Raw genomic sequence first — 184,510 nt, forward strand, 5'->3', positions numbered from 1 at the left:
AAGCGCGGGCGGCCATCGGCCTGGTAGCCGTCGGGCAGGCAGTAGCTGCAACGGAAGTTGCAGGCTTCGGTCAACGAAAGGCGCAGGTACGGAAAGCTGCGTCCGAAACCGTCGGTGAGTTGGCGGGGATGATCTGCCAGTGCGCCCTCACCTACCGGCTCTGGCGCCCGAATGAGCTCGGCTGACATTCTTAGTCCTCCCTACGACATGCCGGCGCAATCACTGTGAAATGACCACCCTGACCGGGATCGACTTCGCCGCGGGGGTACCACTGATGCGATCGAAGTAATCCAGAGGTAGCAGTGGATTGAGTTCAGGGTAGTAGCCCGCAATCGCGCCACGCGGCATCGGATAGTCAAGCACAGTCAACCCATCGACCCGCCGGCAGACGCCATCACTGGAGATCGTCTCGAGGCTCACCTGTTCCTCCTTCCCAATCCCTCGTGCTACTCGATCTTCCAGGTTCATGAAGAGGATCATTCGATCGTTATACACACCGCGATAGCGATCGTTGTAGCTGTAGATTGTCGTGTTGTACTGGTCATGGGAGCGAACCGTGGCCAGCCGAAGCATAGTGGGATCCTCGACCAGGTCGTTCACTTCAAGACCCGGCAACACCAGAATATTGGCCTTCCCGTTAGGTGTCGGCCACTCACGGCGGCGCGGCGGAATGTCCAAGTGGAAGCCACGCGGCGCCTGGATCCGTTCATTGAAGTCTGCGTAGATGCTGGGATAGACCGCCGCGATCAGCTCACGAACATGGTTGTAATCGTGCATGCAAGCTGCCCAGTCGACCTTGCTGTCCGGCAGTGTTGCCATTGCCATGCGGCACACGATCTCAACTTCCGGAAGAACATGTTCACTCACAGGCTCCAGTACTCCACGGGATGCGGTGACATTCGACATGGCATCCTCAATGGTGACAAACTGCTCACCCAGCGGGGTATGGATCCACTCCGAGCGCGCCACCACCGGTAGGATCAGCGCCTCCTTGCCATGCACTAGGTGGCCACGGTTGAGTTTGGTGGCGATGCCAACCGTAAGCTCAAGACCACGCATTGCCCTGTAGGCAATTTCGGTATCAGGAACAGCATGGATGAAGTTCCCGCCCATGCCGATGAAGACCTTGGCGGTTCCAGCCAGCATCGCCTCAATAGACTCAACCACATGGTGCCCATGTTCGCGCGGCGGTTCGAACCCGAACACGTCGCGAACTTGGTCCAGGTAGCGTTGCGTCGGCTTCTCATCAATGCCGACGGTACGGTCGCCTTGCACGTTGGAATGGCCGCGAATAGGAGCAATGCCCGCCCCGGGCTTTCCGAAGTTGCCGCGCAGCATCAGCAGATTGGCAACCTGCTGCAAAAGGCGAGATCCTTGCTGGTGCTGGGTCAGGCCCATGCCATAGCAGATAATGGTCGCACGGGAACGGATGTAGATCTCTGCACAACGCAGAATCTGCTCCTTCTTGATCCCGGACACTTGGACGATCTGGCTCCACTCCAGGGACATCACTTCTTCACGCAATGCCTCCAGCCCGACGGTGTGCTCGGTCAGGAATTCGTGATCGAGAACAGACTCGCCGGCCGCTTCCCGCTCGAACATAGCCTTCATGATGCCCTTGATCAGGGCCAGGTCACCGCCGATGCGAATGTGTACAAATTCACTGGAAATCTCGGTGGAGCCAAACGTGGCCATCTGCACGACGTCCTGGGGCTCGGCAAAGCGAATCAGCGCACGTTCCGGCATAGGATTGACCGCGACAATTGGAGCATTACGCTTCCGCGCCTCCACCAAGTTGGACATCATTCGTGGTGAGTTGGTGCCTGTGTTCTGGCCGATGACGAAGATGGCCTCAGCATGCTCAAAGTCATCGAGCACGATAGTGCCCTTGCCGACACCAATTGCCGGCGGCAACCCCCGGCTGGTCGGCTCGTGGCACATGTTCGAGCAGTCCGGGAAGTTGTTGGTTCCGAACTCGCGCACGAAGATCGAGTACAGGAACGCGGCTTCGTTCGGCGTCCTCCCCGAGGTGTAGAACTCAGCCTCATGCGGGCTGGACAGGGCCTGCAGGTGTCGCCCGATCAGCGCGAAGGCCTCATCCCAGCTACAAGGAACGTAATGGTCGGATACCGGGTCATATCGCATCGGCTCGGTCAATCGACCCTGCATCTCCAGCCAATAGTCGGACTGCGCCATCAGCTCCTGGACAGTGTGCTCCGCGAAGAACTCACGCGTGGCGCGATGCTTGGTTGCCTCCCATGCCAAGGCCTTCGCACCGTTTTCGCAGAACTCCAGCTTCTTGGTGTGATCTGCATCCGGGAAAGCGCAACTGGGGCACTTGAATCCCCCAGGCTGATTCATCGACAAAAGCGCTTTAGATCCCTTGGCAATGACGCTCTGCTGCATCAGAACCTTGGCGGTTGCACCGGCGGCACCCCAACCACCGGCAGGATGGTCGTAGGCTTTGTAACGGGGGATCTTCTGCTCTGACATGACAGGCACTCGCAGCATGCAATTGGGAGTGGGAAAAGTTAAGCACGCGACGGCCTCCCCTTCCACGGACAGTATGTCCACCCTGCCCAGACAAGACGTCCGGCGTACACGCCGGGGATCGAATCGAGGCACTGGTGTCCGATACGAGTGCCTCAACGGACCCGAAGCGCTCATCCTGGCCCTCACCACGAACAGGTCTTCACGCCACCCGCCATCGATTGTAACTATCTAATTTATCGGGCGTTTTCTAGCTACAGGCACATGTAGCGGACAGGCGGGCCACAGCCCCTCGAACAGAATGTCGGATCAACTCAGCCAAACTGTCCATCTGCGAACATTTGTAAATTTTGACCGCAGCGGGGTGTACGCCTTGGGATACTCTCCGCACTGTCAAACCACTAAGAAGTCCCCGACCCGAGGGACCCTGCACGCCCAGATCATCGTTACCGGCTTCCCTCCCCGCCAGGCCTCATCTCCATGCAAGCGCCCAGCCCAGTACCTGCCAACGAGCCCTGCGGCATCGCATATCGAAGAACCCTTCGGTGGCGTGGTGGCGAGCGCGGCTCAATCATGGACAGCGTTGCCGAAGAAGTGCCTGTCGCGATGCTCTACAACGACAGTCCTTTCTCGGTGATGATGGCCAGCCCAACGGATCTGGAAGACTTTGCGCTGGGCTTTTCCATGACGGAGGGAACAATTTCTGATCCCTCCCAACTTCTCCGGATTGAAGTGAGGCCATCGCTGGAAGGCATTGAGCTGGCGATGGAAGTCACAGATAGTGCGCCCATCGTGTCAATGCCCAACGACGCCACCCGCAACCTACCCGGGCGTAGCGGTTGCGGGCTATGTGGAGCTAGTCGACTGGAGCAAGTGCTCAGAATGCCTTTGCCAATCGACCGACCCACCACCTACTCCGCCTTGGCGCTACGCGTAGCACTGTCCTCGCTAAAAGGGCTACAGCCAATGAACGAGGCTGCCGGCTCAACCCACGCAGCAGCATGGGTTCTCCCGGACGGAGCTATCGAAGTGGTACGCGAAGACGTGGGCAGGCACAACGCACTAGATAAGCTCATTGGTGCAATGAGGCGCTCATCGACTTCAACCAACGAAGGTCTCGTGCTTCTATCTAGCCGTGCTAGCTACGAAATGGTGAGTAAGGCCGCCTATGCAGGCATGGCGATCGTTGCAGCGGTATCGGCACCCACAGCCTTAGCCATAGATCTCGCAAAGGCCGCAGGGATCTGTCTTGTCGGTTTCGCGCGCTCGGATGGCTTCAACATCTATTCACACCCCCAGCGCCTACTCGATTTGGAAGCTGCACACCTAGCAGCCGTATGACGCCAGATGACGCCTGCCGTGCAATGAGCAAGGATCTCCGCCGATGAAATTGCTAGGCACCATCGGAACTTGAGCCGCTAGCCACCACCCACCCCCTATTGGGATCGTTATGGACGCCCTCCTCCTTTCCCGAATTCAGTTCGGCTTTCTCATCAGCTTCCATGTGCTCTTCCCTGCCTTCACCATTGGCTTGGCCAGTTGGCTTGGTTTCGTGGAATGGCGCTGGCTTCGAACCCGCAACCCGGTGTGGCGGGATCTGTTCTTCTTCTGGCAGAAGATCTTTGCCGTGTCCTTCGGCATGGGCGTGGTAAGCGGTATCGTCATGGCGTTCCAGTTCGGCACAAACTGGCCTCGTTTGAGCCAGATCGCCGGAACCGTAATCGGCCCCCTACTGACTTACGAGGTCCTGACAGCCTTCTTCCTGGAGGCAAGTTTCCTCGGAGTGATGATGTTCGGCTGGGGGCGAGTATCACCACGCCTGCACTTCTTTTCCACATGCATGGTCGCACTTGGAACGCTCTTTTCAACGTTCTGGATTCTTGCCTCCAACAGCTGGTTGCATACGCCTGCGGGCTACGAAATGATCAACGGAGTGGTCCATCCGGTTGACTGGTTCGAGGTTGTGTTCAATCCATCGTTCCCCTATCGACTGGCCCATATGGCAATAGGGTCATTCATAACAACCTGCTTCGTGGTGGGTGGTGTTGGCGCCTGGTACCTGCGGCGTAAGGAGCACGTCGAAGCCGGCCGCAAGATGCTTGGGGCGGCTGTGATATTTGCGGCCATTACCGTTCCTGTTCAGATTTTCGTGGGTGACATGCATGGTCTGAACACCCTCAAGCACCAGCCGATGAAGATCGCAGCGGTAGAGGCTCACTGGCATCAGGGCCAAGAAGGTGAAGGAGTTCCGCTGGTCGTCTTCGCTGTACCAAATGAGAAGGAAGAGCGGAACGATCTTGAGATCGCGATTCCGCGTGTTGGCAGCCTCATCCTGACTCACTCCATGGATGGAACCTTCGCACCGCTGACATCCGTACCGGCGAGCGAACGACCTCCGGTCACGCCTGTGTTCTTCGCATTCCGGATCATGGTTGGGATAGGCACCCTCATGCTACTGCTCGCCTGGCTTTCTGCTTTCACCCTGGCCCGCCGTAAGCTGTTCGATTCCGGGGCCCTGCTGCGCGCTTGGAACTGGATGCTTCCAAGTGGGTTCGTTGCTTTGGTGGCCGGCTGGTTTGTCACCGAGATGGGGCGCCAGCCTTGGATTGTCTATGGCGTTTTGCGAACGGCTGATGCCGTGGGACCGCAAACGGCCTGGATGACAGCGATCTCACTCGCGGTCTATGTCGCTGGATATGCGTTCGTATTTGGTTGGGGCATCTGGTATCTGGTCAAGATCCTCCGACATGGCCCACATGCCCAAGACGGAAGTCCGTCGCTAGAGGGTGGTGATCGCACACCTGCACGGCCTATCTCGGCCGCTGATCAATCTCTCTGAGGAACGCTGACATGGACTCGATGACCTGGTTGCCCATCGCCTGGTTCGCCGTCATCAGCTTCGGCGTCCTGATGTACGTCGTCCTCGACGGCTTCGTACTCGGTATTGGCATTCTCGCGCCCTTTGCCGAGGATGAAGAGCAGCTCGATGTGATGATGAACACCGCTGCCCCAATATGGGATGGCAACGAAACCTGGCTGGTGCTCGGCGGAGCCGGATTGCTAGCAGCGTTTCCAACAGCCTATGCAGCGCTTCTTTCGGCCCTGTATCTTCCAGTACTTCTGCTGCTTGTATCATTGGTTTTCCGGGGGGTCGCCTTTGAGTTCAGGTTCAAAGCCCATCGCTCCAAGAGGCTTTGGAGCGTGGCTTTCGGCCTTGGCTCGCTTCTGGCCGCGTTCTCTCAAGGAGTGATTCTTGGCACGGTGGTGCAAGGCGTGCCAATGACTGGTGACACCTACGCTGGCGGGCCATTCCTATGGTTCAGCCCCTTTGCCATGCTTACCGGAGCAGCCTTGGTTGCCGGCTACGCCTTGCTTGGAGGCACCTGGCTAATCTTGAAGACCGAGGGGCGAACCCACGCACTTGCCAGGCGCCTGACCCGCCCCCTGGTGGTCGCCGTGATCGTGGCCATGGGGCTCGTGAGCAGCTGGCTGCCGTTCCTTGATCTGCGACTAATGACTCGCTGGTTCAGTGACGGGAATTTCTGGTGGCTGTCCCCCGTCCCCCTTCTTACGCTCGCCGTGGCAGTGGCGCTGTGGCGCGCGGAGAAACGCCCCACTCATGATCTTGCCCCTTTCCTACTGAGCCTGTCGTTGTTTGTCCTGGGTTACCTAGGCCTCGTACTCGGCATGTGGCCGTACCTGCTCCCCCCGGCATTGACGATCTGGGATGCAGCAGCGCCAGTGTCGTCGCTTGGCTTCAGCCTGGTCGGCTTGGCGGTCATGCTTCCTGTCATCCTGGGCTACACCGCCTGGTCATACCGCGTTTTCCGCGGCAAGGTGAGTGCGAGCACGAGCTATCATTGAGCGTGATATGCCGCCCATTCGCCTGAAGTGGAGAATGGGCTCAACTAAAGCCCGGAAAGGGCGAGTGGGTTCGGTGGCGGCCGACTCATGAACTGAATGTCACTGGACTATCTTCAGCTAAGCCGAAGGTCAAATGCCACCGCCTCTGGCCCTCGACTTGACTCAATCAGTTAGCCAATACGCCCGGCCTCCCAGAATCGTGTATCGCCCTAAGACACACAGGATGTGATGAGTGGGGCCTTCAGCCGACCCTGAATCGTATGCCTTCGGATCGAACTGACTTGAAGGAAAGTCGATGATTCACGGTGAGGTGGTAGAAGAACGCCTCACACCAACGAAGTCGCCTAGAAAGAAGGACTACATCATGTATGGGGCCGCTACGAGATAGCCACCTGACAAGAGTGAGTGGGTCCCTTCCCGACAGCATGGGGCTAAGTAGCTCAACAGTAGAGCCTCTGGCCAACGTGCAAACCCACGGCCGTACGGATCTTAACCATAGGTGGAAGCCCTCCCGCTCAAGCCTACGCCTTTCAGCAAGCTCCGCTCTGAGCTGACGCCGGCGAACTTGGCGGGCTATCTCCAAGTGTGGCGAGTACTCCCCCTTGCCATGATAGGCAACCTTCAGGACGTAGCCCCGGGCCCTGGTAGGAATCGGTGAGTACGAAGCTCGAACACGCGCAAAGAAGTACCCCGCGAAAACGGCAGTTGCGACGAGAACAACATGAAGTTCGCTCGGGGCGATACGGTATCCACTCGCGGTGAAGAACTGGACGCAAACAAGTCCATCACAACCCGTAGGAATCAACGTTCGATACAACGTCGTCCCGGGAACATACAAGAGAAAAATGAAGCCATAGGCGCACCATTTCCAGCAATGAACTCGCTGATCCAGCACCGGCTCCCAACTGAGCTCTCTTTTGGGGCGGCGCAGAACGTAAGCGCCAATGAAGAGCAGCGAAGGAACGCCCAATAGCAGCAGCAGGTCGATGATCTTCTGAATTGAGTACATGGCAGGGTACTTAGAACGTCGCTCCGGAGCTCCTGGGCAAACGGGATGCCATCGACTGGATTCGTGGCCGGGACGACCCGCCAGGAGTCTGGACAGGGCTGTATCGGCCGCGCGACATGGAACTTGAACCACTGATTCGTCCATGCTCAATGGCCTACTCGCGCTCCTCGGCATAGCACGGCTCCCCAAAGAACCTAGAACACCGCTGGAGGAAGCGACGGGACTTTCACTCACAACTCCAGCGCAGCCACGGACAGCAGTGTGGCGATATCTGAAGATCAGATAGACGCGGACTCGCCTCGCTGCTATGCTGGTGAGCTAGGCGAGCGATCTGAGAGACAAGTGGCCTATGTTGTCACCCAACCGACCCTCATTTCGCATTGGCCAGAGTTGGACGATTTCGTTCGTTCAATCGGCCCGTTCTTAGCCTGCGCCTGGTGCGCACTGGAGCGCTCAAGGACCGTAAGCGGGCCTGTTGCCGCCGAGGGCTTGGCCTCAGCCGCACTCGATACGCTTGCCTCACTTCGCGTACTGCAGCGCATTCCCATCGCAGCCCCCAATTCCGGGGCGAGGTCCTTGTATGAGCCTCTGGCATGGACCTATCAGGCCGCTTGGTCACGTCAGGACGTGAGTCTGGAGGCCAGGTTGACCAGTACGCTTACCCGATGGGCTGCCGAATGCCCGTCCACTGCCAAACGGACCTTGGGAACCTCGCTCGCAGAGAGCGAAGCCCGTGCATACCTGGCCAACCTGCTACGCAAGTATCGGCTATCTCCCACGCTGGGCAATGGCCTGAGATCGACCCAGCTCCCGGAGTGGAATGCACTGAGCTTGGGACGCAAGAGGTATGTACTGTGGGCCGGCATGCGCAACGTTGCGTCGGAGTTCCTGAAAGCTGATCTGGACGAGGAGGCCGCCCGTCGGGTACTTGATCGAGAGATCAGCAGGAGATGCACTTGGCTCGTTAGCCGAGTTCAATCGGGAGCACTTGGCCCGACTGACTTTTGCTTCGTGCCAGGCCATGGCTGGCGTCAGCCGTTGATCTTGGACGTGGCAATGGAGACGTTTATCCCTCTGGGCAGACAGTACTGGCTGCAGCCAAGTAGCGACTGGAGGCTTTAGCGGATACTCTCCGCGCCGCGTCCACTAGTGGGCGCGCGACCCAGCGAATCCGGTGTCAGCGGTCGACTAGATCGCGTAGGTATCGGTGGCGCCAATAGCCAGGGCTGGCCTTGAACGACTGATGAGCTCGCCACGCGTTTGATCTGGAAGGGCAACTACGAGCGCAGTCCCTGTGCCCATTGCTGCAGGAAATCCTCCTGGACAGCGGTCTCGATGGCACCCGGCCTGACACGTCGCACCGAGCCAATGGCAGCCTGCGCTGTTCGCTCAGCCCCTGACTGCAGTAGAAGCATCGCTGCGACAGTGCCGGCTCGCCCCAGCCCACCCTTGCAGTGGACCACAATGCGCAGGCCCGAATGCAAACTCCGAACGAGCATTGACCCCAGTACTGGCCATCGTTCGAGCAACCTCTGGTCAGGTGCTGCGCCATCCGTGATTGGAAGGCCATGCCATGAGATGCCCTGCCCTTCAACCACTTGAGGCAAGCACTCGATCCGCAACTCACTGAACTCCCACGGCTCGAGTAGCGTGATCAGGTGGCTGGCTCCCCAACACTGAATCACAGAGACATCCACATCGATGTCTCTCGCCCATGCCCCCGTCATCGCAACTTCTTGGTACTTACCTGGCGCGAAGGTCACACCAATTGCCCCTCCCCTTTCGCCAACCGGGAGTTCCGCGATAGCTAAAGGGTGGGTCAAACTTGTTCGAATCATGTCGGATCTCCTGAACGACAGCCCATTCCTATGCAGCAACCGGCGCTGCTGGCTGGAAGAGCTGCACCCGCCAACCCACTCACTAAGCACACCAACTACAACGGAACAACCAATCGTTCCTTCAGCATCTCAAGGGCCACTTCCAGGCCGGCGTCATCCGCGTCATATGGAGCGCCGAACAAAGAGACCTCAATCCAATAGCGCTCCTGCCCCGGATGGATGTAGTCCGCGTGATCGTCCAGCAACAGCGCTGCACCCAGGATCGGAGACACATACCGGAGGTCCTTCGTTGCCCCTCCCCAGAATGTATATGGCAACTCAGCGAACCAGCCTGGCGCGCTCCCTTCCTCGACCAGCAGCCGCGAAATCCTGCGGAAAGCTGCCTCAGGGACCGTGGTGTAGATGACCAGATGCTCGAAGAGTTCATGAGCGACCTCAAGGAACTGATAAAGCCCTGGGCGTGGAATCTGGCTGACAGCATTTGAGATCAGCGTCCCCTCGAGATCGAGAGCAAGGATGGTCGGTCGCATTGAGCGCTAGGATCCTCATCAGCAGTTGGACACTTGGATCTGGAGCGTTCCGCGCTGCGCTTGGTCATCGGACGCAGTTGCGGAACGCCAATGAGTCAGATATCTGAGAACTTCTCGGCTTGCTTAAGCTGATTCTCCAGAGACTGGATCTTTTCCCTATAGTTGGCAGCTATGTAGGGCTTGTCATTGAAGTCCAAAGCCGTCTGAGGAATTAGTTCGAGCTCGACTCGCGTTGAAGACGCTTGTCGAATTGCCAGTGTCGACCACGCATCATCACCTTTTACGAAGCCAACATTGAAGCGCGCCGTGACGCCGCGGTTCGGCTTGAGGCCATCAATCGATCGGAAGTCGCTGTGCACCCGCGACTTTGCCGTGGGCTGAGCTTCGCCATTGATGTAGAGCGTCGCCGCCCAGCTGGCCTGGCTGAGCGCCAAAGTTGAGCTATTCGCAATTCGCGCCTCAATGACCGGCTTCGGGCCAAAGAAGCTGTCCTCGATCCGTAACGTTGCGCCACTCGCACGCACTCTTTCTAGTTCGGTGATCGTCGGCCGCTGCGCGTTGGCCTGCTCCTGCAGAGCAAGAATTTCTTTTGGATGGGCATCCCTAATCTGCTTGATGTGCCCCCTAACCACCTGTCTTATAGATGCATTCGGGTAGGCCTTGTTCAGCTCAGCCAGATCAAGGCCGGCAACGGCCCAGTTGAAGGCATCCCGCTCATGGGCACTCAGCTCGGCGTCAATTGCGTCAATCGACGCTCTGTATTGCTCCTGCGTGCCGTCAGTGACCAACTTCCTGTCTACTGGACCGCTGCAGGCGGCAACTAGGACCGTCAGAGCAAGCAGCAAGCCCTGCCTGCCCCAGCCAGCTGCGTCGCGTCGACGTTGTTCTTTGATCATGCCCTTCCCCTGTCAATGAGAAGCACAGGATATCTGGTTTTTAGATATCGGAGAACTGGATATAGCTTCTGAAGCCGCTCAACCAGGGTGCGGCCGTGGCCAAGACAATCCATCGCAAGGAATACGCCGCCCTGATTGAGACCGTCAGAGACGCGCGCTTGGCTGCTGGCCTTACCCAAGTACAAGTGTCCAGCAAGCTGGGGCGCAGCCAGTCGTTCATTAGCGATGTTGAGACAGGGAAGCGCAGGGTTGACGTCGTGGAGCTTAGGGACATAGCGCGCCTGACAGGCCTATCCCTGGGCAAGCTCATTGCCGACTTTGAGAAGCGACTCAAAGACTGACTTTACTGAGCTAAGGCTCAGTCTTCTTCAGATGCGTACCACTAGGCTCACGCCTAGTGCCCACCCCACTATCCCGCTCAACGAGCATGCGACCACTTTGAGCAAATGGCTTCTTGCCAGTTCTGGCTACACAGGACTGGCTGGTCAAGTGGTGGCCTCCAGCGCACCATCCGAGCTAGAAGGGAAAGCATTCATAAGCCCTGTCGGCGCGCTTGACTGACGATTCCTTCGCAATAAGAGGTTCAGCGCTTCAAGGAAATCCCTTTGGGGCGACCTCTTCGTACTGACCATAGCTTAAAAGGCTCGGCATGCATTGCAGAACCAGCATGCGCATCTCCCCGCAAGAACAGTGACCTCCACCGCGCGGCTAGCGTTGATACCTCTCCCTTGTTGACGCCACTTCAAGGTAACGAAAGATCCTGGAGGCGCATCTCACGGCTCATCAACCATGGGATGCGGATGCTCAACGTCAACCAGCATGTCGACAGAACGCATGAACTTCAGAAGCACTGCGCCCAGAGGCTTGATGCGGGTGTAAGGCGAGCTTCCGATGCTAGAAGTGGGCAGGACTTCCGCCACGCATGCCGCTACCGGACTGATTGGCGCAAACTGCTTGAGAGTTGCAACCTCGCCGTGACAAACATCCTCCGGCACGTCCAGCAGCCCAAGAAACAGGTCGTCAATTGCATCTTGAGTCGGCAAAGATCCGCCGAGCTCAGTCCCAGCCAGCTGCGCGAATGCTCCTTGCCTTGTCAGATCATTCACGAAAGCAAGATAGTGCGAGTGAAACCGGGCGAAGAATGTATCCACCCCACCTGTGCGAGGAGTCACCGGAAGCATGCACGGATAGTCATCTGCGAAGAATACCCCCTTCGCCGAATTGCTACTAAACGCGCTGGAATCCGTATTGCCAAGTGGAAACCCAACATCCTTTGGCAACAGCGATCCCCTACGAAGCCTGACCACCCGCTGCTCCATCAACAGCTGGATTGCCGTGCATGCGTCGGGGCGCAATCCCCAAACAGCACAAAAACGAATAATTGCCCAGCGTAGTGCATCCCGGACATCTACTGCAGTCTCGAGCCTACCGCTGTCTATAGCTAACAGATAGTTACACGCACACAGGCCTATCGCGTCCAAGGAGCCACCTTCGGCCACGTTGAACATGGACTCCAAGGCATCTACCCGACTTGGCGCATAGCTGCTGAGGCCAGGGAGATTGTGATGAGAAGCCACCAGGCGTTCGGTGATGGACGGCATCAGTAGCCCAAGACGCTCCATTAGTGATCGACGTACGCCCCGCAATTGCTCCGCAGTGGGAGCCTCTGTGCTGCAGATCATCCAGATCGGATGCTCGAAGGCCTCCTTTGCAGCCGCGAACGCTGGATCCCCATGCACCGAGTCAATCAAGTATCCACCAGGACCGCGTAGCTTCCCTGGATGATGCCCCTTGCTGAAGAACCGGTAGAAGGATCGGGGACGACCGTTGGCCGCTTGCGCGTGTATATCGAGCCCAACTCTAGGCAAGAGCAACTGATCAAGATCATCCCAGGTCAGTCGATCGCCATGCAGCCTTCGCACAACGCAGGCCCACACGCTATTGCGGACGACCAGCGCCACGTCTGTTGGAATCTTGCCACGAGGCATACTTATGGATCTTCTGAAGCGGGACTAAAGAATCCCCTAGAACTGGCTGCAATTGTGCATGATGGGGTCCAACGGTAGCTAGGAGTTGCGTCATGCCTATCCAGAATCCAGAAGCAGCAGTCTCCACCGAACTCAGTCGCGAGCTGCTAGAGCGGCATGGGGAGCTCATGGGCGGCAGCGACCTCCAGCGGAACCTTGGCTTTCCAAACGGCCGCACCTTCGGCCGAGCCGTCCAGCGTGAACTTTTGCCGGTTCGCACCTTTCCGCTGCCAGGTCGGCGGGGGTTGTTCGCCAAAACGCGAGATGTCGCTGAGTGGCTGAACTCGCTGTAATTCCTGAGCACGCGAGCTGAGGCCGAAGCCAAAAGGCCCGCACCACTTCTGATCTGCTGAAACTCACCTAGGCGCACAGTGCGCCCCTGAACGGCTTGACGCCAAAACTCCAGCTTCAAAGGAGGCATTTAGCCCCCCAGTTCATCAAATCTCCGACCCCGGAAATGAAATCGCCCCCGCAGCAACGGGGGCGATAGCCTCTCGCCGGAGCGAGAGGGGGTGAAGCTCTACGATAACGTATGTAGGCTCCCGCAATTCCGACTTCGTGTCAAGCGGCAAAGCTGCTTGAGCGGGCATCTGCGCGCTCCGACTGCCATCGTATGGCAATCGGCACGGCACCCCATGCCCGAAATCCCCAATGACCCTGCTGGCCATTGCCGCCAGTACCGAGCCTCATTCTCCGAGGCCAACCGGGAAGTCGATCGATGAAGATCCAACACTCAGCTGACCATGCATTGAGTCATCCCTCAATCGCGATTGCGCAGCGCCACTCCTCGACCATGCGAACTGCAGTCATCCACAAGGAGGCAGCATGAGCAACCACGCGACCAATCCCGTGAGCCCGTTCCAAGGCGTAGCGTCTGCACGCGCCTCCGACCCGCTCCACAATGGGAAGGATCGACCGCTGGCCCCCCGTGAACTAACCGCTGGCCAGATCAAGAGGGGGGACATCTTCACCTTCTTTAGCCCGAAAGAGAACCGGACGGTTACCGTACACGGCCCCCTGCAACTCGCGCTTCGACTGCAATTGGAGTTTGATCCATCAGTGGCGGCCGTGACCGAGAGGCCTCGGTCCATCCCGGTAGGACTTGACAGCATGGAACTCCATTTCTGGTTTCAGAGGCGCGGAGGCCAGGAGATCTATGCAAACGTCATTCCGAATTCGCAGACAGTACCCGGCGTGGATGGCAAGCGTCGTCCTCGCGAGCTGGACCGGCTTCGTTCAGCAGCCAAGGATGCAGGCATCTCTTTGTGGCTAATCACGGAGGACGAACTCAAGGCGCCCGGCGGCAGGAATGAGCTCTGCTACCAACTGCTCGGGTTCTGCCAGTCAGCCAAGGATCTGGGGAGCAGCCTGGCGTTGCGACAGGAAATCGCCGCGACCATCGAGCGAAGCGGCAGCATCAGTGCAGATGAACTCATCCATGAGCTCAGGCACCACCCTCGAACTCACATTCAGGGGGTCGTGGCTGAGTTGCTTCACGTCGGATTTCTGGCGACCGATGCATTTCCTCGAATGACGGGGCGATCAAGGATCTGGAGGGCCGACCCATGAGTTCCAAGTTCAATGCCGTCGACCTCGAGTCGATCCGGGCAACTCCAAGGCCAAATGGGATCGTACTTCCAGCTGATCAACAGTCGGAATTTCAAGCCCGCCTGTCAGCACTCACCAGCGTCCTTGATGGGGCAACCTTGGTCGACGCAGCCCTTCGATGGGGCGTGCCGCGAAATACCCTCTCTCGAATGATCCGGACCGCACTGCTCTTCGACGAGAGCGGTCATCGAGTCGGATACCGAGCCTGCATTCCCTATGCGCGATTCAGCGTGTCAGATCGCAACAACTCGGTCGTCCCCGATAGTTCACATCCGTTCGCCATAGATGCTGTCCTGCAAGCGATCCCCGAACTCGGCGATGCAGTCGCAAGATTCAAGGGCGCCTTGCCAACACAGTCCAAAAGGAGCCCCGCGTTCGACAGGCTGCATTCCCAGTTCGTGAAGGTGCTGACTGGGAAGGGCTTTCAGGCCATGTATCCGCTCAACATCCGTGACAAGGGAAGACGAGCACTGACCTCCCTCATAAAGCGCATCCGAGGCACAAAGAGCGAAAATGAGATGCTCTTGGCTGCGGATGAGCCTACTTCCACCCGAATCGAGAACCTACTCAGCATTCGGCCATTTGATCGAGTTGAGTACGACGAGCATTCCGTCGACATCGACGCATGGCTGGCCATGCCGATGGCGGACGGCTCATTCCGGCTAGAGAAGATTAGTCGGATCTGGCTACTGGCAGTTGTTGATGTCGGGAGTGGCGCCATCCTTGGTTGGGAAATGGTGCTTGGCCGGAAGTACGAGCAACACGATGTAGTCAGCCTGTTCGCGAAGATCATGAGCCCCTGGCAACCAAGGGATCTGAGCACGTCGAACTTGAGCTACTCGACTAGTGCATGGATGCCGTCGATCTACCTAGTGGATGAGGTAGTGATGAGAAGCGCAATGATCGCAATGGACAACGACTCATCCCATCACGCCAAGATGACAGTCCGAAATCTCATTGATCATCACAAGGGAATCCTGCACTTTGGACGATCCGGGATGGGCGAAGGTCGCCCCTACATCGAGGCTCTATTCAAGAAGATTGAGAATGGCCTGCTGCGCCACATCGCCGGCGGCTTTGCTCCCGCAACGCAAGTGAATGAGCGTCAAGTCACTACAAAGCTTGACGGGAAAGACCACCCCATTCTCCTGGAGGTCTTGAAAGACCTCATTGACACCTATGTTACCTCGCACAATGTGACGAGCCGGTCCACTCGCGAACCCAGGTCGCCCAAGCGAATCATTGATGAGCATCTGGCATCTGGGGAGTGGGTGTGGCATGCACCTGGCACCGAAGATGACGTGAGAAACATGACCGTTAGGCGGATGAAGGTGACCATCAGAGGCTCCAGAAGGAGTGGTGTACCTCCCCTCGTCTATCTCGACCACGCTAGGTACAGGTCACCAACACTGTCTGGACAGTGGCACCTGATTGGGCAGTCATTTGACGCAACCTACGAAGACTGGCGAGACATTCGCAAGCTGACCCTCTGGAGAGGCGGTAAGCGTGTACTCACACTTCACGCTCTCGCCCCATATGCGAGCGTGGCCCACACGCTGTCGATCAGGAAGCGCGCGGCACGCTGGGCGAAGAGCGACGCGTCACGGGAGCCCGGTAACTACTGTTTAGCCGACAACATTGAGGCCTATCACGCAGCCGTCCGATCGGCGGCCGCTGGCGTCAGGGACAGCGCCTCGCTCATGGCAGCTGGCGATGTGCCCAAGCCACCTTCCACGACCAACAGTCAGGGGCAAGGCTCTCCACTGATGGGAATCCGCAGGGCCACGTTCAACACGAGGCTCCGCTGATGAAGGCCCCGGCGAGCCTTGAGAACCACCCAATGCACGCGCGACATCGCCCCAATATCCAGACTCTCCCCTTACTGCGAATGGCATCTGGATTCGCCACGTGCCTGGAGTATGGGCGGCCGAGCCTGAGGATCATTGGCGATGGCCGGTGTGGGAAGTCAACTGCCACGCGAATACTTGAAACCACCACTTCTTGGCGACCATTTCCTATTGGATTCCTCCGGATGGTCGTCGGAAAACCGACTACCCCTAGCGAAGGCAACTTCTTCCGCGAGGTCATCCTTGGACTGGGCATGAGGGCAACAACCGTAGCCAGCCCACAGGATCTCCTCCTCAGGATCATCCGGGCAATTGAGCAGGAAGCCGCTAGAGCATCGGCCGACGTGGTCGTGATTGCGATCGATACGGCTGAGCAGCTCACGCTCAAGGACTACGCCCACCTTGCAAAGCTTCAGAACCACTTCCTCGGATCATCAGTGCAACCGTTCTTTCTCTTCATCCACCAGAGCAACAGCGTGATTGGAGGCGCAGACGATCTTAGTCAGCTGGCGCCGCCACATCTGTATGGCCGATTCTTTGTCGACAGCCATCCTTTTACCGGGCTTCTCTGGGACATCCCGACGGAGGACGCTGACGTGCAGGACGCATGTGATGTCGCCTTGGCATTTCGCCAGCTTGACCAAGTTATGAGGTGGCCGGACGAGGGAGGAAAGACCTACACCGAAGCATTCGCACCCTATGCTTACAGCGTTGGCTGGCGCCTTGAGAAGGAGACCGAAGCGATACGCGAACGAATTGAGAACCTTGCCAATCAAGGCAACTATCCCGTTCCCAAGGATTGGCTCATGGCCTCCTTCAACCAGTTTGTCTACCACCTACTCACCAAGATCGCTGCTGGGCGCAACGATTTCGAAGGGCTTACTACCCAGCACATTGATGAAGCTCTCCTGCGCAGCGCATACGCCGGCTTCGAAAGCTCAAGAAATAGGGCCGTAGGCAAATGAGGAGCGGCGCTCAGCTGGTCGGCGGCAACCTCCGACTTGTTCCATACCAATCGGCTTTTGGCTGCGTCGCGAGGCTATCGCGACTGAACCAGGCCAGGCGGGTCACGGAGTACTCACAACTCCTCGGAATCAAGCCAAACAGAAACATCAACCTGCTCTTGAGCCTGACGACCTCGCAAGTACAACAAGAGGCACTCTCTACAACCCTTGGGATCGAGACTCCGCCCGAGTGGGACTTGGCGGCGTGGTATCCGTTCATGACGGACGACCCGAGACTGCCCTCCCATCTCAGGTTGAGGTACTGCCTTCCTTGCATCAGACTCGGGTATCACACCACACTGCATCAGCTGCCCTGGATTTCCACGTGTCCCTGGCATGGCGTTCGCCTGCGCCAGAGTTGCCCACGATGCAATGGATTTCCGGTGACAGTCGCTGGCACGCCCACGAAGTTGCTCACCTGTGCGTGCGGCTTTGACCTTATGAATGAGTCGGCTTCCGCCTTGCAGAGACACCCCCACCCCAATGCCACGGCGTATCTACAGGCCTACCTCAACTGGTGTGCGGAGCAAAGGCGTACAAGTCGGCTGATCGTAACTCCAGGGGTACACGTTGATCCCAGCAGGATTTCCAGCCTTGTGGACCTTCCTCCTGGCCTGGCGCTACGCCAGGCCAGGAGGGTCTGCAACGCTAAAAGGTACAGGCTCACGACACACCCAGATCAACAATCACCACCAGCAGGCGCAGATACAGCACTACGTGCAAACCATACGGGCTCTGAGGACGACTCAGGCCCAATCCTCCGTTACATTGACCAGAATGCAGCCAGAGGTTCCCGACGAGGTCGATCAGATCAGGCCTTTAGCCCTCAAGGCGAGCGAGTCGCCGGAGCTCGGGATCAACCGGCTCCGGATGGATGGAGCAGCTACGCCGCGACCAGGCCAGGCGGGCGCTATCGAGTGATTCACCCCAACTATTTGAACTTCGTAGATGAGCTCCTGGGCAAATTCAGCCATTCCAGCCCGCAGCGGGTGAGCAACTCGGGATTGGGACTACGAGTGAGACTAGCGGTGCTCGCCCAGGGCTACGCGGACGGCATCCTCCTCTCGGAGCATGAGGGCAACTTGAGCGCGCTTCCGGAGCGTTATAGATCGCCCAGTCCCATTGCGCTTTTGGATACGAGCCATCCACACGAATTGCGCGTGGCGTTCGGATAACGCAACCCTAAGCAAAGGCATCGATCGCCCCACCCTAAACTTCTGACGCACAACTCAGCTGCCGAGATAGAGAAGCCGCCTGTTTGCACCTGGAAATGGGCGGCACCCATTTATTCGTAGCATTTGCCAACAACAGCAATCGAATCCACGCCAGGGCCAGGCGCCTTCAATCCGTGATGCTGATGCACCAGTCAATGCCAGATGGCGCCATCGGGCAGAGACTCTGGCTGGTCTACCATCAGTAGATAGTCAGGAGCAAGATGACGCTGAGGGTTCGGCGCCGCGCGATAGGCCTGAATGACGTACTGGACCAGCGGGACTTCCACCCCAAACCGAAGACCTTAGGTGCCCCGCATGTACTCCTCGCGCACCATCTGCCGTTGTGCGCCAGTCAGTTGCGGATACTGCCCACCGCTAGGATCACCGATGACGCGCTGTCCTGCCGCGTGCGGGCACCCGGGTTGACTTGGCGATAGGCGCCCCACACCACCGCCGTGGTCATCCAGCACCGCGCCGCACTCGCCGGCCTGGAGGGGACTTCGGCGGACACAACCTGCGCTCGGGCTTCATCACCGAAGGGGCGCACCAAGGCTTGGCGCTGCCCGCCCTGATGGCGAATACCGATCACCGCTCGGTGGCCAGCGCGGCTGGCTACTTCCAGCAGGGCGGCGCCCAGCACAACCCGGCCGCACGGCTGCTCGACGCGGATTGAGCCCGTCCCAGGCGCGCCGCGTCCCGGCACCCACCCACGCCCTTGAAACTGTGAAAGCCATCCCAATGTTGATCGGGAGCTATCAGCTTTCCGGCCCGTGATCGGGGAAGAGTCGCAGTTCCTGCGACAACGAGCCGGCAAGTTGGCAGCGGGGAAGTCGCAGTACCACCTCACCTATCCGCCGGTCGGCACGCGCCCGGCTTGGAGATCGATGCATGGGAACGCAGCACGTAGGCCATAGGGAGCTTGTCAATTTTGCCGACGATCGGGTCAATCTGCCACGCGATAAAGCCAATGAGCTACGCGCGCAGGCGCGTGGACTGAGAGAGCGTCTGGAGACCTACCTAGGGCAGCACCCGGATTTCACCCTTCGAAAGATGATCCTTTCGGGAAGTCTGGCAAAAGGCACCGCATTGCGGTCGCTCAACGACATTGACGTGGCCTGTTACATCAGTGGGGCAGACGCCCCCAAGGACATTGGGAGGCTGCTGGAGTACTTGGCAGAGCGGCTTCGAAAGGCTTATCCAAATTTCAAGCCCGAACAAGTCAAGCCCCAGACTTACTCCGTAACAGTCTCGTTCCAAGGTTCTGGGCTGGATGTGGACGTGGTGCCGATCCTCTATGACGGCGATCCTGACTGGTATGGCAACCTAGTCAGTCAGGATGATGGCTCGTTCTTGAGAACCAGCATTCCCCGGCACCTAGAGTTTGCCAAGCGGCGTAAACAATTGCAGCCTTCGGATTTTGTGCAGGTGGTGCGCTTGGTCAAGTTCTGGGCAAGGCGCATGAAGACGGAAGTTCCCGGCTTTCGTTTCAAGTCCTTCATGATCGAGATGATCCTGGCAAAGCTGTGCGATGAGGGGCGTGATTTCTCCAACTACCCCGAAGCGCTCCAGCACTTCTTCACCTACGTGGCGCAGAGCGGCCTTCGCGAACAAATCGCATTCCAGGATTACTACCCTACCGCCATTATCGCCGCCTTCTCCGAGCCTATGCAGATCATTGATCCGGTGAACGAGAAGAACAACGTGGCCAAATTGTACGGTCACGCGCAGGTCGATGCCATTGTCGAGGCGGCATTGGATGCCGGCGACGCGATTGATGCGGCACTGGCTGCACCGACCAAGCAGGAGACCGTGCGCTACTGGCAAAAGGTCTTCGGCTCTTCCTTCCAAGCGTGAGGGCCCTATGACTGGCAGCTACACACAATCAAGCACCAGCACCTTTACGATCACTCATGCCCGCCACATGGCAGCGAAATTGGCCGCCGACCTCAAGCGTATGCAGCGCTTCTATGGGGCGCCCAGCGATGACAGAATCGCCGCTTATGAGACCGAAGTGGTTGAATTGTTGAAGGCCGGCTATCTGGACACAGTCACCTACGGTTTCAAGCGGGGTGATAACTGGATCGAGCCCACACTGCGCTACACCGCAAAAGATCTTGCAGGCATGTCCGGAATCGATGACGATCCCGGCAAGCTCCGCCCAGGCGCAGATGTATCCGGGGCGAGCTTCTACAACTACCTGACGTATTCCTCTGCCTGGTTCACGCTGTCGGCTCCTCAGCGGGAGTCATTTGAAAAGTCGCTTCCATTTCAGCGTACCGGGGCAGCCGAGCCTGGTATCAGCGGAAGCCTGGTGTCTGACCGCAGCTACTCTGCGGGTGGCAAGGCACTCGACCGCCTCAGTGTCAGGAGCTACTAATGCACTCAAAGCCAACCCTTGACGAGTTGTTTGATCAACGTCGCATCTATCCGGACATCGACGCCCGCACCCGATTGGATCGGCTGATTGGCGTGGACGATCAGAAGGCTCGCTTGTCGAAGATTCTCGGCCTGCTAGTCCACCCAGCTGGCCTGGAATTGTGGGCCAAGCGCCATCACCCAGGTGCCGCAACGCTGCTTGATTCCGTACTGCGCCGACCTCCTTTGGTCATTCTTTCCGGTGACGTCGGCTCTGGCAAAACCGAATTGGCAGAGACTATCGGTGATGCCGTGGCGCGACAGGAGAAGATTGATATCACCTTGTTCCCGCTCAGCCTGGCCACCCGAGGCAAGGGACAGGTTGGCGAGATGACCCAGCTACTCACCACAGCGTTCGACTACGCGCTGGCAGAAGCGACCAAATTGCAAGGTCGCGGAAAAAGCACCGGAGGGGTCATCTTGCTGGTGGATGAGGCCGATGCGCTGACCCAGTCTCGGGAATCGGCGCAGATGCACCATGAGGATCGAGCAGGGGTCAATGCCTTCATCAGGGGTATCGATCGTCTGGCGCAGACGAAGGTGCCCGCCGCCGTGATCATGTGCACCAATCGCCTCAACGCGCTGGATCCGGCCGTACGCCGTCGCGCCGCTGACATTTTGACCTTCAACCGTCCTGATTCAGCTCAGCGACGCTACGTCCTGGAACACCAGTTGCGACCGCTGGGTCTATCCTCCGTGCAGATCGAAGGGCTGGTAGAGGCCACTGGAGCGAAGGATGGACAAGAGGTCGGCTTCACCTACTCTGACATCACACAGCGGTTGATCCCCTCGATCGTACTAGATGCTTATCCAGACCGATCGATTGAGAGCAAACGCGCGCTTGAGATTGCTCGCCCAATGCAGCCAACGCCGGCGTTTCAGGATCATGGCTGAGATGCCTTCCCAGCACGCGCCGGGGCGCCGCTGACACTGTTTCGTGTGGCACAGCTGGCTGCCCCACCCCAGTCGCTGCTATTTCACATTGTTGACCAGGCAAGCGCCTGCTGCTGAGTGTATGGAGGTCCCAAGATGTCCCAATGGTCACTTTCACAGCTGCTTTCTTCATTGCATGAGGATGTTCAGCTGCGCCTTGCCACTGTCCGGAAGACGTTCAATCACCCAGGGTCCAAGGGGGATGCCAGTGAGAACGTGTGGATCAGCTTGCTGGATACCTACCTACCAAAGCGCTATCAAGCTGCGAAGGCACACGTGGTGGATAGTCAAGGAAATTTCAGCCAGCAGATTGATGTGGTGATTTTCGATCGGCAGTATTCACCGTTTATTTTCACCTACGAGGGTGAAATCATTGTTCCTGCCGAGAGCGTCTATGCGGTGTTCGAAGCCAAGCAGACAGCGAATGCAGAGCTGGTGGCGTACGCCCAGCAGAAGGTGGCAAGCGTTCGACAGTTGCAGCGCACTAGCCTGCCAATCCCGCACGCGGGTGGGGTCTATCCGCCAAAGGCCTTGATGCCAATTCTTGGCGGGCTGCTGACCTTTGAAAGTGACTGGAGTCCAGCGCTTGGGCCCTCCCTGGAAAGGGCACTGACCGCCAATCCCGGCGACGGGCGCTTGGACCTTGGCTGCGTTGCTGCGCATGGTCACTTCTTCTTTGACCATTCCAAGGATCGCTATCTCTTTGTGAATGAGAACAAGCCCGCGACGGCGTTCCTCTTCAAACTCATCGCCCAACTTCAGTTCAGTGGGACCGTACCGATGATTGATGTTGAGGCTTACGGCCAGTGGCTGACGAAGTGATGGCTTGGTCATGGCAGCTGTTGGGCGCGACATGAGGCATGCCTGCCCGGGTACTCCGCGCTGTTTAGCGAGGAAGCTTGCCTGAGGGAGACGCCTCTAGGCTTCACGCGCTTCGTGCCCAGCTCGAGGTGCACCGAGTGAGGTCGCTGCCTTCCGGCCCGGAGCACGGATGTTTCAACTTGGGGCGTCGCGCGATTAGCTTGTGCACAATCAGCGTCAGCGGGCCAGCGCGAGGCTGGCTGAATCTCTAGCGATGCCGCGACTATCCCTTCCTCCGAGTCCGAGTCCGAGCCCCACCTCGACCACGTGGCGGGGCCGACCTAAAGGAAGAGGTTCGCAACCTCCAATGGCCACCTCGACTGCTGCGAGAGCGGCTCGGCCACAATCATCGATAGCCTGCCGGACAAGAGCATTCCAGTCCCCACAGCATTGATTACGCTCGTTTGAACTACGCCGCCGGGCACAGCCGCTCCATTGGCTTTGCCTCAAATTAGAAGCCGTGCATTGGCGCCGCACCAAATTCATGCACTAGCGTTGTGCAATGTCCAACTACACAGCATTGGCGCGCGCGCGATTGTGGTGCAACACCGCATCGATCCATTGATTAATCAATGAGATACAGAATCATAGTTTTGCGCGTGCAACATCCCACTCACTCCCCGCAGCGCCGATAGTCAAACGGAATCCGTAGGATCTTCCCATCAACTCCCCGACCGGAGATGCTCGCCTTCAGCGCAGTGCCATCCCGCCGGTACTCGATCCGCTTCGGGAAGTCATGCTGCGGGTTCTCGAACACCACCCAGTTTTCGCCGTGGTCAGCAATGACGAACGAGGTTGGCGCCACGCCATTGGGCTGCACATGCAGGCCAGCCGCTTTGCCTGCAGGCAGCAGGCGCATGTACTCGAATGACTCCATATCGCCGTGGCTCAGCGTGCGCGACATCCCAAGCAAAGCGCCGCCGGCCTCGGGCAGCCAGACCTCATCAAGCCTGCGCTCCTCGGTGTCGCCACACCAATGCCCGGCCAGCCAATCGAACTCGGCCGGTGCAGCCATGGCCGCGCCGCTTCCCAACGCCAGGCCTGCGCCCAGCAACACCACCTTCAACTTCAACATGTACAGACCTCCTTGATGGATTGGCTGCAGGCTAGCGGCAGGCGTGCAGGTCATCTATCCCGATGGCCGCTGCGAGTTGCTGGCGGAACTGGGCGTGCCACTGATCTTCATGGGGCAGATGGCCGGATCCGCTCCAATCTGCCGTTCTGCTTCGCTGCACAGCAATGCGGTCCGATTCGTCTGCAGGCTGTCGGCCCGGTTTCCTGCATCGGCGTGCGCCTGCAGCCGGCCGCGAGCGCCTTGATTGCCGGCGTCCGCCTGCCCGGGCTTCGCGACCAGGCGCAGGACCTGTACACGCTGGATGCCATCTTTGCCGAGACCATCAGCGCCGCCGCGCGGGCAAGCGCCGCCAGCGGAACGCCCGAGCCCCTCTGGCAGGTGCTGCGGGATCGTTGTGCCGGCTTCGCGCTGGACGAGCGCATCGAACTGGCCGTTGCGGAACTGGATGCAGCGGAAGGCACTCTGCGCATCGCGGAACTGGCACGGCGGCTTGGCATGTCCCTGCGTGGCTTGCAGTCGCGTTTTCTGGCGGCCGTGGGCATGACCCCGAAAGAATATGCCCGGGTTTGCAGGCTGCAGGCTCTGTTGCACACGCTGGATGGAGAAGCCACCAGCATCGCCTCCGCTGCGGCGCGCCACGGTTACAGCGACCAGGCCCATGCCACGCATGATCTGGTGCGCTGGACCGGCGTCACACCCGGTCGACTGGCCCACACACTGCGCGGTGATCGTGGCAGTAACGATGCACTGCGGCTGGCAGCGGCCTTCGTGCGTGGAAGCAGTGTCGCCCGCTCACCGTGAGCCCCTGCCCTGCGTCGTCCTACAGGAACCGGTGCATCACATACACGTCAACCAACCCCAGCGTTCGATGCCGGAACGCCGCCGGTAGCGTCCCGACCACGGCAAAGCCCAGCTTCCGGTACAGCTCAACCGCTGGCGCATTGGTGCTGACCACGTAATTGAACTGCATGGCCAGGAACCCCTCCGATCTGGCCCGGACCAGACTGTCTTCCACCAGCGACCGCCCGATGCCATGCCCCTGCGTCAGCGGATCGACCACGTAGGTGGCGCTGGCCACATGCGCCCCCAGGTCCGGGTAGTTGGCGCCCATCTTGTACATTCCGACCACGCGCCCTTCCAGAACAGCCACAAAGGCCGCCTGCACTCCGAACCAATGGCTCCGGAAGGTGCCGGCCTCGAAGGTGCCGGCGAACGGGAGCGAATCCTCCATCGCAATGGCCGCCTTGAAGATCGCCCAAATGGCGTCGAAGTCACCGGCGGTGGCAGCTCGGATTTCCATGCGATTCCTCGCGGATCGGCGTAGCGGGCAAGGCGGACACTAGCAGAATCCAGCAAGTGCCCCGCACCCGCTTCACGCGCCACCGCCATGGGTTCGGCAATAGTTGAGTGAATTCCGGCCCTTAGAGCAGTACATGCCCCCTACTTCCGCGCGCATCCCACACCGGCTCCGCCGATGGCGCGTCGCTGGCTACATCCTGCTGGGCATGTACGTTCTCTACCTGCTGGCCGGCAACATCTTCCTCAACACCCCGCTGTTCGACCAGGTCACCAACCGCAAGCCGCACAAGTTCGTGATGACGACCGGCCCAGCCATCACGCTGCTGCCTGGCCACGTCATTGCCTGGAACGTGCATATGCGCGGCCACGTCAACCATACCGTCTACGTACTGCACGCCGAGCGTGCCAGCGCCCGCCTGGCGGTCCTGCCCCTGTTTAGCCGCGAAGTGCGGGTTCCCCGATTGCAGGCCACAGGCGTGTCGGCCGAAATCAGTCGCGTCGAGGACGCCATTCCGTCGCCCCCGCGCGGCGACCAGGGTTGGACCCTGCGTTTCGACGCCATCCACAGCGACAGCATCCGCAGCGCCCGGCTCGGAAAGCTGTTGATCATCGGCAAGGGCCAGGGCACGGTCGGGTTCCTCAAGCAGCTGCGCGGCGGCCCATCGGAACTGTTCGATTCCGAGGTCTCGTTCAGCAAGGCAGACACCAGCTATGACGGCGTGCAGCTGCTGGGCGACATGGATCTGACCGCGCGCTTCAGCTATCCGCGGCACTATCGCGACCAGGCGCCCGGCCTGGCCAAGTTGAAGCTGCTGCATGCGCAACTTGAGGTGGATGCGCGCAGCCAGGGCGTGCGCATGGATACGGACGCCACAACGCCAAAGATCTCCAGCGCGCCCGTGCCTGGACGCCTGCAACTGGCGGTCCACCTGATCGACGGCCAACTGCAACCCGGTGACCGCGCGCTCTGGCAGGTGCCGCTCTTCCTCGGCGATGGCGCACCCAATCGCGGTGTGCTGGCCCTGCAGCTCAATGTGGCCAACGACCTGCGCCTGCAGGCCCGTCTGCCGCCACGCCCGGATTCGGCCGCCGGCATCGATGCCGACCTGCACATCGCCGGGCGCGAGATTCCCTTCCAGCACCCTGCCCAGCTGCTGGAACGCAGCTCCGGCACCGTGCGCGGCGAATGGACGTTCACCTCGCTCAACTGGATCCCTGCCCTGTTCGTGCGCAAGCCGTGGCTGCAGCTGGATGGCGGCGGCACCCTGAAAGCAGATCTGCGCCTGCGCAATGGCGAACTGATCGAAGGCAGTACCGTGGACATCCCTTCGGCTGCAGCCGTGGCCGAGGTCGCTGGCGTGCGGCTGGCCGGCACGGCCAGTGCGCATGGCGAGCTGAAGGCCGGCATCCCCAACCAGGCACAGCTGGCGATCCGGCTGCCCCACTTCACCGCGCGCCCCAGCGATGCGAAGGATGTGCGGCTGTTCGACGGGCGTGACCTGGCCGTGGACCTTACCGGCGATGGCCGCCTGCAGGAACTGCGCAAGGGCGTTCGCGCACGGTTGCGTTTCAGCGAGGCGACCATCCCTGACCTGGCCGCCTACAACCGCTACCTTGGCTCTCAACAGGTACGCCTGCTGCGTGGCACCGGCAGCCTCAGCGGCGACGCCACGCTCGACACCGATGGCCGCGTCGGCCACGGCACCGCGCGCCTGCTGGGGCGCAACGCCAGTGCGAAGGTTGCAGGCCTGGACATGGGCGGCGATGTCGACGTGAGCGCGACGCTTCGCCGTGGGGACTTCAACCAGCGCCACTTCGATCTGTCCGGCACCACCGTGGAGCTGCGCAATGTGCAGGTGGCGGGCACCGATTCCAGCAGCGCTTGGAAAGGCCGTGCTGTGTTCAAGCGGGGCCGCATCGACGCGCAGTCCCCGTTCCAGGTGGACGCTACCACCGATCTGACCCTGAGCGATGCACGCCCCCTGCTGGCCGTGTTCGCCAAGCGCACCGACTACCCGCGCTGGACGCTGTCCCTGCTCGACTCCGGCCAGGTCGATGCGCAGGCCACGCTGCGCTGGCGCCCAGGTCATCTGCTGATCGATGGCCTGCGGGCCGAGAATGATCGCCTGACGGTACGTGCGCGGCTGGATCTTCTGGAGCAGCGCAAGCGTGGCGATCTCTACCTGCGCTGGGGGCTGCTGGGCGCGGGCATCGAGCTTGATGGCGAACATCGCCAGTGGCATCTGACCAAGGCGCGGGAATGGTTCGACCAACGCCCTTCGCTGTTGCCGGCTGGCGGAAGTGGAAGCGCTGCGGGTTCTTCAGATTGATCGCCCCGGGCTGCATCCATTGGCCGCTTCCGTTCGTATGAGCGGGTAAACACAGGATGGAGCAGCACGGAATGAAGCGGCGTTCACAGGTTATGGGTCTTCTGGGATGGGTTGTGGTCACTTTTGCGGCGGCGGCAGTCGGCGCGTGGGCATCGACATCCGCCGCCAGCTTCTACGCCACCCTCGCCCTGCCCGCGTGGGCACCGCCTGCCAGCGTGTTTGGCCCGGTGTGGAGCCTGCTCTACGCGATGATGGCCATTGCGGCGTGGCTGGTCTGGCGCGAACGCGGCTGGCGCAACGCACAGCCGGCCCTGGTGCTCTATCTGGTGCAGCTGGCCGTCAATGCCCTCTGGAGCTGGCTGTTCTTCGGCTGGAAACTGGGCGCGCTGGCCTTCGTTGACATCCTGGCACTGATCACGCTGGTCTGCGCAACGATCGTTGCCTTCGCCCGCCTCCATCGCGGCGCAGCGGTGATGCTGCTGCCTTACCTGGCCTGGATATCGTTCGCCTCGGCGCTGAACTTCGCGGTGTGGCGGGCCAATCCCGGATTGCTGTGAGCCGGGATCAGGACTCTCAGGCCTGTGCGACGCGCTGCGGCTGCCATGCACGCAGCAACGCTGGCTTGAACGCCTGCTGGCCACAACCCGTGGGGCATCGCACCACGCGCGCGGCAGTGTGGCTGACCAGCCCTTGCCCTTCCTCGGCCTTGAACACCGTTTCGCAGCTCATGCACCGCGCAACCAGCGAGTACAGGTGGAGCAGGCGCCCACTGGCCGGATCCTGCAGGGCATCCACATCCAGCAGTTCAAACTGGCAGCTGTCGGCAAGCACGCGGTATGGCGTCGAAGGCAAGGTCTGCAGGTTCACGGGGCGTGGTCACTCAGGAATGTGCGTTCACCGTACGCAAGTCGGTGTCGAGTGCGCGTGCAGCGCACATGTACCTTTCGCGAAACATGCAAGTGCTGTTGGAATGTTCGTATGAAGAATTCAGGTTTGAATGAAACGTTCTTCACACGCACGTACCGGTATGCGAATGCACGATTTTGCGTCACCATCCGTGCATGCCGGATGCAACGCTGGGCCAGTCCAGCCATCCACGAATCATGAGTCCCGCCTTTGATGCCTTCTGCCGAGTCCACGCACGACACTGCCTTGTCCAGTTGCGCGCGCGAACCGATCCACACCCCCGGCGCGATCCAGCCCTACGGTGTGCTTCTGGTACTGGAACCGCAGTCACTGCGGGTGCGCGAGCGCGCCATCAGCCAGCCCAGGCTGCTGCAGCAGTTCGGCGAGCCACTGATGCAGCACGTCAGCGAGGTGTTGGGCGGCGTGCTGGCGCCGTTCGAGGCGTTGTTCCAGCAGGCCGCGGTTGGCAGCAGCGCCCACGTCGGCGCCGTGCACCTGGACGGCCACGGCCGGCATCAACTGCTGGTGCACCGCTCCGCCACCGACCTGCTGGTCGAGCTGGAGTCACCCGTTCCCGGCCAGCCGGGCTCGCTGGAGGAACTCTACCCGGCCATCCGCGAGCTGATGACCGCCATCGAGTCGGCCACGACGGTGGAAGACCTGTGCCAGCTGGCCGCCGAACACATGCGCCGGCTCACCGGCTTCGATCGCACCCTGGTCTATCAGTTCGACCCCGGCTGGAACGGCATCGTGGTGGCCGAGGATGGCAACGGCCTGTTACCGTCCTACCTGGACCTGCGTTTTCCCGAGTCGGACATTCCGGCCCAGGCCCGCGAACTGTATCGTCGCAACCGGGTACGGCTGATCGCAGACAACAACTACACCCCTGCCCCGCTGATGCGCGCCGAGGACCATCGCGACGCACCGCCCACCGACCTCAGCCTGGCGGTGTTGCGCAGCGTTTCGCCGGTGCACATGCAGTACATGCGCAACATGGGCACCGGTGCATCGATGTCGGTGTCGCTGGTGCACGAAGGCCAGCTGTGGGGCCTGGTGTCGTGCCACACGGTGCATCCGCGCCGGCTGCCCTACCACGTGCGCACGGCGTGCGAGTTCATGGGCCAGATCCTGTCGCTGCAGATTGCCCTGAAGGAACGTGCGCGGGCCATTGAAGAACGCGTGGCGCGCCGCTCGGTGCTGGTCAAGCTGCTGGCCCGCATGGCCGGCGACGAGGACTTCATGGCTGCGCTGCGCCACGATGAAGCCAGCCTGCTGTCGCTGACCGGCGCCGCTGGCGCTGCCATCGTGCACAAGGGCGACTGCATGCGCGTGGGCGTGTGCCCGCCCGCGACCGACGTGCTGGCCCTGGCCGATTGGCTGGCCGCACAGCAGGCCGGGCAGGAAACGTACTGCACCGACCATCTGGCCGGCGACTGGTCGCCTGGCGTGCGCCTGGCCGACGTGGCCAGTGGCGTGCTGGCGGTGTCCATCTCGCAGCTGCATGACAGCTACCTGATGTGGTTCCGCCCCGAGGTGGTGCGCACCGTGCGCTGGGGCGGCGACCCACGCAAGACCGCCGCGCCGGACGTGGCGCTGTCCCCGCGCAGCTCTTTCGAGGCCTGGAAGGAAACCGTCCAGCAGCGCAGCCTGCCGTGGAATGACGCCGACCGCGAGGCCGCGCACGAGATGCGCACCGCCATCGTCGACATCGTGCTGCGCAAGGCCGAGGAAATGGCCGAGCTGAACGAGCAGCTGATGCGCAGCAACAAGGAGCTGGAAGCCTTCTCGTACTCGGTCAGCCATGACCTGCGCGCGCCCTTCCGCCACATCGTCGGCTATTCGGAGCTGCTGGGCAGCTCGGCGGGTGAACGCCTCAACGATACCGAACGCCGCTTCCTCGACACCATCGTGGAATCGGCCAAGTCGGCCGGTACGCTGGTGGACGATCTGCTGAGCTTCTCGCAGATGGGCCGTTCCACGCTCGGCCGGGTACGGCTGGATATGACGGCGCTGGCCGAAGATGTGCACCGGAGCCTGGCTTTGGACTACGCCGGACGCGACGTGCAATGGACGCTGGCGCCGCTGCCGGAGGTGGAGGCCGATCCGACGATGTTGCGTCTGGTCTGGCAGAACCTGCTGGCCAACGCGATCAAGTTCACCCGCGAGCGCGAGCAGGCCGTTATCGAGGTCGGTCACGAGCGCAACGTCGACGAAGACCACTTTTTCGTGCGTGACAACGGCTGCGGCTTCGACATGCGCTACGTGGACAAGCTGTTCGGTGTGTTCCAGCGCCTGCATCACGTCGAAGAATTCGAAGGCACCGGCATCGGCCTGGCCAATGTACGCCGCATCATCGGCCGCCATGGCGGCCGTACCTGGGCCGAGGGCGAGCCCGGCAAGGGCGCCACGATTCATTTCACCCTACCCCGTTCCACAGGAGATCTCCCATGAGGGACCTGCGGCCGATCCTCCTGGTGGAGGACAGCCCCAAGGATGCCGAGCTGACGCTGGCCGCGTTGTCGCGCTGCCAGTTGCTGAACGATGTCATCCATGTACGCGATGGTGCCGAGGCGCTGGATTACCTGCGCTGTGAAGGCAAGTTCGCCGGCGCCATGCACGGCGGCCCGGTGGTGGTGCTGCTGGACCTGAAGCTGCCCAAGGTGAACGGCCTGGAAGTGCTGGAACAGGTGCGCGCTGACCCACAGCTGAGCAGCACACCGGTGGTGATGCTGACCTCTTCGCGCGAAGAACAGGATCTCGTGCGCAGTTACGAACTGGGCGTGAACGCATTCGTGGTCAAGCCAGTGGACTTCAAGGAGTTCTTCGACGCCATCCAGGGGCTGGGCATGTTCTGGGGCATCACCAACCAGCCCCCGCCGCATCGGCCCAACGGCTCGGGGCAGCACAATGCGTGATGGATCGCGCCGCAGCGAGCGCCTGCGCATCCTCATGCTGGAGGACAGCGCGCTTGATGCGGAGCTGATCAGCGCACAGCTGCAGCGTGCCGGCCTCGATTTCGAGGCCGAGCGCCTGTGGACCCGCAATGCCTTCATCGAGGCAATTGAGAATCGCGCCTTCGATGTGATCCTGGCCGATCATGTGCTGCCCGGATTCGACGGCGACGCTGCACTGGTGCTGGCGCGCGAGCGGATTCCGCAAACGCCCTTCATCTTCGTCTCCGGCACGCTTACCGAGGAGTTGGCCGTGCAGGCCCTGACCCGCGGCGCGCGCGACTACGTGGTCAAGCAGCGCCTGCAGCGCCTGCCGGATGCGATCCGTCGTGCGCGGCAGGAGGCCCATGAACGCACCCAGCTTGTGCAGGCGCAGGCCGCACTGAACGACAGCCAGGCGCAGTTGCAGCAGGTAACCGATGCCGTCCCTGCGCTGATCGCCCAGCTCGACACGGCGCATCGCTACCGCTTCGCGAACAAGGCGTTCCTGGACTGGCACGGCGTCAGCCTGGCCGAACTGCTGGGTCGCGCGGCACGGGATGTCAGCGGCATTTCCGCCTTCGAGCACGCCCTGCCCAGCCTGGAGCGGGTACTGCAGGGCGAGCGCACCAGCTTCCAGGTCGAACTGGTCCACCGCAGCGGCGAATCACGATTCGTGCAGATGGACTGCGTACCGGAACATGCGGCCGATGGCAGCGTGGTCGGCTACATCTGCATGGGCAGCGATGTTTCACTGTTGAAGCAGGCCGAACTGGCGCTGCGCGAGGACAACCAGGTTCTCGAGCGACAGGTGCAGGCACGCACCGCCGAGTTGCGGGCCAGCAAGCGGCGCCTGCAGGCGATCTTCGAATCCAGCTTCCAGCATCAGGTGCTGTTGGATCTGTCCGGACGCGTGGTTGATGCCAATGACGCGTCACTGGCCGCGGTGCTTGCGGACAAGAAGGACACCGTTGGCGCGCGCTTCGGCGAATCGCTCTGGTTTGTCACAACCGATGGCATCAGTGCGCTGATCGACCAGGCCGTCGCCGCAGCCGTACAGGGCCGCAGTTCGCTGCATGCACTGGAACTGGAACTCCCGACCGGGCGGCGCAGCTTCGACTTCTCGTTCCGCCCGCTGCTGGATACCGAAGGCGTGGTCACCGCCGTGGTTTCCGAGGCAGTGGAAACCACCGCGCGGCTGCAGGCTGAACATGCGCTGCGCCAGTCACAGAAGATCGAGGCGGTCGGCCAGCTCACCGGCGGCATCGCGCATGATTTCAACAACATTCTTACGGTCATTTCCGGCAACGTTGAGCACGCCATGCTGCTCAACGAGCGCGCAGGCGAACCCGGTGCGATGGTCAGCCGTGCGCTGGACAATGCGCTGAAGGGCGTGGGCCGTGCCGCCAGCCTGACCCAGCGCCTGCTGGCCTTTGCCCGCCGCCAGCCGCTGCACAGCCAGGCCGCCAACCTCAACGAGCGCCTGCTGGACATGCACGACATGCTGCAGCGTGCGCTGGGCGAGCTGGTGCAGCTGGAGATCCGCAGCGCCCAGGACATCTGGTGCGTGGAGATCGACGTGAGCCAGCTGGAGGCCTCCGTACTGAACCTGGCGGTCAATGCCCGCGATGCGATGCCACATGGCGGCCGGCTGGTGATCGAGGTCGACAACAGCCACCTCGACCACGATTACGCCGCCCTGTTCCCGGATGCAACGCCGGGCGAGTACGTGATGCTGCGGGTGCGCGACAACGGCCACGGCATGGACGCGGCTACCCTGGCGCGCGTGTTCGAACCGTTCTTCACTACCAAGCAGGTCGGCCGCGGCACCGGGCTTGGTCTGTCGATGGTGCATGGCTTCGTCAAGCAGTCCGGCGGCCACGTGCTGATCGATTCGGTGGAAGGCGGCGGCACCAGTATCACCATGATGTTCCCGCGCTCACCACTGGCCCTGCCCTGCGAAGCACGTGCGCCGCAGGCTGGCCTGGCCGGTTACGCGCCGCGCGAGGAAACCGTCCTGGTGGCCGAGGACAACGACGATGTGCGCGCGCACACGGTGGATGCGCTGCGCCTGCTGGGCTATCGCGTACTGGAAGCGCATGACGGACCATCCGCGCTGCGGTTGCTGGAGCGGCCGGACACCAGGGTCGACCTGCTGTTCTCCGACGTGGTGATGCCCGGCATGTCGGGCTGGGAGCTGGTCCGCGAGGTCCGCGAGCGCTGGCCAGAAATTGTCGTGCTTTTCACATCGGGCTATCCACGCGACCACGAAGCGGTGGGCAGTCAGGGGCGGTTCCCAGCGCTGCTGCCGAAGCCGTTTACCCGCAGTGACCTTGCGCAGGCGGTACGCACCGCGCTGGACGCTGCCGCGCACTGAGCTCACGCGGCCGGATCACGCATGCCTGCCGCGATCCGGTTGATGTCCGCGCACTCCACCGTCGCAGGCGGATGCTCTCTTCTGGCCAGTGTGATCATCGCCTGGCCCACCGCCAGATTGCTGCTGACCAGTGAAGGGACGAGTGCGCCAGCCAGTTTCATCAGCGGCGCGCCACCCCAGTACAAGGGCTTGAGCACCGCGTGGCGCGTGCCGGTTCCCGATACCGGCCGCACGCCGCCCGGGCGCAGCATCACGGTACGCACCGGCAGGGCCTGCAATGCAACCTCGGTCTCGCCCTTGATCCTCAACGGCATCAGCCGGCTCCGAGGGTCCGCACCGGCACCGGATACATACAGAAAAAACCCTTCGGGATTCGCAGCCGCCCAGGCACTGGCCACCGCCAATGTCGTGTCCAAGGTCACGCGCCGGTATTCGGCCTCAGTGGTGCCGACCGGTGGTGCGCCGGCGCAATAGAAGCAGGCATCGAACCCGGCCAGTTCTTCCAACCGCCCCTGGATACGCAGGAAGTCCGGAACGATCAGTTCGCTGCCGGCGCCGCTCAGACTTCCCGGGTGGCGGACCAGCGCTGTCAGGCGGGACACATGTGGTGAGCGTTGGCAAGCCAACGCCACACCCTGCCCGACCAGGCCTGCGGCACCGGTCAACAGAATCCGTAATGCGCCCGTCCCGGCCATCGTCGCCCCCGCTAGAGTTTCACGAAACGCTGGATCTTCCTTGCCAGCCAACCACTGAACACCAGCGGTGCATCCAGCGCCGACACGCAGATGCACGGCACGCCTGGTGCAGTTACCGGCTGATGCTCCACGTCCTCATCCAGATCCGCCACGTCGCCGGGCGCGAACAACCCCAGCGCATCATTGTACGAGCCCCGCAGGATCTGGGTCAGCTCGCTGCGGCCGTGGCTGTGCATCGGCAGGCACTTGCCCGGGGCGATCTTCAGCATGATCAACGAAGGCATCTGCACTGCGCGGATGCAATGCACGCCCGGCGCCATCCAGCGCCAGCGCAGGCCACTGAGCGACGCACCAAAATACGGGTGAAGCGAAGCAGGAAGGTGGTCCGGATCGGCTTCGGGCCGCTCTCTCGAAGCGGGCCGCGAGGCCAAAGCCAAGGCAGGCGCATCCCCCGCCAGCCGCATCAACATCGCATCACGCAACTGTTCGCGACGCAGGTCGGCCACAGCTGGCTGGGTCTGTTCCAGCAAGACAGATCCGATCGCTTCGGCCTCACGCAGGCGCTGGCGACAGTGCGGGCACTGCTCCAGATGGGCGCCTGCCACGATGCTCAACGGCGCAGGAAGCGCGCCCGCGGCGTAGCTCATCAGCGTGGATTCGTGCAGATGGTGGTGCGGATTCACAGCGCACCTCCCACTTTCGACTGCAGTTGCAGGAACGCACGCCGCAGGTGCGATTTCACCGTGCCCAGCGGCATGCCCAGCGCTTCGGCGATCTCGCTGTGGCTCTTGGCCTCGAAGTAGGACATGCGCACCAGCCGCGCCTGCACAGCGGGCAGCTCATTGATGCGCTGGCGCAACCGGGCCTGGTCGGCGAACTGTTCGGCGCTGCTGCGCTCGACCACGTCCATCATTGATGCGTCCTCCACCGCCACCTGTACCTGCATCCAGCTGCGCTCGCGGCGCACGCGGTCGATATGCAGGTTGCGGGCGATGCGGTACAGCCAAGTGCTCAACGCGCCCTGCGCGGCATCATAGTCGGCCGCGCGCAGCCACAGGCGCAGCAGGCATTCCTGCGCCAGCTCTTCGGCCACCGCCTCGGGCGCGCCCAGCCCGCGCAGATAGATGCACAGGCGCGGCATGAAATGGTCGTAGATCCGCATGAAACAGTCGCGGTCGCGCAGCCGCGCGACACCGTCCATGTCACCGGCCCAGTTTTTCGGCTCGCTGCTGGGCTGCTGGGAGCTGGACACGATGCGTGCGCTGTTGAAGTTGGCGAGGGTGCTGGCGGCGTCAGGGTACATCTGCGTTCGCGGCGGGCGGGTGAAGGTCTGTTCCCTGTACGGGCGTGGACGGCCATTGGATGCAGTCCGGATTGCGCATCCAACCCGCCCCGTCTGCCGTACGACCTGGACCCGCCCTTACGGATGAATGCCATGCGCATCGCCTGGCTGTTGTTGTGCCTGCCCCATGCCGCGCTGGCGGCCCCCTGGCTGCGCAGCGAGGGCGTGGCTTCGTCCTCGCAGGGCCGGATCCTCTACCGCGAAGTTCACTGGCGCCGCGACGCAAGCGAGGGTGCCGAGCGCTGGGTGCTGTACCAGTGCCCGGGTGGCCAGTCGTTCGCCCGCAAGCACCTGCCGACCAGCACCCTTGCGCAGGCCCGCGGCTATTCGCTGCAGGACCGGCGCAGCGGCCAGACGGCCGAGATCGAGACCGCCAACGGCGCCGTGTCGGTCGCCTGGAAGGAGGATGCTGCCAGCCCGCCCAGGCAGCGCAGGCTCGATCTGCCGCCGGACGCGGTGATCGATGCGGGATTCGACGCGGCGGTCCGCCTGCACTGGACAGCGCTGATGCAGGGCGAACGCATTTCGCTGCCGTTCCTGGTGCCGGGGCGGCAGCGCTACTTCCCGGTGCAGGTGCGGCATACCGGCACCCTGCGCTGGCAAGGCATCGACGCCCAGTCGATCGAGGTCAGCCTGGACACCTGGTATGGCGGCATCGCGCCCCGCCTGTCGCTGGTCTATGCCAACGCCGACCGGCGCCTGCTGGAATTCAACGGCACCAGCAACCTGCGCGATGCGCGCGGCACCTATCCGCAGGTGACGGTGCGCTTCAGCTTGCCTCCGGCACAACGTCCAGCAACGGAATGGCAGCAGGCATGGGCGCAGCCACTGGTCGACCGCTGCCCCGTCACGAACACGTGAAGCCGACATTCACTGCAACGCGTCGCATCCATTGCGCATTCTGCTGCGTAAAGGAAGACACGACACCCGCCGAGATCCGCCATGGCCTCTGTATCGCCCCTCCCCCGTCGACGCTGGCGCCTGCTGCGCACCCTGCAGCGTTGGGTTGATACCGGCGACGCCGCGGAAGCCGGCACGGAACAGCCGGGCCGCATCGATTGGCTGCGTGCGGTACCGTTCGCACTGATGCACGTGGCGTGCATCGCGGCAATCTGGGTGGGCACCTCATGGACGGCCGTCATCGTGGCTGCGACGCTCTACGCGGTGCGCATGTTCGCCATCACCGCGTTCTATCACCGTTACTTCTCGCACCGCACCTTCCAGGCACCACGCGCCGTGCAGTTCGTGTTCGCGGTGATCGGCGCGTCCAGCGTCCAGCGCGGGCCGCTGTGGTGGGCCGCGCATCATCGCCATCATCACCGCCATGCCGACCAGCCGCTGGATCCGCACTCGCCGCGCGAAGGCGGTTTCTGGCGCAGCCACATGGGCTGGTTCCTCACCCGCGAAGCCTTCACCACCGACCTGTCGCGGGTGCCGGACCTGGCGCGCTTCCCGGAACTGCGCTGGCTGGACCGCTTCGACACCGCCATCCCCGTGCTGCTGGCCGTCGGCCTGTATGCATTGGGTGCAGCACTGGAGCACTGGGCACCGGGCCTGCGCACCTCCGGCCCGCAGTTGCTGGTGTGGGGATTCTTCATTTCCACCATCGTGCTGTTCCATGCAACGGTCACCATCAACTCGCTGGCCCATCGCTTCGGTCGCCGCCGCTTCGAAACCCGCGACGACAGCCGCAACAATGTCTGGCTGGCCCTGTTGACCTTTGGCGAAGGCTGGCACAACAACCACCACTTCTTCCCCGGCACCGTGCGCCAGGGCTTCCGCTGGTGGGAGATCGACCTGACCTGGTACGGGCTGCGCGTGATGGCAGCGTTCGGGCTGGTGAAGGGACTCAAGCCCATCCCCGAGTGGGTGCTGGCAAAGGCGAGGTACTGACATGCGCATCGCCATCATCGGTTCTGGCATCTCGGGGCTGGCCAGCGCGTGGTGGCTGCAGGAACGGCACGACGTGACGCTGTTCGAGGCCAACGATTACCTGGGCGGCCATACCCATACCCACGACGTGCAGATCGACGGCACGTGCATGGCCGTGGACACCGGCTTCATCGTCTTCAACCCCCGGCACTACCCGCTGCTGACGGCGCTGTTCGATGAACTGGGCGTGGCGTCACAGCCGACCACGATGAGCTTCTCGATGCACAGCGAGCGCAGCGGTGTGGAGTACAACGCCACCTCGCTGGATGGCCTGTTCTGCCAGCGACGCAACCTTGTATCGCCGCGCTTCTGGGGCATGCTGGCCGACCTGCGCCGCTTCTATCGGGATGCCCCGCTATTGCTGGCCGAGGAGGAAGGCCCAACGCTGGGCCAGTACCTGCGCGATCAGCGCTACGGCGAGGCCTTCATTGAAGAGCACCTGCTGCCGATGGCCTCGGCGCTGTGGTCGTCGCCCACCACTACGGTGCGGGACTTCCCCGCACGCTATCTGGCCCAGTTCATGGCCAACCACCAGATGCTGCAGATGACCGGGCGTTCGTCCTGGCGGGTCGTTACCGGAGGGTCGGCCCGTTACGTGGATGCACTGCGCCGCCGTTGGCGGGTGCATGAGCGCCTGCAGTGCCCGGTACAGCGGGTGGAGCGCATGCTCGCGGGCGCACGCGTGTACAGCGCCGCCGGCGTCGAGGCCTTCGACGAAGTCATCCTGGCCTGCCATAGCAACCAGGCGCTGGCTCTGCTGGGTGATGCCGACCCCGTCGAGCGCGAAGTGCTGGGTGCCATCCGCTACCAATCCAATGAAGCGGTATTGCATACCGACGCGTCGCTGCTGCCGCGCAATCGCAAGGCATGGGCGGCCTGGAACGCGCATGTCCCGCGGGATCCGACCGCGCCCTGCACGGTCAGCTACTGCATGAACCTGCTGCAGGGCCTGCCCGGCAGCACGCCATTGGTGGTCACCCTCAACCGCAGCGAGGCCATCGACCCTGCCAGGGTGCTGCGCACGCTGCACTATGCACACCCGGTGCACGATCATGCTGCGGTTCGCGCGCAGCAGAGATGGGCAGACCTGCAGGGCCATCGCCACACCTGGTTTGCAGGAGCCTACTGGGGCTGGGGTTTCCATGAAGATGGCATCCGCAGCGCCCGCCACGTAGTGGATGCGCTGGAGGCCTGCGCACCGCATCGCTGGGTATCGGCGCCATGCGAGGTGGCGGCATGAACGCCAGTGCGCTCTATTTCGGCCAGGTGATGCATCGCCGGCATCATCCGCACCCGCATGCGTTCCGTTACCCCGTCGCGCAGCTGCTGCTCGACCTGGATGAGCTGGATACGGTGTTCGCCCGGCGCTGGCTATGGTCGGTCAATCGCCCCAACCTTGCCGAGTTCCGGCGCAGCGACTATTTCGGCGATCCGGCACAGCCTCTGGCCGACGCCGTGCGCGACCATGCCGCGCAGACGCTTGGTCATCGTCCTTCCGGCCCGGTACGCCTGCTCACCCACCTTCGCTTCGCCGGGCATGTGTTCAACCCGGTCAGCTTCTACTACTGCTACCAGGCCGACGGCAGCACGCTGGACTGCATCGTGGCCGAGATCACCAATACGCCCTGGAAGGAACGACACGCCTACGTACTGCCGGTCGCCACGGCCCTCCACGAAGGTGCGTCGCTGCGTTGGCAGCTCGACAAGCGCTTCCACGTCTCGCCGTTCATGCCGATGGACTGCCGTTACGACTGGCGCTTCAACAGCCCCAATGAGGACCTGCGTGTGCACATGCAGGTCTGGCGAGACGGCATCCGCCAGTTCGATGCCACCCAGACGCTGCAACGCCGCCCGCTGGATGGCCGCGGACTGGCGCGGGTACTTGCCTGCTACCCACTGATGACCACCCAGGTGGTGGCCGCCATCCACTGGCACGCACTGCGGCTGTGGCTGAAGCGCAACCCCGTACACGACCACCCCACCCTTGCCGGGAAACCGCGATGAACTCGATGACACCTTCGGTCACCCTGCCGCGCCCCGGCGCGCTGGATGCCTTCCTGCGCCGCCGCCTGCTGGCACAGCTTGCCCCCCTGAGTGATGGCCACCTGTGCGTGCGCGATGCCCTTGGCGAGGTCCGGGTGGGCGACGCCCACGGCGGGCTGCGGGTGACGGTGACCATCGAAGACCCGGCGTTCTACCGGAAGGTCGCTGCGCAGGGCAGCGTCGGCGCCGGCGAGAGCTACATCCAGGGCGAATGGCACTGCGATGACCTGGTGGGCTTGATACGCCTGCTCGTGCGCAACCGCGACCTGCTGGACGGCATGGAGCGTGGCCCGGCCCGTGTGGCTGGCTGGCTGCTGCGCGGCTGGAACCGGCTGCACCGCAACAGCCGTGAGGGCAGCCGGCGCAACATCGCCGCCCACTACGACCTGGGCAACGATTTCTTCGCGCTGTTCCTGTCGCCGGACCTGATGTACTCGTCGGCGTTGTTCGCCAGCGAATCCGAATCGCTGGAATCCGCCTCGTTCCGCAAGCTGGACCGCATCTGCCAGCAGCTGCAACTCAAGCCCGGCGATCGCGTGGTGGAGATCGGTACCGGCTGGGGCGGCTTCGCGGTGCACGCGGCGCAGCACTATGGCTGCCAGGTCACCACAACCACCATTTCCGCCGAACAGCATGCGCTGGCCGCCGAGCGCGTGCGGGCCGCCGGCCTGCAGGATCGGGTCACGTTGCTGATGCAGGACTACCGTGATCTGCAGGGCCAGTTCGACAAACTGGTATCAATCGAGATGGTCGAAGCGATCGGTGCCGAGTACCTGGACACCTACATGGCCACGCTGCAGCGGCTGCTGAAGCCCGATGGCGTTGCCCTGCTGCAGGCCATCACCATTGAGGACCATCGCTACGAGCAGGCCCGGCGCAGCGTCGACTACATCAAGCGCTACGTGTTCCCCGGCAGCTTCATTCCCTCCATCAACGCGATCATGGCGGCCAAGACGCGGTCCAGCGACCTGCAGCTGATCGCCCAGCAGGATTTCGGCCATTCCTACGCGCTGACCCTGCGCGCCTGGCGCGAACGCTTCCTTGCGCAGCTGCCTGCAGTGCAGGCACAGGGGTTCGATGCACGCTTCTGCCGCCTGTGGGATTTCTACCTGGCCTACTGCGAAGGCGGCTTCCTGGAGCGTTCGATTGGTGTCTCGCATCTTCTGCTGGCACGCCCGGGCCATCGGCCCGCGGTCCCGGCTGGCGAAGGCAACTGAAATGCGCCGGTTCTGGGCCAACCTGCTTGGCAACCAGCTGGTCTGGCTTTGCGCCGTGGCCGGCGCCGGGCGCGGCTGGCAATGGCCCGCGCTGCTGGCCGCCTCGCTCTACATCGGCAGCCAGCTGCTGACCTCGGCCCATCCGCGGCTGGACCTGCGGCTGCTGGTGCTTGCGTTGGCCTGTGCCTGGCTGGTCGACGCCAGTGCAGCCGCCAGCGGCACCGTGCGCTATGCCGCCGCACCGCTGGGATGGGGGCCGCCGCCCTGGATCATGGCCTTGTGGGCGGCATTCGCCATGACCCTGACCACCTCGATGCGCTTCCTGCAGCGACATCCTGCCCTGCCGCCCCTGTTCGGCCTGCTGCTGGCGCCACTGGCCTACCTGTCGGCCGCGCGTGGATTCGATGCGGTGCAGTTCAATAGCCCGATGTGGCATGGCGTCCTGGTGCTTGGCACGGGCTGGGCGATTGCGCTTTCCCTGCTGTGCCACAGCGCGCGACGCGCTGCCCCACAACCACCCCTTGCGGGAGCGCCGTCATGATCAATCTCCTCTGGGTGCTGCTGTATGCGGCCCTGGTGATGAGCTGGGGCTGGGCATGGCAGCGCCGCCACCACAACATCGGCGTTGTGGATGTGCTCTGGGCCAAAGGCGTGGGCGCGGCCGCGCTGCTGCTGGCGTTGCTGGGCGATGGTGCGGTGACGCCACGGGTGGCGCTGGCTGTGCTCGGCGGCCTGTGGGGCGGTCGCCTGGCCCTTCATCTCTGGCATCGGGTCCGGCACGAAGCAGAGGACGGGCGCTATCGCTACCTCCGTGAGCACTGGCAGGGACACCAGGGGAAGATCTTCGGATTCTTCATGGCCCAGGCACTGCTGGTGGTGTTGTTTGCCCTGCCCTTCGTCGCGGTCGCCACCAATCAAACCGCTGGCACGACGCGCTGGGTGCTGGCGGCCGCGCTCATCTGGCTGCTGAGCGTGGGCGGAGAAGCGCTGGCCGACCGGCAGCTGGCCCGGTTCCGCGCCAACCCGGCGAACAAGGGCCGAACCTGCCGTGATGGGCTCTGGCGGTATTCCCGCCATCCCAACTACTTCTTCGAGTGGCTGCACTGGTTCACCTACGTGCTGTTGGCGATCGGCTCCCCGCTGTGGTGGCTGGCCTGGCTCGGCCCCGTGCTGATGTATGTATTCCTGCGCTATCTGAGCGGCATCCCGTTCACCGAAAAGCAGGCCCTGCGCAGCCGCGGCGACGACTACCGCGCCTACCAGCGCAGCACACCGATGTTCTTCCCCTGGTTCCCCCGCCCCTCCAAGGAGCATTCCGCATGAGCGCGATACCGTCACTGACTCCGGCAGAGGAAGCAGAAACCGGGCTGACCGCCTGGGCCGAACGCGGCCTGCTGCCGGACGCTGCGCTGCGTGCCGGCATCCGGCGGCTGTGCGCGCAACGCCTGCAGGAAGAATCGACCGGTGGTATCGAAGCGCAATCCGCCCGTTTCAGCCGCCGCATCGCCGAACTGGCCGACAGCCCGCTGGCCCTGCATACCGATGCCGCCAACCGGCAGCACTATGAAGTACCCGCCGCGTTCTTCCAGGCCTGCCTGGGCAGGCGGCTGAAGTACAGCAGCTGCTACTACCCCACCGGACACGAAACGCTGGACCAGGCTGAAGAGGCAATGCTGGAGCTGTACGGCCAGCGCGCTGGCCTGGCCGATGGACAGCACATTCTCGAGCTGGGCTGTGGCTGGGGCTCGCTGACGCTGTGGATGGCCGAGCGCTACCCGCGCGCAACGATCACGGCCGTGTCCAACTCACACAGCCAGCGCGAACACATCATGGCCCAGTGCCAGGCGCGCGGACTGCCCAATGTGGAGGTGCTCACTCGTGACGTGAATCAGCTGGAACTGCCCACCGCGCAGTTTGATCGCTGCGTTTCGGTCGAGATGTTCGAGCACGTGCGCAACTACGAGCGCCTGCTGGCGCGCATTTCGCAGTGGCTGAAGCCAGACGGTGCGTTGTTCGTGCACATCTTCGCCCATCGCACCTTGATGTATCCGTTCGAAACCGAGGGCGGCGACAACTGGATGGGCCGCCATTTCTTCACCGGCGGCCTGATGCCCGCCGCCGATACCCTGCTGCATTTCCAACGCGACCTGCGGCTGGATCAGCGCTGGTTGCTGGACGGCACCCACTATCAGCGCACCGCCGAGCACTGGCTGGCCAATCAGGACGCTGCGCGCCACCGGGTGATGCCGGTACTGGCGGCGACCTATGGGCCTGCGGCCGCGCGCATCTGGTGGCAACGCTGGCGGATGTTCTGGATGGCGTGTGCCGGGCTGTTCGGCTACGACGACGGCCAGCAATGGCTGGTGGCCCATTACCTGTTCCGTCCCCGCTGAGGTGTGACATGCGCATGTTCTCGCTGCTACCGCTGATCGCGGTCGGCCTGTTCGGCTCGGGCTGCTCGTCCAGCGACACCCGGCCACTGCCGCGTGCGCCCTCGGTGGATGTGCCGCGCTTCATGGGCGACTGGTATGTGATCGCCCATATCCCGTCCTGGCCCGAACGCGATGCCTACGATGCGGTGGAAAGCTATGCCCTGAAGCCGGACGGGCGCATCCAGACCACCTTTACCTATCGCAAGGGCAGCTTCGATGCCCCGCAGAAGTCGATGCACCCCATCGGCCATGTCGAAAAGGAAGGTGATGGCGCGATCTGGGGCATGCAGTTCATCTGGCCGATCCAGGCCGAGTACATCATCGCCTGGCTGGATGACGACTATCGCCAGACCATCGTCGCACGCAGCAAGCGCGACTACGTCTGGTACATGGCGCGCACGCCACAGGTATCCGACAGCGATTACCAGCAGGCCGTGCAGCGCATCGCCGAGATGGGCTACGACACAGGCCGCCTGCGGCGCGTGCCGCAATCCAACCGCTAGTGCGCGGCAGACATCACGCGATTGCGTCCCGCAACGTCTCGATCAGTGAAGTCCGGCCTGGTGAGAACTGAAGACGCCGCGTGCCTGCGCCCTCCACGCGGCAGCCGGATCATTCTTGCAACCCGGGGACTGCTTCCTGCCAATCGATACACTTCACCAATGCATTGTCCCGAATCGATTGGAACGGAGCATCGGTTTTTAGGAATAGTCGCAAAAATAGAGCAATTTCGATGTTCGACGCGACAGTGGCGCCAGAATGGTCATCACGCCTCATGGGCGCCGATCACCTCCCAGCGCATGAATGGATCTCCTGCACCGCGTCGGCTGCGGCTGGCGCTTCTGGACGACCATGACGTCGTCCGTCGTGGTACCGCCCTGCACCTTTCCAGTGACGACCGCTTCTGCATCGTGGCCAGCCATGCCCACAGTGATGCGCTGCTCGGCAGCCTGCAGAGGATGCCCGTGGACGTTGCCATCATCGACCTCACCCTGGGCCAGGGCGACCGCAGCGCCACGGAACTGGTGAGCCTGCTGCACAACTGCTTTCCCTGCGTTCCGCTGCTCGCCTTTGCCACCCTCACACCCACGACACACATCAACCAGCTGATTGACGGTGGCATCTGCGGCATTGTCAGCAAGGCCGAGCCGCTGGCCATGCTGTCGGACGCGATCGTACGCATATCACAGGGCCTGACGCGCCTGCCGCCGGATTTCGCGCTGCCGGGCGGCTACCTCGAACTCAGCCGCAATGAACGCGAAGTGCTGGATCTGCTGTTGGCCGGACTGACCGTTTCCGAGATCGCGCTGCGCCGCCACCGCAGCATCAAGACGGTGAGCACCCAGAAGACCGCCGCCCTGCGCAAGCTTGGATTGCGAAACGCCGTCGAGATCTACGCCATGCGGCGCCAGATGGAGTCGTCATGAGAACACCCGCTCGCCTGCGGTGGCGCACGCCGGCCCTGCTGCTGGCCCTCATTCTGCTGCCGGTCGCATCCGTCGGGGATACCCGGCCACAACAATGGGCACCCGGACGCGACGTCCGGGTGGCCACCGCGCCCGGCTTGCGACAGATGCCTGCGGCCCTGGCCGAATCGGCGCCGATGCCGACCCTGGCCCATGGATATGCCAGCCTTGTGGAGCGGCACGCGCAACTGCGCTTCCTGGAGCAGGCCTATCCCGATGTTGATGCGTCGATGGCGGCGATATGCGAGCGCGAGGCGGATCTGGCGCTGGTGATGGGCGCGCCTGGCCAGAAGCCGTTTCCCTGCCCCGAACTGCGGGCGTCGCACGCATTTCCCGGCGGCAGGACCATGCTGGCTGGGCGCGCCGGGCAACGGTTGCCGCGCCATGTTGCTGAGTTGAACGAACACCTGCTGGCCGTAGTCGACGGCGGCCCGTACGCAGATTGGCTCACGGTCCACCACCCCGGCATCCCTCTTCTGCGCCTGGCTGACCGGCATGCCACTCTGGCAGCCGTCACGACGGGGGCCGCCGACGTCGCGATCGGACTGGAAAGCACCCTTCGGCCGTTGATCCGGCGACACTTCGGCGGCCAGCTGCAAGTTCACCCGTTCCACAGCGATTTTTCCACCGACCTGCACCTGCTCAGCCGCCATGAAGACCAGCCACTGCTTCGACACATCGAACAGGCCCTGCGCGACATCACGCTGGAAGAACACGCCAGCCTGATGCATCTGTGGGCCCTGCAGGTGTTGCCCACCTCGCTGGAGCGCACCCTGGACCGGGTACGCACACCCTCCCCGCCCTGGCTGCTGGCACTGCTCGGCACCCTCGCCGGCCTGCCGTGGATCTGGCATGCAGTGCGCGGCCGCCGGGCCCGCCAGGGCCGGAACCAGGCGCGGGCGGCGGGCATGATCAGCCACGAGATGCGCAATGCCGCGCAGGCCCTGCTGGCCTCGATCGAGCTGTTGGGCCAGTCCTCTTCACCCAAAGGCCAGCGCGAACTGCTTGCAGCCGCGCAAGCGGCCAGCCACGCGCTGCGCGGGCTGCTCAACCGTTCGTTGGAATTCTCGCGTCTGGCCAGCGGCACCTACACGCCCAGCATGCGCCCCTGTGACATCACCCTGCTCTGCAACCACGCGCTGGCTGCTCTGCGGCCGCAGGCGCGGCAGAAGGGACTGGCACTACGCTTCGATGCCCCGTCCGGGCCGGCCCCCATCGTCATGCTGGACCCGGAGGGTGTGCGTCAGATTGTCGACAACCTGCTGGGCAACGCGTTGAAGTTCACCGATATCGGTGGTGTCGAACTGCGCCTGCAGCTGTCACCCGCTCCCCTTCCGCACGAGCTGCTGCTGGAGGTTGTCGACAGCGGCATTGGCATTCCCGGGAAGCAACTCCCCCTGTTGTTCCGGCCGTTCGAGCAGAGCGAGGACGGACAGAAACGTGGTGGCAGTGGCCTTGGCCTGGTCATCGCGCATGAACTCAGCAGGGCGATGGGGGGCACGCTGACCGTGCACAGCGTGCATGGGCGAGGCAGTCGCTTCACGCTGCGCCTGCCGGTGCGGCCGGCCGCGACCGCTGCACCGCCTGCAAACGCTGTCGATACCGCCATGCCATTGAGCGGCGTCGAGCTGCTGCTGGTCGAGGATCATGCGCTCAACCGCAGGATGATCAGCGAGAAACTGCGATGCCTGGGCGCCGATGTGCATGCACTGGGCGACGCCGCCGGCACGCTGGCCGAGCAGGCCGTGCGGCCGCGCAGCGTCATCCTGCTCGACATCGGGCTTCAGGATATGGACGGCTATGCATTGGCGAAACAGCTCCGCGGGCAGGCGCGGCAACCGCTGCGTCTGATTGCCCTGTCGGCGCACCGTGGGAGACGCCATGCGGCACGCTGCCGCAGGGCCGGGTTCGATGCCACCCTGACCAAGCCACTGCAGATTGCGGAACTGCTGCGGGCACTGGAGCGCCCAATGAACGTACCCGCCAGCACCTGCGACATCGCTGCGCACTGGGATCCCGGCTACATCGCCGACATTGGTCGCGAGCTGACGCGGATGGAACAGGCAGTGGAAGACATCGACGCGGCAGCGCTTAGTCATCATGCCCATCGCCTGCAGGGCACCCTGCAGATGTGCGGCGCACAGGCGCAGGCCGAAACGGCGGGCGACCTGTGGGAGCTGGGTCAGGATGCCGCGCCCGACTGGGTCGAGGCGCGGCGACTGCTGCGGGGATTGCAGAAGTGGCACGGCTCCCGCAAGGCGGAAGCCTCACCATCGGCCTGATCAGGCCGCCAGGCGCTCGACCTGGCGACGGGTCAGGTCATTGAAGCGACCCAGCGACATCAGGTGCTGGTGGATCAGCGCCAGCCAGCCGCTGCGGTGCCACTCGACCACGGTCGCTTCCGGCAGCGCTACGAACTTCTCGACGTCCACCACCAGGAAGCCGTTGAGATTGAACTCGCGGCCATCCGGAGTGCGGACGGTGGCGTTGCGCTCGACCAGCAGGCCGCTGTCGATCAGCGCCTTGGAGAAGGCCTGGGTCTGTTCGTGCTCGCGGGTGTACTGGCCGCAGAACTCCAACGCCTGCTGCACCATGTCGGTGGCCTTGCCATCAACGAACAGCGGCTGGCCTTCGTCACCGCCCTTGACCACGCGCGAACTCTCTTCGTCGATGCCCAGCAGGAAGTCGTTGTCCGCACCGGTGTCGATGAAGATGAAGGGGTGGCGACGCAGGTAAGCCGGAATGTAGGCCTCGTCTTCCCACAGGCCGTCCTTGATGAACAGGTTCTGGTCGGAAACACCGACGGCGGCCATCGGCACGGCGGTCGGGCCGGCGAACAGGATCGGGAAGTGGTGCAGGGCCAGCGAGAACTCGCCCAGCACCAGCGGAATGGCGTTGTTGCCGGCGGCAAACTCGAGCCTGCCCGGCAGGATGCGCAGATCGGCATGCACATCGGCCTGCAGCGGCACCGGACGGGTGTAGAACAGGGGGGCGCTGCTCGGCGCCGCTTCGGTGGTGGTGTCGCTGGTGGTCGTCATCTTGGGAACCGTTCGATCATGCGCGCCTGCCATCCCGGGCGCGCCAGCGGGAACAACCTGAATCCCGCATTATCAACAAGCTCGATGACAACGGCCACCCCACCGACGGCCTATTTCAACTGCAGGGGGTAGCGCTGCCAGAGGACGTGGACCAGGAACCCGGCCAGCTCGGTGTCGCGCGCGCTCACCGCAGCGCGGATCTTGTCCAGCAGCACCATGTCCGAGCAGGAGCGCACATCGGCGTGGTTGGCCTGCCCGGCCCGGCGCGCGCGGTAGCGCGCTGCGCGCTGCGCGTCACTCATTGCGTACCCGAACTTGGGCGGACGACCGCGCTTTCGCGGCAGGGTCAGCTCCAGGGTTCCGGGGTCTTTGTCATCACGCATGAGAGGGGTGCGGGCGGCGGCGAGCAACGGGGGGTGCGCAATTTATCGTGAGGCATCACTTTAATCCAGCTTTTTCTGCAGTTTTGTTGCGATGCAATGCAAAAAAGCCGTCGCAAAAAAGGGAGCCCGCGAACGGGCTCCCCTCACTTTCCTCATGCAGTGCGCACTGGCTCGTACCCATGCAGGTGCGCTTCGCTGCTGGCGCGGCCCTGGCTGAGCGACCGCAGCGAGGTGGTGTAACCCACCAGCTGCGCCAGCGGCGCAAAGCCGCTGACTTCAGCGCGACCCTCCTGGTCGTCGATGCGGGTGATGCGGCCGTGGCGGCGATTGAGGTCGCCCACCACATCACCCACCGACGCCGACGGCGAATGCACCGTCACCGCCATCACCGGCTCCAGCAGCTGCGTACCGCCCTCCACCAGCGCCGCCTTGATCGCCTCGGCACCGGCACGGTGGAACGCCATCTCCGACGAGTCCTTGGCATGGGTCTGGCCATCGACAAGACTGACCTCGATGCCGACCACCGGATGGCCCTGCGGACCTTCCGACAGCGCGGCACGCACGCCCTTCTCCACCGCCGCGATGAAGCTGCGCGGCACCACGCCACCGACGATGCGGTCGTTGAACACGACCCGGTCGTCCTCGCGCGGCGACACATCCAGCACCACGTGCGCGAACTGGCCCTGGCCACCGGTCTGCTTGACCAGCCGCCCCACCACGCCGGTCATCGCACGCAGCGGTGTCTCCTGATAGGCCACGCGCGGCGAACCTACGCCCACCTCGACCTTCCACTCGCTGCGCAGGCGCTCGACCATCACCTCCAGGTGCAGCTCGCCCATGCCCCAGACTAGGGTTTCCGCCGTGTCGCGATCGGTTTCGACGCGGAACGAGGGATCTTCCTGGGCCAGGCTGGCCAAGCCCTGCGCCATCCGGATCAGGTCGGCCGCACGCGCCGGCTCCAGCCGCCACGCCAGCACCGGCGCCTGTGCCTGGATGTTCTCCAGGCGCAGCGGCTGCGCACGCCCGCTCAGCGTTTCACCGCTGACCGCATCCTTCCAGCCCAGTACCGCGACGATGTCACCGGCCACGGCCTGCTCGATGTCATGGGTCTGGTCGGCCTGCACCCGCACCAGGCGGCTGACACGCCGCCCCTGCGGATACTGCGAACTGGCCACGGCATCACCGACCTTCAAGGTGCCCGAGTACAGCCGCACGAAGCTCAATGCGCCGTGCTGCTGGTGGGTGATCTTGAACAGCAGGCCCGCCAGCGGACCGTCTGGATCCGGCGACAGCACCACCTCGCCGCTCTCGCTTTCGGCGGTCACGGCAGGCCGATCCAGCGGCGACGGCAGGTAATCGACCACCGCATCCAGCAGCGTCTCGATGCCCTTGTCCTTGAAGGCCGCACCGGCCAGTACCGGCACGCCCGCACCGGCCAGCGTCGCCCGTCGGATCGCCGCGCGCAGCTGTTCGGCATCGATCGCGCGACCTTCCAGCCAGGCATCAGCCAGCAGTTCGTCGTGGTCGGCCACGGCCTCGACCAGTGCGTCGCGTTGCGGCTGCCACAGGGTGCGCGCCGCGTCGTCCCACGGGGTCACCGTGGTTACGGCACCATCCTGCCAGTGCAGCACGCGCTCATCGACCAGGTCGACCCAGCCGTTGAAGTCGCTTTCGCTGCCCAGTGGCACACCGAGCGCCCACGGCCGCGCCTGCAGCTTGTCCTGCAGTTGCTCCAGCACGCGCTCGAACGAGCCGCCGACGCGATCCATCTTGTTGACGAAGGCGATCAGCGGCACGCGATGGCGACGCGCCTGGCGCCACACGGTTTCCGACTGCGGCTGCACGCCATCCACGGCCGAAAACACGGCCACGGCGCCGTCGAGCACACGCAGCGAACGCTCGACTTCAATGGCGAAGTCGATGTGGCCGGGAGTGTCGATCAGGGTCAGCCGATGCGGCGGCAGGTCGCGCGGCGCCCACTGCGCCTGTACGGCAGCAGCGCCGATGGTGATGCCACGTTCGCGTTCGATCGCCGAGAAATCGGTGGTCGCGTTGCCATCGTGCACTTCGCCGACGCGATGGATCTCACCGCTTTTCCACAGCAGGCGTTCGGTCAGCGTGGTCTTGCCGGCGTCGATGTGGGCAATGATGCCGAGGTTGCGACGGCGAGAAAGGACTTGGGTGTTCATGAGAAAGGTTCCTGCAAAGCCAACTTCGGGGGCCGCGCACCCCGGTTGGCGACAGGGTGCGCGGCTAGCGTTCGGTCTCGGCGATCTGGTGCATGGCACGTTCTCCTTGGGTACTGGGTAGAGTCGACTGTTAGTCGACTTCCGGGAAAGCAGAAACGAAAAGAGCGCCCCGGAGGGCGCTCTGTCGAAGGTCCAGCGATGGCCGTCTCAACGGCTTCGTGGGGCTCCAGGCAGACACGCCCGTTCCGCGCTTGCGCGGGTCAGGGTGAAAAACGTCAGGAGCGGCATCCGGTTCATGGGGCGCATTCTAGACCTGCCAATCTGGCGCGCAAGTGAATATTGCGCACATAAATGGAACGATGAAGCCGACAGCGATCGGGGTCCGGTCCCTTGGCCACGGGCAAAGGGCTCTGACCCCAGCTGACCTCACTTGCACTTGTGCAGCTTGCGCGCCTCACCCACCGTCGCAGCCTGGTCGTCCCCCATCGAGATCCAGCCCTTCAACGACATCGCCGGATCCACATGTGGCAGCCGCGGCCCCTCATGGACAACCACCTCGGTCCAGCTGCCCACCGGCGCCAACTCGGACAGACGCGCCGCCTGGTCGTCTTCGGTGCTGAACATATCGTTCGGGCGCGCCGGGGGCGTCGTGTTCACGATCTCGGTCTTGCGGGAATGCACGCGCACCGCGCCATCCGGCATGCGCTGGGTGGTCACCTCAAAGCGCTCCACCCCATAGGCCCATGGACTCTCTCCCGCGCTGCGGGTCTCGTTGCCGTCAGCCGCCACCTCCAGGGATTCACCCGATGCGGCACCGACGGCAGCGATTGCTCCAAGACTGGACATCATGGCCTGGTAAGCGAACATCTGACGCTGCTCTGCGGTCAACACCACCGGCTTGCCCTCGGGAAACCTCAGATACACCGCACCCTCGCACAACGTCAGGACCTGCTGACCGTCCCAGCTGAAATGCATTTCGTCACTGGCGTAGTACCTGGTGCTCATTGACGACACCGCAGCGCCCTCGCCGGAGGAATGGCGGCTCTCGATCAGCGAAGCCTGCTCGGTCGCATCCATCAGGGAAATGGAGGTTGCCGGAGCAGCACTCACCACGCCGGCGATCGCAGTCATTGCAGCAAAGAGTGCGCCGCGCGGGAAGAGACAGATCATCACATCAGTCCATTGAAGAAAACGAACTGCACATGATACGTCGCCGCGCAGAACGACTGGACGCTCAGGTCACCACTACCAGCGGCACGCCGCGCCGTGGGTGCTCCAGCACCACCACATCCTGCTGGTAGACCCGCTGCAGGTTGTCTTCGGTGAGCACCTGCAACGGCGTGCCATCGGCTGCCACCCTGCCCTGCTCCAGCAGTACGATGCGGTCGGCATAGCCGGCGGCCAGATTCAGATCGTGCAGCACCACGATCACGCACGCACCGGCCTCGGCACAGGCGCGCACACTGCGCAGCGTGCGTTCCTGATGACGCAGATCCAGCGCTGCGGTCGGCTCATCCAGCAGCAGTAGCGGCGTGTCCTGCGTCAGCACGCGCGCGAACGTCGTCCGGGCGGACTCGCCACCGGACAGCTGCTGCACCTCGCGCAGGCGCAGCGCCTGCAGCTCGGCGGCATCGATGGCCGCTTCCACCTGGGCGTCGTCCACGGCTGGATCCGGCGGATGTGGCAGCCGCCCCATCGCCACCACTTCTTCCACACTGAACGCGAAGCGCACGCCATGCTCCTGCGGCATCACCGCACGCTCGCGCGCCAGCGGCCCGGCCTTGTAGCTGGCCAGCGGCCGGCCCAGCAGACTGACTTCGCCCGCGTCAACGCGCAGGTCACCGGCGGCGACCGCCAACAACGTGGACTTGCCCGCGCCATTCGGGCCAACCAGTGCGGTGACCGTACCCGGTTCGAACGCCAGCGAGATGCCGTGCAGGATCTCGCGCTGCTGGCGGCGTACCACCACCTCATGCAGCTTCAACAGCACGCTCATGGCGCGGCCTTGCGGCGCTGCTGCAGCACCAGCCAGAGGAAGAACGGTGCGCCCAGTGCGGCCGAAAACAGGCCCAGCGGAATCTCCGCCGGCGGATCCAATGTGCGCGCGGCGGTGTCGGCCACCACAATCAGCAGGGCACCGAGCAGCCCGGACAACGGCAGCAGCCAGCGATGGCCCGGACCGACCAGCAGGCGCGCCACGTGCGGCACCACCAGGCCGACGAAACTGATCGAACCGGCAAACGCCACCGCTGCGCCCACCAGCAGCGCACTGAACGCCACCAGACGACGCCGCGTACGGGTAACGTCCAGCCCAAGGTGCTGTGCCTGGCGTTCGCCCAGCGCCAGCATGTCCAGCGGCGTGGCCAACCGCTGCAGCGCGAACACACCGATGGCAAACAACGGCACCACGGCCGCCACATCGGCCCAGTTGGCGCGCGCCAGCGAGCCCATCTGCCAGAACACCAGCGACTGCAGCTCGCTCTCGCTGGCGATATATGTAAGGAAACCGATCAACGCCGAGCAGAACGCGGCCATCGCGATACCGACCAGCAGCAGCGTGGCGTTGCCCGTGCCCTTGCCGGGCCGGGCCAATGCGTAGGTCAGGCCGATTGCCAGTGCGCCGCCAGCGAACGCGGCCACCGGCACCAGCCAACCGGCCGCGCCCGCAGCACCCAGCACGATGGCGGCAACTGCACCCAGTGCGGCGCCTTGGCTGACACCGACAATGCCAGGATCGGCCAGCGGATTGCCGAACAGGCCCTGCAGGCTGGCACCGGCCATCGCCAGCGACGCGCCCACCATCGCACCCAGCAGGGCGCGCGGAATGCGCAGTTGCCAGACCACCGCCAGATCGCGACTGCTGACCGCCTGCGGATCAAGCAGGCCCAGTTTCACCGCCAGCGCCTGCATTACCTCCATCGGCGGCAAGCGCAGCGGACCCACGGCAAACGACGCCAGCACTGCCCCCAGCAGTGCCAGCAAAGCGACCATCAACATCGTCCGCCCGCGACGGCGGCGCCGATCCGCCGGACTCATGCCTTCGGCAACGCCGCGAAGGCCTTGGCCAGGGCCAGCGCACCGGCACCGGAGCCGACGCTGGTGTACTTCAGCTGCACATCCGGCATCACCCAGACGCGATTGGCCTGCCCGGCCGGGGTCTGCTTCAGCGTCGGGTAGGACTTCCACAGCCCGTCGGCGCCGCCGAACAGCTGCAGGTCATGTTCGGTCACCAGGATGACCTCCGGTGCCGCAGCGACCACGCCTTCGTTGCTCAGCTGCGAGTAGTTCTTCACCCCTGCCTCGGTGCCGATGTTGACGCCACCGGCCAGTGCGATCAGCTGCGCCGACGCGCTGTCCGCGCCTGCAACGGTCGGTGCGCCACCGGCGCCGGTCGCCGACACGTGGATCACTCGTGGCACATGGCCCAGGCCCTTGCCCAGCGCTGCAGCCTCATCCAGCTGGCGCTGCACCTGTGTGGCCAGCGCCTGCCCTGCCTCGGCCAGCCCGAGTGCGGCGGCCACCTTGCGCACCTTGTCCGGTGCCGGCTGCAGGTCGTCGATGACCACGGCCGGTTCGCCCACTTCACGCAGCTTCTTCGACAGTTCAGTGTGGCGACGCAGGCTGTTGCCGACGAACAGCGAGCCCTTCAGGCTCAGCACGCCTTCCACGCCCGTGGTGCGGTTGAACAGGAACTGGTGCGGCGCGGCCAGGCCCGCCTGGGTGGTGGTGTTGGTGGGCGCGGCAAAGACCTGCGTGCCCAGGCCCAGCGCCTCGATCACCGCGATGACATCGTCGCCACCGGCGATGATGCGGCTGGTATCGGCCACCTCGACGTCGGCGCCGTCATCGGAGTGCACCGTGGTCGGCAGCACCGCCTTCTGGTCACGTACCGCCGGCACTTCGGCGCCGGCCACGCGCTGCCAGCCTGCCGGCAGCGCCGCTTCCGCCGCCGTTGCGGCCGGCGATTCAGCAGGCTTGTTGGCATCGGAGGGTGCAGACGAGCCGCCACAGGCAGCCAGCGCCAGCGAGACAGCCAACGGAAGCGCACACAGGCGCAGACGGGACGCGATGTTCATGGACGTTCTCCTTGCTGGCGGGGCGACGCTTGCGCCGCCCCACCGTATGACTTACTGCTTCGGGGTGATGCGGGTGATGCGGTCGCCCTTCGGGTCTTCGGCGCCGCGCGACTTGTTCACCGCGAACACATTGCCCTTGCCATCGGCACGGACATGGTTCGGCAGCGTGCCGCCATCGAGGTTGGCGACCACCTTGCCGTCACCATTCACCACGGTGACGGTGCCGGCGCCACGGTTGCTCACGTAGGCCAGGCCGGAGGCATCATCGAAGGCGACGTTCAGCGCACCGGCGCCGACCGGGACGTCGTGCAGCACCTTGCCTGCGGCGACATCGACGATCAGCAGGTTGTCGGTGCCCTGCGAGGCAACGTACAGGCGGTTGCGCGCCGCATCGAACGCCACGCCGGAGGCGCTGATCGAATTGCCCAGGTCGATGACCTTCTCGACCTTGCCGCTGGCCACATCGATCACCGCTGCTTCCGGCGTACCGATGCTGACGGTGAACAGCTTGCCGCTTTTCTCGTCCAGCACCAGGCTCATCGGGGTGAACTTGCCGTCATCCACACCGGACTCCAGCGTCACCTGCGGCAGTTCCTTCAGCGTCTTCGCGTCGAACACCGACAGATGGTCCTCACCCGTGGCCGAGGCGAACACCTTGCCGTGGGTGCCATCGACCACCACGTCGCGCGCGTGCGGCACGGCATCGACCGGGAACTGATGGACCAGCGACAGATCCTTCTGGCGGTAAACCGCGATCGAGTTCTGGCGGGTGTTGGTCACCCATACATTGCCGTTGGTGTCGTCCACGCCAACGCCGTAGACCGCATACACCGCGCCGTTGGTGCTGCCCGGCACCTGTGCCGGGGTGATCGCCTTGGTCACCTTCAGCGTCTTCGGGTCCAGCTTCAGCAGCTGCGACTGGGTCACCGGCGGACGGCCCACGGCCGAGGTGACGAACACGGCATTGCTGGCCGCGCTGTAGGCGGACTGGTAAAGGCCCGGCACCAGCTTGTTGGACTGGGTGGCGAACTGCGCCTGGCCGGACAGCGGCAGCTGCGGCGAGACGCGCAGCTTCAGCACCGTGGCGGCGGCCGGCTGGCTGGCGCGCACCACCACCGGGTGGGTGCCCGGTACGGCATCGGCCGGAATGCTCAACTGGGTCTTGAAGTTGCCATCGGCATCGACCACCACCGGCTGTGCATTGAGCACGCTGTCGCCACGCAGCAGGCTGACCTTCTGGCCCGGCACGAAACCACGGCCGACCACGTCGGCGGTGCTGCCGGGAACAACGTTCTCACCGCGCGAGACGACCTGGCCCTTGAAGGTGGCATTGGCCGGTTGATCGAACACCGGCTGCGCGGTGGCGGTGACCGCCAGCAACAGGCCGGCAGCGAGAGTGGTGAGACGGAAAGACGGACGGAACGACATGGAAGGCTCCTTGCACACGTAGGCCACGCCGCGCGGCGCGGGATTCATCGGTTGCCTGGGCCGCTGCGCGCCGGCAGCATCGCCTGGGTAGTGGGGTCGCACGGCATTGCGTGCGAAGGGATTCATTCGGCGGTGTTGTCGCTGCCAGCGGGTGCGCCGTCGCCAGCGCTGCGGTCGGCAACACCGTAAAGCTCGTGCAGGGCAGCGTGGAACGAGGCAGGCAGCATCGGGCCATGCCCCAGGCCCGGGAACTCGCGGTAGCGCACGCTCAGCCCCGGCACCTTGCCCAGGCGCTCGGACAGCTGCATCGCCGCATCCGGCGTGGCGCCACCAATGCGACGCAGATGTGCGACCACGCGTGGGTTGTTCATGTCGCGTTTCCCGCGATCGCCGACGCGCTCGGCACCGCCGAGCATCAGCCACAACTTCGCCGGCTGGCCATGCACGTTCTGCACAAACTGCTGCTCCGGGTCGCCCAGTGCTGCTCCCTGGCTCCACCACAACGACGGGCTGGCGGCCAGATAGGACTGGAACGCGGCGGGCCGGGTGTACAGCGCATTGAGCACGAAAAGGCCGCCCAGCGAGTGACCCCACAGCGCTTGCTGCTGCGTATCGATGCGTGCGCGGCGCTCGACTTCCGGTTTGATGCGGCGCTCGATCACATCAAGAAACGCGGCAGCGCCACCGCCAACCGCCTGGGTGCTGCCGCTCTCATCGTCGGCACGGTCGATCCACGCGGTGTAATCACGGGTGCGCGCCTTGGAATCGATGCGCAGGTCGTTGTCGTAGCCGATCAGCACCAGTACCGGCGGCGCCGTGCGCGCGGCCAGTTCAGCCAGCAACGGCTGGTCCAGCACCATGGCCACGGCATTGCCGTCCAGCGCATACAACACCGGCGCCGCCTTGCCCCCCTTGGCAGGAATCGCCACGTTCACCCGCCAGCGCCGCTGCTGGTCCGGGCTGTCCACCACGAACTGCTCGAAGCGGTAGCTGGCCGCCGGCTCGTCGAGCACGGTATGGCCGATCTTCTGCAGCGGGTTGCGCTGCTGCGCATGGGCATAGGGAGTGGCCAGGAGCAGACCCATCATCAAGGCGGCCAGGCTGCGGGCCAGCGGCCCACGGCGCGAAGGCAGGACAAAATGCTTCATCAGCGACGGCAGAAGCGGCCCAGGGCCGCCGGTTCACAAGGGACCGCAGTCTACCTTAAACGCGAATGATTATCACATCGATCGAACGTCACACTGTGTATCACGCGCGCATGAGGGGCATCGGAAGAAAACGAGGCAAAGGGCAGGCTGGATTCGCGCCACGCCCATACGGCAAGCTAGGCGGCATCAAGACAAACAGGGACTGTCACAGCGTGTACGCCATTTGCCGCAGCCTTGCCCGAAGAGGGCTCGACACGATCCGCCCGCACGTCTTCCCCGTCAGCATCCCGACCAGCGAGAGGCCCGCCTGCAACATCTGCGGCTTCCGCCTGCGAGCATCCCGCGAAACCATCGCCGAGAGGGAAACCCGCAGCTGTATCGGCTGCGGATCCACCCTGCGCTTCCGTGCCCTCATGGCAGCCCTGCAGTCGGAAACCGACGAAGCGCGGGAGATCCGCGTGCTGGAGCGGATTCCCAGGCGCGGACAGATCAAGGGAATCGGCATGACCGACGCCCATATCTACGCCAATGCCCTTCGGCGCAAGTTCGACTACATCAACACCTACTTCCACAAGCGCCCCATGCTGGACATCCGGCACCCAGCTGGACACTACCTGGGGAAATATGACTTTGTTGTCAGCTCCGATGTACTGGAACACGTGGATGGCCCCTGCGAGCGCACGCTCGGAAACCTGCGGGCACTGCTGAAGCCGGGCGGGCTTCTCGTACTCTCCGTTCCGTATGGCTTTCACGACGTCACGATCGAGCACTTCCCGGAGCTCAACGACTACCGGATCGAGGGCAAGGGTGCGGATCGGACCCTTGTGAACATCACCCGGGACGGCAGGGAACAGCGATTCTCCAACTTGTGCTTCCATGGTGGTGACGGTTCGACCCTGGAACTGAGGATCTTCTCGTATCCCCATCTGGTGCGACTGCTGGAGGAGGCAGGCTTTGTCGACGTCAAGCTGCACGACAGCCAGTACCCGCAATGGGGCATCATCCACGAGAGCCCGTTGGGCCTGCCCATAACGGCGCGCGCGGCGTAGCGCCGGCAGCGGCCCGGAATCAACGAAGCCGGCGCTATGCCGGCTTCATTCACCTGTCCCGCAGCGCCGGGCAGTGTGCGACTCATGCAGTGTCAGGGCCCGGACGGCACCGGACCATACACATTCTCCTGCGGCGTACCCGGCAGCAGCGCAAAGATGAGGATCACGATTCCACCGCCCGGCACCAGCGCCAGCAGGTACAACCAGCCTGACTGGTTGCAGTCATGCAGGCGACGCACGGTCACTGCGATCAGCGGCACGATCGTGGCCAGCCACATCAGGCCCAGCAGCACCATCATGCCGATCAGGATGCCAGCCAGCGCATCGGCATTGTTGCGAAGGAGGATCGCCAGCACGCCGGCCAGCAGCATTACCGCCGTTGCGACCAGGAACAGGAACAACTGGTACATCCAGTACTCGCGGCGGTTGGCGCGGCCCTCGAACTGGGCGTAGCGCTTCAACGGCAGAATCATTTCCTGCACGGCATCGATCCTTGAAAAAGTCGCCGCGCAGTGTGCCAAATGCAGGCGCGCAGGACAATGTGGTGACGAACCGCGCTCGACTGCCATTACCCCTGTAGAGCCGAGCCATGCTCGGCTGCTGTTCCAAGAGGTACCTGTAAGCCCATGCAAGAGCGGAGTCGAGCATGGCTCGACTCTACATAAGTCGACTCAGCGGCCCTTCGCGGCCCGCGCAGCCTCGCGTTCGGCGCGCAGGCGATCCAGCTTTTCCTTCAGCTTGATTTCCAGGCCACGCGGCACCGGGTTGTAGTACACCCGCTCACCCATCGCATCGGGGAAGCCAGTCTGGTCCAGCGCGATGCCACCTTCGGCATCATGGTCGTACTGGTACTCGGCGCCGTAGCCCAGCTCCTTCATCAGCTTGGTGGGCGCATTGCGCAGGTGCAGCGGCACTTCTTCGGTGCCGCTTTCGCGCACGTCGGCCTTGGCCTGGTTGAACGCGGCGTAGCCGGCATTCGACTTGGCGGTGCTGGCCAGGTACAGCACCAGCTGGGCGAAGGCGAGCTCGCCTTCCGGGCTCCCCAGCCGCTCGTAGATATCCCAGGCCTCCAGCGCCATGCTCTGCGCGCGCGGATCAGCCAGGCCGATATCTTCGATGGCCATGCGGGTCAGCCGGCGCGCCAGATACGACGGATCGCAACCGCCATCGAGCATACGCGTCAGCCAGTACAGCGCCGCATCAGGATTGGAACTGCGTACCGATTTATGCAGGGCCGAGATCTGGTCGTAGAACTGTTCGCCGCCCTTGTCGAAGCGACGGGTACGGTCGGCCAGCACCTGGGTAAGCGTCTGCGGGGTGATGCGACCGCCCTCCCCGCCCGCCAGCTCGGCGGCGATTTCCAGCAGGGTCAGCGCACGCCGCACGTCACCATCAGCGGCGGTAGCGATCTCCAGCAGCAGCTCGGGCGCGACCTCGATGCCCTCCTCACCCAGTCCGCGTTCGCGGTCGCCCAACGCGCGCTCCAGCGCCTCGACGATATCGGTTGGCGACACCGCTTCCAGCACATGCACGCGGCAGCGCGACAGCAGCGCCGAGTTCAGTTCGAACGACGGATTCTCGGTGGTGGCGCCGACGAACAGGATGGTGCCGCGTTCAATGTGCGGCAGGAACGCATCCTGCTGCGCCTTGTTGAAGCGATGCACCTCGTCCACGAACAGCACGGTGCGACGGCCTTCGGCGAAGCGCTGCGCGGCCTCGGCCAGCACCTGGCGCACTTCCGGCAACCCGGACAGCACCGCGGAGATGGCACGGAATTCAGCGTCGGAGTACTCGGCCAGCAGCAGCGCCAGCGTGGTCTTGCCGCAGCCCGGCGGCCCCCACAGGATCATCGAATGCACGCGGCCGGATTCGACGGCACGACGCAGCGCGCTGTCCGGCGCCAGCAGGCGCTTCTGCCCGACCATTTCGTCGAGGGTGCGGGGGCGCATGCGCTCGGCCAGCGGGCGCAGGTGATCCCGATCAACGCTCAGCAGATCGGGGCCAGGGAAGGAAGTTGAACGATGTCTTGCCACCTGCCCATTGTACCGCGAGAGCGTGTCAACCAAGGTTGGCACCCACCAAAGCCGAGCCGGTTGACACCCACCAAGAGCAGGTAACGCCGGGCCAGGCCCGGCGTCAGGCATCAGTTGCCGATGACGTCGGTGCCCTTCGGCGGGGTAAAGCTGAAGGTGCCAGCCGCGAAGCCCGGGTTGCGCTTCCAGCCACTGAAGGTGATCACGGTCCGCTGGCCGACGGCGTCGGTGATTTCCATCTTGGCCAGGCCTTGGGCATTGAAGCCCAGCGCGGCGTACTGGAAACTGGCTTCGGTATCGCGCTTGGGCGACAGCGACAGCCACTGCAGGCCATCACGCTGCGCGGCCTCTTCGCTCAGGTCGTACTGCTGCTCCAGCAGCGCCGGGTTGATCAGCGCGGTCAGCGGGCTGTTCTGCTCTTCCTTGCCCTGCTCGCGTACGGTGGCCTGCTCCAGGTCCGGCTCGTACATCCAGACCTTCCTGCCGTCGGCCACGATCAGCTGCTCGTGCGGGCGCACGTACTCCCAACGGAACAGGCGCGGTGCCGACAATGCAACGCGGCCACTGGTCGATTCCTTCACCTTGCCGCGGCTATCGAACACCTGCTGGCTGAATTGCCCATCCAGGCCCTTCAGGCCACTGGTAAAGGTCTTGAGGTCATCACGGGCGCCAGCCCAGGCACTGCCGGCAGCGGCACAGGCCACGGCCAGGGTGGTGGTGGCGAGGAAACGGCGGAAGCGGACGTTCATGCAGGAATCCTGTGGGCGCGGAGGCCAGGAAGGTTGGATACGAGTGTGCCCGGCGCAAGCTGAATGGGCGATCAGGGCGCCATTATGACGCCCTTGTCCTCCGAACGGCGATGCACGCATCGGGCTCCCGCCATCCAAGCATGGCGTGGTTCTACTTCAGCTTGCCGTACAGCACCTGGCCGCGGAAGCCGCGACGCACTTCGCGGTACAGCGCGCGGAACGCAGGGTAGTCCTGCGGCTGGCACAGCGCCTCCGGGCCACGCACCGCATTCTGCTGCAGGCGATGACGCACGGTGACTTCCTGGCCCTCGCGACTCCAGTCCACCCGGTACTCGCCCGCAGCATTGGTGAAGCGCTGGCTGGCAGGTATCGCAATGATCGGGGCATTGGCCGGGAACTGCAGGCGATAGGTTTCCTCGCGCAGGCTGGCATTGCAGTAGAACGGCGTCTCGTTGGCCGGCGCCGAAGCGGTGGCATACAGCCCACGCACCGATTCGCCGCCCGGCGGATCCGGCACGGCCATGCCGCCGGCCACGCTGAAGTCTGCATAGTCCTCGGCCTGGAAGGCCATGTGGTAACCGAACGGCCGGGTCAGGTCGACCGGCACGCCCTGGATCTGCAGCTGCCCTCGCCCATCGAAACCGGACGAGGCCATGATCTGCTCTTCAGCGCGCGCACGATTCTGCGCATTGAGCTGGGAGAACTGCGCGCGCATGCCGATCTCGGCGTTTTCGCCCAGTTTCGGGATCGTCTCGCCGCGCAGGTTGCCGTTGGCGTCGAAGGTGAAACGCACCTCCATCGAGGTGGCGTTGCGCTGCGGCGTGTTGGCCGGGGTGCGCGCCAGCGTGGCATCACGGGTGCGCATCACCGGCGCACCCAGGTCGCCTTCCGGCAGCTGACCAAAGCGCGCCCACGCGGTGGTCGAATCCAGGTACAGGTCGAATTCGGGAATGTAGGTGATGGCGTGGTTGAAGCGGCCCAGCACCGGAATCTTCGGAAGCGTCGGACCGCCACCGGCACCGATCAGCACCGGCGAACTGGAGATGCCCTTGGCCGCCAGCAGCGCCTCCAGGATCGTCACATGGTCCTTGCAGTCGCCATAGTGGTTGTCGAGGATGCTCTGCGCGCTGTTCGGCTCCAGTCCGCCGTTGCCCAGGTACACCGCAACATAGCGGATGTTCTGCGCGACCCAGCGGTACAGCGCATCGGCCTGCTCGCGACGGTCACTGATGCCGGTGGTGACCTGGTCGGCCAGCGCCTGCAGTTCCGGCGTGACCTGCGCCGCCGGGCCCGCCTTGAGCTGGTAGGCGCGGCCCATCTGCGACCAGTCACGATAGGTGCTGGCCATGATGTTCGGCCCGAACTCCCAGCCCGCCGCCGACCAGTTCTGCGCCGGCATCGCCTCGCGGCGCTGATAGCGCCAGCGCCACTGTGCCTGGCCGTTCTTCACCACCGGGCGATCACTGCCCTGCACGCCGCGACTGTCGATGAACATCGGCAGATTGGCCGGCGCACTCAGGGTGACTTCGGCGTCCTCGTATTCGGTGAACACATTGAAGGTCTCCCACAGGCCGAAGTAGCCCGGGAAGTACGGCGTGGCCTGGGTACGGCGCACCTGGTAATACAGGCGCGTGCCCGGGGCCAGGTTCGGGAACACGATCACCCGCACCTTGCGGTCGGCATACATCGCCGCCGAGGCGCTGGAGTAGCTCTCCTGGGTGTAGATGCGGTCAGCCGGCACGTCGCGTCGCTGGCCGTCAGCGGTGATGGTATAGGCGCCAAGTACTTCCAGCGTCTCCATCTTCTCGCTGTAGCTCAGCCGCACCTGGCTGAACTGCTCGACCGAGGCCTTGGTCTTGAGCAGGACTTCGTAGGTTTCGGTCTGCACATTGCCCGCATCCGGCCGCACCTGGTAGTCGGCGCGGTAACGGACAATGCTGAAATTATTGCTGGCTTCGGTATCGCCGCTGGTGGAAGGCGGCGCCGTGGCGGGCGCGGAGGTGGCGGTGTCTGCCAGTGCCGGGCCGGCAGCCAGGAAGGCTGCCAGCGCCAGTGCCAGCGCGCTTGGTACGGGGTGAAGCATGCGTCGGTTCCTTGGACGTCGTGGGGGATACGTCGGGTCTTACTTCGGCGGCGGCGGTGCCAGCACCGTGCGGTCGCCGTTATGCTCGGGCGCACTGACCACGCCGGCCGCTTCCATGGCCTCGATCAGTCGCGCTGCACGGTTGTAGCCAATCTTCAGCCGGCGCTGCACGCCGGAAATCGAGGCGCGGCGGGTCTCGGTGACCACCCGCAGTGCTTCGTCATACAGCGGGTCGGACTCGTCGCCGGCAGAACTGTTCTCAGGCAGGCCGGTGGCGCCGACGACCACGCCGTCGCCCATCGTCTGCACTTCGTCCAGCACGCCGTCGACATAGTCGGCCGGCCCCATTGCCTTGAGGTGCTCAACCACGCGGTGCACTTCGTCATCGGACACAAAGGCGCCATGCACACGCTCGGGCAGCGCGGTGCCGGGCGGCAGGTACAGCATGTCGCCGTGGCCCAGCAGGGTTTCCGCGCCGGACTGGTCGAGGATGGTGCGCGAGTCGATCTTGGAGCTGACCTGGAAGGCGATGCGGGTCGGGATGTTGGCCTTGATCAGGCCGGTGATCACGTCCACCGACGGGCGCTGCGTGGCCAGGATCAGGTGGATGCCGGCCGCACGTGCCTTCTGTGCTAGGCGCGCGATCAGCTCTTCCACCTTCTTGCCGACGATCATCATCATGTCGGCGAATTCGTCGATGAAGATGACGATGAACGGCAGCGTCTCCAGCGGGCGCGGCGCCTCGCCCAGCTCGGGGTTCGGCTTGAACAGCGGGTCCATCAACGGCTGGCCGGCGTCCTGGGCTTCCTTCACCTTCTTGTTGAAGCCGGCCAGGTTGCGCACGCCCACCGCGCTCATCAGCTTGTAACGGCGCTCCATCTCGGCCACGCACCAGCGCAGGCCGTTGGCGGCCTCCTTCATGTCGGTGACCACCGGCGCCAGCAAGTGCGGGATGCCCTGGTAGACACTCAGTTCGAGCATCTTCGGGTCGATCATCAGCATCCGCAGGTCTTTGGGCGACGCCTTGAACAGCAGGCTCAGCACCATCGCGTTGACCGCCACCGACTTGCCCGAACCGGTGGTGCCGGCCACCAGCAGGTGCGGCATGCGCGCCAGGTCGGCCACGGTCGGTCGGCCGGCAATGTCCTTGCCCAGTGCCAGGGTCAGCACGCTGGCCGATTTGTCGTATTCCTTCGAGCGCAGCAGCTCGGACAGGAAGATCATCTCGCGGGTGACGTTGGGAATTTCCAGGCCGATCACCGACTTGCCCGGAATGACGTCCACCACACGCACCGACTTCACCGACAGGCCGCGCGCGATGTCCTTGTCCAGCGAGCTGATCTGGCTGACCTTGATGCCTGGCGCGGGTTCGATCTCGAAGCGGGTGATGACCGGGCCGGGATTGGCGCCAACCACCTGGGCGTCGATGCGGAAGTCCTTCAGCTTGAACTCGATCTGCCGCGACAGGGTTTCCAGCGTCTCTTCGTCGTAGCCCTTCGGCTGCGGCTTGGGATCATCCAGCAGGGCCAGCGGCGGCAGGTCCGAGCCATCGCCGTTGACGCCACGGAACATCGGAATCTGATTGTCGCGCTTGGCGCGGTCGCTCTTCTCGATCACCGGCTCCGGGCGCGGCTCGATCTTCACCGGCTCGCGCTTGGCGCGCACTTCGGCATCGGCCTTGCGCACTTCCTGGCGCTCCTCGCGCATCACCCGGGTCTGCTGCCACTCGGTGACTTCTTCCTTCTTGCGCGCCAGCAACGGCGCCAGCGACATCACGCCGCGGCCGATCTTCTCCATCACCGTGAACCAGGACAGCCCGGTGGCCAGCGTGATCGATGCCAGCAGCAGCACCAGCACGAACAGGTTCGCGCCCAGCGCGCCGAAGCCCACCGTAAGCGAGTTGCCCACCAGCTTGCCGAGGATGCCGCCCGCACTGGAAACATCGCCACTGAACAGGCGCACGTGCAGGAAGCCGGTACCGGCGATCAGGAAGCCGACCAGGCCGACCAGGCGCAGCGCTGGGTCCAGGTCGTTCTCGCCCTTGCTCTCGCGCTTGAGCCCGAACATGGCGATCCACGCCAGCGCGCCCAGCACCACCGGCAGCAGGAAGGCGATGTAGCCGAACAACTGCAGCAGCACGTCGGCGATCCAGGCCCCGGCGCGGCCGCCGAGGTTGTGCACCGGCGCCACCACGCTGCCGGTATGCGACCAGCCCGGGTCGGTCGCTGAATACGTGAACAGACTGGCCGCCAGGTACAGCAATGCCGGCGCGATGGCGATCAGGCCAAGGTCGCGCCAGAGGCGTTGGCGGCGTGGATTGTCGGTCGCCGCCGCCGCGGCCGTGCGACGTGACGCCTTGCTGTCGTCGGACTTGGAGCGTTCGGGGACCTGCTTCGCCACCTTAGACCATACCTTTGGAATGCGCTGTTAGTGATTGATAATAAATGAGACGGCGTCAGTTTTCAGTTATGCGACGTCCGGCAGGCCAATCAGAGGGCCGAAACCACTGCTGGATGACGACGTTCCGTTCATCGGCTTGAATCGCCCTGCCCCAGCCGCCACTCTATGACCAGCCACGGATGCTGCGCAAACATCGCCAGCGCCTTGTCCCATCTACCTTTTCGCGAGTCTACATGAGCACCAGCCTGCCCTCCCGCCACCAGCGTCTCGTCATCCTCGGTTCCGGCCCGGCCGGCTGGACCGCCGCCGTCTACGCCGCCCGCGCCAACCTGAAGCCGGTCGTCATCACCGGCCTGCAGCAGGGTGGCCAGCTGATGACCACCACCGAGGTGGACAACTGGCCGGGTGACGCCCACGGCCTGATGGGCCCGGACCTGATGGCACGCATGCAGGCCCACGCCGAGCGCTTCGAGACCGAGGTCATCTTCGACCACATCCACACCGCTGACGTGTCCCAGCGCCCGTTCAAGCTGATCGGTGACAGCCACGAATACACCTGCGATGCGCTGATCATCGCCACCGGCGCCACCGCCAAGTACCTGGGCATCCCGACCGAAGAAGCCTTCAAGGGCCGCGGCGTGTCCGCCTGCGCCACCTGCGACGGCTTCTTCTACCGCGACCAGGACGTGGTCGTGGTGGGCGGCGGCAACACCGCCGTGGAAGAGGCCCTGTACCTGTCCAACATCGCCCGCAAGGTCTACCTGGTCCACCGCCGCGACACCCTGAAGGCGGAAAAGATCATGCAGGACAAGCTGTTCAAGAAGGTGGCCGAAGGCAGGATCGAGACCGTCTGGCACCACCAGGTGGAGGAAGTGCTGGGCAACGACGCCGGCGTGACCGGCGTGCGCGTGAAGTCCACCCTGGACGGCAGCACCCGCGACATCGACGCCCACGGCTTCTTCGTGGCCATCGGCCACCACCCGAACACCACCCTGTTCGACGGCCAGCTGGCGATGAACAACGGCTACCTGGAGATCCGCTCGGGCCTGGGCGGCAACGCCACCCAGACTTCGGTGGAAGGCGTGTTCGCCGCCGGCGACGTGGCCGACCAGCACTACCGCCAGGCGATCACCTCGGCCGGTTTCGGCTGCATGGCCGCTCTGGACGCCGAGCGTTTCCTGGATGCCGAGGGCAAGGCCAGCTGAAACGCTGACCCGCTTCGGCAGCGTCGAGCCATGCTCGACTCGAACCAAAGGCCGACGCCAACGCGTCGGCCTTTTCGTTTTACCTGACCTATCCTTCCCCCATGCCTTCGCCCCGCTTCCTCGATTCCCTGCAGTCCATTGGCGCCGCCGACTGGGACGCCCTGCATGATGGCCGCAATCCGTTCGTCAGCCACGCCTTCCTGGCCGGGCTGGAGGCGCACGGCTGCCTGCGCGAGGACTGGGGCTGGCAGCCCCGGCATTTCACGCTATGGGAGGGCGACACCCTGGTCGGCGCCATTCCGGGGTATCTGAAGACCAATTCGCACGGCGAGTTCGTGTTCGACCATGCCTGGGCCAACGCCTATGCCCGCCATGGCCGCGACTACTACCCGAAATGGCTGGGTGCGGTGCCGTATTCGCCGGTCACCGGCCCACGACTGCTGGCCCGTAACGATCCAGAGCGCGCCGCGCTGCTGTCGGCATTGGGCGATGCGCTTCCCGCGCTGGACGTATCCTCGGCCCACATCAACTTCCACACCGCTGGCGATGAGGCCCTGTTCGGTGACGACTGGCTGCTGCGCGAGGACGTGCAGTTCCAGTGGCAGAACCCGGGCGACTGGATCACGTTCGAGCAGTTCCTCGGCGCGATGAACCACAAACACCGCAAGAACATCCGCCAGGAGCGGGCCAAGGTCAGCCGGCAGGGCATCACCTTCCGCGTGCTACACGGTCATGATGCGAGCCGCGCCGACCTGCAGGCGATGTACCGTTTCTACCTGCAGACCTTCCTCGAATACGGCAACGCCCCGGCCCTGACCGAGGCCTTCCTGCGCCACCTGGCGATCTCGCTGGGGCGCGGGCTGGTGCTGTTCCTGGCCGAACAGGACGGTGAGCCGATCGCCGGCGCCCTGTGCCTGCGCGGCGGCGAAACGCTATACGGCCGCTACTGGGGTGGCGCCACGCTGCCCGGCCTGCACTTCGAAGCCTGCTACTACCAGGGCATCGAATACTGCCTGCGCGAAGGGCTGACCCGTTTCGAGCCGGGCGCGCAGGGCGAGCACAAGCTGGCGCGTGGCTTCCTGCCGACGCTGGTGCGGAGCCGGCACCGGGTGGCCGATGCGGACTTTGCAGAAGCACTACGGGACTGGTGCCGGCAGGAGCGACGCGATGTGCGTCGCTACCAGCAGGAGCTGCAGGGACATGGCCCGTTCCGCGCAGGAACGTAGCGGAAAAGCGTGCCAACCAAGGTTGGCACCTACCAGAGCATTAGGCCCAAGATTGGCACCCGCCAGAGCGATGACGGGAACACTGCACTCAGGTGCACTGCCAGAAGTGCCCGCTCACCCGGCACCTGGCGCACCAGAATGTGTAGAGCATGCCGCCACTACCCCATAGCAGCGCACCTCCACCGGCGGTCGGCAGCGTCGAGTCCAGCTGCATCACGAAGGGCATCTCCTCGCCGCAATCGATGCACGCCGGGTACAAAGCGCTCTGTACCCAGCTCGGCGCGCCACCCACGCGCGACAGGTTCTGCCGATGATTGGACTGTCCCCAGTCCTGCTGCTGCCAGCGCGCGGTGTCCATGGCGGCCAGGCCCACCTCGGCCGGCATCAGGTCGCCGCTGTCGGTCGGCGTGACCGGCACCTCCAGATGCTGGCTGGGGTGGCAGCTGGGCAGGCCGGTGGCATCGTGGCGATAGAAACGTACGGGAGGATCCTCCCAGCCGCAGCAGTCCAGGCACAGGCCCAGCGTGACCTCACCCGCCGCACCCGGCTGGAACACAGCAGCATCGGTCCGCAGCAGGCGCTGCAGCGGTGCATGGCAGCTGCCACACAGCGCGTCCAGCGGTCCTCCCATCTGCCCAGCGTGATGCACCTGCCCGCCATTCCAGGTTGGGTGCAGGCGCCAGATGCGCTTGCGCCAGCCTGCTTCGTCCGCCTGCTGCGCGCGGTGCTGATCACGGCCGAAGCGGATGTGCAGCGGCCGCTCCCCATGCAGGCGTCGCGGCCGAGGTCCATCGGCCACGCCCGCCCAGTGCGCCCAGACCTCGGCGTCCAACCGCCCCCAGTCGGCAAGATAGCCGCGCGCGGCGGCGTAGCTCCCGGGCTGCGCCGCCAGCAACAGTACCCTCGCCCGCGCCATCTCACGATCGTCAGCGGCTTCTGCGAGGATCTGCGCCCACTGCGCAGCGATGGCAGAGGGCAAAGTCCGCCACACCTGTGAAGCCAGTTGCAGCTCATCCTCAGCCGCCACCTCCAGCAACACCTCCCAGTCTTCCTGCAACACCCGGGGCGCCTGGAAGCTGGCGAACTCCACCACGCTGCCCAGCAGTTCGCCGCGCTCGCCGTCACGATACCGGCGCCAGGCATCGGTACAGACCGCCACCACGGCATCATCCGGCAGCAGATCCAGCGCGGTATCGAGGAAGGTCGAGCCGGGTGAGTGGCGGGCAATGGCCAGCCGCAGCAGTTCGCCGAGCCGATGCGGAGCTTCGCTGGCCAGCGACAGCAGCATGCTCTGGCTGTCATTGCGCGTGCGCGCGGCGTCGTGCACGTCGAGAATGGCGGTGATCGGGTCGCTCATGCGGGGCTCCTTGCCGTTGGAGGGTGATGTTGCCAGACATCACCGATCACCTCGACGAATACAATGCCGGCATGACCCGCCAGCTGCCCTGGCGTCTGGACGATGCGCCGGACGCCGCCTTCCCCCCGGCCGAGACCGCACTGCGTCAACCCAATGGCCTGCTCGCGGTGGGTGGCGACCTGCATCCGGTGCGTCTGCTCAACGCCTACGCAGGCGGCATCTTTCCGTGGTTCAGCGAAGGCGAGCCGATCCTGTGGTGGTCGCCGGACCCGCGCATGGTGTTCCGCACCGAGGGCGTGCATCTATCCAGCCGTTTCCGTCGCCAGATGCGCGGCTGCGACTGGGAGATCACCGCCGACACCGCGTTCAGTCGGGTGATGCGCGCCTGTGCCGAGGCCCCCCGCCCCGGCCAGGACGGTACCTGGATCAGTCCAGCGATGGTCGGGGCTTACAGCCAGCTGCACGATCTGGGCTTCGCCCATTCCTTCGAGGTCTGGGACCGGCAGACTCTGGTCGGTGGCATCTACGGCGTCGCGATCGGCACCATGTTTTTCGGCGAGAGCATGTTCAGTGGCGCCAGTGGCGGCTCCAAGGTCGCCCTGGCCGGCCTCGCATCCACCCTGCGTGACTGGGGCTGGGAACTGATCGATGCCCAGGTGGAGAATCCGCACCTGCTGCGGATGGGCGCAGAGCACCTGCCGCGCGCGGACTTCCTGGAGCACGTCCGCCAGGCCGTACACCGTGACGGCCATGCAGGCCCCTGGACCCAGGCGGTTGGACGCTTGCCGGCACGGCGTTTGGCCGGGGGTTAACACAAACTTTGCAAGCCGGGCCCATCACGCGTAAAATACCGCGCCTTAGGCCCAGCGTGGCCGTTTTCTGAACCGCACAGGACTACATGTCGAAAGACGATTCCATCGAGTTCGAGGGCACCGTCAGCGAGACGCTGCCGAACACCACTTTCCGCGTTCGTCTGGAAAATGGGCACGAAATCATCGCCCACATCTCCGGCCGCATGCGCAAGAACTACATCCGCATCCTCACCGGTGACCGGGTCAAGGTTGAAATGACCCCGTACGACCTGACCAAGGGTCGTATCACCTACCGCATGAAGTAAGCGGTCGGCGCATTGCGCCACTCCGACAGGGCCGGCCTCGCTGCTGGCCCTTTGTCGTGCGCGGAACAATGTCGTGGCCAAGCGTCGCCGATGACGATCCAGGGCGCCAAAGGTCATCGTGACCGATCTCACCGTGACGTCGGTCAGCCCTGCTTGCGGCAGATTCGCATTCGCAGCGGCAGCGGCATCGTGGGATCCGATCCAGTCCGGATCGCCATCCCCTGCCCTCCATGAACATCCGCCCCCTGCTGATCCCCCTTGCCCTGTCGGCCGCCAGCCTGCTGGCACCCGCTGCGCGAGCAGCCGACGCTCCTCCAGTCCAATGCGTGCAGCTGTCCGGCGAGCAACAGATCGTTCGCGCCGGTGCGGACAAGAACATCCTGTTCCGCTCGGGCACCGACCACTATGTTGTGCACTTCCGCAACAGCTGCCCTTCGGCCGTACTGGCCACCCGCCTGGGTTTCAACACCGACGGCAAGGAAGCGGGCGAGCTGTGCGGTGACGGCCGAAGCCAGCTGGATACGGGCCGCGGCAGCTGCGAAGTAGCGCGCATCGAGCCGATCGATGCCGAGCGGTTCAAGCGTGAAGCGCGCCGCCGCAGCCGCTGACCCCATGGATGACAAGGGCGGCCGAAGCCGCCCTTGCTCACCAGCACAACGCTTTTACAACTCGTTGCATGGTGGTGCGGGCAGTCGCCGTCAAGAATGCAGGCCCCGCCGCACCGCGGCAATGAACTCCGCACACCCGATGCTCGACCCGCTTGCTCGAACCTTTCTGGCCGCGACCCTCTGCCTGGCAGCAGCCGGAGCTGGCGGCACTCCACCAGCAGACAGCAGCTTCAGGGAGCTACAGGAGATGTTCGCAGCAGTGCCACTTGCATTGCCGAGCGCCCGCTATGATGAGATCCATTACGCATCGTCCTCCGGCAACATGGAGACCGTCGACCTGCTGCGCAGGTGGACCGAGGACCCGTCATCCCCCTTCAAGGGCCCCATCACCCGGATGATGCTCCTGGAGGGCCGCAACGACTGCGATGATCTACTGGTGCTTCCCATCAGCGGCGAAGACCCCGGTACCATCGAGGCACGCCGGGCAAGGGCCGGAGCGACCGCCCGGATGAATGAAGGCGGCAGCCGGCAGTGGCGACTGTCATTGCCGGCGCTGAGCTTCAGGCGCGACGGGCAAGATTGGCTGGCCCATGTCGACGATCGATTCGCCTTCCTGAGGGCGATCCCCACTGCCTGCGCGCACACCGAACCCCCCGCCACCTCAAAGGCTCCAGCGCAATCGGCCCGCACCAGCGACATCGTGGCTGCCGTACTAGGGCGCTCTGCGTGCACTCACCATCGCCTTCGGTGATCACCGCAACGTGCGCGACCCCGCCGAAATTCCGGTGACGGGCAGCTCCCGGGCTGTGTACCGCGACAGCAGGGGGCGCCAACAGCTCGTCGCCACATGGCTATGGCCGGAGTGTACATCCGCCAGCACATCGGCCAAGGCCATCCTGTCGGGGATGCCAGGAGGCTGGCGCGTGAAGACCAACGCTCGACCTGCAGGATCGCTGTGCCAACTGTCGGTCGCCCAAGACTGGCAGGACATGAAGTAGTTCGCACTTGGCCAGCCATTGAAGAACGACACGGGGCGCAACAACAAGGGCGACCGAAGCCGCCCTTGTCATTTCCAGTCTTTCACGCCAAGCCGCTGGCGTCAGCTCATTCCACCGTGACCGGCAGCAGCCGCTCCGGCTCGGCCTGGGCCTCGACCACCAGCTCGTCGTCGCGGACGTCGATGCTGACCTTGCCACCCTCGACCAGCTTGCCGAACAACAGCTCGTCGGCCAGCGGGCGCTTGATCCTGTCCTGGATCAAGCGCGCCATCGGACGGGCGCCCATCAGCGGATCGAAACCGTGGTGGGCCAACCAGTCGCGCGCCGTCGGCGTGGCCGACAGGCTGACGTGCTTTTCCTGCAGCAGCATCTCCAGCTCGATCAGGAACTTGTCGACCACGCGCAGGATGTGCTCGAAGCCCAGCGCCTGGAACTGCACCACCGCGTCAAGACGGTTGCGGAACTCCGGGGTGAAGCTGCGGCGGATGGTCTCCATCGCGTCGGTGGCGTGGTCCTGCTTGGTAAAGCCGATCGAGCGGCGCGAAGCCTGCGCCGCGCCGGCATTGGTGGTCATCACCAGCACCACGTTCTTGAAGTTGGCCTCTCGACCATTGGTATCGGTCAGCACGCCGCGGTCCATCACCTGCAACAGGATGTTGAAGATGTCGGGGTGCGCTTTCTCGATCTCGTCCAGCAACAGCACGCAGTGCGGCGTCTTGACGATCTTCTCGGTGAGCAGACCGCCCTGGTCGAAGCCGACGTAGCCTGGGGGAGCACCGATCAGGCGACTGATCGAATGCGGCTCCATGTACTCGGACATGTCGAACCGGACCAGCTCGATGCCCAGCTGCAGCGCCAGCTGCTTGGTCACCTCGGTCTTGCCCACGCCGGTGGGGCCGGCGAAGAGGAAGTTGCCGATCGGCTTTTCCGGGTTGCCCAGGCCCGAACGGGCCAGCTTGATGGCCGAGGACAGCGTCTCGATGGCCGGGTCCTGGCCGAAGATCACCATCTTCAGGTTGCGCTCCAGGTGCTGCAGCACATCCTTGTCGGTGGCACTGACCTGTTTGGTGGGGATACGCGCCATCTTGGCCACGATCGACTCCACTTCCTCGACGTCGATCAGTTCCTTGCGCTGACCTTCCGGCAGCAGGCGCTGGCGGGCACCGGCCTCGTCGATCACGTCGATGGCCTTGTCCGGCAGCAGGCGGTCGCCGATGTGCTTCACCGATAGATCAACGGCAGCCCGCAGCGCCTCGTCGGAGTAGGTGACGCCATGATGCAGTTCGTACTTGGACTTCAGGCCCTGCAGGATCTCGTAGGTCTCGCCGACGGTCGGCTCGACGATGTCGATCTTCTGGAAGCGACGGGCCAGCGCACGGTCCTTCTCGAAGATGCCGCGATACTCCTGGAAGGTGGTCGAGCCGATGCAGCGCAGCTCGCCGGAGGCCAGTGCCGGCTTGATCAGGTTGGAAGCATCCATGGTGCCGCCCGACGCCGAGCCGGCACCGATGATGGTGTGGATCTCGTCGATGAACAGCACCGCGTTGGGCACCTTCTTCAGTGCCGTCAGCACGCTCTTCAGGCGCTTCTCGAAGTCGCCGCGGTACTTGGTGCCGGCCACCAGCGCGCCCAAGTCGAGCGAGTAGATCACCGCGTCGGCCAGCACGTCGGGCACCGACCCCTCGACGATGCGGCGGGCCAGGCCCTCGGCGATGGCGGTCTTGCCCACGCCGGCCTCGCCAACATAGAGCGGATTGTTCTTGCGGCGGCGGCACAGGACCTGGATGGTGCGCTCGATCTCGTCGGCACGGCCGACCAGCGGGTCGATGCGACCGGCCCGCGCCTGTTCGTTGAGGTTGCTGGCGAACTCGGTCAGTGCGTCACCCTTGGGTTCACCCTCCCCGCCTTCGATGCGGCCCTCGCCCTCGGAGGAGGAAGAGGGCTGCTCGCCGTCCTCGCCCAGCTTGGCGATGCCGTGGGACAGGTAATTGACCACATCCAGCCGGGTCACGTCCTGCTGGTTGAGGTAGTAGACGGCGTGCGAGTCCTTCTCGCCGAAGATGGCCACCAGCACATTGGCGCCGGTAACCTCCTTCTTGCCCGAGGACTGCACGTGGTACACGGCCCGCTGCAGCACACGCTGGAAGCCCAGCGTCGGCTGGGTATCGCGGCCGTCATCTTCGGCCAGGCGGGACACGGAGGCCTCGATGGCCTGCTCCAGCTCCTGGCGCAGGCGTTCGGCGTCGGCACCACAGGCCTTCAGTACGGCCTGGGCGGACGGGTTGTCGAGCAGTGCCAACAGCAGGTGTTCGACCGTCATGAACTCATGCCGGGCCTCACGGGCGCGCTTGTAGCACTGGCCGATGGTGTGTTCGAGGTCTTTGCTGAACATGGATTACTCCGGCGGCAGATGGGGACAATATGCGGCCTGACTACGCGATTTCCATCACCCTAGCGGATTGCTGCGTTCAGATGGCGTTAGCAGTACAGATTGCTTGATCTTCATTCACTCCAGGACAGCCCACCCAGCATGAGCGAACCCTACCTGAGCCGCTGGCGATTGCGGCGTGATGGCGAGGCCATCGAAACGCCGCGCGCCCGCCTCTGGCCGGTGCTGACCGCTGCCGGCGAACCGGCGATGCTGAAGGTCAGCGACGAACCCGAGGAACAGAACGCCCATCAATTGTTGCGCTGGTGGGCTGGCGACGGCGCCGCCCATCTGCTGGCCCACGAGGGGCCGGCGATCCTGATCGAGCGTGCCGGCGGCGACTCGCTGCGGCAACGTTCGATCCAGGGCGACGACGACACCTGCACCACGATCCTGTGCCAGGTCCTGCAGCGGCTGCACCGGCCACGGAGCGCGCCTCCAGCGGACCTGGTCTGCCTGCGTACATGGTTCGCCGACCTGCTGCAGCCAAGGGCCGTGCTGCCGCCACTGCTGGAACAGTGCAGATCACTGGCGGAAGGGCTGCTGCAGGACGAACAGGAGATCCAGCCGCTGCACGGCGACCTGCACCACGACAACGTGCTGGATTTCGGTGCACGCGGGTGGCTGGCGATCGACCCGAAGCGGCTGCTGGGCGATCGCGCGTTTGATTACACCACGCTGTTCAGCAATCCGGACCTGTGCGGCCCGGGTATCCACGTGGCCACCCGGCCCGAGCGGTTTGCGGCACGGCTCGATCAGGTCAGCGCGCTGGCGGGCCTTGAGCGCGTCCGCCTGCTGCGCTGGATCGCGGCCAGCATGGCGCTGTCGGCGGTGTGGTTCCGCGATGACGGCGATCCGGCCGACATCGACGAGGCGGTAGCGCAAATGGCGCTGGAGGCACTGGCGGAGGCCTGATCCAGCTGTAGAGCCGAGCCTGTGCTCGGCTGCTGCTGGCAGAGATCTGGATGACTGGGTGAACAGCAGCCGAGCGTGGGCTCGGCTCTACAGGCTTCTGCTCTGGCAGGTGCCCACCTTGGTGGGCACACCGGGTCCGGAATCGACGTGCCCGGACGAGAATCGGCAGCCGGTCAGGCCTTTTCCATCGTGCAAAGCAGTGGATGCTGGTTCATCCGCGAATACTCGTTGACCTGGGCGACCTTGGTCTCGGCCACTTCGCGGGTGAACACCCCGCAGACGCCACGGCCGCGGGTATGGACGTGCAGCATCACCTGCGTGGCCTTGTCCAGGTCCATGCTGAAGAACTGCTGCAGGACATCCACCACGAAATCCATCGGGGTGTAGTCGTCGTTGAGCAGCATCACCTGGTAGAACGGCGGCGGCGCCACTTCCGGACGCGCGGGCTCTACGGCAACGCCGTGCTCGTGCTGGGAATCGGGGGAAGACTCATGGGGCATCTGCCCATTATAGAGGCTCGGGCAAGCCTGCGTCGGCCTGCCGCAGATTGGACGGCACGCACGCCCACCGTCACAATTGCACCTTCTCTCCACACTGTTTCACAGGATCTTCATGAAAAGGACCCTTCTTCCCGCCTTGTTGATTGCCCTGGCCGCCGCTGGATCCGCCACCGCCGCGCCCGAGGCCGACAAGGCCGTGGCGCGCCACCTGGACAAGCTGGGCTACACCTACGAAGTCGACGAAGACAGCGACTATCGCATGGTGTTCGATGTCGAGGGTGACCGCACCCAGATGGTCTATGTGCGTTCGTCGGTAGAGGATTTCGGCACCCACAACATCCGCGAGATCTGGTCGCCCGCTTACAGCGCCAAGACCAAGCAGTTCCCGGTGGCCGTGGCCAACCGCCTGCTGGAAGATTCGCAGGATGCCAAGATGGGCGGCTGGGTAAAGCAGGACACCACCGCCATGTTCGTGGTGAAGATCGACGCCGATGCCACCGCCGACCAGCTCAGCGACGCCATCGATGCGGCCATCCGCACCGCCGACGCGATGGAGCTGGAACTGACCAAGCAGGACGAATTCTGAGTTGAACGCCACGCTGGACCCGCGCTGGGCACCACACGCCACCGTCGCCACGGTCGTGGTCGACGGCGGCCGCGTGCTGCTGGTTGAAGAGACCATCGATGGCAGGCGGGTGCTGAACCAGCCGGCCGGCCACCTCGAGCGGGGTGAAAGCCTGGCCGAGGCTGCCCTGCGCGAGACCCGCGAGGAAACCGGCTGGACGGTGCAGCTGACCCACTTCATTGGCTGCTACCAGTGGACCGCCGGCGACGGCACCGTCTTCCTGCGCTTCTGCTACGCGGCGCGCCCGGTCTCGCACGACCCGGCGCAGCCACTGGACACCGGCATCGACCGCGCCCTGTGGCTGACCCCGACCGAGCTGCAGGCCGCCGGCGAGCGCCAGCGCAGTCCGCTGGTGTGGCAGGTGGTGGCCGATTACCTGGGTGGCCAGCGCCACCCGCTTTCGCTGGTCCGGGAGGTCGCATGAGCACTCCGCGCGTGATGGTGGGCGTCTCTGGCGGCGTCGACTCCTCGGTCGCCGCCTGGCGCCTGGTGCAGCAGGGCGAGGCCGTGGCCGGACTGTTCATGCAGAACTGGGCCGATGATGGCAGCGGCGACTGCCGCGCCGAAGACGACCGCCGAGATGCGGTAGCCGTCTGCGGCCTGCTCGGCATTCCGTTCCACTTCCGCGATTTCTCCAGCGAGTACTGGCAGGGCGTGTTCGAGCACTTCCTGGCCGAGTATGCGGCGGGCCGCACGCCGAACCCGGATGTGCTGTGCAACCGCGAAGTGAAGTTCAAGCACTTCCTGGATGCTGCCCGCGAGCTGGGCGCCGAGCGCATCGCCACCGGCCACTACGCACGGGTGGCCCAGCGCGGCCACCAGTGGCTGCTGCTGCGTGGTGCTGACCGCTCCAAGGACCAGAGCTACTTCCTGCACCAGCTGGGCCAGGAACAGCTGTCGGCGACCCTGTTCCCGATCGGCGACCTGGAAAAGACCGATCTGCGGCGGATCGCGCGTGACGTCAGCCTGCCGACCCACGCCAAGAAGGACTCCACCGGCATCTGTTTCATCGGCGAGCGCGACTTCCGCGAGTTCCTCGGCCGCTACCTGCCGGCCAAGCCCGGCCAGATCCTCGACCCGGCTGACGGCAGCGTGATCGCCGAACATCCGGGCGTGTTCTATTTCACCCTGGGCCAGCGTGAAGGCCTGAACATCGGCGGCGTGCGTGGACGCCCGGCCGCGCCGTGGTACGTGGTCGGCAAGGATGTGGCCAGCAACGTGCTGTACGTGGATCAGGACCGCGACAGTCCGTGGATGCTGTCCGAGCGCCTGCGTTCGGAAACCGCGCACTGGATTGCCGGTGCGCCGCCGGCTCGGCGCTTTGAGTGCACCGCCCAGACCCGCTACCGCCAGCCCGACGAGCCGTGTACGGTCGAGGTGCTGGAGGATGGCAGCGTGCTGGTCACCTTCGCGCGCCCGCAGCGCGCCGTTACCCCCGGTCAATCACTGGTGCTGTATGACGGTGACGTGTGCCTGGGTGGCGCGGTGATCGCCGCCACCGATGCACCGCTGGAACAGCGCCTGCGCACCACCCCTTCTCCTTTTGAGGTAATCGCTGCATGAGTTTCACTGTCGACGACCGCGTCCTGGCCCTGGCCGGCATTGCCCAGGCCCTGCAGCAGGTACGCCGCATCGCCGATACCGGCCATTCCGACGCCGCCGCCGTGCGCACCGCCGTGGACAGCGTGTTCCGCGTCGACGCGTCCTCGCCGCAGGAGGTGTTCGGTGACCGCCATGCTCTGAAGGCCGGCCTGCGCCTGCTGCACAACTACTTCCGCAGCCAGGGCCAGGACCCGGTCCTGCCCAAGCTGGCCCTGTCGGTGCTGCAGCTTGAGCGCCGCTTCGTGCAGGACGGCACCACCGTGAACAAGGTTGCCTCGGGCATCGAGCGCGCCCAGCGCCAGGCCACCGAGCTGGGGGACAGCGGCCATCCTGACGTGCTGGCCAACCTGGGGGGTCTGTACGCGGACACCATCAGCCACCTCAAGCCGCGGGTGATGGTGCAGGGCAACCCGCACTACCTGGGCCAGGCCGGCGTGGTGGCCGAGATCCGCGCCCTGCTGCTGGCCGCGGTGCGCTCGGCGGTGCTGTGGCGCCAGCTGGGCGGCAGCTACTGGGACTTCCTGTTCAGCCGCAAGGCGATGATCGAGGCCGTGGATCGCCAGCTGGCGTGAGGCCATGGGGTCGGATCCCTTTCCGGCACGGAAAGGGCTCTGAACCTGAAGCCGCCAGGGCGCCGGAAAACCGGCGCATTCAGAATGCACTTCAAGGCACATCGACGTTAAAGAGAAAGGGGGTACGGCCGATACATCCTCCGTGCACCTCCCGAGAACGTCCATGTACTCACGCATTTTCATCCGTCTGGCCGCCCCCCTGGCTCTGACCCTGCTGCTCCCCTTCGCCATCGGTTTCGAATGGCCGGCCGCCCTGCGCTGGGCGATCCTGACCACGATGACGCTGAGCTGGCTGGGCTTTGCGTGGTGGACCACCCGCGCCCAGGCGCACCGTTCCCCGGAACACGCCCGTGTCCTGCGTGAACAGGACCAGCTGCTGACCGAACTGCGCAACTTCGTCGGCAACGAGATCGACGGTTCGCGCGGTGAAGTGGAACGCGCCCGCGACCTGATCCGCCAGGCCGTCTCCAGCCTCGGCGGCAGCTTCGATGCCATGAACCGCAAGTCGCGCCAGCAGAGCCAGGCCCTGTCGCGCATCGTTGACCGCGCTGGCGATGAAGGCAGCGCCGGCCTCGACGTTGCCCGTTTCGCCCAGCACGCCAGCAACCGCATGGAACAGCTGGTGGAAGCGCTGGAACAGGTGAGCGGCCAGAGCAGCACCACCGTGCAGCACATCGATCAGATGGCGCAGCACCTGGATGGCATCTTCGCGCTGCTGGAAGACGTCAAGTCGATTGCCGACCAGACCAACCTGCTGGCCCTGAACGCTGCCATTGAAGCCGCGCGTGCCGGTGAAGCCGGTCGTGGCTTCGCGGTGGTGGCCGACGAGGTCCGCAACCTGTCCGAGCGCTCGACCACCTTCAACGAGCAGATCCGCAAGCTGGCGCACAGCTCCAAGGACGCCATCGCCAAGGTGCGCGAGACCGTCTCGCACATGGCCTCGCGTGACATGGACCGCTCCCGTGAAGCCCGCCAGGAAGCAGCGGCGATGCTCGACAACGTGGCCCAGATCAATGCTTCGCTGGGCGACGGCATGCGCGAAGTGTCCGACTGCGCCCGCTCGATTGACGGCAGCGTGGCCGAAGCCGTTCGCGCCCTGCAGTTCGAAGACATCGCCACCCAGGCACTGGGCGGCGTGCACACCCACCTGGACCGCCTGACCGCGATCAACCGCGAAGCGGTGGCCCTGCAGGAACTGCTGCACCGCAATGGCGGCGTGTTCGATGAAGAGATCGCCACCGCCCTGCAGCGCACCGGCAGCCGCCTGCGCGAACTGCGCAGCGAGTGGGAACGCCCGCCGCACAAGCCGGTCGCCCAGCAGAGCATGGGCGCCGGCACCGTCGAGCTGTTCTGAACCTGATGTCCGCTGCCTTCGCCGGCAGCCCGCAAGGCCCCGGTCATTCCGGGGCCTTTGCCTGTACTCTGCCGTTGGATGCATCCTGTACGCGCACCATGACCCTGATCCGCGCCCTGCCCTCCCTCACCGACACCGAGCGCCCGCGCAACGCGAGCGTGCGTGAGCAGCTGCAACAGCTGGAAGAGGTCGCCCGCGAAGAGATCCGCGAACTGCAGCAGCTGGCCGATGCGCGGCCTGGCCCGTCTCGCGCGGATGAGGCGCTGCTGGGACTGGCGTGGGACCTGGGGCTGGACGGGGAAGCGCTGAAACGATAACGGCGCGATGACACAACCTTCGAACAGGCAAACATGATCGATCCCGTGGCCCCGGACGTCCTGCGTGCCTCCCTGCGACGAGCACTTCTGGGCCAGACCCCGGCACAGCTGCTCCAGGCGTCGATCGAGGCAGACGCCGGCATGCAACTTGTCCGGGTGCGCTTCGAGTTCGAAGGCCAGCCGTCGGAAGAAGCATGGGAATCCTGCTCATGCGCAGCGACGGAAGTGATTTCCGACTTTCCGGCGCCCTGGACGATCGACGAGGCCTATCTGGCCCGCTCCCTTGCTACTGGACTGTTCCCGCTTGCCTGGGTGGCCTACCTGCGCCCAGGCAACTGAGGTTTCGGCTATCCAGGTTCCGACAACTGTCGATCCAGCCCACGCCTGGATGAGGCGCCCGGCATGGCATGATGCCCCGGTCCCGTTCATGGAAGACCGATGGCCATCGCCCTGATCGCAGTGCTGTTGATCGAGACCGTCCTGTTGATGACCTGGGTGGCCGGCTATTTCAGTTGGGGCATCACCCTGTTCAACGAACGCATCGCGGCGTCACCGGCCATGCAGGCCCGGCTCTCACTGGGCAGCTTGGAAAGCGATCTGCCGCAGGACAAATGGCTGCGACTGGCCTTCCATGCGCTGCCCGACGGCAGCATGGCATTCCGCGAGAGCTTTGCGCCTAGCTTCGGCCTGCGCTACTTCCCGGTGATGCGCGGTCGCATCGTACTCAACGTGCGACGGCACGAGGTGCGGGTCATCGGCCTGTGCAGCTGGTTCGTGGCGATCCTCTCACTGCTGCTGTTGCCACTGGTGGCGATGCGCCCGATAGCGGCACCGATGCTGCTGGTGCTGCCGCTGTTCCTGGCCAGCTATCTGGTGCAGAAGCGCCGCTGTGCGGCCATCGTCGAACTGCTGCGGATGCAGTTGAAAGCGGAGTTTCCGGGGCAGATCCACGCCATGCGTGGATGATCGCGAGCACCGGCATTCGTGTCGACCAAGGTCGACACCTACCAGAGCGGTACGTCGGCGTGTGGCGATCCCGTCGGGCAAGGCCCGGCGCTACCCTCAGCGTGCCAGCACGACCTCGCTGGCAGCATCCGTGCGCCCGGGTGCCGGGTGCTGCTGCCGCAGCCACTGCGCCAGGTCGCGCGGACTGAGCGGGCGCGAGTACAGGTAGCCCTGGATCTCGTCGCAGCCCTGGCGGCGCAGCATGTCTTCTTCCTGGTGCGTTTCCACGCCCTCGGCCACCACCTTCATGCCCAGCGCGTGACCCAGGTGCACGATGGCCTGGGTCACTTCCGCCGTGCCCGAATCGTGCAGCATGCCCTGCACGAAGCTGCGGTCGATCTTCAGGCGCCCCACCGGGAAGCGGTTGAGGTAGTTGAGGTTGGAGAAGCCAGTCCCGAAATCGTCCACCGCCAGCGGTACGCCGTGCCGTTCCAGCACGTCGAAGCAATGCCGCAGGATGTCGGTGTCACGGATCAACGCCGACTCGGTCAGTTCCAGCTCCAGCCGCTGCGGTGGCCAGCCATGGGCATGGCAGATCTCGATCACGCGCTCGGCAAAGCCGCGGTCACGCAGCTGCACCGCAGAGACATTCACCGCGATGCGGTCGAAGCGCAGGCCGGCCCGGTCCCAGGCGGTGGCCTGGCGGCAGGCTTCATTCAGTACCCAGTCGCCGATCCGTACGATCTCGCCGCACTTCTCGGCGATGGGGATGAACTCGGCCGGGCTGCAGTAGCCGATCCCGGGCCGGTGCCAGCGCAGCAGCGCCTCGATCGCCGGCGGCTCGCCATGATGGGCATGCAGCAGCGGCTGGTAGGCCAGGCTGAACTCTTCGCGCTCGATGGCGCCGTGCAGGGCATGCTCCAGCTCAAGCTTGCGCTGGATGCGGGCCAGCGCGTCCTGGCTGTAGTACTGGTAGGTATTGCGGCCGGCTTCCTTGGCCGCGTACATCGCCGCATCGGCGGCACGCAGCAGGGAATCGAAGTCGGTCTGTGCGTCACCCAGCATCGCGATGCCGACACTGGCGCCCACCTTTAATGTGGTTTCGCCCCGGCGCAGCGGTTCGGCCAACGAAGCGATCAGTTTACGTGCCACGTGGCCCGCATCTTCCGGTTCGGCCAGGTCGCGCAGTACCACGATGAACTCGTCGCCACTGAAGCGGCCGAACAGATCGTTGTTGCGCAGGTTCTGGTGCAGCCGCGTAGCTGCGGCCTTCAGCAGGGCGTCGCCGGTGGCGTGCCCGAAGCTGTCGTTGATGGTCTTGAAGCCATCCAGGTCGATGAACAGCATCGCCAATGAGGTGCCGCGGTCGCGCGCCTCCTCGATGGCTTCGGCGGTCTGCTCGCCCAGCAGCACGCGGTTGGGCAGGCCAGTAAGCAGATCGTAATGCGCCAACAGCTCGATGCGCTCGTTGGCCTCGCGCTCGCGGGTGATGTCACGGAACAGCACCACGAAACGCGGCGGCAGGCCATCACGACGATCCAGCTCGATCAGTACCTGCACCCAGACGCGCAGACCGGACTGGCGGTAGAAGCACAGGTCCAGCTGCTCGGGCAGCCCACCGCCGGCAATGCGGCCCAGCGCTGCCTCGAAGGCGTTCCGCGAATCTTCGGTGTACAGGGCCAGCGCCTGGTCAAGGGTGATCGGCTCCTTGCGCAGGCCGTGGATGCGATAGCACTCCTCGGTCCACTGCATGTGCCGGGTCTGCACCTCGATCTCGCAGCCGCCGATGCGGCCCAGCGCGGAAACGCGGTTGAGCAGTTCGGTCCGCCAGCGGATCAGTGCATCGGTCTGGTGCTGCTCGGTGATGTTCTGAACCTGTCCGAGCAGGCGCTTGGGTTGCCCGTCCATGTCCAGCAATGGCTGCATCCACAGCCGCAGGTGCTGCGAGGGTTCATGACCACGGGTCAGCTCCAGCTCCAGGTTCGCGGCGCGGCCATCGCGCCACAGCCGCCGCCACGCTGCGCGCAATGCGCCCCGCGAGCGTGGATGCAGCTGCTTCAGCCAGCGCCGCTGGCCGGGCACGGCACCCTGCTCCAGCGCCAGCATCGAGCGCAGCTCCGGCGACCACCAGAAATGACCACTGTTGGGATCGAACGACCAGCTGCCCATGCTGGCGATGCGCTGGGCCTCGCTCAGGTGCAGCTGCTGTTCCTGAAGCAGCCCTTCCAGCTGCTTCTGCTGTTCGATATCGGTATGGGTGCCGACCATGCGCAACGGCTGGCCGTCGGCGGTGCGCGCGACCACGCGGCCCCGGTCCAGCACCCAGCGCCACTGGCCATCGGTCTGGCGGAAACGGAACTGCGCGCTGTACTGCTCGCTCAGTCCACGCAGATGCTCGTCCAGTGCGACCCGTACCTGGGCGATGTCCTCACTGTGCACTCGCGCCAGTATCTCGGTGGCCGTTTCATCGCCCAGTGCGGGAGTCCGCACCACACGGTCGCTGGGGATGTCCCAGTCCCACAGGCTGTGCCCCGCACTTTCCAGCGCAAGCTCCCAGCGCCCACCGCCGCCCAGCGGCACCGGCTCGGGAATGCTCAGTGTGAAGGCCAGCAGATTGCCTGCACCGTCATGCACCGCCCGCAGGTGACCGTCGTAATGCCCATGCGGACCACCGGGAAGCGTGCAGGCCACGATGCCGCCATCGGCGGCCATCAGGCGCAGATCTTCCAGCATCGGCGCATACGCGGCCACGGTCGCCGGCAGGCCATGCTCGCGCGCGGCCGGATTGGCCGCCAGCGGCCGCCCCATGCGGTCGACGATGACCAGCGCCGACGCAAGCGGGTGCTGCAGCAGGCTGGCGATGATCCCTTGGTCCACGCGATCTTGCTCCGGATGACACGCCCGTCAGCGGGGCACGCAGTGGTTAACGGCGCCTGCGGCGGATAATTGAGTGGCCAGGGCACACCTGCGCGGTAAGATGGCCGGCGCCCCTTTCATCCACCCTGTCCATGCCCGTAGAACCGACCGGCAACGCCCCAGCTCCCGACCCGCGGATGGCGCAGGCGCTGAGCCGTGACCGGCGCCGGGTGGTGCTGAGCTACCTGGTGATGGCGCTGGCCTGGATGATTTCCACCGACAGCGCGGTGCAGGCCCTGGTTCCCGATCCGCAGCAGGCCGCCCTGTGGCAGGGCCTGAAGGGCTCGTTCTTCGCACTGGCCAGTGCCGGCCTGTTGTACCTGCTGCTGCGGCCGCTGGCCGAGCACGTGCTGCATACCCACGCCCGCCAGCAGGCTTCAGAACTGCGGCTGCGGCAGATGTTCGAAGGCAATCCCGGCCCGATCCTGGTCTACGACCTGGATACGCTGGCCATCCTCGATGCCAACCCTGCCGCGTGCAGCGCGTTCGGCTGGGAGCGCGATGAACTGCTGGAGCAGACCATTGACGCACTGTGGCCACCGGGCCAGGACCAGGCGCTGCAGACCAAGCTGGAGGCGATCCGCGAAGCGCCGGAGGCGCTGTGCATCCTGCGCGCCCAGCTGCAGCTGCGCGACGGCTCGCTGCGGCAGATGGAACTGCGTTCCAACGCCATCAGCTACGACGGCCACAACGCCCGCCTGCTGATCGCCATCGACCGCACCGCCGAAGACCTGGCACAGCTGCGGCGTGACCAGGCGCTGGCCCGGGTTGAGGAAGCACACGAACTGGCCCGCATCGGCGCCTGGGAGCTGGACCCATCCACCGGACTGGGCCGCTACTCCAACCAGGTCTATCGCCTGCTGGGCCGGCGCCCGCCCGAGGCCCGCCGCTGGCACCGCTTCGACGAACTGCTGGTGCCGGCCGACCCGGCCACTGCCACCCAGACCGAGCAGCTACTGGTCGAACTGTGCTCCGGCGAGCCGGTACAGGTAGACGTGCTGCTGCCCCTGCTGTCGATGGATGGCCGCGCATTGATGGTGCATCTGCGCGCTGCCAGCGGCATTGACGAGGCCGGCCGTGACCGCGTGCTGGGCACTCTGCAGGACGTGACCGAGCGGGAGCAGTCCCGGCGCCTGCTGCGCGAGCGCGAAGAACAGTTCCGCGAACTGGTGCGGGTGCTGCCCGACGGCGTGGTGATCCTCTCCGACGAACACGTGCTGTACGCAAACGCCTGGGCCGCCAGCCTGTTCGGCTATGGCAGCCATACCCTGCTGGGCGAGCCGCTGTCGGCGCTGGTTGCCAGCACCGACCTGGCCCGTGTGCGCGGCCAGTTGCGCGCCGGCCAGCCACATCTGGGGCCTGGCCACAGCAGCGTGGTGGTGATGCAGCGCGCCGACGGCCGCAGCTTCCATGCAGGACTGGCCGTGGGCGAAGTGCGCTACGGCGGCCGCGACTGCAAGCTGCTGATCGTGCGTGACCTGAGTGATTCCGAACGAACGCGCAGTGCACTGGAAACCAGCAACCGCGAACTGCAGGCGATGGCAGGCCGGCTGTTTTCGCTGCAGGAAGACGAACGTCGCGCCATCTCGCGCGACCTGCACGACGACATCGGCCAGGCGATCACCGCGATCAAGCTGTCAGCCTGCGCCGCGCAGGATGAGGAAGATCCGCACCGCCGCAGCGGGGACCTGGCGCAGATCGTCAGCCTGGCCGACACCACCGTTGCCAAGCTGCGCGACATCTCCACCCTGCTGCGCCCGCCGCAGCTGGACGCGCTCGGGCTGGAAGCCGCCTTGAGCTGGCAGGCACGTGTACTGTTCCGCTCCTCGCCGGTGGAACTGCTGGCCGAGATCGAAGCACTGCCCCACCGTCCCGACAACAGCATCGAACAGGCCTGCTTCCGTATCGCCCAGGAAAGCCTGACCAACGCACTGCGCCATGCCCGTGCCAGCCAGGTGCAGCTGCAGCTGCGCGATGTCGACCAGCGCGGCCTGCATCTGCAGATCCGCGACGACGGCGAGGGCTTCGACCCCGACGGACCGCGCGGGCTGGGCCTGATCGTGATGCGCGAACGCGCGCAGAGCGTCGGTGGCCATGTGCGGATCGAATCCGCGCACGGCGAAGGCACCCTGATCGACGTCCACCTCCCCTACCAGGCGGCCAGCATGGCTGCCGTCGAGTCACCGGAATACTGAGCCTATGTGGAATCCCAACCAGCCCCCGGTCAGCATCGACGATGCCCCCGACCGTCTTGGCGCCGGCAATCCCGAGCTGCAGGCGATGGTCGCCGAAGCAGCCTCGGGCGGCACCGCGCTGATGTTGATGCACGTGGACATCGACCACTTCGCCTCGGTCAACGAGAACATGAGCGCCGAAGTAGGTGACCAGGCCCTGGTGCTGGTGGCGCAGCGGCTGCAGTCCTACCTGCGTGGCCGCGGCAAGCTGTGGCGCCACGGGAGCGACGAGTTTCTGATCGCGGTGCCGCGCGCCGCCGATGTGCCGCTGCCGGAGGACTTCGCCGAAGAGATCCGGCAGCAGATGGAGCTGCCCCTCTCGGTGCTGCCCTACACGCTGTTCATGACCGGCAAGCTGGGCGTGAGCCTGTGCCCGGACCACGCCAGCAGCGCCTCGCGCCTGCTCGACCACGCCGAGGACGCGCTGTACCAGGCCGCCCGCGAAGGCGGCAACGCGGTGCGCATCCACGCGGTGGATACCCCGCCGAGCGCACACAGCGAGAGCATCATTGCCCGCCAGATCGTCGATGCCATCCCCAACGGTGAACTGAAGCTTCGCTACCAGCCGCTGGTCAGTGCCCGTGACGGCCACGTGGTGGGCATGGAGGCGCTGCTGCGCTGGCAGTCGCCCACGCTGGGCATGCTGGTGCCGGAGCGCTTCATGCGCACCGCCGAGCGTCTGGGCATCATCGTGCAGATCGGCACCTGGGTGCTGGAAGGTGCGCTGAAGCAGGCCCGGCTGTGGCGCGACCAGGGTTTCGATGACTTCACCATCGCGGTGAATGTGTCCACCCTGCAGCTGCTGCGGCCGAACTTCTTCGCCGAAGTGATGGGCCTGATCCAGACCGCAGGCGTGCCCGCGCAGATGCTGACGCTGGAGATCAACGAAAGCGCGCTGACCAACAATGTCAATTTCGTGCACGAGACGCTGGCCAACCTGCGCAACGAAGGCATCAGCCTGAGCCTGGACAATTTCGGTACCGGCGACTCCAGCCTGAGCGCGCTGGTGCGCTACCCGGTGGACAAGCTGAAGATCGACCGCAGCTTCATCAAGAGCGCACCGGCCGGCAACCGCGAGGCCGCCATCGCCCGCGCGATCATCGCCATGGGTCACCAGCTGGGCATGACGGTGATCGCCAACGGGGTGGAATCGCAGGCGCAGCTCGGCTTCCTGCGCCGCAACGACTGCGATGTGTTCCAGGGTTACCTCTTCGGCGAGCCGATGTCGGCCGATGCCGCCGGCATGACCCTGCGCCGCCGCTACCTGCGCCCGGAAGCGTTTGCAGAGACCCGCCCGGACCGCACGCTGCTGCTGCTGGACGACGAGGAGAACGTGCTGCGCTCGCTGGTGCGCCTGTTCCGCCGCGATGGCTACCGCATCCTGGCCGCCGGCAACGTGCGCGATGCGTTCGACCTGCTGGCGATCAACGACGTGCAGGTGATCCTGTCCGACCAGCGCATGAGCGACATGAGCGGCACCGAGTTCCTGGGCCGGGTGAAGATGCTGTACCCGGATACGATCCGCCTGGTGCTGTCCGGATACACGGATCTGAACACCGTGACCGACGCGATCAACCGCGGTGCGATCTACCGTTTCCTGACCAAGCCCTGGAACGACGATGAGCTGCGCAAGCACATCCACCAGGCGTTCCGCACCTATGAAGAGCAGCGGCGCAGCAATGCCGGACCGGCAGCAGCCGAGGTGGTCGATGGTGGCGAGGACCGCCCGCTAAGGTGACCCATTTGTAGAGTCGAGCCATGCTCGACTGCTCTTCGTCAGACCCCACGTGGAGTCGAGCATGGCTCGACTCTACAGAAACGGGGTCAGCGCGGTTGCTTCACCGGCAGCACCACGCGGAAGCGCGAGCCCACGCCCGGGGTGCTGTCCAGGTCGATGCGGCCATGGTGCTTGTTGATGATGCTGTAGGAGATCGACAGCCCCAGGCCGGTGCCGCTGCCGACCGGCTTGGTGGTGAAGAACGGATCGAAGATGCGCTGGCGCAGCTCGGGCGAAATACCACCACCGGTGTCTTCGAATTCAACCCACACCTGGTCACCCTCAACGCCGGTGCGCACGGTGATCGTGCCGCGCTCGGCAATGGCGTGGCCGGCATTGAGCAGCAGGTTCATGTAGACCTGGTTCAACTCCGACGGCAGGCACTCAACCAGCGGCAGCTGGCCGAACTCGCGCACCAGGGTGACCTTGTACTTGAGTTCGTTCCAGATGATGTTGATGGTCGATTCCAGGCCTGCATGCAGGTCGACCAGCTTCCACGATTCATCGCGGCCGGAATACGAGAAGTCCTTCAGGTCGCGCACGATGCGGGTCACCCGTTCGATGCCCTCACGCGATTCAGCCATCAGCTGCGGCAGGTCGCGGCTGATGAAATCAATGTCCAGGCGGTCACGGATATCGTCGATTTCCGGAATCAATGCCTTCGGGTCCGGCGCGCGCAGGGCGCGTTCGTAGGCTTCAATCACGGTGAACAGGCTGCGCAGGTATTCCTGCAGGCTGCCCAGGTTGGAATGCACGTAGCCGATCGGGTTGTTGATCTCGTGCGCCACACCTGCGGCGAGCTGGCCGATCGAGGCCATCTTCTCCGACTGCAGCAGCTTCTCCTGGGTGCCGTTGAGGCGCAGGTACGCCTGGCGCAGCTCGGCGTGACGCTGCTGCAGCTCGCGCTCGTAGTCTTCCTGCCCTTCGATGTGGCGGAACAGTGCCAGGAAATGCCCTTGGCCGACCGGGCCATGGTGATACAGGTGCGCGATGACCACGCCCTCCCCCAACGGCAGGCTGCCGTTCCAGTGGCCATGCTGGCGCGCCTGTTCCAGCGCATCGGGTGGCAGCAGCTCGCGCAGGCGCTGCGGAGGCGGCAAGGCGCCGTCATCACCGCTTGCCAACAGGTTCTGCGCGGCCGGATTGGCCAGGGCCACCTGCCCGTCCTCAGTGAACAGCAGCAACCCCTCGCGCAGGCGCTCAAGCAGGGCCTGCAGCACCGGCTGCGGCGGAAGGGGGGCGGTAACCAGGGCGTTGGCAGCGGACACGGCGACTCGGGGCGTTGGAACAGGCGCCCAATATACGCGGTCATGCGGCGGGCTTCAGCCCGCAGGGAAGGGTTGTGCGACCGCCGTCGCCTCAGGCGACGGCGAGCGGGCGACGCGCAGTGACCGTGTGCGCCTGCCCCTTGGCATCGTAAGCAGAGGCATCCTCGGTCCGGCCGAGCTGGCGCAGTGCCCAGTTGACCTCGCGGCGCCGGCGCGACAGCAGCACGCCGTTGGCGCGGTTGCGTTCGGCCAGTTCCTGCAGCTGCTCCCCCTCCCCGACCGGTGGCGCGCCTTCCAGCGCACGCAGCGCTTCCAGCTTGGCCCCGGTGGCCCGGATCAGGGCATGCACGTCGTGCTCGACCAGGGCCTGGCGTTCAACATCCAGGGCCTGGGCAAGGCGCTGCAGCGGCTCGCTCATCGCCGCGGTCATCCGTGCAGCTGCTGGTCCAGCTCGAGCATGCGCGATGCAATCGCGTCCGGATTGATCTTGTAGGTGCCGTTCTGCAGCGATTCGCGCACGGCAGCCACGCGCTGGGCGTCGATCGCCGGGGCGGTGGTCAGCTCACGCTCGATGGCCTGCAGGTTGGTGGCCTCGCCGGTCAGGCGCAGGCTGTCAGCCGCCTCGACCGGACGCGCCGCCGCATCGGTACTGACACCGGGCTTGGCGGCCGGCGTCGTCACGCTGCGCAGTGCCTGGGGAATCTGCAGGTTGCCGTCGATTTTCTGGCTCATGGGGTGTCCTGGAGTTGCCGTTCACAAGGGATAACGGCCGCAGGGCCGTGATCTTTAGGGATTTCTTGCACTGAATCAACGCGCCACGATTACGTCACCGGCCGCATCCACCACGCCCTGAACGATCCGGCGCGAGGACAGGTTTTCCACCGAGACCCGTTCGTTCTCACCGGCATCGCCCATCGCCCGGCCGGCAATGCGGACCTCGACCGATCCGCGCCGCGACACCAGTGCCACATTGTCTCCTCGCTTGATGAGACGCTGTACCACCAGATCGTTGTTCGACAGCAGCGCCCCGGCCTGCAATGGACGGCGGGCGATGCGGCCGATCGCCGCGTTGGGATCGGCCAGCACCGCGCCGGCAATCCGGGCTGCATCGCGCTGGGCAGTCGTGATATCGGCGGCGGTGAGGGTTTCTCCAGTGCCGATTCCACGGTTGAGAACCAGCACGGCCTGGTTGCGCCTTACCTTTACCGGAACGAACAGACGCCAGCCGCCCGCATCGGGGCAGCTCACCTCCACCGTGGTGTTGGCGGTGGGCTGCACCTGCAGTGCGCCACCACACCTGGGCAGGCGCAGGGCATCGGCCACCTGGGCCTCGCCCTCGCTGCCCGCCGGCAGGGTCGTCAGCGCCGCGGCGCGGATGCTTGCCACGGGCTGCCAGTCCGCAGCGGCCGCCCAGGGCGAGGCCAGGGCCAACGCGATGGACATCAGCGATGTGATCCGGCGCATGGCGCCTCCTTCTCGGTAAGACCTGGCCCGGATGCGTGCAAGGGGCGTGCCAGAGGCAGGGTCTCGGAACAGGAATGTGTAGAGTCGACTGTTAGTCGACTTTCGTGTTAGTCGACTTTCGTGTTGGTCGACTTTCGCGCGAAGCGCGGGATTTCCTGCGATCGGACAAGAGCAGTCGACCACGAAGAGCAGTCGACTGACAGTCGACTCTACATAAAGAGCAGAAGTGGTGCAGAGCACGCGTGTGGCAGACAACCCTCAAGTTCTGCCGTCGCGGCGCCGATACAGCAGCCATGTCCCATGACCTGCTCAACCGGATCGACCAGCGGACCCGCCTGGCCGGCCACAACCGCCTGGCGCTGCTGCTGTTCCGTCTCGGCGGACGTCAGCTTTTTGGCGTCAATGTATTCAAGGTGCAGGAAGTCCTGCGTCGCCCGGAACTGTTCCAGGTGCCCGGGCTGCCCGGCCAGTTCGCCGGCGTGGCAGACGTGCGGGGCCGGTCGGTGCCGGTGCTGGACCTGGGCTTGGCCATCGGCCACCCCGAACGCGAGCCCGATGCGGACACCTCCCCCGGCTATCTGGTCGTCACCGAATTCAACCGCTCGATCCAGGGCTTCCTGGTCAGCGGCGTGGAACGCATCGTCAACATCGCGGTGGAAGATATCCATCCACCACCGGAACTGGGCGCGGAATCGAGCTACCTGACCGCAGTGACCCGCTTCCAGGGCGAGCTGATCCAGGTGATCGACGTGGAAAGCGTGCTGGCCGACATCGCCCAGGTGCGCGGCGAAGCAGTGCTTGACCCGGCCATGGCGATGCCAGCCGATGGCCCGCAGCTGCAGGTGCTGGTGGTGGACGACTCGCGCGTGGCCCGCCAGCAGATCCGCAGCGTGCTGGACCAGCTGGGCGTGGGCGCCACCCTGCTCTCCGACGGCAAGCAGGCGCTGGACCACCTGCTGCAGATCCACGCCTCGGGCGAGAACCCGGCCGATCGCTACGCCATGGTCATCTCGGACATCGAGATGCCGGCCATGGACGGCTATACGCTGACGACGGAAATCCGGCGCCACCCGGGCCTGGCCGGCCTGTACGTGCTGCTGCACACCTCGCTGTCGGGCGTATTCAACAATGCGATGGTCGAGCGCGTGGGCGCCAATGCCTTCGTCGCCAAATACTCGCCCCACGAGCTGGCCGACTTCGTGCTGGACCGCCTGCGCAAGGTGGCGATGGCGGCGTAAGGCCCTGTCCTGTAGAGCCGAGCCCATGCTCGGCTTGTGCGGCGCCTGAACGAAATGCAGCCGAGCATGGCTCGGCTCTACCAAGACGCACTGTGCTTTGGCACACCCCTTGCAGCTTCCCGGGCAACGTTCCCGTGGGAGTGCATCGTGCGCAACCTGATTACCGACTACCTGGGCGTCCATGCCCAAGCCATGCCGTTGCGCGAACAGCGGATGAAGCTGATCGCCAGCAACCTCGGCAATGCCGACACTCCCGGCTACAAGGCCCAGGACCTGGACTTCGATGCCGCCCTGCGCCATGCCCAGGGGCAGGATGCCAATGGCCTGATGGCCACCACCCATGAGCAGCACTACGAAATCAGTAGTGGCCTGAACCCGTTCCAGATCGCGCGCGAAGGCGTGCAGCCCAGCCTGGACGGCAACACCGTCGACCCCGACGCCGAGCGTGCAGCCTATGGCCGTGCCGCGCTCGAGTACCGCGCTTCGCTGAGTTTCGTCGAGAGCAAGGTGCGTTCCATGCTGACCGCGATCACGGGGCAGTAAGCCATGAGCAACCTGCCGATCTTCGATATCGCCGGCTCCGCCCTGCAAGCGCAGTCGGTGCGCATGAGCACCATTGCCTCCAATCTCTCCAACGCCGACACCGTCGCCGGTTCCGCCGACGCCGTGTACAAGCCGCTGGAACCGATCTTCCAGGCTGTGACCAGCAAGAACGATCCGAACATCACCTCGGTGAAGGTGAAGGAGATCACCCAGAGCGATGCGGCGCCGATCAAGCGCTACGAGCCGGGCCACCCGCTGGCCGATGCCGACGGCTACATCTACCAGCCCGACGTCGATCCGGTGGCGCAGATGGTCAACCTGATCTCGACCTCGCGCAATTACCAGGCCGGCGTGGAGATGTTGACCACCGCCAAGGAACTGGCCCTGGCCACCCTGACCATGGGCCGCTGAGGCCCGCAGTACCGGATACCGCCATGACCACCGCCGTCAACAACCAGACCAGCCAGGACGTCTACACCGCACTCGGTCTGAACGCCCCGAACAGCAACGCCACCAAGAAGAAGAACACGCTGGACCAGGCCGACTTCCTGCGCCTGATGACCGAGCAGCTGCAGCACCAGGATCCGCTGAAACCGATGGACAACACGCAGATGGTCGCGCAGATGGCGCAGATGTCCACCGTGCAGGGCATCACCGATCTGAACAAAACGGTGAAGGGCTTCCAGGAGTCGATGGCCAGCGACCAGGTGCTGCGTGGTGCAGCGCTGGTCGGCCACCAGGTGCTGGTGCCTTCGGAGAAGCTGGTACTTGAGAAGGAAGGCAGCGTTGAAGGCACGGTCGCCGCGCCGTCGGCCGGCATCATCACCGTGGACATCACCGATGCCAACGGCGCCAAGGTCACGTCGCTGAGCGTTGAAGCCAAGGCCGCTGGCGAAACCGCCTTCAAGTGGGATGGCAAGGACGCCAACGGCAAGCGCATGGACCCGGGCAAGTACTCGGTCGTTGCCAACCACGTCGACACCACCGGCAAGAGCACCAAGCTGTCCACCTACGTGCAGGCGCCGGTGGAAAGCGTGACCGTCGGTTCCGACGGCCTGTACCTGAACCTCAAGGGCCTGGGCACGGCCCCGATCGACTACGTGCTCCGCGTCAGCTGAGCCGCACATCCCGCATCAACCAGGAGCATCCCATGGGCTTCAATGTCTCGCTGTCCGGCATCAATGCCGCCAACACCGACCTGAGCGTCACCGCCAACAACGTCGCCAACGTCAACACCACCGGCTTCAAGCAGTCGCGCGCCGAATTCGCCGACCTGTTCGCTTCGACCAGCTACGGCCTGTCGAAGAACCAGACGGGTTCGGGTGTGCGCGTCTCCAACGTCGCCCAGCAGTTCATCCAGGGCCACAACGAACAGACCGGCCGCAGCCTGGACATGGCCATTTCCGGTGAAGGCTTCTTCACCATGAACATGAATGGTTCGCGGGTGTACTCACGTGCCGGCAACTTCCAGACCGATCCGTCCGGCTACGTGATCAATCCGCAGGGTGCACGCCTGCAGGTGTTCGCGCCGAACGCCGACGGCACCAACTTCGACGCCGGCCGCCTGGTCGACCTGCAGCTGCTGACCACCGACAGCCCGCCGAAACAGACCAGCGAAGTGAAGGTCGGCTTCACCCTGCCGGCCAACGCCAAGCAGCCCACGGTCACCACCTTCGACCCGACCGACTCCAACAGCTACAACCACTCCAGCGGTGGCATCACCGTGTACGACTCGCTGGGCGTGAGCCACATCCAGGTCTCATACTTCGTGAAGGGTGCCAACCCGAACGAGTGGACCGTACGCAACTACGTGGACGGCCAGCCGGCCGGCACCCCCACTGCGGTCACCTTCGACAACAGCGGCAAGCTGACCAGCCCGGCCAACGGCAAGGTCAGCCTGGGTACCTTCACCCCGACCACCGGTGCCGGCCAGCTGAACATGACGCTGGATATCAGCGGCTCCACCCAGTACGGCGAGAAGTTCGCCCTGCGCAACACCCAGCAGGATGGCTACGCCGCCGGCAAGCTCAACGAGATCACCGTATCGGAAACCGGCGTGGTCTACGCCCGCTATTCCAACGGCGACGACAAGCCGCTGGGCCAGGTTGCATTGACCACCTTCAACAACACCCAGGGCCTGGAATCGAAGGGCAACAACCTGTGGGTGGAGACCTTCGAATCGGGCACGCCTCGTACCGGCATGCCGGACACCTCCAACCTCGGCAAGATCCAGGCCGGCTCGCTGGAAGCGTCCACCGTCGACCTCACCGAGCAGCTGGTCAACATGATCACCGCGCAGCGCAACTTCCAGGCCAACGCGCAGATGATCACCACCCAGGACCAGATCACCCAGACCGTCATCAACATCCGTTGATGAACTGCTGACCCCGTCTCGGAACTTCCCGCATGGATAAAGCCCTTTACGTGGCGATGACCGGCGCCCGCGCCTCCCTGCAGGCGCAGGGTACGCTCAGCCACAACCTCGCCAACTCCGACACCCCCGGCTTCAAGGAAGCGCTGGCCAACACCAAAGCCTTCCCGATCCGGGGCCCGGGCTTTGCCTCGCGGGTGGATGCGCTGCACGTCGACGCCGGCTTCAATCGGCGGCCCGGCGCGCAGCACATCACCGGCAAGCCGCTGGATCTGGCCCTGCAGACCGGCACCTGGCTGGCCGTGCAGTCCACCGATGGCAGCGAGGCGTACACGCGCGGCGCAGCGTTGTCGGTCACGCCGAATGGCCAGCTGGTGACTTCCAGCGGCCGACCGGTGCTGGATGACAACAACAATCCGATCGCCATTCCGCCATACCAGGCGATGGAGATCGGCGCCGACGGCACGATCTCGATCATCCCGCAGGGTGAAGGTCCACAGACGATGGCCCAGGTGGGCAGGATCAAGGTGGTTCAGGCACCGGATGAGCGCCTCGAACGCGGCCTGGATGGCCTGTTCCGCAATACCGACCCGCTGCAGCCATTCGCGCCCGCGCAGGGCACGGCCGTGCACAGCGGCCAGCTGGAGGGCAGCAACGTCGATGCCGCCGGTGCGCTGGTGCAGATGATCCAACTGCAGCGCCAGTACGAAATGCAGGTGCAGGTGATCAAGCACGGCGACGACAACGCGCGCAGCGCCAACAGCCTGCTGCGCCTGGGCAGCTGACGGAATTCCGGCGCCGTTTGAATGCGGCGCTGGCACACCGCTTGCACACCCGAAGACAAGGGCCGCACCGCGCGGCCGGCTCCACCAGACAGGACACCGAAGATGAATCAGGCATTGTGGATCGCGAAAACCGGACTGGATGCGCAGCAGATGCGCATGTCGGTGGTTTCCAACAACCTCGCCAACACCAACACCACCGGCTTCAAGCAGGACCGTGCCAGCTTCGAGGACCTGCTGTACCAGCAGGTGCGCCAGCCCGGCGGTTCCTCGTCGGCACAGACGCAGCTGCCCACCGGCCTGCAGCTGGGTACCGGCGTGCGCGTGGTCGCCACCGCCAAGAATTTCGAACAGGGCGGCCAGCAGCAGACCGGGCGCGCGCTGGACGTGATGGTCAACGGCCGCGGCTTCTTCGAAGTTCAGATGCCCGACGGCAGCTCGGCCTACACCCGTGACGGCTCGTTCAAGATCAACCAGGACAGCGAGCTGGTCACCAACAGCGGCTATCCGGTGCAGCCCGGCATCCAGATTCCCGAGGGCGCACAGTCGGTGACCATCGGCAGCGACGGCACCATCAGCGTGAAGATGGCCGACAACGCGGCGTCGGTGGAAGTGGGTGCGTTGACCCTGACCGACTTCGTCAATCCGGCCGGCCTGCAGGCCCGCGGCGAGAACCTGTTCCTGGAGACCACCGCGTCCGGTCCGGCACAGAACGGCAATCCCGGCCTGAATGGCCTTGGCACCGTGGTGCAGGGCGCGCTGGAAGGCAGCAACGTCAACGTAGTGGAAGAGCTGGTGTCGATGATCGAAACCCAGCGCGCCTACGAAATGAACGCCAAGGCGATCTCCACCACCGACTCGATGCTCGGCTACCTCAACAACAAGATCTGACCGGCCCAACCGGGATACCGCCATGTCGTCCATTTCCAACTTCGCCCGCACTGCCCTCGCCTGTGCCGTGGCCGCCCTGCTCGGTGGCTGCGTGATCGCCGGCGACGTGCGCCCCTACCCGACCATGGCGCCGATCCAGCCGATCATGCCGCCGCAGGCCCAGCCGACCGCGGGTGCGATCTACGCCGCCGGCCCCACCCTGCAGTTGTACTCGGATCGCCGCGCACGCGATGTTGGCGACCTGCTGACCATCACCCTGCTGGAAAACACCACGGCGCAGACCAGTGCCAACACCGCGACCAACAAGGAGTCGAACCTGAGCCTTGGCACGCCGTCGATCTTCGGTGCGCCGGTCACCCTGGGTGGCAAGGACATCCTCAGCGCCAGCGCCAAGGGCGCGCGTGACTTCACCGGCAAGGGCAACAGCGCGCAGAGCAACCGCCTGCAGGGCAGCGTGACCGTGACCGTGGTGCAGCGCCTGCCCAACGGCAACCTGGTCGTGCAGGGCCAGAAGAACCTGCGGCTGAACCAGGGCGATGAACTGGTGCAGGTGCAGGGCATCGTGCGCCCCGGCGACATCAGCCAGGACAACACCATTCCCTCCAGCCGCGTGGCCGAGGCCCGCATCGTCTACGGCGGCCGCGGCCCGGTCGCGCAGTCCAACGCGATGGGCTGGCTGAGTCGCTTCTTCAACTCCGGCCTGACGCCGTTCTGAGTATGGCCATGAAACTCTTCTTCTCTTCTTCCTGGCAGGGACGCGCGACGTCGTTCGTCGCATTGATGCTGCTGATCGTGGCAGCCCCGGCCAGCGCCGAGCGCATCAAGGACCTGGCCCAGGTGGGCGGCGTGCGCGGCAATGCGCTGGTCGGCTACGGCCTGGTGGTCGGGCTGGATGGCAGCGGTGACCGCACCAGCCAGGCGCCCTTCACCGTGCAGAGCCTGAAGAACCTGCTGGGCGAGCTGGGTGTCAATGTGCCGCCGAACGTCAACCCGCAGTTGAAGAACGTGGCCGCCGTGGCGATCCATGCCGAGCTGCCGCCGTTTGCGAAGCCGGGCCAGCCGATCGACATCACCGTGTCGTCGATCGGCAACGCGGTCTCGCTGCGTGGCGGTTCATTGCTGATGGCGCCGCTGCGGGGTGCCGACGGCCAGATCTACGCCATCGCCCAGGGCAACCTCATCGTCGGCGGCTTCGGCGCGCAGGGCAAGGATGGCTCGCGGGTCTCGGTAAACGTGCCGAGCGTGGGCCGCATTCCCAACGGTGCAACGGTTGAACGCGCCCTGCCCGATCCGCTGGCCAATGGCGGCGAGATCACCCTGAACCTGCACAACAACGACTTCACCACGGTCTCGCGCATGGTTTCCGCGCTCAACAATGCGTTCGGCGAAGGTGCCGCACGCGCGGTCGACGGTGTGACCGTGGCGGTGACCGCCCCGACCGATCCGGGCGCACGCATCGGCCTGCTGGCGCGCATCGAGAATCTGGAATTGACCCCGGGCAGCGCACCGGCCAAGGTCGTGGTCAATTCGCGTACCGGCACCGTGGTCATCGGCCAGCAGGTGCGGGTCGGCCCTGCCGCGATCTCGCACGGTTCGCTGACGGTGACGATCCAGGAAAACACCAACGTCAGCCAGCCCAACGCGCTGTCTGGCGGCCGTACTGTGGCCAGCCCGCAGTCGACCATCACCGCCACCAATGACGGCAGCCGCATGTTCAAGTTCAGCGGCGGCACCACCCTGGACGAGATCGTGCACGCGGTGAACGCGGTAGGCGCGGCGCCGGGCGATCTCATTGCCATTCTGGAAGCCCTGAAGCAGGCCGGCGCTCTGAGTGCCGAGCTCGAGGTGATCTGACATGCGCATCACTCCCGCATTCGATCTGCACCCGGCGCAACAGAACGATCCGGCCAGGATCGACAAGGTCGCGCGACAACTGGAAGGCCAGTTCGCACAGATGCTGGTCAAGAGCATGCGCGACGCCAGCTTCGGCGACTCGCTGTTCCCCGGCGAGAACAAGATGTTCCGCGACATGTACGACCAGAAGATCGCCGAGGCGATGACCCGCGGCAAGGGCCTGGGCCTGTCCGGCATGATCAGCCGCCAGCTGTCCGGCCATGCCGCCGATGGCCCGGCGTTGGATACCCGCGTGGACCCGGCCAAGGCCAGCCGTGCTTACCAGCTCAACGCGCCGGCCAGGCCGGCACCATCACTGCCGTTGGAAGACGGCAGCCAGGCCGTGCGCCTGCTGCAGCAGATGGCGGCCGGCGCCCCGTCGGGCGCACAGGCCGCGGTCGCGCCGATGGAGCAGGCCCTGGACCTGATCGCCGGCCGCGAGAGCAGCAGCATGCATCGCTCGCTGGGTACCGAGGATCCGTACATCGGCAATCTACAGGGCGAGGACTGGGCCGCCGGCAGCGATCAGTGGTCGGCAACCGCCAGCAATCGCGGCACTGCGATCAGCCCGGCCGACGCAATGGCTACCCGTACCGCTGTCGCCCGGCTCGGCGAGCACACCCCGGAAGGTTTCGTTGCCAGCATCTGGCAGCACGCGCAGAGCGCGGCCAAGGAGCTGGGCGTGGACGCCCGTGCCCTGGTCGCCCAGGCCGCGCTGGAGACCGGCTGGGGCAAGCGTCACATCAAGCATGCCGATGGCAGCACCTCGCACAACCTGTTCGGCATCAAGGCCAATGGCTGGAACGGCCAGCGCGCCACGGTCGGCACCCATGAGTATGTCGATGGCGTGCGCCGCAACGAGACCGCCAGCTTCCGTGCCTACAGTTCACCGGCCGAAAGCTTCGCCGACTACGTGCGCCTGCTGAAGACCAGCCCGCGCTACCAGCAGGCCCTGCAGGCCGGCACCGATGTCCAGGGCTTCGCCCGCGGCCTGCAGCGCGCCGGGTATGCCACTGACCCGCGCTACGCAGCCAAGATCGCCGCGATCGCCGGCGGACCGACCATCGAGCGCGCCGTCAACGCCGTCGCCGACGCCGGCTCGCGCATTGGCCAGACCTTCGCCAGCACCGCAACCGCGGCGCTGGGTATCACCCGTCGTTGAGGAACCCCATGTCCAGCGTACTTTCCACCGGTACCGGTGCCCTGCTCGCCTTCCAGCGTGCGTTGGCGACCACCAGCCACAACGTGGCCAACCTCAATACCCCGGGCTACAGCCGGCAGAAGGTCAACTTCGCCACGGCTGATCCCCAGAACTACGGCTACGGCACGGTCGGCAACGGTACGCGCATCACCGATATCCGCCGCACCGCCGACCAGCTGGCGATCTCGCGCCTGCTCGACAGCAGCGGTGAACTGGCGCGGCTCAAGCAGCTTTCGGGCATGGCCGACCGGGTCAACGCGCTGTTCTCCGATGCCGCCACCAACGTAGCCGGTGTGTGGTCGAACTTCTTCGACTCAGTCAGCGGCTTGTCCTCCAACGCCTCCGGCACCGCCGATCGCCAGAACATGCTCGATGGCGGCAAGGCCCTGGCCAACCGTTTCGTGCAGCTCAACACGCACCTGAACAATCTCAACAGCGAGGTCAACAACGGCCTGCTGGCCGGCGCCACCGAGGTCAATCGACTGGCGCAGGAGATCGCGCAGATCAACGGCGCGATCGGCACCAACATCGCCACCGCCGCGCCCGACCTGCTCGATCGCCGTGACCAGCTGATCACCCAGCTGATCGGCTACACCGGTGGCACGGCGGTGATCCAGGACGGCGGCATCATGAATGTCTACACCGCCGGCGGCAACGCGCTGGTGGTGGGTACCACGGCGACCAAGGTCACCACCGTGGCCGACCCGTACCAGCCCGAGCGCCTGCAGCTGGCGCTGGAGACCCAGGGCAACACGATCCGGCTTGACGCAAAGGCGGTCGGTGGCCAGATCGGTGGCCTGCTGGAGTTCCGCGACACCGTGCTGACCCCGGCCCAGGCCGAACTGGGCAAGCTCGCCGTGGGCCTGGCCGAAACGTTCAACCAGGCCCATCACCAGGGCGTGGACATGTATGGCCAGCTGGGTGGCGACTTCTTCAACATCGGCAACCCGCGCGTCACCGCCAACAACGCCAATACCGGCAGCGCCAGCCTGAGCGCCACCTATGGCGACCTCGGCAAGCTGGACGCGCAGAACGTGGTGCTGCAGTTCGATGGCACCAACTGGAAGGCCAGCCGTGCCGACACCGGCGCCAGTGTCCCGCTGACCGGCACCGGCACCGCTGCCGACCCCCTGGTGATCAACGGCGTCAAAATGGTGGTCGGCGGCACCCCGGCCGCCAATGATCGGTTCCTGCTGCAGCCCACCGCAGGCGTGGCCGGCAGCATGGAAGTAGCGATCACCGATCCTTCGCGCATCGCCGCAGCCGCTGCGGTGAAGGGCGCGGCCGCGACCTCCAATACCGGTACCGGCAAGCTGAGCGGGGTCACCGTCAGCGATTCAACCAACGCCAACCTGCGTAATCCGGCCGCGATCGTGTTCACCTCGGCCACCACATACACCATCGACGGTGGCCCGCCGCAGACCTACACCCCCGGCCAGACCATCAGCGCCAATGGCTGGAGCTTCGTGCTGGACGGTGCGCCGAAGGTCGGCGACACCTTCAACATCACCCCGACACCCGCCGGTTCCTCGGACAACAGCAATGCCGCCAAGCTGGCCAAGGTCGAGAGCGCTAAAGCGTTCAACGCCGGTACCGTGACCCTGAACGGCGCGCTGGGTGGCCTCACCACCCAGGTGGGCGCTGCGGCCCGTTCGGCCGAGTACTCGCTGGATGCGCAGTTGGTGATCAATGACAAGGCGCAGGAAGCGCGCGACGAAGTGTCCGGCGTCAACCTGGACGAGGAGGCCGCCGACATGCTGCGTCTGCAACAGGCCTACCAGGTGGCTTCGCAGCTGATCTCCACCGCCGACAGCATGTTCCAGACCATCCTGGGAGCCGTCCGCCGATGAGCAGCCGCATCTCCACCAGCATGATGTACAACCAGTCGGTGTCGCTGATGATGGCCAAGCAGGCCAAGCTGAGCCACCTGGAGCAGCAGATCGCCACCGGCAGCAAGATCGTCAGCGCCAAGGACGATCCCGTCGGTGCCGGCGCCGCGGTCGGCCTTGACCGCAGCCTGGCGGCGCTTGAACGCATGAAGCTCAACGCAGGCAACGTGCAGAACCGGCTGGGCGTGCAGGAAAACACCCTGGCCCAGGTCAATGACCTCATGGGCCGGGTCAACGACCTGACCATCCAAGCCAGCAACCCCGCGTTGAGTGCGGCCGACAAGAAGACGCTGATCACTGAGCTGAACCAGATCCGCGACGGACTGCTGTCGCTGGCCAATGCCGAGGACGGCACTGGCCGCTATGTGTTCGGCGGTACGAACGATGGAGATCCGCCGTTCGCCAAGATCAACGGCAAGGTGGTCTACCGGGGTGACCAGACCCAGCGCCAGATCGAGGTTGGTCCCGACACCTATGTCCGCGATGCCCTGCCCGGCAGCGAGATCTTCATGCGCATCCCCACCGGCGATGGCTTCGTCGATGGCGGCGCCGCCGCCGGCAACACCGGCAACGGCGTGCTGACCAACATCACCCGCGATGGCAGCGACAGCTGGAACGGTCAGAGCTTCAGTGTCCGCTTTACCGCCGCCAACCAGTATGAAGTGCTGGACGGTGCCGGCAATGTGACCGGCACCGGCACCTACAAGGCCGGTGACGATCTGGAAGTGAACGGCGTACGCCTGCAGATCACTGGTGCGCCCGCCGCAGGCGACAGCTTCAACGTGAAGCCGGCGAGCAGCCGCGACATCTTCGACACCATGGACAAGCTGATCACTGCGCTTGACGCCGACACTGGCACCACCGCGAAGATGAGCGCACAGCAGAACGAACTGCAGAGCGCGTTGCGCGATGTGGCACGGGCGTCGGAGCGGATGATCGACTCACGTGCGGCAGGCGGTGCGCAGCTGAAAGCCCTGGACAATGCCGCCGACATGCGAGAGGCCAACAGCGTGACCCTGAAGACCACGCTGTCGCAGATGCGCGACCTGGACTATGCCGATGCGCTGAGCCAGTACCAGCTGCAGAGCACCGCACTGCAGGCGGCGCAGACGATCTTCTCGCAGATGCAGTCGATGTCGTTGTTCAACAAGATCGGCTGACAGCTCTCCCACCTCAGTCCTGAAAGGCCGCGATGCACTGCATCGCGGCCTTTTTCGTTTCTGCGGTCCATTGCCAAGGCGCGCGCCAGGCGGGCTCCCAGGGATTTCCCGTGATTGCCCATCAAGCCCGGCTGGCCCCCGCCGATACCTTCATCAGCGCCGGTTGGGCATGCCCGACCGCCCCCCTCCGGAGTCGCCTTCACGCCCTTCCCGGGCTGAAAACCCCGGAAAAACAGCTTCCGGCAACGAATTGCAGCTTCAACGGAATTCACGGCTAAAGGTTGTTGACAAAGCGCCGTTATTCATTTGGCAACAGCGAAGCACACAGCCACACAAAAAAACAGGCGGCGCTTCGTTTCATTCACCAACGGGTTCCATATAAGAGGAGACGACCCCATGGCACAGGTAATCAACACCAATACGATGTCGCTCAACGCTCAGCGCAACCTGAGCACCAGCGGCAACTCGCTGGCCACCACCATCCAGCGCCTCTCGTCCGGTCTGCGCATCAACAGCGCGAAGGACGACGCCGCCGGCCTGGCGATCTCGGAGCGCTTCAGCACCCAGATCCGCGGCCTGGACGTGGCCATCCGCAATGCCAACGACGGCATCTCGCTGGCCCAGGTCGCCGAAGGCTCGCTGAGCGAAGTCGGCAACAACCTGCAGCGCATCCGCGAACTGGCCGTGCAGGCCTCCAATGCCACCAATTCCAGCAGCGACCGCAAGGCCCTGCAGGCCGAAGTGACCCAGCTGATCTCCGAAGTGGACCGCGTCGCCAAGCAGAGCGACTTCAACGGCACCAAGCTGCTGGACGGTTCCTTCACCAGCCAGCTGTTCCAGGTGGGCGCCAATGCCGGCCAGGCCATTGCCATCAACAGCGTGGTCGATGCCAAGGCAGACACACTGGGCGCGGCAACCTTTGCCAACGTCTACAACACCCAGGCCATCGGGGCCGACAAGGCCACGGCCGATACGACCTTCTCCGGCCTGCAGATCGACATCACCCCGCCCGGCGCGGCTGCCGCCACCACGATCAAGGTTCCCGACTTCACCGTGAAGGCAGGCGAATCCATCACCGCCGCCACGGCTGCTGCAGTCAACAGCCGCCTGGGTGAAACCGGCGTAATGGCGAAGCTGGACGCCGGCAAGCTCTCGCTGCACTCGGCGGCGGCTGGCCAGACCTTTGCCCTGTCGGTCAGCGCCACCCCGACCACCGGCGCAACTACAGTGGACGCGAACTTTGCCAACATCGGCCTTCAGCAGGTTGCAGCCGGCACAGGTGGCACGCTGACCGGCGCAACCGCACGCCACGTCGAAGACCTCAATGTGAGCACCGTTGAGGGTGCCCAGCAGGCGCTGTCGATCGTCGATAAGGCTCTTGAGTCGGTCAATAGCGTCCGCGCCGACCTCGGCGCGATCCAGAACCGCTTCACCTCGGTAGTGGCCAACCTGCAGACCTCCTCGGAGAACCTGTCCGCCTCGCGCAGCCGCATCCGCGATACCGACTTCGCCAAGGAAACCGCCGAACTGACCCGCACCCAGATCCTGCAGCAGGCCGGTACGGCCATGCTGGCCCAGGCCAACCAGGTACCGCAGAACGTGCTCAGCCTGTTGCAGCGCTGACATGAGCCGCCCCCGGGGCACGTCGGGGGCGTCTAACCCAACTCACGTGCAACCGCTCAAGGACCTCTCCTCATGGCACAAGTCATCAACACCAACACGATGTCGTTGAATGCTCAGCGTAACCTGAGCACCAGCGGCAGCTCGCTGGCCACCACCATCCAGCGCCTGTCCTCCGGTTCGCGCATCAACAGCGCCAAGGACGACGCCGCCGGCCTGGCGATCTCCGAGCGCTTCGGCACCCAGATCCGCGGTACCGACGTCGCCATCCGCAATGCCAACGACGGCATTTCGCTGGCCCAGGTCGCCGAAGGTTCGCTGACCGAGATCGGCAACAACCTGCAGCGTATCCGTGAGCTGTCGGTGCAGTCGTCCAATGCCACCAACTCCGCCAGTGACCGCAAGGCCCTGCAGGCCGAAGTGACCCAGCTGGTCAGCGAAATCGACCGCGTTGCCAAGCAGTCCGAATTCAACGGCACCAAGCTGCTGGACGGCTCGTTCTCCAGCCAGCTGTTCCAGGTGGGCGCCAACGCGGGCCAGGCCATCGCCATCGACAAGGTGGTGAATGCAAAGGCAGATTCCATTGGCGGCTCATCGTTTGCATCCAACGGCACTCTGACCATCAGCAACACCCCTGCTGATCTGACGAGTGGCAAGATCAGCGGTGTTAAGGTTGGAGCCGTCAGCTTGGGTGATATTTCTTTCGAACAAGGTTCCGGCGCTACGGCAGCAGAAGCTGAAGCAGCCACCCGTCAGAACGCACTGACCGCTACGGTTGCTGCGCTCAACGCCAAGATTGGCGAAACCGGTGTTCACGCAGCTCAGACGGTGGCAGCTGACGGCACTCTGACCGCCGGCTCGATTACTCTTACCTCTGTCAAGGCCGACCTTGACACCGCAGGGGTCGCCGCAGTAGCCGTTACAGGCGCAACTGGAGTAGCTATTGGCGCGCAGATTGGCGCCGGCACTGCAACATCCTCGCACCTGCAGGACCTCGATATCACGACTGTCGCCGGTGCACAGCGCGCCTTGGAAATTGTTGATAACGGCCTGAACTCAATCAACAGCACCCGCGCTGACCTCGGTGCCATCCAGAACCGCTTCACCTCGGTCGTCGCCAACCTGCAGACCTCGACGGAAAACCTGTCGGCCTCGCGTAGCCGCATCAAGGATACCGATTTCGCCAAGGAAACCGCCGAGCTGACCCGCACCCAGATCCTGCAGCAGGCCGGTACGGCCATGCTGGCCCAGGCCAACCAGGTACCGCAGGGCGTGCTCAGCCTGCTGCGCTGATCCGTCCATTGATCGACCACCGGGCGGCGGTTGAACTGCCGCCCGGTTCCTGAAACACGCTCCACCTTCGCCAAAGGAAAAGCACCATGGCACAAGTCATCAACACCAACACCATGTCCCTGAATGCTCAGCGCAACCTGAGCACCAGCGGCAGCTCGCTGGCCACTACCATCCAGCGCCTGTCCTCCGGTTCGCGCATCAACAGCGCCAAGGACGACGCCGCTGGCCTGGCGATCTCCGAGCGCTTCGGCACCCAGATCCGCGGTACCGACGTTGCCATCCGCAACGCCAACGACGGCATTTCGCTGGCCCAGGTCGCCGAAGGTTCGCTGACCGAGATCGGCAACAACCTGCAGCGTATCCGTGAGCTGTCGGTGCAGTCGTCCAATGCCACCAACTCCGCCAGTGACCGCAAGGCCCTGCAGGCCGAAGTGACCCAGCTGGTCAGCGAAATCGACCGCGTTGCCAAGCAGTCCGAATTCAACGGCACCAAGCTGCTGGACGGCTCGTTCTCCAGCCAGCTGTTCCAGGTGGGCGCCAACGCTGGTCAGGCCATCGCCATCGACAAGGTTGTTGATGCCACCACCGCAAAACTCGGCGCGTCCACGTTCGCAACAGGTACGCTGGCTTCCGGTGGTGCCGCCGCGATTGCGGCCGACACCACTGTCAGCGGAACCATCAAGGTTGGCACTGCGACCATCAAGCTGGATTCCGTCGAGGTCAAGGCTGGCGCAACCGAAGCTGAGCGCAACAAGGCCGCAGTTACCGCCATCAACTCCAAGCTGGGCGAGACCGGTATCCTCGCGGAGATCGACAAGGCTGGCGCGATCAACATCACGCAAGTGAAGGAGGGTGTTGCACTCGCGGATGGTGATGTGGCCCTGAAACTTGGCACGGTCGATACCTTTGATCAGACTGCAACTGCACCTGCTCCTGCCGCAGAACACCTGCAGGACCTCGATGTATCCACTGTAACCGGCGCGCAGAAGGCCATGGCAATGGTCGACAAGGCACTGGATTCGATCAACAACACCCGTGCTGACCTCGGTGCGATCCAGAACCGCTTCACCTCGGTCGTCGCCAACCTGCAGACCTCGACGGAAAACCTGTCGGCCTCGCGTAGCCGCATCAAGGATACCGATTTCGCCAAGGAAACCGCCGAGCTGACCCGCACCCAGATCCTGCAGCAGGCCGGTACGGCCATGCTGGCCCAGGCCAACCAGGTGCCGCAGGGCGTGCTCAGCCTGCTGCGCTGATCCACGGCAAGAAGGCGCCGCTACCGTCGGTTAGCCCCGACGGTAGCGGCAACCGGGAAGCCACGATGCACGAAGGCGCGGGCCATGCCCGGCCCGGGATCACTCCCGAACCGGCTTGGCATCGCCCGCTCCTGCGGACCTCTCTTTCAGCGCTGTACCTTTGACTGTACGTACCGGGCGGCTTCGTCTCCCCCCGATTGTCAGTAGCCTGATCCCTCCCCTGCATTGGGGGAGGGCTTTTTGCAGACTCCCGGCAGCCCGCGGTGAATCTCCCCGCACCCTGCCCCAACCCTCCTGCAACCTGCGTGCCAGAACCTGCGCCAGAGCATTGGCACGGCGCATGCATCAACGAAGTCCTCAAGACCCAGCGGCGCAGGCCGCTATTTTCGTTGACGACGGGCCAGCGCCTAGCGGCCAGGCCCGATACCAGGAGAATCACATGGCAAGCTTTGGATACGGTGGCATCGGCTCGGGCCTGAACATTTCAGACATCGTCAGCCAGCTGGTGGCGGCCGACCGCAAGCCCGCCGACAACGCGCTGAACCTGCAGCAGTCCAAGGCCAAGATGCAGCTGTCGTCGATCGGCACCGTCACCTCGGCCTTCGACAAGCTGAAGACCGCCTTGACCGCGCTGAAGGCCACGACAGCCTTCGACACCCGCACAGTGACCGCCACCGGCAAGGCCGGCCCCAACAATGCCGACGACGTGCTGTCGGCGTCGGTGGCACTGTACGACCAGGGTTTGACCAAGGCCGCAGCGGCCAACGGCACGCACCAGGTGGAGGTGAAATCCCTCGCCACGGCACACAAGCTGATTGCCAACGCCTCGGTGCCCAAGACCGACACCTTCGGCGCCGGAACCTTGACGCTGACCGTTGGCGTGGGCGACAAGGCAAAGACGATGAAGGTCGAGGTGGAGGCCGGCGATACGCTGACCACCGTACGCAACAAGATCGACGCCGCAGGCCGCAAGGAAGGCGTGCAGGCGACCCTGATCGCTTCGGGCGACAACCAGTACCTGTCGATCGCCCAGGAGAAGACCGGCGCCGCCAATGCGATCAAGCTCGAATACGGTGGCAGCGACCCGAAGTTGAGCGCACTGGTTGGCAGCCTTCAGGAGAACACCGCGGCAGCCGATGCCGAGCTGACCATCGATGGCGTCACGGTGATCAGCGACAGCAACACCGTGACCGATGCCGTACCAGGCCTGACTCTGAACCTCAAGGTCAGGGGCAAGAGCACGGTCGTGATCAGTACCGACACCACTGCAGCCACCAAGGTGATGCAGGACTTCGTCAAGGCGTACAACGATGCGATCGCCGCCATCAATACGGAGACCAAGTACGACGCCAAGACCAAGGAAGCGGCGACGCTGACGGGCGATGCGCAGATGCGCGGCGCATCCAGTCAGCTGCGTTCGATGATGGGCGCTGTACTGAAGGACCTGTCCGCGGATGGATTGGATCCGAAGAAGCTCGGCCTGCAGACCCGTGGCTATCCCAATGCCGACGGCAGCCTGGTGCTGGATGCGACCAAGTTCGCAGCGGCGCTTGCCAGCCAGCCGGAGAAGATCCGCTCGGCGATCACCGGTGATACCGGCGGCGCCGGCAAGCTCTACACGATGGTAGACGGTTACGTCAGTACGACCACGGGCAAGGAAGGCGCCTTCGTCGCCCGTACCAAGGGCCTGAACACCACGCTGGACAACATCGACAAGCGTCGCAAGGACCTGGACGTCCGCATGAAGAACGTCGAGGAACGCTACAAGAAGCAGTTCCTGGCGCTGGACAGCCTGATGGGCAAGCTGCAGCAGAGCAACACCGCATTGCAGCAGCAGCTGGCGCAGCTGAACCGCTAAAGGACTGCGTGCAACGCTCAAGTTTGGCGTGTAACGCACCGATAACGGACGCAACAGCAATCATCGCCGCGCCGTCGGCACCGGTCCCCACGATCGCCCGGCGGCACCCCGCGCAAGGAGAATCACGAATGTACGGTTCCAGCCGTCAATATGCCGAGCAGTACCGCCAGGTGGGAGTGACCAGTGCGGTCGCCGATGCCGATCCGCACAAGCTGGTGGCGATGCTGCTGGCCGGCGCGCTGGAGCGCGTACGCCGCGCCCAGGCCAGCCTCGAGCGCGGCGACCAGGCCGGCAAGGGCAAGGCGATCGGCGAAGTCTGCGCGATCGTTGGCCACCTCAACGGCTCGCTGGACCACGAGGCCGGCGGCGAGATCGCCGGAAATCTGTCGGCGCTGTACGACTACGTGCTGCAGCGCCTGACCGAAGCCAACCTGCACAACGACCGCGCCGCGCTGGACGAGTCGCTGCAGCTGCTGGGCGAGATCGACAGCGCCTGGAATGCGATCCCGCAGGAACAGCGCCGCCCGGCCGCGGTGGCACCATGAGCCTGCACGAATTGCACGCCCAGCTGGACGCGTTCGAGAAAGCCCTTGGCGAGGAATCCCTTGACCAGGCCGACAGCCTGCTCGACGGCCACGACAGCACGCTGCATGCGCTGCTCAGCCAGCCGCTGACCGTCGCCGACCACGCACCGCTGACCGCGCTGTTCGAGCGCCAGCAGAATCTGCTGGGCCTGCTGCGCCAACGCCGCGATGCTGTAGCCGCACTGATGAATGACGGCCAGCGCTCGCTTCGCGCCGCGCATGCGTACCTGCAGGCAGAATCGCTGGCATGACCCAACTGCCGACCACGTCGCTGCATCATCCCGCCGAAAGCGAGCTGTTCGACGAAACGCTCAGCTGCGAGCTGGCCCTGCCGGCGGAGTTCCAGGCAGGCAGCGCCGCCGGTCGCACCAGCAGCGCCGAAGGCCTGCTGCGCAGCCTGGCCCTGGTCGAGGACAGCCGCGTCGACGAGCACGACGACCGCAATGAAGCCAGCCTGCAACTGCAGCGGCTGGAAGCCAAGCTCGACCTGGCGATGGTGCTGCTGGGCCGGCTGGTGCGCCAGCAGGGCCAGGAGCTGACCCTGCGCCCGGTGCGCTGGTCCCGCCGCGGCATCCGCCTGCAGCTGGGCCCGCGCAGCGGCGCAAGCGCAGGCCAGGCCGGCGTTGTACGCCTGCAGCCCAGTGACTGGCTGCCCGACCATATCGACCTGCCGGTGGAAGTGATCGCCGAGGCGGCAGATGGTGGCGGTGGCCACTACCTGTGGCTGCGCTTCCAGCGTCTTGGCGATGGGCTGGAGATGGCGATGGAGCGGCATCTTTTCCGCCTGCACCGCCGCCAGGTGGCCGAGGCGCGCCGGGCCCGCTGAAACCTGCCACCATGACGCTGGATGGGCAAGCCTTGGCGCGCCCGTTCAGCTAAGTTAAGGTGGACTCCCCTCACGGACCTCCAACGTGCCTGTGCGAGTTCTCATCGTCGACGATCACACCCTGGTCCGCGCCGGCCTGGCGCGGCTGCTGCAGGGGTTTGCCGACGTGCAGCTCGTCGCCGAGGCCAGCAATGCCGAACAGGCACTGCAGCTGGCCCTGCAGCACGCCCCGGACGTGGTCCTGATGGACCTGTCACTCCCCGGCCGCACCGGCCTGGAAGCGCTCAGTGACATTCGCCTGCGTGCCCCCGGCACGCGGGTGGTGATGATGACCATGCACGACGACGCCGCGCACGTGCGCGATGCGCTGGATCGTGGCGCGGTCGGGTTCGTGGTGAAGGATGCCGCACCGCAGGAGCTGGAACTGGCGCTGCGCGCCGCGCATGCCGGACAGGTGTTCCTGAGCCCGCAGATCTCCGCCAAGATGCTGGCACCGATGCTCGGCCGCGAGAAACCTACCGGCATCGCCGCGCTGTCACCGCGCCAGCGCGAGATCCTGCGCCGCATCGGCAAGGGCGAAAGCAACAAGGAAATTGCCGCCGACCTCGGCATCAGCGTCAAGACGGTAGAGACCCACCGCGCACGCATGATGGAATCGCTGGGCTGTCGCCGCGCCAACGATCTGCTATTGCTGGCGGCGCGCCACCAGCACGAGCTGGAGTGATCGGCTGTCGGTAGAGTCGACTGTTAGTCGACTTGCGCGCGGAGCGCGGGAGTTTTCCAGAGCCTGATCGGAGAGCAGTCGACTAACAGCCGACTCTACCGACAGTCGACTCTACCAACCCACAACTTCCCGCATCGGCGACGATTTCTCGTCACCCCGACACGCCCCGACAGGAATCCGTACACGACGCTGTGCGTTCAGTGCGGCGCCCGTACCCAAAATCAACAACTTGGATGCGCCCCTCGTCAACATTCCGCGCCAATGTAGGGAATATCCCTACAGCTTGTCGGGACATCCACGAAGCCCCTCAGGAACCCCCTGATTCCGCCCCCGCCGGATCAAAAGCAAGATGCGTTCCACAAGGCGCCGGGGAGCGGTGCCGGGGAACCACGATGAAGGCTGCACTCTCGACCCAGCTGGGCCAACAACTTCACCTTACCCCGCAGTTGCTGCAGTCGATCAGGCTGCTGCAGCTCGATGGCCTGCACCTGGAACAGGAAATCCAGCGCCTGCTGGATTCCAACCCGCTGCTCGAGATCGAAGAAGCCGAAGCGCCGGCCGCCGACGCCACCGATGCGGCCAGCACCACGCTGGAAACCGCAGCGTTCGACGAACTGCCGGAGTCCTCGATGTGGGACGTGGCCGGCGCCAGCTGGCAGGACGGCGATGACGACCGCATGGCACGCATCGCCGCCGGTGAGTCGACCGACCCGCAGCTGCGCGTGCTGCAGCGCCTGTCGCTGGACATGGACGACCGCCAGCTGGCCGTCGCGGCCTTCTGGCTCGATCACTGCGATGAGGCCGGTTATCTGCTGGCGCCGCTGGACCAGCTGCAGCTGCTGGCCAGCGCCCAGTTCGACATCGCCACCAACGGCGTCGAAGCCATCCGTCAGCAGCTGCTGCACGGCGAACCGGCCGGCATGGCCGCGCAGGACCTGCGCGAAGGTCTGCAGGCGCAGCTGCGCAGCCTGCACGGGGTTGTGCCTGCCCGCCACCTGGCCGCACGCATCCTGGACGGCGCGCTTGAAGCGCTGGCCGCACACGACTACCCCGCCCTCGCCCGCCAGCACGACGCCGAAATCGACGACGTACGCGAAGCCGTGCGCCTGATCCTGTCGCTGCAGCCGCGCCCGGGTGACAGCCTGCTGCCCGAACGCAATGCAGTGGTGGTGCCGGACGTGGTCGCGTGGCACGCTGACAACCAGTGGAAGGTGGCCCTGAACCCGGCCACCAGCCGCCGTGTGTCGATCAACAGCCAGTACGAACAGGCCCTGGCCGAGACCAGCGAAGCCGCGCCGGCGCTGCGCGAGATGCTGCAGGAGGCGCGCTGGTTCAGCCGCAGCCTGTCGATGCGCTATGACACCCTGCTGCGCACCGCGCGAGTGATCGTCGAGCGCCAGGCCGCGTTCCTGGTGCGTGGCGAGGAGGCCATGGCACCGCTGACCCTGAAGGAAGTGGCCGAGGAAATCGGCATGCACGAGTCCACCGTCTCGCGCATCACCACCGGCAAGTTCCTGCAGACCCCGCGCGGCACCTTCGAGCTGAAGCACTTCTTCGCCGTGCGCCTGGAAGGCGCCAGCGTCTCCGGCCAGGCGGTGAAAGCCATGGTCCGCCGCCTGATCGACGCCGAACCCGCGGGTCGCCCGCTGGCCGACGAGGCCATTGCCGGCCTGCTGTCGCGCCAGGGGGTGAACATTGCCCGCCGAACCGTCGCAAAATACCGAGAACAACTGGACATCGCCCCGGCCCGTGAACGGCGCCGGCTGGGCGCCAGGCAACCGCAGCTGGCCCGGGTGGGCTGAAAAGGATGTTGGACATGAACAAGCTCACGGTCCTGTTGGTCGATGACCACGAGGGCTTCATCAATGCGGCGATGCGCCATTTCCGCAAGATCGACTGGCTGCAGATCGTCGGCAGCGCCGGCAACGGCCTGGAAGCGATCGAGCGCTCGGAAACGCTGCGCCCGCAGGTGGTGCTGATGGACCTGGCCATGCCGGAAATGGGTGGCCTGCAGGCCACCCGCCTGATCAAGTCGCAGGACGATGCACCGTACATCGTGATCGCCAGCCACTTCGACGACGCCGAGCACCGCGAACATGCGCTGCGCGCCGGCGCCGACAATTTTGTCAGCAAGCTGTCCTACATCCAGGAAGTCATGCCGATCCTGGAAGGCCTCAGGGAGGATCGATCGTGAGCGAATCGCGCATCCTGGTGCTGGACAACGACGCCGTGCGCGCAGAGCGCACCGTTGCCCTGCTGGAATTCATGGACTTCAACCCGCGCTGGGTTTCCGACGCAGCCGACTTCGACCTGGGCCGCCAGCGCCAGAACGACTGGATGGCGGTGATCGTCGGCAGCCTGGATGACAACGCCGCCAGCGCCGCACTGTACAACTGGCTGGGTGGCAGCAGTCTGCCGCCGCCGGTATTGCTGGCCGATGGTGATGCCGCTGCGTTTGCACAGCAGCACGGCCTGCACGAAGCCAATATCTGGCCACTGGAAACCCCGCTGCGCCATGCGCAGATGGAAGCCCTGCTGCGTCGTGCCAGCCTCAAGCGCCTGGATGCCGAACACCAGGCCGGTGCCGCGCAGGACCAGGGCCCGACCGGCAACGGCCCAGCGGTGACCGAACTGCGCACCATGATCGAACAGGTGGCCGCGTTCGATACCACCGTGCTGGTGCTGGGCGAATCCGGTACCGGCAAGGAAGTGGTCTCGCGCGCCATCCATCAGCGCTCACCGCGCCGTGATGGCCCGTTCGTGGCGATCAACTGCGGCGCCATTCCCGCTGACCTGCTGGAAAGCGAACTGTTCGGCCACGAAAAGGGCGCCTTCACCGGCGCACTGACGGCGCGCAAGGGGCGTTTCGAAATGGCCGAGGGCGGCACCCTGCTGCTCGACGAAATCGGCGACATGAGCCTGCCGATGCAGGTGAAGCTGCTGCGCGTGCTGCAGGAGCGAAGCTTCGAGCGCGTGGGTGGCAACCAGACCATCCGCTGCAATGTGCGCGTGGTGGCCGCGACCCATCGCGATCTGGAAACGCGCATCGCCGAAGGCAAGTTCCGCGAGGATCTGTTCTACCGCCTGAACGTGTTCCCGATTGAAGTGCCCGCGCTGCGCGAGCGCCGGGAGGACCTGCCGGCACTGGTGGAAACCATCGCCGCCCAGCTGGCCCGAACCGGCCGTGGCGAAGTGCGCTTCACCCCGGAGGCCCTGCAGGCCCTGGCCGGCTACGAATGGCCGGGCAACGTGCGCGAATTGACCAATCTGGTCGAACGCCTGGCCGTGCTGCACCCGGGAGGTTCGGTGCGCGTGCAGGACCTGCCGGCCCGCTATCGTGGCGACGCAGCACGGGTAGCATCCGCTGCACCGGCGCCGGCCCCGTCGGCCGCCAGCGAAGAGCGCCTTGATCTGCGCAGCTTCTCGTTCCATACCCCGGGCAGCTGCAATCAACCGGCGCTGGAGCACGGCATCGCCGTCAATCGCCCGGCGGCACCGGCCGCGCTGCCCGACGAAGGCATGGACCTGCGCAACCACATGGCCAACATCGAACTGGGCCTGATCAACGAAGCACTGGAACGCACCCAGGGCGTGGTCGCCCACGCCGCCCAGCTGCTTGGCCTGCGCCGCACCACCCTGGTGGAGAAGCTGCGCAAGTACGGCATCGAACGCGAGCAGGCCGAACTGGCCGGCTGAACCGCGTCACCTGCATGAAGGGGGCACGAACGCCTGGGCTTGCCCAGGCGTTCGTGTTTCCAGAACCCGGGGGCGGATCCCTGCGCATCTACAGCGCCAGAACGCCGGCCGCTGGACACCGCAGCCCCAGGCCAGAAATCCGACGCCGGTTAAATGGCGCGTCACAGCCCAGAAACGCGCCATCCATCCGTGCCGTGGATCAAGCGTGTCGACCAAGGTCGACACCCACCAAGGGCAGTCCATGCCCGTCTGTCAGATCGCAGGAAATTGTCGAACGCGGGGTCGGTCCGGTTGCGGGGGTGTCAGCCGCATGGATGCGGCTGCCAAGCCCCCAGGGACGGGTTTACGGCGTCCCCCGCAACCGGACCCACCCTGCCATCCCACGGATAGCCAGCGTCTGCCGTTGCTCCGGCCTTTGCCGTTGCTTCGGCGGGTGCAGGGCGCAGCCCCGCCAGCACACCCAACCTCCTCACTTCACTGAATCGAAAACCGGTTTCGGCACGGCACTTGCACTGGCTTCAGCAGACACCCCCATTCCCTGTTTCTGGAACCGTTGCAGATGTCCCACTCCGTCACTTCGATCCTTTCGCAGATCCGCTCCTATCAGACCCAGATGGGACAGCCGGCGCTCAACCCGCTGGGCGAAACGCCGCGCGGCAACGCCCTGCCGGGCACGGTGCTGGATGCACCGCAGGCCCAGCCGGCCAGCTTCACCGAAACCCTGCGTGGTGCGATTGCCGGCGTCAACGATGCGCAGCAGAAGTCCGGCGCCCTCGCCAAGGCCTTCGAAATGGGCGACCCCAGCGCCGACCTGGCCAAGGTGATGGTCGCCTCGCAGCAATCCCAGATCGCCTTCCGCGCCACTGTGGAAGTCCGCAACCGTCTCGTCCAGGCTTACCAGGACGTGATGAACATGCCGCTGTAAGGAACATTGACGCATGGCACTGACGCTCTCCAAGGACAGCCTGAACGCCGAGAAGGCCGGGCAATGGTTCGACCGCCTGCAGAGTCTGCAGATCACCCGTCGGCTGGGCCTGATGGCGATGATCGCGGTGGCGGTGGCGGCAGGCCTGTCCGTGTTCTTCTGGTCGCAGAAGCCGGGCATGGTCCCGCTGTACACCGGCCTGGACCAGAAGGCGACCGCTGAAGCGACCGACCTGCTGCGCGCCGCGCAGATTCCGTTCGCGCTCGATCCCGCCACCGGCGGCATCACCGTGCCGGAAAAGAACCTGCACGACGCGCGCCTGAAGCTGGCCGGCTCGGGCCTGACCGACAGCGGCAAGCTTGGTTTCGAGCTGATGGAACGCGACCCCGGCTTCGGCGTCAGCCAGTTCGTCGAAAGCGCGCGCTACCAGCACGCCCTCGAAACCGAGCTGTCGCGCACCATCAACACGCTGCGCCCGGTGCGCGATTCGCGCGTGCACCTGGCCATTCCCAAGCCCAGCGCCTTCACCCGCCAGCGTGACGTGGCCAGTGCCTCGGTCACCCTGGAGCTGCGTGGCGGCCAGCAGCTGGAGCGCAGCCAGGTCGATGCCATCGTGCACATGGTCGCGGCCAGCATCCCGGATCTCGCGCCAGAGCGCGTGACCGTGGTCGACCAGAGCGGGCGCATGCTCAGCATCACCGACCCGAACAGCGAAGCGGCGGTCAACGCGGCCCAGTTCGAGCAGGTGCGCCGTCAGGAAACCTCGTTCAACCAGCGCATCCGCGAGCTGCTGGAACCGATGACCGGCCCTGGCCGCGTCAATCCGGAAGTGAGCGTGGACATGGATTTCTCGGTGACCGAGGAAGCCCGCGAGCTCTACAACGGTGAACCGCAGAAGCTGCGCAGCGAGCAGATGAGCGAGAACACCACCAGCACGCCGGGCCCGCAGGGCGTGCCGGGTGCGACCAGCAACAGCCCGCCGGGCCAGCAGGCCGCACCGGCCACCGCACAGACCCCGACCGAAAGCAGCAAGAACGCGACCCGCAACTACGAGTTGGACCGCACCCTGCAGCACACCCGCCAGCCGGCCGGCCGCATCAAGCGCGTGTCGGTGGCGGTGCTGGTGGACAACGTGCCGCGCGCCGGCGCCAACGGCAAGGTTGCCCCGCAGCCGCTGTCGGCCGCCGAACTGACGCGCGTCGAGGCACTGGTCAAGCAGGCCGTCGGTTTCAATGCCGAGCGTGGCGACACCGTGTCGGTGATGAACGCACCGTTCGTGCGTGATACCACGCCGGTCGAAGGCCCAGCCTGGTGGGAGCTGCCGTGGGTACACGACGCCGGCCGCATGCTGCTGGGTGCCGTGGTGGTGCTGGCACTGCTGTTCGGCGTGCTGCGCCCGGCACTGCGCGCGATCACCGGCCAGAACAGGAAGAACGACGAGCAGGCACTGGAACCGCACACCGCGGACGTGCAGCTGGTCGATGACGATGGCATGCCGCTGCCGGCGCTGGGCGCCGACCGGGCCAGCCTGGGCGGGCCAGATGCACTGGCCCTGCCGGTGGATTCATATGAGGAAAGACTGCGGATGGCGCGTGAAGCCGTGAAGACCGACTCCAAGCGCGTGGCCCAAGTGGTCAAGGGCTGGGTGGCCAATGACTGAGCCGCAATTGACCGGTGTGCAGCGCGCGGCCGTGCTGCTGCTTTCGCTGGGTGAACTGGACGCAGCCGAAGTGCTGCGCCACATGGAGCCCAAGGAGGTGCAGAAGATCGGCATCGCCATGGCCACCATGACCGATATCACCCGCGAGCAGGTGGAACGGGTGATGGACCAGTTCGGCCAGGAGCTGGGCTCGAAGACCTCGCTGGGCGTAGGCTCGGACGACTACATCCGCAACATGCTGGTGCAGGCGCTGGGCAGCGAGAAGGCCGGCAACCTGATCGACCGCATCCTGCTCGGCCGCAACACCACCGGCCTGGACGCGCTGAAGTGGATGGACCCGCGCGCAGTGGCCGACCTGGTGCGCAACGAACACCCGCAGATCATCGCCATCGTGATGGCGCACCTGGAAACCGACCAGGCCGCCGACGCGCTGAAGCTGCTGCCGGACCGTACCCGCGTGGATGTGCTGCTGCGCATTGCGACCCTCGATGGCATCCCGCCGAACGCGCTCAATGAACTCAACGAGATCATGGAGCGCCAGTTCGCCGGCAACCAGAACCTGAAGTCGTCCAACATCGGCGGCGTGCAGTGCGCGGCCAACATCCTGAACTTCATGGACAGCGGCCAGGACCAGGCCATCCTGGGCGAGATCGCCCGCATCGATGCACCGTTGAGCAACCGCATCCAGGACCTGATGTTCGTGTTCGACGACCTGGTGGATCTGGACGACCGCGAAATGCAGCTGGTGCTGCGCGAAGTGAGCGGCGAGCGCCTGGGCCTGGCCCTGCGCGGTGCCGACATCAAGGTGCGCGACAAGATCACCCGCAACATGTCGCAGCGCGCGGCCGAGATCCTGCTGGAAGACATGGAAGCCCGTGGCCCGGTGCGCCTGTCCGACGTGGAAGGCGCGCAGCGCGAGATCCTGGCCATCGTCAAGCGCATGGCCGATGAAGGCACCGTCACCATCGGCGGCAGCGCGGAGGCCATGCTGTGAGCAACGTCGTGCGCTGGCTTGCCCCGGACCTGCTGGCCCAGCCCGAACCGGTGCTGGATCAGGAGGATGCATTCGAACTCACCGAGCCGGACCCGGAGCAGGAGCCGGAGCCGCCGCTGCAGCTGCCGACCCTGGAGGAAATCCAGGCCATCCAGGACAGCGCCGAGAAGGAAGGCTTCCAGCACGGCCATAGCGAAGGTTACGGCCAGGGACAGGCGGAGGTGCGTCGCCTCGCCGCGCAGATCGAAGGCATCCTCGACAACTTCAGCCGACCGCTGGTGCGGCTGGAGAACGAAGTGGTCGGCGCACTGGGCGAGTTGGCGGTTCGCATCGCTGGCGCGCTGGTCGGCCGCGCCTACGAGGCTGACCCGGCACTGCTGGCACAGCTGGTTGGGGAAGCCATCGACGCGGTGGGTGGAAGTACGCGGGAAGTGGAAGTGCGACTGCACCCCGATGACATCGCCGCCCTCGCCCCCCTGTTGAACCTGCCACCGCAGCAGCGTCTGGTACCCGATACCAGCCTGAGCCGCGGCGACCTGCGCGTGCACGCCGAAGCCGTGCGCATCGACGGCACGCTGGAAGCCCGCCTGCGTGGCGCACTGGATGCGGTGATCCGCCAGACCGGAGCAGGCGCATGACGCCCGGATCGCAGTCCACGCCACCGCCGGCCGACTGGGCCATGGCCCGCAACCTGCGCCTGGCCCGCCGCCTCGACGGTCTGCGTGTGGATACCGCACATGGTCGTGGCCTGATCCGTGAGGGCGTGCTGCGCCGTGCGGTCGGGCTGACGCTCGAAGCGGTCGGTTGCGAGGCGCCGCTGGGCGCCAGCTGCAAGGTGGAAGTGGTCGACGGCGGCTGGGTCGATGCCGAGGTCGTCGGCTTCGCCGGCGAGCGCACCTACCTGATGCCCAGCGCCGAACTGCACGGCCTGTTGCCGAACGCCCGCGTGGTGCCGTCGGCGCGCCGTGGTGGCGTAGAAGTGGGCGAAGGCCTGCTCGGCCGTGTCATCGACAGCGATGGCGTGCCCCTGGATGGCAAGGGCCCGATCCGCGCCGAAGGCCACGTCGGCATGGCCGGCGTCTCGATCAATCCGCTGGCGCGCGAACCGATCACCCAGCCGCTGGACGTGGGCGTGCGCGCGATCAACGCGCTGCTGCCGATCGGCCGCGGCCAGCGTGTCGGCCTGTTCGCCGGCTCCGGCGTCGGCAAGTCCACGCTGCTCGGCATGATGACGCGCTACACCGCTGCCGACGTGATCGTGGTCGGCCTGATCGGTGAACGTGGCCGCGAAGTGCGCGATTTCGTCGAGACCACGCTGGGCGAAGAAGGCCTGCGCCGCGCGGTGGTGGTGGCCAGCCCGGCCGACCGGCCGCCGCTTGCGCGCCTGCACGGTGCCTACCGTGCCACCGCGATTGCCGAATGGTTCCGCGACCAGGGCCTGAACGTCCTGCTGCTGATGGACTCATTGACCCGATTCGCACAGGCGCAGCGCGAGATCGGACTTTCGGTCGGCGAACCGCCGACCACCCGCGGCTATCCGCCGTCGGTGTTCGCCAAGCTGCCGGCGCTGGTCGAACGCGCGGGCAATGGTGCCAAGGGCCGCGGTTCGATCACCGCGTTCTACACCGTACTGACCGAAGGCGATGATCCGCAGGATCCGATCGCCGATGCAGCGCGCGCGATCCTCGACGGTCACATCCTGCTCTCGCGCCGGGTGGCGGACAGCGGCCTGTACCCGGCCATCGACGTCGAATCGTCGGTCAGCCGCGTGGTCACGGAAATCGCCGACGAGCCGTGGCGCCTGCGCATCCGCAAATTGAAGCGACTGGTTTCGGCCTACTCGGCCAACCGTGATCTGATCGCCATCGGTGCTTATCAGCGCGGCAACGACGCGGCCACCGACGAAGCCCTGGAACGCTGGCCGGAAATCATGGAGTTCCTCGGCCAGGACGTTGCCAAGGCCGCAGATCTCCCGCACAGCCAGGCGGCACTGCAGCGCCTGGTGGAACAAGAGAGTTAAGCCATGAACCAGTCCAAGCGCATCGATCCCCTGCTCAAGCGGGCCCAGGAACACGAGGACGCGGTCGCCCGCGATCTGGCCGAACGCCAGCGCGTGCTCGATACCCATCTATCGCGACTGGACGAACTGCGCCGCTACGCCGAGGAGTATGCGAATGCCCAGATGGCCGCGACCAGCCCGGCGCAGCTGTTGAACCGGCGCGCGTTTCTGGACCGCCTGGACAGTGCCGTCGAGCAGCAGCAGGCCACGGTCAACGGCAACCGCGAAAAGGTGGAGGCCGAGCGCGCCCGCCTGATCCTGGCCAGCCGCGACAAGGCCGTGCTGGAACAGCTGGCCGCCAGCTACCGTGCGCAGGAAAAAGTGGTCACCGACCGCCGCGACCAGCGCGAAATGGACGACATTGGTGCCCGCCGTGCGCGCCTGGTGCAGGCCGAAGACCAGGATGGCACCGAGCAGGGAGGCCGCCCGTGATGCCCGCCCCGCTCGCCAGCAGCGCCAACGCACAGTCGCAGAATGCCGGCAGCAGCCCAGCGCGCGCATCACGCAGTGACGGCAGCAAGGATTTCAGCCAGCTGCTGCAGGGTGGTGCGCCGGGCGCCGATGGATCCTCCAGGCCCTCGAACATGCCCACGTCGCCTGCACAGGCGCCGGCATCCGACGGCAATGGCCAGTCCAGCGGCGAGCGCAGGCCGGACAGCGCTGCCGTACCCGAAGAGATCGCAGCCACGGTGCCCGCAGCGCAACCCAGGCCTGCTGCCGAGAAGGACGCTCCGGCGACGACCGAGGAAGCCCCTTGGCCGCCGCTCGGGCTGGCAGGACTGGTGCTGGCGGTACCGGCGCCCACCGATCCTGCCGCCGCTCTGCCAGCGCTGGCAGCAACGGCGACCAGCGCTGACGGCGAAGCGCTGCCCGCCCCCGCTGCCCAGGCTGCTGGAGTGGCCCTGCCATCCGCAGCTGCAGCTCCCGCTGCGGCCACCGCTGAGGGCAACGCGCCCGGCGAGGCCGATCCGGCGACCCTGTTGCCATTGCCTGAGGCGGTGCTGCCCGGCAAGCGCAGCGAGCGTGGTGAGGGCAGCGACACACTCCTCATTGGCGATCGTGCCACGGCGCCCCTGCTGCACGCGCCGAGCAATGCCGCCGTGCAGGATCTGAAGGCCGCACTCGCCGCCGGCAACGCCATTTTCAACGGCGAACCGACACCGAAACCAGTGCTCGGTGACGACGGCTTCGACCAGGCCATCGGCGCACGCCTGGGCTGGCTGGCCGACCAGAAGATCGGCCATGCCCACATCCGGCTGAGTCCGGACGACATGGGCCCAGTGGACGTGCGCCTGCAGTTGAACGGCGACAAGGTGCATGCCAGCTTCAGCAGCCCGCATGTGGATGTGCGCCAGGCACTGGAAAGCAGCCTGCCTCGTCTGCGTGAACTCCTGGGCGAACAGGGCTTCCAGCTCGCTCATGCCGACGTCGGCCACCAGGCCCCCGGCGGTGACGGCAATGCGTCGGCGCAGCCCGGTGGCGGCGGCAAGGCAGGTGACGGAGATCCGTCGCCAGGCGACGCCAGCGTTTCGTCCGCGCAGTTGATCCGCCAGCGCGGTTTGCTGGACGCCTACGCCTGACGGGTGTGCCAACCAAGCGTGCCAACCAAGGTTGGCACCCACCAGAGTGGAGCGGCTGGCACCTACTACCAGAGCGATGTGGTTGGCACCCACCAGAGCGGTGTGGTCGGCACCTGCCAGTGTCGCGTTGGTGGGTGCGGAGCTTGCTCCGCACGGCCCCACCGGCACCCCGACGGAATTCCGTCGCATCCCACTGCCCCGCCTTCGGCACGCCCCTTGCATATCCCGGTGAAGCAACCCTCAGGAGCTTCACCCCGTGGCCGCAGCCGCTGACAAAACCAAGAAGACCGCCGAGAAGGACAAGGCCGCCAAGCCGCGCAGTCCGATCCTGATCACCGCCCTGGTGGCCGTGCTGGCCGCCGCAGCCGCCGGTGGCGGCGTCTGGTTCTTCACCCAGTCCAAGCCGGAAGAGAAGACCGCGCACGCCCCGAAGAAGTCCGCCACCCCGGCACCGGCGCAGTACTTCGCCCTGGACCCGGCCTTTGTGGTCAACCTCAACGGCCCCATTGACGGCCCGCGCTACCTGCAGCTGGAAGTGCAGCTGATGACGCGTGACCCGGCCGCGCTGGAAGCGATCAAGACCCATGCACCGGCCATCCGCGCACGCCTGCTGATGCTGTTCTCGCAGGTCAGCCCCGACCAGATCGCTGATGTCGCCGGCAAGCAGAAGCTGCAGGCCACCTCGCTGGCCGAAGTGCAGAAGGTGCTCAAGGCCGAGACCGGCAGCAACGGCGCCGACGATCTGCTGTTCACCAGCTTCGTGACCCAGTAAGGGCCCCCCGATGAATGACCTGCTGTCCCAGGACGAGATCGATGCCCTGCTCCACGGCGTGGACAGTGGCGCGGTCGAAACCGATCCGGAACCGCCGTCCGGCGAAGCGCGTTCGTACGACTTCGCCAGCCAGGACCGCATCATCCGCGGTCGCATGCCAACCCTGGAAATGGTCCACGAGCGCTTCGCGCGCCTGTGGCGGATCGGCCTGTTCAACCTGATCCGGCGCTCGGCCGAGCTGTCGGTGCGCGGCATCGAGCTGATCAAGTTCAACGACTACATGCACTCGCTGTATGTGCCGACCAACCTGAACCTGATCCGCTTCAAGCCGCTGCGTGGCACCGGCCTGATCGTGTTCGAACCGACCCTGGTGTTCGCCATCGTCGACAACTTCTTCGGTGGCGACGGGCGCTATCCCACACGCATCGAAGGCCGCGAGTTCACCGCCACCGAAATGCGGGTGATCCACCTGCTGCTGAAGCAGACCTTCGCCGACCTGCGCGAGGCGTGGGCACCGGTGATGGATGTCGACTTCGAGTACATCAACTCGGAAATCAACCCGCACTTCGCCAACATCGTGACGCCGCGCGAATACGTGGTGGTATGCCGGCTGCACGTGGAACTGGACGGTGGCGGCGGCGACATCCACGTCACCCTGCCGTACTCGATGCTTGAGCCGATCCGCGAGCTGCTCGACGCCGGCATCCAGAGCGACCGCAACGACCGCGACGAGAGCTGGGGCCAGACCCTGCGCGAACAGCTCAACATCGCCGAGGTGACCCTGTCCAGCGTACTGGCCAGCAAGCGCATGACCCTGCGCGACCTGACCCAGCTGAAGGTTGGCGACATCCTGCCGATCGAGCTGACCCCGCAGGTACCGCTGTGCGTGGAGAACATCCCGGTATTCACTGGCGAGTTCGGCATCGCCAACGGCATGAACGCCGTGAAGATCACCGCTACCCATCCGCCGGGCACCCGCCCGCGCGCACCCGTCATCCAGGAAGACCCGCAATGAACGATATCGACGCCCTCGAACCGACCCCGGCCCAGTTCGGCACCCTGCAGGCCGAAGAAGGGGCCGGCGCCGACCTCAACCTGGACGTGATCCTCGACGTGCCGGTGACCCTGTCGCTGGAAGTCGGTCGTGCCCGCCTGCCGATCCGCAACCTGCTGCAGCTCAACCAGGGCTCGGTGGTGGAACTGGAACGTGGTGCAGGCGAATCGCTGGATGTGTTCGTCAACGGCACCCTGATTGCCCACGGCGAAGTGGTGGTGATCAACGATCGCTTCGGCGTGCGTCTGACCGACGTGGTCAGCCCGAGCGAGCGGATCCGGAGACTGCGTTGAGCCTGCTGGCCTCCACCCTGCTGGCGGTCGGCAAGGCCGCCGCCCCGGTCGGCCCGCAGGTCGGCCAGCACGCGGCTGCCGCACCGAGCCTGTTCGGTGCGGTGCTGGCGCTGCTGGCGGTGCTGGCCCTGGTCATCGGCCTTGGCTGGCTGCTCAAGCGTTTGCCCGGCAGTGGCTTCCGCCCCGCCGAAGGCATGCGGCTGGTGGCCAGCCTCAGTGTCGGCGCCAAGGAGCGCGTGGTGGTGGTCGAGGTCAACGGCCAGCAACTGCTGCTGGGCGTCACCGCCGGTGGCATCAATACCCTGCACACCCTGCCCGAACCGCTGCCGCCGCCGGCACCGGTGCGCGTGCCGGACTTCAAGAACCTGCCGAATTTCGCCCAGCTGCTGCAGCAGCGGCTGCGCAAGGACCCCTGACATGCGTGTCACCCGTACCCGTCTTGCCACCCTGATGCCGTGGCTGCTGTTGCTTGCCCTGTGCCTGTTGCCCGCACTGGCGTTCGCAGCACCCGGCGCTCCCGCCACGCCGCTGCCGGACATCAACGTCGGCAAGATCGGCGGTGCGCCGGTCAGCCTGCCGCTGCAGACGCTGCTGCTGATGACGGCGATCACCCTGATCCCGTCGATGCTGCTGGTGCTGACCTCGTTCACCCGCATCATCATCGTGCTCGGCCTGCTGCGGCAGGCACTGGGCACCGGGCAGACGCCGTCCAACCAGGTGCTGCTGGGCCTGGCCCTGTTCCTCACCGCAATGATCATGCTGCCCACCTGGGACAAGGCCTGGAGCACGGGCATGGCGCCATACCTCAACGGTGACATCGACTTCCAGACCGCCTGGACGATGACCACCCAGCCACTGCGTGCGTTCATGCTGGCGCAGATCCGCGAGACCGACCTGATGACCTTCGCCGGCATCGCCGGGCACGGCACCTACGCCAGCCCCGACGCGATTCCATTCCCGGTGCTGGTCGCCTCGTTCGTCACCAGCGAACTGAAGACCGCCTTCGAGATCGGCTTCCTGATCTTCATCCCGTTCGTGATCATCGACCTGGTGGTGGCCAGCGTGCTGATGTCGATGGGCATGATGATGCTGTCGCCGATGCTGGTCTCTGCGCCGTTCAAGATCCTGCTGTTCGTGCTGGTGGATGGCTGGGTGCTGACGGTAGGAACGCTGGCGGCCAGCTTCAATCCGGCCTGATATCCCCGCAAAGAGCAGTCGAGCATGGCTCGACTCTACACAAGCAGATGGAATCCGAATGTCTCCCGAACTTGCCCTGACCGAACTGCGTGGTGGCCTGATCGCCGTCCTGTGGGTGGCCGGCCCGCTGCTGCTCACCGTGCTGGTGGTGGGCGTTGTGGTGGGCGTTGTACAGGCTGCAACCCAGCTCAATGAACCGACCATCGCCTTCGTCGCCAAGGCGGCGGCGCTGACTGCAGTGCTGTTCGCGCTGGGCAGCCTGCTGATCGGCCACCTGGTTGAGTTCACCACGCTGCTGTTCCAGCGCATCCCGCACCTGATCGGCTAGGACGCACGCTTCGATGGACGCCGCCACCCAGATGGCTGCCGATGGCCTGCAGGCCTTCGGCATGATCGGCACCGTGCTGTGGACCATGCTGCGCATCGGCGCGGTGGCCATGGCCATGCCCATGGTGGGAACCCGTGCGGTGCCTGCGCGGGTGCGTGTGGTGCTGGCCGGGACCTTGGCCATCGCCCTGGCCCCCCTGCTGCCGCCGGTACCGGACTGGACCGGCTTCGATGCCGCCACCGTGCTGACCATCGCCCGCGAGCTGGCCATCGGCGTGTCCATCGGCTTCCTGCTCCGGTTGGTGTTCGAGGCCGGTGCGCTGGCCGGCGAACTGATCGCCCAGGGCACCGGCCTGGCCTTCGCGCAGATGAGCGACCCGCTCCGTGGTGGTACCTCGGGCGTGATCGGGCAATGGTTCTACCTGCTGTTCGGCCTGCTGTTCTTCACCGCCAACGGCCATCTGGCATTGATCTCGCTGGTGGTGGACAGCTACCGGGCGCTGCCGATCGGCGCCCCCCTGCCGGACCCCCATGCGTTCTTCAGTATCGCCCCGACCTTCCTGCTGGCGGTGCTGCGGGGTGCGTTGACCCTGGCCATTCCACTGATCGCGGCGATGCTGGCGGTGAACCTCGCCTTCGGCGTACTGGCCCGGGCTGCGCCCGCCCTGAACCCCATCCAGCTGGGCCTGCCGGTCTCGCTGCTGCTGGGCCTGTTCCTGCTGGCTCTGTTGGCCGGGGAAATGGGGCCGCCGGTACAGCGCCTGTTCGATGCCGCCTTCCAGGCTGCGGACGCGGTCACGCACTGACCCGATCATCACGTTTTACTGCTTGCCCTTCCTTTGTTTCTGTAGAGCCGAGCCCATGCTCGGCTGTCTTCGGCAGGAGCGGCAGCCGAGCATGGGCTCGGCTCTACAGGGGCGCAATTTCACGTTTTACTGCTTGCCCTTCCCCCCGGTCCGCGCGTTAGAGTGAATGCGCGGCAACCGGGGGGATGCCGCACGTGGTCGACGCCCCGCGTCGGCCTGCCTCATGCATGCCCCACCGTGGTTTCCGTCGACAGGCAGGTCCGGGAGACTGACGAATGCTGGTAGGCACGTACAACCCGTGGCTGGTGGCGATCTCGCTGCTGGTTGCCGTGATGGCTTCCTACACCGCGCTCGCGATGGCCGGGCGCACGGTCACCGCGCCCGGCAAGGGCGCCGCCTGGTGGTGGCGCATCGGTGGTGGCTTCGCCATGGGCCTGGGCATCTGGTCCATGCATTTCATCGGCATGCTGGCGTTCAACCTGCCGATCCCGCTGGGCTATGACCTGCCGATCACCCTGCTTTCGTTGGCGCTGGCGATTGCCTCGTCGGTGTTCGCGCTTTGGCTGGTGTCCCTGCGCACGCTTCCGCACCCACGGCTGGCCGGCGGCGCGTTGTTGATGGGCACCGGCATTGCTGGCATGCACTACGTCGGCATGGCCGCCATGCGCATGCAACCCGGCATCGACTACGACCCGGGCTGGCTGCTGTTCTCGCTGATGGTGGCGGTCGCTGCTTCGTGGACGGCGCTGTATGTGGCGTTCCGCCTGCGTGCGCAGCGCACCCGGGTCGGTGACCGGCTGGCAGCGGCAGGCCTGCTCGGCCTGGCCATCGTAGGCATGCATTACACCGGCATGGCCGCCGCGCGCTTCCCGGAAGGCAGCATCTGCGGCGCGGCCGTCGGCGATGGACTGCAGAGCGAATGGCTGGCCATGCTGGTGGTGGTGCTGACCGTGGCGATCCTGGCCGTGGTGCTGGTGGTCTCGTGGCTGGACCAGCGGGTGGAGGCGCAGCTGCTGCGCCTGCGCAACTCCCTGTTGAGCACCTCGCTGACCGATGCGCAGCAGGAACTGACCCAGGCTGCACTGCACGACCCACTCACCCGCCTGCCCAACCGGTTGCTGCTGCAGCGGCGGATCGTGCAGGCGCTGGCCGAAGCCGAACAGGGCGGCAGCCGCTTCGCGGTGATGTTCATGGACCTGGATGGCTTCAAGCAGGTCAACGATGCCTACGGCCACCAGGCCGGCGATGCGTTGCTGGTGGCGGTGGCCGAGCGCACCCGCCAGCTGCTGCGCCCCAACGATATGCTGGCGCGGCTTGGCGGCGACGAATTCGTGATGGTGGTGCGCATCGAGCACGACGAAGACCTGCCCACCCTCGCCCGGCGCATCCTGCAGGCGGTCGGCAGCGGCCCCCTGCTGCCAGACAACGAACTGCAGGTGACCGCCAGCATCGGCGTGGCGATCTGCCCCGACCACGCGGCCAGTGAGCGGCAGCTCATGGCCTTTGCCGATGCGGCGATGTATCAGGCGAAGGAGTCCGGGCGCAACGCCTTCGTGCTGTTCGCCGACTGGATGAACGACAGTGCCGAGCAACAGTTCCGGCTGCTGGCCGACCTGCGCCGGGCCATTGGCAGCGAGCAGCTGTTCCTCAACTACCAGCCGAAGATCCAGGTAGCCACGCAGAAGGTGGCCGGTGCCGAGGCGCTGATCCGCTGGCGCCATCCGGAGCATGGCCTGATCCCGCCGGACCGCTTCATCCGGCTCGCCGAACGCAGCGGTGCGATCAACGACATCGGGCGCTGGGCGCTGGACCAGGCCTGCCAGCAGCTGCGGCGGTGGCACGATGCCGGCCATGAAACCTGGTCGATGTCGGTGAACCTCTCGCCCGTGCAGTTCAGCTCTCCGCACCTGCTGGAGGACGTGCGCACGGTGATCGAGCGCCACAACATCGCGCCACGGCACCTGGTGCTGGAAATCACCGAAAGCACGGTGATGCGCGATACCGATACCAGCCTGCGCCTGCTGCAGGCACTGTCGGCACTGGGCGTGGGCATTTCCATCGATGATTTCGGCACCGGCTACTCCAGCCTGCTGTACCTCAAGCGACTGCCGGCCACCGAGATCAAGATCGACCACGCGTTCGTACGCGACCTGGAACACAGCGCCGAGGACGTTGTGATCGTCTCGGCGATCGTGGCGCTGGGTCACGCGCTGGACATGGACATCGTCGCCGAAGGCGTGGAAACCGCGGCCCAGCGCGCCTACCTGGAACGCCTGGGCTGCGACTACCTGCAGGGCTACCTGCTGGGTCGCCCGGTCGATGCCGCCCGCTTCATGCAGCTGCACGATCTGCCACGGCCGCGGGTGGAACTGGCGCAGAGTCCGCCACCCAACGGCAACGCGCCCCTGTAGAGCCGAGCCTGCGCTCGGCTCCCGCCGGGCACGGCCCGGCGCTACCATTGGTTGGCCTTCGGTAGATCCACGCCATGCGTGGATGCGCCGTTCCACTGTCATCCAAGGAAGCGTCCGTGGCCCTACGCACTACCGTTGCCGGCCTGTTGCTGGCCCTCGCTGTTGGCCACGCCGCTGCCGCTGGTCTGCCGTGGTCGCTGCCTGCGGATGCGTCACCCGCGCATACCGATGCCGCCGTGCGGACACTGGGCACACAGCTTCTGGCTTCCGCATCCCTGACCGATGCGCAGCGCGGCCACGCATTGCTGGCAACCGGTCGTTACGCTGAAGCGCGCCACGTCATCGAGCAGGTACGCCGTGCTCTGGAGGAGACTGGAGACAGCGCAGCGGCACAACGTTGGGTACCGATGCTGCTGCTTGCAACCGCCGGCGAAACGGACGCGCCGGCCTACGCGCGTGCGTTCCATTCGGCGTTCGCACACCTGGACGACGTTGCCGCCGTACAGGCCGATGCCGCGCTCGCGGTGGAGCCAGCCGCCCTCCGCGCGCAGCTGGCGCAGGCCCTGGCTGCCCAGCAGGATGCTGCGACCCTGCCCGAAACCACCGCGCTGGACCTGGTCCGACTGCAGGCGGAACTGCGTGCGCAGACCTTGGCGGCCGCACTGGCCCCTCCGCTGGTCGCTGCGGAGGAACAGCGCCGCTTCGTCATCGATGATGCATTGCGCATCCCCGTCGGCGACGGCGTCATCCTTTCGGCGCAGCTGGCACGGCCACGCGCCGCCCCGGTGCAGCTGCCGGCCGCCATGCTCTTCACCATCTACACCGACCCATCGAAGAACCGGCTGAAGATGCTGCTGGCCGCGGCCCATGGCTACGCCGGCATCATCGTTGATGCGCGTGGCAAGGGCCGGGGCACCGGCACCATCGCCCCGTACGAGCATGACGGTGCGGATGCCAATGCGGCGATCGACTGGATCAGCCACCAGCACTGGAACGACGGCCGCGTGGCCATGTACGGCGGCAGCTACGAAGGCTTCACCGCCTGGGCCGCAGCGCGCCATCATCATCCTGCACTGAAGACCATCGTGCCCTACGTTGCCGCCATCCCCGGCCAGGGCCTGCCGATGGAGAACAACGTGTTCCTGAGTGCCAACTACGGCTGGGCGTTCTACGTGGCCAATGGCCCGATGCTGGACAAGCACACCTACGCGCAGAGCCGCCGCTGGTCCCAGCTGGGGCCACGCTGGTATGCCTCCGGCCGCCCGTACCGGCAGATCGACCAGGTCGACGGCACCCCGAATCCCTGGTTGCAGCGCTGGCTGGCGCATCCGTCCTACGACGCCTACTGGCAGGCGATGGTGCCGTATGGCGACCAGTTCAGCGACATCCGCATCCCGGTGCTGACCATCACCGGTTACTACGACGATGGCCAGATATCGGCGCTGCAGTACTTCAAGGAGCACCTCCGGCATCGGCCGGACGCCAACCACGTCCTGCTGATCGGCCCCTATGATCACGGCGGCGCGCAGGCTGCGCTGAAGCCCATGCAACTGCGCGGTTACGCCTTGGACCCGGCTGCGCAGTTCGACACACCGGCACTGACGTTCCAGTGGCTGGACCATGTGCTGCGTGGCGCCCCGCGCCCGGCGCTGCTGCCCGACCGTGTGAACTACCAGTTGATGGGCGCCGACGCGTGGGGCCATGCGGCAACACTGCAGGCCGCTGCGGGCGGCCAGCGCCGCTACCACCTTTCTCCCGCGCCAGCATCGGCCCTGGGCTATCACCGACTGCAGGAACAGCCGCCGACGTCTGGCCACCTGCAGCAGACCGTGGACCTGGCCGACCGCAATGAAAGGCGGCATGGCTACTACCCGTCCCCGATCATCGCCCCGCAGGACGAGCCGGACACTGCGTTGTCCTTCGTGTCCGAACCCTTCACTCGCCCCATGGACCTGGTGGGCAGCTTCTCCGGCGACATGAAGGTCCGGATCAACAAGCGGGATGTTGATTTCACCGTCACCCTGTATGAGCTGATGGCCGATGGACGGCGCATGCAGTTGTCCTACTTCATGGGCCGGGCCAGCCACGTACGCGATCCGACCACGCGCCAGCTGCTGCACCCTGGGCAGTGGACCCATCTGCCGTTCGACCGCACACGCATGGTGGCGCGACGGTTGGCGGCCGGCAGCCGCCTTCTGGTGAAGGTGGATGTACTGAAGGACGCGATGCACCAGGTGAACCACGGCACCGGGCGCGATGTCAGCGACGAGACCGTGGCCGACGCCGGTGAACCGCTGCGCGTGGAATGGCACAGCGACAGCATGTTGTCGATTCCGCTGCAGCCGGTGAAGCCGGACGGATGATTGCGCCGGGCACGGTCCGGCGTTACCCGAGCCGCCGCCCGCTATCACGGAACGGTTCCTGCAACACCCTCCTGTAGAGCCGAGCCCACGCTCGGCTGCGCTTCGCGCTTGAGCCAACCGCAGCCGAGCGTGGGCTCGGCTCTACAAGACGGCCGTCGGTAGATTCACGCCATGCGTGGAACGGTTCTTGCACGCACCCCGGCATCCCCTGCCGTAGTGCCCCGTGATGTCTGAGAACGAATCCGCCGGCGAAAAGACCGAACAACCGACCGAAAAACGCCTGCGCGACGCCCGTGAACAGGGCAACCTGCCGCGCTCGCGCGAACTCGGCACGGCCGCCGTATTCGGCGCCGGCGTGCTGGCGGTGATGGCCATGAGCGGCTCGATCGGCCGTGGCGCCACGGCCTGGATGAAGCAGGCGCTCAGCCCGGAACAGAGCCTGCGGCAGAACCCGAAGGAGTTGTTCGGCCACTTCGGCGACCTGCTGCTGCAGTTCATGCTGGTGATCGCGCCGCTGGTGCTGGTCTGCCTGCTGGCCAGCTTCGTCGCACCGCTGGTGATGGGGGGCCTGCGCTGGTCGCAGAAGGCGTTGCTGCCCGACATCAACCGCATGAACCCGATGAGCGGGCTCAAGCGCCTGTATGGCCCGGAGGCCATCGCCGAGTTCACCAAGTCATTGCTGCGCGTGGCCTTCGTCGGCGTTGCCGCCGGCCTGGTGGTCTGGACCGGTTTCGACACCCTGCGCGGGCTGATCCACCACCCGCTGGAGACCGCCATCACCGATGGCCTCGGCTTCACCCTGCGCCTGCTGCTGGCCACCGCCGGCGCGATGCTGGTGCTGGCCGCCATCGATGCGCCGTACCAGCGCTGGAACTGGATGCGCAAGCTGAAGATGACCCGCGAGGAACTGCGCCGGGAAATGAAGGAAAGCGAGGGCAGCCCCGAGGTGAAGGGCCGCATCCGCCAGCTGCAGCAGCAGATGGCCAACCGCCGGATGATGGAAGCGGTGCCCACCGCCGACGTGGTCGTGGTCAACCCCACCCACTACGCGGTGGCGCTGAAATACGAAGGCGGCGCCATGAACGCCCCCACCGTGGTGGCGCTGGGCGTGGACGAGACCGCCCTGCGCATCCGTGAAGTGGCCGACGGCAACAAGGTTGCGATCGTCTCCGCCCCGCCTTTGGCACGCGCCTTGTATCGGGAAGGCCAACTCGGAAAGGAAATCCCCGTGAGACTGTATTCGGCCGTCGCCCAGGTCCTGTCCTACGTCTACCAGCTGCGCGCCTGGCGCACTGGCCCGATGCCGGACGCCCCGCACATCCAGGTGGATGAATTCGGCAAGGGAGGCCGCCCGTGAGCGCCCAGCCCTCCACCGGATTCAACACCCGCCGCGCCCTGGAAATGATCCGCCAGGGCCTTGGCGCGCCGCTGATCGTGCTGGCCCTGCTGGCCATGGTCGTGGTGCCGCTGGCCGCCCCCGTGCTCGACGCGCTGTTCACCTTCAACATCGCCATTTCCTTGATGGTGCTGCTGGCGGTGGTCTACGTGAAACGCCCGCTGGACTTCACGATCTTCCCGATCGTGCTGCTGATCACCACCATGCTGCGGCTGGCACTGAACGTGGCCTCCACCCGCGTGATCCTGCTCAATGGCCAGAACGGCCACGACGCCGCAGGCAAGGTCATCGCCGCCTTCGGCGAATTCGTGATCGGCGGCAACTACGCGGTCGGCATCGTGGTGTTCGCGATCCTGACCATCATCAACTTCGTGGTCATCACCAAGGGCGCCGGCCGCGTCTCGGAAGTGACCGCGCGCTTCATCCTGGACGCCATGCCGGGCAAGCAGATGGCGATCGACGCCGACCTCAACGCCGGTTTGCTGACGCGTGAAGAAGCCAAGCTGCGTCGTGAAGAAGTCCGCGAGGAAGCCGACTTCTATGGTGCGATGGACGGTGCCAGCAAGTTCATCCGCGGCGACGCCATCGCCGGCATCCTGATCCTGTTCATCAACATGCTTGGCGGCCTGGCCGTGGGCGTGCTGCAGCATGGCATGCCGTTTGGCGATGCCGCCGCCACCTACACCCTGCTCTCCATCGGTGACGGCCTGGTGGCGCAGCTGCCGGCACTGCTGGTCTCCAGTGCGGTGGCGATGCTGGTCACCCGTGCCTCGCGCTCGCAGGACATGGCCCAGGCCATGACCGGCCAGGTGTTCGGCCAGTACCGTGCGCTGGCGATCACCGCCGGCATCATCGGCGTGGTCGGCCTGGTGCCGGGCATGCCCAACGTCGCTTTCCTGACGCTGTCCGCGATCCTCGGCTTCATCGCCTGGAAGGTCTACCGCAAGGGCAAGGCCCCGCCCACCGACGCAGGCACGGGCGGCACCGATGCCGCCGCGCTCAACGCACTGGGCCGCCCGGCCGCACCAGCACCCACTGCGGAATTGAGCTGGGACGAGCTGCGCCCGGTCGATCCACTGGGCCTGGAGGTCGGCTACCGGCTGATCCCGCTGGTGGACAGCAACCAGGGCGGTGAACTGATGGCACGCATCAAGGGCGTGCGCCGCAAGCTGACCCAGGACGTGGGCTTCCTGATTCCCTCGGTGCACATCCGCGACAACCTGGAGCTGCCGGCCAATGGTTACCGCGTGCTGGTGCACGGCGTGCCGGTGGCCACCGCCGAAATCCATCCGGATCGCGAACTGGCGCTGGACCCCGGCAGTGCACTCGGCGCACTGGAAGGTATCGCCGGCAAAGACCCCGCGTTCGGCCTGGATGCGACCTGGATCCAGCCGCACCAGCGCGCCCAGGCCGAAACGCTGGGCTACACCGTGGTCGACCCGGCCACGGTGGTTGCCACCCACCTCTCGCACCTGATCCGCGAGCACGCGCCGGAACTGCTGGGCCACGAGGAAGTGCAGCACCTGCTGGCCAACCTGGCCAAGAGCGCGCCCAAGCTCGTCGAAGATCTGACGCCAAAGGCGCTGCCGCTGTCGGCGGTGGTGCGCGTGCTGCAGAACCTGCTGGTCGAGCGCATTCCGATCCGCCAGCTGCGCAAGATCGCCGAGGCACTGGTCGAGCACGCGCCCAGCAGCCAGGACCCGGCGGTTCTGTCCGCCGCCGTGCGCACCGCGCTGGGCCGCTTCATCGTGCAGGAGATCGCCGGCATGTCGGCGGAGCTGCCGGTGTTCACCCTCAACCCGCAATTGGAACGTGTCTTGCAGGAGTCCACGCAGGGCAACGGCGCCGCGCTGGAACCCGGACTCGCAGAGCGACTGCACCAGAGCCTGGCCGAATGTGTCAGCAAGCAGGAAGCGCGAAACGAGCCGGCGGTCGTGCTGGTACCGGGCCCGGTGCGCGCCGCGCTGGCGCGCCTGGTCCGCCACAGCGTTCCGTCGCTGTCGGTCCTGGCCTACAGCGAGGTGCCGGAGGACAAGCGCCTGAAGCTGGTCGGAACGATCAGCTGACGCCGCCCACCGATGCGCCAGAAAACAGACACCACCTTCGAACCAACGCAACAGACAGATACCAAGGGGAACCCGCACCGTGCAGACCACCGACCACCCGAGTTCTCCGACCGCCACCCCGCCGTCTTCGTCCCGTGACCACAGCATGAAAATCAAACGATTCGTCGCCGCCGACATGCGCTCGGCCATGAACCTGGTGCGCAAGGAACATGGTCCTGACGCCGTGATCCTGTCCAACCGCCGGATCGAGGAAGGCATCGAGATCGTCGCCGCGGCCAACTACGACGAGAGCGCCGTGCAGCGTGCACTGGAAGCCTCGCGTCGTGACGTCGCCCCGCCGCCGGCACCGAAGCCGCGCACCGCCGCCGACGCGGTGATCGCCGCGGTGACCCGCCGCCGCAGCACTACCCCGGCGCCGGAGCCGGTGGCCGCCACCACCTCGGCCGTGGCCGCCCTCGCCCGTGCGGCCGTGGGTGCCACCGGCCGCACCCTGGACAGCGCCGACGAAATCGTGCCGACCCGCGGCAGCACCGGCTTCGCAGCCACCCTGGCGCGCGCCGCCGTCAACGAACCGGCGCTGCCGGAACAGATCTTCGCCCCGTTCGCCGAGGCCATCGTTGCACCGGCAGCGACCGTCACCGCGCCGGCCAACCGCGCCCGCTTCCAGATCGATCCGCCACACGAGATGCATCACGAAAGCGCGGTCCCCGCCGTGCAGCCGCCGCCACTGCCGGGCACTGCCATGGCCGACGTCCAGCCGGACATCACCGCCGACGAACCGGCAGTAGCCAACACACCCATCGAAACCAGCCCGGCACCCGTGCTGGCCCCGGCGCCGACGCTGACCGTGGTTGCCCAGGACGACGCCGAGATCCGCCAGCTGCGTCAGGAAGTGGCCGGCATGCGCCAGGTGATCGAGCGCGAAATGAACCGCTTCACCGACGAGCGCCTGCGTGGCTGCCCGGTGCGCGCCACCGCACTGGACCTGATGGACGAATACGGTTTCGACGCCGGCCTGGCCCGCGACGTGGCCATGCAGATCCCGCTGGAGACCGAGGCCCATCGTGGCCGCGGCCTGATGCTGGGGCTGATTTCGCGCAAGCTGCCGATCGCCCCGGTCGACCCACTGGAAGAAGGCGGCGTGATCGCGCTGGTCGGCCCGACCGGCGCCGGCAAGACCACCACCATCGCCAAGCTGGCGTCGCGCTTCGCCGAGAAGCACGCGCCGCGTGACGTCGCCCTGGTGACCACCGATACCACCCGCATCGGCGCCCGAGAGCAGTTGTACGGTTACGGCCGCCAGCTCGGCATCGCCGTGCACGAGGCCAACAGCGGCACCGACCTGGACCAGCTGCTGGAACGCCTGAAGGACTACAAACTGGTGCTGATCGACACCGCCGGGCTGGGTCCGCGCGACCGGGCACTGGCCGCCCAGCTGCAGTGGCTGCGCGCCGCCCGCCAGGTGCGCACCCTCCTGGTGCTGCCAGCCAACACCAGCTTCGGCGACATGGACGAGGTGGTCCGCCGCTTCGGCGCCGCCAACCTGCAGGGCCTGGTGCTGAGCAAGCTGGACGAGACCGGCCGCTTCGGCAACGCCCTGTCGGTGGCCGTGGACCACCAGCTGCCGATCACCTGGGTAACCGATGGCCAGGACGTTCCGGACGACCTGCACCGGGCCAGTGCAGCCAATCTTGTACTTCGCCTTGAAGATTTGCGCCGAGCGGCCGATATGCCCTGCAACCCGGAGTTGAACCATGCCGTCGCGTGAGTACGCCAAGCTGACCAAGACTTTCCCGCTGTCGGCCACCCGCAGCGAGCCGCTCGGCCCTGTGCGCACCATCGCCGTGACCGGCGGCAAGGGCGGCGTGGGCAAGACGAATGTGTCCGCCAACCTGGCCGTGGCACTGGCCGGCATGGGCAAGCGCACGCTGCTGCTGGACGCTGACCTGGGCCTGGCCAACATCGACGTGATCCTGGGACTGAACCCCACCTTCACGCTGGCCGACCTGGTCGCAGGCCGCTGCTCGCTGGACGACGTCATCGTCGAAGGCCCGAACGGCGTTCTGGTGGTGCCGGCCGCATCCGGCCGCCGGCACATGGCCGAGCTGGCCCCGGCCGAGCACGTCGGCCTGGTCAACGTGTTCTCCGAGCTGGAACGTGAACTGGACATCATGGTGGTGGATACCGCCGCCGGCATCACCGACGGCGTACTGACCTTCTGCCAGGCCGCGCAGGACACCGTGGTGGTGGTCTGTGACGAGCCGGCCTCGATCACCGACGCCTACGCCCTGATCAAGGTCCTGTCGCGCGAACGGGGCGTGGACCGCATCCAGGTAGTGGCCAACATGGTGCGCGACCCCAATGAAGGCCGCGTGCTGTACGAGAAGCTGACTCGCGTCTGCGAGAAGTTCCTTGCCGACGTCTCGCTGAACTACCTGGGCTGCGTGCCGCAGGACGACTGGCTGCGCCTGTCGGTGCAGCGCCAGCAGCCGGTGGTCAAGGCCTACCCGTCCAGCCCGTCCGCCCTGGCGATCACCGAAATCGCCCGCCGCACCGCGCGCTGGCAGGCGCCGACCGAGCCGCGCGGCGGTGTCGAGTTCTTCCTCGAACGCATCCTCAAGCAGCGTGGGGTGGCCGCATGAAAGGTGCAGCCCAGTACCGCGAAGTCCAGCGATCGGCGGCCAACGAAGTCATCGCCCAGCACTCGGACCTGGTGCGGCGCATCGCCCACCACTTGGCCGCGCGCCTGCCGGCCAGCGTTGAAGTGGACGACCTGATCCAGGCCGGCATGATGGGCCTGATCGAAGCCTCGCGCAGCTACGACGCCGACCAGGGCGCCTCGTTCGAGACCTATGCCTCGATCCGCATCCGCGGCTCGATGATCGACGAGATCCGCCGTGGCGACTGGGTACCGCGCTCGGTGCACCGCCGTGCCCGTGATGCCGCCGCCACCATCCGCCGCCTGGAACAGAGCAGTGGCCGCGCCGCCAGCGCCACCGAAGTGGCCGCCGCGATGGAGATGCCGCTGCCCGAATACCTGCGGCTGATGGAAGACGCCGCACGTGGCCAGGTGCTGAGCCTGGAGTCGCGCATCGAGGACCAGGGCGAGCTGGACACCGTCGCCCAGGGCGGCCCGACCCCGCAGCAGGTGCTGGAGCGCGGCGAGTTCGGGCGCGAGCTGGGCAAGGCCATCGGCCACCTGCCCGAGCGCGAACAGCTGGTGCTCTCGCTCTATTACGAGCAGGAACTGAACCTGAAGGAGATCGGCGCGGTGCTCGGCGTGAGCGAATCGCGGGTCTGCCAGATCCACGGCCAGGCGGTGCTGCGTCTGCGCGGCCGGCTCAAGATTTTCGAGGCGGCGGACGCCGGCCTGGAAGAATGAACATGACCGAGGCGGCTGCCCCCGGCCGCCCGGAATGAACAACAAAGGAACTCTGCTTTGAACAAGAACATGCGCATCCTGATCGTCGACGACTTCTCGACCATGCGTCGAATCGTCAAGAACCTGCTGGGCGATCTGGGCTTCACCAACACCGCCGAAGCCGAGGACGGGCATGCCGCGCTGTCGCTGCTGCAGAGCCAGCCGTTCGATTTCGTGGTCACCGACTGGAACATGCCGGTGATGACCGGCATCGAGCTGCTGAAGGCGATCCGCGCCGATGCCAAGCTGAAGACCCTGCCGGTGCTGATGGTCACCGCTGAAGCCAAGCGCGAGCAGATCATCGAAGCGGCGCAGAACGGCGTGAATGGCTACATCATCAAGCCGTTCACCGCGCAGACCCTGGAAGAGAAGCTCGGCAAGATCTTCGAACGCCTGGCGGCCAGCGCCTGATGGATACCACGGTCGACAGGAACGCCCTCGCCCTGCGCCTGCAGGAAGCCCTGGACGCGCTCGAGTCCGGTGACGAAGCCGCCTGGCGGCAGCGCATCGACGGACTGGTCGCGCTGCGCACGCAGCCGATGATGAGCGGCCTTTCGCGGCTGGCCCGCGAGCTGGGGCAGGCACTGGGTGAACTGCCGACCGTGCCCAGCGAGGCCGGTGAGCTGGACGATGCCTGCGCGCGCCTGGACCACGTGGTGGCGATGACCGAACAGGCCACCCACCGTACGCTGGACCTGGCCGAAGAATGCCGCAGCCTGACCGAACAGCTGCGTGCCGAAGGGCTGCAGCCGGGCCAGGACGCGCAGCTCGAGCGCATCCGCCACAACCTGACCGAGATCGCCCTGACCCAGAGTTACCAGGACCTGACCGGGCAGATCATCCGTCGCGTGGTCGGCATCGTCCGCCGCGTGCATGAAGGTTTTGGCGCACTCGGCCTGCCGCCGGAACAGCATCGCACCGATCCGGAACTGGCCGGGCCGGCACTGAAAGGACTGGACCGCCACGCGGTCTCGCAGAACGACGCCGACGACCTGTTGTCGGATCTGGGGCTGTAAGCATGAGCGCGGTATCCGACGACATCACTGCCGATTTCATCATCGAGGCACAGGAAATCCTGGACCGCCTGGGCGAACAGCTGGTGTCGCTGGAACAGGCACCGCAGGACAGCGAGCAGCTCAATGCGGTGTTCCGCGGCTACCACACGCTCAAGGGCGGCGCCGGTTTCCTCGGCGTCACCGCCATGGTCGAGCTGTGCCATGCCGCCGAAGAAGCGCTGGGCATCGCGCGCGCCGGCCAGGCCGTGCTGCAGGCCCATCACTTCGATGCCGCCCAGCAATCGCTGGACTACCTGCAGTCGATGCTCGACGCAGTGTCGTCGGGCACCGAACCGGGTTACGCGCCGCCGGAGCTGATCGCGCAGTTCGACATGCACGGCGGTGGCACGGCTGCGCCTGTTGCAGCCGCGCCTGCAACAGGCGGCAGCGACCTGATCACCGATGACGAATTCGAAGCCCTGCTCGACCAGCTGCATGGCGGCAACGCGCCAACTGCGGTCGCAACGGCGAAGAAGGCCGACGACGGGCTGATCAGCGAAGACGAATTCGAAGCCCTGCTCGATCAGCTGCATGGCGGCGCCGCGCCCGGTGCCAAGCCCGTCGCTGCTGCACCCGCCGCACCGGCACCGCGCCCGGCTGCACCGGCCCCCGCCGCCAAGCCGCCAGCAAAGCCGCTGGCCGAGGCCGAACACACCGTGCGCGTGGACACCAAGCGCCTGGACGCGATCGTCAACCTGATCGGCGAACTGGTGCTGTCACGCAATCGACTGAAGACCCTGCGTGCGCGCCTGCGCGACGAGGAGCTGGACCGCGCCGTATCGACGCTCGACATCGCCACTGCCCGCCTGCAGTCGGCGGTGATGCGCACCCGCATGCAGCCGGTGGGCAAGGTGTTCTCGCGCTTCCCCAAGGTCGCCCGCGACGTCGCCCGCTCGCTGAAGAAGGAAGTGGACCTGGAGCTGATCGGCGCCGAGACCGAGCTCGACCGCAACCTGGTCGAAGCGCTGGCTGACCCGCTGGTGCACCTGGTGCGCAACGCCATCGACCACGGCGTGGAAATGCCCGAGCTGCGCGAAGCGCAGGGAAAGCCGCGGATGGGCCACGTGCGCCTCTCCGCACAACAGGAAGGTGACTACGTCAGCATCGAGGTGCAGGACGATGGCGCCGGCATCGACCCGGAAAAGCTGCGCGCCAAGGCACGCGAGAAGGGCTTGATCGACCCGGAAGCTGCCGCACGCCTGAGCAGCGAGGAATGCCTGCACCTGGTGTTCCTGCCCGGCTTCTCGACCAAGCAGCAGGTCACGGATATTTCCGGACGTGGCGTCGGCATGGACGTGGTGCAGTCGCGCATCCGTGAACTGAGCGGGCAGATCCAGATCCAGTCCGAACTGGGTCGCGGCAGTCGCTTCCTGATCCGCGTGCCGCTCACCCTGGCCATCCTGCCGACCCTGCTGGTGCAGGCCGGCGAGGATGTCTACGCCCTGCCGCTGGCCCGCGTGATGGAAGTGCTGCATGCGCCACGCACCTCGCTGGGCTGGTTCGATGGCCGTGCCGTACTCGACCGCCGCTCGCACACCCTGCCGCTGGTCGATCTGCGCCAATGGCTGGATGTGACGCCGGCCGCCTCGACCCTGCTGACCATCGTGGTGCTCCAGGCCGGTGAAGCGCGCTTCGGCCTGGTCGTGGACCAGGTGCGCGGGCGTGAGGAAGTGGTCATCAAGCCCCTGCCGAAAGCCCTGCGCGGCCTGCGTGGTTACGCCGGTGCAACCTTGATTGGCGATGGTCGCATGGCCCTGATCCTGGACGTGGACGGGTTGAGATGACCCCTGCCGGGCATGGCCCGGCACCCCGAAAACTGTGACTACCGTCTGTACGCGATCTCCCGGTGTCTCAAGTCCCATTCATACAAGCCGATACCGGAACCATGGATAGACTCAGCCTCATTGGACTCTTTCTCGCCCTGGCCTCACTGGTCGGTGGCAGCATCCTCAAGGGCGCCGGCCTGGCGTCGTTGTGGTCGCCTGCGGCGTTCGTGATCGTCATCGTTGGCACCGTGGCCGCGATCCTGCTGCACACCTCGCCGGCGGTGTTCAAGCATGCGTTCAAGATCGTGCGCTGGGTCGTGCGTCCGCCGCACAGCGACCGCCGGGAGCTGATCCAGCAGATCGTCGAGTGGAGCAACATCGCCCGCCGCCAGGGCCTGCTGGGCCTGGAATCACAGGTGGAAGCACAGCAGGACCCGTTCCTGCGCAAAGGCCTGCAGCTGCTGGTGGACGGCGTTGAACCCGAATCGATGCGGCACATGCTGGAGATCGAACTTGGCAGCCAGGAACACCAGGACCAGGCTGGCGCCAAGGTCTTCGAGGCCATGGGCATCTATGCCCCGACCCTGGGCATCATCGGCGCCGTACTCGGCCTGATCGCGGTGATGAAGAACCTGGCCGACCCGAGCAAGCTCGGCCACGGCATCGCCGCCGCGTTCACCGCCACCATCTACGGCATTGCCTCGGCCAACCTGCTGTTCCTGCCGATCGCCGCCAAGCTCAAGAGTGTGATCTCGCACAACACCCGCGACCGCGAAATGGTCATCGAAGGCCTGATCTCGATCGCACAGGGCGAGAACCCGCGCAACATCGAAACCAATCTCTCCGGCTTCCTGCACTGACATGGCACGCCGCAAGCACCACGAAGAGCACGCCAACCATGAAGCATGGGCGATCCCCTATGCCGATCTGATGACGTTGCTGCTCGCCTTCTTCGTGGTCATGTACGCAATCTCATCGGTCAACGAGGGCAAGTACCGGATCATGGCCGACGCGCTCACCGACGCCTTCGGTGGTGCGCCGCGCACCATCAATCCGGTGCAGGTCGGCAACAAGCAGGTACAGGGCGGGGGCTGGGACAGCCCGTCAGTGATCAAGTCCGGCACCAAGATCGGCCCCTCCGCACCGGCGCCGTCGCACGACCCGACCCTGCTGCCGTCGATGGCATCGCAGATGCGCATGCCGGTCTCGGTGCACAACCAGGAGCAGATCGCGCGCGCCGAGCGCCAGCTCAACAGCATTGCCGATCGCCTCACTGCGGCGTTGGCGCCACTGATCGACCGCGGCATGATCAGCGTGCGCCGCACCGAGCTGTGGATCGAAGTCGAGATCAACAGCGACATCCTGTTCCCGACCGGCTCGGCGGCACTGGACGTGCACGCCCGGCAGACCCTGGCCAGCCTGGCCGATGTGCTGCGCGACGTACCCAACAGTGTGCGCGTGGAAGGTCATACGGACAACGTGCCGATCGCCACCGCCACCTTCCCCTCCAACTGGGAGCTGTCGGCCGGACGCGCAGCCAGCGTGGTGCACCTGTTCGCCGACCAAGGCGTGCAGCCGTCGCGGCTGGCGATGGTCGGCTATGGCCAGTTCCGCCCGCGTGAGGAAAACGACAGTGCGCAGGGCCGCAACCGCAACCGACGGGTGATGGTCATCATCCTGGCCGACACCTCGCATTCGGTGGACCCGCTCGGCCAGCGCCTGAACGCAGCCACCGGCGCCGCCGACAGCAGCACCACCGCACACGCCGCCGCAACGCCGGCCCCCCCCCACACTTCCCCCATCGCACCGGTGACGTTGCCACCGGTGCCGGCTGGCAGCCGCGTCGGCGCCGCCGTTCCCCCGGCAATGAAGGAGTAAACCGATGCGCATCTGGGCAGTCGCCAACCAGAAGGGCGGAGTCGGCAAGACCACCACCACCCTCGCTCTCGGCCGCGGCCTGGCCGCGCTTGGCCATCGCGTGCTGCTGATCGACCTCGATCCGCACGCCTCGCTCAGCCGCGCCTTCGGCGTGCCGGTGGATCCGCCGCCGGCGGGCGTGCTGGAACTGTTCGGCGCACCACCGGCCGATCTCTCCAGCCTGTGCCATGCCAGCAGCATCCATGGCCTGGACTTCGTCTGTGCGCAGTCGGCGCTGGCCACGCTGGAGCGCCGCAGCGCCAACCAGCCCGGCCTCGGCCTGGCCCTGCAGAACGCGCTGGCACGCCACAACGGCCAGCACGACTACATCCTGCTGGACTGCGCCCCGACCCTCGGCCTGCTGATGATCAACGCCCTGGCCGCCGCCGACCGCCTGATCATCCCGACCCAGGCCGAGCCACTGGCCCTGCATGGCCTGGACGGCATGGTCCGCACCGGCGAGATGGTCGAGCGCTCGCGCCGCCGCCCTCTGCCGATCTCGATCCTGCCGACCCTGTTCGACCGCCGCACCCGCGCCGGCAACGAGTCGCTGCGCACGATGCAGGATCGTCACGGCACCCGGGTGTGGGAAGACGCCATTCCGATCGACACCCGCATCAGCAACGCCGCCGGCCTGACCCTGCCAAGCGTTGGTGAGGACTACCCGGGCCGCGGCCTGGCTGCGTACCGCCGCGCGCTGAACTGGATCCTCGGCGAGGATGCCCGCGCCCTGGAGCAGGCCGCATGAACAGCACCGGCGTACTGGACGATTATCTGGACGAACTGCTGGGCGAAGCGATTGCCGTGGCGCCACCGTCTGCACCGCCGCCGGCCAGCGACGAAGCGTGCCCGGCGATTGCAGCGGACGCCGAACGCGAGCCGACCTGGGACGATCTTCCGGCCGAAGTGATCTACGAGACCGACACCGCGGCCACCACACCGATTGAGGACGACGCTGCGCTGGAAGCTGCATTCGAGGCCGCTGCTGGCGCGCCCGAGCGCGAGCCGACCTGGGACGACCTGCCGGCCGAAGTGATCTACGAAACGGAGATTGTTGCTGCTGCCCCGGCAGAGGACAACGCAGCGCTGGAAGCCGCTTTCGAGGTCGCCGCAACGCCTGTCGCCGCTCCCGAGCGCGAACCGACCTGGGATGACCTGCCTGACGAGGTGATCCACGAGACGCCCCCTGCTCCGGCCGCCGCCAAGGCAGGCCCGGAACCCACCTGGGACGATCTGCCCGACGAAGTGATCTACGAGACCGATACGGCCGACAGCCATCGCCTCGCCCACACCGACAGCCCCGGCCTGCAGGCCGCGTTCGATGCCGCTGCCGGCGGCGAGGACGTTCCTGCGCCACCACCGGCCGTAGTCGCAGCACCCGCTCCAGCGGCACGCACCGATGCCGCGCCGCCACCGCGCGCGGCCGTGGACGCGCCAGCAGGCAACCGTCCGAACAGCTGGCAGGAACTGCAGGCACAGGCACATCGGCCCGCCAGCAGTCCGCATCCGCAGAACCGACGCGCCGGTGAGCGCACCTCGCGCTGGCTGCGCCTGCGCTGTGGCGCCCAGGCCTATGCGCTGGAACTGCTGAAGGTGCAGGAGGTGGTACTGCCGGTTCCACTGTTGCCATTGCGCGGCACCGCAGCCGCCATGCTCGGCATCATGAACCTGCGTGGCCAGGTGGTGCCGGTGATGGACCTCGGCCTGCATCTGGGCGCCGCCGCCGCCGAGGATGACGCACAGACCCGCATCGTGGTGCTGGAAGAAGACGGCGAGACCATCGGCCTGCGCGTGTCGGCGGTGGAAGATGTCGCCAACCTCACCGATTCACAGATCGAACCGCCGGATACCGCGCGCATCTGCCAGATCTCCAACGACCTGTTCCGTGGCGTCGCCCGGGTCAGCCAGCGCCCAATGATCCTGCTGGATGCCACGCGGCTGTTGAGCTGAGCGGAAAAAAGGGACGGAGGGGATTAAGTCGCATCCGCCTCCATCAGCAACGGCGACTACGCAGTGGGGACGGCAGGTGCCGATGCGCAGCATTGGCATCTCCCGTCCCCGAACAACACCGCATCGACGCACCGCGTCGATTCCCCTAAAGAACCCTGCCGGGGTGCCGTTATGGATCACGGAACCGTTTGTCCGGAGCAACGATGAGCACTGTCGAACTGGGTGGGGATCTCGGCATCGAGAGCACCACCGAGCTCAAGAACCGCCTGGCCCCACTGGTGGCGCAGGCAGGCGAGCTGACCCTGGATGCAAGCCAGGTCGCCCGCATCCACACGGCCGCCGTGCAGGTGCTGTGTGCGTTCGTGCAGGCCCGCCGCGAGGCAGGCCTGGGCACCGGCTTCCACGGTTGCACTGCAACCTTCCGTGACGCTGCGCGCCTGCTGGGCGTCACCCAGGCCTTGGGCCTGGACGTAACCCATGACAACCTGAAATCTGTGGAGAACGCTGCATGAGCGCACGTATCTTGGTGGTGGACGATTCGGCGTCGATGCGCCAGATGGTTTCCTTCGCCCTCACCTCGGCCGGCTTTGCCGTCGAAGAAGCCGAAGACGGCGCGGTCGCGCTCGGTCGCGCCAAGGGCCAGCGCTTCAATGCGGTGGTCACCGACGTCAACATGCCGAACATGGACGGCATCGCGCTGATCCGCGAACTGCGCCAGCTGCCGGACTACAAGTTCACCCCGCTGTTGATGCTGACTACCGAATCGGCCGCCGACAAGAAGTCCGAAGGCAAGGCCGCCGGTGCGACCGGCTGGCTGGTCAAGCCGTTCAATCCCGAACAGCTGGTCGCCACCGTGCAGAAAGTGCTGGGCTGATCGCCCACCACCGCTCCCCCTCTTCGCTTCCGGACCACCACTGCCATGAGCATGGACCTGCAACGCTTCCACGCCACCTTCTTCGAGGAGAGCCGCGAAGGCCTCGACGCGATGGAGGCTGGCCTGCTGGCCCTGGAATCGGGGCAGCAGGACGCGGAGATCATCAATTCGGTGTTCCGCGCCGCCCACTCCATCAAGGGCGGCGCCGGCACCTTCGGCTTCGACGCCATCGCCGGCCTGACCCACGTGCTGGAAACGCTGCTCGATGAACTGCGCGCCGGCAAGCGCGCATTGGAAGGCCACGCCGTCGACGCCATGCTGTCCTCGGTGGACGTGCTGCGCGCCCTGCTGCGCGAAGCCGAGCATGGCCAGGCAGCCGACCCCGCCGCTGTCGCCGCTGTCAAAGCGCGCCTGGAAGCGGTGCTCTCCGGCCAGGCCGCAGCGAGTGCCCCGGCCGCTGCCGCAACCAAGGTGGACGACACGCCGGAAGCTTGGCAGATCGGGTTCACGCCCGCACCGTCGCTGTTCATGAGCGGCAATGACCCGCTGCGCATCATCCGCGAACTGGAACACCTCGGTTCGCTGCAGGTCGCCGCGCGCATGGAACGCCTGCCGGGCTTCGCCCAGCTCGACCCGCTCGAGGCCCACCTCGCATGGGACCTGGGCCTGGTGGGCAAGGTGCCGCGAAGCAAGATCGAAGACACCTTCGCCTGGGTACTGGACGACTGCGAACTGGATATCCGTCCAGCCGCACCGCCGAGCCTGGCCACCGAGGCACCTGCTGTACCCGCCCCTTCCACACCGGCTGCTGCTGTACCGGCGGCACCCACCGCCACTGCCAGCAGCGGCGGCGGCCAGGAAGCCGAAACCTCGATCCGCGTCAGCGTCGACAAAGTCGATGCGCTGATCAACCTGGTCGGCGAACTGGTCATCACCCAGGCCATGCTCAAGCAGGTCTCGCACGCACTGGACCCGGTGCACGCCGAGAGCCTGTTCGCTGGCCTGGACCAGCTGGAACGCAACACCCGCGACCTGCAGGAAGCGGTGATCGGCGTGCGCATGCTGCCGGTCGATGCGGTGTTCCGCCGCTTCCCGCGCCTGGTCCGCGATCTGTCCAGCCGCCTCGGCAAGCAGGTGCGCCTGCGCACCGTCGGCGAAGGCACCGAGCTGGACAAGGGCCTGATCGAGAAGATCGCCGATCCGCTGGTGCATCTGGTGCGCAATTCGATCGACCACGGCCTGGAAATGCCCGACGTGCGTCGCGGCGCGGGCAAGGACGAAACCGGTACGATCACCCTGGCCGCATCGCACCAGGGCGGGCACATCGTCATCGAAGTGAGCGACGACGGCCGCGGCCTGGATCGCAGCAAGATCCTGGCCAAGGCGCATGAACGCGGCCTGGCGGTACCGGACAACCCGACCGATTCGCAGGTCTGGGACCTGATCTTCCAGCCGGGCTTCTCCACCGCCGATGCGGTCACCGACCTGTCCGGCCGTGGCGTCGGCATGGACGTGGTCCGCCGCAACATCCAGGCGCTGGGTGGCGAGGTGCAGATCGAAAGCAGCCTCGGCGTCGGCACCCGTACGCTGATCCGCCTTCCGCTGACCCTGGCCATCCTCGATGGCATGACCGTAGCGGTCGCGGGTGAGACGCTGATCCTGCCGCTGGCCTACGTTCTGGAAGCCCTGCAGCCGCAGGCCGAGGACATCCGCAGCATGGCCGGCGAAGGCCGTGTGCTGCGCGTGCGCGGTGAGTACCTGCCGATCCTGTCGCTGAGCGAGTACTACGGCTACGGCAACCGTGCTCCGGGCAGCGAGTCGCTGGTGGTGGTGGTCGAAGGCGATGGCCAGAAGATCGCGCTGGAAGTGGACGAGCTGGTTGGCCAGCAGCAGGTGGTGGTGAAGAACATCGAGAACAACTACCGCCGCATCGGCGGGGTGTCCGGCGCCACCATCCTCGGCGATGGCCGCGTGGCCCTGATCGTCGACATCGGCGGCCTGGTGCGCTCGCTGCGGATGCCGCAGGCCGCCTGATCCACGCTGCATGCGTGTACTGCACCGCCGCCCTTCGGGGCGGCGGTTTTCGTTTGCACGCGCCCTGCCAGAGGGGCAGATCCCTCTCCTGAGCAAAGGGATCTGACCGCAACCCACAGCGCCCTGCATTCCGTGAACTCCGTCAACGCAGCGGTTTCGCGGGCAACCACGTCACGCAAGCGAAAGCCCCGCCACGGCGGGACTTTCGCGCCGTCATCCCTACGCAAGCGAATGTGATCTGCGTCCATAAAGTCCATCCGCACTGCGCCGCTATTTCGCTTTGACGGCCGTCACCGAACCCCCACCGGGCACCACCGTTCGCTCTGCAACCACCCCCAGCCGGCGCAACGACGCCGGCGCCCTGCCCACCTGGAGCACCCTGCATGAAGTGGTTCCACGATCTGCCCATCGCCCGCAAGCTGGCCGTGGGGTTCACCCTCACCACCCTGATGACCGTCGTACTGGGGGCCTTCGCCCTGGTCCGCCTGTCCGAGGCCAACGCGCAGCTGAGCGCCATGGCCTCCAACGATATTCCGTCCGTGCAGTACCTCGGCGAAGTGCGCTCGCAGCTGGGTGAGTTCCGTACCTATGAGCTGGCCCAGCTGAGCATGCTGGACCAGCCCGAGAAGGTAGCCGACTACAACAAGCGCATGGACGACACCGCCGCCGTCGTGCGCGAACAGCTGGCCGCGTACGCCAGGCTGCCGGCCGGCGCCAAGGAGCGCGAGCTCTACCGCGCCGTGCAGACCGACATCGATGGCTACTTCGCAGCCAATGCCAAGCTGCGCGAAGCGGCCACGGCCGGCGATGGCGTGGTCGCACGGCAGATCTCCGACGACCAGTCGCGTCCGCTGCGCCGCAAGGCCTTTGAAGACCTCAAGGCGCTGGGTGCGTACAGCAGCTCGCTGATGCAGGGCAAGATCGACAACGCCAATGCCACCCATCGCAACAGCATGCTGGCCATCATTGCCGCTGTCGTACTGCTGGTTGTGGTCGCTGCAACCCTGGCGGTCGTCATCTCGCGCGCCGTGGTCGGCCCGCTCGGCAAAGCGGTGAACGCCATCCAGGCCGTCGCACGCGGCGACCTCAGCGTCACCACCCAGAGCACCGGCAAGGACGAGGCGGGCCGCATGCTCGCAGCCACCGCTGAAATGACCGCGATGCTGCGCCGCTTCTCCGAGCAGACCCAGCTGATGGCGCAGATGCACGCCGGTCCGGACATCAGCCATCGCATTCCGGAAGACTTCCCGGGCGTCTACGGGCAGCTGGCCAGCGGTATCAATACGGTCATCTTCGAACATCTCGACGCGATCCGCGATGCCATCGACGTGCTCAACCAGTACGCCACCGGCAACCTCACCCCGGACGCACGCCGCCTGCCGGGCAGCCGCGCGATCCTCCACGAATCGATGGATGCGGCCAAGGCCAGCCTGCTGGCCATCAACACGCAGATCCAGCAGCTGGCCTCGGCCGCCGCCGCCGGCGACTTCAGCCAGCGCGGTGACGCGCAGCGTTTCAATCACGATTTCCGCCTGATGATCGAGCAGCTCAACAGCATGATGCAGGTGGCCGACGGCAACCTCGGCCAGCTCTCGCAGCTGCTGCAGTCCATCGCTGCCGGCGACCTGACCGCACGCATGGACGGCCAGTTCAATGGCGTGTTCGCGCGCATGCGTGATGACGCCAACACCACCGTTGCGCAGCTGACCCAGATCGTCGGACAGATCCAGGCCAGCGCCAGCAGTATCACCCTGGCTGCGGGCGAGATCGCCTCGGGCAACAGCGACCTGTCGCGCCGCACCGAACAGCAGGCCGCCAACCTGGAAGAAACCGCTGCCTCGATGGAGGAACTGACCTCCACCGTGCGCCAGAACGCCGAACACGCCCGCCAGGCCAACCAGCTCGCGATCGGTGCACATGGCGTCGCCTCGCAGGGCGGTGAAGTGGTCGGCCAGGTGGTCACCACCATGTCGGCCATCGAAGCCTCGTCGAAGAAGATCGCCGAGATCATCTCGGTCATCGACGGCATCGCCTTCCAGACCAACATCCTGGCGTTGAATGCTGCAGTGGAAGCTGCCCGCGCAGGTGAACAGGGCCGTGGCTTCGCCGTGGTCGCCAGCGAAGTGCGCACCCTCGCCCAGCGCTCGGCCGCTGCCGCCAAGGAGATCAAGGGCCTGATTGATGATTCGGTCGGCAAGGTCGCCGAAGGCTCCAGCCTGGTGCACCAGGCCGGCAGCACCATGGGCGAGATCGTTGCCTCGGTGCAGCGCGTGACCGACATCATGGCCGAGATCTCCGCAGCGTCGCAGGAACAGAGTGCCGGCATCGAGCAGGTCAACCAGACCGTGGTGCAGATGGACGAGACCACCCAGCAGAATGCTGCGCTGGTGGAAGAAGCCACCGCTGCCGCACGTGCAATGGAAGACCAGGCCGTGCAGCTCGGTGAAGCCGTGGCCCGCTTCCGGCTGGCATCACAGGGCACGACGGCCATCCCGGCACGCCCACTGGCGGCACCGGTACCGCGCCAGGTCGCAGCCGCCGCACCGGCCGCAAAGCCGGTCCCGGCGCGTACGCTGCACACCGCGACGGCCCAGCCGGCGCTGGCCGCAGACGGCGACTGGCAGGAGTTCTGATGTACCCGGGGTCGGATCCCTTTCCTTCGGGAAAGGGATCCGACCCCTGACGCATGGAAAGTGATGCAATTCTCACTTCATAATCCGGCGCAGTGGCCGATATCCCCATCGAGCCTCGCGCCAACGCGTGCTGGCGCCCGCCCCTGACCGTAGATTCCATGTCCGACGGCAACGACACTGCAGTGCATGATGTCCACGCGGCTGATGCCGCTGACGAACGTTTCCTGGTCCGTAATCCGCGCCAGCTGCGGCAGCTGCTGCGATCGTTGATCGACCAGCGATCACTGATCAATGCGCATATCGACGGCCGCGACCGCTCGTTCCCGACCGCGCTGCTTGAACTCGACGAGGACGACGACACCCTGCTGCTCGATGGCAGCCCGCAGGAGGCGTCCAACCGCGCCGCCGAACAGGCCGACCATCTGCTGTGCTTTGCCCAGCTCGAACGCGTGCTGGTACGGTTCCGCCTGCAGGCACTGCAGCGTGTGGACAACGACGGCCACGTCGCCTTCCGTGCCCCTCTGCCGATTGAACTGGTCCATCTGCAACGACGTGAGATGTACCGGCTGGAGACGCCAGTCACCGATTCGCCCCAGCTGCTGATCCCCGCCGGCGAGAGCCGTGCCGAAGCGCTGTCGATGCGGGTGGTGGACATCAGCGGCGGCGGCCTGGCGGTGGCCGTACCTACCGACTGCGCGGTGTTCAGCCTGCAGAAGCGCTACCCGGCGATGCTGTCGCTGCCCGACGGCCCCGACCTGGAGATCGAGCTGGTCGTCTGCAACCTGCTGCCGCAGCGCCAACCCAATGGCATCGAGATCAAGCGCGTGGGCATGCGCTTCGAAAGCCTGCCGCGTGGTGGCGACAGCGCCATCCAGCGCTACATTTTCCGCATCGACCGCCAGCGCAAGGCACGCCGCAACGGCGAGCTGTAGGGCACGTTCAATGGGGTAGTGCCTGCCGCTGGCCGGCACTACCGATCGCCGGCGGATCCACGCCATGCGTGGATGCTTCCCCGGCACCTAAAGTCCCCCGACGAGGGGCCGATACCGAGCCTGACACCGGGACTTCCGGCAGAACCAGGACCCCTCGATGAACGACAAGACCAGCTCCGCCGCCAGCGCCGGTGGCGAATTCCTCAGCTTCACCCTCGGCGCCGAGCACTACGGCGTGGACATCCTCAAGGTGCAGGAAATCCGTGGCTACGATGCGGTCACCCGCGTGCCGGATGCCCCGGACTACATCAAGGGCGTGATCAACCTGCGCGGCACCATCGTGCCGGTCATCGACCTGCGCCTGAAGCTGCGCCTGGACAATGCCCGCTACGATGCCTTCACCGTGATGATCGTGCTGAACGTGGAAGACCGCGTGGTCGGCATCGTGGTCGACAGCGTCTCGGACGTGATCCCGCTGTCGGCCGAGCAGATCCGCCCGACCCCGGAATTCGGCGCCGCCGTCGATACCCGCTTCATCTCCGGCATCGGCACCCAGGACGACCGCATGCTGATCCTGCTCGACATCGAGACCCTGCTGGACAGCGCCGACATGGGCCAGGCCAACGTCGTTGAAGACGCCGCCGCCTGATCGAACGGACCTGCTTCACGTTCTGGTCACAAAACCCTTCAGTTCCCTCCGGCAATGCCGATAGGGGGACAGAAGCCGGTCGCGCAGGAGCGCGCAGAACCGGAACGACCATCACCATCCCCGGAGATACACCTCGATGAAGTCCCTGCTTGCGTTCGTTTCGGCCGCTGTCCTGGCCACCACCGCTTCCGCCGCGTTCGCCCAGTCGGCCGACATGATCCCGCCGGAACTGGCCCCGCGCTCGGTCGGCAAGGACGGCATGGTCTGCGGCAAGGTTGAAAAGGCCCGCTACGCAGAAGGTTCCGAAGGCCAGCCGACCTTCCTGTACATGGGCGGCGCCTTCCCGCGCCACACCTTCTCGGCGCGCATCGCCGGCGAGAACCGCGGCAAGTTCTCCTTCCCGCTGGAAACCCTGGAAGGCAAGACCGTGTGCGTGATCGGCAAGATCCAGCGCGACGCTTCGCGCGCCGAAATCGAAGTCAGCTCGCCGGCCGGCCTGAAGCTGGCCAACATCAAGTAATCCGCTGTCCGTCGGACCACGCCGGACGTTGTGCCGGCGTGGTTTCTGCTGCAACCGGGCCCGATGCCCGGACGCGTCTGCCTTAGGAGATCGCAACGCCCATGCCGTGGATCAACAACCTGAAACTGATGCCGAAGCTGCTGTTGACCTTCGGCGTCCTCCTGCTGGTGATGCTGCTGCAGGGCATCGTCGCCTATCGCGGCCTCCACTCGCTGAACAATGTCACCACCGAGCTGGCCGGTTCACGCATGGAGAGCATCCGCATGGCCGGCGAGATGCGCGGCATGCTGGGCGAATACCGCAACGCCGCCTACCAGCAGCTGATCCGCGCCAGCGACGAGGTCAAGTCCGACGCACGCAAGCAGGCCGGCGACCTGCGCACCAGCATGGACGCGTCCATCAAGGACTATCCGAAGCTGGTCGACAATGCACAGCAGAAGAAGCTGTTCGACACCTTCGCCAAGGAATGGAAGGACGCCCTGGCCTCCTATGACAGCGTCACCGAGATGCTGGAACTGGACCTGCCGGACGACGCCATCGATACCTTCGTGGGTGAAACCCGCACCAAGCACCGCAAGGCGGCCGCGGCGCTGGAAGCCCTCATTGCCGAAGACAATCGCCTCGCCCGTGCTTCGCGCGAAGAAGCGGAATCCACCTATTCCGCCTCGGCCGTGCTGACCGTGATCGCTCTGCTGGGCGGCGCCGCACTTGGGCTGGTGCTGGTCTGGCTTTTCGCCCGCGCCCTGGTCGGCAGCGTGCGCGGTGCCGTGTCGGTTGCCAACGACGTGGCCGGCGGCAAGCTCGATGGCCACATCGATGTCAGCCGCCAGGATGAAGTGGGCGAGCTGATGCAGGCCATGCAGCGCATGCAGCGCGACCTGCGCGAGCGCATCGAAACCGACCAGGCCGTCGCCCGCGAGAACCTGCGCATCCGTACCGCGCTGGATTACAGCTCCACCGGCGTGTACCTGACCGATACCAGCAACACCATCGTCTACAGCAACCGCGCCCTGCAGCAGACCCTGACCCAGTACCAGGACGAGGTGCGCCGCGACCTGCCAGACTTCGACGCCCAGGCGTCGCTGATCGGCAAGCCGGTCACCGTACTGGAGCATCGCGGCGAGATGGACCAGACCCTGCTGAGCAACCTGAAGGCGCATGGCGTGGCCCGTCGCCCGATGCAGTACGGCGATGCCCAGTTCGCCCAGGTGGTTTCGACCATCCGCAATGAAGGCGGTGACACCGTCGGCTACGTGGTGGAATGGCGCGACCGCACCCAGGAAGCGCAGGTGGAAGCCGAAGTGGCCCGGGTGATAGCCCAGGCCGCCGCTGGCGACCTCTCCGGCCGCATCGACGCCAGCGACAAGGAAGGCTTCTTCCTGCAGCTGGCCCAGCAGATCAACGGCCTGCTGGACGCCAACGCCGGCAGCATCGAACAGATCTCCGGCCTGCTCGCCGCGCTGTCGCAGGGCGACCTGACCGTGCGCATGCATGGCGACTACCAGGGCGTGTTCGCCCGCATGCGTGACGACGCCAACGCCACCGCCGCGCAGCTGAGCGAAATTGTCACCCGCATCAAGCAGTCCAGCCGTGCGATCAGCTCGGCCGCCGGCGAGATCGCCTCGGGCAACAGCGACCTGTCGCGCCGTACCGAACAGCAGGCTGCCAACCTGGAAGAAACCGCTGCCTCGATGGAGGAACTGACTTCCACCGTGCGCCAGAACGCCGAGCACGCCCGCCAGGCCAACCAACTCGCCATCGGCGCGCATGGCGTCGCCTCGCAGGGCGGTGAAGTGGTCGGCCAGGTGGTCACCACCATGTCGGCCATCGAAGCCTCGTCGAAGAAGATCGCCGAGATCATCTCGGTCATCGACGGCATCGCCTTCCAGACCAACATCCTGGCGCTGAACGCTGCAGTGGAAGCCGCACGTGCCGGTGAACAGGGCCGTGGCTTCGCCGTGGTCGCCAGCGAGGTGCGCACCCTCGCCCAGCGCTCGGCCGCCGCGGCCAAGGAGATCAAGGGACTGATCGACGATTCGGTCGGCAAGGTCAACGACGGCTCGGCACTGGTGCACAAGGCTGGCGCCACCATGGGCGAGATCGTCGCCTCGGTGCAGCGCGTGACCGACATCATGGCCGAAATCTCCGCCGCCTCACAGGAACAGTCGGCCGGCATCGAGCAGGTCAACCAGACCGTGGTGCAGATGGACGAAACCACCCAGCAGAATGCCGCGCTGGTGGAGGAAGCCACCGCCGCCGCGCGTGCGATGGAAGAACAGGCCGGCCACCTCAGCGAGGCCGTGTCGATCTTCGTGGTGGACGAAGCCGAGGTCGTGGCCGCCCCGCGCGTCACCGCTGCCCCGGCCCCGCGAGCCACGGCGCCGGTCGCCCCAGCACCGGTCGCACCGCCGGCCCGGCGCACGACGGGTGGTCGCCCGATGGCCACCGAACTGGCCGACGGGGATTGGCAGGAATTCTGATGCCTGGCTGACCTGACAGACGAGAACGCCCTGGCCCTGCGCTGGGGCGTTTTCGTTTACGGGTATCTGGATATCCAGCCAACGGCGAAGCCCCTCGGGGTGGTCGCGGTAGGCGCGTGGCTACTGAGGGTTGGCCGGGAGGGTGGGCTGCGCAGGGGCCGCTGCAAGTACGTCCATGTAAGCTCGGTCGCCGCATCCATGCGGCTCACGCCCCTGCGCAGCCCACCCTCCCGGCCACGGACAGTTTCCGTGCGCGTCCACCCCGGATTGAAGAAAGAAGAGCAAGAGCAACAGTACCGCTTCCGGGTTCAGATTCGCTTTCCGCAGGAAAACGGATCTGCCCCCTCTTCCCACTTGGAAACCCAACGCTCTTGCCGTCCGTCACAGGAATGCCGAGAGGGCTGGGTCGGGGTGGGCTGGCGGGACCGTTGGCGCCATGGATGCCGCGGCCAAGCCCCCAAGGACGGGTTTACGGCGTCCCCCGCCAACCCACCCWGGCCAAGCCCTTCTCGCACCCCGTGACCGCCGACCAACCGCTGTTGCTGTTGCTGTTGCTGTTGCTGTTGCTGTTGCTTCCAAAGCCTGCCGCAGGCAGCGCCGCAGCCGCCGCTGCAAGGAAACCTGAATACGTTCGGACACCGCACCTCAATCCCCCGCCCCTTCGGCCGATAACGGGGTTGTCACCGCTTGTCCCGCCGTGACCGGCTCGGCGCCGCCCGCCCGTATCGACCTGGTCCTGCTCGATGAATCTCCTGCATCGCTGGCAACACTACTTCAGCAATCTCTCCGTCCGGCGCAAGCTCAACCTGCTGACGCTGCTCATCGCGCTCGGCGTGATCGCGCTCTCGGTAATCGCCGCCCGCATGCAGTACCTGGACCTCACCGAGACCCGCAAGAGCGCGCTGAAGACCCAGGTCGAACTCAGCTACGGCATCCTGCAGCACTACCACCGCCTGGCCGGCACCGGCGAACTCAGCGAAGACGCTGCGAAGAGCGCCGCGCTGCAGGCACTGGAAGTGATGCGTGCCGAGAACGATGCCTACTACTTCAACATCTACGACACCGGCTACCACTTGCTGATGCACCCGTTCCGCAAGGATCTGGTCGGCAAGGACATGAAGGATTTCCGCACCGACGACGGCGTACGCATCTACTACGACCAGGTCGAAGCGGCCAAGGCCGGCGGCGGCTTCGTCAATTACCGCTGGGCCAAGCCGGGCAGCAAGGGCGAGATCGAAAAGGTGGCCTACGCCGGCCTGTTCGCGCCGTGGAACTGGGTGGTCAGCAGCGGCGTGTACATGGACGGCGTGCAGCAGCAGGCGCTGGTGTTCACCGCCATCATGGCCGTCTCCGGCGGCATTCTGGTCCTGATCGTGCTGGGACTGAGCTGGGTCATCGGCAATCGCATCGCGCGCCCGCTGAAGCAGGCCACCGCCGTCGCCGAAGGCATTGCCCAGGGCCGGCTGGACAACCACATCGGCCCGCAGCCGCATGATGAGCCCGGCCGCCTGCTGGAGGCGATGTCCGGCATGCAGCAGCAGCTGCACGCCGTGATCGGCGGCCAGCGCGAGATGGCGCGCCGCCATGATGGCGGCGAACTGAGCTACCGCATCGACGCCAGTGTGTTCCCCGGCGAGTACGGGCTGATGGTGCAGGAGACCAACACCCTGGTCGGCAGCCACGTGCAGACCCTGCACGACGTGCTGGACGTGGTGCAGCAGTATGCGATCGGCGATCTGAGCCGCGACATCGCGCGCTACCCGGGCGAGAAGGCTGCGATGACCACGACCGTCGACACGGTCAAGGCCAACCTCGGGCGCATCAACGCCGAGATCAAGCAGCTGGCAACTGCAGCGGCCGCAGGCGATTTCAGCCGCCGCGGCGACGCGCAGCAGTTCGATCACGATTTCCGCCTGATGCTGGAGAACCTCAACGCCATGATGGCGGTCAGCGATGACAACCTGGGCAAGCTCTCGCAGCTGCTGTCGGCCATCGCCGAAGGTGACCTGACTGCGCGCATGCACGGTGACTACCAGGGCGTGTTCGCACGCATGCGTGACGACGCCAATACCACCGTCGCGCAGTTGACCCAGATCGTCGGCCAGATCCAGGCCAGTGCGTCCAGCATCACGTTGGCCGCGGGCGAAATCGCCTCCGGCAACGGTGACCTGTCGCGCCGGACCGAACAGCAGGCCGCCAACCTGGAAGAAACCGCTGCCTCGATGGAGGAACTGACTTCCACCGTGCGCCAGAACGCCGAGCACGCCCGCCAGGCCAACCAGCTCGCCATCGGCGCGCAGGGCGTGGCCTCGCAGGGTGGCAGCGTGGTCGGCCAGGTGGTGACCACCATGTCGGCCATCGAGGCGTCGTCGAAGAAGATCGCCGAGATCATCAGCGTCATCGACGGCATCGCCTTCCAGACCAACATTCTGGCGCTGAATGCTGCGGTGGAAGCCGCCCGTGCCGGCGAACAGGGCCGTGGTTTTGCCGTGGTCGCCAGCGAAGTACGCACCCTCGCCCAGCGCTCGGCCGCTGCCGCCAAGGAGATCAAGGGCCTGATCGACGACTCCGTCGGCAAAGTCGCCGAAGGTTCAAGCCTGGTCCACCAGGCCGGCAGCACCATGGGCGAGATCGTCGCCTCGGTGCAGCGCGTGACCGACATCATGGCCGAAATCTCCGCCGCCTCGCAGGAACAGTCGGCGGGCATCGAGCAGGTCAACCAGACCGTGGTGCAGATGGACGAGACCACCCAGCAGAACGCCGCGCTGGTGGAAGAAGCCACCGCCGCCGCACGCGCGATGGAAGACCAGGCCGCGCAGCTGGCCGACGCCGTGGCGATCTTCCGTCTCGACAACCAGGTCTCCGCCGCGGTGAAGGCCGCGGCCGCACGCGTGGAACCGGCGCGCATCACCACAGTGGCGCGACCGCAACCGACCCGCACTCCCGCGCCGGTCCGTCGCAGCGGTAGCGACGGCACCTTCGTCGCCAGCGACAGCGACTGGCAGGAATTCTGAGACCCACCCGCGGTGGCTCCGGCCACCGCCCTCGCCGATGGACACGTCCCCCGTGCAAAGTCCTACCCCCATCGTCACTGGTCCGCGCGAATTCGAGTTCGCCGACCGTGATTTCCGCCGCGTCTGCGATCTGATCTACCAGCGTGTCGGCATCGCCCTGGCGCCGGCAAAGCGCGACATGGTGTATGGCCGCCTGTCGCGCCGCCTGCGCACGCTGGGCATGCGCAGCTTCCAGCAGTACCTGGACCATCTGGAGCAGGAAGACGGCGACGAGTGGCAGGCGTTCACCAACGCCCTGACCACCAACCTGACCTCGTTCTTCCGCGAGCCGCACCACTTCGACAAACTGCGCGAAGAGCTGCAGCAGCGCTCCAGCCGCACGCCGCTGCTGCTGTGGTCATGCGCGGCGTCCACCGGTGAAGAGCCCTATTCGATGGCGATTACTGCCTGCGAGGCCTTCGGAACACTGAAGCCGCCGGTGCGCATCGTCGCGACCGATGTCGATACCCAGGTACTGGCCACCGCCGGCCGTGGCGTCTACAACATCGACCGCGTCACCAATCTCGACCCGGACCTGCGCCGCCGCTATTTCCAGCGTGGCAGCGGCCCCAACGAGGGCCAGTGCCGGGTGCTGCCCGCACTGCGCGAGCTGATCGAGTTCCGCCCGCTCAACCTGCTGGCCCCGCGCTATGACGTCGGCGGCCCGTTCGACGCGCTGTTCTGCCGCAACGTGATGATCTACTTCGACAAGCCCACCCAGCGTGCCATCCTCGGCCGCCTGGTGCAGCACCTGGCCGACGACGGCCTGCTCTATACCGGGCACTCGGAGAACTACCTGCACGCCGCCGACCTGATCCAGCCCTGCGGGCGTACGCTGTATCGCCGTGCGGCAAAGGCCGGCGCATGAACGCCTCACTGCGTACCGACGACGTGATGCGCTACCAGGATGCGCGCTTCCAGACCATCGCGGCCAAACTGCTGCCGACCCAGTACCTGGTGGTCGATGACACCACCGCGCTGACCACCACGCTGGGTTCCTGCGTGGCCGCCTGCCTGCGCGACCCGGTGCTGAAGATCGGTGGCATGAACCACTTCCTGCTGCCTGAAGGCAATGCTGGCGACGGTGCTCCCGCACGCTACGGCAGCTACGCGATGGAACTGCTGATCAACGACATGCTCAAGCGCGGTGCCCACCGCAAGCGCATCGAGGCCAAGGTGTTCGGCGGCGCCAACGTGCTGAAGGGCTTCACCAGCAATCCGGTCGGCACCCGCAATGCCGAATTCGTACGCCAGTACCTGCAGGCCGAGCACATCCCGATCATTGCCGAAGACCTGTGCGGCATCCACCCGCGCAAGATCTGGTTCTTTGCCGATACCGGCCGCGTGGTGGTGCAACGCCTGCCGCACGCGCACGAAGCCGAGGTCGCTGCGACCGAATCGGCGGTGCGTGCGCGCCTGTCCAAGGCACCGGTCACCGGCGGCGTGGAGCTGTTCGAATGACCCTGACCGGCAACGCCCCCTGCCGGGTCCTGATCGTCGACGACTCCGCCGTCGTGCGCCAGATGCTCACCGAGATCCTGTCCAGCGATCCGTCCATCGACGTGGTTGGCACCGCGGCCGACCCGTTGCTGGCGCGCGAGAAGATCAAGCGCCTGGCCCCGGACGTGATCACCCTGGACGTGGAGATGCCGCGCATGGACGGCCTGGCGTTCCTGGAAAACCTGATGCGGCTGCACCCGCTGCCGGTGGTCATGATTTCGTCGCTGACCGAGCGCGGCGCCGACACCACCCTGCAGGCGCTGGCGCTGGGCGCGGTGGACTTCGTCTCCAAGCCCAAGCTGGACGTGGCGCGTGGCCTGCAGGGCTATGCCGATGAGATCATCGCCAAGGTCAAGATGGCGGCGCGCTCGCGGGTGCGTCCACTGGTACGTGCAACTTCACCGAAGCTCACGCTGGAAGCAGCACCCGCGATGCGTCCGGCCGCGCCACAGTTCCGCACCACCGACCGGCTGATCGCGATTGGCTCTTCGGCCGGCGGTACCGAAGCCCTGCGCGTCGTGCTGGAAGGCCTGCCCGCCGATGCCCCGGCAGTGGTGATGACCCAGCACCTGCCGGCCAGCTTCAGCAGTGCGTTCGCCGAACGCCTGGACCGCCATTCGGCGATGGCCGTGCGCGAGGCCAGCGACGGTGAAGCGGTACTGCCCGGCCATGCCTATCTGCCTCCAGGCGGTAAGCACCTGCGGATCATCCGCGACGGTGCACGCTGGCGCTGCCGCGTCGACGACGGCCCGGCGGTGAATCGGCACAAGCCGGCGGTGGACGTACTGTTCCGTTCCGTCGCGCAGAGCGCGGGTGGCAATGCCATCGGCGCCATCCTCACCGGCATGGGTGACGACGGCGCGCGAGGCCTGCTGGAAATGCGCCAGTCGGGCGCCCCGACACTGGTACAGGACGAGGCCACCAGCGTGGTCTGGGGCATGCCCGGCGCCGCGTTCAAGCTGGGCGCGGCTGAGGAACAGGTGCCGCTGGAGCGCATTGCCGAGCGGCTGCTCGCCCTCGCCCGCGGCTGATGGGACCTCTGTAGAGCCGAGCCCACGCTCGGCTGCTTTCCGGGCCCTGCTCCGGAAAGCCGAGCATGGGCTTGGCTCTACAGAGCATCACACAGCAAAGAAAACCTCCGGCATTCACCGAGGGTTCTTCGTTTCAACAGGCTGCCGGCCAGCGGCCGGCACTACCGTGCATCGTCGGCCCACAAAAAAACCCCCGGCACGAGCCGGGGGTTTTCAGTTACCGCATCAGGCAGCGACTGTCTTGGCCACGTCCTGGTATTCCTCGATCTGGTCGAAGTTCATGTAGCGGTAGATCTCCGCACCATTGGCGTTGATCACGCCAATGTCCGCCATGTACTCCTCCTTGGTCGGGATGCGGCCCAGGCGCGAGCAGATCGCGGCCAGTTCCGCCGAACCCAGGTACACGTTGGTGTTGCGGCCCAGGCGGTTCGGGAAGTTGCGGGTAGAGGTCGACATCGCGGTGGAGCCTTCGCGGATCTGCGCCTGGTTGCCCATGCACAGCGAGCAGCCCGGCATTTCCATGCGCGCGCCGGTGGCGCCGAAGGTGCCGTACACGCCTTCCTTGGTCAGCTCCGAAGCATCCATCTTGGTCGGCGGAGCCACCCACAGGCGGGTCGGCAGGTCGCGCTTGCCTTCCAGCAGCTTCGCAGCGGCACGGAAGTGACCGATGTTGGTCATGCACGAACCAATGAACACTTCGTCGATCTTGGCGCCGGCCACTTCGGACAGGGTCTTCACGTCGTCCGGGTCGTTCGGGCAGGCCACGATCGGCTCGTGGATGTCGGCCAGGTCGATCTCGATGACGGCGGCGTACTCGGCGTCGGCATCCGGCTCCAGCAGCTCCGGGTTGGCCAGCCAGGCTTCCATCTTCTCGATACGGCGCTGCAGCGAACGCGGATCCTGGTAACCCTCGGCAATCATCCACTTCAGCAGGGTGATGTTGCTGGTCAGGTACTCGATGATCGGTTCCTTGTTCAGGCGCACCGAGCAACCGGCCGCCGAACGCTCGGCCGAGGCGTCGGACAGTTCGAAGGCCTGTTCGACCTTCAGCTCCGGCAGGCCTTCGATTTCCAGGATGCGACCGGAGAAGATGTTCTTCTTGCCAGCCTTGGCCACGGTCAGCAGGCCCGACTTGATGGCGTACAGCGGAATCGCGTTGACCAGGTCACGCAGGGTCACGCCCGGCTGCATCTGGCCCTTGAAGCGCACCAGCACCGATTCGGGCATGTCCAGCGGCATGACGCCGGTGGCAGCAGCGAAGGCGACCAGGCCCGAACCGGCCGGGAACGAAATGCCCACCGGGAAACGGGTGTGCGAGTCACCACCGGTACCGACGGTGTCCGGCAGCAGCATGCGGTTGAGCCAACTGTGGATCACGCCGTCGCCCGGACGCAGCGAGACGCCGCCACGGGTGGAGATGAACTCCGGCAGGGTGTGGTGGGTCTTGACGTCCACCGGCTTCGGGTAGGCGGCGGTGTGGCAGAACGACTGCATCACCAGGTCGGCCGAGAAGCCCAGGCAGGCCAGGTCCTTCAGCTCGTCGCGGGTCATCGGGCCGGTGGTGTCCTGCGAACCCACCGAGGTCATCTTCGGTTCGCAGTAGGTGCCCGGGCGCATGCCCTGGCCTTCCGGCAGGCCACAGGCGCGGCCGACCATCTTCTGTGCCAGCGAGAAGCCCTTGCCGTTGTCGGCCGGCTGCACCGGCAGGCGGAACAGGTCGGTCGGGGCCAGGCCCAGCGCTTCACGCGCCTTGCCGGTCAGGCCGCGGCCGATGATCAGCGGAATGCGGCCACCGGCGCGCACTTCATCGAACAGCACGTCGGACTTGACCTGGAACTCGGCGATCACTTCGCCGTTCTTCAGCGCCTTGCCTTCATACGGACGCAGCTCGACCACATCGCCGTGCTCCATCTGCGAAACGTCCAGCTCGATCGGCAGTGCGCCGGCATCTTCCATGGTGTTGTAGAAGATCGGAGCGATCTTCGAACCCAGGCAGACGCCACCGGCACGCTTGTTCGGGATGAACGGAATGTCATCGCCGGTCCACCACAGCACGCTGTTGGTGGCCGACTTGCGCGAGGAACCGGTACCGACCACGTCGCCCACGTAGGCAACCAGGTGGCCCTTGTCCTTCAGGTCCAGGATCTGCTGGATCGGGCCGCGCTTGCCATCATCTTCCGGGGTGAACGGCGCGTCGTCGCGCTTGTTCTTCAGCATCGCCAGGGCGTGCATCGGGATGTCCGGGCGGGTGGTTGCGTCCGGCGCCGGCGACAGGTCGTCGGTGTTGGTTTCGCCCGGTACCTTGAACACGGTGACGGTCAGGCTCTGCGGCACTTCCGGGTTGCTGGTGAACCACTCGGCGTCGGCCCAGCTCTGCAGCACGGACTGGGCGTTGGCATTGCCGGCCTTTGCCTTTTCCTGCACATCGTGGAAGGCATCAAACACCAGCAGGGTCTTCTTCAGGCCGTTGGCGGCGATGGTGCCGACGCTGGCGTCGTCCAGCAGCTGCACCAGCGGGGCAACGTTGTAACCGCCGAGCATGGTGCCCAGCAGTTCGGTGGCGCGCTCACGGCTGATCAGGGGGTTCTGCTCGCTGCCCAGGGCGATCGCCGCCAGGTACGAGGCCTTGACCTTGGCCGCGTCATCGACGCCGGCCGGCACGCGGTGGGTCAGCAGGTCGAGCAGGAACTCGGCCTCGCCCTGCGGCGGGTTCTTCAGCAGTTCGATGACATCGGCCGTCTGCTGCGCGCTCAGCGGCAGCGGCGGGATGCCAAGCGCAGCGCGCTCGGCGACGTGGTGGCGGTAGGCTTCCAACATGACAACTCCCGGGTAATGCGTAGGTTGAAAAAAAATGGGCTCAGGCTTGCGGCACGATCAGCTTCAGGCCCTTGAAGTAGTCGCGGTAAAACGTGTCGTTCCAGGTGATCAGGCCATCGCACTGCAGCAGTGCGTGGGCGCCGACCATGAATTCGTCCAGGCTGCGGCGGCTGCCGCTGCGCTGGCGGTGGCGGCGGTGCATCTCGCCGGCGCGCAGCGCCGACTTGGCTTCCATCGGGTTGAAGTGCACGCCCATTTCTTCCAGCGCTTCGAGCACCTCGGCACCGCCACGCAGCGATGCGCAGACCTCGGCCAGGGTCGCGCCGCAGACCACCACACGGCCACCGACCAGGCTCTGCCTGAGGATGGCTTCCACGGCATCGGCCTGCGGGCCATTGCTGAGCAGCTCGACCAGCACCGGAGAGTCGACGGCGATCATCACGGCTTATTCCTCGTCACGCACCGCACGTACCGCTGCGTCGGACGATTCGAAACCGTCCAGCGCGAACTTGCCGCGCGCCCGTGAAATGGCATCGTCAACACTCTTGCGCAGGATGATGCGGCTGCCGTCCAGCTCGACCTTCAGCAGCGTGCCCTTGGTCAGGCCGAGGGCATCACGCACCGCCTTGGGCAGGGTGATCTGTCCGCGTTCTGCAACAGTGGCTTCCATCGGTAGGCCCTCCAGAGTATGCACAAATTATACATACTTCCCCGGGCATACTTCCACCCTGAACAGGACCGGCAACCCGCCAGCCCTTGCCTCGCAAAGGATCGGCCACAAACGTGACATACGCCATACACCTTCCCCTGTAGTCTGGAACCGATGCCGCAGGCCGGAACCCGGCCCGGATGAATCCATTCAGTCTGGGGTTCATACTGGGACCACCGGGGCCGTCAGGCCCGCGGCGACCGCAAGCAGGTCCGCCCATGCGCGGGCCACTGCAAGCCATCCGCAAGAAGGAGTTACCCCGCATGAGCGATTCGTTCTCCACCCGCAGCCAGCTGAACGTCGGCGGCAAGACCTACGACTACTTCAGCCTGCCCACGCTGGGCCAGCGCTTCGATATCTCCCACCTGCCCTACTCGATGAAGATCCTGCTGGAGAACCTGCTCCGGCACGAGGACGGCGGCATCACCGTCGGCAAGGACCACATCGAAGCCGTGGCCCGCTGGAACCCGGCGGCCGAGCCGGACACCGAAATCGCCTTCATGCCGGCGCGCGTGGTCCTGCAGGACTTCACCGGCGTGCCCTGCGTGGTCGACCTCGCCGCGATGCGCGACGCGGTGGTCAAGCTCGGCGGCTCGCCTGAGCAGATCAACCCGCAGATTCCCTCCGAACTGGTCATCGACCACTCGGTGCAGGTCGACGTGTTCGGCAAGCCGGACGCGCTGGACCTCAACGGCAAAATCGAGTTCCAGCGCAACCAGGAACGCTACGGCTTCCTGCGCTGGGGCCAGAAGGCCTTCGATAACTTCAAGGTAGTGCCGCCGAACACCGGCATCGTCCACCAGGTGAACCTGGAGAACCTGGCCCGCGTAGTGATGACCGCGGACAAGGACGGCAAGGCCGTTGCGTATCCGGACACGGTGTTCGGTACTGACAGCCACACCACCATGATCAACGGCATCGGTGTGCTCGGCTGGGGCGTGGGCGGCATCGAAGCGGAGGCGGCCATGCTCGGCCAGCCGTCGTCGATGCTGATCCCGCAGGTGGTCGGCTTCAAGCTGACCGGCAAGCTGCCCGAAGGCGCCACCGCCACCGACCTGGTGCTGACCGTCACCCAGATGCTGCGCAAGCTGGGCGTGGTCGGCAAGTTCGTCGAGTTCTACGGTGACGGCCTGCAGCACCTGCCGCTGGCCGACCGTGCCACCATCGGCAACATGGCGCCGGAATACGGCGCCACCTGCGGCATTTTCCCGATCGACGCCGAGTCGCTGAACTACCTGCGCCTGTCCGGCCGCAGCGAAGAGCAGATCGATCTGGTTGAAGCCTATGCCAAGGCGCAGGGCCTGTGGCACGAACCGGGCAGCCCGCACGCCCAGTACAGCACCACGCTGGAACTGGACATGGGCACGGTGAAGCCGTCGCTGGCCGGCCCGAAGCGCCCGCAGGACCGCGTGCTGCTGGAAGACGTGCAGAAGAACTACCGCGAAGCCCTGGTTGGCCTGACCACCAACCGTGACAAGCGCAGCGACGATGTCTCCTCGTTCGTCAACGAAGGCGGCGGTGCCGCGGTCGGCAACGAGCAGCTGGCAAAGGGCTACGCCGACATCGAAACCGAAGGCCGCAAGGTCCGCCTGAAGGACGGCGCGGTGGTCATCGCTGCCATCACCTCCTGCACCAACACCTCCAACCCGGCGGTGATGATCGGTGCGGGCCTGCTGGCCCGCAACGCGGCCGCCAAGGGCCTGAACCGCCAGCCGTGGGTGAAGACCTCGCTCGGCCCGGGCTCGCGCGTGGTCACCGACTATCTGGAAAAGGCCGGCGTACTGAAGGAGCTGGAGAAGATCGGCTTCTACGTGGTCGGCTACGGCTGCACCACCTGCATCGGCAACTCCGGCCCGCTGCCGACCGAAGTCAGCGCTGGCATCGCCACCGGCGATCTGGTCGTCACCTCGGTACTGTCCGGCAACCGCAACTTCGAGGGCCGCGTGCACCCCGAAGTGAAGATGAACTACCTGGCCAGCCCGCCGCTGGTGGTGGCCTATGCCATCGCCGGCACCACCGACATCGACCTGACCACCCAGCCGCTGGGTACCGGCAGCGATGGCCAGCCGGTGTTCCTGCGCGACATCTGGCCGAGCAACAAGGAAATCGGCGACGTCATCGCCGCCACCATCGGCCCGGAGATGTTCAAGCAGAACTACGCCGACGTGTTCAAGGGTGACACCCGCTGGAACACCATCGCCTCGCCGGACGGCAACCTGTACGAGTGGAGCGATGCCTCCACGTACATCAAGAACCCGCCGTACTTCGATGGCATGACCATGCAGACCGGCAGCATCGACGACGTGCACGGCGCACGCGTGATGGGCCTGTTCGGCGATTCGATCACCACTGACCACATCTCCCCGGCCGGCAACATCAAGAAGGACTCGCCGGCAGGCCGCTTCCTGCAGGAGCGCGGCGTGCAGCCGGCCGACTTCAACAGCTACGGCAGCCGCCGCGGCAACGATGACGTGATGGTCCGCGGCACCTTCGCCAACATCCGCATCAAGAACCTGATGTTCGGTGGCGAGGAAGGCGGCAACACCCTGTACTACCCGGCCGGCGGCGGCCAGCCGGAAAAGCTGGCGATCTACGATGCAGCCATGAAGTACAAGGCCGACAAGGTGCCGCTGGTGGTGCTGGCCGGCAAGGAATACGGCACCGGCTCGTCGCGTGACTGGGCGGCCAAGGGCACCCTGCTGCTGGGGGTGAAGGCGGTCGTGGCCGAGAGCTTCGAGCGCATCCACCGCTCCAACCTGGTCGGCATGGGCGTGCTGCCGCTGCAGTTCCGCAACGGCGAGAATGCACAGAGCCTGGGCCTGGACGGTTCGGAAGTGATCGACATCACCGGCCTGCAGGACGGTGCCAGCAAGCGCGCCACGGTCACCGCAACCAAGGCTGACGGCACCAAGAAGACCTTCGAAGTCTCGGTGATGCTGCTGACCCCGAAGGAAGTCGAGTACTTCCGCCACGGCGGCCTGCTGCAGTATGTGCTGCGCCAGTTGGCAGCCAAGTAACTGGTAGCGCCGGGCCATGCCCGGCGGATCCCGGAAGCAAACGCAAAGGGCCGGATCCTCACAGATCCGGCCCTTTGCTTTCGCGTTTGCCGGGCAGGGCCCGGCGCTATCTACCGCCGCGGGGCGTCCGGGTCGGTGCGCAGTGCCTTCAGCAGGCCCCACATGTAGAACGCCAGGGTGAACGAGAACGGCAGGCCGCACAGCACCACCGCGGTCTGCATCGCACTGAAGTTGCCGGCCAGCAGCAGGCCGACGCTTGCCACGGTGATGCCGGCCGCCCAGAACACGCGCAGCCAGATCGGCGCGTCATGCCCGTCTTCCACGCCATCATCAACGCGACGGGTGCACAGGTTGGCGATCATCAGCGTGCCCGAGTCGACCGGGGTCAGGAACAGCACGAAGCCGATCACCACTGCAGCGCCGGCCACGTACGGCGCGGCGGGCAGGTACTCCAGCAGCTTGAACAGCGTCATCGCCGCATCGTGCTGGGCCACGTCACCCAGGATCGCCTGGCCGTGGTTGAGCACCAGGTCGATGGCGGTGTTGCCGAAGATCGACAGCCACGCCAGGGTGAAGCCGAGCGGAATCAGCAGCACGCCCATGATCACTTCGCGGATGGTGCGGCCACGCGAGATGCGCGCCACGAAAAGACCGACGAACGGCGCCCAGGCGATCCACCAGGCCCAGTAGAACAGCGTCCACGAGCCCATCCACTCACGGCCCTTCGGGTCGTTGAGGTACATGTCGAAGCTCTTGCGCACGAACGCGCCGAGGTAATCACCGGTGTTCTGGATCAGGCCGTCGAACAGGTGCAGGGTCGGGCCGGTGATCAGCACGAACAGCAGCAGGCCGCACAGCAGGCGCACGTTGAGGTTGGAGAGCCAGGCAATGCCCTTCTCCACACCGGCCACCACGCCGATGGTGGCCACCACCATCATCACCAGCACGATCGCCACCAGCACCTGCGGCGTATCCGGGATGTGGAACAGGTAGACCAGGCCGGACTGCACCACCAGCGCACCGATGCCGAGGTTGGTGACCATCGAGATCAGCGTGGCAAGGATGCCGAAGCCATCCACCATGTCTCCGATGCGGCCGTGGATGCGATCACCGAAGATCGGGTACAGCGCCGAGCGCAGCGCCAGCGGCAGGTCGCGGCGGTAGGCGAAATAGCCCAGCGCCACGCCGACCAGCGCATACAGCGCCCAGCCGTGCAGGCCCCAGTGCAGGAAGGTCAGCACCATCGCCTCGCGGCCGGCGGCCACGGTGCCACCGGGCTGCCCGGGCGGATTGAGGAAGTGGTCCAGCGGCTCGTAGGCGCCGTAGTACAGCAGCGCGATGCCGATGCCGGCCGAGAACAGCATCGAGACCCAGGCCACGTAACCGAAGGCTGGTGATTCCTCGTTGTGGCCCAGGCGGATGCGGCCATAGGGTGAGAATGCCAGCCACAGCACGAAGCCCAGGCACAGCACGATCAGCAGCATGTACCACCAGCCGAACGCCGCCGACACCTCGGCCTGCGCCCATTGCAGCCAGTGTTCGCTGCTTTCGGGATAGAGAACGGTGAGCAGCCCGAGGATGCCGATCGACACCGAGGAGCTGAAGAAGACAAAGCGGTTCAGGCGCAGGGGCGAGCGCTTGGGATGAGCCAGGGAAGACATGGGGTCGTCTCATCAGTCCGGGGGAGCACATGGGCGGGGCCGGACCGGTAAACCGGGCCCATGGCGTGGGGCGCGAGCGAATCCTATGGTTTATTGATTGAACGTTCAATCAATAAAAAGCATAATGGCGGGCAGCCCGATCCTTCGGGTCGCAATCCGTGGAGAGACAATGCCGAAGAAAGGCGTGGAACCGGTACGGCGCGAGCAGCTGATCCGGGCCACTTTCCAGACCATCGACGAGATCGGCATGGCCGACGCGACCGTCGCCACCATCGCCAGAAAGGCCGGGCTGTCCAGCGGCATCGTCGCCCACTACTTCGGCGACAAGGACGGCCTGCTCAATGCTGCAATGCGGCAGATCCTGCGTGAACTGAAGGACGCGGTCGCCCGCTACCGTGCCGACGCTGGTGACGACCCGCGCGAGCAGCTGCGCGCCATCGTCGATGGCAACTTCGACGACAGCCAGATCAATGGCACCGCGATGCGCGTCTGGCTGACCTTCTGGGCCGCCAGCATGCACCAGCCGGAACTGGCCCGGTTGCAGCGCGCCAACGACCAGCGCCTCTTCTCCAACCTGTGCCACCAGTTCAACCGCCTGCTGCCCCACCCGCAGGCCCGCCTGGCCGCCCGCGGCCTGGCCGCGATGATCGACGGCCTGTGGCTGCGCGGCAGCCTGGTCGGCGGCCAGTTCAACGCCGAGAAGTCCCGGCGCATCGCTTACGGCTATATCGACTTCCAGTTGCAGGCTGGCGCGCTATAAGCGCTTCAGCACCCGCCCCCTTCCAAGGAGTACGCCCCCATGACCACCCTGCCCGTCCAACAGCTCTACATCCACGGCCAGCGCGTCGATGCCACCAGCGGCAAGACCTTCAAGACCGTCAATCCGGCCACCGGTGAAGTGATCGCCGAGGTACAGGTCGCCAGCCAGGCCGACGTCGAGCGCGCCGTGCAGAGCGCGGCCGAAGGCCAGAAGGTGTGGGCGGCGATGACCGCCATGGAGCGCTCGCGGATCCTGCGCCGCGCCGTCGAGATCCTGCGTGAGCGCAACGACGAGCTGGCCCACCTGGAAAGCCTGGACACCGGCAAGGCGCTGGCCGAGACCACCACCGTGGACATCGTCACCGGTGCCGACGTGGTCGAGTACTACGCCGGCCTGGCCACCGCCATCGAAGGCATCCAGCTGCCGCTGCGCGAGTCGAGCTTCTTCTACACCCGCCGCGAGCCGCTGGGCGTGGTCGCCGGCATCGGCGCCTGGAACTACCCGATCCAGATCGCCATGTGGAAGTCGGCTCCGGCCCTGGCCGCCGGCAACGCGATGGTGTTCAAGCCCTCGGAAGTGACTCCGCTGACCGCGATCAAGCTGGCCGAGATCTACACCGAAGCCGGCGTGCCGGCCGGCGTGTTCAATGTCGTGCAGGGTCCGGGCCGCGAGATCGGCCAGTGGCTGACCGAGCACCCGGTGATCGAGAAGATCTCCTTCACCGGCGGCGTGGCCACCGGCAAGAAGGTGATGGCCAGCGCCGCCTCCTCGTCGCTGAAGGAAGTGACCATGGAACTGGGCGGCAAGTCGCCGCTGGTGATCTGCGACGACGCCGATCTGGACCGTGCCGCCGACATCGCGGTGATGGCCAACTTCTTCAGCTCCGGCCAGGTCTGCACCAACGGCACCCGCGTGTTCGTGCCGCGCAGCATGCTGGCCGCCTTCGAGGCCGCCGTTGTCGAGCGTGTCAAGCGCATCCGCATCGGCGACCCGATGGCCGCCGAAACCAACTTCGGCCCGCTGACCAGCTTCCCGCACATGGAAAACGTGCTGCGCTACATTGAGAGCGGCAAGGCCGAAGGCGCCCGACTGCTGACCGGCGGCGGCCGTGCCACTGACGGCGCACTGGCCAATGGCGCCTACGTGCTGCCGACCGTGTTCTCCGACTGCCGCGATGACATGACGATTGTCCGCGAAGAGATCTTCGGGCCGGTGATGAGCATCCTCGCCTACGACGACGAGGACGAAGTGGTGCGCCGCGCCAACGACACCACCTTCGGCCTGGCCGCCGGCGTGGTCAGCAAGGACGTCAGCCGCGCCCACCGCATCATCCATCGCCTGGAAGCCGGCATCTGCTGGATCAACACCTGGGGTGAATCGCCGGCAGAAATGCCGGTCGGTGGCTACAAGGAATCCGGCGTCGGCCGCGAGAACGGCATCTCCACCCTCGGCCACTACACCCGCATCAAGTCGGTGCAGGTCGAGCTGGGCGACTACGCCAGCGTGTTCTGACCGGCGCGCCCTGCGCGCCCCATCGTCCGGCCACCGTGCCGATCCGACATTCCGCCGGGACGCCTGCACGCAGCGCGCCCCGGCCTGCAGGAGACACCCATGAGCACCCATAACGAGTACGACTACATCATCATCGGCGCCGGTTCGGCCGGCAACGTGCTGGCCACCCGCCTCACCGAAGATGCCGATGTCAGCGTGCTGCTGCTGGAAGCCGGTGGCCCGGACTACCGGCTCGACTTCCGTACCCAGATGCCGGCGGCGCTGGCCTTCCCGCTGCAGGGCAAGCGCTACAACTGGGCGTACAAGACCGATCCCGAGCCCTTCATGAACAACCGCCGCATGGACTGCGGCCGCGGCAAGGGCCTGGGCGGCTCGTCGCTGATCAACGGCATGTGCTACATCCGTGGCAACGCGATGGACTACGACAACTGGGCCAGCATGCCGGGCCTGGAAGACTGGACCTACCTGGACTGCCTGCCCTACTTCCGCAAGGCCGAAACCCGCGACATCGGCGCCAACGACTACCACGGTGGTGATGGCCCGCTGCGCGTGACCACCCCGAAGGCCGGCAACAACGAGCTGTTCGCCGCGATGGTCGAAGCCGGCGTGCAGGCCGGCTACCCGCGCACCGACGACCTCAATGGCTACCAGCAGGAAGGCTTCGGCCCGATGGACCGCACGGTAACCCCGAAGGGCCGCCGCTCCAGCACTGCCCGCGGCTACCTGGACCTGGCCAAGCCGCGCCCGAACCTGACCATCGTCACCCACGCCCTGACCGACCGCATCCTGTTCTCGGGCAAGCGCGCGGTGGGCGTGCAGTGGCTGCACAACGACCAACCGCAGCGTGCCACCGCCCGCCGCGAAGTGCTGCTGTGCGGCGGCGCCATCGCCTCGCCGCAGATCCTGCAGCGCTCCGGCGTCGGCCCGGCCGATCTGCTGCGCAGCCTGGACATCGACCTGGTGCACCACCTGCCCGGCGTCGGCGCCAACCTGCAGGATCACCTCGAGATGTACCTGCAGTACGAGTGCAAGAAGCCGGTGTCGCTCGCGCCGGCACTGAAGCTGTACAACCAGCCGGCGATCGGTGCCGAGTGGCTGTTCCTGGGCACCGGCATCGGCGCCAGCAACCAGTTCGAGGCCGGCGGCTTCATCCGCAGCGACGCCGAGTTCGACTGGCCGAACCTGCAGTACCACTTCCTGCCGGTGGCGATCAATTACAACGGCTCCAACCCGATCAAGGCACACAGCTTCCAGATGCACGTCGGCTCGATGCGCTCGCCCAGCCGCGGCCGCATCCACGTGCGTTCGAAGGATCCGCGCGAACATCCGAGCATCCTGTTCAACTACATGTCGCACGACCAGGACTGGCGCGAGTTCCGCGCGGCGATCCGCATCACCCGCGAGATCTTCGCGCAGCCGGCGCTGGCCCCGTACAGCGGCCGCGAGATCTCGCCGGGCAGCGCGCTGCAGACCGACGCGCAGATCGATGCGTTCGTGCGCGAGCATGCCGAGACCGCCTATCACCCGTCGTGCTCGAACAAGATGGGCCACGCCGATGATCCGATGGCGGTGGTCGACGGCCAGGGCCGCGTGCACGGCCTGGAAGGCCTGCGCATCGTCGACGCCTCGATCATGCCGCAGGTGGTGACCGGCAACCTCAACGCGCCGACCATCATGATGGCCGAGAAGCTGGCCGACGTGATCCGCGGCCGCACCCCGCTGGCCCGCAGCACCGCGCCGTACTACAAGGCCAACGGCGCACCGGTACGCAAGCAGGGCTGACGCAAGCGCCCCGCTTGGGGCCACGGCAGTGCCGGCCGCTGGCCGGCATCCACCGKAATCCCGATCGMGCGCAGATGCCGGCCWGCGGCCGGCATTACCAAGCAAAGAGGCCCCTCGGGGCCTCTTCGCGTTTTCCCTACGGCGGGGTATGCTGCAATGAACGGCCATTGTCGCTACGCTCAGGGCCGCAACCTAATACATCACGATTCCTGGAGGGGGAATATGAGTCTGGATCGTCCCTGGCTGCAGAGCTATCCGAAAGGCGTTCCTGCCGAGATCGACGTCAATGAATTTCATTCGGTCGCTTCGGTCTTCGACGCTTCCGTGGCCAAGTTCCGCGACCGTCCGGCCTACTCCAGCTTCGGCAAGGTGCTCACCTACGGTGAAACCGATGCGCTGGTCACCCGGTTCGCGGCCTACCTGCTGGGTGAGCTCAAGCTCAAGAAGGGCGATCGCGTCGCCCTGATGATGCCCAACTGCCTGCAGTACCCGGTAGCCACCTTCGGCGTGCTGCGCGCCGGCCTGACCGTGGTCAACGTCAACCCGCTGTACACCGCGCGCGAGCTCAAGCACCAGCTGGTCGATGCCGGCGTGAGTGCCCTGGTGGTGGTCGACAACTTCGGCGATACCGTCCAGCAGGTCATCGCCGATACACCGGTCAGGCACGTGGTCACCACCGGTCTGGGCGACCTGCTCGGCGCCAAGGGCGCGATCGTCAACTTCGTGCTGAAGTACGTCAAGAAGATGGTGCCCAACTACCACATCAAGGGCGCTGTCCGCTTCAAGCAGGCGCTTGCGCTGGGCAGCCGGCACACGCTTCCGCCGGTCGAGATCGACCACGACGACATCGCCTTCCTGCAGTACACCGGCGGCACCACCGGCGTGGCCAAGGGTGCGATGCTGACCAACCGCAACCTGATCGCCAACATGCAGCAGGCCTCGGCGTGGCTGTCGACCTCGGGCATCGAGCCGGGCAAGGAAGTGATCATCACCGCCCTGCCGCTGTACCACATCTTCGCGTTGACGGCCAACGGCCTGGTTTTCATGAAGTTCGGTGGCTGCAACCACCTGATCACCAACCCGCGCGACATGAAGGGCTTCGTCAAGGAGCTCAAGGGCACCCGCTTCACCGCCATCACCGGTGTCAACACCCTGTTCAACGGCCTGCTCAACACCCCTGGCTTCGACGAGATCGACTTCTCGTCGGTCAAGTTCACCCTGGGCGGCGGCATGGCCGTGCAGCGCGCGGTGGCCGAACGCTGGAAGAAGACCACCGGCGTCACCCTGGTCGAGGCCTACGGCCTGACCGAGACCTCGCCGGCGGCGTGCATCAACCCGCTTACCCTGCCCGAGTACAACGGCTCGATCGGCCTGCCGATTCCGTCCACCGACGCCTGCATCAAGGACGACAACGGCAACATCCTGGCGCTGGGCGAAGTGGGCGAGCTGTGCATCAAGGGCCCGCAGGTGATGAAGGGCTACTGGCAGCGCCCCGAGGAAACCGACAAGGCCATCGACGCCGACGGCTGGCTGCACACCGGCGACATGGCGAAGATGGATGATCAGGGCTTCTTCTACATCGTCGACCGCAAGAAGGACATGATCTTGGTGTCCGGCTTCAACGTGTACCCGAACGAAGTCGAAGATGTCATCGCGATGATGCCGGGCGTGCTGGAAGTGGCCGCGGTCGGCGTCCCCGACGAAAAGTCCGGCGAGGTGGTCAAGGTCGTCATCGTGAAGAAGGACCCGAACCTGACCGCCGAAATGGTCAAGGAACATGCCCGGGCAAACCTGACCGGTTACAAGCACCCCAGAATCGTAGAATTCCGAAAAGAGCTGCCGAAGACCAATGTCGGCAAGATTCTCCGTCGCGAGCTGCGTGATACGCCCGCCCAGTAAGGGTTTCCGGGCATCGTGATTTTCCMGGGGCCCCGCCGGCGACGGCGGGGCCTTTTTGTTGCCGGAACTTGGCTGGCACAGCGCTTGCGGGCGGTTCACGAGGGGTGCATAGAATCAGTCGCCGCCGCACGTTCAGCTCGCCCCCCATCCTTCTCCGTCCGCTCTGCGGTTGGCCGGACGGTCACACGGAGAACTCCCATGTCCGCAGTACGCCCCATCATCACCCGCCCGTCGCAGCACCCCACCCTGCGCATCACCGAAGAGCCCGAGCGGGATGTCTACTGGATCCACATGCACGCCAATCTGGTCAATCAACCGGGCCGGCCGTGCTTTGCTTCACGCCTGGTCGATGACATCGTCGATTACCAGCGCGAGTTGGGCGATCGCCTCAGTGCCTCGCACGTCCTGTCACCGCATGTCGTCCTTGCCTCGGATAGCGACGTATTCAACCTGGGTGGCGATCTCGAGCTGTTCTGCCGCCTGATCCGCGAAGGCGATCGCGCGCGCCTGCTCGACTACGCCCAGCGTTGCGTACGCGGGGTACACGCGTTCCATGCCGGCCTGGGCGCCCGCGCGCACAGCATCGCCCTGGTCCAGGGCAATGCGCTGGGCGGTGGCTTCGAGGCCGCCCTCAGCTGCCACACCATCATCGCCGAGGAAGGCGTGCTGATGGGCCTGCCGGAGGTGCTGTTCGACCTGTTCCCCGGCATGGGCGCTTACTCCTTCCTGTGCCAGCGGATCAGCCCGCGCCTGGCCGAGAAGATCATGCTGGAAGGCAATCTCTACACCGCCAGCCAGCTGAAGGACATGGGTCTGGTCGACATCGTGGTACCGGTTGGCGAAGGCGTGGCTGCGGTCGAACAGGTGATCAAGGACAGCAAGCGGATCCCTCACGCCTGGGCGGCGATGCGCGAGGTCAACGAGATCGCCACCATGGTGCCGCTGCACGAAATGATGCGGATCACCGAGATCTGGGTAGATACCGCCATGCAGCTGGGCGAGAAGTCCCTGCGCACGATGGATCGACTGGTGCGGGCGCAGGCCCGGCGCAATGGCGACCCGGCCTGACAGCCCGGCGGTTCAGGACGGGTTGCGCTCACTGTCATCGCGGTGCGGTGCTCCCGCACTTCGGGCAGCCAGTGCATTCCTGCCGTTGCGCAGGGCGGCTGCCAGACTGCCGAGGCGGGTGTTCCACTCGCCTTTCAGCTGCCAGTCCGCCATGCGCATGATCTCGCCACTGGAGGCGGCAACCTGGACAAGCCCCAGGTTGCTCGCCACGCCGCGCAGTGCGTGCGCATGCTCGCGGAAGTCCTCCCAATCCTGGCACTCTCCGCTGACCTGCAACCGGCCCATGCTCGCGTCGACGTCCACCAGGCACTGGTCGATGAACTTCCGTTCGAAGCCATCCCCCATGCCCAGCGAGGCCAGTTCGTCCAGTACCGCGGTATCGAGCACGCCATCGCCCACCGGCAACGCGGGCACCGACTGGATGCCGGATTCGGCACGGGTGTTGGCCGCCACATCGGCCAGCACCTCAAGCAGGCGGGTGGCCACCACCGGCTTGGCCAGAAACGCGCGGGCGCCAGCCTGTTCGCAGCGCAGGATCGATTCGGGGGTGACGTCGGCGCTGAGCACCATCACCGGCACGTAGGGCATGCCGCTGGCCTGCATCACCCGCAGCTGCTTGAGCAGGTCCAGGCCACTCATGCCAGGCATGTGCAGATCAACGATGGCTGCGTCGTAACTGGCCTGCTCGAGCGCATCGAGCACCTCGGCACCACCATTGACGCAGGTGACCTTGTGACCTGCCTTTTCCAGCAGGCGCTGCAACACCATGCGGTTGGCTTCGTGGTCGTCGGCCACCAGCACGCGCAGGCTGCGCACGCGCGCGCGATGGCGCAGGAACGGGTTGGAGAAGGCGATGACATTGCCGGCCTCGGCCGGGTCCGGCGGCGCCACCTGTGTCGCCGCGACAACAGCCACATCCAGCGTGATCTCGACCCAGAACACGCTGCCGCGCGGGCTGTTCGGCGCGTAGCCGACCTGGCCGCCCATCGATTCGACCAGACCCTTGGCGATGGCCGTGCCCAGGCCGGTGCCTTCGTGGCGACGGGCCAGGCCAACGTCGCCCTGCTCGAACGCATTGAACAGGCGGCCACGCAGGGCCACCGGCACACCGATGCCGGAATCGACGATCTCGAAACGCAGGCGTACCCGCTCACTTCCGAGCGCGTCGGGACTGGACACACGCAGATGGACGTAACCACTGTCGGTGAACTTCACCGCGTTGCCCATCAGGTTCAGCAGGATCTGCTGCAGGTGCCCGGCATCGCCAAGCAGGCGCGGCGGCACGTTCTCGTCCACCTGGACGCGGTAGTCCAGCGATTTTGAGCGGGTCTGCGGAGTCAGGATCAGGTTGATCGCCTGCAGCACGTCGGCCAGCGCGAACTCGTGCCACTCCACCCGCACTTTGCCTGCTTCGATCGCGGAGATGTCCAGCACCTCCTCCACCAGCGCCAGCAGGCTGCGGGTCGAGGCCTGGATGGTGTTGAGGCACTCGCGCTGCTCATCGTCCAGGCGCGTGGTGGCCAGCACTTCGGTCATGCCGGCCAGCCCATTCAACGGCGTGCGGAATTCATGGCTCATGTTGGCCAGGAAGCGGCTCTTGGCCTCGTTGGCCTGGCGCGCTTCGGCCACCGCCCGGGTCAATGCATGCAGCAGCGAATCGAAGTACAGCGGGATCGCACCCAGACCCAACAACAGGCCCCAGCCCAGGTAGTCGTGGCCGCGCCAGTATGGCGACAGCATCACCGTGCACAGGAACGCCATGCAGCCCATGGCCGTGGCCGCGCGCAGGTAGGTACTGCCGTAGCGCATGCCGTTGCCGATCGTCACCCACAGCATCACCGCGTACAGCGGTGCCGCCGGCTCGCCCTGGATGGTCATGATCCAGGCCATGCAGGTGTAGTCGGTCAGCATGCCGATCACCCGGCGCACATGCGACACGCCGGGGTGGATCAGGATCGCGGTCAGCAGACCGGCGGAAATGGTCAGCTCGAAAGCCAGGATCAACCAGGTCGTGGTCAGCGCCTCGCCACCGCCGCTCAGCGAACGCCAGCCCAGGTAGCTGATGAACAACCCCGTGATCACGATACGGATCAGGTTCTGTGCGTGCTCGCTGTCTTCGCGCCCGGAAAGGCGCTGCTTGAAGCGGGCCAGCAGCGAACGCTTGTCGGAGCCAGCGGCGGAAGTCGTATCCATGGTCGGATGTCGCATCCTTCGGCGCAGCAGGGAGGAGCAGCACAACGGTACCGCCAGCAACCCCAACCACAGGGAAATGGCCAGGCCCAGGTTGGCCTGCCAATACGGCGTCAACAGCACGGTGGTGCCGAAACTGGCCATTGCCAGCACGATGGCGGCGGCAAGGTATCGCGACCCGAAACGCAGGCCATTACCGACCGTCACCCACATCACCACCGCATATAGCCAGGCCAGCGGCTCACCCATCTGGATCATGCCGACCGCAATCAGGCCGTAGTCGGCCAGCATCCCGGCCACCCGCCGCGGGTCGGAGCGCTGCGGCCTCCACAGCAGCCAACCGAACAGCAACAGCGAAAGCCCCAGTCCGGTCAGCACCGTGGCCAATACGCCCTGGTACTGCTCCAGCCGATGCAGGCGGGCGCCTGCCAGCAGCACATAGACCAGGATCAGCGAGATCAGCACCACCCGCACGATGGCCTGGCCATGCTCAGAATCCGGACGCTGCGCCAGCCGGCGCTTCACGCCTGCGAACAGGTCCTGCATGTCACCCACCCGGTCGCGTCGATGCCGTCGAGTGCTGGGCGCAGATGTCCATCAGCTGCTGGTGCCCCCGCATCAGCGCATCCACGCAGCGTGGGTCGAACAATCGCCCACGCTGGGCGTACAGATAAGCCAGCGTGGCTTCCATGGTCCATGCTTCCTTGTATGGACGGGGCGAAATCAGGGCGTCGAAAACATCGGCCACTGCGACGATGCGCGCCTCCAGTGGAATGGCCTCGCCGACCAGGCCATCGGGATAGCCGCTGCCGTCGTAGCGCTCATGGTGGCGCAGTGCAATCAGCGCGCCCACCTGGATGAAACGGTTCTGGCTACCGCTGAGCAGCTCATGGCCGATGCGCGGGTGCCTGCGCATGATCGCCAGCTCCTCGTCGTTCAGCTTGCCCTGCTTGAGCAGCACGGCATCGGGAATGGCGATCTTGCCCATGTCATGCAGCGGCGCCGCCATCTCGATCAGGCGCACATCATCCTCGGGCAGGCCCAGCTGCTCGGCAATCAGGCCCGCAACGCGCGCCATGCGTTCGAGGTAGGCGCTGGTACCAGCATCACGGAATTCGATCGCCCGGGCCAACCGCGACAAGGTTTCCCGTTCGCGCTCTTCGACCTCATGCATGCTGGCCAGCAGCCGCTGCTCCAGCGACAACGCGCGTTGCTTCACGTTTTCGGTCTGCTGGCGCAACTGCAGCAGGTTGTAGCAGCGCGCCCGCAGTTCGCGCGGGCGGATCGGCTTGACCAGGAAATCGATGACGCCCGCTTCAAGCGCGGCCTGACGGATCGGCTCGTCGCCGACCACGGTAATCAGGATCACGGGAATATCGCGGTGCTTGGGCAGGCGCCGGAAACGGCGTGCAAACTCCAGCCCATCCATTTCCGGCATGCGGTAATCGAGCAGCAACAGATCGACCGGATGCGCTTCGCACCAGGCCAATGCAGTCAACGGATCACCGAAGTCATACACGCTCAATTCCGGCGCGATATCCTCGATGACGTGACGCAGCATCGTCCTGGCGGAGGTCTGGTCGTCAACAATGACGATGTTCAACGCATACTCCGCCTGGTTTCTCGACCACGCTGGATCATCAGCAGGCGAGGATACCCTGCCGCTGCGAACGCTCGCACCCTGCATCGGCCTGACTCCCGTGTCATGCGTCCCGGTTCATGATCGTCATCACACTGTGAAGCGGGCTCTCCACACCGTGCACTCCCCCGTTTGCCGATCAAGCCACAACAGGCGTCAAGGTAGTGCATTAACGATACGCCGAGTGCGGGAGGCGTCAATCGCGCCGTCTCATTTCGCGACGGCGCGCACAAACAGCAGTCAAAAAGACGACTTACTGCTCCGGACGCATGTACGGGAACAGCAGTACGTCACGGATCGAGCTGCTTCCGGTCAACAGCATTACCAGGCGGTCCACGCCGATGCCGAGGCCGCCAGTGGGTGCCATGCCGTACTCCAGCGCACGGATGTAATCAGCGTCGTAATGCATGGCCTCGTCGTCGCCGCCTTCCTTCGCAGCCACCTGAGCCTGGAAACGCTGTGCCTGGTCTTCCGGATCGTTCAGCTCGGAGAAGCCGTTGGCCAGCTCCTTGCCGTTGACGAACAGCTCGAAGCGGTCGGTATAGCCCGGATCGTTGTCGTTGGCGCGGGCCAGCGGCGAGACCTCCACCGGGTGATCGGTGATGAAGGTCGGTTGGATCAGCGTGTGCTCGACGGTGGCCTCGAAGATCTCCAGCAGCAGCTTGCCCCAGCCGTAGGACGGCTTGACGCGGATCTTCAAGCGCTCGCAATGGCGCAGCAGCGCCTCGCGGTCGGTGCAGTCGGCGGCCGAGATTTCCGGGTTGTGGTGGCGCACCGCCTCGTCCATGCGCCAGCGGCGGAAGGCCGGGCCCAGGTCGATCTTCGCGCCATCCCACTCCACCTCGGTGCCACCGTTGACGGCCTGGGCCACGTCGCGGATCACGCCTTCGGTGAGGTCCATGATTTCGTTGTACGTGGCATAGGCCTCGTACAGCTCCATCATGGTGAATTCCGGATTGTGGCGGGTGCTGACACCTTCGTTGCGGAAGTTGCGGTTGATCTCGTATACGCGCTCCAGGCCACCGACGGTCAGGCGCTTCAGGTAAAGCTCGGGCGCCACGCGCAGGTACAGGTCCAGGTCCAGCGCGTTGTGGTGGGTGGTGAACGGCTTGGCCGCCGCGCCGCCGGGGATGTAATGCATCATCGGCGTTTCGACTTCCAGGAAGTCACGGTTGTCCAGCCACGCGCGCATGGCGCGGATGATCTTCGAGCGCTTGATGAAGACTGCGCGCGACTCCGGGGTCACGATCAGGTCGACGTAGCGCTGGCGGTAACGCTGCTCGACGTCGGCCAGGCCGTGCCACTTGTCCGGCAGCGGACGCAGCGACTTGGTCAGCAGGCGGATCGACTCGGCCTTCACCGACAGCTCGCCGGTCTTGGTGCGGGTCAGGCCGCCTTCGACGGCGATGATGTCGCCCACGTCCCAGCCCTTGAAGGCGACGTAGGCATCGCCCAGCACCGTGCCCTGCAGGAACAGCTGGATGCGGCCGGACTCGTCTTGGATCTGCGCGAAGCTGGCCTTGCCCATGATGCGCTTGGCCATCAGCCGGCCGGCCATCTTCACCTGGCGGCCGTTGCCTTCCAGCGCCTCGGCAGTCCACTGCTCCGCATCGGCGAATTCGTCCTGCAAGCGACCGGCGAAGTCCTCGCGACGGAAGTCGTTCGGGTACGCGATGCCCTGCCCACGCAGCGCTTTGAGTTTCTCACGGCGCTCGGCGATCAACTTGTTTTCGTCGACGGGGGGGGTATCGGTAGCTTCGCTCATGGATCTGCGGGAATCGTGTAGTGAGGGGGGATGCTGCGCCCGGCACAGCCGGTTGGACAGCATACCAAAACCGCCCTCCCCGAGCCCCGCCAGCCGACCCTGCCCGGTAGGCGCCAACCTTGGTTGGCGGTCCCTGTGTCGACCAAGGTCGACACCTACAGCAGCGCCTGACCCGGCGTCAGCCGTTCCCTGGGAACGCCTGCCGCAGTTCGTCCACCAGCACCCGCTGGTTCTCCGAGTAATCGATCGGCACCGACACCAGGTGCACCCCGCCCTCGCTGAACGCCGCTTCCAGGGTCGGAATGAACTGCTCGATGGCCGTCACCTCATGGCCCTTGCAGCCGTAAGCCTCGGCGTACTTGACGAAATCGGGGTTGCTGAAGGTCATGCCGTAATCGGTAAAGCCATCCACCGCCTGCTTCCAGCGGATCATGCCGTAGGCACCATCATTGAGGATCAGCACCACCAGATTCAGGCCCAACCGCCGCGCGGTCTCCAGCTCCTGGCTGTTCATCATGAAACCGCCGTCGCCACACACCGCCAGCACCCGCCGCTGCGGATACAGGATCGAGGCCATGATCGCCGACGGCAGGCCCGCGCCCATGGTCGCCAGCGCGTTGTCCAGGAGCAGCGTGTTGGCCACCTGGGTACGGTAGTTGCGCGCAAACCAGATTTTGTACATGCCGTTGTCCAGCGCCACGATGCCGTCCGGCGGCATCACCTGGCGCACGTCATGCACCAGCCGCTGCGGGGTGAAACCCGGCTCCTCGGCACGGTCGGCCAGATGCTCCAGGATCGTCGCGCGCAGCGGCAGCAGCGCATCGGCGTTCGGCACCGCGCCTTCGATGCGGTCAGCCAGCTGGGTCAGCGAACGGCCGATATCGCCGATCACTTCCACCTGCGGGAAGTACACCTGCTCCACCGCCGCCTGCGAGTAGCCGATATGAATGACCGTGGGGCCACCCGGCCGCATCACGAACGGCGGCTTCTCGGTCACTTCATGGCCGATGGTCACGATCACGTCGGCCTGGTCGATGGCCATGTGTACGTAGTCGCGTTCGGTCAGCGCCGCCGTGCCCATATAGAGGCCAGAACCACCCGCCACCGCACCCTTGCCCATCTGCGTGGTGAAGAACGGAATGCCGGCGCGCAATACAAACGCCGACAGTGCCTCGCTGGACTGCGGCCGCGAGGCGGCCGAGGCGATCATCAGCAAGGGCCGCTTTGCATTGCGGATGATCTCCGCCGCGCGGTCCACCGCCTCCGGGCTGGCGATCGGCCGCTCCACCGCATGCGGCGGAATCAGCGGCACACCCTCGACCTCATCGGCGGCGATGTCCTCCGGCAGCTCCAGCAACACCGGGCCCGGGCGCTCCTCCTGGGCCACACGGAACGCCTCGCGGACGATGGTCGGAATGGTGCGCGCCGAAACGATCTGCCGCGCCTGCTTGGTCAACGGCTTCATCGTGCTGACGATGTCCACGATCTGGAAGCGCGCCTGCTTGCTGGCGACGATGCCCTTCTGGCCAGTGATCATGATCACCGGCCACGCTCCGAGCAGTGCGTAGGCGGCGCCAGTGGTGAAGTTGAGCGCGCCCGGACCGAGCGTGGCCAAGCATACGCCGGGCTTGCCGGTCAGGCGGCCATAGGTGGCGGCCATGAACACGGCCGCCTGCTCGTGGCGGGTGATCACCAGCTCGATGCTGGAATGGCGCAGGGACTCGACCACGTCGAGGTTCTCCTCGCCGGGGATGCCGAAAATACGCTCGACGCCTTCGTTCTCAAGTGCGGCGACGAGCAGGTCTGAACCCTTGGACATGGGAATGCCGTCCTTTTTTCGCTGGACTGATGGTGGATCGTTGCAGGAAGGATGGAAGCCGCGCGTCAATGCTTGTCGAACCACACCGTCTGCGCATTGACGAACTCGCGGATACCGAAGTGCGAGAGCTCGCGACCGAAGCCGCTCTTCTTCACACCACCGATCGGCACGCGCGGGTCGGAAGCAGAGAACCCGTTGACGAACACGCCGCCGGTCTGCAGCCGGCGCGCCAGCTGCATCGCACGGGCGCGGTCGCCAGTCCACAGGTTGCCGCTGAGGCCGAATTCGCTCTGGTTGGCCAGTTCCACCGCATGGTCGGCGTCGCGGGCGCGGCTGATCGAGGCTACCGGCCCAAAGGTCTCGGTATCGAAGGCCTGCATGCCTGGCTCCACCCCGGCCAGCACGGTAGGCGCATAGAACGCGCCCGGGCGATCCAGCTGGTGGCCGCCGACCAGCAGCTGTGCACCGGCGTCCACCGACGCGCGCACCTGCGCGTCCAGCTGTTCCAGCAGGTCCTGACGCGCCATCGGGCCGATGCGGTTACCCGCTTCGCGCCCATCGCCGATGGTCAGCGCCTGCACCTCCTGGCAGAACTGCGCCACGAACCGGTCGTAGACCGCGTCTTCAACGATGATGCGCTTGCCGGCGATGCAGACCTGCCCGGTGTTCTGGAAACGCGAGGCCACGGCCGCTTCGACCGCGGCATCGAGATCGGCATCGGCCAGCACGATGAACGGATCCGAGCCACCCAGCTCCAGCACGACCTTTTTCAACGCCTGCCCGGCCTGGGCGGCGATGCTGCGGCCGGCGGCCACGCTGCCGGTCAGGGTCACGGCCGCGATGCGGTCATCGGCGATCGCGCGGCTGGTGCCCTCACGGCTGATGTTGGCGGCGATGAAGGTACCCTCCGGCAAGCCGGCGTCGCGCCAGGCGGCATCGAGCAGCTGCGCGGTACCGACGATGTTCTCGGCCGGCTTGAGCAGGAAGCCGTTGCCGCCCATCAGGATCGGCACCGCCGCACGCATCACCTGCCAGTAGGGGAAATTCCACGGCATGATGCCCAGCACCACGCCCAGCGGCAGGTAGGACACGTAGGCCTTGTCGTCGGGTACCTGGGTTGGTTCGTCGCGCAGGAACTGCGCGCCGTGGTCGGCGTACCACTCGCACAACACGGCGCACTTCTCGATCTCAGCCAGCGATTCGGCCTGCACCTTGCCCATTTCAGCGGTGGCCAGCGCGGCCAGTTTCTCGCGGTCACGACGCAGCACCGCGGCCATGGCGCGCAGGACGCCCGCGCGCTGTTCAAGGCTCTGGCCGCTCCAAGCGGCGAACCCGGCCTGCCCGCGATCGAGCAATGCTTCCAGTTCGGCGTCGCTGGCGAAGGGATGGCTGGCGATCTGCTGGCCGGTGGCCGGATCGCGGGAAATGGCGGTGCTGGGGGCAGCGGACATGCAGGTCTCCTGGTGTCTCGACAACGGGCGGTGGCCCGTCTCCTGCACAGGAATGTGGACCCGTTTGATGAAGGCAACAAGGCGTCTGCTTATCCTGTGACCTGCACTTACCTGCCTGAATGGGGTTGGTCGGCAGGGCTGCGCCCTGCACCCGCAGAGGCAACGGCAACAGCCGAAGCAACGCCAACCGCGGGCTATCCGTGGGATGGCGGGGTGGGTCCGGTTGCGGGAGACGCCGTAAACCCGTCCTTGGGGGCTTGGCCGCGGCATCCATGCCGCGGACACTCCCGCMAC

The 184,510-nt window shown here is 65.5% G+C and carries 158 protein-coding genes and 2 pseudogenes; 117 read left to right on the forward strand and 43 right to left on the reverse strand.

Annotated features, from left to right (window positions below; genetic code table 11):
* Together moaA and D7Y61_RS08500 are read right to left on the reverse strand one after the other, a co-directional pair.
* A pseudogene (gene moaA / locus D7Y61_RS08495) lies at window positions 1-188 on the reverse strand (GTP 3',8-cyclase MoaA); the annotation flags it as partial.
* A 31-nt stretch (window positions 189-219) separates the two neighbouring features.
* Window positions 220-2,493: an FdhF/YdeP family oxidoreductase gene (locus tag D7Y61_RS08500; RefSeq protein ID WP_026070515.1), complete on the reverse strand. Its 2,274-nt coding sequence runs from the start codon at window positions 2,491-2,493 to the stop codon at window positions 220-222.
* Window positions 2,494-2,970: 477 nt separating this feature from the next.
* Here D7Y61_RS08500 and fdhD point away from each other — a divergent pair, with 477 nt between their 5' ends.
* The 3 genes from fdhD to cydB all read left to right on the forward strand — a co-directional run bounded on the left by fdhD (window position 2,971) and on the right by cydB (window position 6,354).
* On the forward strand, window positions 2,971-3,831 hold the full coding sequence (gene fdhD / locus D7Y61_RS08505) for a formate dehydrogenase accessory sulfurtransferase FdhD (protein WP_026070516.1): 861 nt from the start codon (window positions 2,971-2,973) through the stop codon (window positions 3,829-3,831).
* 109 nt (window positions 3,832-3,940) lie between these two features.
* Window positions 3,941-5,329 carry a cytochrome ubiquinol oxidase subunit I gene (locus D7Y61_RS08510; RefSeq protein ID WP_017354500.1) on the forward strand — a complete coding sequence of 463 codons (1,389 nt, stop codon included), beginning with the start codon at window positions 3,941-3,943 and terminating at the stop codon, window positions 5,327-5,329.
* 11 nt (window positions 5,330-5,340) lie between these two features.
* Window positions 5,341-6,354: a cytochrome d ubiquinol oxidase subunit II gene (cydB, locus tag D7Y61_RS08515; RefSeq protein WP_017354501.1), complete on the forward strand. Its 1,014-nt coding sequence runs from the start codon at window positions 5,341-5,343 to the stop codon at window positions 6,352-6,354.
* A 2,286-nt stretch (window positions 6,355-8,640) separates the two neighbouring features.
* Here the strand turns inward: cydB and D7Y61_RS08520 are convergent.
* From D7Y61_RS08520 to D7Y61_RS08530, 3 genes are all read right to left on the reverse strand, one after another.
* Complete coding sequence (locus tag D7Y61_RS08520; RefSeq protein ID WP_026070517.1) at window positions 8,641-9,201, reverse strand: cyclin-dependent kinase inhibitor 3 family protein; 561 nt, start codon at window positions 9,199-9,201, stop codon at window positions 8,641-8,643.
* Between the two features lie 95 nt (window positions 9,202-9,296).
* Complete coding sequence (locus D7Y61_RS08525) at window positions 9,297-9,731, reverse strand: NIF family HAD-type phosphatase (RefSeq protein WP_017354503.1); 435 nt, start codon at window positions 9,729-9,731, stop codon at window positions 9,297-9,299.
* Window positions 9,732-9,826: 95 nt separating this feature from the next.
* A complete protein-coding gene (locus tag D7Y61_RS08530; protein ID WP_180865909.1) occupies window positions 9,827-10,627 on the reverse strand; it encodes a hypothetical protein in 801 nt (266 codons plus the stop codon).
* 95 nt (window positions 10,628-10,722) lie between these two features.
* Here D7Y61_RS08530 and D7Y61_RS08535 point away from each other — a divergent pair, with 95 nt between their 5' ends.
* Entirely contained in the window at window positions 10,723-10,968 is a 246-nt protein-coding gene (locus D7Y61_RS08535) for a helix-turn-helix domain-containing protein (protein WP_017354505.1), read from the forward strand.
* A gap of 432 nt (window positions 10,969-11,400) precedes the next feature.
* Here the strand turns inward: D7Y61_RS08535 and D7Y61_RS08540 are convergent, their stop codons facing one another.
* A complete protein-coding gene (locus D7Y61_RS08540) occupies window positions 11,401-12,228 on the reverse strand; it encodes a hypothetical protein (protein WP_049421696.1) in 828 nt (275 codons plus the stop codon).
* Window positions 12,229-12,707: 479 nt separating this feature from the next.
* On the opposite strand from D7Y61_RS08540, the gene D7Y61_RS08545 reads away from it, so the two are divergent.
* The 9 genes and pseudogenes from D7Y61_RS08545 to D7Y61_RS08585 all read left to right on the forward strand — a co-directional run bounded on the left by D7Y61_RS08545 (window position 12,708) and on the right by D7Y61_RS08585 (window position 22,497).
* Window positions 12,708-12,947 (forward strand): hypothetical protein, encoded by a 240-nt coding sequence (locus tag D7Y61_RS08545; RefSeq protein WP_049399270.1) that lies wholly within the window; start codon window positions 12,708-12,710, stop codon window positions 12,945-12,947.
* A gap of 532 nt (window positions 12,948-13,479) precedes the next feature.
* The gene (locus tag D7Y61_RS08550; protein ID WP_017354507.1) at window positions 13,480-14,223 is read left to right on the forward strand and encodes a hypothetical protein; all 744 of its coding nucleotides are present in this window, start codon (window positions 13,480-13,482) and stop codon (window positions 14,221-14,223) included.
* Window positions 14,220-16,070, forward strand: a complete 1,851-nt coding sequence (locus D7Y61_RS08555; protein ID WP_049399271.1) for a hypothetical protein — start codon at window positions 14,220-14,222, stop codon at window positions 16,068-16,070. Before D7Y61_RS08550 ends, D7Y61_RS08555 begins: the two co-directional genes overlap by 4 nt.
* An 80-nt stretch (window positions 16,071-16,150) precedes the next feature.
* Window positions 16,151-17,074: an ATP-binding protein gene (locus D7Y61_RS08560; RefSeq protein ID WP_329761816.1), complete on the forward strand. Its 924-nt coding sequence runs from the start codon at window positions 16,151-16,153 to the stop codon at window positions 17,072-17,074.
* A gap of 1,717 nt (window positions 17,075-18,791) precedes the next feature.
* Window positions 18,792-19,000 (forward strand): annotated as a pseudogene (locus D7Y61_RS08565) (integrase); the annotation flags it as partial.
* Window positions 19,001-19,215: 215 nt separating this feature from the next.
* Window positions 19,216-20,181 (forward strand): CBASS oligonucleotide cyclase, encoded by a 966-nt coding sequence (locus D7Y61_RS08570; protein WP_026070609.1) that lies wholly within the window; start codon window positions 19,216-19,218, stop codon window positions 20,179-20,181.
* Window positions 20,182-20,188: 7 nt separating this feature from the next.
* Entirely contained in the window at window positions 20,189-20,704 is a 516-nt protein-coding gene (locus D7Y61_RS08575; protein WP_026070608.1) for a hypothetical protein, read from the forward strand.
* Complete coding sequence (locus tag D7Y61_RS08580) at window positions 20,704-21,636, forward strand: AAA family ATPase (protein WP_017355006.1); 933 nt, start codon at window positions 20,704-20,706, stop codon at window positions 21,634-21,636. Before D7Y61_RS08575 ends, D7Y61_RS08580 begins: the two co-directional genes overlap by 1 nt.
* A gap of 135 nt (window positions 21,637-21,771) precedes the next feature.
* Window positions 21,772-22,497 (forward strand): DUF6602 domain-containing protein, encoded by a 726-nt coding sequence (locus D7Y61_RS08585; protein WP_026070607.1) that lies wholly within the window; start codon window positions 21,772-21,774, stop codon window positions 22,495-22,497.
* A 652-nt stretch (window positions 22,498-23,149) separates the two neighbouring features.
* Here the strand turns inward: D7Y61_RS08585 and D7Y61_RS08590 are convergent.
* A complete protein-coding gene (locus D7Y61_RS08590; protein WP_180866006.1) occupies window positions 23,150-23,611 on the reverse strand; it encodes a DUF6265 family protein in 462 nt (153 codons plus the stop codon).
* A 213-nt stretch (window positions 23,612-23,824) separates the two neighbouring features.
* Between D7Y61_RS08590 and D7Y61_RS08595 the strand changes: the two genes are divergently transcribed.
* A complete protein-coding gene (locus tag D7Y61_RS08595; protein ID WP_345776229.1) occupies window positions 23,825-24,412 on the forward strand; it encodes a helix-turn-helix domain-containing protein in 588 nt (195 codons plus the stop codon).
* Window positions 24,413-24,431: 19 nt separating this feature from the next.
* Here D7Y61_RS08595 and D7Y61_RS08600 read toward each other — a convergent pair whose 3' ends face one another.
* Window positions 24,432-24,911, reverse strand: coding sequence for a GNAT family N-acetyltransferase (locus D7Y61_RS08600; RefSeq protein WP_180865910.1), 480 nt, complete (start codon window positions 24,909-24,911; stop codon window positions 24,432-24,434).
* Window positions 24,912-25,044: 133 nt separating this feature from the next.
* Between D7Y61_RS08600 and D7Y61_RS08605 the strand changes: the two genes are divergently transcribed.
* Together D7Y61_RS08605 and D7Y61_RS08610 are read left to right on the forward strand one after the other, a co-directional pair.
* A complete protein-coding gene (locus D7Y61_RS08605; RefSeq protein ID WP_180865911.1) occupies window positions 25,045-27,240 on the forward strand; it encodes a hypothetical protein in 2,196 nt (731 codons plus the stop codon).
* A 71-nt stretch (window positions 27,241-27,311) separates the two neighbouring features.
* Window positions 27,312-27,797, forward strand: coding sequence for a TspO/MBR family protein (locus tag D7Y61_RS08610; RefSeq protein ID WP_180865912.1), 486 nt, complete (start codon window positions 27,312-27,314; stop codon window positions 27,795-27,797).
* A 16-nt stretch (window positions 27,798-27,813) separates the two neighbouring features.
* Here the strand turns inward: D7Y61_RS08610 and D7Y61_RS08615 are convergent, their stop codons facing one another.
* The gene (locus D7Y61_RS08615) at window positions 27,814-28,107 is read right to left on the reverse strand and encodes a hypothetical protein (RefSeq protein ID WP_071227401.1); all 294 of its coding nucleotides are present in this window, start codon (window positions 28,105-28,107) and stop codon (window positions 27,814-27,816) included.
* A gap of 252 nt (window positions 28,108-28,359) precedes the next feature.
* Here D7Y61_RS08615 and D7Y61_RS08620 point away from each other — a divergent pair, with 252 nt between their 5' ends.
* From D7Y61_RS08620 to D7Y61_RS08630, 3 genes are read left to right on the forward strand one after another with little or no spacing between them, the layout of a single operon-like run.
* Window positions 28,360-30,597, forward strand: coding sequence for an ATP-binding protein (locus tag D7Y61_RS08620; protein WP_180865913.1), 2,238 nt, complete (start codon window positions 28,360-28,362; stop codon window positions 30,595-30,597).
* Window positions 30,594-31,061, forward strand: coding sequence for a response regulator (locus D7Y61_RS08625; RefSeq protein WP_180865914.1), 468 nt, complete (start codon window positions 30,594-30,596; stop codon window positions 31,059-31,061). Before D7Y61_RS08620 ends, D7Y61_RS08625 begins: the two co-directional genes overlap by 4 nt.
* Entirely contained in the window at window positions 31,054-33,453 is a 2,400-nt protein-coding gene (locus tag D7Y61_RS08630; protein ID WP_180865915.1) for a response regulator, read from the forward strand. The genes D7Y61_RS08625 and D7Y61_RS08630 overlap by 8 nt, the downstream gene beginning before the upstream one ends.
* Window positions 33,454-33,455: 2 nt before the next feature.
* Here D7Y61_RS08630 and D7Y61_RS08635 read toward each other — a convergent pair whose 3' ends face one another.
* The 3 genes from D7Y61_RS08635 to D7Y61_RS08645 are packed head-to-tail and all read right to left on the reverse strand — an operon-like array spanning window position 33,456 to window position 35,451.
* Window positions 33,456-34,148, reverse strand: a complete 693-nt coding sequence (locus tag D7Y61_RS08635) for an oxidoreductase (protein ID WP_180866007.1) — start codon at window positions 34,146-34,148, stop codon at window positions 33,456-33,458.
* An 11-nt stretch (window positions 34,149-34,159) separates the two neighbouring features.
* Complete coding sequence (locus tag D7Y61_RS08640) at window positions 34,160-34,831, reverse strand: ChrR family anti-sigma-E factor (protein ID WP_180865916.1); 672 nt, start codon at window positions 34,829-34,831, stop codon at window positions 34,160-34,162.
* A complete protein-coding gene (locus D7Y61_RS08645; protein ID WP_180865917.1) occupies window positions 34,828-35,451 on the reverse strand; it encodes a sigma-70 family RNA polymerase sigma factor in 624 nt (207 codons plus the stop codon). The genes D7Y61_RS08640 and D7Y61_RS08645 overlap by 4 nt, the downstream gene beginning before the upstream one ends.
* Window positions 35,452-35,583: 132 nt before the next feature.
* Between D7Y61_RS08645 and D7Y61_RS08650 the strand changes: the two genes are divergently transcribed.
* From D7Y61_RS08650 to D7Y61_RS08700, 11 genes are all read left to right on the forward strand, one after another.
* Complete coding sequence (locus D7Y61_RS08650; protein ID WP_180865918.1) at window positions 35,584-36,351, forward strand: hypothetical protein; 768 nt, start codon at window positions 35,584-35,586, stop codon at window positions 36,349-36,351.
* 81 nt (window positions 36,352-36,432) lie between these two features.
* The gene (locus D7Y61_RS08655) at window positions 36,433-37,383 is read left to right on the forward strand and encodes an acyl-CoA desaturase (RefSeq protein WP_180865919.1); all 951 of its coding nucleotides are present in this window, start codon (window positions 36,433-36,435) and stop codon (window positions 37,381-37,383) included.
* A 1-nt stretch (window position 37,384) separates the two neighbouring features.
* The gene (locus tag D7Y61_RS08660) at window positions 37,385-38,662 is read left to right on the forward strand and encodes an NAD(P)/FAD-dependent oxidoreductase (RefSeq protein ID WP_180865920.1); all 1,278 of its coding nucleotides are present in this window, start codon (window positions 37,385-37,387) and stop codon (window positions 38,660-38,662) included.
* On the forward strand, window positions 38,659-39,426 hold the full coding sequence (locus tag D7Y61_RS08665) for a DUF1365 domain-containing protein (RefSeq protein WP_180865921.1): 768 nt from the start codon (window positions 38,659-38,661) through the stop codon (window positions 39,424-39,426). Before D7Y61_RS08660 ends, D7Y61_RS08665 begins: the two co-directional genes overlap by 4 nt.
* Window positions 39,423-40,682: an SAM-dependent methyltransferase gene (locus D7Y61_RS08670; protein ID WP_180865922.1), complete on the forward strand. Its 1,260-nt coding sequence runs from the start codon at window positions 39,423-39,425 to the stop codon at window positions 40,680-40,682. Before D7Y61_RS08665 ends, D7Y61_RS08670 begins: the two co-directional genes overlap by 4 nt.
* 1 nt (window position 40,683) lies before the next feature.
* Complete coding sequence (locus D7Y61_RS08675; RefSeq protein ID WP_180865923.1) at window positions 40,684-41,223, forward strand: DUF2878 domain-containing protein; 540 nt, start codon at window positions 40,684-40,686, stop codon at window positions 41,221-41,223.
* Complete coding sequence (locus D7Y61_RS08680) at window positions 41,220-42,005, forward strand: DUF1295 domain-containing protein (protein WP_180865924.1); 786 nt, start codon at window positions 41,220-41,222, stop codon at window positions 42,003-42,005. Before D7Y61_RS08675 ends, D7Y61_RS08680 begins: the two co-directional genes overlap by 4 nt.
* Window positions 42,002-43,075: an SAM-dependent methyltransferase gene (locus D7Y61_RS08685; protein WP_180865925.1), complete on the forward strand. Its 1,074-nt coding sequence runs from the start codon at window positions 42,002-42,004 to the stop codon at window positions 43,073-43,075. Before D7Y61_RS08680 ends, D7Y61_RS08685 begins: the two co-directional genes overlap by 4 nt.
* 8 nt (window positions 43,076-43,083) lie before the next feature.
* Window positions 43,084-43,617, forward strand: a complete 534-nt coding sequence (locus tag D7Y61_RS08690; RefSeq protein ID WP_180865926.1) for a lipocalin family protein — start codon at window positions 43,084-43,086, stop codon at window positions 43,615-43,617.
* A gap of 45 nt (window positions 43,618-43,662) precedes the next feature.
* Window positions 43,663-44,541 (forward strand): response regulator transcription factor, encoded by an 879-nt coding sequence (locus tag D7Y61_RS22720; RefSeq protein WP_345776230.1) that lies wholly within the window; start codon window positions 43,663-43,665, stop codon window positions 44,539-44,541.
* The gene (locus D7Y61_RS08700) at window positions 44,538-46,862 is read left to right on the forward strand and encodes an ATP-binding protein (RefSeq protein ID WP_180865927.1); all 2,325 of its coding nucleotides are present in this window, start codon (window positions 44,538-44,540) and stop codon (window positions 46,860-46,862) included. The genes D7Y61_RS22720 and D7Y61_RS08700 overlap by 4 nt, the downstream gene beginning before the upstream one ends.
* Here the strand turns inward: D7Y61_RS08700 and D7Y61_RS08705 are convergent, their stop codons facing one another.
* From D7Y61_RS08705 to D7Y61_RS08745, 9 genes are all read right to left on the reverse strand, one after another.
* Window positions 46,863-47,618, reverse strand: coding sequence for a SapC family protein (locus tag D7Y61_RS08705; RefSeq protein ID WP_180865928.1), 756 nt, complete (start codon window positions 47,616-47,618; stop codon window positions 46,863-46,865).
* Window positions 47,619-47,728: 110 nt separating this feature from the next.
* Window positions 47,729-48,001 carry a hypothetical protein gene (locus D7Y61_RS08710; protein WP_005409616.1) on the reverse strand — a complete coding sequence of 91 codons (273 nt, stop codon included), beginning with the start codon at window positions 47,999-48,001 and terminating at the stop codon, window positions 47,729-47,731.
* A 152-nt stretch (window positions 48,002-48,153) separates the two neighbouring features.
* Entirely contained in the window at window positions 48,154-50,190 is a 2,037-nt protein-coding gene (gene fusA, locus D7Y61_RS08715; protein WP_180865929.1) for an elongation factor G, read from the reverse strand.
* A 426-nt stretch (window positions 50,191-50,616) separates the two neighbouring features.
* Window positions 50,617-51,360: a hypothetical protein gene (locus tag D7Y61_RS08720; RefSeq protein ID WP_180865930.1), complete on the reverse strand. Its 744-nt coding sequence runs from the start codon at window positions 51,358-51,360 to the stop codon at window positions 50,617-50,619.
* A gap of 64 nt (window positions 51,361-51,424) precedes the next feature.
* Entirely contained in the window at window positions 51,425-52,186 is a 762-nt protein-coding gene (locus D7Y61_RS08725; protein ID WP_180865931.1) for a heme ABC transporter ATP-binding protein, read from the reverse strand.
* Window positions 52,183-53,226: a FecCD family ABC transporter permease gene (locus tag D7Y61_RS08730; RefSeq protein ID WP_180865932.1), complete on the reverse strand. Its 1,044-nt coding sequence runs from the start codon at window positions 53,224-53,226 to the stop codon at window positions 52,183-52,185. The genes D7Y61_RS08725 and D7Y61_RS08730 overlap by 4 nt, the downstream gene beginning before the upstream one ends.
* Entirely contained in the window at window positions 53,223-54,266 is a 1,044-nt protein-coding gene (locus D7Y61_RS08735; RefSeq protein ID WP_180865933.1) for a heme/hemin ABC transporter substrate-binding protein, read from the reverse strand. The genes D7Y61_RS08730 and D7Y61_RS08735 overlap by 4 nt, the downstream gene beginning before the upstream one ends.
* A gap of 51 nt (window positions 54,267-54,317) precedes the next feature.
* A complete protein-coding gene (locus D7Y61_RS08740; RefSeq protein WP_180865934.1) occupies window positions 54,318-55,694 on the reverse strand; it encodes a YncE family protein in 1,377 nt (458 codons plus the stop codon).
* A gap of 122 nt (window positions 55,695-55,816) precedes the next feature.
* On the reverse strand, window positions 55,817-56,842 hold the full coding sequence (locus D7Y61_RS08745) for an alpha/beta hydrolase (protein WP_180865935.1): 1,026 nt from the start codon (window positions 56,840-56,842) through the stop codon (window positions 55,817-55,819).
* Between the two features lie 212 nt (window positions 56,843-57,054).
* On the opposite strand from D7Y61_RS08745, the gene D7Y61_RS22725 reads away from it, so the two are divergent.
* The gene (locus tag D7Y61_RS22725) at window positions 57,055-57,891 is read left to right on the forward strand and encodes a methyltransferase domain-containing protein (protein WP_180865936.1); all 837 of its coding nucleotides are present in this window, start codon (window positions 57,055-57,057) and stop codon (window positions 57,889-57,891) included.
* Window positions 57,892-57,983: 92 nt separating this feature from the next.
* On the opposite strand, the gene D7Y61_RS08755 is transcribed toward D7Y61_RS22725, so the two are convergent.
* The 5 genes from D7Y61_RS08755 to D7Y61_RS08775 all read right to left on the reverse strand — a co-directional run bounded on the left by D7Y61_RS08755 (window position 57,984) and on the right by D7Y61_RS08775 (window position 65,156).
* Window positions 57,984-58,373, reverse strand: coding sequence for a DUF805 domain-containing protein (locus tag D7Y61_RS08755; protein WP_180865937.1), 390 nt, complete (start codon window positions 58,371-58,373; stop codon window positions 57,984-57,986).
* Window positions 58,374-58,562: 189 nt separating this feature from the next.
* Window positions 58,563-59,840, reverse strand: a complete 1,278-nt coding sequence (locus D7Y61_RS08760) for a replication-associated recombination protein A (RefSeq protein ID WP_227199431.1) — start codon at window positions 59,838-59,840, stop codon at window positions 58,563-58,565.
* 194 nt (window positions 59,841-60,034) lie between these two features.
* A complete protein-coding gene (gene lolA / locus D7Y61_RS08765; protein WP_180865938.1) occupies window positions 60,035-60,673 on the reverse strand; it encodes an outer membrane lipoprotein chaperone LolA in 639 nt (212 codons plus the stop codon).
* A gap of 151 nt (window positions 60,674-60,824) precedes the next feature.
* Window positions 60,825-62,756, reverse strand: coding sequence for a DUF3857 domain-containing protein (locus D7Y61_RS08770; RefSeq protein WP_180865939.1), 1,932 nt, complete (start codon window positions 62,754-62,756; stop codon window positions 60,825-60,827).
* Between the two features lie 39 nt (window positions 62,757-62,795).
* A complete protein-coding gene (locus D7Y61_RS08775) occupies window positions 62,796-65,156 on the reverse strand; it encodes a DNA translocase FtsK 4TM domain-containing protein (RefSeq protein ID WP_180865940.1) in 2,361 nt (786 codons plus the stop codon).
* A 233-nt stretch (window positions 65,157-65,389) separates the two neighbouring features.
* Between D7Y61_RS08775 and trxB the strand changes: the two genes are divergently transcribed.
* Both trxB and D7Y61_RS08785 read left to right on the forward strand, forming a co-directional pair.
* A complete protein-coding gene (gene trxB / locus D7Y61_RS08780; protein ID WP_180865941.1) occupies window positions 65,390-66,361 on the forward strand; it encodes a thioredoxin-disulfide reductase in 972 nt (323 codons plus the stop codon).
* A gap of 101 nt (window positions 66,362-66,462) precedes the next feature.
* The gene (locus D7Y61_RS08785; protein ID WP_180865942.1) at window positions 66,463-67,587 is read left to right on the forward strand and encodes a GNAT family N-acetyltransferase; all 1,125 of its coding nucleotides are present in this window, start codon (window positions 66,463-66,465) and stop codon (window positions 67,585-67,587) included.
* A gap of 88 nt (window positions 67,588-67,675) precedes the next feature.
* Here the strand turns inward: D7Y61_RS08785 and D7Y61_RS08790 are convergent, their stop codons facing one another.
* Complete coding sequence (locus D7Y61_RS08790) at window positions 67,676-68,944, reverse strand: hypothetical protein (RefSeq protein WP_180865943.1); 1,269 nt, start codon at window positions 68,942-68,944, stop codon at window positions 67,676-67,678.
* 71 nt (window positions 68,945-69,015) lie between these two features.
* Here D7Y61_RS08790 and aat point away from each other — a divergent pair, with 71 nt between their 5' ends.
* The 4 genes from aat to D7Y61_RS08810 all read left to right on the forward strand — a co-directional run bounded on the left by aat (window position 69,016) and on the right by D7Y61_RS08810 (window position 71,420).
* Window positions 69,016-69,756, forward strand: coding sequence for a leucyl/phenylalanyl-tRNA--protein transferase (gene aat, locus D7Y61_RS08795; protein WP_180866009.1), 741 nt, complete (start codon window positions 69,016-69,018; stop codon window positions 69,754-69,756).
* Window positions 69,757-69,842: 86 nt separating this feature from the next.
* Window positions 69,843-70,061: a translation initiation factor IF-1 gene (gene infA, locus D7Y61_RS08800; RefSeq protein ID WP_005409596.1), complete on the forward strand. Its 219-nt coding sequence runs from the start codon at window positions 69,843-69,845 to the stop codon at window positions 70,059-70,061.
* A gap of 230 nt (window positions 70,062-70,291) precedes the next feature.
* Complete coding sequence (locus tag D7Y61_RS08805; protein WP_180865944.1) at window positions 70,292-70,669, forward strand: hypothetical protein; 378 nt, start codon at window positions 70,292-70,294, stop codon at window positions 70,667-70,669.
* Window positions 70,670-70,790: 121 nt separating this feature from the next.
* Window positions 70,791-71,420, forward strand: a complete 630-nt coding sequence (locus D7Y61_RS08810; protein ID WP_180865945.1) for a hypothetical protein — start codon at window positions 70,791-70,793, stop codon at window positions 71,418-71,420.
* Window positions 71,421-71,773: 353 nt separating this feature from the next.
* Here D7Y61_RS08810 and clpA read toward each other — a convergent pair whose 3' ends face one another.
* Window positions 71,774-74,059 (reverse strand): ATP-dependent Clp protease ATP-binding subunit ClpA, encoded by a 2,286-nt coding sequence (clpA, locus tag D7Y61_RS08815; RefSeq protein ID WP_180865946.1) that lies wholly within the window; start codon window positions 74,057-74,059, stop codon window positions 71,774-71,776.
* A gap of 138 nt (window positions 74,060-74,197) precedes the next feature.
* Between clpA and D7Y61_RS08820 the strand changes: the two genes are divergently transcribed.
* On the forward strand, window positions 74,198-75,010 hold the full coding sequence (locus D7Y61_RS08820) for an APH(6) family putative aminoglycoside O-phosphotransferase (RefSeq protein WP_180865947.1): 813 nt from the start codon (window positions 74,198-74,200) through the stop codon (window positions 75,008-75,010).
* Between the two features lie 173 nt (window positions 75,011-75,183).
* Here D7Y61_RS08820 and clpS read toward each other — a convergent pair whose 3' ends face one another.
* Window positions 75,184-75,510: an ATP-dependent Clp protease adapter ClpS gene (clpS, locus tag D7Y61_RS08825; protein ID WP_005416477.1), complete on the reverse strand. Its 327-nt coding sequence runs from the start codon at window positions 75,508-75,510 to the stop codon at window positions 75,184-75,186.
* A gap of 112 nt (window positions 75,511-75,622) precedes the next feature.
* Between clpS and D7Y61_RS08830 the strand changes: the two genes are divergently transcribed.
* From D7Y61_RS08830 to D7Y61_RS08865, 8 genes are all read left to right on the forward strand, one after another.
* Window positions 75,623-76,096 carry a hypothetical protein gene (locus tag D7Y61_RS08830; RefSeq protein WP_180865948.1) on the forward strand — a complete coding sequence of 158 codons (474 nt, stop codon included), beginning with the start codon at window positions 75,623-75,625 and terminating at the stop codon, window positions 76,094-76,096.
* Between the two features lies 1 nt (window position 76,097).
* Window positions 76,098-76,559 (forward strand): NUDIX hydrolase, encoded by a 462-nt coding sequence (locus D7Y61_RS08835; protein WP_180865949.1) that lies wholly within the window; start codon window positions 76,098-76,100, stop codon window positions 76,557-76,559.
* Complete coding sequence (gene mnmA / locus D7Y61_RS08840) at window positions 76,556-77,698, forward strand: tRNA 2-thiouridine(34) synthase MnmA (RefSeq protein ID WP_180865950.1); 1,143 nt, start codon at window positions 76,556-76,558, stop codon at window positions 77,696-77,698. The genes D7Y61_RS08835 and mnmA overlap by 4 nt, the downstream gene beginning before the upstream one ends.
* The gene (hflD, locus tag D7Y61_RS08845; RefSeq protein ID WP_180865951.1) at window positions 77,695-78,309 is read left to right on the forward strand and encodes a high frequency lysogenization protein HflD; all 615 of its coding nucleotides are present in this window, start codon (window positions 77,695-77,697) and stop codon (window positions 78,307-78,309) included. Before mnmA ends, hflD begins: the two co-directional genes overlap by 4 nt.
* Window positions 78,310-78,472: 163 nt before the next feature.
* Window positions 78,473-79,663 (forward strand): methyl-accepting chemotaxis protein, encoded by a 1,191-nt coding sequence (locus tag D7Y61_RS08850; protein ID WP_012510994.1) that lies wholly within the window; start codon window positions 78,473-78,475, stop codon window positions 79,661-79,663.
* Window positions 79,664-79,761: 98 nt separating this feature from the next.
* On the forward strand, window positions 79,762-79,980 hold the full coding sequence (locus tag D7Y61_RS08855; RefSeq protein WP_110712247.1) for a hypothetical protein: 219 nt from the start codon (window positions 79,762-79,764) through the stop codon (window positions 79,978-79,980).
* 33 nt (window positions 79,981-80,013) lie between these two features.
* Window positions 80,014-80,319, forward strand: a complete 306-nt coding sequence (locus D7Y61_RS08860) for a hypothetical protein (RefSeq protein ID WP_110712246.1) — start codon at window positions 80,014-80,016, stop codon at window positions 80,317-80,319.
* Between the two features lie 99 nt (window positions 80,320-80,418).
* Window positions 80,419-80,946 carry a hypothetical protein gene (locus tag D7Y61_RS08865; protein ID WP_180865952.1) on the forward strand — a complete coding sequence of 176 codons (528 nt, stop codon included), beginning with the start codon at window positions 80,419-80,421 and terminating at the stop codon, window positions 80,944-80,946.
* 96 nt (window positions 80,947-81,042) lie between these two features.
* Here the strand turns inward: D7Y61_RS08865 and D7Y61_RS08870 are convergent, their stop codons facing one another.
* A complete protein-coding gene (locus tag D7Y61_RS08870) occupies window positions 81,043-83,802 on the reverse strand; it encodes an EAL domain-containing protein (RefSeq protein ID WP_180865953.1) in 2,760 nt (919 codons plus the stop codon).
* A 131-nt stretch (window positions 83,803-83,933) separates the two neighbouring features.
* Here D7Y61_RS08870 and D7Y61_RS08875 point away from each other — a divergent pair, with 131 nt between their 5' ends.
* Window positions 83,934-86,036, forward strand: coding sequence for a PAS domain-containing sensor histidine kinase (locus tag D7Y61_RS08875; RefSeq protein ID WP_180865954.1), 2,103 nt, complete (start codon window positions 83,934-83,936; stop codon window positions 86,034-86,036).
* Window positions 86,037-86,040: 4 nt separating this feature from the next.
* Window positions 86,041-87,813, forward strand: a complete 1,773-nt coding sequence (locus tag D7Y61_RS08880) for an EAL domain-containing protein (RefSeq protein WP_180865955.1) — start codon at window positions 86,041-86,043, stop codon at window positions 87,811-87,813.
* Between the two features lie 86 nt (window positions 87,814-87,899).
* Here D7Y61_RS08880 and D7Y61_RS08885 read toward each other — a convergent pair whose 3' ends face one another.
* The 4 genes from D7Y61_RS08885 to flgA form a co-directional block, all read right to left on the reverse strand.
* Window positions 87,900-89,120 (reverse strand): ATP-binding protein, encoded by a 1,221-nt coding sequence (locus D7Y61_RS08885; protein ID WP_180865956.1) that lies wholly within the window; start codon window positions 89,118-89,120, stop codon window positions 87,900-87,902.
* 91 nt (window positions 89,121-89,211) lie between these two features.
* Window positions 89,212-89,550 (reverse strand): flagella protein, encoded by a 339-nt coding sequence (locus tag D7Y61_RS08890; protein WP_010485882.1) that lies wholly within the window; start codon window positions 89,548-89,550, stop codon window positions 89,212-89,214.
* On the reverse strand, window positions 89,547-89,852 hold the full coding sequence (flgM, locus tag D7Y61_RS08895; RefSeq protein WP_180865957.1) for a flagellar biosynthesis anti-sigma factor FlgM: 306 nt from the start codon (window positions 89,850-89,852) through the stop codon (window positions 89,547-89,549). The genes D7Y61_RS08890 and flgM overlap by 4 nt, the downstream gene beginning before the upstream one ends.
* A gap of 75 nt (window positions 89,853-89,927) precedes the next feature.
* Entirely contained in the window at window positions 89,928-90,584 is a 657-nt protein-coding gene (gene flgA, locus D7Y61_RS08900) for a flagellar basal body P-ring formation chaperone FlgA (RefSeq protein ID WP_180865958.1), read from the reverse strand.
* A 293-nt stretch (window positions 90,585-90,877) separates the two neighbouring features.
* On the opposite strand from flgA, the gene D7Y61_RS08905 reads away from it, so the two are divergent.
* The 63 genes from D7Y61_RS08905 (at window position 90,878) to D7Y61_RS09215 (ending at window position 160,127) form a co-directional block, all read left to right on the forward strand.
* Window positions 90,878-91,822, forward strand: coding sequence for a chemotaxis protein (locus tag D7Y61_RS08905; RefSeq protein ID WP_180865959.1), 945 nt, complete (start codon window positions 90,878-90,880; stop codon window positions 91,820-91,822).
* Window positions 91,823-91,969: 147 nt separating this feature from the next.
* Complete coding sequence (gene flgB / locus D7Y61_RS08910) at window positions 91,970-92,365, forward strand: flagellar basal body rod protein FlgB (protein WP_005409576.1); 396 nt, start codon at window positions 91,970-91,972, stop codon at window positions 92,363-92,365.
* Window positions 92,366-92,368: 3 nt separating this feature from the next.
* Window positions 92,369-92,776, forward strand: coding sequence for a flagellar basal body rod protein FlgC (flgC, locus tag D7Y61_RS08915; protein ID WP_033835497.1), 408 nt, complete (start codon window positions 92,369-92,371; stop codon window positions 92,774-92,776).
* 23 nt (window positions 92,777-92,799) lie between these two features.
* Entirely contained in the window at window positions 92,800-93,483 is a 684-nt protein-coding gene (locus D7Y61_RS08920; protein ID WP_180865960.1) for a flagellar hook capping FlgD N-terminal domain-containing protein, read from the forward strand.
* A gap of 32 nt (window positions 93,484-93,515) precedes the next feature.
* The gene (flgE, locus tag D7Y61_RS08925) at window positions 93,516-94,739 is read left to right on the forward strand and encodes a flagellar hook protein FlgE (RefSeq protein WP_180865961.1); all 1,224 of its coding nucleotides are present in this window, start codon (window positions 93,516-93,518) and stop codon (window positions 94,737-94,739) included.
* Between the two features lie 32 nt (window positions 94,740-94,771).
* Window positions 94,772-95,521, forward strand: coding sequence for a flagellar basal body rod protein FlgF (locus D7Y61_RS08930; protein WP_180865962.1), 750 nt, complete (start codon window positions 94,772-94,774; stop codon window positions 95,519-95,521).
* 102 nt (window positions 95,522-95,623) lie between these two features.
* On the forward strand, window positions 95,624-96,409 hold the full coding sequence (gene flgG, locus D7Y61_RS08935; RefSeq protein WP_005416457.1) for a flagellar basal-body rod protein FlgG: 786 nt from the start codon (window positions 95,624-95,626) through the stop codon (window positions 96,407-96,409).
* Window positions 96,410-96,431: 22 nt separating this feature from the next.
* Complete coding sequence (gene flgH, locus D7Y61_RS08940; protein WP_180865963.1) at window positions 96,432-97,124, forward strand: flagellar basal body L-ring protein FlgH; 693 nt, start codon at window positions 96,432-96,434, stop codon at window positions 97,122-97,124.
* A 2-nt stretch (window positions 97,125-97,126) separates the two neighbouring features.
* Complete coding sequence (locus D7Y61_RS08945; protein WP_180865964.1) at window positions 97,127-98,263, forward strand: flagellar basal body P-ring protein FlgI; 1,137 nt, start codon at window positions 97,127-97,129, stop codon at window positions 98,261-98,263.
* A 1-nt stretch (window position 98,264) separates the two neighbouring features.
* Window positions 98,265-99,464 carry a flagellar assembly peptidoglycan hydrolase FlgJ gene (flgJ, locus tag D7Y61_RS08950; RefSeq protein WP_180865965.1) on the forward strand — a complete coding sequence of 400 codons (1,200 nt, stop codon included), beginning with the start codon at window positions 98,265-98,267 and terminating at the stop codon, window positions 99,462-99,464.
* Between the two features lie 8 nt (window positions 99,465-99,472).
* Entirely contained in the window at window positions 99,473-101,353 is a 1,881-nt protein-coding gene (gene flgK, locus D7Y61_RS08955; protein WP_180865966.1) for a flagellar hook-associated protein FlgK, read from the forward strand.
* Window positions 101,350-102,552, forward strand: a complete 1,203-nt coding sequence (flgL, locus tag D7Y61_RS08960; RefSeq protein ID WP_180865967.1) for a flagellar hook-associated protein FlgL — start codon at window positions 101,350-101,352, stop codon at window positions 102,550-102,552. Before flgK ends, flgL begins: the two co-directional genes overlap by 4 nt.
* A gap of 396 nt (window positions 102,553-102,948) precedes the next feature.
* A complete protein-coding gene (locus D7Y61_RS08965) occupies window positions 102,949-104,175 on the forward strand; it encodes a flagellin (protein ID WP_180865968.1) in 1,227 nt (408 codons plus the stop codon).
* Window positions 104,176-104,247: 72 nt separating this feature from the next.
* Entirely contained in the window at window positions 104,248-105,465 is a 1,218-nt protein-coding gene (locus tag D7Y61_RS08970; protein ID WP_180865969.1) for a flagellin, read from the forward strand.
* Between the two features lie 86 nt (window positions 105,466-105,551).
* On the forward strand, window positions 105,552-106,721 hold the full coding sequence (locus D7Y61_RS08975) for a flagellin (protein WP_180865970.1): 1,170 nt from the start codon (window positions 105,552-105,554) through the stop codon (window positions 106,719-106,721).
* A gap of 439 nt (window positions 106,722-107,160) precedes the next feature.
* On the forward strand, window positions 107,161-108,579 hold the full coding sequence (fliD, locus tag D7Y61_RS08980; protein WP_180865971.1) for a flagellar filament capping protein FliD: 1,419 nt from the start codon (window positions 107,161-107,163) through the stop codon (window positions 108,577-108,579).
* Between the two features lie 128 nt (window positions 108,580-108,707).
* Window positions 108,708-109,124 carry a flagellar export chaperone FliS gene (gene fliS, locus D7Y61_RS08985; RefSeq protein ID WP_021201753.1) on the forward strand — a complete coding sequence of 139 codons (417 nt, stop codon included), beginning with the start codon at window positions 108,708-108,710 and terminating at the stop codon, window positions 109,122-109,124.
* Window positions 109,121-109,414, forward strand: a complete 294-nt coding sequence (locus D7Y61_RS08990; RefSeq protein ID WP_180865972.1) for a hypothetical protein — start codon at window positions 109,121-109,123, stop codon at window positions 109,412-109,414. Before fliS ends, D7Y61_RS08990 begins: the two co-directional genes overlap by 4 nt.
* On the forward strand, window positions 109,411-109,989 hold the full coding sequence (locus D7Y61_RS08995) for a PilZ domain-containing protein (RefSeq protein ID WP_134958123.1): 579 nt from the start codon (window positions 109,411-109,413) through the stop codon (window positions 109,987-109,989). The genes D7Y61_RS08990 and D7Y61_RS08995 overlap by 4 nt, the downstream gene beginning before the upstream one ends.
* A 91-nt stretch (window positions 109,990-110,080) precedes the next feature.
* A complete protein-coding gene (locus tag D7Y61_RS09000; protein WP_005413261.1) occupies window positions 110,081-110,713 on the forward strand; it encodes a response regulator in 633 nt (210 codons plus the stop codon).
* A gap of 392 nt (window positions 110,714-111,105) precedes the next feature.
* Window positions 111,106-112,515 carry an RNA polymerase factor sigma-54 gene (rpoN, locus tag D7Y61_RS09005; protein WP_180865973.1) on the forward strand — a complete coding sequence of 470 codons (1,410 nt, stop codon included), beginning with the start codon at window positions 111,106-111,108 and terminating at the stop codon, window positions 112,513-112,515.
* Between the two features lie 14 nt (window positions 112,516-112,529).
* Window positions 112,530-112,907: a response regulator gene (locus D7Y61_RS09010; RefSeq protein ID WP_010485922.1), complete on the forward strand. Its 378-nt coding sequence runs from the start codon at window positions 112,530-112,532 to the stop codon at window positions 112,905-112,907.
* Complete coding sequence (locus D7Y61_RS09015; RefSeq protein ID WP_180865974.1) at window positions 112,904-114,409, forward strand: sigma 54-interacting transcriptional regulator; 1,506 nt, start codon at window positions 112,904-112,906, stop codon at window positions 114,407-114,409. The genes D7Y61_RS09010 and D7Y61_RS09015 overlap by 4 nt, the downstream gene beginning before the upstream one ends.
* 559 nt (window positions 114,410-114,968) lie before the next feature.
* Window positions 114,969-115,334 carry a flagellar hook-basal body complex protein FliE gene (gene fliE, locus D7Y61_RS09020; RefSeq protein ID WP_099497309.1) on the forward strand — a complete coding sequence of 122 codons (366 nt, stop codon included), beginning with the start codon at window positions 114,969-114,971 and terminating at the stop codon, window positions 115,332-115,334.
* 13 nt (window positions 115,335-115,347) lie between these two features.
* Window positions 115,348-116,994 (forward strand): flagellar basal-body MS-ring/collar protein FliF, encoded by a 1,647-nt coding sequence (gene fliF, locus D7Y61_RS09025; RefSeq protein ID WP_180865975.1) that lies wholly within the window; start codon window positions 115,348-115,350, stop codon window positions 116,992-116,994.
* A gap of 7 nt (window positions 116,995-117,001) precedes the next feature.
* On the forward strand, window positions 117,002-117,988 hold the full coding sequence (gene fliG, locus D7Y61_RS09030; protein WP_024958226.1) for a flagellar motor switch protein FliG: 987 nt from the start codon (window positions 117,002-117,004) through the stop codon (window positions 117,986-117,988).
* Window positions 117,985-118,626 (forward strand): FliH/SctL family protein, encoded by a 642-nt coding sequence (locus D7Y61_RS09035; protein WP_180865976.1) that lies wholly within the window; start codon window positions 117,985-117,987, stop codon window positions 118,624-118,626. The genes fliG and D7Y61_RS09035 overlap by 4 nt, the downstream gene beginning before the upstream one ends.
* Complete coding sequence (locus D7Y61_RS09040; RefSeq protein ID WP_180865977.1) at window positions 118,623-120,008, forward strand: FliI/YscN family ATPase; 1,386 nt, start codon at window positions 118,623-118,625, stop codon at window positions 120,006-120,008. The genes D7Y61_RS09035 and D7Y61_RS09040 overlap by 4 nt, the downstream gene beginning before the upstream one ends.
* A gap of 3 nt (window positions 120,009-120,011) precedes the next feature.
* Window positions 120,012-120,479, forward strand: coding sequence for a flagellar export protein FliJ (gene fliJ / locus D7Y61_RS09045; protein WP_021203862.1), 468 nt, complete (start codon window positions 120,012-120,014; stop codon window positions 120,477-120,479).
* Window positions 120,479-121,627, forward strand: coding sequence for a flagellar hook-length control protein FliK (locus D7Y61_RS09050; RefSeq protein WP_180865978.1), 1,149 nt, complete (start codon window positions 120,479-120,481; stop codon window positions 121,625-121,627). Before fliJ ends, D7Y61_RS09050 begins: the two co-directional genes overlap by 1 nt.
* A gap of 256 nt (window positions 121,628-121,883) precedes the next feature.
* Window positions 121,884-122,399 (forward strand): flagellar basal body-associated FliL family protein, encoded by a 516-nt coding sequence (locus tag D7Y61_RS09055; protein WP_180865979.1) that lies wholly within the window; start codon window positions 121,884-121,886, stop codon window positions 122,397-122,399.
* A gap of 10 nt (window positions 122,400-122,409) precedes the next feature.
* Window positions 122,410-123,414 (forward strand): flagellar motor switch protein FliM, encoded by a 1,005-nt coding sequence (gene fliM, locus D7Y61_RS09060; protein WP_180865980.1) that lies wholly within the window; start codon window positions 122,410-122,412, stop codon window positions 123,412-123,414.
* Entirely contained in the window at window positions 123,411-123,746 is a 336-nt protein-coding gene (gene fliN, locus D7Y61_RS09065) for a flagellar motor switch protein FliN (RefSeq protein WP_012510967.1), read from the forward strand. Before fliM ends, fliN begins: the two co-directional genes overlap by 4 nt.
* A 17-nt stretch (window positions 123,747-123,763) precedes the next feature.
* Complete coding sequence (gene fliO / locus D7Y61_RS09070) at window positions 123,764-124,162, forward strand: flagellar biosynthetic protein FliO (RefSeq protein ID WP_180866010.1); 399 nt, start codon at window positions 123,764-123,766, stop codon at window positions 124,160-124,162.
* A 1-nt stretch (window position 124,163) separates the two neighbouring features.
* Window positions 124,164-124,943, forward strand: a complete 780-nt coding sequence (fliP, locus tag D7Y61_RS09075; RefSeq protein ID WP_180865981.1) for a flagellar type III secretion system pore protein FliP — start codon at window positions 124,164-124,166, stop codon at window positions 124,941-124,943.
* A 58-nt stretch (window positions 124,944-125,001) separates the two neighbouring features.
* Window positions 125,002-125,271, forward strand: a complete 270-nt coding sequence (locus D7Y61_RS09080) for a flagellar biosynthetic protein FliQ (protein WP_100472194.1) — start codon at window positions 125,002-125,004, stop codon at window positions 125,269-125,271.
* A 13-nt stretch (window positions 125,272-125,284) separates the two neighbouring features.
* Complete coding sequence (gene fliR, locus D7Y61_RS09085; RefSeq protein ID WP_180865982.1) at window positions 125,285-126,076, forward strand: flagellar biosynthetic protein FliR; 792 nt, start codon at window positions 125,285-125,287, stop codon at window positions 126,074-126,076.
* Window positions 126,077-126,351: 275 nt separating this feature from the next.
* Complete coding sequence (locus D7Y61_RS09090; protein WP_180865983.1) at window positions 126,352-128,487, forward strand: putative bifunctional diguanylate cyclase/phosphodiesterase; 2,136 nt, start codon at window positions 126,352-126,354, stop codon at window positions 128,485-128,487.
* Between the two features lie 116 nt (window positions 128,488-128,603).
* A complete protein-coding gene (locus D7Y61_RS09095) occupies window positions 128,604-130,850 on the forward strand; it encodes a CocE/NonD family hydrolase (protein ID WP_180865984.1) in 2,247 nt (748 codons plus the stop codon).
* A 226-nt stretch (window positions 130,851-131,076) separates the two neighbouring features.
* Window positions 131,077-132,207 carry a flagellar biosynthesis protein FlhB gene (flhB, locus tag D7Y61_RS09100; RefSeq protein WP_005416428.1) on the forward strand — a complete coding sequence of 377 codons (1,131 nt, stop codon included), beginning with the start codon at window positions 131,077-131,079 and terminating at the stop codon, window positions 132,205-132,207.
* A gap of 44 nt (window positions 132,208-132,251) precedes the next feature.
* Window positions 132,252-134,312: a flagellar biosynthesis protein FlhA gene (gene flhA, locus D7Y61_RS09105; protein WP_180866011.1), complete on the forward strand. Its 2,061-nt coding sequence runs from the start codon at window positions 132,252-132,254 to the stop codon at window positions 134,310-134,312.
* 145 nt (window positions 134,313-134,457) lie between these two features.
* On the forward strand, window positions 134,458-136,080 hold the full coding sequence (flhF, locus tag D7Y61_RS09110; protein ID WP_180865985.1) for a flagellar biosynthesis protein FlhF: 1,623 nt from the start codon (window positions 134,458-134,460) through the stop codon (window positions 136,078-136,080).
* Window positions 136,067-136,954 (forward strand): MinD/ParA family ATP-binding protein, encoded by an 888-nt coding sequence (locus tag D7Y61_RS09115; protein WP_005416424.1) that lies wholly within the window; start codon window positions 136,067-136,069, stop codon window positions 136,952-136,954. Before flhF ends, D7Y61_RS09115 begins: the two co-directional genes overlap by 14 nt.
* Window positions 136,951-137,694 carry an RNA polymerase sigma factor FliA gene (locus D7Y61_RS09120; protein ID WP_005413248.1) on the forward strand — a complete coding sequence of 248 codons (744 nt, stop codon included), beginning with the start codon at window positions 136,951-136,953 and terminating at the stop codon, window positions 137,692-137,694. The genes D7Y61_RS09115 and D7Y61_RS09120 overlap by 4 nt, the downstream gene beginning before the upstream one ends.
* A gap of 57 nt (window positions 137,695-137,751) precedes the next feature.
* On the forward strand, window positions 137,752-138,144 hold the full coding sequence (cheY, locus tag D7Y61_RS09125; protein ID WP_005413247.1) for a chemotaxis response regulator CheY: 393 nt from the start codon (window positions 137,752-137,754) through the stop codon (window positions 138,142-138,144).
* Window positions 138,144-138,749: a protein phosphatase CheZ gene (locus D7Y61_RS09130; protein ID WP_049465790.1), complete on the forward strand. Its 606-nt coding sequence runs from the start codon at window positions 138,144-138,146 to the stop codon at window positions 138,747-138,749. Before cheY ends, D7Y61_RS09130 begins: the two co-directional genes overlap by 1 nt.
* A 2-nt stretch (window positions 138,750-138,751) precedes the next feature.
* Window positions 138,752-140,572, forward strand: coding sequence for a chemotaxis protein CheA (locus D7Y61_RS09135; protein ID WP_180865986.1), 1,821 nt, complete (start codon window positions 138,752-138,754; stop codon window positions 140,570-140,572).
* Window positions 140,573-140,673: 101 nt separating this feature from the next.
* Window positions 140,674-141,414, forward strand: coding sequence for a flagellar motor protein (locus tag D7Y61_RS09140; RefSeq protein WP_005409527.1), 741 nt, complete (start codon window positions 140,674-140,676; stop codon window positions 141,412-141,414).
* A 1-nt stretch (window position 141,415) separates the two neighbouring features.
* Window positions 141,416-142,432 (forward strand): flagellar motor protein MotD, encoded by a 1,017-nt coding sequence (motD, locus tag D7Y61_RS09145; protein ID WP_180865987.1) that lies wholly within the window; start codon window positions 141,416-141,418, stop codon window positions 142,430-142,432.
* 4 nt (window positions 142,433-142,436) lie between these two features.
* The gene (locus D7Y61_RS09150) at window positions 142,437-143,219 is read left to right on the forward strand and encodes a ParA family protein (RefSeq protein WP_180865988.1); all 783 of its coding nucleotides are present in this window, start codon (window positions 142,437-142,439) and stop codon (window positions 143,217-143,219) included.
* Window positions 143,216-144,421, forward strand: a complete 1,206-nt coding sequence (locus D7Y61_RS09155) for a chemotaxis protein CheW (protein ID WP_180865989.1) — start codon at window positions 143,216-143,218, stop codon at window positions 144,419-144,421. The genes D7Y61_RS09150 and D7Y61_RS09155 overlap by 4 nt, the downstream gene beginning before the upstream one ends.
* A 203-nt stretch (window positions 144,422-144,624) precedes the next feature.
* A complete protein-coding gene (locus D7Y61_RS09160; protein ID WP_014037092.1) occupies window positions 144,625-144,933 on the forward strand; it encodes an STAS domain-containing protein in 309 nt (102 codons plus the stop codon).
* Window positions 144,930-145,295, forward strand: a complete 366-nt coding sequence (locus tag D7Y61_RS09165; RefSeq protein WP_005409521.1) for a response regulator — start codon at window positions 144,930-144,932, stop codon at window positions 145,293-145,295. Before D7Y61_RS09160 ends, D7Y61_RS09165 begins: the two co-directional genes overlap by 4 nt.
* Window positions 145,296-145,340: 45 nt before the next feature.
* Window positions 145,341-147,329: a chemotaxis protein CheA gene (locus tag D7Y61_RS09170; protein ID WP_180865990.1), complete on the forward strand. Its 1,989-nt coding sequence runs from the start codon at window positions 145,341-145,343 to the stop codon at window positions 147,327-147,329.
* A gap of 383 nt (window positions 147,330-147,712) precedes the next feature.
* Window positions 147,713-149,962: a methyl-accepting chemotaxis protein gene (locus tag D7Y61_RS09175; RefSeq protein ID WP_180865991.1), complete on the forward strand. Its 2,250-nt coding sequence runs from the start codon at window positions 147,713-147,715 to the stop codon at window positions 149,960-149,962.
* A gap of 158 nt (window positions 149,963-150,120) precedes the next feature.
* Entirely contained in the window at window positions 150,121-150,894 is a 774-nt protein-coding gene (locus D7Y61_RS09180; RefSeq protein WP_180865992.1) for a flagellar brake protein, read from the forward strand.
* A gap of 157 nt (window positions 150,895-151,051) precedes the next feature.
* A complete protein-coding gene (locus D7Y61_RS09185) occupies window positions 151,052-151,543 on the forward strand; it encodes a chemotaxis protein CheW (protein WP_180865993.1) in 492 nt (163 codons plus the stop codon).
* A 136-nt stretch (window positions 151,544-151,679) separates the two neighbouring features.
* Entirely contained in the window at window positions 151,680-152,063 is a 384-nt protein-coding gene (locus D7Y61_RS09190) for a hypothetical protein (RefSeq protein WP_010482470.1), read from the forward strand.
* 101 nt (window positions 152,064-152,164) lie between these two features.
* On the forward strand, window positions 152,165-154,543 hold the full coding sequence (locus tag D7Y61_RS09195) for a methyl-accepting chemotaxis protein (RefSeq protein ID WP_180865994.1): 2,379 nt from the start codon (window positions 152,165-152,167) through the stop codon (window positions 154,541-154,543).
* A gap of 743 nt (window positions 154,544-155,286) precedes the next feature.
* Window positions 155,287-157,557 carry a methyl-accepting chemotaxis protein gene (locus tag D7Y61_RS09200; RefSeq protein ID WP_180865995.1) on the forward strand — a complete coding sequence of 757 codons (2,271 nt, stop codon included), beginning with the start codon at window positions 155,287-155,289 and terminating at the stop codon, window positions 157,555-157,557.
* 37 nt (window positions 157,558-157,594) lie between these two features.
* Entirely contained in the window at window positions 157,595-158,464 is an 870-nt protein-coding gene (locus D7Y61_RS09205; RefSeq protein WP_019338555.1) for a CheR family methyltransferase, read from the forward strand.
* Window positions 158,461-159,057: a chemoreceptor glutamine deamidase CheD gene (cheD, locus tag D7Y61_RS09210; RefSeq protein ID WP_014037083.1), complete on the forward strand. Its 597-nt coding sequence runs from the start codon at window positions 158,461-158,463 to the stop codon at window positions 159,055-159,057. The genes D7Y61_RS09205 and cheD overlap by 4 nt, the downstream gene beginning before the upstream one ends.
* On the forward strand, window positions 159,054-160,127 hold the full coding sequence (locus D7Y61_RS09215; RefSeq protein WP_180865996.1) for a protein-glutamate methylesterase/protein-glutamine glutaminase: 1,074 nt from the start codon (window positions 159,054-159,056) through the stop codon (window positions 160,125-160,127). The genes cheD and D7Y61_RS09215 overlap by 4 nt, the downstream gene beginning before the upstream one ends.
* A 225-nt stretch (window positions 160,128-160,352) precedes the next feature.
* On the opposite strand, the gene acnB is transcribed toward D7Y61_RS09215, so the two are convergent.
* The 3 genes from acnB to D7Y61_RS09230 are packed head-to-tail and all read right to left on the reverse strand — an operon-like array spanning window position 160,353 to window position 163,614.
* On the reverse strand, window positions 160,353-162,944 hold the full coding sequence (acnB, locus tag D7Y61_RS09220; protein ID WP_180865997.1) for a bifunctional aconitate hydratase 2/2-methylisocitrate dehydratase: 2,592 nt from the start codon (window positions 162,942-162,944) through the stop codon (window positions 160,353-160,355).
* Window positions 162,945-162,984: 40 nt separating this feature from the next.
* Window positions 162,985-163,383, reverse strand: coding sequence for a type II toxin-antitoxin system VapC family toxin (locus tag D7Y61_RS09225; RefSeq protein ID WP_008267153.1), 399 nt, complete (start codon window positions 163,381-163,383; stop codon window positions 162,985-162,987).
* A gap of 6 nt (window positions 163,384-163,389) precedes the next feature.
* Entirely contained in the window at window positions 163,390-163,614 is a 225-nt protein-coding gene (locus D7Y61_RS09230) for an AbrB/MazE/SpoVT family DNA-binding domain-containing protein (RefSeq protein ID WP_005409505.1), read from the reverse strand.
* A gap of 302 nt (window positions 163,615-163,916) precedes the next feature.
* Between D7Y61_RS09230 and acnA the strand changes: the two genes are divergently transcribed.
* A complete protein-coding gene (gene acnA, locus D7Y61_RS09235) occupies window positions 163,917-166,670 on the forward strand; it encodes an aconitate hydratase AcnA (RefSeq protein WP_134950756.1) in 2,754 nt (917 codons plus the stop codon).
* A 110-nt stretch (window positions 166,671-166,780) separates the two neighbouring features.
* On the opposite strand, the gene D7Y61_RS09240 is transcribed toward acnA, so the two are convergent.
* The gene (locus tag D7Y61_RS09240; RefSeq protein WP_180865998.1) at window positions 166,781-168,331 is read right to left on the reverse strand and encodes a BCCT family transporter; all 1,551 of its coding nucleotides are present in this window, start codon (window positions 168,329-168,331) and stop codon (window positions 166,781-166,783) included.
* A 169-nt stretch (window positions 168,332-168,500) separates the two neighbouring features.
* Between D7Y61_RS09240 and betI the strand changes: the two genes are divergently transcribed.
* From betI to D7Y61_RS09265, 5 genes are all read left to right on the forward strand, one after another.
* Complete coding sequence (betI, locus tag D7Y61_RS09245; RefSeq protein WP_180865999.1) at window positions 168,501-169,091, forward strand: transcriptional regulator BetI; 591 nt, start codon at window positions 168,501-168,503, stop codon at window positions 169,089-169,091.
* A 39-nt stretch (window positions 169,092-169,130) separates the two neighbouring features.
* On the forward strand, window positions 169,131-170,603 hold the full coding sequence (gene betB, locus D7Y61_RS09250) for a betaine-aldehyde dehydrogenase (RefSeq protein ID WP_180866000.1): 1,473 nt from the start codon (window positions 169,131-169,133) through the stop codon (window positions 170,601-170,603).
* 99 nt (window positions 170,604-170,702) lie between these two features.
* Window positions 170,703-172,385: a choline dehydrogenase gene (gene betA, locus D7Y61_RS09255; protein WP_006441623.1), complete on the forward strand. Its 1,683-nt coding sequence runs from the start codon at window positions 170,703-170,705 to the stop codon at window positions 172,383-172,385.
* A gap of 222 nt (window positions 172,386-172,607) precedes the next feature.
* Complete coding sequence (locus D7Y61_RS09260) at window positions 172,608-174,284, forward strand: long-chain fatty acid--CoA ligase (RefSeq protein WP_180866001.1); 1,677 nt, start codon at window positions 172,608-172,610, stop codon at window positions 174,282-174,284.
* A gap of 198 nt (window positions 174,285-174,482) precedes the next feature.
* Window positions 174,483-175,352, forward strand: a complete 870-nt coding sequence (locus D7Y61_RS09265; protein ID WP_180866002.1) for a crotonase/enoyl-CoA hydratase family protein — start codon at window positions 174,483-174,485, stop codon at window positions 175,350-175,352.
* Between the two features lie 12 nt (window positions 175,353-175,364).
* On the opposite strand, the gene D7Y61_RS09270 is transcribed toward D7Y61_RS09265, so the two are convergent.
* The 5 genes from D7Y61_RS09270 to D7Y61_RS09295 form a co-directional block, all read right to left on the reverse strand.
* Window positions 175,365-178,088, reverse strand: coding sequence for a response regulator (locus tag D7Y61_RS09270; RefSeq protein ID WP_258010316.1), 2,724 nt, complete (start codon window positions 178,086-178,088; stop codon window positions 175,365-175,367).
* Window position 178,089: 1 nt separating this feature from the next.
* On the reverse strand, window positions 178,090-179,229 hold the full coding sequence (locus D7Y61_RS09280) for a response regulator (RefSeq protein WP_006364528.1): 1,140 nt from the start codon (window positions 179,227-179,229) through the stop codon (window positions 178,090-178,092).
* A 205-nt stretch (window positions 179,230-179,434) separates the two neighbouring features.
* Window positions 179,435-180,946: a lysine--tRNA ligase gene (lysS, locus tag D7Y61_RS09285; RefSeq protein WP_180866003.1), complete on the reverse strand. Its 1,512-nt coding sequence runs from the start codon at window positions 180,944-180,946 to the stop codon at window positions 179,435-179,437.
* 178 nt (window positions 180,947-181,124) lie between these two features.
* Window positions 181,125-182,765 carry an acetolactate synthase large subunit gene (locus D7Y61_RS09290; RefSeq protein WP_180866004.1) on the reverse strand — a complete coding sequence of 547 codons (1,641 nt, stop codon included), beginning with the start codon at window positions 182,763-182,765 and terminating at the stop codon, window positions 181,125-181,127.
* Window positions 182,766-182,830: 65 nt separating this feature from the next.
* Window positions 182,831-184,216 (reverse strand): NAD-dependent succinate-semialdehyde dehydrogenase, encoded by a 1,386-nt coding sequence (locus D7Y61_RS09295; protein ID WP_180866005.1) that lies wholly within the window; start codon window positions 184,214-184,216, stop codon window positions 182,831-182,833.
* Window positions 184,217-184,510 lie beyond the last annotated feature (294 nt).

The sequence above is a fragment of the Stenotrophomonas maltophilia genome (assembly GCF_013464485.1).
In the GTDB taxonomy this organism is placed as follows: Bacteria; Pseudomonadota; Gammaproteobacteria; order Xanthomonadales; family Xanthomonadaceae; genus Stenotrophomonas; species Stenotrophomonas maltophilia_AW.

Bases quoted from the DNA above. Each gene is read 5' to 3' on its own strand.
- D7Y61_RS08500 (WP_026070515.1), bottom strand. From the start codon at position 2,493: ATGTCAGAGCAGAAGATCCCCCGTTACAAAGCCTACGACCATCCTGCC.
- fdhD (WP_026070516.1), top strand. From the start codon at position 2,971: ATGCAAGCGCCCAGCCCAGTACCTGCCAACGAGCCCTGCGGCATCGCA.
- D7Y61_RS08510 (WP_017354500.1), top strand. From the start codon at position 3,941: ATGGACGCCCTCCTCCTTTCCCGAATTCAGTTCGGCTTTCTCATCAGC.
- cydB (WP_017354501.1), top strand. From the start codon at position 5,341: ATGGACTCGATGACCTGGTTGCCCATCGCCTGGTTCGCCGTCATCAGC.
- D7Y61_RS08520 (WP_026070517.1), bottom strand. From the start codon at position 9,201: ATGATTCGAACAAGTTTGACCCACCCTTTAGCTATCGCGGAACTCCCG.
- D7Y61_RS08525 (WP_017354503.1), bottom strand. From the start codon at position 9,731: ATGCGACCGACCATCCTTGCTCTCGATCTCGAGGGGACGCTGATCTCA.
- D7Y61_RS08530 (WP_180865909.1), bottom strand. From the start codon at position 10,627: ATGATCAAAGAACAACGTCGACGCGACGCAGCTGGCTGGGGCAGGCAG.
- D7Y61_RS08540 (WP_049421696.1), bottom strand. From the start codon at position 12,228: ATGCCGTCCATCACCGAACGCCTGGTGGCTTCTCATCACAATCTCCCT.
- D7Y61_RS08545 (WP_049399270.1), top strand. From the start codon at position 12,708: ATGCCTATCCAGAATCCAGAAGCAGCAGTCTCCACCGAACTCAGTCGC.
- D7Y61_RS08550 (WP_017354507.1), top strand. From the start codon at position 13,480: ATGAGCAACCACGCGACCAATCCCGTGAGCCCGTTCCAAGGCGTAGCG.
- D7Y61_RS08555 (WP_049399271.1), top strand. From the start codon at position 14,220: ATGAGTTCCAAGTTCAATGCCGTCGACCTCGAGTCGATCCGGGCAACT.
- D7Y61_RS08560 (WP_329761816.1), top strand. From the start codon at position 16,151: ATGGCATCTGGATTCGCCACGTGCCTGGAGTATGGGCGGCCGAGCCTG.
- D7Y61_RS08570 (WP_026070609.1), top strand. From the start codon at position 19,216: ATGGGAACGCAGCACGTAGGCCATAGGGAGCTTGTCAATTTTGCCGAC.
- D7Y61_RS08575 (WP_026070608.1), top strand. From the start codon at position 20,189: ATGACTGGCAGCTACACACAATCAAGCACCAGCACCTTTACGATCACT.
- D7Y61_RS08580 (WP_017355006.1), top strand. From the start codon at position 20,704: ATGCACTCAAAGCCAACCCTTGACGAGTTGTTTGATCAACGTCGCATC.
- D7Y61_RS08585 (WP_026070607.1), top strand. From the start codon at position 21,772: ATGTCCCAATGGTCACTTTCACAGCTGCTTTCTTCATTGCATGAGGAT.
- D7Y61_RS08590 (WP_180866006.1), bottom strand. From the start codon at position 23,611: ATGTTGAAGTTGAAGGTGGTGTTGCTGGGCGCAGGCCTGGCGTTGGGA.
- D7Y61_RS08600 (WP_180865910.1), bottom strand. From the start codon at position 24,911: ATGGAAATCCGAGCTGCCACCGCCGGTGACTTCGACGCCATTTGGGCG.
- D7Y61_RS08605 (WP_180865911.1), top strand. From the start codon at position 25,045: ATGCCCCCTACTTCCGCGCGCATCCCACACCGGCTCCGCCGATGGCGC.
- D7Y61_RS08610 (WP_180865912.1), top strand. From the start codon at position 27,312: ATGAAGCGGCGTTCACAGGTTATGGGTCTTCTGGGATGGGTTGTGGTC.
- D7Y61_RS08620 (WP_180865913.1), top strand. From the start codon at position 28,360: ATGCCTTCTGCCGAGTCCACGCACGACACTGCCTTGTCCAGTTGCGCG.
- D7Y61_RS08625 (WP_180865914.1), top strand. From the start codon at position 30,594: ATGAGGGACCTGCGGCCGATCCTCCTGGTGGAGGACAGCCCCAAGGAT.
- D7Y61_RS08630 (WP_180865915.1), top strand. From the start codon at position 31,054: ATGCGTGATGGATCGCGCCGCAGCGAGCGCCTGCGCATCCTCATGCTG.
- D7Y61_RS08635 (WP_180866007.1), bottom strand. From the start codon at position 34,148: ATGGCCGGGACGGGCGCATTACGGATTCTGTTGACCGGTGCCGCAGGC.
- D7Y61_RS08645 (WP_180865917.1), bottom strand. From the start codon at position 35,451: ATGTACCCTGACGCCGCCAGCACCCTCGCCAACTTCAACAGCGCACGC.
- D7Y61_RS08650 (WP_180865918.1), top strand. From the start codon at position 35,584: ATGCGCATCGCCTGGCTGTTGTTGTGCCTGCCCCATGCCGCGCTGGCG.
- D7Y61_RS08655 (WP_180865919.1), top strand. From the start codon at position 36,433: ATGGCCTCTGTATCGCCCCTCCCCCGTCGACGCTGGCGCCTGCTGCGC.
- D7Y61_RS08660 (WP_180865920.1), top strand. From the start codon at position 37,385: ATGCGCATCGCCATCATCGGTTCTGGCATCTCGGGGCTGGCCAGCGCG.
- D7Y61_RS08665 (WP_180865921.1), top strand. From the start codon at position 38,659: ATGAACGCCAGTGCGCTCTATTTCGGCCAGGTGATGCATCGCCGGCAT.
- D7Y61_RS08670 (WP_180865922.1), top strand. From the start codon at position 39,423: ATGAACTCGATGACACCTTCGGTCACCCTGCCGCGCCCCGGCGCGCTG.
- D7Y61_RS08675 (WP_180865923.1), top strand. From the start codon at position 40,684: ATGCGCCGGTTCTGGGCCAACCTGCTTGGCAACCAGCTGGTCTGGCTT.
- D7Y61_RS08680 (WP_180865924.1), top strand. From the start codon at position 41,220: ATGATCAATCTCCTCTGGGTGCTGCTGTATGCGGCCCTGGTGATGAGC.
- D7Y61_RS08685 (WP_180865925.1), top strand. From the start codon at position 42,002: ATGAGCGCGATACCGTCACTGACTCCGGCAGAGGAAGCAGAAACCGGG.
- D7Y61_RS08690 (WP_180865926.1), top strand. From the start codon at position 43,084: ATGCGCATGTTCTCGCTGCTACCGCTGATCGCGGTCGGCCTGTTCGGC.
- D7Y61_RS08700 (WP_180865927.1), top strand. From the start codon at position 44,538: ATGAGAACACCCGCTCGCCTGCGGTGGCGCACGCCGGCCCTGCTGCTG.
- D7Y61_RS08705 (WP_180865928.1), bottom strand. From the start codon at position 47,618: ATGACGACCACCAGCGACACCACCACCGAAGCGGCGCCGAGCAGCGCC.
- D7Y61_RS08710 (WP_005409616.1), bottom strand. From the start codon at position 48,001: ATGCGTGATGACAAAGACCCCGGAACCCTGGAGCTGACCCTGCCGCGA.
- fusA (WP_180865929.1), bottom strand. From the start codon at position 50,190: ATGAACACCCAAGTCCTTTCTCGCCGTCGCAACCTCGGCATCATTGCC.
- D7Y61_RS08720 (WP_180865930.1), bottom strand. From the start codon at position 51,360: ATGATCTGTCTCTTCCCGCGCGGCGCACTCTTTGCTGCAATGACTGCG.
- D7Y61_RS08725 (WP_180865931.1), bottom strand. From the start codon at position 52,186: ATGAGCGTGCTGTTGAAGCTGCATGAGGTGGTGGTACGCCGCCAGCAG.
- D7Y61_RS08730 (WP_180865932.1), bottom strand. From the start codon at position 53,226: ATGAGTCCGGCGGATCGGCGCCGCCGTCGCGGGCGGACGATGTTGATG.
- D7Y61_RS08735 (WP_180865933.1), bottom strand. From the start codon at position 54,266: ATGAACATCGCGTCCCGTCTGCGCCTGTGTGCGCTTCCGTTGGCTGTC.
- D7Y61_RS08740 (WP_180865934.1), bottom strand. From the start codon at position 55,694: ATGTCGTTCCGTCCGTCTTTCCGTCTCACCACTCTCGCTGCCGGCCTG.
- D7Y61_RS08745 (WP_180865935.1), bottom strand. From the start codon at position 56,842: ATGAAGCATTTTGTCCTGCCTTCGCGCCGTGGGCCGCTGGCCCGCAGC.
- D7Y61_RS08760 (WP_227199431.1), bottom strand. From the start codon at position 59,840: ATGCGCCCCCGCACCCTCGACGAAATGGTCGGGCAGAAGCGCCTGCTG.
- lolA (WP_180865938.1), bottom strand. From the start codon at position 60,673: ATGAACGTCCGCTTCCGCCGTTTCCTCGCCACCACCACCCTGGCCGTG.
- D7Y61_RS08770 (WP_180865939.1), bottom strand. From the start codon at position 62,756: ATGCTTCACCCCGTACCAAGCGCGCTGGCACTGGCGCTGGCAGCCTTC.
- trxB (WP_180865941.1), top strand. From the start codon at position 65,390: ATGAGCACCAGCCTGCCCTCCCGCCACCAGCGTCTCGTCATCCTCGGT.
- D7Y61_RS08785 (WP_180865942.1), top strand. From the start codon at position 66,463: ATGCCTTCGCCCCGCTTCCTCGATTCCCTGCAGTCCATTGGCGCCGCC.
- D7Y61_RS08790 (WP_180865943.1), bottom strand. From the start codon at position 68,944: ATGAGCGACCCGATCACCGCCATTCTCGACGTGCACGACGCCGCGCGC.
- aat (WP_180866009.1), top strand. From the start codon at position 69,016: ATGACCCGCCAGCTGCCCTGGCGTCTGGACGATGCGCCGGACGCCGCC.
- infA (WP_005409596.1), top strand. From the start codon at position 69,843: ATGTCGAAAGACGATTCCATCGAGTTCGAGGGCACCGTCAGCGAGACG.
- D7Y61_RS08805 (WP_180865944.1), top strand. From the start codon at position 70,292: ATGAACATCCGCCCCCTGCTGATCCCCCTTGCCCTGTCGGCCGCCAGC.
- D7Y61_RS08810 (WP_180865945.1), top strand. From the start codon at position 70,791: ATGAACTCCGCACACCCGATGCTCGACCCGCTTGCTCGAACCTTTCTG.
- clpA (WP_180865946.1), bottom strand. From the start codon at position 74,059: ATGTTCAGCAAAGACCTCGAACACACCATCGGCCAGTGCTACAAGCGC.
- D7Y61_RS08820 (WP_180865947.1), top strand. From the start codon at position 74,198: ATGAGCGAACCCTACCTGAGCCGCTGGCGATTGCGGCGTGATGGCGAG.
- clpS (WP_005416477.1), bottom strand. From the start codon at position 75,510: ATGCCCCATGAGTCTTCCCCCGATTCCCAGCACGAGCACGGCGTTGCC.
- D7Y61_RS08830 (WP_180865948.1), top strand. From the start codon at position 75,623: ATGAAAAGGACCCTTCTTCCCGCCTTGTTGATTGCCCTGGCCGCCGCT.
- mnmA (WP_180865950.1), top strand. From the start codon at position 76,556: ATGAGCACTCCGCGCGTGATGGTGGGCGTCTCTGGCGGCGTCGACTCC.
- hflD (WP_180865951.1), top strand. From the start codon at position 77,695: ATGAGTTTCACTGTCGACGACCGCGTCCTGGCCCTGGCCGGCATTGCC.
- D7Y61_RS08850 (WP_012510994.1), top strand. From the start codon at position 78,473: ATGTACTCACGCATTTTCATCCGTCTGGCCGCCCCCCTGGCTCTGACC.
- D7Y61_RS08855 (WP_110712247.1), top strand. From the start codon at position 79,762: ATGACCCTGATCCGCGCCCTGCCCTCCCTCACCGACACCGAGCGCCCG.
- D7Y61_RS08860 (WP_110712246.1), top strand. From the start codon at position 80,014: ATGATCGATCCCGTGGCCCCGGACGTCCTGCGTGCCTCCCTGCGACGA.
- D7Y61_RS08865 (WP_180865952.1), top strand. From the start codon at position 80,419: ATGGCCATCGCCCTGATCGCAGTGCTGTTGATCGAGACCGTCCTGTTG.
- D7Y61_RS08875 (WP_180865954.1), top strand. From the start codon at position 83,934: ATGCCCGTAGAACCGACCGGCAACGCCCCAGCTCCCGACCCGCGGATG.
- D7Y61_RS08880 (WP_180865955.1), top strand. From the start codon at position 86,041: ATGTGGAATCCCAACCAGCCCCCGGTCAGCATCGACGATGCCCCCGAC.
- D7Y61_RS08890 (WP_010485882.1), bottom strand. From the start codon at position 89,550: ATGACCGCGGCGATGAGCGAGCCGCTGCAGCGCCTTGCCCAGGCCCTG.
- flgM (WP_180865957.1), bottom strand. From the start codon at position 89,852: ATGAGCCAGAAAATCGACGGCAACCTGCAGATTCCCCAGGCACTGCGC.
- flgA (WP_180865958.1), bottom strand. From the start codon at position 90,584: ATGCGCCGGATCACATCGCTGATGTCCATCGCGTTGGCCCTGGCCTCG.
- D7Y61_RS08905 (WP_180865959.1), top strand. From the start codon at position 90,878: ATGTCCCATGACCTGCTCAACCGGATCGACCAGCGGACCCGCCTGGCC.
- flgC (WP_033835497.1), top strand. From the start codon at position 92,369: ATGAGCAACCTGCCGATCTTCGATATCGCCGGCTCCGCCCTGCAAGCG.
- D7Y61_RS08920 (WP_180865960.1), top strand. From the start codon at position 92,800: ATGACCACCGCCGTCAACAACCAGACCAGCCAGGACGTCTACACCGCA.
- flgE (WP_180865961.1), top strand. From the start codon at position 93,516: ATGGGCTTCAATGTCTCGCTGTCCGGCATCAATGCCGCCAACACCGAC.
- D7Y61_RS08930 (WP_180865962.1), top strand. From the start codon at position 94,772: ATGGATAAAGCCCTTTACGTGGCGATGACCGGCGCCCGCGCCTCCCTG.
- flgG (WP_005416457.1), top strand. From the start codon at position 95,624: ATGAATCAGGCATTGTGGATCGCGAAAACCGGACTGGATGCGCAGCAG.
- flgH (WP_180865963.1), top strand. From the start codon at position 96,432: ATGTCGTCCATTTCCAACTTCGCCCGCACTGCCCTCGCCTGTGCCGTG.
- D7Y61_RS08945 (WP_180865964.1), top strand. From the start codon at position 97,127: ATGGCCATGAAACTCTTCTTCTCTTCTTCCTGGCAGGGACGCGCGACG.
- flgJ (WP_180865965.1), top strand. From the start codon at position 98,265: ATGCGCATCACTCCCGCATTCGATCTGCACCCGGCGCAACAGAACGAT.
- flgK (WP_180865966.1), top strand. From the start codon at position 99,473: ATGTCCAGCGTACTTTCCACCGGTACCGGTGCCCTGCTCGCCTTCCAG.
- flgL (WP_180865967.1), top strand. From the start codon at position 101,350: ATGAGCAGCCGCATCTCCACCAGCATGATGTACAACCAGTCGGTGTCG.
- D7Y61_RS08965 (WP_180865968.1), top strand. From the start codon at position 102,949: ATGGCACAGGTAATCAACACCAATACGATGTCGCTCAACGCTCAGCGC.
- D7Y61_RS08970 (WP_180865969.1), top strand. From the start codon at position 104,248: ATGGCACAAGTCATCAACACCAACACGATGTCGTTGAATGCTCAGCGT.
- D7Y61_RS08975 (WP_180865970.1), top strand. From the start codon at position 105,552: ATGGCACAAGTCATCAACACCAACACCATGTCCCTGAATGCTCAGCGC.
- fliD (WP_180865971.1), top strand. From the start codon at position 107,161: ATGGCAAGCTTTGGATACGGTGGCATCGGCTCGGGCCTGAACATTTCA.
- fliS (WP_021201753.1), top strand. From the start codon at position 108,708: ATGTACGGTTCCAGCCGTCAATATGCCGAGCAGTACCGCCAGGTGGGA.
- D7Y61_RS08990 (WP_180865972.1), top strand. From the start codon at position 109,121: ATGAGCCTGCACGAATTGCACGCCCAGCTGGACGCGTTCGAGAAAGCC.
- D7Y61_RS08995 (WP_134958123.1), top strand. From the start codon at position 109,411: ATGACCCAACTGCCGACCACGTCGCTGCATCATCCCGCCGAAAGCGAG.
- rpoN (WP_180865973.1), top strand. From the start codon at position 111,106: ATGAAGGCTGCACTCTCGACCCAGCTGGGCCAACAACTTCACCTTACC.
- D7Y61_RS09010 (WP_010485922.1), top strand. From the start codon at position 112,530: ATGAACAAGCTCACGGTCCTGTTGGTCGATGACCACGAGGGCTTCATC.
- fliE (WP_099497309.1), top strand. From the start codon at position 114,969: ATGTCCCACTCCGTCACTTCGATCCTTTCGCAGATCCGCTCCTATCAG.
- fliF (WP_180865975.1), top strand. From the start codon at position 115,348: ATGGCACTGACGCTCTCCAAGGACAGCCTGAACGCCGAGAAGGCCGGG.
- D7Y61_RS09040 (WP_180865977.1), top strand. From the start codon at position 118,623: ATGACGCCCGGATCGCAGTCCACGCCACCGCCGGCCGACTGGGCCATG.
- fliJ (WP_021203862.1), top strand. From the start codon at position 120,012: ATGAACCAGTCCAAGCGCATCGATCCCCTGCTCAAGCGGGCCCAGGAA.
- D7Y61_RS09050 (WP_180865978.1), top strand. From the start codon at position 120,479: ATGCCCGCCCCGCTCGCCAGCAGCGCCAACGCACAGTCGCAGAATGCC.
- fliM (WP_180865980.1), top strand. From the start codon at position 122,410: ATGAATGACCTGCTGTCCCAGGACGAGATCGATGCCCTGCTCCACGGC.
- fliN (WP_012510967.1), top strand. From the start codon at position 123,411: ATGAACGATATCGACGCCCTCGAACCGACCCCGGCCCAGTTCGGCACC.
- fliP (WP_180865981.1), top strand. From the start codon at position 124,164: ATGCGTGTCACCCGTACCCGTCTTGCCACCCTGATGCCGTGGCTGCTG.
- D7Y61_RS09080 (WP_100472194.1), top strand. From the start codon at position 125,002: ATGTCTCCCGAACTTGCCCTGACCGAACTGCGTGGTGGCCTGATCGCC.
- fliR (WP_180865982.1), top strand. From the start codon at position 125,285: ATGGACGCCGCCACCCAGATGGCTGCCGATGGCCTGCAGGCCTTCGGC.
- D7Y61_RS09090 (WP_180865983.1), top strand. From the start codon at position 126,352: ATGCTGGTAGGCACGTACAACCCGTGGCTGGTGGCGATCTCGCTGCTG.
- flhB (WP_005416428.1), top strand. From the start codon at position 131,077: ATGTCTGAGAACGAATCCGCCGGCGAAAAGACCGAACAACCGACCGAA.
- flhA (WP_180866011.1), top strand. From the start codon at position 132,252: ATGATCCGCCAGGGCCTTGGCGCGCCGCTGATCGTGCTGGCCCTGCTG.
- flhF (WP_180865985.1), top strand. From the start codon at position 134,458: ATGAAAATCAAACGATTCGTCGCCGCCGACATGCGCTCGGCCATGAAC.
- D7Y61_RS09115 (WP_005416424.1), top strand. From the start codon at position 136,067: ATGCCGTCGCGTGAGTACGCCAAGCTGACCAAGACTTTCCCGCTGTCG.
- D7Y61_RS09120 (WP_005413248.1), top strand. From the start codon at position 136,951: ATGAAAGGTGCAGCCCAGTACCGCGAAGTCCAGCGATCGGCGGCCAAC.
- D7Y61_RS09130 (WP_049465790.1), top strand. From the start codon at position 138,144: ATGGATACCACGGTCGACAGGAACGCCCTCGCCCTGCGCCTGCAGGAA.
- D7Y61_RS09135 (WP_180865986.1), top strand. From the start codon at position 138,752: ATGAGCGCGGTATCCGACGACATCACTGCCGATTTCATCATCGAGGCA.
- D7Y61_RS09140 (WP_005409527.1), top strand. From the start codon at position 140,674: ATGGATAGACTCAGCCTCATTGGACTCTTTCTCGCCCTGGCCTCACTG.
- motD (WP_180865987.1), top strand. From the start codon at position 141,416: ATGGCACGCCGCAAGCACCACGAAGAGCACGCCAACCATGAAGCATGG.
- D7Y61_RS09150 (WP_180865988.1), top strand. From the start codon at position 142,437: ATGCGCATCTGGGCAGTCGCCAACCAGAAGGGCGGAGTCGGCAAGACC.
- D7Y61_RS09155 (WP_180865989.1), top strand. From the start codon at position 143,216: ATGAACAGCACCGGCGTACTGGACGATTATCTGGACGAACTGCTGGGC.
- D7Y61_RS09160 (WP_014037092.1), top strand. From the start codon at position 144,625: ATGAGCACTGTCGAACTGGGTGGGGATCTCGGCATCGAGAGCACCACC.
- D7Y61_RS09165 (WP_005409521.1), top strand. From the start codon at position 144,930: ATGAGCGCACGTATCTTGGTGGTGGACGATTCGGCGTCGATGCGCCAG.
- D7Y61_RS09170 (WP_180865990.1), top strand. From the start codon at position 145,341: ATGAGCATGGACCTGCAACGCTTCCACGCCACCTTCTTCGAGGAGAGC.
- D7Y61_RS09175 (WP_180865991.1), top strand. From the start codon at position 147,713: ATGAAGTGGTTCCACGATCTGCCCATCGCCCGCAAGCTGGCCGTGGGG.
- D7Y61_RS09180 (WP_180865992.1), top strand. From the start codon at position 150,121: ATGTCCGACGGCAACGACACTGCAGTGCATGATGTCCACGCGGCTGAT.
- D7Y61_RS09185 (WP_180865993.1), top strand. From the start codon at position 151,052: ATGAACGACAAGACCAGCTCCGCCGCCAGCGCCGGTGGCGAATTCCTC.
- D7Y61_RS09190 (WP_010482470.1), top strand. From the start codon at position 151,680: ATGAAGTCCCTGCTTGCGTTCGTTTCGGCCGCTGTCCTGGCCACCACC.
- D7Y61_RS09195 (WP_180865994.1), top strand. From the start codon at position 152,165: ATGCCGTGGATCAACAACCTGAAACTGATGCCGAAGCTGCTGTTGACC.
- D7Y61_RS09200 (WP_180865995.1), top strand. From the start codon at position 155,287: ATGAATCTCCTGCATCGCTGGCAACACTACTTCAGCAATCTCTCCGTC.
- D7Y61_RS09205 (WP_019338555.1), top strand. From the start codon at position 157,595: ATGGACACGTCCCCCGTGCAAAGTCCTACCCCCATCGTCACTGGTCCG.
- cheD (WP_014037083.1), top strand. From the start codon at position 158,461: ATGAACGCCTCACTGCGTACCGACGACGTGATGCGCTACCAGGATGCG.
- D7Y61_RS09215 (WP_180865996.1), top strand. From the start codon at position 159,054: ATGACCCTGACCGGCAACGCCCCCTGCCGGGTCCTGATCGTCGACGAC.
- acnB (WP_180865997.1), bottom strand. From the start codon at position 162,944: ATGTTGGAAGCCTACCGCCACCACGTCGCCGAGCGCGCTGCGCTTGGC.
- D7Y61_RS09225 (WP_008267153.1), bottom strand. From the start codon at position 163,383: ATGATCGCCGTCGACTCTCCGGTGCTGGTCGAGCTGCTCAGCAATGGC.
- D7Y61_RS09230 (WP_005409505.1), bottom strand. From the start codon at position 163,614: ATGGAAGCCACTGTTGCAGAACGCGGACAGATCACCCTGCCCAAGGCG.
- acnA (WP_134950756.1), top strand. From the start codon at position 163,917: ATGAGCGATTCGTTCTCCACCCGCAGCCAGCTGAACGTCGGCGGCAAG.
- D7Y61_RS09240 (WP_180865998.1), bottom strand. From the start codon at position 168,331: ATGTCTTCCCTGGCTCATCCCAAGCGCTCGCCCCTGCGCCTGAACCGC.
- betI (WP_180865999.1), top strand. From the start codon at position 168,501: ATGCCGAAGAAAGGCGTGGAACCGGTACGGCGCGAGCAGCTGATCCGG.
- betB (WP_180866000.1), top strand. From the start codon at position 169,131: ATGACCACCCTGCCCGTCCAACAGCTCTACATCCACGGCCAGCGCGTC.
- betA (WP_006441623.1), top strand. From the start codon at position 170,703: ATGAGCACCCATAACGAGTACGACTACATCATCATCGGCGCCGGTTCG.
- D7Y61_RS09260 (WP_180866001.1), top strand. From the start codon at position 172,608: ATGAGTCTGGATCGTCCCTGGCTGCAGAGCTATCCGAAAGGCGTTCCT.
- D7Y61_RS09265 (WP_180866002.1), top strand. From the start codon at position 174,483: ATGTCCGCAGTACGCCCCATCATCACCCGCCCGTCGCAGCACCCCACC.
- D7Y61_RS09270 (WP_258010316.1), bottom strand. From the start codon at position 178,088: ATGCAGGACCTGTTCGCAGGCGTGAAGCGCCGGCTGGCGCAGCGTCCG.
- D7Y61_RS09280 (WP_006364528.1), bottom strand. From the start codon at position 179,229: ATGCAGGGTGCGAGCGTTCGCAGCGGCAGGGTATCCTCGCCTGCTGAT.
- lysS (WP_180866003.1), bottom strand. From the start codon at position 180,946: ATGAGCGAAGCTACCGATACCCCCCCCGTCGACGAAAACAAGTTGATC.
- D7Y61_RS09290 (WP_180866004.1), bottom strand. From the start codon at position 182,765: ATGTCCAAGGGTTCAGACCTGCTCGTCGCCGCACTTGAGAACGAAGGC.
- D7Y61_RS09295 (WP_180866005.1), bottom strand. From the start codon at position 184,216: ATGTCCGCTGCCCCCAGCACCGCCATTTCCCGCGATCCGGCCACCGGC.